Below are 230,686 nucleotides of genomic sequence, written 5' to 3' on the forward strand. Positions count from 1 at the left end.
GCTTTCAATTGAAGAAATTAAAGAAGTTGTAGCTCAATATAAACATTCAGCAGAATTGGCTAAAGCAGCTGGTTTTGATGGTGTTGAGTTACACGCGGCAAATGGTTATTTAATTGACCAGTTCCTTCAAAGTAACACCAACCAACGTAATGATGAGTATGGTGGTCCAGTTGAAAACCGCGCACGTTTATTATTAGAAGTGATTGATGCGTTTATTGAAGTGTGGGGCGCTGGCCGAGTTGGTGTTCATATTGCACCGCGTGGTGATTCGCATGATATCGGTGATGAAAATCCGTTAGCGACATTTGGTTATGTCGTTGAGCAGTTGAATCAACGTAATGTTGCTTTCATTTTCTCTCGTGAATATGAAGGTGCTGACAGCATTAGTCCGCAACTTCGTGAAAAATTTAACGGTGTATGGATTGCTAATGAAAATCTAACACCAGAGTCGGCAAAACGTATTTTGCGTGATGGTGAAGCTGACGCAGTATCTTTTGGTAAAGCATATATTGCCAACCCAGATCTTTTACAGCGTTTAGAGCAGGACTTGCCTTTAAATGAACTTCAACCAACGACTTTATATGCTAAAGGCGCTGAAGGTTATACAGACTATCCAACGCTAGAAGCTTCGTAATTTTTTTGAAATGATTGTTTACTGACCTAGTTTATTTATGAACTCAGTAAATCGCTTTTCTTGTAATGGTAGAGTTTAGGTATCGAAACTCTGCCATTTTTTCTATCTATGTTATATTTTCCCCAGTTTTTAAATTTTGACTATTTGAGGCAAACCGCTTGGCGACCCCTTTTTGGTACAACACCGCACTTCATTTATTAAAACCCTTTTACCGCTGGCGGATAAAAAAACGTGCAGAAAGCCAGGAATTATATAATCAGGAATGTCTTGAAAGATTTGGGCCGTTTGAATCTCCGAAGAATGTGAGAGCAATCTGGTTCCATGCTGTCTCGGTTGGAGAAACTAACGCTGCTCAGCCCTTAATCGAGCATTATCTTAAACTTGGACAACCTGTTTTAGTGACCAATACCACTAAAACGGGGCAGGCACGTGCCAAATCATTATTTTTAAAAGCTCCTTATTTAGACTTGTTTCAAGCAGTTTATTTGCCTGTTGACCAGAAGCATCTTTTAAAACAATTTTTTGAGTTGTATCAGCCAAAACTTTTAGCATTGGTTGAGACTGAGCTTTGGCCAAATTTAATTGATCAGGCCAAACAGCAGCATGTTCCATGTTTATTGTTAAATGCGCGGTTATCAGAAAAATCAGCGAAGGGTTATAACCGAGTTGCAGGTCTAACAGCAGGAATGCTGGAAAAAATTGACTGGGTGTTGGCACAAGATAATGCGACTCGTCAGCGTTATGTAGAACTTGGCTTAGATCAACAAAAAAGTCAGGTGGTTGGAAATATTAAGTTTGATATTCACGCACCAGAAGCATTTGTAAATCAGGCTGCAAAGCTACACCAGTTATGGTATTTGGGGCAACGCAAAGTCCTGACAATTGCCAGTACACATGCACCCGAAGAACAACAAATTTTGCAGGCACTTAAGCCTTATTTAAAGTCAGATCCAGATTTAGTTTGTATTGTTGTACCTCGACATCCTGAACGTTTCGATGAAGTATTTGAAATTTGCCAAAACTTAGATTTAATTACTCATCGTAGAAGTTTGAACCAAAGTATTCATACCAGTACACAGGTTTATCTAGCCGATAGCATGGGTGAACTTTGGTTATGGTATGCCTTAAGTCAGGTGTGTTTTGTCGGTGGTTCTTTAAATGAGCCGGGTGGCGGGCACAATATTTTAGAGCCTATGGTTTTAAATGTTCCAACAGTAATTGGACCTCGTTATTTTAACTTCCAAACCATTGTTGATGAATTCATTGATGAAAATGGTGTATTGATTGCTCAAAATGCAGAGCAGGTTGTGGCAATCTGGATGGCTTGTTTAGCTGAACCTGATCAGACCCAACAAGTGGTAGAGCAAGCGCATAAAGTCTTACAACGTAATCAAGGCTCATTGCAAAAACATATTGGAGTAATTAACCGGTATTTGGCCGATAAACCATGAATATCGTTTTATTAGAACCAAAAGGTGCTCAGTCAGAAATATGGTCGATTCATTCAAAGCGCCAATTACAGCATTTACGTGAACATCTTGATATTACAGTCGGCCAAAATCTGAAAGTTGGTATCCGTAACGGCGCACGTTATATCACGGAAATTGTTTCGATTAACGAGCAAGAAGTCTGTCTTCGGCCTATCAGTGAAGAAGCTGTACCTGCAAAAATTCCGGTTCATTTAATTGTGGCATTACCCAGACCTAAAGTTTTACGCCGTTTAATGATGGATAGTGTGACTTTAGGTGTTGAAAAAATTAGTCTGATTCATAGTTATCGGGTCGATAAAAGTTACTGGCAGACTCCCTTTTTACAGCAAATCGACAATTACATTACTTTGGGACTTGAGCAAGCAGGGGACACGATTGTTCCTGAAATTCAAATGTATAAACGCTTTAAGCCTTTTGTTGAAGATGTCTTACCTACATTTGTTTCAGCAGAGTGTCCTGCTTATGTGGCCCATCCATATGCAGAGCAAAGTATGCCAATTAATATTGATCACGCCTGTAGCATTGTGGTCGGACCCGAAGGTGGTTTTATCCCCTATGAGGTTGATTTGCTCACAAAAAACGGCTGCCAAGCAGTGAGCTTAGGCAACCGTATTTTAAGAACTGAAACGTCTATTTCTTATATTTTAGGACGCTTATTCGCAGCTTAAGCATTTGGCTTAACAGTTTCTTCAGTTGGTTGATCACCACGATACACTTTTACTTCTTGTACCGGATATGGAATTGAGATGTTGTTTTCATCAAACGCATCTACAACCATTTCCTGAATTTCACTAATCGAAGCAGAGGTGGTTGTTTCCGTTGTGTCTACCCACCAACGAACTGTGAGATTGACAGAGAAATCTGCAAGAGCCGTTACATTGACCGAAAAAGCAGGTTGGCTAAGCACATTACGGCTGTTGTCGAGTAATTTTAGAATGACAGCTTTTGCCTTTTGGACATCGTCTTCATAGCCGATTCCGACTACAAATTCACAGCGGCGACGTTGATATGCAGTGTTTACAGTTACTGCACTGGTGTAAACAGTCGCGTTAGGAATAACAATACGACGGCCATCAGGTGAACGTAAAAAGGTCGCACGGATTTGAATATCTTCTACGGTTCCTTCCATGTTGTTGACAATAATGTCATCGCCAATACGGAAAGGTTCGCTGAGTAAAATTAAAATACCAGAGAGTAAGTTCTGAAAGATATCTTTAAATGCGAAACCAATTGCGACAGAACCAATCCCTAGAGCACTCATTAATTGGCCCGGTGTAAACCCTGGAATCGAGATAACTAAAGCAATTAAGAAACCAAAAAATAAAATTGCTGTACTGCCTACACGGTTTAAGACCAAGACTAGGTTTTGACGCGTGTAAGAGCGGTTTTCTAAGGTTTTACGAACAAAGAACTTAAATAATTTGGTTAGAAGCCAAAAAATAATAAAAACGATAATCGCAATACAAATATAAGGTACACGTTCCCAGAAGCTATCCACAATTTTATCGATTGTAGTATAGGCATCATGATACTTTTCAGTATGTGCTAAAACCGTTTGAGTGGTTTTAGTACCCGCCTCTTGCAAAAGTTCGCCTGTATTTTTTGCGACATCTGTTAAGGATTTTTGTTCATCAGCCACGACAAGTCTCAATTAAAAAATTTATGAAAGCGATTTTCAGCTTTCATCATAGTAGGAGATAAAATGTGCGCCTACTATAATGAGTTCATCTGAATAATAAAGTGTTTTTTAATTAAAAGTATTCCGTTCCTTTTTGTAAGATTTGTGTCGGCGTTTCTAGGGTATCGGTCCCTGAGAAATAATAAAAAATTCCTGCTGTGGAAATCAGGCTAATTAAAATAGCCACTAAAATAAGCCAAGCCATGAGTTTTTCTATAAACGTTGAAGGCCGAACGGGACCATATTGATTGGTACCTGCTGTACCTGAGGCAAGCAGTAAATAAATCATAAAAAAGAATTGAACAACCGGAATGAGCAACAGTAACCCCATCCAGCCACTTTTATTTAAATCATGCAAACGTCGAACAACGAGAACAATATTTAAATAAATTAAAAACAGCGAAAAAGCCCAGACCACTAAGGCGCTGACTCCAGAAAGAGAGCTATAAAATTCAAAATTAAATAGATTGCTTGAAAGCTGAAAACTTCCAAGAAATGAGGCCAAAATGAGATAACCCACGAGGGTGACTAAATAAATTAGTCCATATCCACCTAAATAGCTCATACGATTAAAGCGCCCATGAATTGAAAAAGGGCTATCTTTAAACGGGAGCTGTGGTGGGCGTGAAGAGGTTGTTTGGGCAAACATATTATTTTATTCCTGTGCTCGATATGAGAGACAAAATAATCTTTGTTGATGATCAAAACCATCAAATCTTGAAAAAATTATAAAAGTAAAAGCTATAGACAAATGTTTTAAATCAACTTAATTTTATAAAAATGTTCACAATTTCGTATGCTTGAGTAAGTGGTTAATCTATGACCAAAGTCGCATTGTTTGGACTTTGAAAGAGTCATCATACTGCAAAGGCATGCAAATAAGATCCAGTAAAATAATAGCCACAGTCTCGAGATGGGATGCACAAGATCAAGGAAGTTGCGTATGAATGAGATCTATCCAGTACCAGAGGAATTTAAAAAAACAGCTCGTACTGTTGAAGCAGACTACTTTAAACGTTATCAACACTCTATCGAGAAGCCAGATGAGTTCTGGGCAGAGCAAGCTAAAATTGTCGATTGGATAAAGCCATTTACCCAAGTTAAAAATACGAGTTTTGACAAAGACAATTTCAAAATTGAATGGTTTGCTGATGGTGAGTTGAATGTGTCAGCAAACTGCCTAGACAGGCATCTTAAAGAACATCCTCATAAACCTGCAATTATTTGGGAAGGTGATCATCCTTCTCGCCATAAAATTGTTTCTTATAAAGAATTACACGATGAAGTCTGCCGCTTTGCCAACGTTTTAAAGAAATATGGCATTGGTAAAGGTGACCGGGTTGTGCTCTATATGCCAATGGTCACTGAAGCTGCAATTGCCATGTTAGCGTGTGCTCGTATTGGTGCGGTTCACTGTGTGGTATTTGGTGGTTTCTCACCAGACTCCTTGGCAAGCCGTATTGAAGATAGCCAAGCTAAACTTGTGATTACCGCAGATTCAAGTCTACGTGCCGGTAAGTTGTTACCACTCAAAGAAAATGTCGATTTGGCTCTAGAGTTGCCGGGTACAGAATGCGTTGAAAATGTAGTTGTGGTTTATCGTAATGCGAACCCGATTGAAATGAAGCCCGGTCGTGATTTGTGGTATCACCTTATTATTATGGAGGTTGATGCAAACTGTCCTCCAGAGCCTATGAAGGCAGAAGACCCATTATTTATTCTTTATACTTCAGGCTCGACAGGTAAACCTAAAGGGGTCTTGCATACCACAGGCGGTTATTTGGTCTATGTTACAAGTACTTTTAAAGAAGTATTTGATTTGAAACAAGATGACGTGTACTGGTGTACGGCTGATGTCGGCTGGATTACAGGACATAGTTATCTCGTTTATGGACCACTTGCAAATGGCACCACGACCTTAATGTTTGAGGGTGTTCCTCAATATCCAACGTGGGCACGTCTTGGTCATGTGGTCGACAAGCACAAAGTTTCTATTTTATATACGGCTCCAACCGCGATTCGCGCCATGATGCGTGAGGGCGACACTTATGTGCGCGAAAGTAATCGTAGTAGCTTGCGTTTACTCGGTTCGGTTGGTGAACCCATTAACCCTGAGGCTTGGAACTGGTACTACAATGTAGTTGGTGAAGGCCGTTGCCCAATTGTTGATACATGGTGGCAAACCGAAACTGGCGGTATTTTAATTGCGCCATTGCCGGGAGCAACAGCTTTAAAACCGGGTTCTGCAACACGTCCGTTATTCGGTATTCAACCTGCCATTGTAGATGGTGAAGGTAATGAGCTAGAAGGTGTAGCAGAAGGCAATCTAGTTATTAAAGACTCATGGCCAGGCCAAATGCGTACGATTTGGGGTGACCCTGACCGCTTTATCGAGGCTTATTTCTCGACCTTTAAAAATAACTACTTTACGGGTGATGGTGCTCGCCGTGATGAAGATGGCTATTACTGGATTACAGGCCGTGTAGATGATGTCTTAAACGTTTCAGGTCACCGTCTGGGTACGGCTGAAATTGAAAGTGCTTTAGTGTCGCATGAATCAGTAGCAGAAGCTGCGGTGGTGGGAATGCCACATGATATTAAAGGACAGGGTATTTGTACCTTCGTGACTTTACAAGCGGGTGTTCCAGAGTCGGAAGAGCTGCGTAAAGAATTAATTAACTGGGTACGTAAAGTGCTTGGACCAGTGGCTTCGCCAGATGCACTACACTGGGCACCAGCATTACCTAAAACCCGTTCTGGTAAAATCATGCGCCGTATTTTAAGAAAAATCGCAGCAAATGAGCTAGATAGTTTGGGTGATACTTCAACCTTGGCTGAACCAGCTGTGGTCGATCAGTTAATTGCAACGGTTTATCCTGACAAGCAAAACTAATTTAAAAAAGCCCCACATGGGGCTTTTTTATTGAGACGTATTAAGAATTTGCCAAGAAATCAGAAGTACTTTGTACAGGGGTAAACATAGTAAGCGCAGCTAAAAAGGCAGTTTGTACATCTTCAGCTTTCACAGTTTTTCCGTCATAGCTGAGATCACGAGTTGCAGTGGCATCTCCAATTAAGATCGGTTGATAGCCAAGTTCTTTGGCAGCACGGGTTCCTGAATCGATACAAATATGCGTCATCATGCCTGTAATCACGAGTTGCTCAATTTGATGTGCTTTTAAAAGTTCATCTAAATTGGTTTCTAAAAAACTATTGGGATAATGCTTTATCACAATTAATGCGTCGTTGTGAGCGTTGAGTTCAGGGTGAAGTAAAACACCGTCGGTATTTTCTTGAAAGAAGCTGGCCTGTGGTGGGTTAATATGCTGTACGTAAATGATTGGCAAGTTTTTCTCGCTAAAATATTGTTCGAGTTGTTTTATTTTTTCTAGTGCTTGATCTGGCCCAACCAATTCCATTTTGCCATTTTTAAAATAATCATTTTGTACATCGATAATTAATAGTGCTTGTTTCATGAGATTACTCTTGTTGATATGAGATAAAACAAGGTTATTCTCTGCCCGCAAAATCAGCTATAGTCAGATGAAAGCATTACCGCCAGTTTTCTTTCGCCATGAAAAATGAATATTGAATTAGACCCGATTGATCTAAAAATTATTGCATTACTCAAGCAAGATTCCCGTTTAACAAATAAAGAGATTGGGCAACGTGTTCACCGGACAGGGCAGGCTGTAGGGGCGCGCATAGCTCAGTTGATGGATGCAGGGGTTATCAAGAATTACACGATTGCCGTGCAGTACCGACATAAACAATTTATTCATTTGCATTTAAATGAACAACGCTCATTTGAAGAAATTGAAAATTTAGTCAAGCAATATGAACAAATAGATGAATGCTTTAAAGTCATGGGAAATGCATGTTATATGATCGTTAGCCATTTCGAATTTTCAGAATTAAATGAATTTATTGAAAAACTTTCAAAATGGTGTCGTTATTCGGTTGAAACAGTTGTAAGGGAAATTGAGAAATCTTAAAAAATAAAAGCTCCAAGCCGAGTCTTGGAGCCAATAAGTCTTTATTTTTAATTTATTGTTTTTATTGTCTTGCGCTGCTTTAACTGAAGTTTTTAGGCTGATTTGGCTTGAATTTCTGTCTCCTTTTCTTGTTGAAGTTCTAATTCACGAACTAGGGGTAGAACTTTTTCTCCAAAATATTCCACCTCTTCAATAAAATGTAAGAAACCTGAAAGAATCAAATCAACACCTACATCTTTAAGTGCCACAATACGCTCTGCAATTTGCTGGGGTGTACCAATTAAATTGGTTTTAAAACCGTCGTTGTATTGCACTAAATCTTCAAAACTTGATTTCGCCCAGTTACCTTGTTGCTCTGGTGAGGCTGCACCTGCTTCACGTGTTGCATCGCCAAACGCATTTACGGCTTCCGTATTGGCTTTATCAATAATTTCTTGAAGTACCGCTTTTGCTTCTTCTTCGGTATCTCTGGCAATAATGAAGGCATTCACCCCAATTTTGACATGATGGTTATTGGCTTTCGCTTTAGTGCGAATGTCTTCTACTTGTTTTTGAATCTCTTCTACCGTATTACCGTTGGTGAAATACCAGTCAGAAACACGAGAGGCCATGTCACGTGCAGCACGTGAGCTACCACCTTGAAACACTTCAATATAAGGTTTTTGCAGAGGTTTCGGTTTAAGAGTGTAGTTTTGGAATTGGTAGTATTTACCATCGAAACTATAGTTATCGGTGGTCCAGATTCCTTTTAGAGTGCGAATGAATTCTTCAGAGCGGACGTAGCGCTGGTCATGCTCTGGCCATTCTTCTCCAATCGCATCGAACTCCCCTCTAAACCATCCACTCACCACATTAATGGCAATACGGCCTTCGGTTAAATAATCAATTGTTGCAAGTTGCTTAGCTGCGAGTGCCGGTTTCCATGGGCCGGGCAGAATAGCAGCAATGACCTTAAGTTTTTCAGTTTTTGCTAATAATGCATGACTGAAACTCACTGATTCATGCTGATTTTCTGCCCCATAGCCCGCCGTAAAACGAATTTGAGTGAGCGCATATTCAAAACCATTTTTTTCGGCAGCCTGTGCAAGTCGAACATTGTAGTCGTAACTCCAGTCTGTACGCTGCTCGATGTTACTTACTACAAGGCCACCGCTTACATTTGGTACCCAATAAGCAAATTTAATCGGTTGTTGTAATTGCGTCATGGTGCGCTCTCCCAAATTCGTTATTTTTATTCAAGCATGCTGCAGTTAGGCAACATGCGTTAATGATTTGCCAGACTTGTGATGCAAGCGAGACTCTGCCGCATCAAGATCTGGGACAGCTGCTGAAGGTAAGACTTCTTCTTGCTCAATCTGTTTATTAATCCCAAGCTCTTGGTTCGCTTGCTGTGATTTAGATTTAACCACTTCAGCACGCTTACCTTTGGCTGGTGCCCATTCTAAAATTGGTAATGCGCGAGCTACTGCTAGCGTAATACGATCTGCTAATTGCTCACTTTTAACCGTGTATTCAGGGGTAAAGTCGCGATCTGTTGCATATACGCCAATTGGTAAAGTTTGTGCTTGGAAGAAGCTAAACAATGGACGTAGTTGATGCTCTAGTACAAGCGCATGGCGATCACTACCGCCTGATGCTGCTAAAAGTACAGGCACATCGACCAAGGCAGTTTGCTCAACAAAATCGAAGAAATGTTTGAATAGACCTGTAAAAGAAGCACGGTAAACAGGTGTACCTACAATTAAAGCATCTGCTGCTTCAACCGCTGCAAGGTCATCTTGTACACGCTGTGGAAGTTGGTTGCGATAAAATGCACCGCCTAATAAAGGCCCAATTTCGCTTAATTTAATGAAATGAACTTTAATATCGATTGCTTCAGATAATTCATCAAGAATGGCTTGAACCAGACTTTCCGTTTTAGATGGGGTATTTAAGCCACCAGAAACAGCAACAATATTCAAAGGTTTTGGTGATGTGATACCAGTCATAATTTGGTTCCTAAGCCTAAAAAAGGTGATTGGACCTATTAATCAACAACGACGGTAAACTGTAAAATAACGAAATTGGTCAACCTTATCTGTTTTAAATATAAAAGATAAATAGTGGATTTTTATACTTTGTTTTTTTATTAAGTTATTGTTTTTATTTTATATAATTATTGGTGATATATTTTTTATAATAAAAAGGAAGCTTATATAAAAAACAGATTAATTTTGATTAAAAGTTAAAAAACATCTAAAAATTTTTGCTAAGTTCTGCATTTATCAACATTTTGCATAAAAATGGATAAGATGAACGTATCTTTCATCTAAATAGTAGGGTTACAATAGGCCATAATTATGCTCAAGATTACTTTAATCGCTTATGAACATTTTAATCGTTGATGATCATCCTTTGTTTCGTCATGCTTTAATTCAAGCAGTACGTTATAGCCTGCCACAGGCACAAATTCATGAAACAGCTTCGGTTGATGAGTTTTATGAGCGTTTGGAAAATGGGGCAGAACCTGATCTGGTATTGCTCGATTTAAATTTACCGGGTGCTTCAGGCTTTTCTGCTTTGGTTTATGTGCGAGCACAGTATCCAGCTATTCCAATTATTGTGGTTTCTGCACATGAAGAAACTTCAATCATTCAGCGTGCGATTGCACATGGCGCGATGGGTTATATTCCTAAATCTGCGCATCCAAGTCATATTGGTGAAGCGATTCGTCAGGTCTTAGAAGGTGATATCTGGTTGCCGCCTAACTTGCCATCTAACCTTAATCTTGACCCGCGAGCGGCAGATGAAACTGCATTGGCAGAACGTATTCAGTCATTAACACCACAGCAGTTCCGTGTTTTGATGATGGTTGCAGAAGGCTTATTAAATAAACAGATTGCCTACGAGCTCGATGTCTCAGAAGCAACGATTAAAGCCCATGTGACAGCCATCTTTAGAAAATTGGGTGTACAAAACCGGACACAGGCGGTACTGGCAATTAGTGCATTAAATATTGAAGATAGAAAAATCTAAAAATTAAAAAAAAAGACCTCGATTGAGGTCTTTTTTATATGTGTGAATTAAGCAAGGCAATCCTGTTTTGGGGTTAGGCTGTCGCAATACAATGGGTTGAGTGCAGATTGCAAATCATCGATCTGTTCTTGCGTCACATAACGTTTCATTTTTAAATATTCCGCGACACGGTCATCACGCAAGCTTAAGAAAGCAGCATCATAAACACCCAAATCCACAAATAGTGCAGCTGTTTCAAGACTGTTGAATCGATCTAGAAAAATATCGTTGCCATACATTAAGAAGATATGGTCGAGTTTTGCTTTTTCATCAACATGTAGACGTTCAGCAAGTTGATCTGGATGAGTCTTAATAAAGAGTAAATCAGAGAGTTCATCAAACTGAGTCATGTCTAATTGATTTTCTCCAAGTTTGACATGACCAAGCCAAGCTTTGAAAACAAGCACAGCACCACCGCGAAGCAGCATGCTCCAGATTTGATGACGCGTATCGTGATCTAGATTTTCACTTTCTGCCGTGAGGACTTGTAAGAAGTTTTCTTCTTGTTGCCCTAATTTATCAAATAAGCCCAAACCTTGTGGATGGTAAGCTGCTGGGGCAAAGACATCAAAATTCAAATCATGAAAAATATTGAGCGCAAGCGGAACGGCACACTGATAAATGGTATTTAATGCTTTGATATGTGCTTCATTGAGTTTGCTATTGGGAAAAATGCTTTGCCAATCTAATTCCGGAAGTAACGCATTGGCACTGTATTGACGATAAAATTGCTGAGATGAGAGTTGCCCTTGTGGGGATGTATCAAAAGTATTCATGGCAATTGTCCTTTGCATTAATAAGTTGGTATGGATGTTTTATAAATTAGAAATGGGTTTCGAAATTTTGAAGCATATAAAATGCACATCGATTATTTATGGAACATGAAGAATGCAAGTGATATACGACTAAAGTTTTATATGGGGTTTTATGGTTTATTTTCCTTTAAAAAATATAAGCTTATTAAATTGTAACTAGGTGTACACGTGTTCACTTACAAAAAAGGTGGGCTTTGCCATAGGAAAAGGGGCATTGGAAAGTTTGGTCAATTATTTCTTGGGTAAAAGTAGACTTTTTGAGCAGTTCTGCCTATTGGCTTAAATTCAGCCATTAATTTTTGCCAACAATTTCTCCCAAACCCATAAACGGCTTGGGAGAGACAAATCATTAGTCTGCTGTGCTGGCAATTTTAAGCCCAGATAACCAAGCTCTTAATGAAGCTGGTTTAAGCGGCTTCTTAAGTAAAACAATATTCAACTCTTTAAGCTGCTGAGGTAACTCTGGATGAGAGTCAGCGGTAATTAAAGCAACTGGAATATCGTGCTGTCGATTTTGCATAATAAAATCGACGCCGAGTTGGTTGTGATTCAAGTGTTGGTCAATGAGCCAGACTTGAATATTTTCCTTTTGAATAATCTCAAGCGCCTGTTCTGGCTCGGTGGCTTTAAAGACCTGATAGCCCCATTTACCTAGTAAACTACTCATACCTTCTAAAATAGTTTCATCGTTGTCCAGACATAAAATACGGTAGGCCTTAGTTTTTAATGGTACTGTCTGCACGGTTGGGGTAATCACTTTTGGCGCTTCTACGACTGGAACTTCAATCATAAAGCATGAGCCTTTATTGAGCTCTGAGTAGACATGAACAGGATAATTCAACAAACCTGTCATACGCTGCACAATAGCAAGCCCTAAGCCTAAACCTTGTTCACCCCAAGGTGATAAATGTCCACAACGTTCAAATTCTTGAAACAGTTTAATTCTCTGTTCTTCGGCAATTCCGGGACCTGTATCCCACACGCCAATACGAATATGACCCGACTGTTGCGCCGAGCGTAGAACACCCACAACCACTCGGCCTTTTGCTGTATAGCGCAAAGCATTACTGACAAAGTTTTGAATAATACGTCGAATCCACTGTGGATCTGTATCAATCCAAAAAGATACATCATGAACTTTGAGTGAAATATTTCGCTGAGCAGCAATCGATTTAAACTGTAGTTCAAGATCGCTGAGTAAATCATGTAACGGATAAGGCTGCCTTTTTGGCTGTATGCTGCCGCCTTCTAAACGGGCAATATCGAGTAGGGCAGAGAGCATGCTTTCTGCACCATATAGAGCACGATCAAGTTGCTGCAAAGTCTGACGGTCTTCTTCGGTTGCGATGCTCTGTTCAAGAACGGTGCTAAACAGGCGAGCGGCATGCATTGGCTGTAATAAGTCATGGCTTGCCGCAGCGATAAAGCGGCTTTTTGACATATTCGCCATATCGGCTTGTTCACGTGCAAGTTGCTGTTCGGTTAATGCATCGGCAAGCTGCTGGGTTCTGTTTTTTACACGGGCTTCGAGTATTGCCTCATTTGTACGGAAAGGAGTAATGTCGGCGAATGTTGTCACAAAGCCTCCACCTGAAATAGGATTACCGCGCATTTGAATTACCCGACCATCTTTACGGATTCGTTCAAATTCATGAGCACTTCCAACTTTCATCCAGTGCAAACGTTTGCGTACATGCTCTTCGACTGAACCAGGGCCACATTCACCGCGTTCAGCGTTATAACGAATTAAGTCTGCAATTGGACAGCCAACGTACACTAAGTCTTTAGGGTAACCAAACAGTTTTAAATATTGGTTGTTCCACGCCACCAGACACATATTTTTATCAACCACACTTACCCCTTGGGTCATGTGGTCAATCATGGTCATGAGCAGGTTTTGGTTAAAACGTTGCCATTGCGAGGCTTGGTCCAGAATATTAGCCACTTGGCCTAAAGCCAGACCATTATTAATCATTGCTGTAGTGAGCAAAGTACGTGCAGAGGCTGCCCCAATAATGCCGGCTAGATATTGCTCGGTAAACCGCCACCACATACCATTCGCAATACTATTTTCATTAAGAATTAAATGATTTTGTTCACAGAAATTTTCAAAGGCTTGTGTTGTTGGTTGCTCACCCGTAATTCTTTTGGCAAGTGCAAAGAGATCACCTACTTTTAAACGTGCTGCATCATGCGGTAAATAGGTTAAATCGGTAGAAGTGTGCGGTGATGGCAATGGTTTTGTTTCATAATAGAAGAAACTTTCAGCCTGAATTTGCTCTGCCACACTTGGGCGGTAGAGTTTAGAAATCCAGATATATAAAACAATATTTAAACCAAGCGACCAAATTACACCATGTGTAAGTGGTGCAAATGATTCAAAACCAAATAATGATTCAGGACGTAGCGCATTGATTCCAAAAGGGCCAAAAAGCAAAATACTCTGAGCCGCTTCCTGATAGGCTTCAGGCAAACTACGTAAGATCGTTGGAAATAGTAAAGTATAACTCCACATTAAAAATCCAATGATGAGTCCCGCATATACGCCCTGACGACTTCCACCACGCCAGTACAAACCCCCAATAAGAGCAGGGGCAAATTGAGCGACAGCACTAAAAGCTAATAAGCCAAATACCGAAAGTTGGTTAATATCATTAAAGAAATGGAAGAATAAAAAGCCAAGTAGCATCACTGCAACAATACTAATGCGGCGACTAAACTTAAGAACTTTAGGAAGATGTTTATCATGGCGCGAGAGCACTTTAAAACGCCAGAGCGCAGGCATAATTAAGTCATTACTCAGCATAATGGACAAGGCAACTGATGAAACCAGTAACATGCCTGTCGATGCAGAGAACCCACCTAAAAAAGCCAGTAAAGCCAGCCCTTCTTGGTTATAGCTAAGGGGTAATGACAACACGGCAACATCGGGTACAGTCAAGAACTTTGGTGCTGCATGCAACGCCCAGCTTGCGATCGGAATAATGGCTAAAATTGTTAAAATGAGATAAACCGCAAACCATTTACGCGCACCACGGATATGCTTTTCGTCACGCAGCTCGACTACTGCCACATGAAACTGACGTGGCAGGCAGATAATTGCTAAACCTGCCAATAAAGTCTGAATCCAGAATGTTTCAGGTACTCCAAACAACTGAACTTCCTGAAAGGTTTGGTTCACATCGGCTGTAACTTGGACTAGGTTCGCTGGTGTTTCAAAAATAAAAAATAAAGCGACGCAAATGAGTGCGAATAATTTTACAAAGGACTCAAATGCGACGGCGAGCATGAGGCCGCCATGTTGCTCGGTATTTGCGATTTGTCTTGTGCCAAAAATCATGGCCAAAATAGCCAGTACACTGGTTAAAAGCAAAACACTATTGGTGGTTGTATGGATATGAGCATTCTGTTCCATAATGACCGACGTACTTAAAGCAATCGCACGTAGCTGTAAGGCCAGATAGGGAATAATTGCGATTACGGCCAAAATGGTAACCAGTGATGCCAATACCCCACTTTTCCCGTAACGTGCAGCAATAAAGTCGGCAATTGATGAAATAGCATGGTGTTGGCGTACTCGGCCTAAACGTCGCCAAATGTCATAGCCGAACCAGACAAATAAGAGTGGACCTAAGTAAATCGGTAAGAAAATCACGCCTTCGCGAACAGCGGCTCCAGTTGCGCCGTAAAATGTCCATGATGAGCAGTAAACGCCTAGGGTTAAGCTGAACAAGAACATGCGGCCACGTGTACTCAGACGGCTGGCATGCTTTTCACCAAAAAAAGCACAAATAAATAAGAGTGCTATATAAAGGGTGAGTACCCCAATAATCAGCCAGCTGTTCATATGACTCACATGATTAGAACCTTGTGCCTATCATACCCCAAGCAGAAACAAAGCTATAAATTGATTAAATTTTAACGACCAAAGTCTAAGTTACGAATTACAAGGAATTTTGCTAACTTAAATCCTGAGAAACTACTATTAAAAAAGTGGCCAAGGCTGGACACAGGCAAGGAGTTTGGTTATGGATCAGAACCAAGTAGAACAGATTCTACGCAATCCAAAGTTTCAAAAGATGGTCAAGAAAAAAAGTGCATTAAGTTGGACGCTAACAATCATTATGTTAATTCTTTATGTGGGTTTTATGCTGCTTGTAGGCTACAACAAAGAATTTTTGATGAGTTCATTTAGTGGTGGTGTAACGACATGGGGAATCCCGCTAGGTTTAGGAATTATCGTTTTATCTTTCCTTCTGTGTGGCGTGTATTCTTTTATCGCAAATAGGACCCTTGACCAGTTGAGTGCAGAAGCGTTGAAGGAAGTTGAAGCCATCACGCATGAGAAAGGACTACACTAATATGAAATGGAATTCATTAAAGGCGAAAGCTTTATTGGCAGCAGCATCGCTATATTCAACAGTGGCTATGGCGAGTCCAGATCTGGGAGAAGCTGAACAACAAGCAACCAACTGGCATGCCATCATCATGTTCTTAATTTTTGTTGGTTTCACTTTGTTCATTACTAAGTGGGCTGCCAAGCAAACCCAATCAACACAAGACTTCTATACAGCCGGTGGTGGTATCAGCGGTTTCCAGAATGGTCTGGCAATTGCGGGTGACTATATGTCTGCTGCATCTTTCCTTGGTATTTCTGCACTTGTGTTTAGTTCGGGCTTTGATGGCTTACTTTACTCGCTTGGGTTCATGGTAGGTTGGCCAATCGTTTTATTCTTGGTTGCAGAACGTTTACGTAACCTTGGTAAATATAACCTTTCAGATGTGGTTTCATTCCGTCTTGAAGAAAAACCGGTACGTACTTTAGCTGCAATCAGTTCACTTGTTGTTGTGGCATTTTATTTGATTGCTCAAATGGTAGGTGCGGGTCAGCTCATCAAATTACTATTTGGTTTGAATTACAATATTGCTGTAGTCATCGTTGGTCTATTGATGATGGCTTACGTAATTTTTGGTGGCATGTTGGCAACGACATGGGTACAAATTATCAAAGCGGTAATGTTACTCAGTGGTGCAACCTTCATGGCATTCATGGTGATGAAAGCAGTCGGTTTCAGCTTCAGCAACATGTTTACCCAATCAATTGAAGTTTTCAGCAAAGTACATGATATAAGCTTGGCCGATGCTTCAAAAATTATGGGACCGGGTAAACTTGCGGCAAACCCGATTGATGCCTTGTCTCTTGGTCTGGCATTGATGTTTGGTACAGCAGGTCTTCCACACATCCTTATGCGTTTCTTTACAGTAAAAGATGCAAAAGAAGCGCGTAAATCAGTTGTGGTTGCGACAGGTTTTATTGGTTACTTCTACCTTTTAACTTTCATTATTGGTTTCGGTGCGATTCTTTTCGTATCAAACAATCCGCAATTCCTTGATGTTGCAAAAATGGCAGTAACAGGCAAACTTGAGCTTGTTGGTGGTAACAATATGGCAGCCGTGCATTTAAGTGACGCTTTAGGCGGTGACTTATTCATGGGCTTCATTTCAGCAGTAGCGTTCGCAACCATTCTTGCTGTTGTTGCTGGTTTAACACTTTCAGGCGCATCTGCAATCTCTCACGACTTATACGCTAACGTATTCAAAAAAGGTCAAACGACGCCTGCTTCAGAGCTTCGCATGTCAAAAATTGCGACACTTGGTTTGGCTATTTTTGCCATGATTTTGGGTATTTTGTTTGAAAAACAAAACGTGGCGTTCATGGTAGGCTTGGCATTCTCTGTAGCTTGCTGTGCAAACTTCCCAGTTCTTGTTCTTTCAATGTTCTGGAAAGGTTTAACGACTCGTGGCGCAGTTATTGGTGGTGTGGTTGGTCTCGTAACAGCGGTAGTATTGATTGTGCTATCTAAAGCAGTTTGGGTAGATACTTTAAAAATCTCTGATACACCAATCAATCCATTCAATGGCCCTGCATTATTCGCAATGCCGTTGTCTTTCCTTTGCTGTTGGTTGTTCTCGGTTACCGATAACTCTGCACGTGCTAAAAAAGAGCGTGCTGCTTTCGATGCTCAATATGTTCGTTCAATGACAGGTATTGGGGCATCTGGTGCATCGGATCACTAAGATCAATATTGTTAGCTAATTCTTAAAAAAGCCCTACGGGGCTTTTTTTTATACTTATTTAATTTTCAATTTAGGGCTTAGATATTAATAAAGAACAACTTGTTTGCCCTGTTTTGTGTACAGTATGATTTGCTAGACCCCAAAAAGCACAATGAAACAAGGAAAATAATAATGCGATCTATCATCGAGTTCTGGGCGGGCTTTCGATTGCTACCTTCTGCATGGTTGCTGCTTGTGCAATTTGTCTTACTCATTTTGGCCATGCTGACTTTTCATGATGTATTTTATCGCACCCTTACATGGGCTTTAGGCGTGCTGGCCTTACTCATTATTGCCAAGGTTATTCGTCAAACCCCAATGTTTACTTTTCTCGGGTTAACATTTGTGAGTGGGGCGATTATATCCTCTGTATTTATTTTACTGGGTTATAGCAATTTATACGTTCAGGTTTTTGCACATGGCTGTGAAGCGCTAGCCTACTTTTCAGCAGCTTATGGCTTATTTCGTTATATGTTTGCCGATCAGTATTTAACAAGAGATGAGTTGTTTGCAGCAGCAGCAGTCTTTACGCTTATTGCATGGGGTTTTGCATTTTTATATAACATTTGTCAGCTTATTTTTCCGTCTAGCTTTCAAAATCCAAATAACGTTCACCATTTACAGACTTGGTTAGATTTATTATTTCTCAGCTTTAGCTTGCAATCGGCTACAGGTTTATCTGATTTAATGCCTCTGAGCCCACCAGCGCGCGTTTTAGCCATGCTTCAAATGTTCTGTGGAGTCATGTATTTAACTTTAATCGTAACTCGATTAATTGCTTTACAATATATTACCCACCTCCCTAAAAAAAATTCAGATAAATAATGTAGAAGGTGTTTTAATTTATTTACACCTTTGTAACTGCAATATTCTTTAAGTTTATTTAGAGTGTTATCGGCTTTCTCTATTGAAAGCCTTAGCTTTGTTCATTCTATGAATATCTTATTGGCATTTAAGCCTGTCACTCGTCATTAAAATAACATGGAGGATTTATGCCTTCCAAACAGTCCAGTTGGTTCGCAAACGTTAATCCTAACGTATTTTTTGGTACGGTCATTATTATTGCTTTGTTTTTAGCAGTAGTGGTGATTGCTCCGAGTTCTTTTGAGCTTCTAACGCAACAATTAAAACAATGGATCACTGATTCATTTAGCTGGTTTTATGTTTTATCTGTTGCTTTCTTTCTCATCTTGTTGATTTATATCGCCTGTTCATCAATTGGACGTATTAAATTAGGGCCTGATCATAGCCAGCCTGATTATAATAATGGGTCCTGGTTCGCCATGCTGTTTACAGCAGGGATGGGGATTGGTTTGATGTTCTTCGGTGTTGCTGAACCCGTCATGCATTACGTTAACCCCCCAAGTGGTGAGGCACAAACCATTGATGCAGCACAGCAAGCACTAAGAGTAACCTTTTTCCACTGGGGGTTACATGCGTGGGCGATTTACGCTGTAGTCGGACTGGCTTTAGCTTATTTTGCCTATAGACATAATTTACCTTTGAAGACCCGTTCCGCACTTTATCCTCTGATTGGAAAAAAGATTTATGGCCCATTGGGCGATAGCATTGATATTTTTGCAACGATTGGAACTGTATTTGGTGTCGCGACATCTCTTGGCTTTGGGGTAACCCAGATCAATTCAGGTTTACATTATTTATTTGGTCTAGAGCAAAGTACTCATGTTCAAGTTCTACTCATTATTTTCGTAAGTATCTTGGCTTCTTTATCCGTATTCTTAGGTCTGGATAAAGGTGTAAAACGTTTATCAGAAATAAACTTAGTTTTAGCTGTAATTCTCTTAGTATTTATTTTTATTGCTGGCCCAAGCATTTATTTACTCCAAACCACTATTCAAAATACTGGGCAATACCTCTCTAACCTTTTTACCATGACATTCAATTTATATGCCTATCAGCCAAATGGATGGATTGGGGGCTGGACGATCTTGTATTGGGCATGGTGGATTTCGTGGTCACCATTTGTGGGAATGTTTATTGCCCGCGTGTCACGTGGTCGTACCATTCGAGAATTTATTGTTGGGGTTTTGCTTATCCCAACAGGCTTTACCATTATCTGGATGGGCTTTTTAGGAAATGCTGCGTTATTTAGCATTATCCATGAGCATCAAACCACCTTAATTCAGGCGGTTCAACAAGATTCATCAGTCGCATTATTTGAATTTCTAAATCATTTACCTTTCTCTGGGGTAATGAATGTCTTGGCAACTGTTTTAGTGGTTTTATTTTTTGTGACCTCGGCCGACTCAGGTGCATTAGTCACCGACTATTTAACTGCAAAAACAGAAAACTCACCGACTTGGCAACGTCTGTTCTGGACAGTGCTTATGGCTGTACTCGCCATTATTTTATTATTGGTGGGTGGGTTGGCTGCACTTCAGTCCTCAATCATTATGAGTGCATTACCATTTACTGTCGTCATGCTGTTAATGAGTTGGGGATTAATCAAAGCGTTGCATCTTGATGTCACTAAAATGACTGCTATTCAAGAAGCACGAATCACACCGCGTGCTATTCATAATCCACGAAGCTGGCAACAGCGTCTAGGATTAATCATGCACTATCCTCATAGTGAAGACGAAGTAAAGCAATATATTGAAAATCAGGTGAGCCGCGCTTTTGAAAATATTAAGCATGAGTTGAAACGCCGTCATTTAGAAGTTTCAATTAGTCAGCTTGAAGATGGTATGCAGCTTAGGGTAGATCATCACAATGAAATTAATTTTATTTATAAAGTTGTTTCACGTGAAACATTACCACCAAGTTTTCTTATGGGGCGTATAGAAGCAGAAGATGGGCAATATTTTCAGGCTGAAGTCTTTTTACGAGAAGGTGGCCAGAACTATGATGTAATGGATTGGACGCAAGAAGATTTAATTCAAGACATTATTGATCAATACGAACGTCATCTGTATTTCTTAAATATTGTACGAAGCTAATATTTAGGTATAAAAAAGGACTCAATAGAGTCCTTTTTTAATTCGATTTCTAAATTAAATTAGAAACGGAATTTAGCATTTAAGCCATAAGTCTGAGTATCACGTGGGTTGCCATCTGTCGCATTTGCTTTAACGAAGTTAGCACCAACTGCTACTGCAGGAGTGATGAAGTATTCAGTGTGAGCACCCCAAACATGATCATAACCAGAATTAAATGCAGACACATCAGCAAAAGATGCACCAACACTTAACTTAGGAGTCACGTAAAGGTCAGTTTTCATACCATAAGCATTGTCTTCAGCAAATAAACCGAATGCTTCAAAACCAATAGCCATATTAGTACCATCGATGTTGCCAACGTATTTAGTACGAGCAGTTACAGCATCTTGTTTTTCATCAATAGCAACTGATTCACCAACTGCTTTAGCGATTCCGTATTTATTTACACCGAAAGCATCTAAAGAAATTTGATCTGCAACACTTGTATAACCAACAGCAACTAAGAAGTTAGGTAACAACATTGCACCAGCTTCTAATGCATAACGGTCACCGTTGTCATCACTTACGCCATCTTTAAAGTCATTGATAGTGTGGTTGTAAGATGCACTAGCATAAACTGGTAGGTAAGGAGTTGGAAGGTATGCTTCACCTTTAACACCGTAAGTATGAGATTCAACGTTTACAGTGTCTTTCTCATCATATTTAATATAGTTATAAGCAACAGAAACGTTAGATGCTTGGTTTAAGAAAGCTGCTTCAGCTAAAGGACCTTTAGAAGCATCAACATTTTTTAAGTAATAAGTACCTTGAGCAGTACCAGTGAAGTTTTTATCATTTGCAGTTGTGTCAACATATTCAGATTGACCTTGAACTTCAAATTGATAAGCATGAGCACCGGTCATGGCTAATAATACAGCAGTGGCTAAACCAAGTTTTTTCATAATCATTTCCAGCAATAACAAGAGATAAAGCTGGGGCCATTGTATTGTAACAATTTATGAAGTCAATAATGAAAAAAAGGAATGTTAAAGATATTTGACACTTATGTTAAAATTGGTGAAAAAATATTCAAATGAAAAGTAAATTGTCAACCTGATAAAAAAATGAACATTTACAAGAAGCTAATAATTATATTTCATAGGGAATTTAGAACTAAATGTTTAAAAGTTATTATAATTTTGATTGGAAAAACAGATTGTATTAATCGGTTTTAACATTAATAAAAGTATAATATTGTTTACAATGCGAATAAAAAATCATCGTTTTCTTATCGAATTTGTAATATTTTGAGGAATAGTTGACAATATTTAGATTAGTTTAACTAAAAAATTTAACTATTTTTAATTATTATATAAGTGAATAAAATAAAAGAAATCTCTATTTTAAGTTGAAAAATCGATTAAATTTTGAATTCTGATTAATTTAATCGACTTTACAAAAGTAGAGATAAGTCACATAATTCAATTGCAAAGTTCACTACCTAACGTTTTTAGGATTTAAAGTGCTTTCCCAGATACGATGTGTGTAACACATCAGATTTTACGAGCTCAGCTTTCCCCAAGGTTGAGCTTTTTTTTATCTATAAGAAAATCTTAAAATTATAAGAAAAGTTATATGAAATTTATTGGAAAATAATAGATCAAAAAGAACCCAGCTTAAAGCTGGGCAGTGGATGCTGGGAGAAGTGCATCCAAGAGGATAACTAAATATGTTTTACTATCATTGCTAAAAATTTTTAATCTGTAAAATAGAGTTTTTTTATAAAAATCATTCAATTTTTCGATCCCGTTTATTATTTAAGCTTACTAAAATGTAGGAACCGTATAATTATTAAAAGAGAAATGAAGGGTTTATTGATGAAATTCTAGTTATTAAAATGCTAGGATGGATTTAAGCCTAATTTATATCGTAGTAAAAATGGCAGGACATTTACGGAGTATCAGCTAGAAATGTCAGGGTTACGTTCAGAGCACATTAGTAATCGACTGTTCTTTTTTATGCTGATTATTATTTTGTCCTTATTATTCATGGCGATTCCCCTCATTGTGGGAAGCTATCAGGATTATATAAAAACTAGACAAGCCTTAGCCGAAATAAAAAGTTTAAGAGCTGTAGCCGATATTGCCTATAAAATTTCTAAGGAGCGTGCTCCAGCCAATAAAATGATGTCGAGCAGTCCTGATGATTTATTAAAGAATCAGCAAGAATTAAAAAAATTTCGTTTAATTGTCGATGCGCAAATTGATACAAGTATTCTTATCTTAAAACAAGCAGGTTATGTTTCATTAGCAAATGAGTTGCAAACCAACTTCAAAGAAAATCTTAGACAAGCTCGGCATGTGGTCGACTATTATGGTGAAATTCCATATGGAGCGAGAACTTCCGTCCAAATGGATAATGCCATTTTAGGGATGTTTGGAGCATGGGATAATTGTAGGGAAATACTGCAAAAACTGATGTTGCAGCTAAAAAGTAAAGATAGCCGTATTTCTAATTACTTTACGCTGATTATAGTTCTCACCGATATGCGAGATCAGGCCGGACGTATGGCATCTAATATTATTGCTCCTGTGAGCTTTAATGAAGAAATTCCAAGTAATAATCGTGCGCGTTCTCTACAAACTCAGCATCAGTCTAGATATTTATGGATTTTGGTTGATACCTTGCAGCCTGAACAGGCAAAGACCCTAGAATACCGTCGGTTATATTCCCGAGTGAAATCAGAATTTATAGACAAGGGTATTCCGATTGTAGAAAAGTTATTGGAAGAAAGCCAAAAAGGGGAGCCATATTATTTAAATGGCACTCAATTGACAGAAGCAATCGTGGGTAAATTTACCACCGTGGTTGATTTACAAAGTTATATTCTTGATGAAAGTGTTGTAATTGCCACTCAAGAGAATGTAGTTGCTCGAAATGATTTTCTCTTAACGTTATTAATTTCTTTAATTTCTCTAGCCACCGCGTTACTTACGCTTAATTATGCGCAAAGAAGGGTGTTTTCTCCTTTAATAAAAGCGAGGACTTTAATTTTAGATTTATCGCATAGTTCTGATCATTGCACAGATGAGATGAATGTAACTACAAAAGGTGAATTTTTTTCTCTATTTGAGGCGATTGATCGATTACAGCGTATGTTGCAACAACGTGATGCTTTTGAATTTCAATTAAAGAATATAGCCAATACAGACCCATTAACTGGTGTGTCCAACCGTTTAGCTTTATCTGAATATTTAAAAATTGTTGAAAGTTACCCTCAAAAATTTACGCAGACTTGTTTAATGATTATAGATATTGATCGTTTTAAACAGGTGAATGACCAATATGGGCATATTGTAGGTGATCATGTCATTGTTAATATTGCTGAGCAATTAAAGCAAAATATTCGAAGTTCAGATTTAATTGTTCGTTATGGCGGAGATGAGTTTTTAATATTGTTAGAGCAGGTACAATTTGTAGATGCCCGTCTTTTAGCAGAAAAAATTCGGATTGCCATTTCTTTACAAGAAATTGATTTGTCAGGTTCAGATGAAAAATTGCATGTGTCTGTCAGTATTGGTTTTGCGATAGGAGCGGCGAGTTGGATAGAGCTCTTAGAGAAAGCTGACCGTTCGCTATTAAGAGCTAAAGCCCGAGGACGAAATGCAGTAGAGGGGTAAAAAAAGCCGGAAATGATTTCCGGCTTTTTCATTCAATAAATTACTTCAACATCGGTTTTAAGAAACGGCCCGTATGTGAAACCTCAACCTCAGCCACTTGTTCAGGTGTGCCTTCGGCAATGATCATACCACCGCCTGAACCACCTTCAGGGCCCAAGTCGACAACCCAGTCCGCTGTTTTAATCACATCAAGGTTATGTTCAATCACCACAATGGTATTACCCTTGTTGCGTAGCTCGTACAAAATGTCGAGTAGCTTGGCAATATCATGGAAATGTAAGCCTGTCGTCGGCTCATCCAAGATATATAAGGTTTTACCCGTATCACGTTTTGCTAACTCTCGAGCTAATTTAACGCGTTGCGCTTCACCGCCTGAAAGTGTCGTTGCAGCTTGACCTAAACGAATATATCCCAGACCTACTTGCATTAAAGTATCTAAACGACGATGAATCACAGGAATTGCATTAAAAAACTCAGCTGCATCTTCAACGGTCATTTCTAATACGTCTGAAATGTTCTTGCCTTTATAACCAACTTCTAAAGTTTCACGGTTATAACGCTTGCCATGACAAGCATCACAAGGCACATACATATCAGGTAAGAAATGCATCGCGACCTTGATCATGCCATCGCCTTCACAAGCTTCACAACGTCCACCTTTCACGTTAAACGAGAAACGACCTGCGCTATAACCACGCGCTTTGGCTTCAGGCGTTTGCGCAAATAACTCACGAATAGGCGTAAATAAACCTGTATACGTGGCAGGATTGGAACGTGGGGTACGACCAATTGGACTTTGGTCAATATCAACCACTTTATCTAAATGCTGTAAACCATCAATCGAATCAAACTTTTCTGCAGTCAGCGTAGTTGCACCATTGAGTTGAGTGGCAGCTAAAGGTAATAAAGTACGATTAATTAACGTTGACTTTCCAGAACCTGAAACGCCCGTCACACAGGTCATGATGCCAAGTGGAATGGTGAGATCGACATTCTGTAGGTTATGACCACTTGCACCAGAGAGTTTGATGAATTCATCTGGGCGTGGTGATTGGGTACGCTGTGTAGGTATCGCAATTTTTAGGCTGCCTGAAAGATATTGACCTGTAAGAGAGTCTTTATTGCTTGCAATCTCGTCATAGCTACCTTCCCCGATAATGACACCACCATGAATCCCTGCACCAGGTCCGATATCAATAATATGATCCGCAGCACGAATCGCATCTTCGTCATGTTCAACCACAAGTACGGTATTGCCGAGATCGCGTAAGCGAATTAAGGTTTGTAGTAGGCGGTCATTATCACGTTGATGCAGACCGATCGATGGTTCATCGAGTACATACATCACGCCCATCAAACCTGCACCAATTTGCGAAGCGAGACGAATACGCTGAGCTTCACCGCCTGACAAGGTTTCTGCCGAACGAGCGAGACTTAAATAGTTCAGACCAACACTCACCAAAAAGTGGAGACGTTCACGAATCTCTTTAAAGATTTTATCTGCAATTTCGCCTTTAGCGCCTTCAAGATTGAGATCTTGATAATAGTTTTCAGCATCACCAATCGACATCTTAGTGATTTGTGCAATCGTCTTATCTTTGACCCGAACGTTGCGTGAAATTTCATTTAGACGTGAACCATCGCAGGCATCGCAAGCCGCATTCGATAAATATTGAGCTAAATCGTCTCGTACATAGTTACTTTCAGTTTCACGGTAACGGCGTTCAAGGTGTGGCAAAATTCCTTCAAAAGGTTGTACGCGTGTGTGTTTTCGGCCACGTTCGTCGATATAGCTTAAATCTACTTTTTCTTTACCTGTACCTTGTAAAAATTTCTTTTGAGTATCTTTATCTAACTGGTTCCAAGGCGTATCAAGTTGGAAACCAAAATGGTCGGCAACTTTTTGCAGCATTGAATAATAATAAGGACGTTGACGATCCCAACCACGAATGGCACCTTCACTAATCGCAAGCTCAGGATTTGGAATGAGCTTTTCAGAGCTAAAATGACTGCGTGTACCTAAACCATCACAAACAGGGCAGGCACCAAATGGGTTGTTAAATGAAAATAAACGAGGCTCAAGTTCTGCCACAGCACGATCACATTTAGGACATGAGTGTTTTGCAGAAAAAACGCGGTCTGGGTGTTCGCCATTCATCCATGACAAAACCGCAATATCACCACCTAAACGTAAAGCAGTTTCAAATGATTCGGCAATACGGTTACCTAAATCTTCACGTACTTTAAAACGGTCAACAACAACTTCGATGGTGTGCTTTTTCTTTTTATCGAGTTCAGGTGGCGTATCAATGTCAATGATTTCACCATCAACACGTGCTCGTACAAAACCTTGGCCTTGTAGCTGTTCGAACAAGTTGCTGTATTCACCTTTACGTTCACGAACTACAGGGGCAAGCAACATCAGTGCTGTGCCTTCTTCAAGTGTTTTTACTGCATCGACCATTTCAGAAACAGTTTGCGCAACCATCGGCAAGTCGTGTTCAGGGCAGTACGGTGTGCCGACACGCGCATAGAGCAAGCGTAAATAGTCATAAATTTCGGTAATGGTACCCACGGTTGAACGTGGGTTATGACTGGTAGATTTTTGCTCAATCGCAATGGCTGGAGATAAACCTTCAATCGAGTCTACTTCAGGTTTTTCCATTTGCGATAAAAACTGACGGGCATAGGCCGAAAGTGATTCGACATAGCGGCGTTGTCCTTCGGCATAGAGGGTATCGAAGGCAAGAGAAGATTTTCCTGAACCTGATAACCCCGTAATTACCACAAATTTATCGCGTGGAATATCGAGAGACACATTTTTTAAATTATGGGTACGTGCGCCTCGAATACGGATATGACTTTGGCTCATAAAACATCTCAATTATGTATTAATGAAAATTTAGGTGTTGATTGATCAGTCTTGTGTTGTGCGACTGGTTATAAACAACAGACCCTATATATGATAACGATTTAAAATTGTTCAAGTGGTACAAAATGATTTAAAGCGACAAATTGTGACGGTTAAACGACAATCGACATAATTTTTTTAATTAAGCAGGTTGTATTTTTAACATTCCTCTCTTTTGATTTCTACTCTTAGCAAATTTTAATGAGCAACATAATTTTACTAGACGACTGGTCTAATAGTGGAGTATTGTGTATGCATGAAACGATTAAATAAAAGTGAAACCACGCGACAACACATTTTGGATACCAGTTTTGAGCTGGTATTACACAAAGGGTTTGTCGGCGTTGGTTTACAAGAAATCTTAAAGGCTTGTGACGTACCTAAAGGTTCGTTCTATCACTACTTTGCTTCGAAAGAGGCGTTTGGCTGTGCGTTGCTAGAGCAATATATGGCTGACTATAAAGTTCGTATGGAACAGCTTTGGCAGCACAGTGAGCAAAGTGCCCACGCCCGTTTAATGGCGTTATGGCAGGCATGGATTGATGACCCAGTAAATGGTAGCTGGGCTGAAAACTGCCTGATTGTGAAACTGGCAGCCGAGGTTTCCGATTTATCGGAAGATATGCGCCAAATTCTCAATGACGGTGTGTACAAATTAACGCAACGTTTGGCTTTGCTACTCAAAGAAGGCCAACAAGAAGGATCAATTCCAAAACACATTGACCCTTTAAAAACTGCGCAAGTCATGTATCAGTTATGGTTAGGTGCCGCTTTACTCACAAAATTGTCGCAAGATAAAGCACATCTACATCTAGCTTTAGAAACCACCCAACAACTCTTAAAACCGATAGAGGAATAAAGCATGCGAAGTATTATCCATGGTAATTTTGGCGAACCTGTAGACGTTTTAGAGCAGGCGGATATGCCAAAGCCAGAACCAAAAGCAGGCGAAGTTCGAATTAAAACAATCATGTCTCCGATCCATAACCATGATGTATGGACGGTACGTGGAAGTTATGGCTACAAGCCTACTTTACCCGCTATTGGTGGTAGTGAAGCTGTTGGCATTGTAGATGCGCTGGGTGAAGGCGTTACTCATGTACAGGTTGGGCAACGTATTGCAGTTGCAGCTGTGCATGGTAGTTGGGCTGAATACTTTATTGCACCAGCTCAAGGGCTTATTCCACTCAATAATGAAATTGATGACGAAACAGCAGCACAGCTGATTGGTATGCCAATTAGTGCCCTCATGCTGTTGGACTTTGTAAATGTTCAACCGGGTCAATGGTTAATTCAAAACACGGCGAATGGTGCAGTAGGTAAAACGGTTGCGATGATTGCGCAGGCACGTGGTTTACCCGTAATTAATTTAGTTCGTCGTACTGATGCAATTGCAGAGATGCAAGCATTAGGCATTCAACATGTTGTAGCAACCGATCAGCCAAACTGGAAAGAGCAAGTTAAACAGCTTCATGGTGACCAACCTTTAATTGCTGGTGTGGACTCGATTGGCGGAAGTGCAAGTGGTGAAATGCTGAACTTGCTTAGTGAAAATAGCCTATTGGTTTCGTTTGGCAGTATGACAGGTGAAACCATGCAAATTTCATCTGGTGATCTCATCTTTAAACAAGCAACTGTAAAAGGTTTCTGGGCGAGTGTGGTCAACAAAGAAATGCCAGCAGAACGTAAAAAAGAGCTTATTGTCGAGTTATTAACGCTAGCAACTCAGAAAAAATTAATCCTTCCTGTAGAAGGCGTATTTAGTTTCGATGAGATTAAAACTGCTGCCCAAAAAGCAACACAAGGTGCTCGCCAAGGCAAAGTATTGTTAAAGCCGTAAAACACTAAAAGATCAGTCGAGAGACTGATCTTTTTTTAATATCTTTAAAATAAAAAGGAAAATTGTATGATCGGACAAGTTTTAGTGGGTTTAATTGCCATATTACATGTCTATATTTTAGTGTTAGAGATGTTTTTGTGGGACAAGCCCTATGGCATGAAAGCCTTTGGAAATAATGCAGAAAAAGCAAAACTCACCAAAGTGATGGCACAAAACCAAGGTCTTTATAATGGCTTTTTGGCTGCGGGTTTATTCTGGTCTTTATTGGCAGATGCACCGTTTGCGACATCCATTGCTAATTTCTTTTTAGGTTGCGTGCTCATTGCGGGTATTTATGGCGGACTGACAGCCAGTAAAAAGATTATTTATATTCAGGCAGTTCCAGCACTGATTGCTTTGGTCGCTGTTAATTTTCTCTGAAAAGCGCACAATACAGCGTTTTGATATGGAAATGACCAGATAGGATAAGCGCATGTGGGCGTTATTTTTAAAATGTATGTTGGGGGCTGGGGTTGTTCTCATCATTTCGGTTTTATCGAAAAGTAAGGCATTTTATATTGCGGGTTTAGTCCCGCTTTTTCCTACATTCGCTTTGATTGCTCATGTGATTGTTTATCAGCAAAAAGGAGCTGAGGCTTTACAGAAAACAGCTCTGTTTGGCCTATGGTCACTTATTCCTTACGCCATTTATTTAGTGGCGGTCTATGTACTTGCAACGCGTCTGTCGATGTGGTCGTGTCTAGGTTTGGCAACATTGTGTTGGGTAGTTGCCGCGGCAGGTTTAATTTATGGCTGGCAACTATTTCAGCATTAAAAGATTAAGAGATAGCCCTTAATCTTTTAAATTGAACTAGCTTTATGACGGATCGATAACGCGGGTTCTGAGCATCCCTTCAACTAAATTGATCATCTTTTTGCGAGAAAGAATTCGAGGCAGCTGAGACGTTAAATAGTTGCTACAACCTACAACAAGAGTTGGTTTATTTTTATCTAATGCTGCAACTGTTGCAGATACAACATCGTCTACTGTAGAGCTTTTCATACCGCTGGTATCGGCATTTGCGACCTGAGTAAAATTGGTTTCCGTATTGCCCGGACAAACCGCTAGAAATTTAACACCTGAAGATGAATATTCTCCTGCCAACGCCTCAGTAAATTGTAATACGTAAGATTTACTTGCCCCATAGACAGCAATATAGGGGAGAGGTTGGAATGCTCCTGTCGATGAAATATTAATCATGATGCCTTTTTTGTTAGCAAGCATGTGAGGCAAGAATAAATAACATAAAGACGTTACGCTGCTGATATTCAGCGTGATCATTTCTTGATAGGTAGATACAGATTGATCTAGAAATTTAGTCCATTTTCCAAATCCTGCATTGTTAATTAAAATCTCTACCGATAATTTTCTAGCTTGCACTTCATCAAATAAGGTTTGAGCTGAATTTGGTTGAGCTAAATCTAAAACGATAACTTCAACATTTACGTTATATTTTTTTCTAAGTTCATCAGCTAAATCATTCAGCTTTTGTTCGGAGCGTGCGGTCAAAATTAAGTGAATCCCTAAAGATGCAAGTTTTTGAGCATAGGCTTTGCCTATTCCTGAAGATGCTCCTGTAATTAATGCTGTTGAATTTTTAAATGTAGAAAGATGAGCGCTCATTTTATTTATCCGTAATAAACGAAGTCATTACGATAAACCTTTACCCTAAGGTCAGAGTCAAGCACTAATTTTGAAAGCTATTTCAAATTTTAATGATCTGTTTTAAGCCGAAATCTTATGGGTAATATAAGTATCAATAATCTCATTCTCAAGTTGCTTTAAATCTTGTTGTAAACGGGTTAACGCTGCTTTTTGCTCAATAATTTGTTGATTCTTTTTCTGAATGAGCTGTTGTGCAACTTCTACAGGAAATCGATTATTCTTATATTTTAAAGCTGACAAGTCATACAGTTCTGAAAGGCTAAATCCGACCGCTTGCGCGAGGCGAATCATTTTAACTGATTGAACATCAATCGCTTCATAAATACGATAATTTCCCTTTCTTTTTGCAACGGGTAGCAAGCCTAATTTCTCATAATGCCGAATGGCTTTAGGAGTAGCTCCAGTTAAAGATGCTAATTCGCCTATATACATATCTGTCTCGCATTTTATTGAAAATCGATCAGAATATTGAACCATCTGACCGATTCTTTTGAAGTTTTAAATATGATCTAAACCTAGCCATTGTCTTTGGTGGTAGGCGCTATCCCAAAATAACCACTCAAGTTTTGCACCCATGGTGTACGCGGCATGCATTTTCTCTAACGTATCGGCATCGCAACGTGCGGCAACTTTATCAACCGTAGCAATGACGTTACGTACCGCCGTATGAAACTCTTCGCCAGCATAGGTATCAACCCACGCTTGATATGGGTTGTTTGGAATTGATTTGTTTACAATGTCTTTACCGACTTCGGCATAAATCCAGAAGCACGGTAAAAGTGCTGCCAGCACAACAGGATAACTTTCAGACCAAGCAGTTGCGGTTAAAAATGAAGTGTAATGGTGGCCGGCCAAAGTTAATGGCGTATTTTTAAATTCTTCTTTGGTCACACCAAAATTTTTCATGAAGTCATCATGCAAACTGCGTTCAACTACAATCGCAATTTTGGCTGCATCTGAAAATTGCATAATATCGTCAGCTTCAAAAGCCTTTGCTGCTGCAACGGCTAAAACGCGGCCATAAGCAACGAGATATTGAGCATCTTGAATAACATAATGGCAAAAAGCTTCTTTGTCTAAAGTTCCACTGGCAAGTTCCTGATTAAAAGGCAGGTCGAGAATTTTTTGATATAAATTTAGATTACGTTGCCAGAGTTCTTGAGAAAAAAGCATAAAATCATTCCATTTAAAATAAGACAGCTGAACAGGATTTTAAATCAATTTTAAAATACAAAAATAATAATGATAGATATATCTTAGAAAAATATTTAATACGATTAATAAGTTAATTAAATATTATAAATTTCTTTATTAAACAGAGAGATAAAGTAAAGGGAATAACGGCACAAAACAACATCGTTTTGTGGTTAATTATCGATATAATAGCCACGGTTTTAAGAAAGATTAAATTTAGTTCTTGGTATAGGTCTGATCCATGAAGCATTTCCGATTTTCGATATTTTTTACGGTGGTGTGTTTAGCGCTATCCGCTTATTGGGGTTTTACCCATGGACCTGAAGCAGGCGTGTCTACCATGTTTAAAGCTTTAACGATTACAGCCATTTTAGCTGTAATGGAGGTCTCTTTATCTTTTGACAATGCTGTCGTGAATGCATCGGTTCTACGTAATTGGGATCCTTTCTGGAAAATGCTGTTTTTGACGGTTGGTATTTTAATCGCCGTTTTTGGTATGCGTTTAATTTTCCCAGTGGCGATTGTTGCCGTGACTGCGGATATGGGAATGATTGAAGTGGCTAAATTGGCACTCAACGATCCAAAAACGTATTCTGAACGTTTAATGGCCCACCACGCCGAGATTTCAGCTTTTGGTGGAACATTCCTATTATTGGTTTTCTTAAACTTCTTCTTTGATGAGGAAAAAGAAACGCATTGGTTCAGATGGCTTGAAGCTAAACTTTCTAGCTTAGCTAGCGTACCGGCAATGTCTGTTTTTATTGCTCTCATTGCCATGTTAATTATGGCAGCAAATGTTGATGAATCGCAGCGCCTTGTTGTGACTATGGCTGGTATTTGGGGCATCGTGGTTTATATTGGTGTAGAAGTATTAAGCCATATGTTAGGCGGTGAACCTGAAATTGATGAAGATGGCAATGCCGTTATGAAAGATGGATCAGGTGCTGCTTCTGGTGTAGTTAAAGCAGGTATCGGTGGCTTCTTATATCTAGAAGTGTTAGACGCATCTTTTAGTTTTGACGGTGTGATTGGTGCATTTGCAATTACCAGCGATGTTGTCGTGATTATGCTTGGTCTTGCTATTGGTGCTATTTTTGTCCGTTCAATGACAGTTTATCTTGTTGAAAAAGGCACGCTAGATGCTTATGTGTTCTTAGAACATGGCGCACATTATGCAATTGGTGCTTTAGCATTCATTATGATTGCAAGTGGTACAGGCGTACACGTACCGGAAGTGGTAACAGGTTTAATTGGTGTAGCATTTATTGTTTGGGCTGTATTTGCTTCAATTCAATATAGTAAACGCCATCCACACTCGTCTTAAGCTAATTTTCAGTAAAGATGTTTAGAATAAAGAGGCTAAATGCCTCTTTATTTTTTTAAGCTGAAATCGTTAATTTAAATAAGGTGTCCCGTATTTTTAGAAACGAATCGGCTTATAATTTGCCTAGTTTGATAAACGTGTATTGATATGATGAATGCTTTGGAACGTCGCTCAACTTTTGCCTTAAGTAGTATTTTTGCGCTACGCATGTTGGGTTTGTTCATGATTATTCCTGTCTTTTCTGTAGTCGGGCAGTCATATCAATATGCAACTCCAGCACTCATTGGTTTGGCTGTGGGTGTCTATGGCTTAAGTCAGGCGATTTTACAGATTCCATTTAGCTTACTTGCTGACCGTTTTAGCCGTAAACCTCTCGTGGTGCTTGGCTTATTACTCTTTGCTCTTGGCGGCGCAATTGCTGGTTTATCTGACACCATTTATGGCGTGATTATTGGCCGTGCCATAGCAGGTGCAGGTGCAGTTTCAGCCGTCGTCATGGCGCTTTTAGCCGATGTTACGCGTGAAGAACAACGTACTAAAGCTATGGCTGCCATGGGCATGAGTATTGGTTTGTCTTTTGTGGTGGCTTTTAGTCTTGGACCTTGGCTCACAAGCATTGTGGGTATTTCAGGCCTATTCTTTGTCACGACCATTATGGGCTTAATCGCGATTTTGATGCTATTGCTTGTACCTAAAGTGACTCGTCATCATCGTAATTATCAGCAAGGCTATATGGCGCAGCTTAAGCAAGTCATCCAAATGGGTGATTTAAACCGTTTGCATGTCTCGGTTTTTGCATTGCACTTACTGCTTACCGCCATGTTTATTTATGTGCCTTCACAGCTCATCGAGTTTGCACATATTCCTTTAGCAAGTCATGGCCTGGTGTATCTGCCGCTGTTAGTAATTAGTCTATTCTTTGCATTTCCAAGCATTATCGTGGCTGAAAAATATCGCAAAATGCGGGGAATTTTTTTAACTGCCATTACAGGAATTATTGCAGGTTTGCTGTTACTCATATTTGGCTATCAATCAAAATATGTATTACTCGCAGGCCTAGGTATTTTCTTTATTGCGTTTAATGTGATGGAAGCATTATTGCCATCGTGGTTATCAAAATGTGCTCCAATCCAGTCAAAAGCAACTGCTATGGGTGTAAATGCCAGTAGTCAGTTTTTAGGTGCTTTTTTTGGTGGCACACTAGGTGGTCAATTATTGATGTTACATAATACTGCGATTGGATGGAGTGTCTTAACAGGGATTGCTATAATATGGTTGCTAATTAGTTTTGGTTTAGCTCAGCCGCGGTATTTGTCATCTATTGTGTTGCCATTGCCGCAAGTGCAACAGGTGAATGAGTGGACCACACAGCTATTGGCAATTCGTGGTATAGAAGAAGTTGTGGTGATGCCTGACCAGCAAGTTGCTTATATTAAAGTCGATAAACAGACTCTTGATGAGGCTGCGCGACGTGATTTAACGCAGTTGTTCGGTAAAGAGGTAGCCATTTAAGCATAACTCTTATAAAGTAAAACATAGAAATGTATAGGATGAAGACAGCTAATGCGTGGTGTAAATAAGGTTATTTTGGTTGGTACTTTGGGTCGTGATCCTGAAACAAAAACTTTTCCAAATGGGGGTTCGCTGACTCAATTTTCAATCGCGACAAGTGAAGCTTGGACCGATAAAACTTCAGGTGAGCGTAAAGAACAAACAGAATGGCACCGTATTGTTTTGCATAACCGTTTAGGGGAAATTGCTCAGCAGTTCTTACGTAAAGGTTCTAAGGTTTATATTGAAGGTTCATTACGCACGCGTCAGTGGACTGATCAAAATGGCCAAGAGCGCTATACAACAGAAATTCGTGGCGAACAGATGCAAATGTTAGATGGTCGTCAACAAGGTGAACAAGGGTTCGCTGGCGGTAATGATTTTAATCAACCACGTTTTAACGCACCTCAACAAGGTGGTAATGGTTATCAAAATAATAATAACCAAGGCGGTGGTTATAACCAAAATAGTGGCGGTGGCTATGGTAGCAACCCAGCTGGTTTTGGTAATGGTGGAAACAGTAACCCGCAATCTGGTGGTTTTGCTCCTAAAGCACCACAACAGCCTGCGTCTGCACCAGCTGATTTAGACGACGATTTACCGTTCTAACTTGTACAAAATTTAAAAAAGGCGAGTTTATCTCGCCTTTTTTATTACTCAATTCCAAGTAAACGTAACAGTGCTGTAGCAGCGGCTGCCAAGCAAATCACTAATAAAAGCGGTACTTTTTTCCAGACCAAGAAAAGCGCTAGTGCCACCCCAAATATACGCGCGAATCCAGCGAAGTGCTGGCCTTCAAAAAATGTAGTCGTCACGGCAATAGCGCATAGTAAAACAGTTGCACCATTTGACAATAAAACTTGGTATTTTTCAGAAAAAGTAAATTTAGCACCTAAGTGAAAACCAGCAAAACGAATCCCATATGTTCCAAGTGCTAGAAAGCCTATGCCCAAAATAATGAGTAATTGTTGATTCATTTTTTTCTACCAAATATTAAGCCAAAAAGTGAAATCAGAATAGGGAGTCCTGAGGTCAAAAAAGGTGTAGTAATCAGTGCCAAGGTTGCGCCAGAAAATGCCGCTCTTCGAGTAAATTTATTCTTTAAAGCATTAAAAGTAAGTGCAATTAAAATAGCGGGGAAAATTGCATCTAGACCAAATGTTTTAGGGTCTGGAATAGCAGTTCCAATAAAATAACCCGCCGTTACACCGAGAGGCCAGCTCAGCATGATGCCTATACCACATAACCAGTAAGCAGCTTTTTTAGTCTCAAAATCAGGCTGTGCCATACCAAATAAAACACTTTCATCGTTCATGATATGGGCCCCGAAATATCGAGAGAATTTACCTCTGATTAATTCATTGACCGCAATTCCAAAAGGTAAATGCCGTAAATTGACCAATAGTCCTGCAATTGCAGCAGCAATCGGGCTGCCACCTACCGCTAAAAAACCAATAAAGATAAATTCAGCAGTTCCTGCGAGCACAAATATTGATAGACAAAGTGGGATCCAGAGCGCTAAGCCATAGCTTGCTGCGAGTGAACCTAAAGACATACCAACGACACTCGTCGCTAGACACACAAAGAAAATCGAGCGGGTAGTGTCTTTACTAAGTTTCTTAATGAGAGAGTAGGTGGTCATAGTATGATATAACGAACGATTTTCCATTATAATGAATAAGTCTGATTGTTTTGTCAAAACGAACGATCGTTTTTTTTATAGAACGGATGTGGTGAATGTCTCAGCCAATTGAAATTATTGCCAAAGGTTTAAACCGTGAACGCCAAAGAGCAGGGCTTTCTTTGGCAGAGGTTGCTCGTCGTGCAGGCGTTGCAAAATCTACTCTTTCACAATTAGAGGCAGGTCAAGGTAACCCAAGCATTGAAACTCTATGGGCACTTTGTGTGGCTTTGAATATTCCATTTGCACGTTTGATGGAAGAACCGAGTAATCAGGTGCAAGTGATTCGTTGTGGAGATGGCCCAACCGTTAGCTCTGAGATTGCCAATTACAAGGCCATTTTGTTGGCGACTTGTCCGCCACATGCGCGTCGAGATGTTTATTTACTCATTGTTGAGCCGGGTGAAGACCGTCTTTCAGAGCCACACCCCGTTGGTTCTGTGGAGCATATTATTGTGGTGGAAGGTAAGGCTCTGGTTGGTCTAATTGATGAGGCCGTTGAGCTCGGTGTCGGAGATTATATTTGTTACCCTGCCGATCAAAAACATATATTCAGAGCTTTAGAAAAAGGGACAAAAGCTTTATTAATTTCTGAGCAAAACTAAATAATTCCAATCTAATTAAAGTAAAACTTATTCATTTTTAAAATAAAAACTAAAAACCATTTACCTACATGCAATCTAAAAAGAGCCAATTTTGCGTATAAATTTTGCAATTGGCTCTCTCTTTTATTACAAAAATGGCTCTCGTTTCTTCAGGGCCGAAACGACAAATTAAAGCCATTGGAAGTATGCATACGGAAGCGCCGGATAAGCTCAGTGAATTTTCTGTTTTAGGAATTGGGCAAAACGGCTAAATTTTTAGGGGATATAGTTGGCTTCGGAGGATTTCCGAGATTGGCCGATATCCTCCATATATTAAGGAAAATGATATGGCAGCTCATCAAAATGGTTCTGAAGCCAATCACTCCCAAAGTTTAAAACATGGACTTAAATCACGCCACCTAACGATGATCTCAATTGCAGGGGTTATTGGTGGTTCTCTATTCGTGGGCTCAGGTAGCATTATTTACAATACGGGCCCTGTTGTTTTTCTAACTTACGCTTTGGGTGGTCTGCTCGTTTGGTTCATCATGCGGATGTTAGGCGAGATGGCCGTTTTAAACCCTGATAGTGGCTCTTTTTCAACTTATGCAGACCGCGCGATTGGTCGTTGGGCAGGCTTTTCAATTGGCTGGTTGTACTGGTGTACTCTCGCAATGCTCATGGGATGGGAAGCCTATGTGGCAGGTAAAATTCTAAACAATTGGTTCCCATTTATACCAATCTGGGCCTATATGGTCGTGGTCATTGTCGCATTGGTCGCAGTCAATTTACAAAACGTGAAAAATTATGGTGAATTCGAGTTCTGGTTTGCCCTTATTAAAGTTATCGCGATTGTTATTTTCCTTGTGATTGGTAGTTTGGCCATCATGCATTTATGGCCTTGGGGTAATCCAGCTGCTTCTGGTATTAGTAATCTAACCTCTCAAGGCTTTATGCCAAATGGAGGATCATCCGTCATTACCGCCTTGCTTGGGGTCATGTTTGCCTATATTGGTGCTGAAATTGTTACTGTAGCGGCGGCAGAATCGGCAAATCCATCTAAAGAAATTCGTAAAGCTTCTAACTCAGTGGTTTGGCGAATTATTTTGTTCTATGTGGGATCAATGTTTGTCGCAGTATGCTTAATTCCTCACAACAATGAACTTTTGAAAGATTCGACTTGGGGAACCTATAGCGTAACGTTAAGTGCACTTGGGATTCCGGGGGCTCGCCATATTGTGAATTTTGTGGTGTTAACGTCGGTGTGTAGTTGTTTTAACTCAGCACTTTACACGTGTTCACGTATGTTGTTCTCTTTAGCTAAACGTGGTGATGCACCGAAAAGTTTTGGTTCTGTGAACAGTAAAAGCAGCCCGTGGGTTGGCGTAATTGTGTCATGCTTTTTCTCTGTGATTGCCGTGATTTTAACTGCAACCAAGAGTATGGATGTTTATGACTTTTTCATGCTAACGACTGGCGCGGCAACATTGTATGTGTACCTGACCATTGCTTACTCTCAACTTCGTATGCGTAAAAAACTAGAAGCTGAAGGGGTGAAAATTGACTTTAAAATGTGGATGTTCCCTTATCTGACTTATGTGGTGATCTTTGCAATTATTGGGGCAATTCTCACCATGCTCATTGAAGGCACATATTTCAAAGAAGTAATTTACACCACAGCATTGTTCGGCATTATTGTGTTCTTTGGAATATTGTCGGAAAAACTGGGTTGGGGTAAAGACCGAAGAACGACCCATCTCACTCATACTCAAGAAGAAAAATTAGTTTAGTATTTTAGAAACTAAAAGAGCCTCACAATGAGGCTCTTTTTTATTCAGCATGGTGAGATAAAAGAATCAATTAAGTGTTTGTACGCCCGCTTCGCGTAAGCACTGGAGTAGCACACCAAAAGCCATCACCATGTCTTTTTCATTGACGCAGGCAAAGCCCATGAGCAACCCACGTTGCGCGTGGGCATGTGATTGCATGTAATACTGTGAAAGTGGGCGAACTTTGACACCACGTTCAAGTGCGGTCGCTGCAATCGCGACATCATCGCAAGAGTTTGGTAGTTTTAAAACCAGATGTAACCCTGCTGCTTCATCGTATTCGTGGATAAATTCAGGCCCTAGGTAGCGTTTAATCAGGCTCACCAAGTAATCACGCCGTTTGCCATAGAGCAGACGCATACGCCGAATATGCGCTTCATAATGGCCTTCACGAATAAATTCGGCTAGGGCTTTTTGTTCGAGCAAATGCCCACCACGATAGAGTTCAGCTGCCACAATCCGTAAGGGTGAAAAGAGCGGCTTAGGCACCACCAAATAGCCAATTCTTAAAGATGGATAAATGGTTTTGCTGAACGTGCCCATGTACAGCACAGGCGCATCATTTTCTAAACCTTGTAAAGATGGATACGGCTGGCCTGAGAAACGGAATTCACTATCGTAATCATCTTCTACAATCCAGCTATTGTGCTGGCGGGCAATCTCAATCAATTTGCGTCGGCGATCTAGGCTTAAATGTGAACCGAGTGGATATTGATGTGAGGGAGTGACAAAAATGAGTTTAGGTGGTTTAACCGGATTTTCTTCGGGGATAATGCCTTCGGCATCGACTGGCATGGGTTGAATATCAACGCCATTAATACGTAAAGTATTACGCATTCCCCAATAGCCTGGATCTTCAATCCAGATCCGGTCACCAATGTCACTGAGCGCACGTGAGACTAAATCAATCGCTTGGTGAATACCTTCGGTAATAATAATCTGGTCGGCATCGCACTGGACTGAACGGGCAACCCGTAAGTAGTCTGCTAATGCACTTCGAAGTTCAATACATCCGCCCGCGTTGCTATAGATAAGGCGGTTAATGTCTGGCTCACGGCTTAATTTTGCTTGAATACGACTAAAAATATGATGTGGAAACTCGGTAACGTCTGGAGCTCCTGGTACAAATGCACCCCATTGATGTGGAGATGCTGCGGCATAGCCTAATAAATTTGAACCACGTTGCGATAGCGCATAAGAGTTTTGAACCTTCGGGCTTGAAACAGCTTTTTTCTTATTTTGTGTATTTAGAAAACTCTCTGGTAGCTTCTCGGCAACCCATGTGCCATGGCCTGTCCGTGCTTCTAAGTAGCCTTCAGCTTGTAGTTGTTCGTAGGCAGTAAGAACTGTATTTCTCGAAACATGAATTTCACTGGCTAAGTCGCGTGACGCGGGCAAACGCGTTTTTGGTTGAACCACTCCATCAATAATGGCAGCGCGTAGACAACGAAAAAGTCGCTGATGGAGTTTACCCTCGATGTCCTGTTGGAGCCGTTGTAACAAATGATCTCCAAGTAAACTACGCAATTGGCTCTCTCCTACAGTTAAAAAATGGCTCTCGTCAGTTGCCGCCAGACGAGCGAAATTACATGCATAGGCAGTTGTTGTAAAGCACCCTGAAAATTAAGCACAGGATGTAAAAACCAAAGCTGCAACTGATGATGAAAATATGAGGGAATCAAATGGATAATCAACATTCTGCACTTAACGCGCGTAAACAGCAAGCAACTCCACGTGGTGTAGGCGTGATGTGTCAGTGGTACGCTGAAAAAGCTGAAAATGCCACGCTTTGGGACAAGGAAGGCAACCAATTTATCGACTTTGCTGGTGGTATTGCGGTTTTAAATACAGGCCATCGCCACCCTAAAGTGATTGCAGCGGTAACTGAACAATTAACTAAATTTACTCATACTGCCTATCAAGTTACACCTTATGAAAGCTATGTCGCTTTAGCTGAGCGTATTAATGAGCGTGCACCAATTGCAGGACCTGCTAAGTCTGCTTTTTTCACAACCGGTGCAGAAGCAGTTGAAAATGCGGTGAAGATTGCCCGTTGTTACACTGGTCGTCACGGCATTATCACTTTTGGTAATGGTTTCCATGGTCGTTCATTCATGACCATGGCAATGACAGGTAAAACTGCGCCTTACAAACGTGATTTCGGTGTTATGCCAGCTGGTGTGTTCCACGCGCGTTACCCTGTGCCTGCTAAAGGTATTTCAGTAGACGCGGCAATTGAAAGTGTTGAAGATATTTTCAGTGAAGATATTGCACCGCATGATGTTGCAGCGATTGTGCTTGAGCCAGTACAAGGTGAAGGTGGTTTCCATGTTGTGCCAGCTGAGTTCTTAAAACGTTTACGCGCAATTTGCGATAAGCACGGTATTTTACTTGTAGCAGACGAAGTTCAGTCTGGTTTTGCACGTACTGGTAAATTGTTTGCAATGAACCATTACGAGACTAAAGCTGACTTGATCACGATGGCGAAAAGCTTAGGTGGTGGTTTCCCAATTTCGGGTGTAGTCGGTCGTGCAGAAGTGATGGATGCACCAAACCCAGGTGGATTAGGCGGTACTTATGCAGGTAGCCCGATTGCTGTTGCTGCTGCGCACGCAGTGATTGATGCGATTGAAGAAGAAAACTTATGCGACCGTGCAAATGAGCTAGGCGCTGAGTTGGTTGTTTCGCTTAAAGACATTCAGCAAGCAACAGGAAATGTAGTGACTGATATTCGTGCATTAGGTTCAATGGTTGCAGTAGAACTAGAAACTGCTGAGCAAGCAAAAGTTGTACAAAACTATGCAATGGAAAACGGGTTGTTACTTCTTACTTGTGGTAAATACGGTAATGTAATTCGTTTCTTATATCCATTAACCATTCCTGCTGAGCAATTCCGTCAAGGCCTTGATATCCTGAAACAAGGTTTTGCGGCACTTAAGGCAGGTAGTGCAAAAGCAATGGAGCAATCTGCATGATTCAAAACAATTTGCAGTATTTATTAAAACATCCTGATATTTCATTAGAAGCGCCTGCATCAAATGATTATATCGAGGTAAATGATGCTGCTACGGGTGAAACTTTGGCATGGGTGAAAACCTATGACCGCGCAGGGGTTGAAGCCGCAATTAACCGTTCAGCAAAAGCGCAAGCTGCTTGGAAAAAGCAAACTGCCTTGGCTCGTGCTGATGTGTTATTGGCATGGTACAACCTCATGCTTGAGCACAAAGAAAATCTGGCACAGATTTTAACGGCTGAACAAGGCAAGCCATTGGCTGAAGCGTGCGGTGAAATTGGTTATGCAGCATCATTTATCCGCTGGTTTGCCGAGCAAGCTCGTCGTGTGGATGGTGAAGTGTTAACACCAACCTTGCCAAACCAACGTCTTTTAGTGATTAAACAAGCGATTGGTGTCACTGCTGCGATTACGCCGTGGAACTTCCCAGCTGCCATGATTACGCGTAAAGCAGGTCCAGCTATTGCTGCGGGTTGCTCAATGTTGGTTAAGCCAGCAGAGCAAACGCCGTTAACTGCCTATGCACTTGAAGTTTTGGCATTGCAAGCAGGCTTACCAGCTGATGTTTTAATTAACATTAGCGGTGATGCGGTTGAAGTGGGCAAAACCTTATGTGAAAGCGATATCGTTCGTAAGTTAAGCTTCACAGGTTCAACTCAAGTTGGTCGTATCTTGATGCAACAATGTGCGCCAACTATTAAAAAGCTTTCACTTGAGCTGGGTGGCAACGCGCCAGTTGTAGTATTTGACGATGCCAATCTTGAACAAGCGGTTCAGGGCATTATGGCAAGTAAATATCGCAATAGCGGTCAAACATGCGTTTGTGCGAACCGTATCTATGTTCAAGATGGTATTTACGATGCATTGGCTGAGCGTTTAGTTGAAGCGGTGTCTAAGCTTAAAGTTGGCGATGGCCGTCAAGAAGGTTCAACTCAAGGGCCTTTAATTGATGAAGATGCGATTGCAAAAGTCCAATCTCATATTGCAGATGCAACCGAGAAAGGCGCAACAATTCGTATTGGTGGTCAACGCTCAGCACTTGGTGGCACATTCTTTGAACCAACAGTTTTAACTGGCGTAACGCAAGACATGAAAGTGTCGAAAGAAGAAACCTTTGGTCCACTTGCACCACTCTTCCGCTTTAAAACTGAAGATGAAGCAGTGGCTATGGCGAACGATACCGAGTTCGGTTTAGCTGCTTATTTGTTTACTCAAAGCACAGCTCGTCAATGGCGCGTTGGTGAGGCACTTGAGTACGGTATGGTCGGCATTAACACGGGCGCAATTTCAAATGAAGTTGCTCCGTTTGGTGGCGTAAAACAGTCTGGTCTAGGCCGCGAAGGTTCAAAATTCGGCATTGAAGAATATGTTGAAATGAAATATCTCTGCGTAGACTTATCTGAGTAAGGAACAAAGCGAGTTCGTTTTGTTCTGAACGAAAACATGCAGCTATGCTGTATGTGATGTTTCACAAAAACCGGTCATGCCCATTCATGACCGGTTTTTTTTAGATAAGATCTGGACTTAGCGTGCTGAATCTAAAACTTCGCTATTTTTAATCACTTCTTGAGCTTTGGTATAGCTTTCAATCAGTAGCTGATAGGCAGGGAAAATTTGAGTATAAACTTGTGCCCATTCAAGTGCGTCATCTCGATTCCATGTTTTTTGAATTTCAGAAGCAACTGCTGCTGTATCCATAGGAACTACACCAGCTTGCACAACACGCGCTAACGTAATTTCTTCCGCCATTTTGCTATAAGTTCCTGAAGCATCAACCACTGCAAAAACTTTATATCCTTCTGCAACCGCACTAATTGCTGGAAAAGCCATACAAACGCTGGTAATTGTCCCTGCAATAATAAGAGTCTTACGACCAGTAGCCTTTACTGCTGCTACAAATTCAGGATTGTCCCAAGCATTGATTTCACCTTTACGGGCGACATATTGTGCATGAGGTGCATTTGCGTGAATTTCTGGAATAAGGGGGCCATTTGGACCTTGTGGAACAGAAGCGGTTGTAATCACTGGAATATTCGACAAGCTTGCGATTTTAGCCAATGCTGCTGCACGGGCACGTAATTCGGTCATTGGCATGTCTGCTACAGTTTGAAATAGACCACTTTGATGATCAATCAAAAGCATGACTGAATCATCTGGATCGATGACTGGACGCTGACCATTGAAGTTTGCTGGAGTTGTCATTGTTATATGCTCTTTGATGAGGGTGTAATTCATATTACAAATAGGATAAATGGCGAAAAATATCTAAAATAGAAATCATTGTCATGCATAAAGAACAACATGGTATGTTTTATATTCAGCTTGCTGAAATACACTGTGATTAATATGAGGATTGCAAAATGAAAGACTTAAATGACCTCTTTTTTTTCGTAAAGATTATTGATTGCGGTGGTTTTTCGGCTGCGAGTCACGAGTTGATGGTGACCAAGTCTTTATTAAGCCGACGTATGGCAGAGCTAGAAAATCGGCTTGGCGTGAAGTTACTCAATAGAACAACCCGACAAGTCTCGATTACTGAGGTGGGCAAGATTTATTACCAGCACTGTAAGGCAATGCTGATTGAAGCAGAGGCAGCAGAAGAGGCGATTGAATATTTAACAGCGGAACCACGTGGCCTAATTAAATTGTCTTGTCCAACAAACTTGCTGCACATTAATGTGAGTGAAATGCTCAATGAATTTCTGGCGCTTTATCCTAAAATTAAACTACATGTAGAGGCGACAAACCGAAGAGTCGACCTGATTGATGAAAGATTTGATTTAGCCATTAGAATTCGGCCTTTACCTTTGCCTGATAGTGATTCTATTGTTCGTGAGCTGGCTTTGGCTCGGCAGTTTGTTGTTGCTAGCCCCAACTTAACCAGTCGATATTTTTCAATCTCACGACCTGAGCAATTAGCCGATTGGCCTATTTTAATGATGGAATCTTTTGCACCCGAATATGCATGGCATCTTTATTCTCAAGACCAACAAGAGGCCACAGTGAAATGTCATCCTCGGTTCACCACTACAGATTTAACAGCTTTAAGAAACGCCACGTTACAAGGATTAGGGGTAGCAAAATTACCAGAACTTGTGGTCTATGAAGATCTGGCTAAAGGAACACTCGTGAATGTATTGCCTGAATGGCAATTTCCTCCTGAAATGATTCATTTAGTGTATACCAGCAGGCGTGGATTGTTGCCTTCAGTAAAGTTGTTAATTGATTTTCTTGTAGAAAAGTTTAAAGGACTTAAACAGAATGCATCTGTGCTCTACTAAAAGAAGTACTCAATGCATTATGAAAATGAATAACCTTGAGTGCTTTCAGGCAAACGTCGCAGTTCTTCAATCAGCGTTTCAATGAGTTTCTCGACCACAAGACGCTGGCCTTTTCTAGACACATAAACCAGTTGTAGCATGCCAATATTTGATTTCCAGTCAGGAAGGATATGAATAAGTTTGCCTTTACGAATTTCAGGTTCAACGGTTAAAAAGGGAAGGTCTGCAATTCCTAGGCCGTCCATAACAGCATAGTAGACACCTGCCAAGTCATTACTTTTTATTCGTGGTTGATAAGGCACATCAACCGATTCGCCATTGCGAATATTGCATAAATGCCAGATATAATTTTGCTTCTGGGTTCCCAAGCTAATACTTGGAAAGTCCTGTAGCTCTGAATAATTTTGGATTACTCGGCCTTGGAGTAATTCAGGCGCGGCAACTAGACAGTGGTCAGTTTTAATCACATCACGAACAATAAGATTTGAGTCTTCATTGGGTTCGAAATTGGTCCGAATTGCGAGGTCGATGTCATCATGCAAAATATCAACTCGACGGCTTGTAAGCTCGAGTGATATTTCAACTTTAGGGTAGGTTTTTAAAAACTGATTTAAAATTTTTCTAATTTGAAAATGCATCATAAGCGGTGGGCAACTCACTTTTACCAACCCTTGAGGTTCACTTTTTTGCTTTAATAAAACATTTTCTGCACACTCAACTTGAGCAATAACTTTGCAGCATTCCTCGTAAAACTCTTGGCCCAAATCGGTCACTTTAAAATGGCGGGTTGTTCTTTGAATGAGGCTCACATTAAATTTATTTTCAAGGTCGATAATGCGTCTGCTGAGCTTTGACTTACTAATATTTTCGGCTTCGCTGGCCGCACTAAAGCCGCCGTGTTTTACGACCAAATAGAAATAATAAAAATCATCAAAAGAGCTTATCAATGTCTGATCAATCCATTTAAATGCAAGATTAGAATGCTTAAGCATTCTAATCTTGGTCATGTCATTATTTTTGCGATGTATTAAAGCTATAGCTGGTCATAAGGTTACGATAATCAGGAATATGATTTGAGAATAATGCCCCTAAACCTTCTACATCATTACGCCAGTCACGGTGTAACTCACATGCCATACCGAACCAAGTCATGAGCTGAGCACCTGCTTTTGACATACGGTCCCAAGCAGCATCACGTGTTAATTCATTAAAAGTACCAGAAGCATCGGTAATCACAAACACTTCAAAGCCTTCAGCTAACGCAGCTAAAGCGGGGAATGCCACACATACTTCAGTCACTACACCTGCAATAATCAGTTGTTTTTTACCTGTCGCTTTTACAGCTTTTACAAAATCTTCATTATCCCATGCATTAATTTGACCAGGACGTGGAATAAAAGGCGCATCTGGGAAGAGTTCTTTTAACTCTGGAACTAAAGGACCATTTGGGCCATTTTCGAAACTGGTAGTCAGAATAGTCGGTAAATTGAAATATTTCGCAGCATCGGCAAGTGCTAATACATTATTTTTAAATTTATCCGGATCGATATCTCGAACTAAAGAAAGTAAACCTGCTTGGTGGTCAACTAAAAGAACTGCGGCATTATCCTTGTCTAAACGCACGTAATCTTGAGCCATTTTTTATTTCCTCATGTTATCAAAATGAATGATGAAAAATTATTGAGTAGGTCATCATTGCCTAAAATTATGCTAGTTGAGTTTTATGTTGTGATTAAGTCTAAAAAATAGGATTAAGAATTTTAAAAATAGGACGATAGCCGAGACATATTCTGAAAAGGCATGATTGTCTCATAGATGAAATAATGTGTTGCTAATCCTGATCTATAAACTGCAATTATTGAGGCGTAAAATCAATCCCAGTTCAAGAAAATCCTACATATATAGGAGAGATCAGATGAAGAAATTTCTTGGTGCATATCAAAATAACCAGATGCATTGGGTGGGTGATGGTTTCCCTGTATATAACCTGTTCTCTTATGACCGTTTAGGCCAAACCCTAAGCCCATTTTTGCTACTGGATTATGCAGCGCCTTATACCTTCTCACCAACGACTGAGCAGCAAGGTGTAGGTTCGCATCCTCACCGTGGTTTCGAAACGGTAACGATTGCCTACCAAGGTGAAGTTACGCATAAAGACTCAAGCGGTGGCGGCGGAACCATTAAAACTGGTGATGTGCAATGGATGACTGCGGGTGCAGGAGTGTTACACGAAGAGTTCCATTCTCCTGAGTTCGCAGAGCATGGTGGTCTTTTTGAGATGGTGCAATTGTGGGTAAATTTACCTGCCAATTCAAAAATGACTCCTGGAAAATACCAAGCGATTGAAGCCAAAGATATTCCAGACATTGCACTAGACGAGCATGGTAGCCATTTGCGTGTGATTGCAGGTGAATATGCAGACGAACAAGGTGCTGCAACTACATTTAGTCCACTAAATGTATGGGACGGTAAATTGGTTAAAGGCCAAAAACATACCCTTTATGTGCCTGAAGGTCATACTACTCTTGTTGTGGTATTAGAAGGGGCTGTTGTGGTTAATGATTCAAACCGTCTTGAAGGTAAAACCGTTGCGATTTTATCTCGTGAAGGGGTTGAGTTTAGCCTAAATGCAGAAGAAGACACTAAATTCTTGGTGCTAACAGGCCAACCGCTTAATGAACCAATTGAAGGTTATGGACCATTTGTCATGAATACCAAATCTGAAATTATGGAAGCGATTAATGATTTTAATCGTGGAAAATTTGGTTCACTCATGCAAGAAGGATAAATTGCTCTCGATTAGCCGTTAAAGCAAAGTAATAAAAAGCCCGCTATCAAGTGTGAATAGCGGGCTTTTTCGCTGTAAAGGTTCTGTTTTTATGATGGTTGTCATTGTTGTCTCGGCATTGTTTTGTGTGACTTGCTTCTCATTATTATGGGGTAATGATATCCCAAAAAATAACAGTTGTAAAACGAATGATATAAATATAGTTAAATTATCTTATTTTATTTAAAAGATTTTTTTTAAATTTTCAAAAAATATAAGGCCTTATGTGTTGCATTGTTATTGTAAGAAAATATAAAAAATGAGTGGGGCGAGAAACTAAATATTTTCTATATAAATTGATGCAAAAAATAAAAATCTGGTAGTTTTTAATACGGTGTTTTTTTAGGGTATGAGTGATAATCAAAAAAATTCTCAAAGAATGGGACATCATTTTGAATATCGCAATTATTGGCAGTGGAATGGCAGGTCTTGCGGCAGCAAGAATTCTGAAAGATGCAGGGCATACGATCACGATATTTGAAGCACTTCCTGGCCGGGGAATGGATAGCCATAGCATTGAGTTCGACGGTGGAATTATTGATGCACCATTGCGTGTGATGAATCCACATTTGTGGAAGAACACGCTCAGTCTTGCTGCTCATTTAGGCATTAAAACTTTCCCAGTTCGTACTTATATGTCATGTAGCTGGTTATTCGAAGATCGTACGGAAACATGGTTAACCACATCTCGTAGCCGTATTGGTAATTTCCCGATTATCAATAACCGCAAAGGGATTCAGCAATATGGCTGGCGTCTTGTGAAAGGGATGTTGCAATTAAAAACTGCAATCCACCAGTTTTTCAAATCTAAAAATCAAGATATTACTCTCGCTGAATTTATTAATCAGAACGATATAGAAGAAGTATTCTGGCATGGTGTGGTAATGCCAGTGCTATATACCATTTGTACTTGTAACCCAAAAACAATTGGCGACTGGCCTGCAAAAAATCTACTTGAGTTTTTACGTCACTTAACTGATGGCGACATGCTGTTACGTATGAAAGGTGGTACACCTGCATTTGTAGATAGCTTAATTAAAGATATCGACATCCATAGCGGATCCGCGATTAAAAAAGTTGAATTACAAGGCGAAAAAGTACTGGTTGAAAACAGCCAAGGTGAACAGAACTTATTTGACCGAGTAATTGTTGCAACTCCGACATCTAAGATCGATGAATTTTTAAACCCTGAACAATTTGCTGAAGATATGAAGTTGCTTAAACAATTCCGTTTTGAGCAAGGTGATCTTGTGATTCATACAGATGCCACAGTAATGCCGCCACGCCGTAAAGACTGGTCGGTGCTTAGCTATATGATGGATCGTAAGTTTACACGTCAGCAATTCACAGTTTGGATGAATGCAGTTGAACCAACACTGGTTGGTAAAAATCCTGTATTCCAGACTTGGCGTCCAGTCACTGATATTGACCCTAAAAAAGTCATTTCAAAAGTGACCTTAACGCGTGCAGTTGTAGACTCGCAAACAATTGCTTTAAATAAAGAATTGCAACAACGTCATTTAGACTTAAACCGTAAAGTATTCTACTGTGGTTCATGGTCATGTGATGGCTTGCCAATTTTAGAGTCAGCAGTGACTTCTGCAATGCACATTGCTGAAATTTTAGGTGCACCTTTACCATTTGTAGGTTTAAAGCCTCAGGTTGAAGTTGCTCCTGAGCTCGGTTACTAAAATTGTGAAAACAAAAGTTCGGGCAATACTCTCGCAACTAATCCCCCATAAATATGCAATTGATGCATCAAGTTTGGGGGATGATGGAGAGCTTGCTTGGACAAATTTGGGTTTTTGGAAAAACACCCAAAACTACCGTGAAGCTTGTTGCCAATTGGCCGACTATTTGGCACAAGCTGTCAATTTAAATTCAAAAGATCATCTCTTAGATTTAGGCTGTGGACAGGGTGCAAGTTTATTGCACTGGTTAAAACACTATCAGCCCAAAAGCCTTAGTGCAGTTGAACTACAATCTAAATGTGTTAATAAAATTCAAAAACTTATTCCTGAAATAAGCCAAATTTTCTACGGTTCATTTTTAAATTTAAAACAATTTGAATTTAAACAATCTTTCGATGTGGTGTTGTGTATTGATGCGGCTTACCACAGCAATTTAAATTCATTTCTTAACTCGGTCACTCCAGTTTTAAATTCAAATGCACGATTAGGTTTTCATTACTTAATGCGTGCTGACTCATGTCAAAACATGACAGTCTTACAAGAACAAAAGTATCGCTATCTGCTTAAAGCGGCAGACGTGGTTTGGGACAATGTGCCAAACGAGAAAACGTTAAGAAATGCTTTAGAACAACAAGGTTTTGTCGATATTCAAATTGAAGATTTATCAGAACCTGTATTACTCGGTTTTTCGCAATATATTCAAAATCAACAAGACCAAAACCAAAGCCGCGGGTTGGCAAATTTTAAAATTCAAATGACTGCAAAGTTATGCCAACAACTCTACCAAGCTGGATATGTACGTTATATTCAAATCACAGCAATAAAAAAATAGGATAAGCTATGTCAGCTAAATATCAGGGATCGTGTTTGTGTGGAGCTGTGAGCTACCAAAGCGAAGCGGAGCCACGTTATAGCTTTAATTGTCACTGTCGAGATTGCCAGAAGGCGACGGGTTCGGCATATGCACCAATCGCTTTTTTTCACCAATCTGAATTGAAAGTGAATGGTGAACTTAAATATTTTGAGACTTTAGGATCTTCTGGCCGACCTATTAAACGAGCATTTTGCCCGACTTGTGGTTCTCAGCTTTTTGGCTTACCTGAAATTGCGCCTGAAATGATTTCAATACGTGCAGGTACTTTGGATGATCCGAGTCTCTATCAGCCTAGGGCGGAAGTCTTTGTGAGCCAAGCCTATAATTGGGATACGCTCAACCCAAACCTTAGGCACTTTGAAAAAATGATAGAGAAGAGCAAGAAATAAAACTTAATTAAAGAAGCCAAATATTCCTAAAATACAGATTAAAATAACGCTACTCATCGCTAGAAATAATATAGTTTTTCTATATTTTAGCTGAGGCATTTTACTTACAATGAAAATAAGGCATGTAAGTATGATCACTAAAGGTTGAAAAAGATTTGATGGTAAAGTAAACATTTAAGTTCCTTGTTGTTTTTAAATTTATTTTAGAAATAAAGTGAAAGGTTCATTATATATTTTTCTTATCTAATTGACGAACTGAACTTTTTGAAAATTCATATTTTCAGTTTTTATTAATAGGTAAATCGAGTTTTAAATTTAAAAGGACCATGTACGCTTTTTCGTACATTCATTCGGGAAATTTGCGTCTTTCTATGACTTCATAAATTACCTATGATGCACTTAACGGGAACAGGAAGTTCCGAAACGTAAAACAACAATAATAAGTTTAAGCATCAGGACGTGAGGTATTACAGGAAGTGTACCTAGTGACGAAATACGAAAAAAGCCCAACAGGATGTTGGGCTTTTTTCATTTTGTATTAACGAATTTCTTTTCCACCTAAGGCTGCACAATCAACAGGCGTATTCCATTTCACGGCAGTTCCTGTAAGTACAGGACGAACAATACGCCACGGCCAGAAACCAAATCTTTGGCTTTGATGATAATTAATCACCACATCTGCACCATATTTACGGGCAACAATGGCTAATTTAGGTTTTATTTCTTCAAACCCACCATATGTTCCTTTCGCGACTTTGACTCGTTTAATTAATTTATAGTGTTCTGCTGAAGGAGTACCCTCAATTAAGCAAATTGGTGGGTTTGCAACATTTTGAATTTGAGATGTGGTGTCTTGGGCATATGTTGTTAAAGGCAACGTTAGAAATAAAGCAGGTAAAATAAAACGGAGTTTCATATTTTTCCTTGTTGGTATCGTAATGAATTAAAGTTTATAAAATAGGTCTTATTAACATGACCTTATTTGGGGGCGCATTATAATCTTATCTTTTTAATATTTCTTATTTTAATCCTATATTTTTTAATAAATTAGCGGCATCATATTTCGCTTTTAAAAGAATAAATTAGTTTTAGAAAGTTATTTTGAAGTTTAAATTTATAATAAGAGTTTATCGAATTTAAAAAACAAAGTTTTTGACAAGATCTTTTTCTCGAAAAGATATTCTTTAAAATATTATTAATAGGTTTTGCTTAAAATTATAGCAGCGGCAAAAGAGATGGTTACTGAATTAGAGAAATATGAAAAATAAGTTGAAAGGTGTAGATCAATAGATCTGCATCCGATTTTGGAAATAGCTATAATTTTTTGCGTATTACAAACCTACAGACAACAAAAAACCCCATAAATCAAATATTCATGAGGTTTAATGATGGTGCCGGCACACGGATTCGAACTGTGGACCTACTGATTACAAGTCAGTTGCTCTACCAACTGAGCTATGCCGGCGATGTGGAATGAATTTTACAGTTTCTTAAAAAAAATACAAGCCAAAAAATGAGCAGTTAGATGGTTTTTCACATCTGATAATGAAAGATAGTTTAAAGAATTGGATGGGAAGGAATGAGTCGTTGTTCACGTGCTAAGTCAATGAAAGCACGTAATGCGGCACTCGGGTGTTTTCCTTGTGGGTAATATAAGCATAAACCAGCGTAGAGAGGCGTCCAGTCCTCCAAAACCCTTACCAGTTTACCTTGTTCGATGAGCGGAGCTACAAACCAATGCCCTGTGTAGGCCAAGCCAATACCAGATAAAGCACTGTCAATGGCCAACATATACGTGTCAATTGTGAGAGGTCCTGAAACATCAATAGTTAAAGATTCATTGTGTTGGGAAAACTCCCATTTATAAATTTTACCGCTAGGCAATCGTAGACGGATGCATTGATGTTTTAACAAATCAGAAGGTATGTGGGGGATGCCATGTGTATTTAGATAAGTTGGGGTTGCAACTACGGCCATGGATTGCTTTGGGCCTATTTCAATGGCAACCATATCTTGTGGGACGGTACTTGAGAAGCGTATGCCAGCATCAAAACCTTCTTTTACAATGTCAATAAACTCTCCATCAGAAACGAGATCAACTCGTACATCTGGATAGCGATGGATATATTCAATGATTACAGAATGAAGAATTTGCCGAGACATGCCTTCTTCCGCATTGATTCTTAATGTCCCTGAGGGAGTGGCACGACGGTCTAATGTCTCTTGCACAGCAAGATCAATTTGTTCTAAGGCGGGTGTAATACGCGTTAAAAACTGTAGACCTGCTTCGGTCAGTGAAACACTACGGGTTGTACGGTTAAATAATCGTATCCCTAAATTATGTTCTAGCTGAGCAATATTTCGGCTGAGTGCTGAAGATGACATATCTAGTTCAACGGCGGCTGACCGAAAATTACGGTGGTTGGCAAGAGCAATCACAGCTTTTAGGTCCGTTAGACTTGTATTATTCATTGTCCCGATTTATGCATTAATTCATCCCATATTATCCCTCTTATAACAAGAATATTGTGAAGCTACAATCAAAAGCATCAATTCACATAAGGCTTAGATATATGGTTCATCAAATTTTATTGCCATCAATAATTCAATACTATTTTGAATCAGATCGGCAGACGGCAGAAGCTGTAGTTGCTTGTTTTACAGAGCATGGTGTTGTACGCGATGAAGGTCGTGAATATGTTGGTCACAAGGCCATCTTAGGCTGGAAGCAGCAGGCTTCAACTCAATATGAATATCATGTGGAACCGCTGAGCATTGATGTGCAAGATGGGCAGCATCTGGTTATAGCGCGTGTGGAAGGTAACTTCCTTGGCAGCCCGATCAATTTACATTATGCCTTCCAGCTAAACGATGAAAAAATTGAAGTATTGGAGATTACAGTATGAATTTTCCTTTACAACTGTTGGGAAAAAGGGCGTTGGTTACAGGTGGCAGCAAAGGGACTGGAGCCGCTGTTGTAAGAGCACTACATCAGGTTGGTGTGGATGTCATGACTGTCGCTCGCCATCCTGTACGGGATTTACCACAAAATGTACATTTTATTGAAGCTGATTTAACTACAGCTAAAGGATGCAGTGATGTAACGCAGGCTGTGCAGAAGCACTGGGGGAAAATTGATATTGTTGTACATGTCTTAGGTGGTTCATCTGCTCCGGCAGGTGGGTTTGCTGTATTGGGTGATGAAGAGTGGGAGCGAGAAATCAATTTAAATTTGATGCCTGCCATTCGTCTAGATCGGAGATTGATACCTCTGATGCTAGAGCAAGGTTCTGGTGTCATTATTCATGTAACATCAATTCAAAGAGAATTACCTTTACCAGAATCAACAACTGCATACGCAGCAGCAAAAGCGGCGTTATCTACATATAGTAAAAGTTTATCTAAAGAGATTTCTCCAAAGGGGATTCGTGTTGTGCGTGTGGCGCCGGGATGGATTGAAACCGAAGCTGCTGTGGCTTTGGCAGAGCGTCTTGCACTTGAAGCGGAAACAAACTATGAAGGTGGGAAGCAAATGATTATGAATGCTTTGGGTGGAATTCCGTTAGGGCGCCCAAATAAACCAGAGGAGGTTGCCGATTTGATTACTTATTTAGTATCTGATCGCGCTTCGGCAATTACTGGAACTGAATTTGTGATTGATGGTGGAACTGTGCCTACCGTGTAAAATACGCAAATGCGTGCGGTCTGCTTTTGTGAAGACAGCACGCTATCATATTTAGTTGGTTTTCAATATATAAATAAAAGAATCAACATGTTCGCCACTATTTAAAGTGACCTGAACAGGCACTCTTTCATATTCTTCGCCTTCAAAATCATCAAGCAATTTCCAATTCGAATCTAAGTGTTCCGAGCTAAAAACAAAACCTTGAACTTGATTAGCACCATCATCGAGCACAATGCCTGGATAGCCTAAATCTGCGCCCCAACCTTCGTTACGTAAGGTTCCACTTACCCAGCCTTCTGCCCATTGTCCGCCAATATTTTCAAGGATATGAGCGTTAAGTCGCCCTGGGCCTAATGTGCCATAAACAAATAAACTCGACATGTGAGGTTCCTTTAAATTAATGAGCTTTCGCTTGTGATGTATAAATTGCTAAAAATATTCCAAGTACCGACAGTACAACGGTTAAACCCACTATGGCACTCCATCCACCGTGTAACCAGAACCAGCCACCAGCCGAACCGACAATGCTCGAACCCATATAGTAAAAAAGTAAGTACAGTGAACTGGCATGGGCTTTAGCTTGTTTGCTTTCAGCGCCTACTGAACTACTGGTGAGTGAGTGGGTAATAAAGAAACCCGTTGTAATAAATGCAATGCCGATAATAATACCGAAAAGAGAGGTGAGTAGTGTCATGAGGCTGCCCACAATCATTAAGGCAAAGCCACTCATCATCATAGTTTTTTTACCGAAGCGTTCGGCTAGGCCACCTGCTAATGAGGAAGACACCATACCGAAGCTATACGACAAGAAAATAAGGCTAATTTGTGTTTGACTCAGTGAATAAGGCGCATCGCTTAAACGGAAGGTAGCGTAGTTAAACAAGGTAACAAACACACTGGTCAGCAAAAAACCAATTGCAAACAGACGTAGCAATTTGAAGTTACTTAAATGGGTACGCCACATTTGCATGTGAAAATCTAAATTCAAACCTTTTTTCTGGACGAAATTACGCGAAGCAGGAAGTAAGTTTAAAAAAGCAATTGAGCAAATAAAGCAGATTGCACCAAGAAAGCCTAAAGCTGTACGCCAAGAAAAATATTCAATCAAAACGCCCATGCCAACACGGCCCATCATTCCACCAAAAGCCGTACCTGCAATATATAAACCCATGGTTTTACCAAGGTGTTCAGGTGCGATTTCTTCAGCAATCCAAGCCATGGTTACGGCGGGTACTCCACCGAGTAACAGACCTTCTAGTGCTCGAGCTATCAGTAAACTGTGCCAGTTAGGTGTAAACATCGCCACAATATTAAGAATCGCTGCACACAGCATTGAGCTAAAGATCACACCACGACGACCAATCGCTTGTGAAAAAGCGCTCGATAGTACAATTGAAATCGCTAAAAAGGCGGTCGTTAAAGACAAAGCTAAAGAGCTGCTCGCAGGGCTAATCTGGAAGCTTTGGCTAAATGCTGGCAGGAGCGGTTGTACGCAATAAATCAGAGAAAAACTAGCAAAGCCTACCAAGAATAAAGCGAAGCCTGCATGTTTATAGGCTTTAGTACCTTTGTGAATCCACTCGCGGGAAAGAACAGAAGTTGCTTCAGTGCTTAAGGTACTGGATGTAGATGAAGAGCTCATATCATAACCATGACAGAAAAGAGGTGCAGCGCCTTTAAGTGTGCTGCATCGAGAAAATTCGATAAATTAAAATTAGCAATTTAGATGGTATTTTTCTAATATATTTAACAAGGGATCATGATATGTTTTATATATAGCGATGGAACTAAGACATATACGCTACTTTTTAGCAGTAGCAGAAGAAAAAAACTTTACCAGAGCGGCGCATCGCTTAAACATGAGCCAGCCGCCTTTAAGCATGCAAATACGAGACTTAGAAGAAGAGTTAGGTGCAGATTTATTTATTCGTTCTCCGCATGGGGTGGAACTGACCGAAGCTGGGCTTGCCTTTTTAAATGCCATTCAGCCTGTACAGCAGCGTGTAGAAGATGCAGCAAACTTGGTCAAACAGGTTGCTAATGGCGAAGTCGGGCAATTGCGATTAGGTTTTACAGGCACTTCAATGTTGAATCCTCTTATTCCTAAATGCGTTCGCTATTTTCAGCAGCAATATCCTAAAGTGAATTTAAAGCTTGAAGAAGCTAATACCTTGCTGCTAATAGACTTACTGCTTGAAGATCGTTTAGATGTCGCGATTATTCGGCCTCCAAGTCACATTCCAGAGAACTTAATCGTTCAAGAGTTATTGGCTGAACCTTTAATTGCAGCCTTGCCTTCAGAGTCTTTTAAACTAGACGAGTCATCAAAAGAAATTGATTTAGCTTCCCTTCGAGAGCTTGATTTTATTGTCTCTCGACCTTCAATTAGTGCAGGACTTTTTGATGCTATCAGACAAGCATGCCAAAATTGTGGCTTTGAACCTAGAATTGGACAAAACGCTCCGCAAATTGTGTCAATTTTATCGTTAGTGTCTGCAAACTTGGGGGTATCTTTGGTTCCAGAGTCGACCAAACAATTGCAAATACAGGGTGTGGCTTATCGGTCGTTGCAAGCGCCAGTACCTACGGTGGGTTTAGCGCTTGCATATAAAAAACATGCCCCTTCACAAATGGCAATTAACTTTGCCAGTGTGGTACAAGTGGCTTGCCATCACGCAGAGCAATATAAATGAAATTGGCTCAGTTATGATTTAGGTGCTTTATTCATTAAGAAGATGCCTAAAATAATGAAAATTGCGCCATATAAAAAAGATAAAGTCGGTTGTTCATGAATGAAGACCCAAGCCATGAGTGCCGCAAAAATTGGCTCAGAAAGCTCAGTCACTTGTACTTTTGCCGCACTCATGTAAGACAAAGCTTTGGTGGTACAGAAAAAGCCAAGAATGGTAGGCAAGACTGCTAAGCCAACCAAACCTAAAATAATGTCAGTGTTAAAGTTTATGCTATGAAAGTTGATTAAAAAGGGAACAGCAAGATAAACACTACCAAAAAGTAATAAGTACTTGGTTAGAAACAAACCACCATTTAATCTGAATTTTTTAATTAATACTGAAAATAAACCATAGCCAATACCTGCAATAGAAGCATTGATAAGCATTAATAAACTATTTTCACCTTTCCATGAAATTACACTAATACCCGTTACAGCTAATAATGTTCCAATAATTGAATGAATATAAATACTTTCTTTTAAAACTAATCTGCCAAAAAATAAAGCAGAAATAGCTGCTGAAGCCATTAATACCACGACCACATTGGCCGCAGCACCGTGGTTGTAGGCAATGGTCTCGAAAAAGAATAGAGAGAAAATTCCTAAAAAAGCACATATCGCAATTTGAGCAAAAACACTGAGCTTGCTCGGAGTACTACTAATGTAGGCAATCTTTTGGCGGACAGGGACTTTAAATAAAAAAACACTTAAAAAGAAAAAGGCAATAATGGTTTTTAAAAAGGCAATATCTTGTGGGTTTAAACCACTATGCATGAGTAATTTGCTAATCACACCAATAGAGGCATTGAGTGCAGCTGCACAGAGCGCAAATAGGGTTCCGATAATTAAATTATTCACTTTTCTAATTTTTCCATATATTTAGCACAAGGATTCTACATTATTTTTTGTAATAATATAGCCCTGTTAAATTCCTTCTTTTCCATGAAGTATAAGTTATTTAAATTTTGTTGGTGATGGATATTAATAGGAATTTATTCATTTGTTTTAAAGTATTTGTTGTTTGATTGTTAATTTAATTTATTAATTTTATTTTTGATTAATAATACTTCTTTTAATTAGAAATTCTAAAAAATAATATTTTGTTGACATTTTATAAAATATATTTAAACATAATATTTGCTTGTTTTAAGTTTAATTAATAACAATCTTAATTCTAGCTAAATAAGTATTTAATACTTGGATAATAATTTAAATATAACGGAGATAAAACGTGTTTTTTTCACAGGAAAGTCTGAAAAAATTAGAAAGTGCGGTTGATCATGCTATGCATAGCGAGTTTAAAAAAGATGAAATTATGCATAAATTTCATAATGAAGACTGGTTCGATGAAAAATATTATAAACGACATATTTTAGAGTGCGTTATTCGCATTCATATGAATAATGAGTTAGATGCAAATGCTGTACGCGTTGCTGCAATCAATAATATCTCTGCTGCAAAACAGCTTTCATATTATTTATATGATGAATTTGGACACGATGAAATGTTTGGTCAAGACTTGACTAAATATGGATATTCTTCAGATCAGATTATTTCAAAAAATGCATTTCCTGAAACATGGAAACTGATGGGGTATTTAAACTTTTGTGTAGAGAAATTTGGTGCATTGCCAGCAGTCGTTTGGGACTGGTTCCTCGAATATTATGGCGACAAATTTAATAATTTTATTACGCAAAAAGCGGGTGTCCATATGGGCAATCAGGCCGTATCGGGTGCAGCTTCGCATGTTGCATTTGATGAAGCTGAAGACCATAGCGGCATGATGACAGATATGCTTTCTTCTGTAATTAAAACACAAGAAGACTTTGATCTTGCAATCAAGCATATCAATAGCTTTGTTCCGATGGTGGGAGAGTATTTTCAGGCTGTGCGTGCTGAAACGCTTTCATAGCAATGGAATTAGAATATGCCAATGGTGAATGTTCGCATTAAAGAGCATATTTTCATTGCTGATTCTGAACAGCCTCTTATCAATGCAGTGCCTGATAGCACAGTGATGAAAGGCTGTTTAAAAGGTGTGTGCCGAGTTTGTCGATGTAAACTAAAAGGTGGAGTCGTATATGAATCGGGAAACCAAGTTGCCATAGATAAAGAGTTCTTACCTTGTATTAGCTATGCTCAGAGCGATGTCGAAATCGCACCATTGGTTAATAATTTTAGTGTGGCTCAATTAATAACTAGAAATTTTCTTTCTGAAAATATTGTTGAGCTCACATTTAAAATTAAAAGGACCTTCTTTAGTTCTAAAGCAATTGTAAATATCAAACACCCATCAGAATCTTTAATTCGAAGTTACTCTGTGGTTTCACTGGGTGTGAAAAATTATGATTTTTTTGTTTTGCACATAAAATTAAGACCAAATGGAATATTTTCTAACTTATTTCAAAAGCTAGCGATTGGTGACCAATTAGAATACAACCTGAATAATCATATAGAGCCTGAATACGAGAAGGCCATATCTACGCTTAATATTGTAAGCGGTGGAAGTGGTATGGGTGCTGCACTTACTCGGGGATTGGATCTCATCCGAAAAAATCCTATTTCTAAAGTGAATATCTATGCGATTAATCGGTCAGTTTTAAGTCATTATCATCAACATTGCGTCAATGTTTTTCGAGAGCAAGTTGAAGCTGAGGTCAATATTATAAATATCCCGTTTTGTACGTGGACGAATAATGGATTTGATTTTTCAAATTATTTGGACTCTCACGAGTTAACAGTGGGTGTCGGTTCTACCCCAATAATTAATAAAATTTTAAATCAGCCTCTGTGTGAGTTGGAAAGTTTTGGTCCCTAACGGAGACTGTAACAATGACTGTAGTAGTTATAGAACCTATTTCTTCAGGCGTCACTTATTTAAATGCCGCTCAAGAATTAGGTATAGATTTATATGTTTTTTCTACTGACGAAGGAGAGTGCAGCATTGATGGAACAATGCGACAAAAAGCAAAAGAGATAATAAAAATAGATACCAGTGATTTTCATAGCCAACTCTCTAAAATTAATGAGTTAAAGACGGTAAGAGCCATATTACCGGGGGTTGAATATGCTGTACCTATGGCAGCACAACTAGGCAATTCATTTGCCAAAAACTCTCTTGAATATACGACAGCGCAAACGGTTCGAAATAAATTCAAATTTCGTGACAAGTTAACCAAGTCAGGCTTGAGCGATATTAAATATGCCTTGATTTCACAGGGTAAAGAGATCTGCTTACCTCAAGGGTTTAAGTTTCCAGCTGTAGTGAAGCCGGTTGATATGGCGGGCAGTATGTCTGTTAAAAAAGTCTCTGATCTTGATGAATTATTAAGAACAGTTGATGCGATCTGGAAATCTAAACCGAATGATATTGGTTTCTATGCAAGTGGTGATTTAATTGTTGAAGAATACATTCTAGGTAAAGAATACAGTGTTGAAGGAATTGTCCATACAGATGGAAAAATAACCTTTGCTTCACTTACAGAGAAGCTATTAGGCCCTGAACCTTATTTTGTGGAAATTGGGCATATTGTTGGAAATAAGTATGACGACCAATTTTCTGAACATGTTTTTGATTATGCCGCAAAAGTCATTCAAACCTTAGAATTAAACATCGGACCTTTTCACCTAGAACTGAGAGTAACGCCTCAGGGGAAAGCCGTAGCGATCGAGTTAGCTGCACGTTTACCGGGCGACAATATTGTTGAGTTAATTAAACTGGCGACTAATTTTGACCTCGCACAAGCTGTACTGAGCGAATACCTCGACCTGCCATATTCACCTTCTATAGAGAAAAACATGGTCTCTGCAATTGCGTTTATTCCGCAAGGAAACCACAGACTTTTCAAAGGCTTTAGTGGTTTAGAGCAATTATTAGAAGCACCTGAATGTGTACACCATCACTTCTACTACGAAGCAGATGATGAACTGGCGTGTAACTATGATTGGACCTCACGATTAGGCTACATCATCCTCCGTTCTGAAAGTGAAGATAAGATTCGTAGTTTAGTCACACATATACATGAGCAGGTGAAAGTCATATGAAACATGTATTAATCATCAATAGATATGACGATGAATTGTCTGACTTTAATAAATATATAGATCACGATGCTGTCCATGTCTCTTATATTTCATTAATAGACACCATGCGCTATATCACCTCTTCAAACTGTTACTGCATAGCGGGTTTAGAACAATTAAATGAAGAGGATGTATTAAAAGAAGCAGTAAAAATCTATGAAAAGAAGCCAATAGATTATGTTATTGCCATCTCAGAATATGACCTCGATGCTGCCGCTCGCATTCGAACTGAATTGAATATTGTGGGTGCAACGGTTGAAGACAATTTGTTGTGCCGTAATAAGAAAAAAATGAAGGATGCCTTAGCTCATTCTACTGTCCGTTATCCAAAATATGCAGAAGTGTCTTCACACCAAGACATTAAAAAATTTCTGCTAGAAAGTGGTTCAGCAATTATTTTAAAACCTCAAGTAGGTGCAGCTTCTGAAGGCGTGATCAAAATTAGTGAGTTGGCCGATATACCACGATTGTCTTCCTATGCAGGCTACGAAGTAGAAGAATTTGTTGAAGGAGATATCTATCACGTTGATGCGATTATTTCTGACAATAAAATGCCTTACTTTAAAGTCTCAAAATATATTAATACCTGTTTAGACTTTAGAAACGGTGCGCCATTAGGCTCAGTCACGATTGATAATTCTGAGTTTATTCAAAAAGTAGAACGATTTACTTTAGACGTATGTAAATTCTTAAAATTAAAAGATCAGGCGATTCATCTCGAATTTATTGAGTCTAAAGGTGAACTGGTCTTTTTAGAGGTTGGTGGGCGAGTCGGTGGCGGGGAAATTCCGTTCATTACATTACGCAATGAGTCAGTCGACTTGTACGAAATGTGGATTAAGGCGGCAATGAATATTCCACAAGAGTCAGTGAATACGAAAATCACTGGTTTTCTGATGATGCCGAATCCTTATAGTTCTGGCTTTTTATTTAATGGCATTAAAGAACTAGAGAATGAAACGATTACCTATCAGTTAATTCAAGAAAGTGGCGACCATAACAATTTTAGTTATGAAAATATTCCTGCAAAAATTCATTTCATGGGAGATAGCCAAATACAGGTCGAAGATGCGATTAAAAATAGTATGAAAATTTTACAAAGCGCAATTTGTCAAAATCATCATTCTAACTTGAGTCTAAGTGAGTCTTCTTAGTTGAGATTTGGCTAAACTCTAAAATCAAAAAGGCTTGAGCTAAATGTTCAGGCCTTTTTTATATGGCGTGATGAAAGAACCTAAGCTAACCAGCATTGTAATGGACTTTTGTTGCAGAGAATTGTGATTTGTCGAACTAGCTCATATTATATAATTAGTTAATTATTAAAGAATTTTAAAAATGATTAAATCTATTATTTCAGGTTGCGCGGTTCTGACACTTTCAGCTTTGTCGGTTACTCATGCAGAATTTTCTTTTGCACAAGAGCTACAGCAAAGCTGTAATAAAGTGAAGCAATACGCGAGCTTAGGTAAGAAAAACTACGACCAAAAACAATATAAAAAAGCCCTAGAATATTTCCAAAACCAAGCATCTTGGACAGCATTTTGTAAAGCCAATGCAGATGAAACCACGGTTAAATTTACTGACCGAGATATTGAAGTTGCCAACAATAATGTGGGCTTAGCCTATGCCAAACTGGGTCAGCCACTTTGGGCAAGATCGTGGTTTATGCTCGATGAAAAATCAAAATCTAGCCAATTTAATCTTAAGCAATTACCAAAACCTAAAGCATCAAATGACTTGTCTGGTGAATATGTGCGTTACTCAGGTTTTGGTGAATGGGACCACATCACGGTAAGCCGTGAGAAGGGGCAATATGCAATCAGCTATGCTGGCTTATATATGGGCCTTAGAAGCTTAATTTACGGTCCGAACATGGGGGAGTTTGGCACCACAATGCCGAGCAATAAAAAGCAAATCGTCTATAAAGATCAAGACTGCCGCATTCAACTTGATTTTAAAACCAATGCGAAGTTAGGAAACTTCATTCAGGTCAAACAAAACGAGGGTAACTCGGGTTGTGGCTTTGGACACAACGTGTATGCAGACGGAACTTATTTAAAAGTTGAGTCTGGAAAATAACACTAAAAATATAAGGAATTAAATAATGAATATATTTGCACGGTTGCTATTACTTTCTACGATTGCGATTTCTTCTCAAATTTATGCAGAGCCAACCAGCACATGCAAAGAAGTGAAATTTCAGCAAGCTGATCAGGCTTGGAGTGGGCACTATTATTTAAATGGTGTGATGGAAGTTGGTTCAGAACTTTTACTTCAGCCAGACGGCAAGTTTAAATGGATGTTAGCCTATGGCGCTTTAGACCAATATGCCGAAGGGACATGGTGGAAAAATGGGAACTGTATTGGTTTAAAACCAGACTCTAAATTTAAAAAGAATTTAAGTATATTTCCTGAAAGCCTGACGATTTCTGAAAAATCGTTAGACGTAACTTGGAACGATGGACGCCAGCAGGGTAGTTATAGCAAAGACTAAATAAAAAAAGTCCGACACTGAGTCGGACTTTTTTATAGCTCATATTTTAATGATTCACCGCAGCAAGTTGCTCAGCGTTATAGCGTGCGCCCATGTTTGGATATCTCGCAATAATTGCGTCGATTTCTGCCAAATCTGCCGCTGTTAAATCAATATCTACAGCACCCGCATTTTCTACAAGTCGCTCGATTTTACGCGTACCCGGAATTGGAATAATGTCTTCACCTTGTGCCAAAATCCAAGCCAAAGCCAGTTGAGCCGCTGTCGCGTTTTTGCTTTGGGCAAATTCGCTAAATGCTTGCGCCAAGCTTTGGTTATTTTTCCAGTTGTCGCCTTGATAGCGTGGTAACTGGCGACGGAAATCATTTTCGTCTAGGCTACCCACATCAAGCGTATTAGTAATTAAACCACGTGACAGCGGTGAATACGGCACAAGGCTAATGCCTAACTCACGAATGGTTTGAAAGTGTGTATCTTCCAGTTCACGAGTAAGCAATGAATATTCATGTTGAACCGCTGCAATTGGGTGAATCGCATGCGCTTTACGAATAGTTTCAGCCGACGCTTCACTGAGTCCTAGGTAACGCACTTTACCTTGTTGCACCAAGTCGGCCATTGCGCCAATGGTGTCTTCAACTGGAATGTTTGGGTCAATGCGGTGCGCATAATACAAATCAATCATGTCTGTATTTAGACGTTTTAAACTGTTTTCGACCGCAACTTTAATCCACTCAGGTGAGCCGTCGATATAAGACTCTAAAGAGTTTTGTGGGGTAAGGTTGTCTTCTTTATAGCGGAAGCCAAATTTGGTCGCCAAAAATACTTTGTCGCGATGTTTTTCTAAAACTTTTGAGAGCAAAACTTCGTTTGCGCCGTTGCCATACATGTCGGCAGTGTCCCAAAAGTTAATGCCGAGGTCTAAGGCTTTTTCTAGGGTTGCAATGCTTTGTGTGTCGTCTGAGGCACCATAGGCAAAGCTCATTCCCATGCAACCTAAACCAAGTGCTGATACTTTTTCGCCTGTTTTTCCTAAAGTTCTATATTTCATTTTTCACACTCTTTTTGCAAAATCACTTGAGTAGAAAAACTATAAAATGCTTTGGCTCAAACTGACGTATAACATTCAAACCAATAATTATAAAATTCAAACAATCTGTTTTTAGGCCACACAGTCTTCACGGAACTTTTTAGGTGAAAATCCCGTATTTTTTTTAAAGAAATTGGTGAAATACGCTGAATATTCAAAGCCTAAGCTATAGGCAATTTCAGAAATATTCCAACTGGTGTGTTGTAGCAGCGCTTTGGCTTCTTGCGTAATGCGCGAGCTAATATGCTCAGACGTGGTTTTGCCTGTAGCTTCTTTTACAGCTCGATTTAAATGGTTCACATGCACCGACAAACCATAGGCATAGTCATTTGCAGTTTTAAGTTTAAGCTGAAAATGGGGCGAGTCGATTGGGAACTGACGCTCTAATAACTCAAAGAATAAATGGCAAATCCGAACTGCAGCATTGCTATGTTTTTCAAACTGTTGGGTCGGTTGCATTTTCATAGCTTCATGCACAATCAGATGCAAATAGTTTCTTAAAACGTTGTATTTATGAATGTAGTCTGAATTTATTTCAGTCATCATCTTTTTGAAAATAAATGAAATTTCATCAACCTGTTGGTCGTTTAAAAAATATAGCGGGTCGCCGTCGACTTTAAACAGTGGAGAGTCTTTTAAAAAGCTTTGTCTTGATTCTTGGTTTACAAACTCTTCAGTAAATAGGCAAAACCAGCCTGCCTGTTCGGGCGAATTAATTTCCCATGCATAGGGAACTATCGGGTTTGAAAACAGTAAAGCAGGGCGGTCTACCCGAATCCAGCGGTTGGCGTAGTGAAGTTCGCCTGTACCTAAAACCAGTGAAATTTTATAATAATCGCGGCGGCTGTAAGGCGTGAGAAACGAGCAGGCATCGCGTTGGAACACGTTGAAATGCCCAAACGAAGTCGATGGAACCGAGTAATCGCTATCTCTGGTTAAAGAAAAGCGGCGATAAAAATCATGTATGGTTTCCATGTCTTTGCCTGCGTGAGCCATCAATTTATTTAAAGTTATAAAATTCAAACTTTATTTACTGTAGCTTTTATTTATGAAGTGATCAATCTGTTCATTTAAGCAGTTTTAAAAATGAATGATAAATTAATAATGAAAAAATGAGCCAATGGAAATAAAAAATATTTTATAAATTAATAATATATAAACATTTACACTTAAAAAATTGATAATTATTCTTTGCCTGAAAACTACTTTAGGGTAGAGCGATAAGGGGACACTTTCAGGTGTGCTGGTACTGTGCCCAGTCTGCTAACCCCTTGTCGTTCTGCCACCATTCTATGGTAGAACGATAAGGGAACACCTTTAGGTGTGCTGGTTTCCTTTTGTACCAGCCTGCTAATCCCTTTTCGTTTTGCCACCATTCTATGGTAGAGCGCTAAGAGGACACTTTCGGGTGTGCTGGTTCTGTGTGTCCAGTCTGCTAACCTCTTTTCGTTCTGCCACCATTTTTATTATTATCATGATATTCTTAAATTTAAGTTGAATGACTGTTTAGCTTAAATATCTAATTGAATGAAAACAAAAATTATTTAACCAATTTCTATTCAACCTTACATTGACACTCCAAAACTCGCGGATTATCCTTTGCCTGCTGGTCACATTGCCAGTCGGTTTTAGCAGGCCGTATTTACCCAACGCACACGAAAAAGTCTCTCTTTTTTGTGGGCATCCCTACGTGCCCCCCTCTGCGGCGGAACGGGAGGGGGACATCTTCGGATGTGCTGGTTTTTGGGTAAATCAGTCTGCTAACCCCTTTTCGTTTCGCCACCATAATCATTTAGCAGTGATGTGGCGAAGCTTCTTTATTACCCAAAGGAGTTCGCTAATGCGTACTATTTCATCTCTCTCATTGGCAACCTTTGCCAAAATCTTTAGGTCTATACCCAACTGGTCTTTAAAACGGTTTAACCGACTCTAGGTTTTAAGCCATAGGTCATTACGACTAAAAAATCATAGCAACAATAAAACCCGAGATAGGCGAGCACACCATTTTTGTGTGGCTTTTGCATGCCTGTTTTTAGCGCTCAATTTAAGAGTGACGGCATTTCTATCTCTTTTACATACAACAAAAAATTATTTTAAACGGTATAAAAATGCCAAATTTAGAAGCATCATTTAAAGCACTACAAGTGCTCCACGCGGCAAAAGATTTATTTAATCAACATGGATTTCACGTCGGTATCGACCGAATTATTAGTGAAGCCAAAATTCCAAAAGCCACTTTTTATAACTACTTTCACTCCAAAGAGAGGCTCATTCAGATGAGCTTAACTTTTCAAATAGATGCATTAAAACATGAGGTGTTTTCAATTATTCATTCGTACCAAGAACTTATGGTGTTCGATAAGCTAAAGAAAATCTATTTCTTACATGCAAACTTAGATGGCTTTTATCGTTTGCCATTTAAAGCGATTTTTGAAATTGAAAAGCTTTATCCAGCGGCCTATAAACTCGTCATTGACTACCGAAAATGGTTAATTGATGAAATTCATAAACTGCTTTTAACCGTAAAGCCTGCCTCTACAGTTGAAGATGCGCACATGTTTTTATTTGTGATTGATGGCGCGATGGTGCAGCTTTTGGGGACCAATAACACCGATGAAAGGGATGTATTACTTGAATACTTTTTAAGTCGGGTTTGATGGGGGAAAAGGCCTGACGAGAGTTGGGTCTTTATACTAAAAATTATATTCTTACTAAGAATTTTATAGTTCTCTTTTTTTTGATCAGAATTATACTCTTCTATAGATTATGTAGCCTCTAATGCAAATAAAATCCATTTAAAAAGAGAATAATGTCTATGAAATTAAATGGATTGGATCATCTAACTATTTCAGTAGCAAATGTTGAACGTAGTTTTAGTTTTTATAAGGAGGTTCTAGGTTTTATTCCCAGAGCCAAATGGAATAAAGGCGCTTATTTGAGTCTTGGAGAGTTATGGCTTTGTTTATCACTTGATGAAGTTAGTATCGGTTCAGACTATACACACTACTGTTTTAGCATTAGTGAAGATCATATAGATGAATTCCGTCAAAAAATTAAACTGATGAATATACGTGAGTGGAAAAATAATCAAAGTGAAGGAGAATCTATATATTTTTTAGATCCTGATGGTCATAAATTAGAGGTACATGTAGGTAATCTATCTAGTCGTTTGGAGAGCTGTAAAAAAAATCCTTATGAAGGAATGGTTTTTTTTGATGAATAATTACTAAAGTACTTTGAGCCACTAAAATTTATAATTTCATTCGATAGTTTTGAGCTAAATCATGAGCTAAATTTAGAATATATTTTTCGGGATTTTTTTTAATAATTTCATCAAAAAAATTAGGATTATTTTTTAGGATTTTAGGTACTTGTGTTGTGTCAGACCGGTGTTGTAGAGCTAATAAAATGGTTAGCAATTCATATATATAGTCTGACTGAGCCTCATCTGTAAGAAGCTCTATAACATGTGAAGAGACTTCAAATGCTTTTGCTGGAGATAGTACACAAACATTTTCATCAATGAAGGTAGATAAGTACCATTCATCCAACTCATCTTTTGAGGCTAATTTTTTAAGAAAACTAGATAAAGCATCTATAAACATTTTTACCTTTTCACACTTTATCTCTAGTATAAGAATTAAAGACTATCTTATTTCTAATAGTCTTCCACTCTAATTTTACTACTCATTCAAAACCAATTGTTTAATCTTCACAGCCTTCTCGAAGTGATCTAGCTTATGCTCCATAATCCACCAATGTGCTGCTTCCATCAGTAGCTCAGGGTTATCATTCTTATTTTTAAAAAAAGCGTAAAAAGATAGACCAACATTGTCTCCCTTCTTTTCAATTTTCTCGTCGCATCCCTTAATAAAAATTTCTCTTAATTCATTTCTCATATTTAGTATCACTTCAAGTCTATAAAACTAAGACGGCTTATTGCGCTCGCCCCATTCGCACATCATATCTAACAAAGGAATTAAAGACTGTCCTCTTTCTGAAAGCCGGTATTCAACTTTTGGCGGAATTTGAGGATATTCCTTGCGATGAATCAGTCCATCTCTTTCTAATTCTTTGAGTGTATTACTTAGGGTTCTAAACGAAATATTGCCAATGCAGCGTTGCAGCTCATTAAAACGCATGACGGTTTTTCCATACAGCCAATACATGATAATCATCTTATATTTGCCATTAATCAAAGAAAGGGTGTAGCCAAAACCTGTATCTTCTAATGGTGTATACGTTGGAATGCAGTCGTCCATTTTTAAAATCCATACTATCTTTTAGTATAGTATATAACATAAATTACCGTACTTATATTTATGAAAGCACACTTCTATAATCGATTTATCTACTTTTCGATAAGAGTGTTTTCATAATGAAAAAGACATTGGTGATTGTTACCCATCCTCAAATAGACCAATCTGTTGTAAATAAAAGATGGATTGAGGAATTAGAAAAACACCCAGACCAATTTACGGTTCATCAAATTTATCAGGCCTACCCAGACGGGGTGATTGATGTCGCGAAAGAACAAGCGCTTGTAGAAGAACACGAAAATTTAGTATTTCAATTTCCAGTGTATTGGTTTAATTGCCCGCCGTTATTGAAGCAATGGCTAGATGAAGTTTTGGCGTATGGCTGGGCCTATGGTTCGACAGGCGACAAGCTCAAAAATAAAAAGTTTATGTTGGCTTTATCTGCTGGTGGGCAAGAACAAGTTTATTCAGAAACTGGTGACTATCAAATTTCTTTGGAGAAGATTTTTACTCCATTTGAGCTAACAGCTTTATATGTTGGGGCAGTCTATCAACCACTCCATGCATTTTATGGTTTAGACACAAACCCTTCAGAAGACGATGATGTTCCGACGCACCAAGACATAGATAATAATGCGATTCAGTATGTTCAGAAATTATTAGAGCTGTCTAAATAAGTTTAGAGAGGGGAAGGCCTAAGCGAGAGGGTTTGGGTCTTTAATATAGAAGGTTTTTTAAAGGGTTAGAGTAGGGATTTTAAGTTAAATATACGATTTATTTATGATATAAATATTAGTTAAATATAGATTAAATTTAAAAACTTATGACCATTCTTCGTATTAAAGAAAAAGAAAATTCCCTTATAACTGATGATGCTCATGAATTAATATGCTACGCAACAATGAGTAAAGTAAACTCATGGAAGGATGTTCTTAACTTATATTCAGAAATTAAGCAGAAGCACTTACCTAAAAAAGTATTATTACTTTTAGAAGATATTGGACAATGCCAATACACTTCCATGCATGCTTCAATGGGAGATGGTCTTTACTTCGATGCTTCAGAACTAACTCAAGATGATAGTGAAGCAAGTTGGGATAATACTCGACCTTTAGAATTTCAATATCATCTTGAACAGTTATTAAAGCCAGAAAATTATATAGACTTTAATAACTTGCCTAAAAAACTTAGTTATTGTGATGAAGATCAATCGACTCTGCTACAGATTAATGCTGAACCCGAAAAAATTTTAGATGACGTTATTCAAGTAAAGTTAGTAAATACTCAAACTGAGACTCAAAAATTTGCAGCATGCCTCAATGGATACTTTACTTGTGATTTGAATCCTTTTGAGTCTTTTAGCTTAATTCAGCATTTAGATCAGAACTATGGCCTAGAGTATGTTGGCTTAGGTGCAAGCTTATTATTCTTTATTAAAACACCAAAATTTGATGCAAATAAAACTACTAAATTGCTTCATGAGTTGAGCAACTTTTATCAATTCAATCAAACAACTCATACCCAGCTAGAACAGCATTTATCTAATCATGAATATCTTATTTTGCCTTATGTAGAGTCATTAGAAGTGTTCGTTTTGGATTAAGGTTGATTAGGGAAATCTAATGGACTTCTTTCTGAGTTAGACAGTGGGGCTTGAGAAATAATATTTTTAAATCGTTTGCAAAATTTAGAATAGTCTATAAGTTGAAAATACAATAATACGTCTTTGGAAAAATTATGAATATCGCGCCTTTTCCATTTCAAATTACAAACTGGGAAGAAATTGAAGACACTGAATATAGCGGTGAAACTGGAAAAGCTTATTGGAAAACTCAATTTTTTGGTGAAGAAAATAATAAAATAAGGGTAAGACTTGTAGAGTACTCAGCAAATTATTTAGCAGACCACTGGTGTGAAAAAGGGCACATATTATTCTGCCTAGAAGGCGAGTTAGAAAGTAGGTTGAAGGATGGGCGAACCTTCACTTTAACTTCAGGAATGAGTTATCAAGTAGGAGATAATTCAGAGCCACATCAGTCTTTTAGCCTGAATGGTGCGAAGTTACTTATAGTTGATTAGATTGCTTTTATTTAGACTTAATATAAAAGAGCGCAATAAAATGAGGGATAGAAATCTCTATCCCTCACCAAACATCTTAATTTGCTAAAGTTGTCATCGCCTCAACCAAGCTTGTAATCCCTGTAAAGATATCCTTCAAATTCGCTTGATCATCCATATAGGCAGGCGTGGTAACAAATAAATTTTGATTATCTATCACGCAGTCTGAGGTTTGACAGACATGATGAATTGCACCAGTTTTTTCAATTTCCTTAGCAATGTTTGTGTCAGATCCTAAAGTGATATTTGGGTGTAAGTCTCCAAAATTCAGTGCTAATATTGCAGGGGAGATGCATATTGCCCCGACAGGTTTCTTACTTTGATGAAACGCTTTTAGAATTGAGGCGACTGTAGAATGTACTCTTGCTTCTGCTCCTTTAAAGGCAAAAGTTGATAAATTTTTGGCTACTCCAAACCCACCGGGAATAATAAGTCCATCGAATTCATTTTCATCAAGTTTATCAAGTGTGGAAATTTTACCTCGGGCAATTCGTCCCGCTTCTTGTAAAATATTTCTGCTTTCACCTTCGTTTATTTCTCCACTCACATGGTCGATGACATGGAACAAAGGCTCATCGGGTGCAAAAATTTGATATTCAATATTGGCTGTGTCTAAGGCCAAGAGGGTTAAAACAGATTCTCTAATTTCAGAACCATCTAAATAACCACAGCCCGATAAAATCACTGCTACTTTTTTCATTTGCTTTCTTAAGAACCTTTTTAAGTGTGCAAAAGATCTTAAGTTTTCTTCTTAAATTTTTTTATACGCAGATTTGCCATAAATTCGCCTTAAGTGAGCATTTTGGTCTTCCGTAATTCACGAGGGGTAATTCCAAACAAATTTTTAAATTGTTCAGTAAATCTAGATTGAGATTGATAGCCACACTCAAATGCAATATTTCCAATGCTGTTATTGGTGGTTTGAATTAAGTGCAATCCATGCCCCAGTCTTACTCTATTACGAATATCTTGAATACTGTTTCCCTCACTTTTTAGCTTTCTTCTTAGAGTCGATGAACTCATGAAAAGTTGGGAAGCAATAAATTCAGCTGTGAGTTCTGTAGATAAATGATCAGAAATTAATACCTGAACTTTTTCACTCAAGCTTGTAGTCATATTCAGGCTAGAGATATCGGTATAACCAGAATGATAAATAAGTTCTAAAAGTTCTCTTCTTCTAAATTTAAAAACAGAAGGCGGGGCAATGAGAGAAAAATCTATAAATTGAGAAAGTACATTTTCGAGTAAGGAGGTGAGTTGGCCTTGTACAAACTTTTTAGGAGTTCCTGAAGGATTAGGAAGATCTTTAAAGTCATTAAAGTCGAACTCGATGAGGAGCGCGAAATATTCTTCTTGATTTGGAATATTGCGCATATCAATGCTGGCGCTATTTGATAAAAATATAAAAGAACCAGCTTCACATACAATATTTTCAGTTCCCCCTAACTCTTTAATGCCACTTAAAATAGCGATGAGTAACGGTTTCGTAATCGGAACATTTCTAATTTTTTGTTCTTTATAAGCTGAATAAATTGAAAAGGGTAAAATTAAATTGTTATGGGAGTGAATTGCTTTCTTAGCTAAAGAAGTGAGATTTTTCATTGAGTTGAAATATTTAATTTAATCTGGGGCTTAAATATGATGAGAAAGTTATCGGCTTTTTCAGGCTGTTTTTAATATTTGGGCTAATAAAAAAGCCTAAACCCACTAGGTTTAAGCCTCTTTAAACTTCAATTCTGGCGGTGAGAGAGGGATTCGAACCCTCGATACGCGCAAACGTATACACACTTTCCAGGCGTGCTCCTTAAGCCACTCGGACACCTCACCAAGGCGTGGGATAGTAACTAAAAAAACGAGTTCTGCCAAGATTTAAGATGAGCTTTACAGAAAAAAAATAATAGAGGTGATAAGATTGCGATAAAAATCATGTTGGTTTAATTACACAATGCAAAATACGGCCAAAAAAGCAACCTTGCCTGCCACGGCTTTGGCAGCTCTTGGGGTGGTCTTTGGAGATATTGGAACAAGTCCACTCTACGCCTTAAAAGAGTCCTTCCATGCCGCGCATGGGTTGGGAATTAAGCCTGAAAACGTATTAGGAATTTTATCTATTATTTTTTGGTGCTTAATGCTGATCATCAGTATTAAGTATGTCGCTATCGTCATGCGTGCAGACAATAATGGCGAAGGCGGAATCATGGCCTTACTCGCATTGAACTTACGTAAAGCCAAAATTGCCGATAATAAGAAAATCTACATGATTGCCATTGGCTTTATTGGTGCATCGCTGTTTTTTGGTGACGGTATTATTACCCCTGCCATTTCTGTACTCTCGGCAGTCGAAGGCTTGTCGATTGCAACCGATGTGTTTGACCCGTACATCATGCCAATTGCAATTACCATTATCATCGCGTTGTTTTTAGTACAAAAACACGGTACGGCCTTTGTCGGAAAGTTTTTTGGCCCGATTACAATGGTGTGGTTCTTATCTCTAGGATTATTAGGTCTTCATAGTGTTATCCAGACACCAGTGGTATTAGGCATGTTTAGTCCGCATTGGGCGATTCAGTTTATCTATCACAATCCGGTGATGACCTTTTTCGTTATGGGCGCTGTCGTTTTAACAGTTACCGGTGGCGAAGCACTTTATGCCGATATGGGGCATTTCGGACCAGTTCCGATTCGTCTTGCATGGTTTTTTGTGGTGTTGCCGTGTTTGGTTTTAAACTACGCAGGGCAGGGCGCATTGTTGCTCAGAGACCCAGCTGCGATTCAAAACCCGTTCTATTTATTGGTGCCACAGTGGGCACTTTACCCAATGATTATTATGGCGACTATGGCAACCGTAATTGCCTCTCAAGCCGTAATTTCTGGGGTGTTTTCTCTTGCACGTCAAGCGATTCAATTGGGCTATTTACCGCGTTTAAGCATTAAACATACTTCTGAGTCTGAAGAAGGCCAGATTTATGTTCCTTTCTTAAATTGGTTACTTTTAATCGCAATTATTATCTTAATTTTGATTTTCAAAACCAGCTCAAACTTGGCAAGTGCTTATGGTCTCGCTGTAACCTTAACGATGCTGTGTGACACGATTTTGGTTGCTGTGTTCATCTATTCGGCTTGGAAGTGGAGCATGCCAAAAGTGCTACTCCTGATTATTCCATTCTTTGTTTTAGAGTCGGTTTTAGTCGCAGCTACGTCACTTAAAATCTTGTCGGGCGGTTGGGTGCCATTACTGATTGGTGCGATTGCAGTCACCATCTTAATGACATGGAAACGTGGTCGTGAGCTCACTTTTGCCAAGCTCGAACATGATACGTTATCGCTAGATTTGTTTGTGAAAAGTATTGGTAATAGTGTGCACTGGGTTCCGGGTGATGCCGTCTTTATGACAGGTACACCGAACGTTGTACCACATGCCATGCTGCATAACATTAAGCACAATAAAGTGCTGCATCAGCGCAATATCTTGGTTACTGTAGTGATTGAAGATGTACCTTTTGTCGAACCAGAAGACCGTATTTCAACAGAAACCTTAGCTGAACATTTCTTCCGTATTAAGATTTTCTACGGCTTTAAAGATGAAATGAATGTACCAAAAGCACTTATGCAAGCTTATGAACAATTAGGTCTTGAATATGACTTAATGCATATTAGCTTCTTTATTTCCCGTGATCGTATTGTTCATTCGGTGGGTGATGGCATGTCTCCATGGAGAGAGAAACTGTTTATCTCTATGCAGCGTAATACCAGTCCGGTGAGTGACTTCTACCAAATTCCAACCAACCGTGTGGTTGAGTTAGGTAGTCAAATCGAAATATAAAAACTCATGTAATAAAAAAACCAAGACAAATGTCTTGGTTTTTTTATGGCTCAAATTATTGAGCTTGAACAGGCGCATCTGCTGGTAATGCACCATCTTTTGCCATTGGGTCTGCCGACTGAGTTGGATCTGCCGCAGGTGGTGCAGCATTCGGATCTTGTGGCGCAGGTGGCACTGCATCAATTGGTGCTGGAGGTGCCATTTCACCGCCTGCTGGAGGTGCTGGTGGAACATCTGCTGGAATAGGAGCACCAGTAGGCGCTGCATTTGTAGGTGCAGCAGAAACTTGTTGTACTTGTCCGCTATTGACTAAATCGCTAATAGAACCAGGTTGGCCATTTACCGTTGTAGTAACTTTCACTTTAGACAAACTTTCTAAAGTATCTCCTGGCTGGACTGCTGGTTCAGCCAAAGCTGCCATACTACATAATCCCGTGATTACGCCAATACCAATAATCTTTGAATGGATCATTAAGTGGACTCCGATTATATTTTTATCCAAATTTGTGGAGCTAACCATGTCATAAGCAATCAGTGCTTTTCAACGAAAGATACGCAATTGACGTAATTCAATAGCCAAAGCCTCTCATAATTCCAACAGATTGTTACGTAATGGGGAATGGAGTTACAAAAAAGATGACCATGTTTTAACCATTTGAAAGATAAGAGATATACTTAAAAAAGCAGGGTTGTTAAGCTGCGTGTGGACAGTGGTATTGATAGAAACATGGCAAGTAAAAAACGTAGTAAAGGTACAAACTCTTTTTCTCTAAGTGAGCATTTTGGCAAGATTATTCTTGCTTGTATTGCTGCGGGAAGTTTTGCAATTGCTTTTGGTAGTGAAAAGATTTCGCAGTGGTTTTCGCCTTTAAGTACTAACTCGACTTGTTTAAATCAGTTCTATCGTGAAGTTCCTCCTGCTTTAAATAAAGAAAGCTTAAAAAAAGACAGTTATCCGCTGTGCTTTAACGGCTTTAACGTTTTGTATTCAGGCATCTCTAAAACGCCGTTATGGTCGGCTGAGCATTTAAATGCAGAACGTTTGAGTGTCAAAATTAAGCGTGAAGATAACTTTCATGAAGAAACTCGTGTTGCTCAAAAGCATCGGGCACTGTTAAGTGATTATCGTGGTTCAGGTTATGACCGTGGTCACATGGCACCGAATGGCGACATGCCAAATAAAAACTCACAGTCTGATAGCTTCTCGTTAAGTAACATGGTGCCGCAAGCCCCTAAAAATAATCAGGAAGTCTGGCGTAAACTTGAAGAAGCCACACGCGCCCTTGCGACCAAGCAAAAACAAGATGTATATGTTGTTACTGGCCCTGTTTTTGAAGGTAAACGCCTTAAAACCATTGGGAAGGGTGTCATTGTTCCAACAGCCGTTTATAAAGCGGTATATATACCAAAAACGGGTGCTATTGGGGGTTACTACGCACCCAACAATAACTCTCTGCAAGTGAAAGTCGTGAGTGTTTGTTACCTTGAAGAACGTTTAGGCGTTAATCTGTTTCCACAGTTAACTGAGCAGCAAAAGCGTAATGTCTATCGTCTACCTTTAACGGCAACGTCGGTTAAGCCAAATCAGAAGTTAGACTATTTACATTGGGATGGTGAGAGCCAATGTGAGCAGGACTTAAACGCTGATCAAATTAAAGCGTTACAAGACCAGTTTAAAAAGCAAAAAAGTGGCTCCTCAGAAGCGATGGAAGCAAAAGTTCCAAGCATTGATGAAGAAACACGCCAAGCTATTGTGAAGCAACTGGTTGAAGCATTGGTGAACTATTTCTTGCAAATCTTGAAGTAAGCAATTTTATAGTAGTTATTGCATTGTCTTAAATTCATACAATAAAATGAGTATACAGATCTGTATACTCATTTTATTTTAATAAGGACAATAACAATGTTTGCCTCGATGTTTCTTTTTTCATTTGCAATGTCTATTACCCCTGGTCCCGTAAATACCGTAATTTTATCGACCAGTTTAAATCATGGTTTAAAAAGATCGCTTCCCTATATTTCAGGCGCCACTATTGGTTTTACTTTACTATTAATTTTTATGGCATTTGGGCTTCAGAGTTTATTAACTCAGTTTCCGATCGTATTAAAAATCCTTGCAGTTTGTGGAACGCTATTTGTTTGTTATATAGGTATAAAAATTATTCTTTCTGCTGCCAACATTTCCATTTCAAGTGCTCCTGTAGAACAGATGATTATTCCCAATTTTAAAGATGGTTTCTTGTTACAGTGGCTCAATCCGAAAGCATGGTTGGCTTGTGTGTCTGGTATTACCATGTTTACAAGCATTGAAAACCCGCAGTCATTGCCGATCTTTATCATTATTTATTTTTTCACTTGCTATGCTTGTTTATTCTTTTGGGGACTATGTGGCGATAAATTTTCAGTGGTGCTTAACCATGGCAACCGTTTGAAATATTTTAATATCTTGATGGGCGCATTTCTAATTTTATCGGCACTTTTAATTTTGATTGATTTTTTTTAAATTGGTCGTATTACACTGTGAAGATATAACAACGAGACAACACCTATGTTTAAGCCATTTGAAAAGGGTACAGAGTCTTCTTCAATTGAAGATTTAATATTAGAAAATGATGTCGATTGCGTCAGCATTTATGGCAACTTACAAATCACCAAAGACAAAGTCGGGTTAGAACAAGCCAAAGCTTTACAGAGCTTTTTAAACGATGTGGTTGCGGTTTTGGAAAAAGAAGAATTGCCTGAGAAAATTGAACGTCCAGCTGAAAAAGAAATTAATAATCCATTTTTATAGATGATTCATTAATAGGGTTTGATCTGGTCAAAGTTCTATGGTTATTGAATAATGCGTGAAATCTGATTCGTGATAAAGCCATTCACAACCTGCCCATTTTAAGATCAGGATTGTTACTGTGTGGGATCAGATACATGATCCCAGAGAACAGGTTTTGTGAATGGCAATGGTTTTGGTTACTTTTGCCGAAACAAAAGTAATGAGAATTAGCTGATTACTTTTGATTTTATGAAGTAGAACTCCGTCGTGTTAATCCTTCTCCCCAGCAACTACCTTATAAATAAGCGCACCAATCACAGCACCTAAAATCGGTGCCACCCAGAACAACCACAACTGACTTAAAGCAGCAGTTTCAGCAAACAACGCGACACCTGTACTACGTGCAGGGTTCACAGAAGTGTTCGTGACTGGAATACTGATTAAGTGAATAAGCGTTAAGCCTAAACCAATAGCAATAGGGGCGAAGCCAGCAGGTGCACGACCATGTGTTGATCCTAAAATAATGATTAAGAAGAAAGCTGTAAGTACCACTTCAATAATGAAAGCAGAACCTAAGCCAAACTTGTTTGGTGATAAATCACCGAAACCATTTGAAGCAAAACCACCAACACCGCTAAAGCCGGCTTGACCTTGAGCAATAATGTAAAGAACAAAAGCAGCAGCAATCGCACCGACCACTTGAGCAACAATATAGGGAATCAAATCTTTAACATCGAAGCGGCCGCCGACCCAAAGGCCAACACTTACCGCGGGATTAAAATGTCCACCTGAGATATGCCCTAGAGCATAGGCACCTGTGAGTACGGTTAAACCAAAGGCAAGGGCTACACCTGCAAAGCCAATACCAAGTTCAGGGAAAGCTGCGGCTAATACTGCGCTACCACAACCACCAAAGACTAGCCAAAACGTACCTAGAAATTCAGCAAAATATTTATTCATTGTGATTACTCATTTATTTAATCTATTTTAATTAATGTGAATTGCGTCACATAAATTTGAAGCATGTGACTATATGAAATTTTTGTTTTCAGTGTTGTTTTAATCAAGAAAAGATTTGTAAGTTTTGGTTGGTTATTCTTTGTCTAAAAATTGATCTCGCCATTGTTGCGGTGTTTGATTGGTCCAATGCTTGAATGCTCTTTGAAAAGCACTTTGTTCTGAATAACAAAGCAAAAGAGCAATTTCTTGTAAGCTTAAGTGCGGGTCCTTTAAATATTCAGTTGCGAGCATGAATCGCACTTGCTGAACGCGTTCCTGAAAGGTGGTGTTTTGTTGTTGTAAGTGGCGCTGGAGTTGTCGAACAGAGAGGCCTAGTTGGGCTGCAATATATTCAATTTGATATTGATCCTTTTGTAATCCCGTCAAAATTGAATGTTGTAAACGCTGATCTAGTTGTGTCGAATTTGGTAATTGATCTAAAAGTGCTTGGGCTTGCTGAACCAGTAATTGCTGTAGGGTGTGGTCGGCACTGCTCAGAGGTTTATTAATTTCAGTAATTGGAATGAGTAATTGGGTACGGGGCTGATTAAAACGGACCGGACATTGAAAGTATTGTTCATAGACCCTAATGTTTTTAGGTGGGGCATTTAAAAAATGTACTTCATGCAAATACACATCTTGGTGAGACATAAAAAGGCGTAAAAATTGAATAACCAGAGCAATCGCAATTTCATCGGTAAGTTGGGTAGGGTGCAACTCTGTAGCTTCCCAGCGAATAGAAGCATATTGCCCATAGAGTTCAACCACTAACGGACTTCCGTCATAAATTAGGCGGTGAAAATCATGATAGCGAATTAAAGCTTCGCCTAAGTTATCGCAAGAGAGTGCAAGGTAGGCAATAATTCCTAAGTGTTTGGGTTGTACATATTTGGCAATTTCTAAGCCTAATCCCGGCTTGGGGTCTAACTTATAAATAACTTCTAATAAATCACGCCAAACCACATAGTCAAAGCGTTCCAGATTTTGAATTTGCTCTAGTTGCTCAGGAATAGTTAACTGATTGGCTTCACAGTAAGCTTTTAATAGGTGTCCAAGTCCTCCATAGACCGAACCCGTATAATTTTTTAGTTGTGGCATTCCTGACCACCTCTTTCTTGTCGTGATTTGTCAATGAAACCATAAATTCTGGTCAATACATAGCATATCGAATTTTATATTCTCAATAAAAAGAAAAAGGAGTAAAGCGATGTTAAAAGGGTTTATTGCCGGAATTGCGGTTGCTAACGCATTTGAATGGGTAGCTCATAAATATATTTTGCATGGAGTACATCGTGCCGGACAACCGTGTTACAGCCCTGTGCCAAAAAGCATGGAGTCACATTGGGCACACCATCGTGAAGTACGTAAACAGCAATTTCATGATGATTGCTATGTGGAAGGCGTGGGAAACTGGCGGACTAAAAATGAGTTAGTTTCACTAGCAGTCGTAGCAACTGTTTCAAGCGCAATTTTCTACCCATTTTCAAAAGGGATGGCGCTTGCAGCTTGGTATAGTGCAGGAAATTATTATTATATTCATCGCCGTGCACATCTTGAGCCTGAATGGGCGAAGCGTAAAATCCCATGGCATTACGACCACCATATGAACTCTAATCAAGATGCCAATTGGTGTGTAACCAAGCCTTGGTTTGATTATGTGATGGGAACGCGTGTGGTGTCTTCGGCAGATTTAAAAGAACAAAATCCTTTGGGCATACGATTACCGACAGTGATTGCTAAACCATTATCTCAAGCTGTAGAAAAAATCTTTCCTGCAAAATGGGTTGAGAAAAAAGAAAAGCCTAAACTCATCGATGATGTAAATGTTGTAGACGGTGCTGCATAAAAAATTAAAGGGGCATATCGCCCCTTTAAATATCAATAAATTTACAAACGCATTTCAATGCCTTGTTCAGCTAAATATTGTTTAGCTTCTGGAATGGTATATTGGCCAAAGTGGAAAATACTTGCTGCCAATACTGCATCGGCACCACCTTGTAAAATACCGTCTGCAAGATGTTGTAAGTTACCTACGCCGCCAGAAGCAATGGTTGGAACGGTAACACGGTCATTAATCGCACGCATTAGTGCAATATCGTAACCTGCTTTAGTACCGTCAGCATCCATACTAGTAATAAGTAATTCACCTGCACCATAGTCAGCCATTTTTACGGCCCATTCAATCGCATCAATACCAGTTGGTTTACGGCCACCGTGGGTAAAGATTTCCCATTTGTTTTCGCCAGTTTTTTTGGCATCAATCGCAACCACAATACATTGCGCGCCAAAGTGCTGTGAAGCTTCCTGAACAAATTCTGGGTTAAATACGGCTGCGGAGTTAATACTCACTTTATCCGCACCTGCATTTAATAACGAACGGATATCTTCAACTTTACGTACACCACCACCGACAGTTAATGGCACAAATACAGTCTCGGCCATACGCTCAACAGTACGGTAAGTGGTATCGCGTCCATGATGTGTAGCGGTAATGTCTAAGAAAGTAATTTCATCTGCACCTTGTTCGTTATAGCGACGTGCCACTTCAACAGGGTCGCCAGCATCACGAATATCGAGGAATTGAACGCCTTTAACTACGCGTCCGTTATCAACGTCTAGGCAAGGAATAATACGTTTAGCAAGCATAGCTTTTTCCAAAAATAATCGCCGTTGGTGAAAGTTCCTACACAGGCGCTACACCTTCATGGAGGGAAGAGGTATTCTATCAAACTTCACAGATGTTTTTTGCAGGTTTTCCATGTCGGTTTATACCCCGTTGAGTTTAGATGAAGTTCGCGCCTTTGCTGCACCTTATGGATTAGAGGTGTTGGAGCTGAACCCAATTCAGGGAGGTATTCAAAACACCAATTATTTTTTGGTTGATGTAAACCGCAAACAATATGTATTGACTGTATTTGAAGAGTTAGATGCACAAGGGGCAGGCGAGCTGATTCCTGTTCTTGAACAATTGGGAACGCATGATGTACCAGTGGCTGTGCCGTTAAAACACAGTGGACAAGCGGTTCACGTTATTGCAGAAAAGCCTGCACAAATTGCTCCACGTTTAATGGGTCACCATCCCATGCAAACGACAGTTGCACAAGTTGCAGCGATTGCAGATGCACAGGCGAAACTGCATGTCGCTTTGCAAGATTTTCCACTTGAGCGTGAATATCGACGTGATCACCAATATTGGACAGGCGTTGCAGAACAGCTTAAACCAAGCATGACGCAAGATGACCAAACTTTACTTGAACAGGTCTATCAAGCATTTAATGCTAAAACAGCGCAGTATTCAAATCGACCAATGGGTTTTATTCATTCAGATTTGTTCCGCGACAATACCTTGTTTGAAGGCGAGCAATTACAAGGTATTTTAGACTTTTACGAGCTCAATCAAGATGAATTGCTATTTGATATTGCGATTACCATCAATGATTTTTGTACCGAATATCCAGAAGCGCATTTAAACTCAGACAAAGTGGCGGCTTACTTAGCGGCATATCAAAAAGTTCGTGCGCTTACTTCAGATGAACTTGAATGTTTAGATGTATTCTTAGCAATGGCAGCGTGCCGTTTTTGGTCGATGCGTTTGCAAGTTGCTCAAAAAAATAAAGAAGAAGGACGTACAGGCGACGACATTTTGCAAAAAGATCCGCAAGAAATGCGAGCAATGATGCAAGACCGTTTAAGTCATGTAAAAGCATAAAAGGAATAGAGATGCGAGATCAGGGGCGATTAGTCGAATGGTTCGACGAAAAAGGTTATGGCTTTATTCAGCCAGATGATGCTGAAAAAGAGCGAGTCTTTTTGCATATCAAAGATTTTGCACGCCCCGGTCCTCGGCCAATTATTGGCTGTGCACTGGAATATCTGGTTATTCTCGACGAACGTGGTCGCTTTCGTGCCCAGCAGGTAACTTACTTAAAAGCATCTCAAACTCGTAAAGCTTCAAAGCCAACAAAACCAGAATCTTCTTTTCAAGCTAAACCATGGTCTGCCATGCAAATGGGGATCGTATTTTATTTTGTTTTAATGGGCATTATGAGCTTTATGCATACTTTGCCAGCTTACACCTTGTTGTTTGTTTTAATGATGAATGTGCTGAGTTATTGGCTCTATTCACAAGACAAAGAAGCTGCACAATTGGGTAATCGCCGTGTGCCTGAACAAACATTGCATATTGTTAGCTTTTTAGGGGGCTGGCCTGCTGCATGGTGGGCACAACAAAAACTGAGACATAAAACACAAAAACAACCCTTTCGTAAGATTTATTTTTGTACCATATTCCTTCATTTACTTTTGATTTTGTGGCTAATTTCTCCCTTAAACGTATTGCGGGGCTCATAAAAGTAAATCGTTTTATTAAACTCGAGAGGTATAAAAATGAATAGTTCTATCGACCAAGATTCAAATCGTACTTTAACGCTTATTTTATATGTACTTTATATTGTTGCCATTTTTACAGGCGGCTTACTTGCGGTTATTGCTCTAATTATTAACTATGTAAAACGTTCTGATGTGCAAGGTTCAATTTTTGCGAGTCACTTTACATGGCAAATCAGAACATTCTGGTGGTATCTGGCTTGGAATATTATCGCCTTTTTGCCGTTTATTTTCTTGTTCTTTACCGGTGAAAATACCGATCTGTTTGCAGGGGTTGCAGTCTCATCGACCGTATTCTGTGTAGGCGTGATTGCAGCAGCATGGATCTGGATTGTATATCGTGCAATTCGCGGTTTGATTGCCTTAAATGATAACCGTCCGATGTATCAATAAATCATGATTATTGAACATGTACATTTGAGCATAAAGGCTGGGCAAAGTGAGGCGTTTCTTGAGGTATTTGAGCAAGCTAAACATATTGTCTATCCAATGGAAGGCTTTAATGCTGTCCAGCTGATTAGACATGCAACTGATCCTCATCATTATATTTTAATGATTTTTTGGGATGAGATTGAAAATCATACCGAAGGGTTTAGAAAGTCTGAGGCTTATCAGGAATGGAAGGCATTGCTCCATCCATTTTATGATCCAATGCCGACAGTTGAGTATTATCAACCCTGCATATTATTGAAGAAAAAATAATTGATAAAAAAGAGAGCATTTCGCTCTCTTTTTTATTCTTGAATTCTTTTGACTTTTTTGGTCGGTAACTTAATTTTTAACTCACTCACTAAAACACCTAATACCACTAAAGCACCACCCAAAAGAGCAATGACTGGTAAACGCTCACCAGCAATTCGACCAATAATGCCCGCCCAAACGGGTTCTCCTGCATAAATAATTGCAGCACGTGAAGGGTCAACCACACGTTGAGCCCAGTTCATCACAAATTGAATGAGTGCACTGGCTAAGCCTAATGCAACCGCAATCAGTACCAGAGGCCATGAGAATGCTGGAATCGTATGTTCACCAACCACAGGCATAATGGCAAAAGAAATTAGAGATGCGACAGCGAGTTGAATGATGGTGACACGGCGTAAATTTACTTTTCCAGCAAAGTAGCTAATAAAAATAATCTCTAAAGCAATCGCAAATGCGCCAAGCACTGTTAAAAGCTGTCCAAAACTTAATGAAATCTGCTTAAAACCATTGCCTGTCAACAAAACAAGGCCAGCAAAAGCAAGGACTGCTCCAACCCAAGTCATGATGTGTGGAGTTTTTCTAAAGATGAGCCACATTAAAAGAGGGACAAGCGGCACATAAAGTGACGTTAAAAATGCGGATTCACTACTTGGAATGGTTTGAAGACCAATCGTCTGTGTGCCATAGCCCGCCGCAATTACAAGGCCAATCGCACTCCCTGCACCTAAATCTTTTAACGTTATGCCTTTCATACTTTTTAATGAAATAACTAATAACGTTAAGGCAGCTACAGCAAAGCGACAGCCCACAAAAAACATAGGTGACGAAAAATTCAGTGCATACTGCACAGTAAGGAATGTTCCACCCCAAATAATGGTAATTAGGATAAGAGCTAGCTGTGGGGCTTTGCTTGAGCTCAGAGAAATTGGTGACATATCTGATCAGGAGAAATTGTGCAATATACTGCACATATTGCAGTATTCCTATATTTTGTGCAATATATTGCTCATATTTTCTTTGTTACTTATTTTATGACCCAGTCCAGCACCGTTTTACAGCATGTCGGTACAAACATCCGTTCATTAAGAGATGAACAAGGTTTAAGCCAGCAGGATTTAGCCGATCAAGCTGGTGTGAGTAGACGGACAATCGCTGCTTTGGAAACAGGGCAAGTGAATATTAGCTTGGCTAAACTCGACGCAATTGCGGTAGTTTTGGGTGTAGATTTTAGAACAATTGTGAGTGCGCCTGAGCTCAAAGAACAAGCCTTAGTGAATGTACTAGCTTGGCAGGGAGACAAAGAAGAAAGCAAAGCAACTTTACTGGCTTCAGTCCCATCCCGCTCCCAAGTTGAGCTGTGGACATGGTCATTGGCAGCGGGTGAATCTTATATTGCCGAAGCAGATGCGGAAGGATGGCAAGAACTGATTTATGTATTAGAAGGTGAGTTGACCATACAATTTACCGATAGCATAAAAATAATTCCTGCTGGTTCAACTTTTAGTTTTGCTAGTTCAGTGACTTATACCTATATCAATAGTGGAAATCAGGTACTTAAATTTATGCGTAATGTAGTTTATTGATTGAAAATATATCTTTCATATCAGCAATAAAAAAGAGCCTAAAGCGGCTCTTTTTTTACATCTTAAAAATTAAAGACGATTTTCATCTAACAAAAGCTGAGCTTCACGAAGGCTCAGTGTGCCTTCATAAATTGCGCGGCCTGTAATCGCACCTAAAATGCCTGGTTGGCCTATTAAGTTACGAACGTCATCAAGGTTAGTTACGCCACCAGAAGCAATTACTGGTAAGCCTGAGTATTGAGCCAAGTTTACAGTTTGCTCAACGTTTACACCTTGCATCATGCCATCACGAGCAATGTCTGTGTAAACAATACTAGATACGCCAGCATCAGCAAAACGTTTTGCTAAATCAGTTGCTTTAACGTCAGTTACATTAGCCCAACCGTCAGTTGCAACCATACCATTCATGGCATCAATACCAACAATGATGTGGCCAGCAAAGCGTTTACAAGCTTCTTCTACAAATTCAGGCTCTTGAACTGCTTTAGTGCCGATAATGACAAAAGTCACGCCAGCTTCTAAATAGTGCTCAATTGTTTCTAAAGAGCGAATACCACCACCAATTTGAATTGGTAATTCTGGCTGAGCTTTAGCAATTGCTTCAACAATAGGTTTATGAATTGGAGTGCCTGCGAAAGCGCCATTCAAATCGACCAAATGCAAACGTCGTGCGCCTTCATTTACCCAATGCTGGGCAGTTGCAACTGGATCGTCAGAGAAAACTGTATCGTCTTCCATACGCCCTTGTTTTAAACGCACACATTTACCATCTTTCAGGTCAATTGCAGGAATGATTAGCATGCTTCCGCTCCTTGCTTCATCATGATTATGAAATTGTGCACATCTTAGCAAAGTATTGATCAATCGCTAAGCCTTAGAAAAGACTTTTATAACTTTACGCTTGAAGTGCGGTTTGAATAGTTTGAGAAATGTGAGTGGGTAATAGTTTTTGTTTTCTGAGCGCTTGAAATACCAATAAAGCAGCATATGCATCGGCAGCAGCGTAACTGATTTGCTGAGAGCTAAGTGGCTTTCGTGCCCAGTTTGACGTTCCGATTTTTTTCGACTTTGCAAGATATTGCTCAAATAACAGCGCAACTGCTTTTTGTACCCCCAGTTGTTGTTTAAAACCAAAATGGCTAAAGCCTTTTGCGAGGTCGACACAACCTTCGAGTTCAATGCCTTTTTTATGAAAAATATGCTTATCGTTTTTTAGACCAAAACCAACTTTAATTTGTTTTGGGTTAGATAAAATAGGCTGTAAGAATTTTAAAGTCGATGAATTTACATGAAACAAATATGCTTTTTGTTCAGTCGCTAACTGAATCAGATGTGGACCAGTTGAGACTTCACCCACCCGAAACGTGGGTTTTGATTCGGAATCAAAACCTAAAATTGCAGCGGCTTTTAATTCTTCTTCAATACTTTTACATTGCTCAATATTTTCAATCACCACAATATTTTGGTGGGTAAGATTTTCGAAAGGAGGAAGCTGCTGAATAGAGGCTTTATCAAGAAGGGGGGAAGCTTCAGACATATTTATAGCGTACAAAAGAATTGAGCTATTAGCTTTATATATGAATAAAGCCTAGAGAACTAGGCTTTATAAAGGGCTACAAGAAATTATTGAGACTGAGAGGGTGTACCAATGACAACGCTTTCGCTTTTCTCAACATAACCTTCATAGGTTGGAGCCATGATTGTGGCAACAATAGCAAAAACAAAAGCTAGTGGAATCAGGACAATATAAATCCAGCCTAAAACGCGTTCCCAGCCAAGAGTTGGGCGCTGTGGACCATAATCATTAGTGCCCTCAGTACCTTTTGCAGCAAATAGATAAATCATAAAAATAAAGTTTACAGCAGGAATGAGCATCAGTAATGACAGCCATCCCGTATTATTGCGGTCATGTAAGCGGCGAATAGTAAATACAAAGCTGACATAGATACAGGCAATATAGACAATACCTAAAACAATCATTCCTGCGGTGGAAAGACCGCTTAAATCTTCACTATTTGTTAGTCCAAAAGTGAAAGCGACAATAAGAACGGCGATCACAATTACGAGTGAAAATAAGAGGGTCCATGCTGCATAAGAGAGTCGTCCAAAACGGCCACTTGCTTTAAAGGGGGAATCTTGTTGAATCGGTTGATTTTCAAAAGGTGAATTCATTTTGTTTTCCTGATCATTTGGTTTTATTTAAAAGTATAAATATTCAATATTTTGTTGAATAAAATATCATTCTGTAAATGATTGGTTGTTATTATAAATAAAAAAAAGATCAGGCCATCTAGACCTGATCTTTTTCAGTTTTAAATGAGATTAAATATTCCATTCCACAAAGTTTTTAAGTAACTGCAAACCGGCAGTATGGCTTTTCTCTGGGTGGAATTGAGTCGCAAATAAATTCTCTTTGTGAATTGCTGTGCAGAAGTTCACGCCATAGTCACAGGTCGCAGCCACAACGCTTTCATCTTTTGGCTCGACATAATAGCTATGTACAAAGTAGAAACGTGCATCTTGTTCGATGTTGTTCCACATTGGGTGGCTTGGGTCCAATTGATGAACCTGATTCCAGCCCATATGAGGCACTTTTAACCCTTCCATTTGAGGGAAGTGTTTTACTACACCGTCAAAAATACCTAGTGCGTCTACACCGCCATTTTCTTCAGAGCTTTGTAGTAGGGCTTGCATGCCGACACAAATTGCAAGAACTGGTTTGTTAAAAGCGGCTTGACGTACAACTTCATCAATACCTGCTTCACGCATACCTTGCATACAGTCGCGCATTGCGCCAACGCCCGGAAAAACAATTTTGTCGGCTTGTGCAATTAATTTTGGATCATTGGTCACATCGACTGTAGCGCCCACATACTCAAGTGCTTTAGCTGCTGAGTGTAGATTGCCCATGCCATAATCAAGTAACGCGATACGTGTCATTAGAGGCTACCTTTTGTCGATGCAATCGTGTTTTCTGCACGTGGATCAACTTCACATGCCATACGTAAAGCACGAGCTAGCGCTTTAAACACACTTTCAATTTGATGGTGGCTATTTTTACCTTTCAAATTATCGATGTGTAAGGTCATAAGCGCATGGTTTACGAAACCTTGGAAAAACTCAGAAAATAAATCGACATCAAACGTACCGATACGTGCGCGGGTAAATGGAATATCCATAAATAAACCCGGACGACCAGATAAATCTACAACAACACGAGACAAAGCTTCGTCTAATGGTGCATAAAAATGACCATAGCGTTTTAAACCTTTTTTATCGCCTAAAGCTTGTGCAAAAGCTTGTCCAAGCGTGATTCCACAGTCTTCTACGGTGTGGTGATCGTCAATATCGAGGTCTCCGTCACAATGAATATCGATATCAAATAAGCCATGTCGCTTGATTTGATCAATCATATGGTCTAAAAATGGAACTCCAGTGTTTAGTGTGCCTTGACCAGTACCGTCGAGATTTAATCGAACTCGAATTTTGGTTTCATTGGTATTTCTAACCACTTCACTGATACGTTGCGTCATGGACACGTTCCTCAAAAAAACGTCAAAAATGATTGGATGTAACGATAATTTCGCTGTGACGAATTCGTGACAGCATCATAGTTTGCTCAGGAGGGTTAATCAATGCCTATTACCGTACATGCTTATAGTTCTCTAGATAATTCAGAGATTCGCGATCAGCTTGAGCGACTGTATGATACAAGTCCAGAGTTTGGTGACGGGCACGATGCGATTGAACAACTTGAACAAGATTTACAACAGTATACCACGCTATACACTGCCGAATTTAACACCAAAATTATAGGGGCAATGTGGTCTTCAGGACAAGGCGAAAGCAAGGTTCTTGAATATATTGTTGTGCATCCTGCTAACCGTGGTCGTGGGGTAGCAGAGCGTTTAGTTGAAGAAGCTTGTCGTATAGAAGAGTCAAAAGGCGTGAAAATTTTTGAGCCGGGTTGTGGCGCTATTCATCGTTGTTTGGCTCATATTGGTAAATTACATCATTAAAAGCCCAGTTCGTATTTGATGGTGATTTAAAAATAATCACTTGTTACAAAAAATACGGAAGTTGCTTGACGTGGTCATATAAACATTGTTTAATATGCCCACTTCGGCGTGATAGCTCAGTAGGTAGAGCAACGGATTGAAAATCCGTGTGTCCCCAGTTCGATCCTGGGTCTCGCCACCATTATATGTGTTTTCAATCCCTGATCCCATCAGGGATTTTTTTTAAGTATAAAAAATACTCATTTAAATCAAAAACTCAGGATAATAGTTGACTATTGTTCTGAGATACGGCTTAATACAGGCCATCGGCGTGATAGCTCAGTAGGTAGAGCAACGGATTGAAAATCCGTGTGTCCCCAGTTCGATCCTGGGTCTCGCCACCATATTCGAAAAAGCCTCATACATAACGTATGGGGCTTTTTTCATGCTTATGATTTTATTTGAATAATTCATTTCCTTACTTGTGGCTAAAATGAGATTTATCCACAAGCACTGTCACTTATCCCCAAGTTCTGATTATTTTTCTTATTATGTCAAAGCTATAACAAGTAAGGGCCTAATCATGTGAACTATCGCTAATTAAACGTTTCCCTAGACACACCGCTTCTACTTCGTCATAACCGAGCTGTTCATAAAAATTCAGTACATTTAGGTTATCTTTACGCACCAATAATTGTAGTTTTGGACAGCCCCGAGCAATCAGTCGCTTTTCAAGCTGCTGAACGAGCGCTGTAGCTATTCCTAAGCGTTGTTGGTGAGGGTGAACAGCTAAATAATTAATCCAGCCTCTATGGCCGTCATAGCCGCCCATAAGCGTGCCAATGAGTTGCTCATCTTTAATCGCAACTAGAAATAAATCATCTTGTTGTGAGACTTTTCTGAAAATATCGGTTTCAGGATTATTCCAAGGACGAGTCAGGCCACAGCTTTCCCATAAAATAACAACATCTTCCAGATCCGCATTTGTAAATTGACGAATAATAAACATATGGATTTCTACTTTTTGTTTTGATGTGCTGAAAAGATAAAATAAAAATTGGGGCTTGAGCAGTATTTTATGAAAAATTTAAACAAATAAAAAAGCACCCCCGTAGGAGTGCTTGAATTAAACCAGTTATTTAAGCTGATTTTGCAACTGGTGCTGCTTGAAGCATTTGACCTGTTTCTTCGAAGTTTGCATGCCAAGACAATGCTTCACGAAGTAAATGAGGCGTATGTCCACCTTTAGCACATGCACGATCAAAGTAATCATTTAATGCATCACGGTAAAGTGGATGTACACAGTTGTCGATAACAACGCGAGCACGTTCACGAGGTGCTAAACCGCGTAAGTCTGCTAAACCTTGCTCTGTCACTAAAATATCAACGTCGTGTTCACTGTGGTCAACGTGACTCACCATTGGCACGATAGAAGAGATATCGCCGCCTTTAGCAATTGATTTAGTCACAAAGATCGCCAAGTGAGCGTTACGAGCGAAGTCACCTGAACCACCAATACCGTTCATCATTTTAGTACCGCACACGTGAGTCGAGTTCACGTTACCGTAAATATCAAACTCAAGCGCAGTGTTAATGCCGATAATACCTAAACGGCGAACCAGTTCTGGGTGGTTAGAAATTTCTTGTGGACGAAGTACTAATTTGTCTTTGTAAGCTTCGATATTGCCAAAAACTTTTTCGCCACATTTTGCAGAAAGTGTAATTGAGCTACCAGAAGCAAATTTCATTTTGCCTGCATCAATTAATTCAAAAGTACAATCTTGTAATACTTCTGAGTACATGATGAGGTCTTCAAAGTCAGAATCTTTTAAGCCTGTTAATACAGCATTGGCAATAGAACCAATACCTGCTTGTAATGGGCCAAGGCTTTTTGGTAAGCGACCTTCAGCAACTTCTTTGTTAAAGAAAGCGATCAAGTGGTTTGCAATGCCTTGAGTTTCATCATCTGGCGGAGTTACCGTTGATGGGGAATCGTGAGTATCGTTAAATACAATACCAACAATCTTTGCAGGATCGATTTGGATTGCTGATGTACCAATGCGCTCATCCACTTTTGTTAATGGAATTGGGGTACGTGTTGGACGATAGGTTGGAATGTAGATATCGTGCAAACCTTCAAAGCTTTCGCTTAAAGATGTGTTGATTTCAACAATTACTTTCTCCGCAAAAATAGCAAAACTTGCAGAGTTACCCACAGAAGTCGTTGGAATAATGCCGCCATCTTCAGTAATTGCAATTGCTTCAATCACTGCAACATCAGGACGTTTAAGCTGTTGGTTACGCATTTGCTCAACAGTTTCAGACAAATGTTGATCAATAAACATAACTTCGCCATTGTTAATGGCACGACGTAAAGTGTTGTCCACTTGGAATGGCATACGACGAGATAAAACACCTGCTTCCGTGAGTTGTTTGTCTAAGTCGTTACCTAAGCTGGCACCCGTAATTAACGTGATTTTTAACGGATTTTTCTTTGCAAGTTCTACAAGTGCTTGTGGAACAGCTTTAGCTTCACCAGCACGAGTAAAACCACTCATACCTACGGTCATTCCATCTTCGATGAATTGTGCAGCTTGTTCAGCACTGATGACCTTGTCATGAAGAGAAGCTAGGCGAATACGACTTAAAGACATTGGACATCCTCAGAATTGTCAAAACATAGGGGATTTTAGCTATGAAAAATTGAAAAGTGCATAGGTGTTAGGCTAAGGTCTAATTTTGTAAATAAATGGTGGTATAAAATATATTTATAGTTTTTATTTTATTGATTTTTAATTATTTTATTTGTCTTTAAAATGAGGCTTTTAATAACTAACTGGTTAAATTAAAAGCGCTCACTCAAAGTTTGTTTTATTTTTTCTAATGGATTGATCGAGCTATTTTCTTCAGTGCTTGGTTTCGGGATAGGTAAAGAAATAATAACTTCTAAACCGCCTTGTTCACGGTTATGAATTTGAATTTCACCATGATGAATATCAACAATACGTTTGACAATCGCTAGGCCAAGACCACTTCCTTGAACTGTTCTTGCCGAGTTTCCTCTAACAAAAGGTTGCATTAACTCTTCTATTTGATCTGCTGGAATACCTTCACCATGATCGGCAACAGTAATTAAAATATGTTCATTTTCAACTTTTGCACTGAGTTCTATCGGTTCGGCACCATAACGTTTTGCATTGTTAATTAGGTTGGCAATAAGTCGCTTTAAAGAAAGGCTACGTGCCGGAATAATTGGCACATCCTGCATCTCGAAGTGAATGTCTAAAGGTTTGAACTGGATAACAAGTTCTTGCAAAAGCATATTGATATTGGTGTCTTTCAATTCTTCATCTGAGCCATCACGCATATAGGAAATGAACTGATTAAGAATTGCATCCATATCATCTACATCATAAACCAGACCTTCACGTAAAAACTCATCAGGTAACATTTCCGCCGTTAAGCGAATACGCGTAAGAGGAGTTCTTAGATCATGTGAAATGCCGGCCAACATAATACGTCGTTCACGCTCAGTTTGGTCAAGCGTATAAACCATGCGGTTAAAGGCTTGGTTCACCTGACGAATTTCTAAGGGACCGTGATTGGTATCTAAATAGGGAGCTGTTCCAGCTTTACTATATTCATTGGCAGCATTTTGCAAACGACGTAAAGGGCGGTTCATCTGCCTAACTAAAATCAGAATAATAATAGCTGAAAGTAATGGAACACCAACGATCCAACCAATTAATAGCTCAGGGCTATAATTGGCATAGGTTTTTAAAGGCTCACGGACCCAATTCCCGTGCATTTCAGGTGTTTGAATCCAGATGCGTGGGCTAGGCTTAAACTGGAAGTAAACCGTAACATCCTTCGTCCCAATCTCATTTGCCAGTTTTTGTTCGATCTGATTGGTAAAAAACTCAGCAATAACTTTATCGCGGACGCTTGGATATTCTTTTGGGTTGGTAACGTATTCAATACCAACGCGATTACGTAACCACGTATCAACATCAACTTCGTTGTCACGATGAAAAATTCGTATATCGGGATTGTTGACGAGTTCAAGTTCAACTGCTAAATAACGGGCATGTTGTTGAATTTCAGGTAAATAGAGAGTGCGCCAAAAGAACCATAACGACATAAATAAGCTAAAAAATACCACCAGCAGTACCAGAATGGTGGTACGCATGGCAGCAGAGCGTGGCTTAATTTTGTCGAGAAAACGTTCCCACCGAGTTCGTTTCCGTTCAGAGTAGGTGGTGTAGTCAGTAAAGTTTTGTGGCGCGATTGGTTCTAAACTCACTCTATCTTATCTCAATCTTATTCCGCACCATCTGGAACAAATACATAACCCACGCCCCATACAGTTTGGATATAACGTGCACGTGCAGGATTATCTTCAATTAAACGACGTAGACGAGAGACTTGAACGTCAATTGAACGTTCCATTGCACCCCATTCACGACCACGAGCCAAATTCATGAGTTTGTCGCGCGTTAATGGTTCACGTGGGTGTTGTACCAAGGCTTTTAATACTGCAAATTCGCCAGTCGTTAAGGTAACGATTTGTCCTTCACGTGTCAGCGTGCGGGTAGACAAGTCTAAAGACCATGGTCCAAAGCTTACAACTTCAACTTGTTGGCTTGGAGCGCCAGGAACTTCACGAACTTGGCGACGCAATACAGCGCGGATACGGGCTAAAAGTTCATTTGGATTAAATGGTTTTGGCAAGTAATCGTCTGCACCAGCTTCCAGACCTGCAATACGGTCTGAATCACTACCACGCGCTGTTAACATGATAATAGGCGTATCAATATTTGATTGGCGTAAACGACGGCAAATACTCAAACCATCTTCAACTGGCAACATAAAGTCGAGTACGATAAGTGAAAATAACTCACGTTGTAATAAACGGTCCATTTGCGAAGCATCGTGGGCAGTTTTTACAACAAAGCCTTTATCTTCCAAAAAACGTTGCAAGAGGGTACGTAAACGCACATCGTCATCGACCACTAAAATACGTTCGACACGATCCGTTTCGTTGTGTACGGTTTCAGGATGTTCAGCAGGTACAACTAAACTCATGATGTACTCCCTTTTAAAGTCATAATTTATATATTATTGGGTCGGTCAGGCTTATTGCCAGCAAGCCCTCAGTATAATGCTGATGTTCTCGTTAAGACTATGTATCAATTTGCTCAAAATTACAATTTTCAAGGTGGTTTGAAACCAAAAAACAACATCTTAAGCCCCTAATTTAGCAAAGACTGATCTAAAAAAACAAATACTTAAATATTTGATAAATTTTTAATAATTAAATAGTAATAACTAATTGTTTCAAATAAGTTATTTTAGGTAAGCCAACTTGGTTGTTATAGAGCTTTTAATTGTTGAAGTAAGCAGATAGATGGGTTGGTTAAAAGATTGGACGAATAAAACCTTGTTGAATCGCTATGTTTTTAGCTTTTGAGGAATGTATCAATATGATCATTTTCTCATAATTTATAATAAAATTTTGTCACTTTCATGACACAAGGCCTACGTTTATATTTTATAAAGATTAAAAAACAGAGCTCAGCCTCAACTTTTTCATAGTTGAACTCCTGTTTTTATGTGCTCTAGTAGTCGTAAAAACTATAAATATTCAGAGTCAATACAAAAAAACGTTTTGAATACGCAAACAAGTGTGGATTTTATGGGCTTGGTCTTTATAATCAGTGCTTTTAAACTTTATCCTTGTGGGATCAAACACGATGACTGACTTAGTTCAGCAGTTGGCAAGTGAGCTTGCCGTACGTCCAAACCAAGTAGAAGCTGCCATCCGCTTAATTGATGAAGGTGCCAGTGTTCCATTTATTGCCCGTTACCGTAAAGAAGTAACACAAGGTTTAGATGATACGCAGTTACGCCAATTAGATACTCGTTTAGCGTATTTACGTGATTTATATGAGCGCCGTGAAAAAGTTATTCAGTCATTGCAAGAACAGAATAAATTGAGTGATGACTTGTTGGCGCGGGTGAATGCAGCCGAAACAAAAAATGCTTTAGAAGAAATTTATGCACCGTATCGCCCTAAGCGTACAAGTAAATCTTTTAAAGCAAAAGAAGCAGGTTTAGGACCAATTGCTGAAAAAATTATTGCAGAACAAGTTGACCCGACAGAAGCATTAGCTGGGTTTAGTCACGAAGACTACCCAGATGTTGAAAGTCAGTTAGATGCGATTCAGCATATTCTGATTGATGACTGGGCGCAAAATATTTCACTTACTACAGAATTAAAAACAACTTTTGCAAAAAGTGCGGTTTTAAAAAGTGCGGTTGCATCTGAAGAAAAGAAAGAAGTTGGTAAAAAGTTCCGTGATTACTTTGAATTCTCTGAAGGTCTAAACAAATTACCTTCTCATCGTTTATTGGCGATGTTACGTGGTCGTCAAGAAAACGTATTGGGTTTGAAAGTAGATGGTGAAGATGATGCACCACTGGCGCGTATTGAAATTGAATACAACCTTGAGCAAGTTCAACCTCAAGCACGTCAGGATTTCTTAAAGCAAACTGCAAAATTATTCTGGTTAGGTAAGATTCGTCCTCAAATCGAACATTCATTGCTGACAGAAAAACGTCTTACTGCCGAAGCAGAAGCAATGCAGGTATTTGCTGAAAATCTTCGTCATTTATTATTGTCAGCGCCAGCTGGTAGCCGTACTACTTTGGGTGTTGACCCTGGTATTCGTACTGGTGTGAAACTGGCAGTAATCAGCGATGCAGGTGATGTACTCGCTCACAGCACGATTTATCCATTTGCTCCAAAAGAAGATAAAGAAGGCTCAATTGCTGAACTTGCACGCCTATGCCGTGAATATAATGTAGAGCTCATTGCAATTGGTAATGGTACAGCTAGCCGTGAAACAGAAGCTGTTGTTGCTGAAATGATGGCTGCGAATACTGATCTGAATTTAACACGAATCACTGTAAGTGAAGCGGGTGCATCTGTTTACTCTGCAAGTGAACTTGCGTCGGCAGAACTTCCAGAACTTGACGTTTCAATTCGTGGTGCAGTTTCTATTGCTCGCCGTTTACAAGATCCACTTGCTGAACTTGTTAAGATTGATCCGAAATCAATTGGTGTGGGCCAATATCAACACGATGTGAACCAGACTGGTTTGGCAAAAACACTTGATGCAGTGGTAGAAGACTGTGTGAATGCTGTCGGTGTTGATGTAAATACCGCTTCACCAGCAATCTTGGCTTATATCGCAGGTTTAAACAAAGCAATTGCTCAACAAATTGTTGAATACCGCAAAGAGCATGGCCGTTTTGATAACCGTCAAGCGTTGAAAAGTGTCCCACGTTTAGGCGAGCGTACTTTTGAGCAGGCAGCTGGTTTCTTACGTATTCAAAATGGTTCTGAACCTTTAGATGCTTCTTCAGTTCACCCTGAAAGTTATGGTCTTGTTGAGAAAATTGTTGCAGCAAAAGCAACAACTGTTAAAGACATCATTGGTAATACTGAAATCATTCGCCAAGTAAAAGCTGATGAATTTGTTGATGACAAATTTGGTTTACCAACAATTCAAGACGTTTTAGCTGAACTTGAAAAACCGGGTCGTGACCCACGTCCAGAGTTCCGTACTGCTAAATTCCGTGAAGATATTACTGAAGTTGGTCAATTGACAGAAGGTATGCAACTTGAAGGTGTGATTACGAATGTCACAAATTTTGGTGCCTTTGTTGATATTGGTGTGCATCAGGATGGTTTAGTTCATATTTCTGAATTAGCAAATGAATTCGTATCTGATCCGCATAAAGTTGTAAAACCGGGCCAGATCGTACAAGTGCGTGTTATGCAGGTTGATGTTGAACGTAACCGTGTGAACTTAAGTATGCGTGCTGAAGGTTCTGCACCTGTAAAAGCACAGCGTCCACCACGTCGTGAACAAAATACAGAACAGCGTTTTGAGCGTAAACCTCAAGGTAAACGTCCTCAACCGCGTAAAGATCAAGCTGAACGCCCTCAGCGTAGCAAGCAAGATAAACCACAAGAACAAAAGATTGGCGGTTTAGGTGCATTGTTATTACAAGCAGGGATTAAAGGTTCTAAATAAGAGTTTTTAATTGATAAAAAGGCCTCCAATCGGAGGCTTTTTTTATGGGTTAAGAATTATTTTTTAACAGTTATATAAAAGCAGACAAGCAAAAAATCGCAGTCGTAAAGATGAGGTGAATCTTAAGATCAACAAAAACGTTGTGAAATCTACAATCAACTATACAACGTTATAGCATAACTCAACTTTAACGATATTCAGTTGTCCGACACCATCAACCAAGCCTTGAAGCAATTAATAACTTTCAGGCTGTAATAGTACAACTTTGCTTATCTCTTTTTATTATAAATGGTTGTTTTATGTCGGTTTTAAACCTGAAAAATAGATTTCATTTAAAAGACCTCTTATCCGGAGTTGTCGTATTCCTCGTGGCATTGCCGCTATGCTTGGGTATCGCTTTAGCCTCAGGAGCTCCCATTATCTCTGGCATTATTGCTGGTATTGTTGGTGGTATTATTGTTGGTTTACTGAGTGGTTCCCACATCAGTGTAGCCGGACCAGCAGCAGGACTAACTGCTGTCATCCTTGTACAGTTAGAACAATTAGGCGGCAATTATGCCGCCTTTTTATTGTGTATTATTTTCGCAGGTGTTCTACAAATTCTATTTGGATTATTTAAGTTAGGCTTTTTTGCAAACTTTATTCCAAATAATGTCATTTTGGGATTATTAGCGGCCATTGGTGTCATCCTGATTGCGACACAATTGCCTTACCTGTTCGGACTTTCTGATTTTTCATGGAAACAGGTTTGGACATCAACACCAGACGCATTCCTTCAGCGTTTTGATGGAGGAGCTGCACTCATTGGTTTGCTCAGTTTATTCTTAATTTTAGCGTGGGATAGTAGTCCACTCAAAAAACTGGCTTTACCTTCTGCTCTGATTGCAGTTGTGTTGGCAGCGGGTTTAAATTTTATTTTGGTGAGTATTGGCTCCCCATGGGCAGTACAAATTGATAACCTCATTCAATTGCCGAATATATTGCAAGCACCCGAAGAAGTATTAATTTTCCCTGATTTTAGCTATTTAGCTGAGCCTATGATTTACACAGGAGCAATTACGCTTGCTGTCGTTGCATCGTTAGAAACATTATTGAATCTGGAAGCGGCAGATAAAATCGACCCTCAAAAACGCTCTTCTCCTCCTAACCGTGAACTCTGGGCACAAGGTACAGGTAACATTATTTCGGGCTTAATTGGTGGCATGCCTGTGACCTCGGTTATTGTGCGTAGTTCGGTGAATGCAAATACAGGGGCGCGTAGTAAATGCTCTACCATTATTCATGGCGTATTGTTGCTGTTAGCGGTTTTGTTCTTTGTGCCATTAATGAACATGATTCCTCTGTCTGCGTTGGCTGCGATCTTAATCGTGACAGGCTTTAAGCTTACTCACCCAAGATTATTTAAACAGCTTTATCAAAAAGGCTGGAAACAGTTTTTACCTTTTATTATTACCTTGGTTGCAATTTTACTGACCGATCTTTTAATGGGAATTTTAATTGGTCTATTTACCAGCAGTGCTTTTATTCTCTATGGCAATTTTAATAAGGGTATTCGTGTTTATAGAGAGAAGCGCTTGCACGGCGTAGTTACTCGTATTGAACTTCCGTCACAAGTAACTTTTCTAAATCGTTCTGCTCTTATTTCTGCATTGGAACATGTACATAAACATCAACAACTTATTATTGATGCAACTCAATGTGATTCGATTGACCCTGATATCTATCAGGTTATTCAAGATTATCAAAATGAAACTGCTATTAAACGTCAGGTAAACCTTAAACTGGTCGGGTTCAAACAACACTATCAAGATGTTGATGATGCGGTACTTGATATTGATATTAGTACGCAAGATTTACAGCGCAAATTGAGTCCTCAGCAGGTTGTAAACCTGCTTAAAGAAGGTAATGAGCGTTTTGTAAAAAACGAACGTCTACAACGAGATATTTATCGTCAAATCCGAGTTACCGCAGATGAAGGGCAACATCCGATCGCAGCAGTACTTGGTTGTATGGACTCACGTGCACCTACCGAAATGATTTTTGACGTGGGTATCGGCGATCTGTTTAGCTTACGAATCGCAGGTAATATTGCTGGGCAAAAGGTATTAGGCTCGCTTGAGTTTGCTTGTCAGGCTAAAGGCTCTAAAGTGATTGTTGTGTTAGGGCATACCGATTGCGGTGCGGTGACGAGCGCATGTCAATTACGCTTAGAGCATAAGCAAGTGGCTGACGTGAAGGAAATGCCACATATTCAATATGTGCTTGGGCCGTTAATGCATTCAGTTGATAGTGTATATGACATTATGCAGCCACGTGATCTAAGTAAAGCCTTTATCAATCAGGTGACTGCCATGAATGTTCACTACAACATTCAATACATCATTAACCAGAGTAATGTCTTAAAGGATATGGTTGAGCGAGGTGAGATTGCAGTTATAGGTGCAATCTATGATGTAAAAACAGGACATGTTCAGTTTCTTGATGGGTAATATTTCTAGTTAAAAAAAGCGCCTCACTTGAGGCGCTTTTTTATTCACTATGTTATTAATTCAAAATTACCAGTGTTCACCTGGGAAAATTCGTGCATATGCTTTTTGTGCCCAGTTCAACTTCTCGGTTTCTTGACCTTTTGCTGCATCCGAACTTGGGAATAAGCGGAAGCCAATCGACATAAACATATTGTTGATGCCTGGTGCAACCGAATAAGTCATTGAAGCTAAACGCCCCAAGTTGGTTGCCATACGTTTTGGACGTTTCACAATTGCATAAGCAATTAAGTCAGCAGCCTGCTCAGGTGACAGAGTTGGTACATATTTATAAATTTTAGTTGGTGCAATCATTGGAGTGCGAACCAACGGCATATAGATTGAAGTAATTGCGATTTTATGTGCATGAACCTCAGCTGATAGGCAGCGGCTAAATGCATCGAGAGCAGCTTTAGATGCTACATAGGCAGAGAAGCGAGTCGCATTTGCTAAGACACCAATCGAGCTAATATTAATAATTTGCCCATCTTGACGTTGAATCATATGAGGCAAAATATTGAGAACTAAGCGCACTGCGCCAAAATAATTTAACTGCATCGTGCGTTCAAAGTCATGGAAACGATCATAAGACTCATGTACGGCACGGCGAATAGAACGACCGGCGTTATTAATTAAAATATCAATGTGATCAACCGTAGCTAAAATTTCTTTAGATACTTGATCAATCGTATCCATATCGTTGAGATCACATGGGAAAATGGATGCCTTACCGCCACGACTTTCAATACCTGCTTTCACTTCTTCCAAAGTTTCTTGAGTACGGGCAACAAGTAAAACATGAGCACCCGCATCAGCAAGTTTGTTTGAAATCGTTAATCCGATTCCACTCGAGGCGCCTGTCACTAAAATGACTTTATCTTGTACCTTTTCCTGGAACAGAGCTTCTAATTTTTTATTCACAGCATTTTACCTAAGTAGGGGCAGGGACTATTTATTCCGGTATGTAATTTTTATTTTTTACAACCGTAGGTTCATCCAAATGAACTCATAAATATAGCTCTTATCTTAATAGATGTTTAAAAATTGTCTAGTCTGTAAATATATGAAATTTAACAATTTATTTAGAGTAAAAACTCTAAAATAGTATCTTAATCCATTAATTGTTTTTAGTCCTATCATGAGCAGAAAATAAAAAAGCCTCTGTTTCCAGAGGCTTGTTAGATAGTTTAAAAGTTATACAGCTGAAAGCGCTTGTTCTAAATCGGCGATTAAGTCATCGATATGCTCAATACCAATCGAAAGACGGACCATATCTTCACTTACACCAGCAGCTTTAAGTTCTTGTTCGTTGAGCTGGCGGTGAGTTGTCGTTGCAGGGTGGCAAGCTAAACTTTTTGCATCGCCAATATTTACGAGACGAGTAAACAGTTGTAGTGCATCGATGAAGCGAGTACCGCCTTCGAGACCATCTTGCACGCCAAAAGACAAAATTGCAGAAGGCTTGCCTTTTACATATTTTTGAGCCAGTTGGTGCTGTGGGTGGTCTTTGAGGCCTGCATAATTCACCCATTTTACTTTTGGATGATTTTGCAAATATTCCGCAATTTTTTGAGCATTTTCAGTATGGCGTTCCATTCTTAAATTTAGAGTCTCTAGACCCTGTAAAATTAAGAACACACTTAAAGGGCTAATTGCTGCACCTGTATTGCGTAATGGAACTACGCGAGCTCGTGCAATATAAGCTGCTTCACCTAATGCTTCAACATAATTAACCCCGTGATAACTCGGATCTGGTGTGTTCAAAACTTTAAAGCGTTCCGGATATTTACCCCAAGGGAATTTACCGCTATCTACAATCGCACCGCCGATGCTATTGCCATGACCACCGATATATTTTGTAAGAGAATGAATGACGATATCGGCACCATATTCAAAAGGTTTTAATAAAGCAGGGGTGGCAACGGTATTGTCTACAACGACTGGAACCCCATATTCATGAGCAATTTTAGCAATCGCCTCTAGATCAATAATATTTCCGAGTGGGTTGCCAATCGACTCAACAAAAACAAGCTTGGTTTTATCATCAATTAAGTTACGTAAGCTTTCAGGATTTTGGTAATCAAAAAATCGGACTTCAATTCCTTGTTTCGGTAAGGTGTGGGCAAATAAGTTATATGTTCCACCATACAATGTTGAGACTGAGGCAATGTTGTCTCCTGCTTCAGTAATCGTTTGAATAGCATAGGTAATCGCAGCCATACCAGATGCTAATGCTAAAGTGCCAATACCGCCTTCAAGCGCGGCAAGGCGCTGTTCAAGCACAGAGGTCGTTGGATTCATAATACGGGTATAAATATTACCTTGAACCTTTAAATCGAAAAGATCGGCACCGTGCTGGGTATTATCAAATGCATAAGATGTGGTTTGATAAATAGGAACCGCAACAGCTTTTGTGGTCGCCTCTGGTGAATAGCCTGCATGAATGGCTAAGGTTTCATCTTTATAAGTCATTATTACTTCATCTTCGTGAGTTAAATATTGAGCGAGTCTAGCCTAAAACGAATAGAGAAAATTGCAGAAATTCTGGTTTGTTTTCCAATTTTAGGAATAAAGATAGAAAAATATACGCTGAAACCTTGTATGAATTTTATACATAAACATTTTGCAACTTATTGAAAAAGAAAATTGTTTGATAAATCCGTACGATGGAAATCATAACTTCAAGTCAAAGAGGTTTTCAGCGTATAATAAGCGCGATTATTTATCGCTTATTGCGATGTACTGGTTTTTCAATTGAGGAGTCCTGCGTGGCCCAATATATTTATACGATGAACCGAGTGTCTAAGATGGTTCCGCCAAAGCGCGAAATCTTAAAAGACATCTCTTTATCATTTTTCCCGGGTGCCAAAATTGGTGTGCTCGGTTTGAACGGTGCAGGTAAATCTACCTTGCTTCGTATTATGGCTGGCGTAGATAAAGATTTCTCTGGTGAGGCTCGTGCACAACCTGGAATTAAAATCGGCTATTTAGAGCAAGAACCACCGCTAGATCCGACTAAAGACGTTCGTGGTAACGTTGAAGATGGCGTGCGTGAAGCTTTAGATGCATTAGAACGTCTTGATCAAGTTTTTGCAGAGTATGCAGATCCAGATGCAGATTTTGATGCACTTGCAAAAGAGCAGGAAAAATTAGAATCAATTATCCATGCTTGGGATGCACACAACCTAAACAACCAGCTTGAAATTGCTGCGGATGCTTTGAATCTTCCAGCTTGGGATGCAGACGTATCATTACTTTCTGGTGGTGAGCGCCGTCGTGTTGCACTTTGCCGTTTATTGCTCTCGAAACCAGATATGTTACTTCTGGACGAACCGACGAACCATTTGGATGCAGAATCTGTAACCTGGTTAGAACGTTTCTTGAAAGATTTCCCTGGCACTATCGTTGCGATTACGCATGACCGTTATTTCTTGGATAACGTGGCTGAGTGGATTCTTGAACTTGACCGTGGCATGGGTATTCCTTATCAAGGGAACTATTCTTCTTGGTTAGAACAAAAGAATGCTCGTTTAGAGCAGGAAAATAAACAAGAAGAATCTTTTGCTAAAGCATTGAAAAAAGAACTTGAATGGGTTCGTTCAAATGCTAAAGGTCAGCAAAAGAAAAACAAAGCGCGTATGGAACGTTTTGAAGAGCTTAACTCTAAAGAATTCCAGCAACGTAATGAAACGTCTGAAATCTATATTCCACCTGGTCCACGTTTGGGTAACAAAGTTGTGGAAGTGGAAGGCATCAGCAAATCATTTGACGGTCGCTTGTTGTACGAAAACTTAACGTTTACCGTACCTCCAACAGCGATTGTTGGTATCGTTGGTCCAAACGGTGCAGGTAAAACGACTTTATTCCGTATGATGACCGGCGAACAGCAACCTGATACAGGTACTGTGACCTTAGGTGAGTCGGTTAAAGTTGCTTATGTTGGTCAGATCCGTGACACTTTAGATAATAATAAAACTGTTTGGGAAGAAGTTTCTGGCGGTTTAGATATCTTAAAAATCGGTGATTACGAAATCGCATCACGTGCTTATATCGGCCGTTTTAACTTTAAAGGTCAAGATCAGCAAAAACGTGTAGGTGAATTGTCTGGTGGTGAGCGTAACCGTTTACAACTGGCGAAGATCTTACAGTTAGGTGCTAACGTAATCTTACTGGATGAGCCATCAAACGACTTGGATATTGAAACTTTACGTGCGCTTGAGGATGCAATTCTTGTATTCCCAGGTACGGTAATGGTGGTATCGCATGACCGTTGGTTCCTTGACCGTATTGCGACACATATCTTGTCATTTGAAAATGAACAGCCAGAATTCTACGCAGGTAACTATGCTGAATATGAAGCATATCGCCAGTCACGTTTAGGTGATGATGCTGCTCAAAAACGTACGAAATACAAAAAAATTAGCGGTTAATTACTGCTAAAACAAAAAACCAGCCTAAGGGCTGGTTTTTTGTTTTAGGAATCTCAGTGCTTTATTTATTAAAGTCACCATGTAAATCTGCCCATATTAAAGATGGGGCAATAACAATTACATCAAAGGTCATTGCTAAAGGGTATAAAACCTTGCGGGTAGCACGTTTGAATGGATGTTTTTTAGTTTTTTCAATTTTTTCTTGTAATTCAACTCCGTAAGGAGTTGCTAGTTTTTGTTGAATATCTTTTAGGTCTTTAGCTTCATAAAGCTGGCCTTTGAAAGAAATATTAATATAGGGATATGGGGTATTTTCTTGAGCTTGGAGCATGGCAAAATTCTGTTTAAAATCCAAATCCGTTAACATATCTTTTTGCTTTTCATTTAGATTCCCCATGCGTGTATTATAGCGAATCTGTATTACTCCATGAAAATGATTTGGATCATCCATAGTGAGTACAAGTGGAGAGGGGATATTAAGTGTTCTTTCAGTGGACGGGATGGTTTTAATAATTTTTAGAAACTCTGCGCTACCATCGGTCATTAAATAATTATAGTCTTGACCTATAAATACTAATCCTTGTTCCTGCTGATTTTTAACTGCCTGTCCTAGGGCAATAATTTGATCTGTTTTTAAAGTATTCGTCTGAACTTGAGTTGTTTCATCGGGCAAGGCAGATGATAGCATTGACGTTGCACAGCCAGTTAAGCCAAGGCAAATTGTTAATATAGATGCAGAAAAAAGCTTGTACATAATCATTACTCAATAATAAGTTATTTTTGTCTCGTCTAACGTGAGATAAGTTCTAAATTAAAAGGTGGGGATTCGTGATTCGAGGTTTTGTAATTTTATTACATGCCTAGTGCCTGTTATAGTGGCTTTGTTCAACTTTTTAGTTTAATGGTGCGCTTTTGCCACGTTCCGCAATTTTTGTGTTCGTCTTGTTTAGTTTGCTCATATTCCAGAGTTTATGGAATGTGGCAGCGGCATTTTGCGCGCATGAAAACCAGGAAAAATCATTGCATCATTTCGGGCATCATGCGGCTTTGAATATAGATCAAGGCACACATCGTAGTCATACTGAACAGAACGATGCCGGAAGCACCTCTCATAAAGCTCCCTTAAATTTGCAAGATCACCATGATCATTTACCTTCATGTTTTCATGTTGTGATGACTGAAGTTGCAAAACAAGCTGAAGCACCTGTAGTACATGTGCAGGAACTCTCACAAATTTATCACTGGTCTAATTCTTACCAGTCACCCCATCTTACTGCTTTAAAACCTCCTCCTGTTTTAACCCCGCTATAGGTGGGGTAGCCAAAAAAAGCCCACCGCATCTCTTATTTATTGCGGGGCAAAAACATGTCTTCTATTTTTTCAAATCGAGTGAGTTCTACTTATCACTTAGAGAGTAACGTTAAGATAACGTTAAAAAAAGTTTTAACGATTTCAAGCCTGTCTATTGCCATGCTATTGGCTGGGCAAGCAGTGATAGCTCAGTCTGATATTCAACAAGAACGTTATATTCAAAAAGCAGCGTTTGCTTTTGAGCAAGCGTTAGAGCAGGTACAAAACTATCAAAGTCAGCAAGGTGTTTGGCAAGCACAGCAGCAAATGGCTGAGGCTAATTTAAAGCGGAGTCGTTTATGGGCAAACCCAACTCTTTCCATTGAGCAAACAGGTTTCCAGAGTGATCAAGAAAAAGAACTCGCGATTGGAATCTCTCAGCCTTTGGATATTTTTGGGCAGCGCAAAGCTGCACAAAATTTGGCAAAAGTGGAAATATCAAAAATTGATTTGGCTGAACAACGTTATACCGCTGAGCTTAGATTAATCGTTAAATATTTTTGGTCGCAAGTGGCTTTGCTTGAGCTTGAAAAATCTCTCATTGGAGAGCAGCTATCCGTTAGCCAAGAAAATTTACTAGCATCGGAAAAACGTTATCAGGCAGGAAGTATTGCGCAAGTCGATGTAGACCGAGTGCGTATGTCTCACTTGGAAAATCAGCGCTTATATCAACAAGTCGATTTAAAACTACAAGTTGCGAAACAGCAACTAGTGAATTTATGGGGTGGTAGTTCAAGTCAGTTTCAGCTCTTCCAAAGTCCAAACCAGTTATGGGCGCTGGCAGCGAATATAGAACCAAACCAAGATTCACAAAATAATTTATTGGAGCGCTCTTTCCAGTTGGATTCTCTTGCGCAGCAAGCCAATATTCAACAGCTTAAAGCAAAAGCAAGACCACAACCTACTGTAACTTTGGGTGTTAATAACACTCGCTCTCCAGAGCAGAGTACAGATAACCAAATTCGTTTAGGCGTAGAAATTCCTTTAAATCTTTTTAATCGCCAACAATATGGAATTAAGATCGCTCAAGCCAAGCAAGAGCTGTCTCAACGCCAACAAAGCTTTTATCGACAGCAGAATCAAGCAGATATTGAGACTTTGATGTCTGAATTGAAAGGTTTACGCATCCAGTTTAAACAACTCAATGATCAGCAAGTTCCTCTTGCGGCTCAAGTTCAGCAAAAAACATTACAAGGTTTCCGTTTGGGTAAGTTCGCAGTTACCGATGTTCAGCAAGCCACCATGCAATTGCAAGATGTCCGTTTACGTAAAGTCGAGCTATTAAAACAGGCTTGGCAAAATTCAATTGAAATTCAAAGTTTGCGTCTTGGTCTAGAGGCGGAACAAATCATGGCGAAAGATGCCTTAATGCAATTGAATCAACGTGCTTGGCAACAAAGCCAATCATTCCCAACTCAGGCAGGAGAATAAAAATGTCGACAAATTTAAAGAAAAATTCTCAGTGGCTTTGGGTGGGAGTGATTGCAGCAGTCACTGCAATATTAATCGGCTTGCTCGTCTTAAATTCAAAAAATAAACCTGCCTCTTCTGAAGCCTCAGAAGGCCATGGGCATGCTGAGGAAGAGGGTGAAGGACATCATGACGAAGGTGAAAAACCATTGATGCTCACTGCTCAACAAATGCAGGAACAAAATTTAAAAATTGAACAGGTTGAAGTGGGGGAAGTTGCTCAACTTCAAACTTATCCAGCCAAACTGGTTGTAAATACAGACCGTCAAGCCCATGTCTCACCAAGTTTTAGTGGTCGTGTCGAAGCGGTCTATGTTGAATTGGGGCAACAAGTTAAAAAGGGTCAGGCTCTCGCAAGCTTATTGGTTCCAGATCTAGTCGATCAACAAGCGAATTTGCAAATTGCACAGTCTAATCTTGATTTAGCGCGTCAGGACTATGAACGTGAACGTAGCTTATGGTCTCAGGGAATTTCTGCTAAACAAGATTATCAACGAGCTTATAACGCTTACCAGCAAGCCCAAATTCAGGTTAAAGCAGCTCGCTCACGCTTAAGTGCATTCGGCGCAGGTTCCGGTTCAGGCGGACGCTACACCTTAACAGCTCCAATTGCTGGCACGGTGAGTAATAAAGATATTGTAGTGGGGGAAAATGTACAGCTGGCAGACCAGCTTTTTATTATTAATCAACTTGATCAGTTGTGGCTGGAGTTTATTTTACCAAGCACCGCAAATATCAATGTGCAGCCAAATCAGCAAATTGAATTTAAATCTTTGCAAACTGGGAATGTATTTACTGCACAGGTTCAAAGCTTAACAACAGAGGCTGATGCTCAAACAGGTCGTTTACAAGTCCGTGCAAAGGTCTTAGCAAATAATAGTGAATTACGTCCAAACCTAATGGTTAACGTTGAGCTAAATTCAGGTTCAACGCAAAAAGTAACACGTGTAAAAGCTCAATCGATCCAGCAAGTTGAAGGTAAAGACGTTATCTTTACTCCAAAAATGGTCAAAACAGGCTTTGAGTTTGAACCTGTCACGGTACAGTTGGGGCAACGTTCTAAAGATGGTCAGTGGATCGAAGTTGTAAAAGGTATTAATCCAAGCCAGCGCTATGTTGCAGAAGGCAGCTTCTTGCTGAAATCCGAACTGGAAAAAGGAGAGGCGGAGCATGGACATTAATAAACCTGAACTGCCCAAACCCGAAGGGCTATTTGACAGAGTTATTCAGTTTGCCATTCAAAATGCTATTTGGGTCATGCTATTTGTGCTGACTTGGATTGGAGTCGGAATCTGGAGTTATCAAAAGCTTCCTATTGATGCGGTTCCAGACATTACCAATGCTCAGGTCCAGATTAATACTCAAGCAAATGGATATACGGCTTTAGAGGTCGAACAACGCATTACCTATCCTATTGAAAATGCGATGGCCGGAATTCCTAATCTGGAACAGACTCGCTCTATTTCCCGTTATGGACTTTCTCAAGTCACCATCATTTTTAAAGATGGGACAGATATTTATTGGGCAAGGCAATTAATTAATCAGCGATTGCAAGAGGCGGACGGACAACTGCCCGAATCAGTTGATCCAGTTATGTCTCCTGTTTCAACGGGATTAGGTGAGATTTACCAATGGGTCGTAAAAGCAAAATCTGGTGCTAAAAAAGCTGATGGTACAGCCTATACAGCCATGGACTTGCGTGAAATTCAGGACTGGATTGTACGTCCTCAATTGCAGCGAGTGAAAGGCGTAGCCGAAATTAACAGTATTGGTGGCTACAATAAAACTTATATTGTTTCTCCTGATTTAAAACGTTTGCAGCAGCTGCAAATTTCAATTAATGAATTTCAAACTGCTTTGCAAGAAAATAATGAAAATCGCGGTGCAGGTTTTATTGAAGAGAATGGCGAGCAGCTCACTGTTCGTGTTCCGGGCATGTTAAGTAGTGTTGAGGATATTCAAAACATTACTGTAAGCACTAAAAATGGTTTACCAATTCGTGTGGCAGATGTGGCGAATGTCTCTATTGGGTATGATTTAAGAACGGGTGCTGCAACTTACAATGGTGAAGAAACTGTTCTTGGCATTGCCATGATGATGATGGGGGAAAACAGCCGTACAGTTGCTCAGGCGGTCGATAGCAAAATTAAGGAAATTCAATCTACTTTACCTAAAGGTGTAGAAATCGAAACGGTTTATGACCGGACGAGTTTGGTAAACAAAGCAATTGCAACAGTACAGAAGAACCTTGTAGAAGGGGCGATTCTGGTTATTGTGATTCTGTTTATTTTTCTAGGAAATTTCCGAGCAGCTTTAATTACTGCCTGTGTTATTCCACTTTCGATGTTATTTACCCTTACGGGAATGGCTGAGCAAAACATTAGTGCCAACCTGATGAGCCTAGGAGCACTTGATTTCGGGATTATTGTAGATGGGGCGGTTGTTATTGTAGAGAACTGTATTCGACGTCTAGCAGAAGCACAGCATGCTTTACAACGACCACTTACACGCACTGAGCGATTCAAAGAAGTTTTTCTCGCAGCAAAACAGGCCCGTCGACCGCTTATTTTTGGGCAAATGATTATTTTAGTGGTCTATTTACCTATTTTTGCCTTATCTGGCGTTGAAGCCAAAATGTTTCATCCAATGGCAATGACCGTGGTTATGGCGTTATTGGGTGCCATGATTCTTTCTGTGACATTTGTACCTGCGGCAGTTGCTCTTTTTGTTACGGGTGAAGTGAAAGAAAAAGAAACACGTTGGATGCTGCTTTTAAAGCAGAAATATCGAGATATTCTCGATCAGGCGTATCAACTTAAGATTGTTGTTCTGAGTTTTGCATTAAGTATTTTAGTGCTCACAGGTGTGTTAGCGACCCAAATGGGCAGTGAATTTGCTCCGCAACTCAGTGAAGGTGATTTCGCCTTGCAGCAAATGCGTTCACCTAGTACAGGGCTCGAGCAATCATTGCGAATGCAAGAAAATACTGAAAAGCTCATTTTGAAAAACTTTCCAGAGGTAAAGGCTGTTTTTGCCCGCACAGGAACGGCTGAGGTTGCAACTGACGTGATGCCACCTAATATCTCTGATGCGGTCATTTTGCTTAAACCTCATGATCAATGGCCAAACTCTAAAGAAACGTTAGATGAACTGCGTTCACGTATGCAAGCTTTCTTGGCGACATTACCAGGCAATAACAGTGAGTTCTCTCAACCGATTGAACTACGTTTTAATGAGCTGATTTCAGGCATTCGTAGTGATATTGGCGTCAAGATTTTTGGCGATGATATGCAAGTGCTTAATGAGCAGGCTCAGGTATTTGCTCAAAAAATACAGACGATTTCTGGTGCTACAGCGGTTAAGGTAGAACAAACGAGCGGTTTGCCTGTGCTAAGTATCGAAATTAATCGTCCTTTGGCTGCGCAATATGGATTATCTGCCAAAGCCATTCAAGATATTGTGGCGGCAAGTGTCGGTGGACAAAATGTAGGGCAGATTTTACAAGGTGATAGACGATTCGATTTTGAAATTCGCTTAGAGGATCAGCAACGTACCATTCAAAACTTAGCCCAACTTCCAATTCAATTACCAAATGGTGGTCTAATCCAGCTTCAAGATGTCGCTAAAGTTGAACGTACCTCAGGCTTAAATCAGGTAGGACGTGAAAATGGTAAGCGCCGTGTCATTATTACCGCTAACGTAGAAGGCCGTGATTTAGGGTCATTTGTTCAAGAGTTAAGAACAACGCTCGCAAAAGAACAACTACCAGCAGGGTATTGGTTGGAATATGGTGGTCAGTTTGAAAATCTAGCTTCAGCTGCTGCACGAATGAAAATTGTTGTTCCATTGGCGCTTGCTATGATTTTCATTTTATTGATGGCTGTATTCCATAATATTAAAGAAAGTCTGTTGGTGTTTAGCGGCGTTCCGTTTGCTTTGTCGGGTGGCATTATCGCACTTTGGCTAAGGGATATTCCGCTTTCAATGTCGGCGGGTGTCGGTTTTATTGCCTTATCGGGTGTTGCTGTTTTGAATGGTCTGGTGATGCTGAGCTTTATTAAAGAGCTTAGAGAAAACTTTGACATTCAAACTGCAACTTGGAATGGGGCGATCTTGCGCTTAAGACCTGTTCTAATGACGGCTTGTGTTGCTTCGCTTGGTTTTATTCCAATGGCTTTGGCAACAGGAACCGGTGCAGAAGTGCAACGACCTTTGGCAACGGTTGTTATTGGTGGCATTATTTCATCTACGATATTAACTCTGGTTTTATTACCAGTAATTTATCGATGGATGAATGAAAGCAAGGCGAAAAGCGCTGAGCATTCATAATGTCATCGATTTAAGATATCTTTTTTGATTACAGAACTTGAGTCAAAAAAGTGTTTGAAAGAGGTAAAAATAATAATGCATTCATTGTTACTTTTACCTCACCATAAAGATAAATAATAAGGAGTCCGCAAAATGGGTGGACAACATGATCATAGTCATGCGGTAGTGACTGAAGGTAATGCTAAAAAATTAACAATTGCCTTAGCTCTTACTACAACGTTTTTAATTATTGAGGTCATTGCAGGTTTAATCACACAAAGTTTGGCATTGCTCTCTGACGCTGCACATATGTTTACAGATGCAGCTGCTTTGGCAATTGCTTTGGTTGCCATTCAAATTTCAAAACGTCCCGCTGATAATAAGCGTACTTTTGGCTATCAGCGCTTTGAAATTTTGGCAGCTTTATTTAATGCGCTCATGCTCTTTGTGGTGGCAGTTTATATTTTATATGAAGCTTATATTCGGTTCTCTAAGCCACCTGAAATCCAAAGTGTGGGGATGCTCATTGTGGCAACGGTTGGCTTAGTAATTAACCTCATTTCAATGAAAATTTTAATGTCGGGCGCTAACTCTAGTCTAAATGTTAAAGGTGCTTATCTCGAGGTCTTAAGCGATGCATTGGGTTCGGTAGGAGTGATCATCGCGGCAATAACGATTTATTTCACCAACTGGTACTGGATTGACACGCTTATTGCCGTACTCATTGGCTTTTGGGTGTTACCAAGAACATGGATTTTGCTTAAACAGAGTATTAATATTTTGCTCGAAGGTGTGCCAGAAGAAGTGGATATTGAGAAATTACGTACAGATCTGCTTTCTTTAAATGGTGTGGAGAGTATTCACCAACTCAAAGTATGGGCAATTACTTCTAAAAATATTCATTTAACGGTGCATTTATTTGCGCCAGAAGCAGAACGGACAAGGCTTTATAATGAAGCAGTCGAAATGCTATCTCATGAACATGGGATTGCAGAGGTTACTTTGCAAATTGAAGATGACGAGGAGATTAACTGTCAGCATGCTCCCCATGAACATGCTGACGAAGCACATTCACATCAGCATTAAACTGATGTGAATAATTGATTAGATTTCCCACTCGTTATTGCAGTCACGGCATTTCCAATGTTTTTGTGACTGCATAAATGCTTGCATAGACAGTTTAAAGTCTGGTAAATCACGCCAGAACATAAAACCTGCCCCTACAGTCACAACAAAAACAACTACTGTTGCAATTTGAAGAGAGCTGCTTGCACCATTGCCAAAAATCCACATAAAAATGCTAATAATAACCAAGAGTAAAAGCATAAAAATTGCAGGAATTAAGATAGCAAGGCTTTTAGGAACAGTTGGTTTTGCGCTGTTAATGCCTTGGCTTACAGGCATAATTTTAACACTTTGACATTGAGGGCAACGGTATTGCATAGGAACTCCACATTCAGTTTGAATCTATTCTAACGGAAATGTCGAAAAAGAAAAAAATTTGTAAGATATCGATGAAGTGCTTTGAGCTAGCAAAAAATTAATTTTGAATAAACAAGGAAATACAAAAAGCAGATGATTTATGCGTACACATAAAAATTAAAATAATATTGTAGAGCATGCTAATCTACAGAAAAATGAAGTGTGATTAGCACTATAAATGAGCTTAAATACTCATAAATAGGATGTGAAATAAATATAAAAAGGAGAGAGGGACTTGGGTCAACAAGATGACAATGAGTCGAAGCCTACAACAACAGCATCGGCTGTAGATAACCCAGATACCGCAAAACCGTCATTATCTCGTCGATTACTGCATAAGACATTGCAACATGCCCAAGATGCGGTCGGGTTCGCTAGTGATACGACACGTAATATTGCAGGGGTCGCGGATGCTGCATTAGATGCGCTCGACCAAGTGACCACTCACACCAGACGTGGAGTTGTAGGAATGACTAATCTGGCGGCAGGCACTGTGAGAGATATGGTGTCTGAAACCAGTGAAACTGCACGTCAAGTCGCGTTGATCATGGCACGTACATTTTTGGGGAAGAGCACCTTAACGCTGTATTTACCGGAAATGCTATTAAACAATCAAATTCGTAAGCGCATAGATCGTTCTGAAATTGATGATATTAAAATCAAGTGTGGCAATGATAGTTTCCAAGTCGAGATCGATGGGCATTACCATCGTTTTATGTATCGTTTAAGTTTAGATTTTAAAGTATTGGAATGCCGTATTGGGCAGGAAAAGTTTTTGCGCCTACGTCAAATGGATGAGAGCCTTGATGTCCAGATTCGCCATGGGGGAACACTATCAAACTGGGCTGTGCGCCGTATTGGTCGAGTTGGTTTTGAAGTGGTGAATATGTTACCGATTCCATCACTCATTAATCACTTGATTGGTGATATTCCTGGCATCCAGCGTGATGGTCACCGTATGTGGTTTATTGACCTAGAGCAAGCAGGATTTATTGACTTTATTAATAACCGTTCATGGATGGTTGAAAAGCTTTTAAGTTTGACTGATTTTAGTATTTTACCGGGTTTGAATATTTTGAGAGAAAGTCGAGAGTTGGTCCAGCAATTGGTAGATCAATTTGAAATTAGAGGGCTACGGGTACAATCGGGTCGCCTTGAAGTACAAGTGGGCATTGCGAGCTAATGGAGCATATGAAAAGCTAATCATTGATTGGCTTTTCATTTTTAAGGCAAGAAAAAAGCCACTGACATTATGCAGTGGCTTTTTAGAATTTGGCGTCCCTACGGGGATTCGAACCCCGGTTACCGCCGTGAAAGGGCGATGTCCTAGGCCTCTAGACGATAGGGACATATGTGAGGCATACATCTGAAAAAATTACTGGCGTCCCTACGGGGATTCGAACCCCGGTTACCGCCGTGAAAGGGCGATGTCCTAGGCCTCTAGACGATAGGGACGTTTCAGAGGTGGGCGTATATTAGGTCGATTTAATAAAAGTGTCAAATAGTTTTCTGAATAAATATTAAAAAAAGCTATCAAGCGCTTAAAAATAACTCAAATTGTAGAAAATATATACATTTAGGCCTCTTTTTTCTGAAAAGGTTCAATAATTGCCTTTATCACGGAGGGATGTTGTAAATATCCTAAAATCTCATGAGGCTGGTTGGCGAAGGTAAAAATTTTCTGATTAATAATAGGTGGATCAAAATTAAAAGGAGCCTCACATAATGGAAATGCAGTCAGAAAGTCATCTTGGGAATAAAAATTAAACCATTCGCCGTCAATATGGGGTGGCCTAGAAATTGGACTCGGGAGTTTACTTTGAATGACGCGAAAAGATAAAGGAGACGCTAATGTTATAAATCGTTTAATCGAAAACCGATATGAAGGGTTTGAAAGTAGATTAAAAGCAATAACTGAGCCGAGGGAGTGTGCAACGACGATATAATCATCATCTTCTCGCATTTTTTGTAAAATCCGCTCATTCACTTCCTGCATAAATTCGGGATTAGATAAGTACATATAAGTTTCAATCAGAAACTGTTGTATCAGGCTCTCATGCAATTTTGGAAAGTTGTTTAAAAGAACAACCAATTCTTTGAGTACTCGATCCTTTACGAGCTGTGAGGTGAGATAAAGTCGTTCTGAAAAGCTTTTTTCAGCTGGGTCAGTTGCTGGTAGTAATAAAGGAACAAATGGAGTGTGTTCTTTAGCTGGAGGATTGTTGCGATGTAAGTGAATGGGTAAATAATTATTTAAAAAAGACTTAGGTAATAAAGTATTAGGGTTTAATTGATTGCTTAATTGATATTTAGTCATCAGATCGCCATAAAATGGCATATGAATATGAAGATCGCGCACGTTAACTTTGCAAGGCATCTGTTTTAGACCGAGCTTAAATACTTTTAACCAATGCTCTTTCAAGCGATGCGCTGTGTAATTCTGTTGATTCATCCCGTGGATAAATATAATTTTCATTCTATACAAGGAATTGTTTTTAATATAAATTTTAATCTACAACGGTATGTTATATAAAACCAGTATGTAGACCAAAAAAAGTGTAGCTTTTTGCTACACTTTCATTGAATAAGGATGGTTTAGACTTTATTGCGGTAAAAAATAAAATAGCTGACATAACATAAAGCTGTAAAAATAAGGCAGCCTACAAAACCAGCACGCATTTCAGGGTCTGCTGCCATACTTAAACAGGTAATAAAGCAGAAAATAAAACCTAAAATCGGGACGATAGGGAATAATGGAGCAGCATATTGTAAGTCTTTAACTGTATGGCCAGATTTGTACCATTCGCGGCGGAAATTAAATTGACTTAAACAAATGCTCATCCAGACAATAACCATAGTAAATGCTGCAACGCCAAGCAGATTTTTAAAAATAGTCTCTGGTGCAAACTGCTCTGATAACAAGCCTGGAATAGCCCCAAACATTGTTACAACTAGGGCAACAATAGGTGTTCCACTTTTTGAGAGCGTAGCAAATACGCTAGGTAATAATTTTTGTTCCGACAGTGACCACATCATTCGTGAAGCGGCATAAAGGCCTGAGTTTGCTGCCGAAAGTAGAGCTGTAATAATTACAAACCTAATAATGTCATCCGCATATGGAATGCCAATATAATTAAATACAGTAACGAAAGGACTACTACTTACGCTTTCACCACCTAAACCTGCAAGTTGGAAGGGAAGCAAAGCGCTAATAACAATAATGGTCCCTACAAAGAAAATAAGAAGACGCCAAATCGCCGCATTAATTGCTTTGGGTACATTCTGAGCCGGATCTTTAGTTTCGCCTGCTGCTACGCCAATTAATTCAGTTCCTGAGAAAGCAAAGTTAACAATCAGCATGGTGGTGAAAATAGGAATTAAACCATGCGGGAACCAGCCTTGAGCTGTAAGATTGCTAAATAGCGGTGCAGTTTGGCTACCATGAAAAGGAATTAAACCAAAAATTGCTAATAGGCCGAGCACAATAAAAGCAATAACGGTAATGACTTTAATAAGAGCTAGCCAAAACTCTGACTCAGCAAAAATGCGGGTTGAACTAATATTTAAACCAAAAATAGTGATTGCAAAAACAATTGTCCAGATCCACATTGAAATATGTGGGAACCATTCCTGCATGAGTAATGCTGCGGCTGTGAATTCAGTTCCAAGCGTTGCAGTCCAGGTCAGCCAGTACATCCAAGAAATCATATAGCCTGTACTAGGACTGATATATTTTTTGGCATAGGCACCAAAAGAGCCAGAAACAGGCATGTGTACAGCAAGCTCTCCTAGGCAAAGCATGACCATATAAGCGATCGCGCCACCAAGAATATAGGCAATAATTGCGCCAATAGCTCCAGTTTGTGAAATGACTTCCCCTGAACCTAAAAATAAACCAGTTCCGATTGCCCCGCCTAGTGATAGCATAACAAGATGGCGAGTACTCATGGCTCTTTTTAAAGGTGCAGTACTGTTCTGATGCTGATGAGCATCTAGTTGATTGTCAGATGGCTGCATATTACACATTGAGAGAATTAAGAAAGACGCTATTTTAGATAAAATAGACAAATGTGCAATCTAGAAAGAGATAAAGAATAAACAGTAAGGTGACGATAGAGTCTTTTAATAATTTTTAAAGCAGAATATGGCGTCCCTACGGGGATTCGAACCCCGGTTACCGCCGTGAAAGGGCGATGTCCTAGGCCTCTAGACGATAGGGACTTGATGAGGCAAACACAAAGGAGCGTGGTGGAGTCAAGCGGGATCGAACCGCTGACCTCTACAATGCCATTGTAGCGCTCTACCAACTGAGCTATGACCCCAGTTTGTGTGAGCGCAATATTAGGTTGAATGCGCTCACACGTCAACTAAAAAATGAATTAAACTTCGCTAGTTGCTTCATTTTTCGGCAATTTTAAGCTCTCATTGAGTTTTTCCCAATTTTTAACTTCTTTCTTGCTTGGTCCACCCACAATTTCTAAAGCGCGACGTAAACGAGCGAAAGTTAAATCAGGTCCAAGGGTGACCATTGACTGCATTACAGGGGTCGAGCTGGTTGAACCCGCAATTGCGATAAAGAACGCAGGCATGAAATCGCGTAATTTAATGTCCATCTGGTTCGCAAGATCCATTAGTGTTTGGCTAACAGTGTCATTGTTCCAAGTAAACTGGCCTTCAAGACGCCAAATTGCAAATTGCAAACTTTGACGAACTTGCTCTTGAGTCAATTTTTTACTTTCAAACATTTCCGCGGTAATTTGTGGCATATGGTTAAAATAGAAACCAGCCCAATTCACTGCTTCTGAAAGTAAATTAATACGTGGTTGAATGGCAGCAGCAATATCTTCTAAAGTGCTTCGATCACTCTTCCACGTTAATAAACGGTCTAACAGTTGGCCAGGGGTTAAACCTTTGATCCATTGACCGTTAAGCCAGTTTAATTTTTCAACATCAAAAATTGGTCCACCTAGGGAAACACGTTGAATATCAAAGTTATCCATCATATCTTGTAGCGTAAACACTTCTTTTTCGTCAGGCATTGACCAACCCATACGGCCTAAATAGTTTAACAAGGCTTCTGGTAATACACCGATATCACGGTAGTAGTTAATTGATGTCGGGTTTTTACGTTTAGATAATTTTGATTTATCTGGGTTACGTAACAACGGCATGTGGCAAAGTGTCGGCATTTCCCAACCAAAATATTGGTAAAGCAACTGATGCTTTGGTGCAGATGGAAGCCATTCTTCACCGCGCAATACATGAGTGATTTCCATTAAATGGTCATCAACGACATTGGCTAAATGATAAGTTGGTAATCCATCATTTTTAAGAAGAACTTGCATATCGACTTGCGCCCAAGGAATTTCAACTTCCCCGCGTAATAAGTCATTAAATTTACAAATACCTTCTTCAGGTACTTTCATACGGATAACATGTGGTTCGCCCGCTTCCAAGCGACGTGTCACTTCTTCTTGAGAAAGTTTTAACCCACGACCGTCATATTTTGGTGTTTCACCACGTGCTTGTTGTTCTGCACGCATCTGGTCTAGTTCTTCGGCTGTAGCAAAACAATAAAAAGCATGACCTTTTTCAACAAGTTCTAACGCGTATTGCTTATAAATTCCCATACGTTCAGATTGGCGATACGGTGCATGTGGACCCCCCACATCTGGACCTTCAGACCAATTTAGGCCTAACCAACGCAATGAATCCAAAATCATTTTTTCAGACTCTGGTGTAGAGCGAAGTTGGTCTGTATCTTCAATCCTTAAAATAAATTCTCCGCCATGTTGTTTCGCAAAACACATGTTAAATAAGGCGATGTAGGCGGTGCCGACATGAGGAAAACCAGTAGGGGAAGGTGCAATACGAGTACGAACTTTCATAGGTAATGGGTCAAAATAAAAATTGAAACTATTATAACGAAAAAGCCCAGTATTCTGACGTTTTATTTAAGGTCAGACTGGGCTAAAGCTGAAACGGTGAGGGGAGTTTCAGAATTTAAGATGCATGTGGCTGGAAGATCGCCTGAACAAAACGTGAAAAACGTTCGTGCTGAGCAGCAAGAAAGTTTTGAGTGGGGGTAACGCGAATTGAATTGAGTACTTTAAGTTCATCATTTGTAGAAGGTAATACAATAGGATTACGTTTCTGCTGATCTAAAGCTTTTTCAATAAGCGAAGTCTGCTTATCTGACCCAGTTTTGTTTGGAGTATCTTTAAGTACTGCAGCTGCAGAAAACTGTGATGCCAAACCCAGCACCAAACTTAAGCTTAACGCTTTTCCATAATGAATTTTCATTATTAATCATCCCCTCTGTTCATTACATTTCATCTATTTTTTGAGTTTAACGAAATGTAAAATTACGGTAATGCTACGATTTAAACATAAATCTTAATAAAAAAGTGGAACTGTGTCACACTTTTTACAAAAATTATCTATATTTTAATCTGGTCGACCCAAATGTAGGTCATATGTATCCTTTGCGCTTCATTATTTAACAAATTAATGTGTAGATAAAGTGAAGGCCATCATTAAGTTGTAAGAATAATTACAAAACTTTTCAAAAATGAAATAACTTAGACATCTTAATCTATATATTTTAAAGAGATTAATAAAAAATATATTAATATAAGTAATTGATTGTAAATTATAAAATTAAAAATATAGTAAAACTAAAACCAATGATGGATTTTGTAAATGAAAAAAATATCAATAATGGCTGTAGCTGTGTATTTGGGAATGGCGGTAACAGCAGCTCAAGCCGCTACCTCTTTTTTAAACGTTTCTTATGATCCGACCCGAGAATTTTATCAAGAATATAATCAGGCCTTTGGTAAGTTCTGGAAACAACGCACAGGGCAGGATGTTGAATTTAAACAGTCGCATGGTGGATCTGGTAAACAAGCTCGGGCGGTTGCTACTGGTTTAGAAGCTGATGTTGTAACGTTAGCGTTAGCTAATGATATTGATGAGATTGTGAAAGCAGGCTTTATCCAGCCGAATTGGCAAAAAGAATTTCCGAATAATTCTGCACCTTATACTTCTACAGTGGTATTTCTAGTACGAAAAGGGAATCCGAAAAATATACGTGACTGGAATGACTTAACAAAACCAGGCGTTGAAATTATCACTCCTAACCCTAAAACAGGTGGCGCACCTCGTTGGATCTATTTGTCTGCATGGGGTTATGCCTTAAAGCAACCAGGTGGTAATGATGCTAAAGCTCGTGAGTTAGTTAAAAAACTTTATCACAATGTAAAAGTACTTGATTCTGGCGCACGTGGTTCATTAACAACATTTGCCGAACGTGGAATTGGTGATGTTTTATTATCATGGGAAAACGAAGCTTTATTGGCAACGAAAGGACCTGATAAAGATAAATATGAAATTGTTTACCCATCAATTTCAATTTTGGCAGAGCCATCAGTCGCAATTGTAGATAAAACCGTTGATAAAGATGGGAATCGAACTTTAGCAAAAGGCTATTTGAACTTTTTATATTCACCGTTAGGGCAAGAGCTGGCAGCTAAACATTATTTCCGACCACGTAATGCTCAAGTGGCAGCAAAATATGCAGCCCAATTCCCAAAAATTAAATTATTTACCATTAATGATGTGTTCGGTGGTTGGGCAAAGGCGCAAAAAACTCACTTTGCTAATGGAGCTGTCTTTGATCAAATTTACGATGGTAAACAATAAGAAAACTATTGAAATAGATTATCGTTTTTTAGATTAAAACTGCATTCAATTTATTTATAAGTCGGCAAGCGTACCCTAAAAGTACGTTTGCCTTTTTATTTTGCTTAAAAAATGCTAACAAAACGGTTTTATCTATGAAAAATTAATATTTTCCTACAAAAAGCCGTTTGGCGTTGCCCATAAACAAGGTGATAATGTGCAGTTACATTTTCACGCTATGATTTAACACCTATGTCGCATATTTCTGTCTTACTTTCCGAGACCATTGAGAGCTTATTGGCAGATCGCACAACTGGGGTGTATATCGATGCAACCTTTGGAAGAGGTGGGCATACCCGTTTATTGCTTTCTAAACTTGATGAAAATGCGCGAGTGTACGCATTTGATAAAGACCCTCAAGCATTGGAAGTTGCTGCTACTTTGGCACAAGAAGATTCAAGATTTACCATCATTCATGCCAGTTTTGCTGATATCAAAGAGAAGATGCAGGAAATTGGTGTGATGAGTGTTGATGGCATTATGGCTGATCTAGGAGTTTCATCTCCTCAACTTGATCAGGCAGAGCGTGGTTTTAGTTTTATGCAAGATGGTCCGTTGGACATGCGAATGGATAATTCTAAGGGCTTAACTGCTGCCGAGTGGCTACTTAAAATTGAAGAAGAACAATTAGCAAATATTATTTATCAATATGGTGAAGAGCGTTATAGTCGACGTATTGCTAAAGCCATTAAACTAGCCGGAAAACTAGAAACGACCGCTCAATTGGCGGAAGTTGTTAAAACTGCTCATCCAAAATGGGAAAAACATAAACATCCAGCGACACGTGCATTTCAGGCTATTCGAATTGCTATTAATAAAGAGCTAGAAGATATTGAAGTGTTTTTGCCGCAAGCTGTAGACTTACTAAAACCGGAAGGACGTTTGTCTGTTATTAGTTTCCATTCTCTTGAAGATCGACTGATTAAGCAGTTTATTCAAAAAGAATCTACGTTAGCAGAAGATTTCGGTTGGGGAATGCCTGAGCAGCGGGTAGATACAAGAAGATTAAAGAAAATTTCGCGGGTTCGTGCGAGTGAAGAAGAAGTAAAAGCGAACCCTCGTTCACGTAGTGCATGGCTTCGGGTTGCTGAACGCTTGGAAGAAAAAGGCGCGTAATGAAAAGCAGTGATGAAATCGCAACCACAGAAAACAAAGTGGTGAAAAAAGTTGTTGTGTATACAGTATTGGTGGCGCTTGTTTTTATAAGTGCCATGATGGTGGTATTTCAAGTATTTGAATATCGTCATGATTATAGAGAGCTTAGCTCCTATATGCGTGAACGTGATGATCTCAATGCTGAATGGGGGCGTTTGCTCATTGAGCAACAAACCTTTGGTGCAACGGCACAGATTGGTACGCGTGCTGTAACTCAGCTACGGATGTTTTCTCCACCGGCTGCAGAAACGGTGGTAATTTCTTTACCAATGACCTCAGAGCAAAATAAGTAAGGCCTTGCTGTATGGTAGATAAGCGAACAAAACAAACACGGAAAAAACAGCAGTCTATTTCGGAAAAACCAACTCTTGCCTTTGATATGTGGCGGTTTTATCTGCTCTGGGCAGTGGTGCTACTCTGTTTTGTTGTTTTAATTGCACGTGCATTTTATGTACAAGTAATTAATAAGGATTTTTTACAAAACAAGGCCAATGCCAATATTTTGCGTACTGAGCGTGTAGAAGCCATGCGTGGTGTGATTAGTGATCGCCATGGGGTACCTTTGGCAATTAGTACACCGATCATGAAAATCGTAATGGATCCACGTGATTATTTCGATACGAAGCACTTATATGACCAAATTACAGAAGAATTAAAGAAAGATCCGAATAATCGTAAATTAAAAAGACAATTACCCGATAAAAATTTGAATCTTGATGAGTTGGCGGATGTCGTTGGTTTAGACCGTGCCGATCTTAAAAAACAGATGAATACACGACCGCGTTCTCGCTATCTGGTTTTGAAGAAAGAAATACCACCGCAACAGGCAGACCTCATTACGAAGGGTAACTTTCAAGGGGTATATGCCGAGAAAACTTATAAGCGTTATTATCCTCAACCACAGCCAAATGCCCAGATTATTGGTTTAACCAACAGTGAAGGCCAAGGGATTGAAGGCTTGGAAATGCAGCTCAATAAACAGCTGTCGGGTGTGGATGGTGAGCAAAAAATTATTCGTGATAAGCGCGGAAACCGTCTAAAAGTTTCAGAGGTTATTCGTGAGGGTGAACCGGGCGAAAACATCACTTTAAGTATTGACTCCCGTTTGCAGTACATTATGTACCGTGAATTAACGGCTGCTGGTGTTGCAAATAACGCTCGCTCGGCAACAGCTATTGCTGTAGATGTTAAAACTGGCGAAATTTTGGCAATGACAAGTTGGCCGTCATATAACCCAAATGACAAAAATGGTTTATCTAATAAAGATGCCATGCGTAACCGCGGTGCGATTGATATGTTCGAACCGGGTTCAACCATGAAGCCATTTACTGTTTCTGCGGCACTGGAAACTGGACAATATACGCCAAATACGATTGTAAACACCTCTCCGGGTTCAATGCGTTTAGGTTGGCATACGATTCGTGATACTCATAATTATGGTGCATTAACTGTAAGTGGCGTGATTATTAAGTCTTCAAACGTGGGTTCTGCAAAAATTGCATTGTCGCTTCCAAAGCAAACATTGCCGAGCTTCTTTAATCGCGCTGGCTTTGGTAAGCGTTCGGCTGTGAAGTTCCCGGGTGAAAGCTCAGGTTTGGTGCTACCGGCAAATAAATTAAATTCTTCCCAAATTGGTACCATGGCTTATGGTTATGGTCTAAATGCGACTATTCTCCAGTTGGCGCAAGGCTATGCAATGCTTGCAAATCATGGCGAGAAAATGCCTTTAAGCCTGCATAAGTTAGATCAGGCACCTAAAGGTGAACAAGTTCTAGCTCCAAAAATTGCCGATCAGGTTTTGCTTATGCTAGAGCAGGTGACTATGCCTGGTGGTACTGCAAAACAAGCTAATATTCCTGGTTATCGCGTGGGTGGTAAAACTGGTACGGCGCATAAACTTCGTGCAGACCGTAAAGGTTATTCAAATAATGAATACCGTGCTTTATTTGCTGGTGTAGCCCCAATTAGTGACCCGCGTTTAGCTGTTATTGTTGTGGTTGAAAACCCGCAAGGCCGTTATTACGGCGGTTTGGTTGCTGCCCCTGTTTTTGCACGCATTATGCAAGAATCATTGCGCTTAATGAACGTACCGCTTGATAAGCCCCTTGATACTCCAGAAAACCCTATTCGCAGGTAAGCTATGTCTGTTTCTTTTCAAGAAATTAATCCAGTCGAGATTGATGCACAGTGGTCTAAGCAGCCTTTTCATGGCTTTAGTTTAGACAGCCGTAAGGTTGAGTCAGGCCAAATCTTTATTGCCTTGACCAGTTATAGCCAACCTGAAAAAACGCGTATATTTGCTGAGTCAGCTTTAGCCAATGGTGCACTTGCTATCATTAGCGAGACTGAGTTGGGTTTGGAAAATGAGTGGGTATGCCCTGATGTACGTCAGCGCATGGGTGAGTGGCAACAGCGTTATTTGCAGCAGATAGATCTAGTTGCACCAGCACGTATTGTTGCAGTGACAGGCACAAACGGTAAAACGACAATTTCACGTCTAATTGCTGAGTTAATTAGTTCGCAACAACAGCAATGTGCAGTGATGGGAACTACGGGTAATGGTATTTTGCCAGACTTAATACCATCAACGCATACCACACTTGATGCTTTACAATTACAAAATGCGTTACATGACTATGCTAAACAAGGTGCAACTTTTGCATCTTTGGAAGCAAGCTCACATGGTTTGGAGCAGGGCCGTTTAAATGGTTGTGCTATTGAAATTGCTGTTTATAGCAATTTGAGCCGTGATCATCTGGATTATCATGGCACTTTAGAGGCTTATGCTGAAGCTAAGGCTCTTTTATTCCGCTTCAGCTCTTTAAAAGTGGCTGTTATTAATCTGGATGATGAGTATGCTGCTTTAATGATAAATGCAGCAAAACAAAATCCTGCTCAACCAAAAATTTTAACGTATTCGCTTACTCAAAATACAGCAGATTATTATATTAGTGACCTAAGTTACAGTTTGGCAGGGGCGACTTTTAATTTAGTTAGCCAGCAAGGTTCTTTTGCTGTTCAAAGTCCATTATTGGGACATTTCAATGTCGAAAACTTGATTGCAGCACTTATTGCTGCTGAGCAAGCAGGTTTTGATTTAGAAGCATTAGTCGCTTTTGTCCCTCAATTGATTGGTGCGCCGGGACGAATGCAGGTCATTCGTGATGGTGAGCGTTTATTTGTTGTGGATTATGCGCACACACCTGATGCTTTGATTCAGGTGCTTAAAACTCTAAAACGTCATGTATCTAATCAGCTTTGGGCGGTATTTGGTTGCGGGGGGGATCGGGATCGAGGCAAACGTCCACTAATGACTCAAGCTGCTTTAGGCGGCGCAAATCCGATTATTTTGACTTCAGATAATCCAAGAACTGAAGACCCTGAACAAATCTTTGCTGATATGAAACACGGAATTGATTTTTCAGGTCATCGTATGCAGGAAATTCATGATCGCCGTGAAGCAATTAAGTTTGTTGCACAGCAGGCTCAGGCTGGTGATATTGTTGTTATTGCTGGTAAAGGTCATGAAAACTATCAAGAAATTAATGGTGTGCGTCACTGGTTTGATGATGTTGTTGAAGTTCAATCAGCGATTGCTGCGCAACACCATACTGTAGACGCTGCTTACCCTGCACAATAGGACAAATTATGCATACTTCAACCACCAGTACCGTGCCTTTGGAACCGTGGACAGCTCAGCAATTACAACAGGCAACACAGGGCTACTGGCATAAAGACCAGATCCCTCAAACTGAAATTAAACGTATTTTGACGGACTCGCGTCATGCGGAAACTGGGGATGTTTTTTTAGCACTTAAGGGTGAGCGTTTTGATGCGCACGACTTTGTAGCTCAGGTTGCAGCGAATGGTTGTCAAATCGCAATTGTTGAACGCCCGTTAGATGTAGATATTGCACAGTTGGTTGTTGCCGACACTCGCTTGGCTCTCGGGCAACTTGGCGCTTATCGTCGTGAGCAAAATACACAACTAAAAGTGATTGCATTAACAGGAAGTAGTGGCAAAACTACAACCAAAGAAATGCTGGGTAGTATTTTATCGCGTTTAGCTCCGACATTAATCACCCGTGGTAATTTAAATAATGACCTCGGTGTACCCATGATGTTGCTTGAACTGAGAAAAGAACATCAGTTTGCTGTCATGGAGCTGGGTGCAAGTCATCAGGGTGAAATTGATTATACTTCTAAGTTGGTTCAGCCGCATGTTGCAGGCATTTTAAATATTGGGACTGCTCATTTGGGCGAATTTGGCGGGCGTGAAGGTATTTGCCGCGCTAAATCAGAAATTTATCGTCATATTTTACCAAATGGTGTTGCAATCGTTCCGCAACAAGATGACTTTACCACTGAAATTCATAAAGCTGCACAAGCACATCGCATTTCTACATTTGGTGTAGGGGGTGATATTTATGCAACAGATATTGAGTTACTGCCTCAATCAACAAATTTTACCCTACATACGCCGCAAGGGGCGAGTACCGTTAAACTCCCTTTTGCAGGTGAGCATAATGTGCAAAATGCCACTGCGGCTGTAGCCTTTGCTTTGGCGCTTGGTATTGGACTTGAAAATATTGTTCAAGGCTTAGAGCAAGCGCAGGGTGCTAAAGGTCGTCTAAACTTTATTCAAAAATCTCCTTACTTATTTATTGATGATACTTACAACGCCAATCCAAATTCTATGCGTGCTGCTGCGCAAGTATTGTTGCAGCAACAAGGCATAAAAGTGATGGTAATGGGTGATATTGGTGAGTTGGGAGATAGTAGTTGGCAAGAGCATCACGATTTAGGTCATGATCTTGCTCAGCTTCCTTTAGATCATATTATTGCAGTTGGGCAGTTTGCTTCAGCCGCTGTCGAGGGTGCAGACTCTCATTCTAATAAAGTGAAAGCATTTCAGACACAAGCTGAGGCGCTTCCATTTCTAATCAATCTAATCCAAACACATCAACCCCAGTCCATGAGTTTCCTGTTTAAAGGTTCTCGCTTTACTCATATGGAAACGTTGATGGCTGATTTGATGGAGAAACTTTAAATGCTGTTATGGTTGTTTGAACAACTTGCGGGCTATCACAGTTCGTTTCAGGTCGTTCGTTATTTAACATTACGTTCTTTACTCAGTGTATTAACGTCCCTGACCATTGGTTTGGTCCTCGGACCGATCATGATTCGTAAATTACAAGCGTTAAAATACGGTCAGGCAGTAAGTTCATTTGCTCCTGAAAATCATGCTAAAAAGATGGGTACACCAACGATGGGCGGGATTTTAATTCTGCTTTCAATTGGTATTAGTACTTTACTCTGGGCTGATTTATCTAACCCTTATGTCTGGATTGTGCTTGGTGTAATGGTTGTGTTTGGTGCTGTAGGTTGGGCAGACGACTGGATTAAAATTCGCTATAAAGACAATGCAGGTTTACCTGCCCGCAAGAAGTTTTTCTGGACTTCTGTTGCCTCCCTTGGTGCTGGTATTGCGTTATATTTAATTGCAACTCAACAGTCTAATGCAGAACATACTGCAAATATGCTGGATTTATTGATTCCTTTCTTTAAGAATCTTTCAATTCCACTCTCAATTGTTCCTTTAGGCTTGGCATTTATTGTATTTACCTATCTGGTGATTAATGGTGCCTCTAACGCGGTTAACTTAACCGATGGTTTAGATGGCTTGGCGATCATGCCTGTTGTAATGGTAGCTACAGGCTTAGGTGTATTTGCTTACTTGTCTGGTGACATCCGTTTCGCTAACTATTTACATATTCCATATGTGAAATATACCTCTGAGCTTGTTGTGATCTGTTCTGCCATGATTGGCGCAGGTTTGGCATTTCTTTGGTATAACGCGCACCCTGCCCAAATCTTTATGGGTGATGTTGGCGCTTTAGCTTTAGGGGCGATGCTTGGAACAATTGCTGTCATGGTACGCCAAGAAATCGTATTTGCGATTATGGGTGGTGTGTTTGTAATGGAGGCAGTATCTGTCTTCTTGCAAATTGGATCGTTGCGAATGCGTAATAAACGCGTATTCTTAATGGCGCCGTTGCATCATCACTATGAAAAGCAGGGCTGGAAAGAAACCCAAGTTGTGATTCGTTTTTGGATTATTACAATTATATTAGTAGTTTTAGGTCTAATGACTTTAAAATTGCGATAGATCTTATTTTAGTGTCAATATAAAGCCAGTTCTACTGGCTTTTTTTATTGGAGAGATGAATGACAAAAGTTGCTGGTCTAGACCAATTATCTGTAATTAATCAAAAAGTGGTTGGTGAGGGTGAGGTGTTACCTCAGGTCGTACTTAAAGATGGAAGTCAGGTACAAACAGGAACTGTCGCTACAATGTTGCATAATATTGAATTATATAATGCAGGGCAAAGAGGACAGATTGAAGAGGAATTAAAGATCGCAATTCCCACTTTAGTCAAGGTTGGTCTATTTGATTTATTTCAGGTAGATGAATGGATTAACGGAACAAATGCGGGGCGTACATTTGTGGGAATGCAGGCAAAGACTTATTTACAGCAAAAAGAACAAGAGAATAATTAAAAGTGACTAAGCAAATTTTAATGTGTCCTGTGTGTCGTCAATCTCTGGATTTAAATGAAAAAACTTGGCGATGTACACTAGGGCATGCTTATGATGTGGCTAAACAAGGTTATGTCAATTTACATGTTGTGCAGCATAAACATAGTAAAAATCCGGGAGATACACCAGAGTCAGTCGATGCCAGACGAGCTTTTTTACAAGGCGGTTATTATCAGCCTTTACAACAAGCTGTAGTCGCTTTATTAAAACAACTCGATGTAAAAACTGTACTTGATATTGGGTGTGGTGAAGGCTATTACACAAGTGCCATGCAGCAAGTGGTTGAGCAGTGTGTTGGCGTTGATATTGCAAAAAATGCGGTGCAGCGTGCAGCAAAGCTGAATAATGAGGTGACTTGGGTCGTGGGAACAGGTGCGACTTTACCTGTGCTTGATCAAAGCATGGATGCTTGTACCAGTTTATTTAGCCCGATTCCACAAGCAGAAATTGCGCGTGTTTTAAAAAATGATGGCCATTTAATTGTTGTTACACCTGCTTCTGAACATTTATATGCAATGCGTGAAGCTTTATTTGAACAAGTTAATCCTCACACGCCAGAAAAGTTTGTGGAGCAGTTGCAAGATTTGTTTGAGCTCAAGCAAGAGCAAATTATTGATGCCCCTTTTGTGCTTGATCAGCAGGCCTTAAAAAATCTAATTGCTATGACGCCTTATGCTTATAAAGCTTCTCCCGAACGTCGTTTGCAGTTAGAGCAGCAGTCGCAATTAGAAGCAACGGCCTCTTTTCAAATTTATGTCTTTCAGAAGCGTAATAAAGAAGCTAGCTAATAGACTATTTTTAAAGCGTAAAAAAAGCCATCTAACGATGGCTTTTTTATTATTTATTCAATCTGATTAATCAGATTTTCTAGTTCGTCTTTTTCTCGCTTAGGCGCAGGTTCCTGTGAAGGTCTCATGGCAGGAGGTGCAGCTTTTGATGGAATAACAATTTCTTCGCCAGGTAAGTCGGCAAAGTCATTGTTATTGTTGAGCTTCGGTTGCGGTGGTGCTGGACGATATAGCGGACGAGCCAATGGTGGGGCTGCACGATAAGTTTTCTTATCGCTAACTTCTACTACTGCTTGATTTTTGTCACGTGAAATAGGTGCTTGAGCATCTTTGTCGAGGCGAACCCAAGCTGATGGTGTACCTTCCAATGCTTGACCCATAAAGTTGATCCAGATCGGTAATGCAGCAATACCACCATACTCACGACGACCTAGTGTCGTCGGTTGGTCAAATCCAACCCACGTCACAGTAACTAACTTGCCGTTGAAGCCAGCAAACCATGCGTCTTTTGCATCGTTGGTTGTACCTGTTTTACCGCCTAAGTCATTACGACCAATTTTAAGCGCGGCACGGCCTGTACCGTGTTCAATAACGTCTCGTAAAATATTAGCCATGTCATAAGCAGAACTTGATTTTAAAATACGCTGTGCCTGACGATATTCACTGTTCGCTTTATCAGTCTGTTTAAGATTAAGTTGCTTAGCTGCCTTTTCTTTCTGCTCTACATCTTTATTGGTAACTTCAATCACTTCATCATCTGTTGTCGTAGTTTTTTGCTCGTCATCAGTTGTGTCAGGCGCGTTAATACATGGAATACATGCATATTCTGGTTTAGCTTCATAAATCACTTTACCGTATGCATCTTCAATACGTTGAATAAAGTGCGGTTGAATGCGATAGCCGCCATTGGCGAAAGTCGAATATCCAGTTGCCATTTGAATTGGCAAGACTTGAGGAGTACCTAAGGCAATGGTGTAGTTACGTGGAATTTGATCTTCTTGTAAACCAAAATCCATAAATAACTGGCGAGTACGTTCAATTCCGACTGTCTGTAAAAGACGTACAGATACGGTGTTACGAGATAAATACAACGCACGGCGTAATGGAATCATTCCTAAATAACGACCGTCTGAGTTTCTCGGTGTCCACTTACCAATCGTGATAGGACTATCATTCACCATACTGTACGGCGTCATACCGCGCTCTAGTGCCAATGCATAGACAAAAGGTTTAATCGTTGAACCCGGTTGGCGCCAGCCTTGTAAAGCACGGTTAAATTTCGATTGATAGAAATTATAACCACCTACAATTGCTTCAATTGAGCCGTCGTTAGGATTGATTGCAATGAGTTGACCTTGAACTTTTGGAATCTGAACTAAAGACCATGCTGTTTTTGCTTCATTTGGACGTAAGCGAACAATATCTTTAACTTGAACAATTTGAGATGCACGGGAAGGAGCACCACCTACACTATTCGCATTGCGATAGGGACGGGCCCATGACATACCTGACCACTGTACAGTAACTGTTGTGCCATCTTGCATTAATGCTTCAAAAGAGCTGCTATTTACCTTAGTAACTTGTGCAGGGTAGGTGTTGGCATATGCTCTAAATTCACTTAATGGTTTGTCGTGTGCTTCCGCACCGCGCCAGCCATGACGACGGTCATAAGCTTCAAGACCATCTTGCACAGATTTCTCTGCAATCGCTTGGCGTTTAGCATTGATGGTTGTATAGACTTTATAGCCAGAATCAATTGCTTGTTCGCCAAAATGTTTTACGAGTTCTGAACGAACCATTTCACCTGCATAAGGATGAATATTATTTAGATCCCGATTGGGCATATTGAGGTTGATCGGTTCAGCTACAGCTTTTTGATATTCTGCTTGAGAGATATAACCCAGCTGTAACATACGACCTAAAATCCAGTTACGACGTTCAAGTGCACGCTCTGGATTAACCACAGGGTTGTATTTAGAAGGCGCTTTTGGCAAACCTGCGATCATTGCCATTTGAGCAATGCTTAGCTCATTAATACTTTTGTTGTAATAAATTTTGGCTGCTGCTGCGATACCATAGGCATTTTTTCCTAAAAAGATTTTATTCACATAGAGACTGAGAATTTCTTCTTTAGATAAATTTTGCTCAATTTTTCGAGCCAAAAAGATCTCGGTTATTTTGCGTTTTAATGTTCTTTCTGGACTCAAATAATAGTTCTTTGCAACCTGCATAGTGATGGTTGAACCACCAGTTTGCACATCAGAGCCAGTCACACTTTCACTTAAAGCACGCCCTAAACCCTTAAAACTGATCCCGCTATGTTCAAAGAAAGAAGAGTCTTCTGCTGCTAAAAATGCATGAATAAAAGCAGGAGGAATTTGTTTGTATTCAACCGGAATAGACAGCTTACCACCATACTCGGCAATCAGTTGATTATCTGATGTGTAGACCTGTAGTGGTTTTAAAAGCGGAGCTTTTTTTAGTGAACTCATTTCTGGGAGCGATGGGGCGATATAGAGATACATGCCATAAAAGCCCATCGGAAGTGAGACTAAGATAATAATAATGATCAAAAAAATTGGACGCACGAAGCCCAAACTGGATAGCTTTTTCATGATAAGTAAGCTTTAATAAGATCGAATACAAACTAATTGTGGTCAGTATAGCCTTTAGACATGCGGATTGTTAGATGAGATATTGTATCCGTGTAAAAATAAAGACCTAGATTATTGGTTTGTAATTTTTTTTGGGGATAAAAAAATAATAGGACAATAGTGTGCTCAGGTTATATCGTAAACCGAATAAGGGGTTAATGGGTGTCGATATTAGTTCGACTTCTGTTAAGTTGTTAGAGCTCTCTGTTAAGAACGGTAAATATTGGGTAGAAAGCTATGCTTTGATGCCTTTACCCGAGAACAGTGTAGTTGAAAAAAATATCTTGAATCCAGAAGCAGTTGCAGAAGCTTTGGAACGGGCGATGAATTTAGCAAATCCCCAAACCAGTAACGCTGCAATTGCTGTTCCAACATCGACGGTTATTCATAAAACCATCGAAATGGATGCAGATATGAATGATGATGAACGAGAAGTTCAGATTCGATTAGATGCGGAGCAGTATATACCGTTCCCTTTGGATGAAGTGAGCCTTGATTTTGAGGTTTTACCAGATCGACTGCCTAATCCAAACCGTGTGAATGTACTTTTAGTTGCAACAAGAACAGAAAATGTTGAAACACGAGTAGAAGTACTGGAACTGGTGGACTTAACTCCTAAGCTTGCTGATGTAGAAAGTTATGCTGTCGAGCGTGCTTTTAGTGTATTTGCTGATAGCTTGCCAATGGGTGCAAATACCATTGGTATTTTAGATATCGGCCATACCATGACCACATTATCGGTTATGCAAAGTGGCAAGATCATTTATACCCGTGAACAAGTTTTTGGTGGCAAACAGCTGACTTTGGAAATTCAAAGTCGTTATGGCCTGTCTTTAGATGAGGCGGGACGAGCAAAAAAAGAGCGCTCTTTACCAGATGATTATGACATCGAAATCTTAGAGCCATTTCTTGATGCTGTAGTGCAACAAGCAGCCCGATCTCTACAATTTTTCTTCTCTTCATCACAATTCAATGAAATTGACCATATTTTACTCGCTGGTGGGAATGCCAATATTCCTGGGCTTGCTAAATTGTTGCAGCAAAAACTTGGTTACCGTGTGACCATTGCCAATCCGTTTTTACAAATGGGCTTTTCTCCTCAAGTCGACGTTCAAAAAATTGAAAATGATGCCTCATCGTTAATGGTGGCATGTGGCTTGGCTTTAAGGAGTTTTGATTAATGGCAACAATTAATTTACTCCCTTGGCGTGATGGGCTTAGGGAACAGCGCAAAAAACAATTTATTATTTTCTGTTTTGGGGTAGTTGTTCTGGGGATCACCACTGTATTTTCTGGGTGGTTTTATTTGAATCAAAAATTAAATGATCAAGAACAAGCTAATCAACTCATCACCAGTACAAACCAGAGTCTAGATCAACAACTTAAAACCTTAAATGGTCTGCAAGAACAGCGTGACGCTATTATCGAGCGTATGAAACTTATTCAGGGATTGCAAAGTCAGCGCCCTGTTGTTGTACGTTTGGTAGATGAATTGGTACGTGTTACTCCTGCTGCGATGTATTTGACTAAATTTAGTCGAACTGGAGATAAATTTACCATTGAAGGTAAAGCGGAAAGTCCAAATACGGTCGCAGAGTTATTACGTAATCTCGAAGCATCACCATGGTATCGCAACGCTTTTATGAACTCTTTCTTAGCGACTGAAGAGAAAAAAGATAAGACTGCGAGTTCGCTGCTTCCTCGAGTGGAAGATAGCTATGGCAGTTTTGTTGTGACTGTTGATTTGGGCGAAATGGGGGTGACTACAACAGATGATACCGCCAATACGTCTGTAAGTACGGATAAGGGGGCGGTTAAATGAGTCCGGATGAACTTCATGAGTTGTCGTTAGAACAAGCTCCATCTAAGAAAAAAAAGATCACCATAGAAAAATTTCTTCAGCAATTTAACACACTAGATATGAACAGCTATGGTAGCTGGCCATTATCTGTGAAAATTACTTGCTGGGTTTTTATTTTCTTTGCTGTGTTGGCTTTGGGATATTTTGTTGTTATTCAGCCAAAGCTACAAGCAATTGATAATGCACAGGCACAAGAAAGTAATTTGTTGAATGAGTTTCGAGAAAAAGATTCAAAATTGCGTAACTTGCAGCAATATCAGCTTCAACTTCAAGAGATGCAAGCAAACTTTAATCAGCAGTTAGAGCAACTGCCAAAAGAAACCGAAATTCCAAGTTTGGTTGAAGATATTAATTTAACTGGGGTGAATTCTGGCCTGAAGTTTAAAAATATCCGTTTAGAAGATGAAGTGAAACAAGAAATCTTTATTGAACAGCCTATTACGATGGAAGCAACCGGCGATTATCACGCTTTTGGTGCTTTTGTCAGTAGTATTGCGGCATTACCACGTATTGTGACAATGCATGACTTTGTTGTAGAAGCTGCACCTGTTAATAAAGATAGTAAGTCAGATATTCCTGTACTTAATTATTCTATTAAAGCAAAAACTTATCGCTATATGGGCGCTGTAGAAAATGCTGAACATCCGGAAAACAACGCTTCGGCTTCAGTAGCACCTGTTTCCTCTACTGCTAATACACAGTCGAAATAGGAGCATTACAATGAAACTTAAGCAAATTTCTTTTTCTATTTTGGCATGTTTAGTTTTAGTCGGATGTGACTCGAGAATTGACGCTGTAAATCAGCAAATGGCAGATATACGTAACCAGCCACCACAGCAGATAGATCCAGCACCTGTTTTCACACCTGTGCCACAGTTTAATTATGCGGCTCATCAGCTAAAGAGTCCATTTTTACCAAGCTCTCTTGCTGCTGAGCTCAAAATTATGGCAGGAAAACGGGTATATCCGAATTTCTCACGTGCACCTCAGCCTCTAGAAAGTTATGCATTAGAATCCTTAAATATGAAAGGAAGCATACGTAATAACCGTGGGCAAGTACTGGCTCTTATCCAATCACCTGATCAGCAAATTGAGCGAGTGCAGGTGGGGAACTATATCGGGATGAATCAAGGGCGTATTACCCATATTGGTCCAACCCAGATTGATCTGGTAGAAATTGTCCCCGATGGGCGCGAAGGCTATGTGGAGAGACCAAGAACCTTAGTGTTAATTGGACCCGCACCCTAAAATTTAGGGAATAACAAAGAAAAAGTATTTTTAAAGATTATTTAATTGGGGAAGGTCAGACAATGAATCACGTATTCCGTCAGTTTTCTATGGGGGCTGTAACCATTGCAGTTATGCAAGTTGCATCTGCACAGGTCAGCATGACCAATATTGTACCGACACAAATTGCAGGTCAGGGTACAGAAATTAGAGTTATGTTTAATGGTTTGCCGCCACAACCACAGGCATATCAACTTGAAAATCCTTCACGTTTGATTTTGGATTTTAATAAAGCTCAGCAGACTTTAACACAGTCAAAAGTGGCAATTGGTACAAATGAAGCGAGCTCGGTCGATGTAAGTTCTGACGATCAGCGCTCACGTTTAACTGTAAATTTAAAAGAGGCGGGTGCATTTACAACGCGCATAGAAGGCAATACTTTTATTTTAAAGATTAATTCAGCTCAAGCAGCTATTAAACCTTTATCAACAAATACAATGCAACCCCAAGGCGTTTCAAATATTGGCTTTCAGCGTGGTGGTCAAGGTGAAGGGTTAATTGTTATTGATTTATTGGGAAGTAATACTCCTGTTGATGTTCAACAACAAGGCAGCAAAGTCGTAGTGAGGACATTGGGTTCTAAAATTCCCACTCATTTAGCTAAACGTTTAAATGTGAACGATTTTGCGACCCCTGTTTCTACCATCGAATCTTATAACGAAAAAGGCAATGGCGTTATTACGATCCAATCTACTGGTAGCTATGAATATATGGCCTATCAAGCGGAAAATAAACTCACCATTAGCTTAAAGCGTCCACAAGACAAAAACGTAACTTCTTTATATAAGACGCCTAATTACTCTGGTAATAAGCTTTCTCTTGATTTTCAAGATATTGAAGTTCGTAGGGTTCTACAGTTACTTGCCGATTTTACGGGCATTAATATGGTGGCCGCAGATAGTGTTCAGGGTAATATTACTTTGCGCTTGAAAGATGTTCCGTGGGATCAGGCACTTGATATTATTTTAAAAACTAAAAATCTGGATAAACGTAGAAATGGTAATGTCATTTGGGTTGCGCCTGTTGCAGAGTTGATTAAGGCTGAAGAAGAAGAAGCAAAAGCTGTGGCACAGAGTGTCAAACTGGCTCCATTGCAAACTGAGTATATTCAACTTAAATATGCGCGAGCTCAAGATATCATGAGCTTAGTAACAAAAGGTTCAAACAATAATAATGGTATGCAAAGCACTTCTGGTGATGGAACTTCAACCTCAACCAATTTAAATACTGGGGTTGATAGTTTAGGTAATAACGTTGGGAGTTTGTTGAGTCCACGTGGAACAATTACTCAAGATGATCGAACCAATACCTTAATTATTAATGATACAGCACAGTCGATTGATCAAATTCGTAAAATGATTGATTTGTTGGATGTGCAAGTCAAACAGGTCATGGTTGAAGCGCGAATTGTAAGAGCATCTACTTCATTCACCAAAGAGCTTGGGGTTAAGTGGGGAATATTATCACAAGGGGTGAACAGTAATAACAGTTTGTTGGTGGGGGGGAGTGATACGACGCTTTGGAATTTAAGAGAACCAGATGATGAAGGTAAATACACGATTGAACGGCCAGATAATTTAAACGTTGATTTGGGTGTTACCTCAGCCGGAGCCAGTAGCATAGCTTTTAGCTTAATTAGTATGTCTGATTTTATGCTGGATTTAGAGTTATCAGCATTGCAGGCAGATGGTTATGGTGAAGTGATTTCAACACCAAAAGTCATGACTGCAGATAAACAAAGAGCTAGAGTGGCAACAGGTCAGCAAGTTCCATATCAAACTACAACTAATTCTGCTGCCGGCTCAACTGCCACAACTTCTTTTAAAGATGCGCTGTTAAGTTTGGATGTTACGCCAAGTATTACACCTGATGGTAAAATTCAAATGAAATTGGATATTTCAAAAGACTCGGTTGCCGATAGTGCGCCTAATGGTGAGTTAATTTTGAATAAAAATCAGATTAATACCAATGTATTGGTGAATAATGGGGAAACCGTTATTTTGGGTGGAGTATTTGAACAGGCAACTTCTAATTCACAAACCAAAGTTCCTTTCTTTGGAGACCTCCCTGTAGTTGGCCGTTTATTTAGAAAAGATGTGAAATCTGATGATAAACAAGAGCTACTGATTTTCGTTACGCCACGAATTGTTAATGACACTTTGGTGAGAAATCATTAATATATTTTTCAATGAAAGCAATTGAAATAGGTGGCGCCTTGCCAAGCAAAGCGTTTGAAACCCTGCCAAATATTTATTTGGTAGGGCCCATGGGGGCAGGAAAAACAACCGTTGGACGCCATTTAGCCGAACTATTGGGGCGTGAATTTTTAGATAGTGATCATGAAATTGAGCGCAAAACGGGTGCTACTATTCCTTGGATTTTCGAAAAAGAAGGGGAAATTGGATTTCGTACTCGTGAAACCATCGTTTTGAATGAGTTGACTTCTCGTAATGCCTTGGTATTGGCAACTGGCGGTGGTGCCATCACTCAAGCGCCAAATCGTGAGTTTCTAAAGCAGCGCGGTATTGTTGTTTACCTCTACACTCCTGTGGAACTTCAATTACAACGAACGTATCGCGATAAAAACAGACCTCTATTACAAGTTGAAAACCCTGAACAAAAATTGCGTGATTTGTTAAAAACACGTGATCCTTTATATCGTGAAGTTGCTCATTATACGATTGAAACTAATCAGGGTGCAGCTCGTGATCTTGCTCAAAAGATTTTGCAACTTATTTTGTCTAACACGCTAATATAGCCAAACTTACTCGTGGTTTTATAAATTCATGCAAACTTTACATGTTGAATTAGGCGAACGCCGTTACCCTATTTTTATTGGCAGTCAACTTGATCCTAAACAGTTGCTTGAGCCTTATATTCATGGTCAACAGGTCATGATCGTGAGTAACGAAACGGTCGCTCCTTTATATTTATCTCATTATCAAGAAGCGTTAAAAAGTTTGGGTAAAACTATAGCTACTTGTATTTTGCCTGATGGTGAAAAATATAAAGATATTCAACATTTAAATTTAATTTTTGATGCATTGCTCGAAGCTGGTTTTAACCGAGATTGTACGGTTTTAGCTTTAGGCGGTGGTGTTATTGGTGATATGGCTGGCTTTGCCTCAGCATGTTTCCAGCGTGGTGTATATTTTGTTCAGGTTCCTACCACACTTCTTTCACAGGTAGATTCAAGTGTGGGTGGTAAAACTGGAATTAACCATCCACTGGGTAAGAACATGCTTGGTGCATTTCAGCAGCCTCAAGTTGTTTTGGCTGATATGGCTCAACTCAACACTTTACCAGATCGTGAGTTGTCTGCTGGATTGTCCGAAGTCATTAAGTATGCCTTGTTAGGTGATGCCGATTTTCTCGTTTGGTTAGAACAAAATATGGATGGCTTGGTTGGTCGAGATGCTAATCTTTTAGCTGAAGCTGTTTATCGTTCATGCGCCCATAAAGCCCGTATTGTTGCAAATGATGAAAAAGAGCAAGGCGAGCGTGCTTTACTCAACCTAGGTCATACGTTTGGTCATGCTATAGAATCTTACCTTGGTTATGGCACTTGGTTGCATGGCGAAGCAGTTGCTACCGGCATGGTAATGGCAGCTGATTTATCACAGCGTTTAGGCTGGATTTCAAGCGATGATGTAGAGCGTACAAAAAAAATTATTCAACGCGCTAATTTGCCGATATCATGTCCAAAAATTCCATTGGATGAATTCCTTGGATATATGGCACATGATAAAAAAGTCCTCAATGGTCAATTACGTTTAGTGTTGTTAAAGCAACTTGGACAAGCGGTAATTACTAAAGACTTTGATGTTGAACTCATGAAACAAGCTATTTTGGCAAATCAACACGGATAATAAATTAAGGTAACACATGACTGTATCACGTACACTTTGGCAGAATGTTCAACAATATATCTGGTTGGTGGGTGGTATCGTCTGCTTGTTTTTGGCTTTTATTTTCTGGGTAATGACTGATAGTAAGAAGCTTGTCGAAGTTGAAAAAGCAGCCGATTCAGACACACCAGTGCAAATTCAGCCAGAAAAAGTGGCAACAACGGCTAACTTGGGGGCTTTAGCTGATGAAGTTAGGCCTCTTGATTTAACGACTCGGACGGTTGTATCTGGTCAACATGAGGCAGAGTTCCGCGGTACAAAGTTTATTAACGAAAACAAGAAACAATGGACGCTTGAGCTGTTCCGTACATCTGACGAGGATATTATTAAAAACTTTTTAAAGAATCGTTCAGACCAAAATAAATTTATCTACTTCCGATTAAGTGGAGAAAAGCAATCTGAACAATATGTTTTGACATATGGCGTATTTAAACGTTCTGAAGATGCAATTCAGCAGTTAACACAACTGAATCTTAATTTGCCTGAATCAATTAAGCCGCAACCTCAACAATTTTCGACTTATGTGCCACTCGTCAATGACTTAGGTGCGGATGAAATGAAAGGTGGTATTAGCCAAACTTATGAAGTGCGGTTACGCCCAGCTGCCTTGCCTAAAATTGATGAGTCTTTGCTTATGGGCGCAGGTGTAAATGGGGCTATCAGTACGCAACCTAAAGTGGCTGCTCCGGCAACAAATTCTACAACTCGGACAACCATTATTCGTCGAGATGCCGAGGGAAATGTTGTAGATGTACACCAGTCTAATTCTGCTGCTGACACTGCTAAAAAGGCTCAACAAAATCGTGCAACTGAAGCTCCTCCAAAAAATGCAACAAATGAGGGCGCAAGAGGGAACTAACGGTAAGAATAATTTGCACAAATATGGTGCAATAATAAGAAATACATATACTCTTTGACCAAGTGTGGTGCATATTTGGTCATTTATTAAAATGATAGCCTGAATAAAACTGATCTATTTTTAATAAATATAATAACTTAAGTTGAAAAAATCATATTGGCATAGTTTTTGCTTTATTCTTGTGCTTATTAATGTACTGCTAACTATTTTGGCGCTCTAAAGAGGGAAGTCTATGCAGAGTCGTGGGGTCGAACTGCTTTAAAAGAGTGCGAAATAAGTCAAAACATTTTTCTAGCAAAAACCAGTGTACGCATTTATGGAACAGCGTATATTGGCTTATCAGCCCAAAATTTTTTTTTGCGAAACATTGAGCTAACTATCGTCCGTAGGCAATATCGCAGAAATAAGTTGTTTGTTTGACGCTCGAAAGAGCCTTATTGAAAGAAGGGTACGCTATGCACATGCCATCGCCTAATACTGTAGCTCCCGCTCAAGGTTTATATCAACCTGATGAGTTTAAGGATAACTGTGGTTTTGGACTGATTGCCCATATGAAGGGTGAATCAAGTCATCATCTTGTAGAAACCGCGATTCACAGTTTAAGTTGCATGACGCACCGTGGTGGTATTGCCGCAGATGGCAAGACGGGAGATGGGTGCGGCTTATTATTGGCGATGCCAAAGCAATTTTTTCGTGATGAAGCAAAAAAACTGAGTGATATTACACTGAGCGAAGTTTTTGCTGTGGGTACGGTATTTCTAAATATTGATCCGGCATTAGCGCAACATTCTAAAAATATTTTAAATAAAGAAATTGAAGCAGAAGGCTTACGCGTACTGGCTTGGCGTGTTGTGCCTACAAATAACGATGCACTAGGTGAAATTGCACTTCAATCTTTACCTGCTTTTGAACAGGTCATTGTGAACTGTCCAATGGGTGTAACCGAAGTTGAGTTCAACCGTAAGCTATTTTTGGCGCGTCGCCGTGCGGAACAACAATTACAAAAAGATCCGTTATTCTATGTGACTACGCTTTGTTCGACAGTGATCACCTATAAAGGCTTGATGATGCCTGCTGCGATTGCTGAGTTCTATACAGACTTGGCAGACGAACGTTTAAAATCACACATCGTCGTGTTCCATCAACGTTTCTCGACCAACACTTTACCACGTTGGCCGTTGGCTCAGCCTTTCCGTTATCTTGCTCATAATGGTGAAATTAACACCATTACAGCAAACCGTAACTGGTCATTAGCACGTACTCCTAAATTTGAAAATCCATTGTTGCCGGGCTTAACTGAACTTAACCCGATGGTGAACCGTACTGGTTCAGACTCATCAAGCTTAGATAATATGCTTGAGATATTGGTCGGCGGCGGGATGGATTTATTCCGTGCGTTACGTATGCTCGTACCACCAGCTTGGCAAAACGTAGAAACTTTAGATGCGGACTTACGCGCATTCTATGAGTTCAACTCTAAGCACATGGAAGCTTGGGATGGTCCTGCGGGCTTGGTAATTCAAGATGGTCGTCATGCAATCTGTATGCTTGACCGTAATGGTTTACGTCCTGCACGTTGGGTAATTACTAAAAATGATTACATTACCTTAGCATCAGAAATTGGTGTTTGGGGCTATGAACCTGAAGACGTGGTTTCTAAAGGCCGTGTAGGTCCAGGTCAAATTTTGGTAGTTGATACCTTAACAGGCAAAGTGCTTGATACTAAAGATGTAAACACTCATCTTAAAAACATGCGTCCGTACCGTGAATGGTTGCGTGATCATGCAATTCGCTTAAAGGCTAATCCTGAACTTGAAGAACAATTAGTTGATCAAGGTTTAACTGGCGATGCTTTAAAAGCAGCTCAAAAAATGTTTATGGTGACATTTGAAGAGCGTGACCAGTTATTGCGTCCAATTGCTGAAAGTGGTCAGGAAGCAGTAGGTTCTATGGGTGATGATACGCCAATGGCTGTATTGTCTCGTCAAGTACGTCATGTGACTGATTATTTCCGTCAACAATTTGCACAGGTGACTAACCCTCCAATCGATCCATTACGTGAATCGATTGTAATGTCCCTTGAGACGTGTTTAGGTCGTGAGCAGAATGTATTTGAGCAAGGTCCAGAGCACGCAGATCGAATCATTATTTCGAGCCCTGTTCTGTCTAACTCAAAAATACAGCAAATCCGTAGTATTGATCGTGCAGGCTATGAGTCTGTTGACATCAATTTGAACTATGCTGAAGAAGAGGGTTTGCAAGCGGCGATTACACGTATTTGTGAAGAAGCAGCACAAGCCGTTCGTGATGGTAAAACTTTAATTGTTTTAACTGATAAAAATATTCGCCAAGGTTTCTTGCCTGCAAATGCAGCACTTGCAACAGGTGCGGTACACCATTACCTCATTAAAACTGGTTTACGTACTGATGCTAACATCATGGTTGAAACTGGTTTTGCACGTGATCCGCACCAATTTGCGGTATTACTTGGTTTCGGTGCAACCGCAGTTTACCCATACCTTGCATATGACGTGATTAATGACTTGATTGCTAAAGGTGAGCTTTTAGGTGATCCAATCCATGCGCAAGCGAACTTCCGTAAAGGGATTGAGAAAGGCTTATTAAAAGTTCTTTCAAAAATGGGTATCTCTACAGTTGCTTCGTATCGTGGCGGTCAGCTTTTTGAAGCAGTAGGTTTGTCATCTGAAGTTGTAGACCAGTGCTTCTTGGGTGTTCCAAGCCGTATTCAGGGTGCAACATTTGCTGACCTTGAAAAAGACCAGAAAAAATTAGCAGCTACAGCATGGTCAAATCGTAAACCGATTGATCAGGGTGGTTTGCTTAAATTTGTATTTGATAAAGAGTACCACGCGTTCAACCCAGATGTGATTAACTCATTACATACGGCTGTTCGCTCTGGTAAGTATGAAGACTTTAAAGTATATGCTGAGTTGGTTAACAACCGTCCGGTTGCAACTATTCGTGACTTATTCAAGTTAAAAACAACAAATTCGATTCCAGTTGACCAAGTAGAGTCAGTTGCAGATATCTTGCCTCGTTTTGACTCGGCAGGTATGTCTTTAGGTGCTCTTTCTCCAGAAGCACATGAAGCAATTGCAATCGCGATGAATACGATTGGTGGTCGTTCAAACTCTGGTGAGGGGGGTGAAGATCCTGTTCGCTACGGCACAATTCGTAACTCGAAAATCAAACAGATCGCATCTGGTCGTTTTGGTGTAACACCTGCTTACTTAACTTCTGCTGAAGTATTGCAAATTAAAGTTGCTCAAGGTGCAAAACCAGGTGAAGGCGGTCAGTTACCAGGCGGTAAAGTAAATGGCTTAATTGCACGTTTACGTTACTCTGTACCGGGTGTAACGCTGATTTCACCTCCACCACATCACGATATTTACTCAATTGAAGATTTGTCTCAGTTAATTTTTGACTTGAAACAAGTTAACCCGAAAGCAATGGTGTCAGTAAAACTGGTATCTGAACCGGGTGTGGGTACAATTGCCGCAGGTGTTGCTAAGGCATATGCAGACTTCATTACCATTTCTGGTTATGACGGTGGTACAGCAGCATCTCCACTTTCATCAATTCACCATGCGGGTTCTCCATGGGAATTAGGTCTTAGTGAGGCGCATCAAGCACTTCGCGTGAATGACTTACGTGGCAAAGTACGCGTACAAACTGATGGTGGTTTAAAAACAGGTCTTGATGTGATCAAGGCAGCAATTTTAGGTGCTGAGAGCTTTGGTTTCGGTTCAACACCAATGATTGCTTTAGGTTGTAAATATCTACGTATTTGTCACTTGAACAACTGTGCAACCGGCGTTGCAACTCAACAAGACCACTTACGTCAAGAGCACTATATTGGCGAGCCAGAAATGCTCATCAATTTCTTCCACTTTATTGCGGAAGAGACTCGTGAATGGTTGGCAGCTTTAGGTGTTTCTTCATTGAAAGACTTAATTGGTCGTGTTGATTTACTTGAAGTATTACCGGGTGAAACTGAAAAACATGCCCACCTTGATTTAAGTGCATTATTAACGTCTCATCCATCTGCTGACGGTAAAGCACAGTACTGTGAAGTACAAGGTAATGCACCATTTGATAAAGGTGTATTGGCTGAGAAAATGGTTGAGGAAATGCTTCCTGCAATTGAATCAAGTGCAGGTGGTCAGTTCAACTTCAAAGTTGTGAACTGTGACCGTTCGATTGGTGCTCGTGTGTCAGGTGAAATTGCTCGTCGCTACGGTAACTTAGGCATGGAAGTGCACCCTGTTGTAATGAACTTAACTGGTACTGCTGGTCAGTCGCTTGGTGTATGGAACGCTGGTGGTTTACACATCCGTCTTGAAGGTGATGCAAACGACTATGTGGGTAAAGGTATGGCAGGTGGTCGTATCTCAATCTTCCCACCACAAGGTTCGCCTTTCCAAACACAAAACACAGCAATTATTGGTAATACCTGTTTGTATGGTGCAACTGGCGGTAAGCTTTTTGCAGCGGGTACAGCGGGTGAGCGTTTTGCGGTTCGTAACTCTGGTGCATTTGCAGTAATTGAAGGCGCTGGTGATCACTGCTGTGAATATATGACAGGTGGTGTTGTAACTGTACTTGGTAAAGTAGGCCATAACTTTGGTGCGGGCATGACTGGTGGTTTTGCTTATGTACTTGACCTTGATAATGACTTTGTAGATTACTACAACCATGAATTGATTGATTTAAATCGTATTTCAACAGAATCTATGGAAGATCATAAAGAGTTCTTGTTGCGTATTATCGATGAGCATATCAAAGAAACAGGTAGTGCTTGGGCTTATAAAATCCGCAATGAGTTCGATTTCTACAGCCGTAAATTCTGGCTTGTGAAACCAAAGGCTGCTAATTTGCAAACGCTTTTGAAAACAACACAAGCTGATCCACAATAATTCCACGACTGCAACGACATAGGCAGGTGCGGGCAACAGTGAAATCCGCGCCTACCCACGGAGAGAGACATGGCAGAACGCCTAAATAATGACTTTCAATTTCTGGATGTAGCACGCCAAGATCCAGAGAAAAAAGATATTACTGTCCGCAAAGCAGAATTTGTGGAAATTTATAAACCTTTTACATCGGAAACAGTCGCTAATCAGACTCACCGTTGTTTAGGTTGTGGTAACCCATATTGCGAATGGAAATGTCCTGTACATAACTACATTCCAAACTGGTTAAAACTCATCGCTGAAGGCCAAATTTTCCAAGCGGCTGAGCTTTGCCATCAAACAAACACATTACCTGAGGTATGTGGTCGCGTATGTCCACAAGACCGTTTATGTGAAGGTGCTTGTACCTTAAATGATGGTTTTGGTGCCGTGACTATTGGTAATGCTGAAAAATATATTAACGACACAGCCTTCGCTTTAGGTTGGCGTCCAGATATGTCAGGCGTGAAATGGACTGACAAAAAAGTAGCAATCATTGGTGCTGGTCCAGCAGGTCTAGGTTGCGCGGATATTTTAGCTCGTGGTGGTGTTAAGCCAGTTGTATTCGATAAGCGTCCTGAAATTGGTGGCTTACTTACATTCGGTATTCCAGAATTTAAAATGGAAAAAGATGTAATGAAGCGCCGTCGTGAAATTTTCACAGGTATGGGCATCGAATTCCGCTTAAATACTGAAATTGGTACAGATGTCACCATTGATGAATTACTTGCAGAATATGATGCTGTATTCATGGGTATGGGAACTTATACCTACATGAAGGGTGGCTTCCCAGGTGAAGATCTTGCAGGTGTTTATGATGCACTTGATTTCTTGATCTCTAACGTAAATCGTTGCCAAGGTTGGGAAAAAGACCCAAGCGAGTACATTAGCTTAGATGGTAAAAAAGTAATTGTACTTGGTGGTGGCGACACTGCGATGGACTGTAACCGTACTTCATTACGTCAAGGCGCTCATGATGTAACGTGTGCATACCGTCGTGATGAAAGCAACATGCCAGGCTCTGCGCGTGAAGTAAAAAATGCCTATGAAGAAGGTGTGAAATTCTTATTCAATCGTCAACCGATCGAAATCGTAGGCGAAAATGGCAAAGTGACAGGCGTTAAAGTGGTGACGACTCAAATGGGTGAACCCGATAGTCGTGGCCGTCGTAGCCCTGAACCAGTTCCTGGTTCTGAAGAAGTCTTACCAGCTGATGCGGTTTTACTTGCATTTGGTTTCCGCCCAAGCCCAGCTGACTGGTTTGGTAACGTGAATATTAATCTTGATGGTTCAGGCCGTGTTGTGGCAGCTGAAAAGCAAGAGTTCAAATTCCAGACATCGAACCCGAAAATCTTTGCTGGTGGCGATATGGTCCGTGGTTCAGACCTTGTCGTGACTGCGATTTGGGAAGGCCGTCAAGCTGCTGAAGGAATTTTAGACTACCTCGGTGTTTAATCTAAAAAACTATTTTTAAAGTTTTTAATAAAGCCTGCTTGATGCAGGCTTTATTTTTACCGCTAGTCACTTTGACATTTTTGGCAAATACAATAAGCTTTTTTGCCCTTTTTAGCCTTCTAAACTCACGACATACTCAAAGCTTCTTTCTTCAATACAATAGGTGTTGAATATGAACATCGCAGGTATGACGGCAGAAAAATCATATTTAAATCGTCGAAAAGCGTTGGGTATTACAGTGCGTCGCCTTGAGTTTAATCCTAAGGCGATCAAGCGGCACTATTTTGCGAATTCTCCTCTTATGTCTCACTTTTTAACTGCACTATCTTCAACGTTTCCTGTAGGAGAGCAGTTTTTCGTAAATAGCGTGCGTAATGTACGTGATAAGGTTTCCGATCCACAATTACAGGCTCAAATTGCCGCTTTTATTGGGCAAGAAGCAATGCATTCTAAAGCTCATGATGAGTTTAATGAAGCTTGGCGGCGTGATGATTATAATCTGGACAGCTTTCAAAACTGGCTAAATCAGCGTGATAAATATTTAAGAACGATTCCTCCTAAACTGCAATTGGCACTTACCTGTGCTTTTGAGCATTTTACTGCTCTACTTGGAGGATATGTTTTACAGCACCCAGAGTTATTAAAAACATTAGATCAAGATGCACTAAAACTTTGGGTATGGCATGCGATTGAAGAAATTGAGCACCGTTCAGTGGCGTTCGATGTCTATCAGCATGTGTATGGGGATGATCGTATTCGCCGCTTACTCATGCGGAGTGTCACGACAGGATTTGCCAGTATCGCTTTTTATGGAACAACCCGCTTATTTTGGCAAGATAAATGGAATAGCTTACCTAAAATCGGAGGTAATTTATTTGGTTTATATTTGCTGGTTAAAATGCTTGTCCAGCTCATGCCGGAATATTTCGCATATTACAAAAAAGATTTCCATCCAAGTCAAAAGGATTATGGCCGTATGGTCGATTACTGGAAAAGTTCTTTGGCAGATGAATATCAAATGGCAAGTTTTCAACAAGAAAAAGACCAACTATTAAGTTAATAAATAACCGGATTGAAAAATCCGGTTTTTAAATCAATAAAATAAAAGCAACACAATAATGCCAAAATCATCATACAATCGAGGAAAGAGGTTAAAAATATAAAGAAAAACTTGAGGATAATGTGACGATGAAAACATTGAAACAACTCGCGATCGCGACGACACTTGCCAGTACCTTATTGTTTTCAGGGTGTGGCTATAACACTTTACAAGTCAAAGATGAAGCAGTAACGGCAGCTTGGTCTGAAGTTCAAAACCAATATCAACGTCGATCAGATTTAGTACCAAACCTTGTGAATGTTGTAAAAGGTTATGCTAAGCATGAAGAACAAGTATTAACCGAGGTTACACAGGCACGTTCGAATGTTGCTGGTTTGAAGGTTGATAAAGAAGTTCTAGAGGACCCGGCTTTACTTGAAAAATACCAACAGGCTCAAAGTCAATTAACAGGGGCTTTATCTCGTCTGATTGCTGTTTCTGAAAATTATCCAGATTTAAAAGCCAATACCCAATTCCAAGAGCTACAAGTTCAACTAGAAGGAACAGAAAACCGTATTGCTGTGGCTCGTAATCGTTATATTACAACAGTGCAAGACTACAATGGATATGTACGCCAGTTCCCGCAAGCAGTGACTGCAAAAGTAATTGGTATGCATCCAAAAGCCAATTTCTCTGCCGAAGCATCTGCACAGCAGGCACCAAAAGTTTCTTTTGATTAATTTTAAGAATCAAAGGAGTGCTGCATGAGAAATAATATATTGCTTCAGCTTAAGCAAATTAAGGTATTTGTTATTACCTTAATTTTGCTCTGTTGCGGTGTTCTTTTTCAGAATGCAGCATGGAGTGAGACTAATATTGCAACTGCTACTGATGAAACTGACACCATTGTAGCGGGCAAAATTATTCAGAAGCAGCAGGCTCAAGCTTCCACTTCTAAAAGTGAACAGTCTGCTTCTGGCGTAGCTCCCCAAGCCCCAGTCGCCAACGATATGGCAGATGGTGAATCGATTCGTGGTTTGCCAACCTTAAATCAGCCTGTTATTGATCAAGCAAATATATTAAGCGAGGCAGAGAAGCAGCAGCTCGACCAAAAAATTCTAAGTTTATATCAACAAGGCAAAGCACAAATCGGTATTGTTATTGTTCCTACAACAGGGCAAGAAGATATCTTTGATTATGCATTGCGTGTAGGTGAAAAATGGCAACTTGGTTCAGCGAAGCGCGATAATGGATTGCTCATTGCGGTTGCGGTAAATGACCGCCGTATACAAATTTTAACCGGTTATGGCTTAGAGGGCGTATTACCAGATATTGTCTCGAGTCGAATTATTAGAAACCAAATCACACCCTATTTTAAACAAGCCCAATATGCTCAAGGTTTAAATGCAGGCATTGATGAAATCGGAAGAATTCTTAATCTTGATCCAGAAGTCGCTCAGCAAGCTGCTCAAGATTTAAAAGAACGACAACACCAAGCCGCAGAAGAGCAACAAGCCAAACAAACAACCCTCACAATGGCTCTATTTATTCTTGTTGCCGGAATTGTAGGGTCATTTATTGTAGGACGACCTCTTAGTGCATCTACTGCGGGCGTTGCTGCTGCGGTAGCAGGTTTTGTAAATGGCGCGGGTCTAGTGACTAGCTTATTACTTGGTTTTGGAATCTTCTTTTTACTCATTACCTCAATTGCTCAACTTATTTTACAGGCCATTTTGAGTGGCTCAGGTGGCGGTGGACGTGGGGGAGGCTTCGGCGGTGGTGGCGGAGGCTATGGTGGCGGCGGAGGTCGTTTTGGCGGTGGAGGTGCTTCAGGCTCATGGTAACAACATCAGAAACAACACAAATTATTACTCAACCTAAAATTGAGGAATCTGTAGAGCCAAGCCTAAAACGTTGGTTTAAACATCTATGCTATTTTCCGGCCAGTAGCCGTTATTTTTCAAAACAAGATAAGCAGACGATTGCTGATGCTGTACAACAAGCAGAACATGGGCATGTTGGAGAAATACAAGTAGTAATAGAAGGCCATATTCCATGTTCACAGGCCTACAGACAAAATACACGTTTAAGGGCACAGCAGTTATTTGCAGAATTAGGTGTTTGGGACACCGCATTAAATAGTGGCGTATTGTTATACCTAAATTTATGTGAACGCACCGTAGAAATCGTATTTGATCGTGGGATTAGAAATGCAACCCAAGATCAGGTCTGGCAGCAGATTTGTGAGTCTATCGTGCAACAACTTAAACAAAAACAGTATCAACAAGCTGTAGTGATTGGTGTTCATCAAATTGGAGAGGTGATGTCACGTTTTTATGATGAAAACATGCCAGATCAATCGAATGAATTGGGAAATGCCCCGATTATTATTAATTAAATTATTGTCTAAAATTTCTATATCTCATAGTTTTTATTTTTTAAAGGTGATTGACAAAAAATGTCACCTATTTATTTATTTTTAAAGAGAATTTATTCACAAAAACAAATATAAACTTTGATAAATTTGGTTTACTTTTTCTGATATGTGATGCATTTTGGTGAAAAGTTATATGACAATTTTTGTCAGTTATTTACAGTGATTTTATATTTAGTAAATTGAAATATTAGTATAAGTTTTTGTTTTATAAATAAAATAAAAGTTGGCATGGATGCTGCAATATAGTTGATAGCTGAAAAAGCTTATATAAAAACATACATACAATCTTTGGGGAAAAGGCTATGAATGCACAAAAAGGTTTTACATTAATTGAACTCATGATCGTGGTTGCCATTATTGGTATTTTGGCGGCAATTGCGATTCCACAGTATAGTAAGTATCAAGCAAAATCTAAATTAACAGCAAGTTTGTCAGAGATTTCAGCAGGTAAAACTGTAGCTGAAGAGCGAATTAATAATGGGGAGGCAGTTACCCTAGCTGATCTTGGCCTTCAGGCAACTACATCAAATTGTAATATTGCTGTAACTGGTTTTGCAGCAGGTAGTGGTGATGGAACTATTGAATGTACAGTTCAAAATACCCCTTCTCAAGTTACAGGTGCAGTAATGACTTGGACAAGAGTTGGTGCAACTGGCATTTGGAGCTGTGAAACTACAGGTATTACAGATACAGATAATAAAACACTTGCTCCTAAAGGATGTGCAGCATCTTAATATTAAAATTAAAAAAGAGAGGTTTAGGCCTCTCTTTTTTATTGAAGAAAGTAAATATGTTAAAAAATAATATGCTATTTACATTAATAGGCATTTATCTTATTGCAGCCATATTAGGGTATCAAATTGGTTGGTCTATTTTTCAATATGATGAGCTCCGCTTATTACAGTTTCCATTAGCTCTATGTGCTTTATTAATTTTAAATTTCAAAAAAAAAATAGAATATTCAATCTTCACTCAAATTACTTTTTTTCTAATTGGTGTATTAGTAACTATACAGATAACAAGTTATAGCATTTTTCAGTTTCAAGAACTTTGGTCGGCGATAACGTTATTATTTATATTGTCTGCTTTAACATGTACATTAAGGAATGTAGGTAATATAGAACATAGAATAGCTTTAATTATAGTTTCATGCTTTATTCCATGTTTATTTATTCTTATTTCTATCACTAATTTTATTTTGTACAAACAATGGTTTGATTGGCAATTTAACTCTGGCACGATCCGAATTTATGACAGCGTTATCGTGCCTATATTCTTTTTTCTAATTTTTTTAAAAAATAAAAACTACCCTTATTTTCATTACTTTTATCCAATTGCTATTTTCTTTTTCGCACTTGCTTGGTTCTTTGATGGTGCCAGATCTGCTTTACTTGCGGTCTTGATAGGATTACTAGTTCTTTTTATATATTCTCAAGAAAATCGAAAATTAGTATTACAAAGTTGTGGTTATATATTCTTAGCTTTTATTATTTACAAAACTACGATTTATTTCATTGATAAAAATACTATGACCGTAATGCGAGCAGGGACATCTATGCGTGCAGAGATGTGGAGTTTTGTTTTTGAGCAATGGAAAGAGCAGCCATGGTCTGGAGTGGGAGGAGGTTATCTCTCAGAAATCAAATATAAATATGGACATCACATACATAACTTATATTTAAGGGGGATTTTTGAATGGGGAATAGTTGGATGTATTTTTTTAGTTTGGATGATATATCAAGTTGTTAGGTTGTTTCGAGATAAGAATGCTTTACCTATTGCAAAAGCTGGTTTAGCTGCAATTTTAGTTGATGCGATGTTCTCAGGAAGTATGGTTTATCCCGCTTCACAAATTGCTTGTGTATTATTTATAGCTTTTACTTTTTCCCAAAGAAAATTATCTTTTAGTTCCAAATTTTCTTTTCTGTCGACAAAAATACTGATCGGTTTATGGGGAGCTATCTTTTTTTACATTACGATCATGTATTTAGGACAAGATTTAATGTGCTGGGGTTGTGGTAGCTATGCTGAAAGAATGGCACCAAATTTCTGGTTTTATGGTGCTGCTGAGCACTTGGTGCCAGCTTCACAAATTCCTTAATTTTTTGAAGTAAATTCTATCAAGATCTTTTCATAGAGACTTCATACATTTTCTTTTAGGCTTCCATGTATAATTCTCTCCAGTTTTGGTCTCTAACCTCTCACTATGCAAGTATTCTTCCTATTCCTCGCTGCAATCCTGTTGGGTTTTGCATGGTTGTCTCCATTTCACTATAGCCCTTGGGTCATGTTCTCGAGTGAAGTGAGTACTTTTGGGGCTGGGTTATGCGTATTAGCCGCTCTAATTCAGCAAAATATTAAAATTCCTAGAGCACAACTATTGTTGTTGCCATTTACTTTAATTCCAATAGTACAGTGGGGTTTTGGTTTAGTTTTTGATCTGAGCACAGCCTTATTGAGTTCATTTTACTTGCTAGGTTTTTGGTTTATGGTCTTAGCTGGTTACAACCTGTCTTTAGATCAACAAAAGCGAGATCAAATCTTTTCGGGTTTTAGCTTACTCGTAATTATTGTATCCCTTGCCACTAGCTTCATTGCAATTTGCCAATGGTTGAATATCGAGTCTCATATTCCGTATGTGCTTAAGTTGCTGGGTAATCGTCCTTACGGTAATTTTGGTCAACCCAATAATATGGCGACCTTTTTAATTATTGGATTATTAGGGTGTTTGTATTTATATGAAAAGAACAAAGTAACTATCTGGTTGTTATTGCCTTCAGCGCTCATTATTTTATTTACGGTTGCATTGAGTCAGTCACGAACTTCATGGATAGTTTTTCCATTTTTACTCATCTATTGGATGATTAAGCAGTTTAAAAAGCAAAAAAGATTTGGACTTGCTCAAGGCTTTTTGTGGTGCTTAACATTTTTTTTAATTGCTGGCTTAATCTTACCTTATATCACTCAATTCATCGAATTCTCTACAAATACAGAGATTACTGAAACGAGTACGTTTGTTGCTCGGGCAGGTTCGGGGCATGAGCGTGTAGGTATGTGGATACAAATATTGCATGCTATAGCTCAGCAACCATGGGCTGGGTATGGGTGGAGCCAAACTAGTGTTGCTGTAGTCGATAGTATTCAATATGGAACTGTACATGTATGGTTTAATAGCGCCCATAATGTACTGCTTGATTTAATTGTCTGGAATGGTATTCCATTAGCTGCTGTAATCATTGCTTACTTTGCGTGTTGGTTCCTTTGGTTAAATCAACAGGCTAAAGAAACCATCTCAATTATAGCGATTATGATGGTGTGTGCGGTGTTTATTCATGCCATGTTCGAGTTCCCACAGCGCTATGCTTATTTCTTGCTTACCTGTGGTTTTTTACTTGGTATTGTTCAGGCGCAGACTCCAGTACTCAAAGGAGTTGTACTTAATAAGCAACTTTTTCGCTTAATATGGATAGTTAGTTTACTGCTTATTATTGCGATTTTACGTGATTACAATGTCTATGTTCTGAATAGTAATTTACTTTATAAGAATAAAAAGCCAAATGCAGAGTTCATGGGAAGCAGTAAAATTTTTGTTTTAACGCAGTTTGAAGAGCGTTTAAAATGGATTGAACTTAATCCAGAAACTAAATTACCTGAAGCTGATTTAGTTAAGTGGGGAAATTCAGTAAAGAATAAAGCAACCCCATATAATTTACGTAAATATGCAAAATTGCTGGCTTATAATGGAAAAATAGAGCAAGCACAGCACCAAATATTAATTTTAAAGCATCTCTATAAGCAAAAAATAACGCTACCAGATTTATTAAAAGAAAAGTAATAAAAAAATCCCCTTGTACTCAAGGGGATTTTTTTATGAGAAATTACATCTGAATCTGGATGTAATTTTCAATGCCAACGCTGCCGATAAGGTCAATCTGAGTATCTAACCAGTCCCAATATTCTTCTTCTTTTTCTAAAATTTCTTGAACGAGATCACGAGTCACATAGTCTTGCTCAGTTTCAGCTAAAGCTACTGCTTGCTGAATCGCTTCTATATTTTCTTTCACTTTACGAATGTCACAGTGTAGAACTTCTTCTGTGTGTTGACCAATGTAAAGTTTACCTAAATGCTGAAGATTAGGTAGGCCTTCTAAAAACAAAATACGTTCAATAATTTTGTCTGCATGCTTCATTTGACGAATTGATTCTTTATATTCGGCAGAACCGAGCTGCTCAATTCCCCAATCATTAAACATGCGTGAATGCAAAAAGTATTGATTAATTGCAGTTAAATGATGATACAGCACTTGGTTAAGCTGATTAATGACATCACGATTGCCTTTCATTGTAGCTACTCCAAAACAATTTCTGCCTTAATCCAATTAAGGCAATCTATAAAACCATTTTAGTGAACAATCATGGATATGGCGAGTAGTTTATGGAACAGCAAATGAAAATCGCAATCAAAAACAACACAATATTAGTAAAGGAGAGTTTCCTGCCAAAAAAAACCGCTTGAATGAGGAACTATTAACGTTCCGCAAAAAGCGGTGGAGGAGCTAATAAATACGGTTAAATGTTTATAATTTTTTACGCAGCTACGGAAATACGAGCAGCGATTTCTGATAATTCTTCACTAATAATAGCACGTGCTTCTGGTGCACAGCGTCCACAGCAAGTACCGAGATCAAGCAAGTCACGAATTTCGCGATAGCTTTCAGCGCCATTTTCAACAGCGTCTTTAATATCTTGATCGGTAATGCCACGACACAAGCAAACGTACATGGGAGTGATCCCCAAATATAAATGCGATAATTGATATTATTGATAATTATTATCGTTTGTCAATGAAATTCATTTAAAATCTCATTTTATTATTATTGGGATTTTGGATAAAAAAATACCACCTGAGCGGAAATCTGAGTAGTGTTCAGATTTTGCGCAAGGGTGGTACCTAATTTAGAGCTAAATATTTTTTTAATTTCGAGTGTTTAATATTTTGTATCTTATTGATTGATAATAACAATACCATCCATCTCTACTAATGCACCTTTAGGTAGACTAGCTACACCTAATGCTGCACGGGCAGGATACGGTTGAGCAAAATATTCACCCATAATTTGGTTTACAAGTTGGAAATTTGATAAATCGGTTAGGAAAATATTAAGTTTGGCAATGTCTGCAAGTGAACCACCAGCAGCTTCACAAACCGCTTTTAAATTATCAAATACACGGCGAATTTGAGCTTCGATACCTTCTACAAGTTCCATACTGTATGGGTCTAAACCAATTTGTCCTGATAGATATAGCGTATTGTCTACTAAAATAGCTTGAGAGTATGTGCCGATAGCAGCAGGGGCATTTTCAGTATGAATCACTTGGCGGGACATTTGGTTCTCCTTGATTAAATCTCTTTCCATCATAATCGATGATAGGTTTGGACAAAAGTATCATCGATTTAATTGATTAAGTGGATTTGGAAAGTTTGATTTTGTTAAAGAAACATAAACCTGACCAATAGCTCTTGTAAAGATTAGCTTACTTTGGAAACTTCCATTTGGGGGTTAGCAGCATCCAAACGTTCAATACGCGGGAAACCATAATGCATACGTAAGTCGCGGATGACTTTTGCAATATGTTTACGGTTGTTGACTACAATATTAACAAAAGTTCTTTGCTCATTTGAATGAACCATCTCTACCCCAGCATTATTTTTACGACATTGATAGATCAGGTCTGATACCTGTTCATCATTCATTGCCATATCTATAGCGAGGTAGGCGGTAAAACGTACATCATCTACATCATCTGCTTTCCATTGAAGCGGCATAATATTTTCAGGATGTAGATGTTGTTCATGTAGCAAGTTATGACAACGGATGCGATGCACAATTAACCCACGACGTGTTAAGTGCCCTTGAATTGGGTCACCTAAAACTGGATTGCAGCAATGCGCATATTTAACGTCGATACCTTCGGTACTCTGAATAAGTCGATCTGAGTTTTCTACTTGAGGGTGTTTGTCATGAGCAAATAGGTGATTAGCCACAAGTTGAGGAAGTAAGTCACCAACCGCAATTTGTTCAAACAATGTATTCTTGTTATCGATGTGACGCCACTGCAGTAAATCTAACCAGTCAGCATCAGAGAGATCGCTGATTGAACGATTGAAAAGTTTTAATGCGCGGGAAAGTGCTTGCTCACCGACAAGACGCTGTTCTTCAATCTCTTGATCTTTAAGAACATGTTGTAAAGCACGACGGGCTTTTTGCGTATTAATAAAGCTTAACCAGTCTGGATTTGGTGTTGCTAAAACATCCGTAATAACTTCGATAACCTGACCGCTAATTAATGGTGTAGATAATGGTTTAATCTCACCATCCACTTTTGCACCAACTGCATGGTTACCTAAAAATAAACTTGCTGAATATGCAAAATCAACTACGGTAGCACCTTGTGGTAACTCATGGAGTTGACCATGTGGTGTGTAAACCCAAATTTTTTCTTGATGTAAGTAATCTAATAAATCATTGAAGGTTGTTTTTGCACATTCTCCATCGATAAGCGTATTCAGGTTTTGCATAGAGGCCTGAATGGCTGAGCGACAAGTTTGTGGTGCATTTTCACCGAGCACTACCCCAAAACGGGCGGCTTTACGCATAAGTTCGGTTTGAATGGTAAGGGATAGTGTAGTTTTTTCGCCTTTAAGTTTAATCAGTAAAGATTGGTTGCCTCCAGGTAACGGACGACGGATATGGTCCTGATATTGAATCACCTGAAAATTTTCTCTTAAGGCATCAACTAAGCGGTCACAGTCAGCAATTGTTTGTAAAACGATTTCAAAAGCATGGCTATGGGTAAGCTCTTGTAGATCCATCTCATTTTTAACGAAATGGCGTAATAATTCGATATTGTTATTTTTCTTTTTAATGCGACCTTGAATATGATAGTTATGGAGAAGTTCAGCGAGGTTTTGTTCCCAAATACTTTGATATTTACATCGCTCTGGTTTGGTTTGACGTAGTGCATTTTGCACGTTATCAAACATATCAAGATCAAGATTTTGATAACAAAGATTTTCTAGATTATCGCCCATTTCGTTCATGCCGACTAATCTTGCCATTGGCACAAAGATATCAAGAGTTTCTTGAGCAATACGGGCGCGTTTATCTGGACGTAAAGCACCTAGAGTTGTCATATTATGATAGCGATCGGCTAATTTAATAATAATGACACGTGGGTCCTGTAGGGTCGCTTGCAAGATTTTTCGGAATGAGGCGGCCTTGTTATATTCTTTATCACTTGACTGGCTAAGTTTGGTTACACCGTCAACTAGCTCGGCAACTGTCAGACCAAACTTTTCAGTAATATCTTCTTTTGTATATTGAGTGTCTTCAATAACATCATGCAAAAGTGCTGCCATTAAAGTTTCAGCATCTAAACGCATGTTCGCAAGAATGCAGCTGACAGCAATTGGATGCAGAATGTAAGGTTCACCACTTTTACGTGTAATGCCAGTATGCGCTAGATCGGCAAAATCACAGGCAGCAAGCACTTTCTCGACCTCACTTACCGATAAGTAAGGGTCGATAATCAATTTAAGCTGTTGCTTGGCTTGGCTGACCTCTTCGCCTGGCATAAATCACCCTTTTTCCTAATGCTGAGAAACTAAATCTATCTACTTCTTAATGAAAAGCATATTGCGGAACTTGTCAATTTTTTCATTTGAAAAAGTGTATTTTTTTTTCAATGAAAATAATTGCTTTTTTCAATATCTTTAAATTCAAGACAAAGCCAAATAAAAAACCACCGCAGAAAAACGATGGTTTTTTTATGAAACAGAATTAATTAGAAAGAAAAACCTTCTAAATTCAAACTGTTTGTAGAAAGAGCAAGATCAAGACTAGAAGTTTGATAATCTTGTTCACGTTGTTTAAGAATTTCTTTCGTAACGTGTCCTGCCGCGATTTCGCGCAAAGAAACTACAGTCGGTTTGTCGTTATCCCATTCTACAGTTGGCTCCATGCCTTGACGTGCCAATTGACGAGCACGTTTACTTGCAACGAGCACAAGCTCAAAACGGTTGTCTACATGATCTAAACAATCTTCAACGGTGACGCGTGCCATAAAAGTTCTCGTTTTGGAATGGTGAATTTGAACAGACTAAACAGTATAAAAGGCTTTCGATCCAGACTCAAGTTATTCCTGTTTTGGTTGAGGAGTAATCAAGTCTTGAATTAATGTTTGATGACGTTTTGCTTGCTGAGATAACACTAAACGGTTTGCTGTAATCACAGCTTCAAGCTCATGTAAGGCTTTATTAAAATCATCATTAATAATGATGTAATCAAAGTTCGTGTAATGCTGCATATCTTCAACTGCACAGCTTAAACGATGTTCAATGACGTCAACTGAGTCAGTGCCGCGATTAGATAAACGCTGACGTAGGTCAAACTGTGTTGGCGGTAAAATAAAGATTTGCTTGGATTCAGGAAAAAGTTTGCGTACTTGCTCTGCACCTTGCCAATCAATTTCAAGTAGAACATCGTGCCCTTGAGCTAACTGTTGTTTTACAGTTGCTTGAGAAGTGCCATAGTAATTACCAAATACTTCAGCGTATTCGATAAAGCCTTCATGGTTTACTTGGTCTAGAAAGTCATCTTTTGTAGTGAAGTGATAGTGAACACCATCTAACTCACCAGGACGTTGACCTCGGGTAGTATGCGAGACTGAAACATGTAAATTGCTTACACGGTCAAGCAGGGCTTTCACCAAAGATGTTTTGCCTGTTCCTGATGCAGCAGAAACGACAAACAATAGACCCGACATGATATTTTTCCTGATATGATAAAATATCTTCGCTATTGTAGTGTACCGTGCGTTTAAACTGAATAGTTTTAATTGCAAATATTCAAGAGAAATTCCCCTGTTTTATTAATTTTGAGGCTGTTATGGAAATTGTGTTAGCTAATCCGCGTGGTTTTTGTGCCGGTGTTGATCGAGCCATAGCAATCGTCAATCGGGCTTTAGAATGTTTTAATCCTCCTATTTATGTACGTCATGAAGTTGTACACAATAAATTTGTGGTAGATGACTTACGTCAAAGAGGCGCAGTTTTTGTTGATGAACTAGATCAGGTTCCGGATGACTCAATTGTAATTTTTAGTGCGCACGGTGTTTCAAAAGCCGTTCAACAAGAAGCTGAGCGCCGAGGTTTAAAAGTTTTTGATGCAACTTGTCCTTTGGTTACCAAAGTTCATATTGAAGTGACTAAATATGCACGTGAAGGTACTGAAGCAATTTTAATTGGTCATGAAGGACACCCTGAAGTTGAAGGGACAATGGGCCAATATGACAAATTGAAAGGTGGTGACATTTATTTGGTTGAAGATGAAGCTGATGTTGCAGCACTTGCAGTAAGACACCCTGAAAAACTTGCATTTGTAACTCAAACAACTTTATCAATTGATGATACGGCTAAAGTTATTGATGCTTTGCGTGCAAAATTTCCTCATATTCAAGGGCCACGTAAAGACGATATTTGCTACGCAACTCAAAACAGACAGGATGCTGTACGTGACTTGGCCGAACAGTGTGATGTTGTATTGGTCGTAGGTTCACCTAATTCATCAAATTCAAATCGTTTGCGCGAGCTTGCAGAGCGTATGGGCAAAGTAGCTTACCTTGTAGATAATGCTGATCAGTTAGAACAGTCATGGTTCAATGATACTTGCAAAATTGGTGTGACAGCGGGTGCTTCAGCGCCGGAAATTCTGATTAAGCAAGTGATTCAACGTTTACAAGACTGGGGAGCGCAAGCACCTAAAGAATTAGATGGGCGTGAAGAGAACATAACCTTTAGTCTTCCTAAAGAATTACGCATTCACGTGACTCAAGCTTAAAGTGTGACTTATTTAACATACTGATTTTAAAATAGTAAAACAGATAATTGTTGATATGACAGTTATCTGTTTTTTTATACCCTTTATCTGCTTTGTATTTGTTTTGTAAATATAAAAAGTAAAATTTAAATAATAAATAAAAAATTTTTAAGTTTATTTGGGGTTTCTAGGGATGAGGGGAATTATTCCGCAAGAAGGGTTCACCTTGGTTGAGCTTATGGTGACGATTGCAGTAATGGCTATTATTACGATGATGGCTGCGCCGTCTATGTCGAATCTATTAGAAGGCAAACGACTAGATGGAAATCAACGAGACCTAATCAATACTTTGTCGGAAGCGAAGAGCCAAGCAATACTTGGTCGACAAGATGTATCTATTAATCTGAATTCAACAGCCTCAAATACACCAACTTCTTTCAATTGGAAAGCAGCTTCCAATAGCACTCTTGAGCTCAAAAATGTAGCTGCTGATGGTACACAGAGTTCATTAACAGCGACGACTTTAACTTTTAATGCGAATGGAGTGGTAAGTAATATTACCCAAGATACACTTTTATCTATTTGTAATTCAAAAATAAATAAAAAGAAAATTCTTATTTTAACAAAGCTTGGCACATTAATTTTTAAAGCTGAGGAGACATGTTAATGCGGAGCTCTAAGCAAAAAGCTCAAACTGGGGTTGGTTTATTAGAAGTGTTGGTCGCTTTAATTTTACTTGCAATAGGAGTTTTAGGATATGTTGCCTTGCAAGTTCGGGCTATGGATGCTTCTTCAGAAGCATTAAGTAAGTCTCAAGCTATTATGATTATGAGAGGATTAGCAGAAAATATTCGCGTAAATAGTTCTCAGGCTAGTCAATATCCTTTATTTGTTCGTGGTTATAGCAATTATTCATCTACCACCGCTGCTCCTACGTTGTGTTTCAATACCGCTTGTACGCCTTCCCAACTTGCTCAATTTGATGCGTATCAAGCAGCGAGAAATGCTGATCAACTTGGCATGAAAATCACAATGACAAATTGCCCTGGGGTTACAAGCACAATGGCTCAGCAGAGGCAGTGTTTGTTTGTTTTTTGGGAAAAACTTCTCCAATAATTACAACCAATGGGGGAGTTACCAGCGCAGATGTATCGAGCTGTATGAGTACAAATGGTGTTTATGCCAATAGTTCAAATTGCCTAATGATGGAGGCATATTAATGGCTCACTCATTTGTATTATGGAAGCAGCGAGGCTTTACATTAATTGAGCTTATGGTCGCATTGGCTTTAGGCCTCATTCTGGTGGCCGCGGCGACTCAATTATTTATTGGCGGACTTCTATCTAGTCGTCTACAAAAAGCAAATGCTGAAATACAAGATAGCGGTATTTTTGGTTTGGAATATATCGCACGTGATATACGTCTTCTAAATTATGGAAATGTGAATAACCCGATATTAACTGATACTACCCCTTGGGGGGGTGTTGTATTAACTGGTTCAACAGCAACCAACAATGACAGTGTTAATTTTGTTCCTAATGTTGGAGCAAATACTTATATTGCTGACACATTACTAAGTCGTGGTGCTGGAGATACGGTGAGTACTGTTAGTAATCACTGGAAAGGTCTTTCAAATATACAGAATAGTTCAAATGCTGCTGTGCAAAGTGATCAGCTGACTATTCAATTTATTGCTCCTACTAATATGACCAATTGTGAGGGTGTGAATGTACTTGCAGGGGATTTAATTGTAGAGCGTTATTTCTTACGTCTGGATAGTAATGGCAGTTCTCAGCAAGATTATGCACTTGCATGTGATGCAAATACGCCTTCTACTGTAGCAGCTGCAGCTCAACCTACCACTATTGATGGGTTGGGTGACGCTGGTCAAATCGTATTGCCGCGTATTGATCATTTTCATGTGCTATTTGGTGCAAAAAATGCGGCTGGCAATTTTGCTTATTATACGATTCCCCAATATCGGGCTGCTGCACAGGCTGCTCGAGATGCCACACCATCTGTGACGGCGCCGCGAATTCTTTCAATACAAATATCGGTACTAGCCCGTTCTACTAATAATGCTCAAAACAAAGCAATAGATCCCGCGCAATCTTTTCTTATGTTAGACCAAACCGTGCATGCTTCTGACACTACAACTCGATTCTTACGCCGAGTTTATAACGTAACAATTGCTCTACGCAATGCGATGGGGGAAAGTCTATGACCCATTTCATTCATAATAGTAAATCTAAGGAAAAAGGGGCAACCCTTATTGTTGTGCTTATTATTTTATTGGTTGTTATTTCTGTAGGTGTTTTAGCAATAAGAGTGGCTATTGTTTCTTTAAAAGTTGCTACGAATAGCCAAGTCAGCCAATTAAATTTTCAGTCATCTGACACACCTTTAGAACTTATTGTGCAGATGAATCCTACCACCCTAACTAATATCACTAATGTGATTGGCGCTGCGCTCAAAGAACACGAAAGTAACCCTGGTGCAGAATACAACTTCTGTTATAAACCTGTTTCTACGTTTACAAATTTTGCTCAGACTCGCGGCGCAAGTTTACTTCGGGCAGGAAGTGCTAATAATGCAGTCGTCGAAGATGGCGGGGTGGCTGGTTTTTGTGATTTAACAAGTGACTATGGAAGTAATCGTCAAGCTGTAGTTACCCAAGTTGCTGTAAGTATTCCAACAGATGCTGCAAGTGATATTCCAGGTTCAAATTTACCACGAGGAACAAACACCTCTGAGGGCACTCAACTACCTAAAAGTATGCTGTCTACACAACGTATTCGAGTGATTACAACAGCTTTTTTACCGGCCTATGCATCTACTTCTATAGAAACTTTACAAAGTGAGTGCTTAAGCACGAGTTCAGCAAAAATTAGTGACAATTTTGATACCGCTTTAACAGCTAAGCAAACATTAGCGGAGTGTTTGGCAAATCATAACGTACCTTTTAGTACTCAAGTTCAAGAATTTAACTATACCAATAAGCTCACTCAAATTACGGCACCAGGTTCATAACGGGGAATATCGTGAAACTAAAATTGAAGAATTTTAAGCCAAATAATTTATGGTATGCCATCTGTTCGAGTTCGCTTGCTTTTACATGGTTGGTGACAAGCTCCGTCGTGCAGGCGAGTGATTTACAAATTTATGCTTCACCTACGGCTGGTAAAAAAACGATTGTAATGATGTTGGATACTTCGGGGAGTATGACGTCTAATAGTTATAACGAAAATCGTTTAGCTATGCTTAAAAATGGTATGAATGCTTTTTTAGCCAGTAATAATCCTATTTTAAATGATACTCGTGTGGGCTTAGGTAATTTCTCTGCAAATGGTGATAGTCGAAGTGGGCAAATTTTGGTGGCTGCTGCTCCCTTAGGAGGTGCAAGTACTTTAAATACGGTGGGGTCTCAGCGTTATAAATTAAAACAGGCAGTTGCAAATTTATCTGCTGGTGGGTCAACGCCTTCAGCACATGCTTATGCAGAAGCTGCTGCTTATTTAATGGGTACATCGACCTATTCAGAGGCGAATTATGCTATTCGGAAAGATAGTTATATAAAGCGTGTGCGAAAATCAGATAATAGAACGGAATACTCATATTGTACGAATTATCGTGATTCACAAATTGATACGGCAAATCTATGGCAGCCTTGTCGCTCTAGTAGTTATTGGAGTAGCTGGTCAACCTCTAATCCGGGTGTAAATACGGCAACTGCTTATGATACTTCGTCTGATTTAACCTATTCCTATACTTATTACTACACCACTTTTAATTACGCTATAGCAAATGCAGATAGTGGTGTTCCAAAATCAAAAACAAATGATACGACAAGCAATCCGAATATTGTTTTAGATAGAAATGCTTCTAACTTAAACGCCATTTATCAATCTCCTTTGCCTGCAGTGGCTAATCGTCAAAGTTGTGATGGACAGGGTATTTACTTTTTATCAGATGGTGAGCCGAACAATACAACAAATACACGTTCGGCAACTGTAATGTCGACGGCCTTAGGTAGTACTTTGGGAGCAGATTTTAATTGCTCTGGAGGGCTTTCTAATACTTCATCAGATTCTGGTTGGGCTTGTATGGGGGAATTTGCGAAACGACTATTTGATAAAACAAAAAACCCTGCTGGAGTTTCTATTCAAACAGCATTTGTTGGTTTTGGTAGTGATTTTTCTAGCTTAAGTTCTTCGGATGTAAAAAATGCTTGCCGTTTAAGTTCGAGAACTCAGTCTGACCGAAAAGGAGATGATGCGTGTTCACCGAATCAGGCCACAAATGCGGTAGCGACACCTGGTTATGGGAATGGTGGTTTTTTTCCTACTCAGAGTTCACAAGGGGTAACAGACAGCGTTATCGCATTTATTAATAACTTAGATAAAGTTCCTTTAGAACCCTTAACCACAGGTGCTATCTCAGTTCCTTATGATGCATTAAATCCTAAAAATTTACAGGAATATGGTTACTTACGTGCTTTTGAGCCAAATCCGGCTAACACATACTTAACATGGCGTGGAAATTTAAAGAAATATCATGTTGTTTTATCTGGGGCCAATGCTGGTGCTTTTGAGGCCAATACTGGCGGATTAGTTTACAATGCAAGTGGGGCTTTTAGGACTGGAACAAAAGACTATTGGAATAGCTCTACTTATAATGACGGAGGTAATGTCTTTTTAGGTGGTTCATATACAAAAGTTCCTTTACCAATTGCTGGACAAAATGAAACACGTGATGCAGAAGGAAATATCACAAAATATTATTACGCAATACAAAGTAAAATTCGCAACTTATTTACTGATGTTTCCGCCGTTGCAGCGGATGGTAGCTTAACGAAAATATCGACTTCTGGAACTAATTTGCTAAGAATTCCTGCTGCTCCACCAGAAGGAACTAATCCTTTTGATAGTGTGGCTAATACAGCAAATTATGTTTTAGGAAAATTAAATGCATCAACTGGACAAGATATTTTAAAAGCTTTCCCAATTAGCTTGAAATTAAAAATATTAAATTATCTAGGTTACTCCACTGATATTAGCGCTACGACTTTACCTTCGTCATTAGTTACATCGAATGAACCATATTTATCGATGGGTGGTAGTATTCACTCTTTACCAGTACAGCTTACCTATAATGGAACATTAGATGAAAATGGGAATTTAACATCTGCGCGTGAACAATCCATTCTCTATGGAACGATGGAAGGCGGCCTGCATATTGTGGATGCCTCAACTGGTGTAGAACAAATGGCTTTTGTTCCCGCCGATATATTAAATGATCCAGTTGCATCAAAAGCTTTAGTGGTTGGCCAAAGTGATGTCACAGCTCCTGCTCACGGTATGGATGGGGCTTGGGTATCTGACCCTGCATATAGTATTACTACAACGGGAAGCGGTAGCTCAGCAGTATCAAAAGTAACTGCAAAGCAAATGAATATTTATGGTGGCATGCGAATGGGTGGCAGCAGTTATTATGGCTTAAATGTCTTAAATCCTGCCTCACCAAAGCTCCTGTTTAGAGTTGGTGCAGACCAAACTGATTATAGTCGTATGGGGCAGAGTTGGTCTAAACCTGTGCTTGCAAATATACGTTATAACGGGGTGATTAAACGGGTTATGATTGTTGGTGGTGGCTACGACCAATGTTATGAGAACCCAAATATTACCTTGAGCAACTCTTGCTTTACGAATGGAAAAGCAAAAGGGAATGCTGTTTATATTATTGATGCTAAAACTGGGGAACGCTTATGGTGGACTAGTGATACAGGCTCTAATATAGATAACTCTAATATGAAGCACAGTATTGTTAGTCGCATTAGTACCTTAGATCGAGATGCTGATGGTTTGGTAGACCATTTATATTTCGGTGATTTAGGCGGACAAGTCTTCCGTATCGATCTTAATAATAACCAGACAAAAACAAATTCAACTTATAGCAGTTTCGGTATTCGAGTTGTTCGATTAGCCAATTTAGCAACGAATGACTCAACTTATGATGCCTCGAACGACTATACCGCTGGGAATGCGCCGCGTTTTTATGAACCGCCAACAGTGACAATTCACGATTATGGAATCCGCACTTTTATTACTGTAGGTATTGTTTCAGGTGACCGTAGTACGCCTTTAGATGTTTATCCGCTTACAGGACGTGAGGGGATGTCACCTAGCACGGCATTAAGCGGAAGACCTGTAAACAACGTCTATGGAATTATCGATAAAGACTTTATTAAAAAGAATTTAATGTCTTTGACTGATAGCCAACTTGAAACAAAAGATATTACTCGATCGACGCTTCGAAAAAATCCACAAATTTTACGATCTGGAGAAACACGAGTAGCACAGATTTTCTTTCCCAACACTGGGGCGGGACAAAATGGTTGGTATCGTTCACTTTCTAGTATGAGCGATGGTACCGAGAAAGCTAATAATAGTTTCCGTATTAAAGGTGGGCTAAAAGCTTTTGAAGAGCCTATGGCAATTACAGGGACTTTAATTGTGCCTGTTTATGACCCGCAGGGAACAGGTATTGTAGCGGCAGACCCATGTTTACCCCGTGTAGTAGGTGAAACTGACCAGCAGACGTTCTGTTTACCATTTGGCGCCTGCCTTAATTCTGATGGGTCAATCGATCAAAATAAAGAAAATGGAAGTGGGTTTAAAACACAAACTGGTACTAATTGCCCAGTAGGAGCCTCTGAATGTAATAAAGACGTTATTGGCTCCGGTATTCGCGGCATAGCATTTGTTCCAAAAAGAGATGAACCTCCAGTGACTAATAGTTGTGGCAAATTACAACTGTCTGGAAACGAGAGTGGAACGGGCGAATGGCAGTGTACAAGCTACTTAGTTCCTGCGCGTTGGTATGAGCGTTATCGCTAAGGGATGACTGATGAATAAATATTATATTCTGCGGTTTAATCAGGGAGTTACTTTGATTGAACTTATGGTTGTCATCGTGATTGTCGCTATTTTTGCTTCGATTGCTATCCCTTCATATCAAGGCTATACCCGTAGAGCGACTGCCTCTGCTGCTAAAGGTGAAATTCTAAAATTGGCAGAACAATTGGAACGGCATAAATCCAAGAACTTTACCTATAGAGGATTTACCACCACATCTGTAACGTTGCCACGGGGTGGTTATACGATTGAAATTAGTGATGACACAACAGCAGGAAATTTATTGACGAATGGTGCTGCAAATGGGCAGACATGGGTCATTAAAGCGACAACAACAGATTCAAGAAACTTTAATTTTATTGCTAAGAATTCAGGTTTGCGTTGCCAAAGTTTAACAGCTACGGCTGTTGATAATGACTGTGGTGGAACAGTCACTTGCAATGTATGTGAAACAAATAGTGAGAATTGGCAATGAAGAATGGTTTTACCTTAATAGAACTCATGATTGTAGTAGCAATAATTACAATTTTAGCAGCTATAGCGACACCTTCATATTTGCAATATTTACGTAAAGGGCATCGTACAGCTGTTCAATCTGAAATGATGAATATTGCCCAAACATTAGAATCAGAAAAAATAGTTCACAATCGTTATCCATCGAATGCGACTATTACATCGATTTATGGTTCTAGTGTAAGTCCTCAACAAGGTCAAGCCTTATATACCTTAGCTTTTGCTAACATAAATGATTCAAGTTGGGTGTTAACGGCTACGCCTATTTCTACTACTTCTCAAGCTGGTGATGGGATCATTTGTCTTAATGATCAAGGACAAAAATTTTGGGCAAAAGGTGCAACTAATTGTGCGTTATCTGCCGCATCAAATTGGCTACAGTAGTTCTAAATTCAAAACTGCGGATAACTCAAAATTTAATCTTTCTTTCATGGTGAAAATCACGTAGAATGTTGCCCTCTATGAAAGGGGTTTGAAGTGTTGCCGATGGTCGGCGCAGGGATAATCCGTAAGAATTATAAGGCTTTTATCATGGTTGTTATTCGTTTAGCACGTGGCGGCGCAAAAAAACGTCCATTCTATCAAATCGTTGTGACTGATAGCCGCAATGCACGTGATGGTCGTTTCATCGAGCGTATCGGTTTCTTTAACCCGACTGCACAAGGTCAAGCAGAAAAACTTCGTTTAGATGCAGACCGTTTTGCTCACTGGGTTTCTCAAGGTGCTCAACCTTCTGAACGTGTTGCTTCTTTAGCTGCTCAAGCTAAAAAAGCTACTGCATAATTTTTTTGTAGTAGGTAACCCATGACATCAACACAGAATGTTCCCGAAGATCGTATTCAGATTGGACAGTTACGTTCAGCTTATGGATTGAATGGGTGGCTCTGGGTGTATTCAAATACAGAACCTATGAGCAATATGTTTGACTACCTGCCTTGGTACATTGAGACCAAGGCCGGTTGGCAAACAATAGATGTAAAACGTTGGAAACCACATGGCAAAGGTTTAGTTGTTGCTTTGAAAGGTGTGAGTGATCGCACTGGAGCAGAAAACTTGGTTGGCGCTAATATCTGGGTTGCTAAGTCTCAACTGCCAAAAGCAGATGTAGATGAGTACTACTGGTCAGATTTAAAAGGCTTAACAGTGTTAGGTCTGGATGATGAAGAACAGGAAGTAAACTTAGGTAAAATTCATGAGTTGTTTGAAACTGGAGCCAATGATGTAATGGTGGTACATGCTACCCCAGACAGTATTGATTCAGAAGAACGCATGATTCCTTGGCATAAAGATGTAGTACAACGTGTTGATCTTGAAGCTGGTCGTATTTACGTCAATTGGGGCGTAGATTATTAATCCTTTTAGGATTAATACAGCAGGAAAATAGAGGAGTCTGTGATGTTTTTTGCAGTCATTACGCTTTTTCCTGAAATGTTTGAAGCGATTACAGCCTACGGCATCAGCGGACGTGCGGCAAAACGGGATATTGTACAAGTCACTTGTATTAATCCTCGTGATTTTGCTGAGGGAAACTACAGAAGAGTGGATGAACGTCCATTTGGTGGTGGCCCTGGAATGGTGATGATGGCTGAGCCTTTGGCGAAAGCAATTGCACATGCCAAACAGCTTGCCTCACAAGCAGGACATGTTCATGTTCCTGTAGTGTATATGTCTCCACAAGGCAAAACCTTAAATGAACAGGCAGTACAGCAGTTTGTTGATTACGACGGCTTAATTGTACTGTGTGGACGTTATGAAGGAGTGGATGAACGTTTGATCCAGCAATATGTTGATCAGGAATGGTCAATTGGTGATTATGTTTTATCTGGTGGTGAACTGCCCGCTATGGTGTTACTTGACAGTATTATTCGCCGTTTGCCGAATGTAATGTCAGATGAACAGTCAGCAGTACAAGATTCTTTTGTTGATGGTCTTTTAGATTGTCCACAATATACAAAGCCAGACCATTTTGAGGGGCTGGATGTACCAGAAGTTTTAAAATCTGGACATCATGGCAATATCGAAAAATGGCGCTTTTTGCAGCGGTATCAACGAACTTTAGAACGTCGACCAGAGTTGGCTGAAAAGGTAGAGTTGAATAAGCAGCAAAAAAAATGGCTAAAAGATGCGCAAGGGAGTGGTGGTAATTCTTAACCGCTATTCTCAGGAACGAAAGTTCTGCAAAAATACGAGAAGCAATGCTTCGAGTTAAAGCATGATTCTATTTAATGAATAGTTTTATGTATATTCTAAGGCTCTTTATGGACATATTGTCATAAAGGGAAAGATAAACGGGTTGATATGCGTTTTAGCCTCTATCCCCAGCGGAACCTCAGACCTCTTCTGACTCCGCACATATTGGAGATTCCCACAATGAGTGGTAAACATCCTTTAGTTCAAATTATTGAAAATGCACAGTTAAAAACTGATATTCCTGCTTTTGCTCCTGGTGACACTGTTATTGTCCAAGTTAAAGTAAAAGAAGGTGAGCGTGAGCGTCTTCAGGCATTTGAAGGTGTTGTAATCGCGAAGAAAAACCGTGGTTTAAACTCTGCATTTACAGTTCGTAAAATTTCTAGCGGTGTTGGTGTTGAGCGTGTATTCCAAACTCACTCTCCAATCGTTGCTAAAATCGAAGTGAAACGTCGTGGTGACGTTCGTCGTGCTAAACTTTACTATCTCCGTGACTTGTCTGGTAAAGCTGCACGTATTCGTGAAAAATTACCAGCTCGTAAAGCGTAAGCTTATACCGAGTAAAAAATGCGCCTTTTGGCGCATTTTTTTGTTTAAAAATTATAGTCCTTGAAGTTTTAATCGGTTTGCATGTTGACGGTAAACCGAGACAGGATCTGAAGCAAAAATAGAGCGTATCCCAAGCACTTGATTCACCTCATCTAAATGATTCCAGTTGTAATCATCACGAATGGTTTTACCAAATTTGGCGCTGCATCGGGAAACAAGCCCATCATTATCACCAAACGGATCGACTACTAGACTACTGCCTGTAAGGGCAATATCAAATGGGTCTAATGGATTAGTCAGGGCTTTATTTCCAGAGAAAGAATACATATAAATGCCTTTTTCTTGATATGCTCCCTCACCGCAAGAACTAGTTGGCATGCCCATAGGAAATTGAGTATTAAACTGAGCTGAACCTTTAGTTGATAAGCTATGAGCACCTGCTAAAGAGTCGTGCGGATAGCTTGTCGGATCTAGGCCTCCTGCCCAAGTAATTGCTGCTGAAAACCAGTTTACTAAAGTTGCCACGCCTGCAAGAGGAGTACCCTCAACATTCAGGATGACATCTGCCATTGGTGATCCCTTATGAGGTGCACCGATCGTTGTGAGTGATGCTACTTTTTCTGGCATGATACCAGCCACATAGCGAATTGTTGGACCCCCATGGCTATGACCGATTAAATTGACCTTGGGCTTGCCGGTAATCGCAATAATTTCTTCTACTTGCTGTGCAAGTTGTTCACCACGCACTTCTGTTGAGTTAAATGGTGAGACTCTTGTTGCCCAGACATTTCCTCCATTACGGGCAAGATCAGGAAGAATTTGGTACCAATAATCGAGACCAAGCGTATCTGTTCCAACTCGGCTAAAGCCTGCCATACCGTGATTAAAAACCATTGGGTATTTTGTTTGAGCGTAGGATGAATATACGAACGAGCTTTTAACTTGTTCAGCATTTGTTGCATGAGCCACTGAAATACTCAGTCCTGAGAGCATTGCAGCGCAGAAAAACATTAACTTCCTTTTCATTTTTTACTCACTATTTTTATTTTGTATGAAAAGCAGCTTCTTACTGCTAGTGAATGTTTAGCCAGTTCCCAAAAAAGAAAAGGCTTAGTAATTAAATGGCAGTTCACCTCCCTGATCATGGACCGTTTCAAAAGTCCGAAGTCTTAGTTGTTCTTGTGATGAATTGAATTGTTGTTGACGTAACTGCTGAATCGCTTGGTCTTTGGCGCTATCACTCATGTTACTTTTAATAATTTCATCTCGACCATCGAGGTAACTGGTGACCCTTTGTTGCCAAGCATTCCGTTGTGTATCTAAAGTTTCTAATCTTTGAGTCGCCTCAGCTCCAACAAGTGCTGTACGCATTTGCCTAAGTTCTTCTGCTGAACCCTTACGAGCTTTAATTTGTTTAGTCAGTGTATGTAAATCATCAAGTTTGGAGAGTTCTTGTAGGTTTTGTTGCCAGTCTTCTGGAAGTTCTTCAAAACGCTCTTTAAGCTTTCGTGCTTTTTCAATTTCGCTTAAAGAAGTGTCCTCATGTATCTGCATTCGATCTAGTGTGTAGTTCTGATAGATATCTTCGCTCGAGAAGAGTCCTTCAATTTCAGAAGCAGAAAAGAAGCGTTTTCTTATATCTTGGATCGAGCTAAATATCTTTTGAAAATAATTTTTATCTTGTTGTTTTGCTGAAGGTGCCCGAATGTCAGCTAGCTGTTCACGATATTTTAAATAACGTGTCCATAAGTCCATAATCTGTGAGCGAGCTGGCTCTAGATATTGTCCTTGAATAAATTTCCCAAAGTGAATTTTGATTTGTTCTAAATCATTTTCCCCATATTGGGTAATAAAATATTCAAAGCAGTCACGGGTTTGACTATTCACGATCAAATGTTGAGAACTATCAATTTTTAACTGACAGTTAACTTCGGTGTCTTGCTGACTTTTACTATGGTACGCATCTTCGTTTAGCGATGAATGATCTGTATGAGGAGATGATGCTAAGTTTTGAGCTTTATTTTCACTCATCTGAGCTGATGTGTTTTTTGAGTCAGGACTTAACCAATATACACATGCAATGAGGCTCAAAATAAAAAATCCGAGCACACACCACAATACCTTCTTCTGCATCCCTTGCATAAAGATATCTTCCTTAAGTTTTAATTTGTTGTTTTTTTACTCGATTATTAATGTGCCATAAAATAAGTGAAAAGGCACCTAAATATTGTGAAAATATCTTGCCGAATTTGCTAACATGTCGGCACTTTTTTCTAGCTTTGTGTTCCAGTAAAAATGACGACAAAAAATCAAAAAATTTCTCGTCGCCATATCAGTGGTGTATTTCTATTAAATAAACCATTAGGGCTCAGTTCAAATGCGGCTTTGCAAAAAGTGCGTTGGTTATATCGCGCCCAAAAAGCAGGTCATACTGGAGCTTTAGATCCTTTGGCGACAGGGTTGCTTCCTATTTGTTTAGGAGAGGCTACCAAGTTCTCACATTATTTGCTGGACTCAACAAAGCGCTACCAAACCACTGTTCGGTTGGGGCAAACCACAACGACAGGTGATGTGGAAGGGGAGATTCTACAAGAACGCCCTATTCCTGTTCTGAACCAAGAGCTTATTGAACAAACTTTAGAGAAATTTAAAGGCGATATTCAACAAGTTCCGCCAATGTACTCGGCTTTGAAAAAAGAAGGTAGGCCGTTATATGAGCTTGCTAGAAAAGGTATCGAGATTGAGCGTGAAGCACGTCCAATCACGATTTATGCCTTAGAGCTCATTGAATTTACCGAAAATAGTATCACTCTGGATGTAACTTGTTCTAAAGGAACATACATTCGGGTATTGGGCGAAGATATTGGCGAAGCACTTGGCTGTGGTGGGCATTTAACGATGCTAAACCGGACTCAAACAGGACATTTTGAGCTTATCCCGAGTTATACCATTGAATATTTAGAGAGCTTAACAGAAGAGCAAAGAGAAGCTTTGTTACTTCCAGTTTATGCTCCCGTTGATCATTTCTTAAAAATTCAGGTTCCAGAAGGGCGTGAAAAATATTTTTGCAACGGTTTAGAAAGCAATATTGAGCATTCTGCAGAAGCAGAAGTTTTAGTTTTTTCGGAAGAGCGCTGTCTAGGTTTAGCCGAGATTACCGATAAAAAACGGTTGGTACCTAAACGTATCTTAAATTTGTAGTAGATGTAGAGTATAGAGCATGGGTATGGAATGGGATGTTATCCTGAGTTTGATCTTTTTTGCGTTTACTGCGGGAGCGATTGATGCTGCTGTTGGGGGCGGCGGACTTATCCAGATTCCAGGCCTTATGAGCACTTTCCCGACCATGCAGACTGCAACGGTGATTGGTACTAATAAGCTTTCTTCAATTTTTGGTACAGCATCCGCTGCTTATACTTTTGCGAAAAGAGTGAAATTGCAATGGAAACTTTTAGCAGTTATTGCCATTTGTGCTTTGATTAGCTCTTTTGCTGGTGCTGCTTGTTTATCATTAATTCCTCAATCTGTATTGCGTCCTTTCATATTTGTAATGTTGATTGTGATAGCAGTTTATACCTTGGTTAAAAAGAACTTTGGACAGGTTCATACTGAACAAAAAATTACTAACAAAATGCTAATTTTGGCAGGGATTGGTAGTTTGGCGATTGGTTTTTACGACGGAATTTTTGGGCCGGGAACGGGAAGTTTCTTTATCTTTTTCTTTATCCGCTTTTTACAAGTCGACTTCTTGCATGCTTCTGCCTTATCCAAAATTGGTAATTTTATGACCAATTTGGCTGCATTGAGTTTCTTCATTCCGACAGGACACGCTATTTTGCACATTGGCTTAATGATGGCAGTCGCGAATGTATTGGGTTCTATTGTTGGTGTGCGTACCGCGCTTAAATACGGTAGTGGTTTTGTCCGCATTATCTTTTTAATTTTAGTCAGTGTTTTAATTTGTCGTTTGGGCTATCAAATGTTTGTAACAGGCTAAATATTTCAAACAGTATGAACTGATCAGGAGGCGAAGTTCATACTTTTATGTGAACATTTAAAATCATAAATATAAAAATAATTACAGAAGTTTACTAGAAAGAAAACTGTGTAAAAAATAGTCTCATTTTAAGCTACTTAAACATTATAAATTTCAACGTATGATAAGCCTTGAAATAAAAAAGATTTTTTAGCTAAAAAATGAGGAAGAGAATGAATATTTTCGAAGCATTAAGAGAAAGCCATGAAAATCAACGAAACCTTTCTGAACAATTAGTTCAGACACATGGTTTAACCGAAGAAAGAAAAGAATTATTTAATGCATTAAAAAATGAACTGTATGCCCATTCTGTTGCCGAAGACCGTTATTTATATATCCCTTTAATGTTTGATGATGTGGGTTTAGATATTACGAGACATGCTTTATCTGAGCACCATGAAATGGATGAGTTGGTCGAACAGCTCGAAAAAACAGATATGAGTAGCCCAAGCTGGTTAGCAACCGCCAAACAGTTGAGTGAAAAAGTCCATCATCATTTAAAAGAAGAAGAGCATAAATTTTTCCAACAGGCGGGAAAAATTCTTAAAGACAGTGAAAAAGAAACGCTAGGTAATAAATATTTAAAGGAATATAAAAAGTATAAAAAGCAGCAATAGTATTTAACTATGCTACTTTTTTAGTACTTCTTAAAGTAACCCCAATCGACGCTAGCATTACACAAGCTAAAGCCACCCATTGCAGCATGCTGATTTCTTCGTGAAGTAATAAGAAACCTGTTAATGCTGCCAATGCTGGTGCTAAACTCGTGAGGGTACCGTAAGTTAATTTATTAAGTTGTTTGAGTGCCATCAAATCAAGAGCGTATGGAATAGCAGTCGCTAAAATAGCAATAAGTAATGCTTTACCCCAGTACTGCGTCTCAAGTAATGCGGGAGCATTATGCCAGATGCCAATTGGTAGTAAGGTCAGTGCAGATAATCCAATTCCGATGGTTAAAGCATGCATACCTATATTTTGGGTCACAACTTTCTGACCAAAATAAATATAGAAGGCCCAGCAAAATCCAGCACCTAGCGCACATGCAGCACCTACATAGGAAAAGTGGTGTTGCGTTGGGTCTTGCCAAGGTACCATCAGCGCAATACCTAACATCGCAAGTGCGACCCAAATGTAGTCACTCTTTTGTTTAATAGAAAGTAGAGCAAGACCTAATGGTCCAATAAATTCTAAGCCAACTGCGATGCCTTGAGGTAATTTTCCAAGCGACGTATAAAATAAAATATTCATGAGACCTAAAGACGCACAGTACATCAATAAATCACGCCATTTTAAATAGGGTAAGCGCGACCAGATTTTCCATGAGCGGAACATGATAGCGACAATAACCGTTGCAAAGCTCAGCCTTAAAATTGTAACGGTCAGAGGGTCTAATATTGCAATGAGCTGCTTAGCAAATGAAGCACTGATTTGATATGAGACCATCGACAGAATCATATAGAGCACAGCAATAATAGGAATATTCTGCATGGAAAATACCCGAGGGCCTCATCTAATATTACTTAAAATAAGAATGTTTAATTATAGCGAATACCATGTTCCAACTCGTAGGTTGAGTCGATTTAACTGACTGTTTTTTCACGTTCCTGACGTGCTTTTTGGGTGGTTATGGTACAACCGACGGAAGCTGCAATAATTGTTGCGAGTGCCAGCCATTGATTCCATAACAAATATTCGCCTAAAAAGATAAAACCAGAAAGTGCAGCAACTGCGGGTTCTAGGCTCATCAATGTTCCAAAACTTAACGGCGTTAAATTACGTAGTGCTAGCATTTCTAAAGAGAATGGTAATGCACTGGCTAAAATTGCTAAGCCAATAAAATAAAAAAGATAGGGGAGCTCTATAACTTGACCCATTGACGCTGAAAAAAAAGTAATCGGTAGCAATACACATGCACCTACAGTCATTCCTAAACACACAGTGTGGTTACCTGAAATGCCAGAAGGTTTTTGACCCGCAATAATATAAAGTGCCCAACATGCACCAGCACTAACAGCAAATAATACTCCAATCCAATCCAGACTATGAGCCTGATTGAAAGGGAAAAGTAAAATGAGACCAATAATTGCGAAACTGACCCAGACAAAATCATATTTCTGGCGTGCGTGATATAAGGCTACACTTAAGGGGCCAATAAACTCAAAAGCGACAGCAATACCAATCGGTAATCGCTCAATTGACAGATAAAAAAGCGCATTCATTCCGGCAAGAGCAAATCCATAAGCCAAGATCGCTTTCCAACGAACCTGACTAAAATTAATTCGCCAAATTTGGAAAATAAAGGCAAGAATCATTGCACCTAAACATAGGCGCATTGCGGAGACAGTGAGCACAGGAAAGTTCTGAAACAGAATTTTAGCTAAAGATGCACTGCTTTGTACGCTTAGCATAGCGAGAATGAGAAAGCCCAAAGCATGTAGCTGAGATTTCTGGTTCGAACTGGACATTTTATTATTTGATCGATTGGTATACTTTTCACATGATAATGTAAATGCCCATAAAAAAGCCACAGACAATGCTGTGGCTTTTAAATTTACAGTTCGTATTAGAACAATACGCGCACGCGAATTGTACCTTCAACTTCATGCAACATATCTAAAGCTTCTTGAGAAGCAGAAGCATCAACGTCCATTACGAGGTAACCAATGTCACCTTTAGTCATGAGTGATTGACCAGAAATGTTGATGCCTTGTTCAGCAAACAAGTTGTTGATTTTAGATAATACGCCCGGTACGTTTTTGTGGATGTGCAATAAACGGTGTTGGCCAGCAGTAAGTGGTAACGCGATTTCTGGGAAGTTCACTGCAGAAAGCGTCATACCCTTGTCAGAGTAAGCAACAAATTTCTCTGCAACTTCTAAACCGATGTTTGCTTGCGCTTCCATGGTTGAACCGCCAACGTGAGGAGTCAAAATCACATTGTCTAAACCACGAAGTGGAGAAACAAACTCTTCACCATTTGCTTTTGGTTCTTTAGGGAATACGTCAACCGCTGCACCAGCAATATGGCCAGACTTGATTGCATCTGCTAAATCTTCAATTACTACACATGTACCACGTGCAGCATTTAGGAAGATTGCACCTTCTTTCATTTTTGCAAATTGTGCTTTAGTGAAGAAGTTACGTGTAGATGGAACATCAGGCACATGTAAAGTCACTACATCAGCAGTCGCTAAGAGTTCGTCTAACGAACCAACTTGGCGAGCATTACCCATTGGTAATTTAGTCACTGCATCGTAATAAATCACATGCATACCTAAGCTTTCAGCAAGAACAGAAAGCTGAGAACCGATGGAACCGTAACCTACAATACCTAAAGTTTTGCCACGAGTTTCGAAAGAACCGACAGCAGACTTATCCCAACCACCACGATGACAAGCCGCTGACTTTTCAGGAACACGGCGAAGAAGAAGAATCGTTTGAGCAAGTACAAGTTCTGCAACCGAACGCGTATTTGAATACGGTGCGTTAAATACAGGAATACCACGTGCCATTGCTGCTTTAAGATCAACTTGGTTTGTTCCGATACAGAAACAGCCCACTGCGATCAATTTATTTGCAGCTTCGAAAATTTCTTCAGTCAATTGGGTACGCGAACGAATACCAATAAAGTGAGCATCTTTAACAGCTTCTTTTAGCGCTTCGCCTTCAAGAGCAGTTTTACGATAGTCAATATTGGTGTAACCCGCAGCGTTTAAAGTATCGACTGCGTTTTGGTGAACGCCTTCTAACAAAAGGAAACGGATTTTATCTTTAGGTAGTGAAAGATGTTGGCTCATTACGGCTCCGCTACAAAGGCCAAATTTGGTGGCGCTATCATAACATAATGGGCGGTGCTATAGATATTTCGTTTACGCCATCATCTTATGGCAATTTTATCTATATCTAATCACTTCTATTTATGGCTTGTTGACAGTTTTAAAATTTGCTTGTCATTTGAACTTAAAAAATATTGATGCTTTGAAGGTTCTAAGTCATTTATGAACGTTAAACATGTTTTGTAGTGACAGTATCTTTATTCTGAACTTTATCGCTTGTGCGGTTACATGTAGAATATAGCTTATGGCTTTGCTCAGGTGAAAACTCTGAGAAATATTACGCCATAGTCCCACCACAGTTTACTTCTTGCTAGGTCTGCAAACGATGAATGCTCCAGTCGCTTTAACACCTGAGTTACTTACCCAATTAACGGCAATCGTCGGTGAAAACCGTATTAAAACCGATGCTGATAGTCTCGAAAACTGGGGTAAAGATCATACTAAGCATTTTAATCCGAACCCATCGGTCATCGTTTTTCCATCGACCACTGAGCAAGTTCAAGCTGTTGTGAAGCTTGCGAACCAGTTTAATATCGCAATTACCCCTTCAGGTGGCCGTACAGGTCTCTCTGCTGGTGCTGTTGCAACCAATGGTGAAATTGTCATTAGCATGGACAAGATGAACCAGATTCTTGAATTCTTTCCAGCAGATCGTATGGTTCGAGTACAAGCTGGTGTTGTGACTGAACAATTGCAAAATTATGCTGAAGAACAGGGTATGTATTATCCGGTTGACTTTGCATCAGCGGGTTCTAGCCAGATTGGCGGTAATATCGGAACCAATGCCGGTGGTATTAAAGTAATTAAATACGGCATGACTCGTAATTGGGTGCTTGGTTTAACCGTTGTCACTGGTAAAGGTGATATTTTACGTTTAAACAAAGGCATGGTTAAAAATGCAACGGGTTATGCATTACAGCACTTGTTTATTGGTGGTGAAGGTACATTAGGTTTAGTGACTGAAGCGGAAATTAAACTTGAGCGTCAACCGCAAAACTTACAAGTTTTAGTTTTAGGGGTTCCTGATTTTGATGCAGTCATGCCTGTCTTACATGCTTTCCAAAAAGATATCGACTTAACTGCATTTGAGTTCTTTGGTGAACTTGCAATGCAAAAAGTTTTAGATCATGGACATGTACAACGCCCATTTGAAACTCAATGTCCGTTCTATGTATTACTTGAGTTTGAAGCACCATATGAGCCGATTCTCGATAAAGCAATGGAAATTTTCGAGCATTGTATGGAGCAGGGTTGGGTGCTTGATGGTGTAATGAGCCAGAGCTTAGACCAAGTAGAAAGCTTGTGGCGTTTACGCGAAGATATTTCTGAATCAATCGCGCCGTTCACTCCATATAAAAATGATATTTCAGTATTAATTACTCACGTACCTGCATTTATTCGTGAGATTGATACAATTGTTCAAGAGAACTATCCTGACTTTGAAATTTGCTGGTTTGGTCATATTGGTGACGGTAACTTGCACTTAAATATTTTAAAACCTGAAAACTTAACCAAAGATGAGTTCTTTGCGAAGTGTCAGGTCGTCAATAAATATGTGTTCGATACCGTGAAAAAATATGATGGTTCAATCTCTGCCGAGCATGGTGTAGGCATGACGAAAAAACCGTATTTGGAATATTCACGTTCGCCTGAAGAAATTGAATATATGAAAGCGTTGAAGAAAGTATTCGACCCGAATGGTTTGATGAATCCAGGTAAATTATTTGATCTTTAATGCCTGATTAGACAAAAGAATCTCTGTTAAAAGCGTATCGAAAGATGCGCTTTTTTTAAATCTATTATTTTTTATAAGCTTTCCAACCCGTCAAAATATGATAAATCAGCGGTAAAAGACAAAGAGCAAAGAAGCTACAAAGTCCAATCGCCCACACAGGCAAATTACGTGGATTACCTAAGAAAAAATAGGCAAAAATAGAATAAGACAACATTGCAAACATTGCCGTTGTAGCTAACGGAAGCGTCACTCTAAAAATTAAAGTACTAGCAAAGGTTTTATAGGGTTCCATGTTCCGATTGAGGCTATAGGCAATAATCATGAGCAATACATAACCTAAAATAAACAGCATAAATGAGGCCGCGGTAAACAATAGAATTGTCCGCCAACTCTTTTCTTGCGCGGTGTGATCACCATTTTCATAAACAACAGTAATATGTTCTCCCACTACCGGCATATCGCCAGAGCGGACTGAATTATCTAAAGTTAGTGTTTTGTTTTGATTATCTTTGAACTGAACCTGAGCTGTGTGCATGAGCGTTTGAGTTTTATATTTACGCCCATTGGAATCTGTACGTTCAGTATCGACCCATTCAGAGGTATAGTTCACTACAGTTGCATCGTAACTTGGCTTGGTTGCTAAACCATAGACTGCTTGTGAAACCCAATATGTAAATGGGAAAAATAAAGCGCTAATACTAAAAACAACTGCAAATAAATATGCAAATTCAAACTTACTACTTTTACGATTTTTTGCTAAACGCTTAACCCAAAATTTGGTAAGCACAAATGACCAAACCATTAAAATTGCAACGACTACCAAGAAAACTTGCCCTGCATAAGTCAGTTGCATGGATGATCCTATTTGTTGGATGGAATAGAAATTAATCTTATCAAATCATAATCGCTAAGGTTGGGTGAACAGGATAAATTATTTGATCTTTAAGTGATTAGTCATCTTTAGAACTACATAGTTTCTACAGAGTAACCGTCAAAGGCATAGCATCATAAAGCTATGCCTTTTGTTTTTTGGTGATAAAAATGCAACGTTTATTTTTAATTTCAGTTCTCTGTGCTGGACTTTTCACTGGGTGTGCGACAACCAGTAAATTCATACCTTTTGTAGGTTCAGAAACCCCAATGCAACAAGTACTTAAAGCTCAACCTGAGATTGTAAAAGAGCACAATAATACCTCAGTTCAGCAAGTGTTTAACCGTGTGGAATCCCCAACTGTTTCCCGTATTACAGTCATTCAAACAGGTTTAATGGACGACTCTGTTTCTGCAATTCGAACAGAATATGCATTTAAATTGGTTGATGAAAAGTGGCAATTGCAAAATAAGCAAAAGAGTTATCAATGTGCTAGAGGGAAAGGCTCTAGAGGGTTCCAAACACAACTTTGTTCTTAAGCAAAAAAAAGACGATAAATATATCGTCTTTTTTTATGGGCTAAATTATACGCCACTTTCTAAAATTTTAATTTTGACATCAATTACATCATCTTTAACTGCTGCATGATGGGCTTGCATATGAGGTGTAGCCAAATGTGCTTCAAGATGGGCAACGCTTGCCCATTTTTCTAACATCACAATCGTGTCAGGCTCTTTGGTTTGGAAACTGGCATTTGATATGTGATCAATCAAAGGCTCATAGCCATGGCAACCATCTTCCGCTAAAACAGTAGGAATGATTTTTTGAAAGGCATCCAATACATTTTGGCGATGCTGTCCACCCGATTTAGTACGAATTTCCGCAATAATAGTAAGCATGGATTTTTCCTTATTAGGCTGCTGCAAATACAGAATTTAAGTGGGTTTTATATTCTTCAACATAACTATCAACGTCAGGCATTTTAATCACATCATTGACAATAAAAGTTGGAAGAGTGCTCATTCCTAAAAACTGATTTGCTTTATGAAAAGGTAAATAAACACCATCAACACCTACGCCATGGAAAAACTGATCTGCATCATCAAATGCTTCCATCGGGGCATTCCAAGTCAATGAAAGCATATATTTTTTGTCATGAATTAAACCGCCTGAACCGTATTTTTTTGCGGCATCAGAGCGGCTACGGCCATCGTTTGCGTAAAGTGAACCGTGACCCACAGTAAATACATCATCAATATATTTTTTTACAGTCCATGGAGCACCCATCCACCAACCTGGCATTTGATAGATCACCACGTCAGCCCATAAGAATTTTTCAACTTCATTTTCTGCATCGTAGTTGCTATCGGCACGGGTCACTTGAACTTCGTGGCCGAGTTCGGTGAGATGTGAGGTTGCCAGTGTGGTTAATGTGTCATTTAATTCACCATTTGAATGTGCAAATTGTTTGGCGCCGTTAATGACTAAAATCTTACTCATGGGAGTTACTCTAATTAAATTCCTAAATTTGAAATCTACTCTACGGAATTTACTCTTATAGAAAAATGCATGAATTGGAAAAATATTCTTGATTAAAAATCAACAATTAAATAGGAATTCGAATTGTGAAATAAATTTAGATGAATAATATCAATAACTTTAATCTTATTTTACAAAGTGCTACGGAAAAACTTGTTGGTGAGCTTTAGCATTAAGTTTGAGTAGAGCTAAGAGATTACATATGAAAAAAATGGGTTTGCTGATTGTTTTTAGCTTGGCAGTGCTAACAGCTTGTGCTCCAGCTAAAAATTCTTCTGCTCAACTTGCTGATAGCCCGATTCAAGCAGTATTACTTGATCAACCAGATCTTCTAAATGATGCAAGTAATTTGGACATTTCACAGCAAATGAATGCTGCCGATGATCCCTCTAATGCTCAAGTTACTATTTTACAGACAGATCCTAGCGAAGATGCGATAACAAAAGTTCGTACGGAATATTTATTAAAGCGAGACCAGCAAGTCTGGAAAATTGTGAATAAAAAGCAAACTTATCAATGTACGAAAGGGCAGGAAACCCCAGATTTCCAAGTTAATCCTTGTCCTTAATGGTTAATTTTTATTATAGATGTGGATAACTTTAAGGTTATTCACAATAAAAAAAGTATGGCTGTGGGTAAAAAATAAGATTTAAACTTCTTATAATTGTCCGATTGCTGAGCAATTCAAAAAATGCTATTGTTGCGCTCGGTAATTATGCCAACTGGTAAAAATTATCAAATCTCACGTCATATAATTTTTCTATTCTTAGACACCCTGTGAATACGGTGTTTCACATTCTAAACATGCACTCTCACGGCATATAAAAACTTAATTAAAGATTGATTGACCATACTGTCATCATCATGACTACATCCTATTTTATATGTAGTTGTAGAGACATATGGCCGCTATTTTGAAGTGTACAACTCATGAAAAATATTCAAATGACAACGTTGAACCGTACAACGTTGATGTTTCCTTTGGCCTTAGTGCTATTTGAATTTGCGGTTTATATTGGTAATGACCTGATTCAGCCAGCAATGTTGGCAATCACTGAAGATTTTGGTGTAAGCGCAACTTGGGCACCGTCTTCAATGTCATTTTACCTATTAGGCGGTGCCTCGGTTGCATGGTTACTTGGGCCTTTGTCAGATCGTCTTGGGCGTAAAAAAGTACTTTTGGCTGGTGTCTTATTTTTCGCCTTATGCTGTTTTTTAATTTTATTAACCCGACAAATGGAACACTTTCTGACGTTACGCTTTTTACAAGGTATTGGTTTAAGTGTAATTTCAGCAGTAGGTTATGCTGCTATTCAAGAAAGTTTTGCTGAACGTGATGCAATTAAAGTCATGGCACTCATGGCAAATATTTCATTGCTTGCACCTTTGTTGGGACCCGTACTCGGTGCTTTCTTAATTGATTATGTGTCTTGGCACTGGGGCTTTGTAGCCATCGCTATATTGGCATTACTCAGTTGGGTAGGTTTAAAAAAACAAATGCCAAATCAGCAGGTCAGTGTTACCAAGCAACCTTTTAGCTATCTTTTCGATGATTTTAAAAAGGTATTTAGTAATCACCGCTTTTTAGGTTTAAGCCTTGCTTTGCCTTTGGTCGGTATGCCTTTAATGCTCTGGATTGCCTTATCTCCAATTATTTTGGTAGATGAATTGAAGCTAACGAGTGTGCAATATGGTTTAGCTCAATTTCCGGTATTTCTGGGTCTAATTATCGGGAATATTGTTTTAATTAAAATTATTGATCGCCTGTCTTTAGGTAAAACGGTCATGATCGGTTTACCTATCATGCTGATTGGCACACTCATTTTAATATTAGGTGTAGTGTGGCAAACCTATTTAATTCCTTGTTTGCTTACAGGCATGACACTCATCTGCTTTGGTGAAGGAATTAGCTTTTCAGTCCTATACCGTTTTGCACTGATGTCATCTGAAGTATCAAAAGGAACTGTTGCGGCAGCCGTTTCGATGCTACTGATGATGAGTTTCTTTGCCATGATTGAGTTGGTACGTTATCTCTATACTCAATTTCATTTGTGGGCCTTTGCATTATCTGCCTTTACATTTATTGCGCTCTGGTTTACCCAGCCACGAAATGTTTTAAAGCAAGAAATGCAAGAAAGAAAGCTCCAAGGAAATGATTAAATTAAAAATACCGGAATTTATATTCCGGTATTTTTTTAACTATTCTTTTAACATTTTTTCCATTTCTTCGCGGTCTGTTTCATAGGTACAACCTAATAATGTCATCGGACTTTTTCCAGTCATTTCTGATAAGTTAAGATTATGATAAACAGTAAAAGAATCTGCTGTTGCAGGTTCGGTCTTGACGGTGCGAACACCTCTAAAAAAAGGTAATGTTTTAAAGTCTGGATGTTGAGGTATATCAAATTTTTTCGAAAGTTGATTAACATTTGCATTTCGGAAAACGGCTACAATGCCTTGACCCGCTAAAGCAATTTCATGAGTTTTAATACCAAATAATTGAATAGGCTGAGCTGTTTTATATAAATAGATGAACGGTTGCTCAGGATCATCAACTTTTTTAAAACCAAGTGCTGATAAATTTTCATCATATTCAGAAGCAAAATTGGTATAAGTTTCTTGATCTGATTGACACTCTATAATCTTTTTTAAATCATTTATTTCAAATGCATATGAAGTGCTACTTAGCAATAAAAAAGTGGCAGAAAGAAATTTATATATCTTTGGAAAGTACATTTTTATCCTCAATAAAGTGTTATAGCTATTTAATTTCTTGCTCTAAAAGTTTGTCTTTAAGCATCAGCAATTCTGGTAATGTTTCTAATAATAAACTGATTTGTTTCAAGACTAATGTATATTTCTCGGAAAGTTGTTCATGAGTGGTTAGTCCTCGAATTTCTTGCAATGTTTGCTCAATGTGTGTGTTGTCGGGTAGTGACTGCCCAAGTACGCTTTGACTAAGAATTTGCTGGCAACGCAGTAATAATTGTAAAACTTGTTCTTCTTCAATTTTTTGTCGTTGACTGCCTAACGCTGCCACATAGCTGAGTTGACTGTGACTATAAACCAAATAACGAAAAGCATAATGAATGAGCTCTGGATTAGGATTGGGCTCGGCACTTAAGCTTGAGATCATGTTCGATAGCTCAATTTGAGCATTATGGGCAGCACGACGAATTCGACGGTACTCTATGTCTTGATTTTTGCCATATTGGTATTGCTCCACAATCACATTGAAATAGTCGAGTGTCGCTTTACTACTTTTCTTAATATTGTTAGGAATATTACGAAAATTCCAATCAGGCCATATAAAACTTACAGCAAGCCATGCAATAAAACAGCCTAATAGCGTATCTATTAGACGAGGTAAAATAATGCTGTAGCCTGCACCCTTTAAATTAAAAATTAATAGCACCATGAGGGTAGCCATAAGCGTGGCCAAGGCATATTTCTTTTGCCGTAAGTAAAAAAAGCATACTCCACAAATAATCGTAATGATGAGCTGGCCTTCAATACTCGGTACAAAATATAAGATTGGTATTCCTAATAAAACACCGATTAATGTTCCAATTGTTCGAAGCTTAAGGCGGCTTTTAGTCGCAAAATAGGTAATCTGACAAACAAATAAACTGGTCAGTAAAATCCAGTACCCATGCTGAGCAAAGGGTAATAATGAAATGGCATAGCCCGCGGCGAAAACGACGGCAATTCTTATCGCATGTCTGAACAATGCAGATTGAGGGGTAAGCTGTTGCCGAAGTTTCAAGGTCAGATCTGAAAACCCTTGAATATCATCATCAAGTAAATTTAAGTGTTCTTGTCTTGTTTGGGTATTATTTTCAGGGAAGGGCTGTGCATATTGCAGTTGTTCAAACTGTTCATGCATTCCTTTTAAATTATCAAAAATGAGTTTTAAATTTTTAACTTCAAAATTTTGTGGATGTTGTTGTATCCAGTCCTTTAAAGAACTCTCTAAGTGATTTAATCCTGTCTGGCTTTCTTGCGAAGGCTGAGATGGTCGATTATATAAAATACATTGGGCTAAGTCCTGACAAGCTTGTGCTTGTAGGCGCAGATTTTTTTGGAAACGGAAAATAAGATCACTACGGCTAAAGTTCTGTTGAATATGTTCGTAATGTAAGTAATTAGAGGTTGCTTGTTCGTGAATGTCTCGTGCAAAAAAATACAGGTTTAGCCAATAGATACTTTTATTACTCACCCGTGAAGCCTTTAGCCGAGTGAGTAGAGAACTGCGTATTTGATTCAGACTTTGAGCAACTTGTGTATTTTGTAAGGACAGTTCATATAAGAGCTGTTCTACATTCTCTTTATTGTCGGGATCAAACAAACGTGCTTTGGCTTGCAGTAGAACAGAAATTTCTTTAAAAATTTGTGAGAGTTTATCTTGTAAGGGAAGTGTAGGTTTAATAATAAAAAATAAAATAGAGGTGAAACCGTACCACAAAGCTCCATAAACAAAGTAGGTAGGCTGCTGATACCAATGAGCATATTCTCCTAAACCAAACATGCTATAAATGGAAAGCAAAATAGTGCCAAACGAAATCGTGGCATAACGTTGCCCTAAGGCACCTAATAAAATGAAAAAAGCGCTAGAAATTGAGAGATAGAGAATAAAAAAAATTTTGTAGGGAGCGAGAAATCCAAGAATGCTACTGACTGTAAAAAATAGCAGGCAGACATAGACTAAGTTGCGTAATCGAATACTTAAACGGTCATCAAAGTCGGTTAACGCTGCTGCAATTGCTCCTAAAGTCACAGGAACAATCAGCTCGTTATAGCCTAGCGAAAGCAAACCTAAAGTTGTGCCTGTGAGTACAATCAGAATTTGCAGACAATAAATTAAAATCGAGTTTGTCTTAAAACTATTAAATATCTGGGTCAAATAATTCACGGCTTTTGTTCTAAATTAGAGAATACGTGAGAAAGCAGTATGTAACTTTAAATTTTTATTACTTCAAAAATATTATTCTTTTTATCTACAAAAGTCAGTCACTTTTTAAGATTTTATTAGGCTTAAACCAAGTTATAGTGGTCAATAAATTAACAAAATTGTGGATATCTTTTTAGATACCCACAATTTAATAAACAGATAAATTATTTAATTACGCCACATGCAATTCGTGCTCCGCCACCGCCGAGAGGCAGAGGTGAGTCTGAGTAATTGTCGCCACCCGCATGAATCATGATCGCTCGACCTTGAATATCAGCAAATTTCAATCGAGGTGCGATCACAGCCGTGGTTGCAACACCAGTATTATCGACCACTAAAGCAGGTAAATCGCCTAAATGGCCAGTCGTTGGCGTACCATGATGAGGAGCTTGATTCGGGTTATAGTGACTGCCAGCAGCTAAAGCAGCACCAGGTTTTCCATCTTTCTCAGCAGGGGCACAAGAGGCATTTTCGTGAATATGGAAACCACGAGTACCGCTAGGTAAGTCAGCTAAAGCAGGGGTAATAATTAAACCTTTGTCGCTATCTTGAAAGCTAATGGTACCTATTTTTTTACCAATACCATTTGCGGTAACTTCATTTACATCAACCACTTTCTTCGTATGCATTGTGGTTAATGAGTGAGCCGTGTCGGATACAGTTTTTGTGACTGAACTACAGCCGACTGCAAAAAAAGCTGTAAGCGCAAAGACTGCGCCAATTTTATTAAAAGTCTGCATGGTTGGATGCCCTTATAAATATATATGTCTGATTATTAGATTCAAACAAAGGAAGGCTTAGCCTACAAGTTAATTTAAATAGTCACTTTGTATCTTGAAACATTTTTAAATTAAATAAATATGTCACTCTTTATGATTGGAAGATTCATTATCAGAATCATAAATCATGGACGTTTTAGGCATAGGTTCAGGTTCAATAGTTTCATGTAACCATTCACGCCAAATCGCCAGTAAAATAGCTAAAATTACAGGTCCAATAAATAATCCCACCAAACCGAAACTCGCAATACCACCTAACACACCAAACATAATTAATAGGAATGGAATTTTAGTGGCACCGGAAATAACAAGCGGGCGAATCACATTATCTGAGCTACTAACAATCACCACACCCCATACAATTACACCAATTGCTTCCATAGTTTGTCCCTGAGAGAACAACCATAAGCCGACGCCTAAATAGGAGATTGGAGTACCAAATGGGATGAGAGCCAATAAGAAAGTAGCAATGGTGAGTACCATTGGGTTTGGTACACCCGCTACAAAATAACTTAATCCAGCTAAAACGGCTTGAGCAATTGCAGTTAAACCTACACCATAGACTACGGCACGAGTCGTTTCAGAAATCGTATCAAGATAATGGTGAACACGAAGGCCTATGACCATTTCTAAAGCTTTGCTCACCTGAGACAAAATCAGTTGTCCATCACGGTAGAAGAAAAAGAGGCTAAATACGGCAAAGCCAAGTTTGACAATATTTTTACTAATTTCACCGAGCAGCACACGGCCATAACTTAAATGGCTTTGTACCCAAGCTGCAATGTTCTGAATGGTACTATTAGGATCGTTATTTAACTCATTGAGTGTGCGAGAAATTTCTTTTCCAACAAAAGGAAGATCGCGAATAAAATCAGGAACGCTTAAATGACCCGAAAAAACCTGACGTTGTAAGTCAAAATATAAGTTTCGGCCTTCATGCTGCAAAATAAAAATAGCGCATGTAAACGGTATGCCAACAACCAAAATGACCAGACTAATCATTAGTGTTGCATTTAAAGTATTACGGGTTTCTCCAAAAAAACGCTGAATTCTTAAATAAATAGGCCAAGTCATATAAGCAATGATGGCAGCCCAAAGAACAGGAACAATAAAGTATTTCAGGATATTAAATCCTAAAAAAATCAAAATAAAAAACAGCCCAAACAATAAAACGCGCTGTAAATTAGGAGCGTATGGATGCACGAACAATATTTCTCTAATTTTCTACGTAGAATAAAGTCATATTAACTGAAAAATAACCTGAGGCAAATTTTAAGGCCGTAATGTAAAGAACCTTATACAACTCTTTTTAGAGGCTAAAATTCACTTAAAACCACTCAGCTTTGTCCTCAACTAACTTGTTTAGAACGGGTTGCCACTGATCTTGAATACTAATAAAGTTTTTTTGTGGTTTATCAAAAACACTTAAACCCTGCATAGCTAAGCTACCATAAGCACTGCGTTCAGAAATCCATGCAACAGGTTCTTGTTCAATTTTTTCAAAAAACTGTTGAATATCTTTTGAGCTTGCACTGTTCGGTTTTACACGATTAGCAAGAAGTAAAATTTGTACTTTGCCTTTACGAATACGTTTAATATCTTGTAAATGCTTCAAAAAGCGACGAGTACTGTCTATATCAAAAAATGAAGGCTGAAGTGGAGTAATAATGGCATGAGCTTCGCTGATGAGTTGTTCAGCATGTTCACCTGAAAGTGCACCTGGTGCATCAATAATTAAATAGTCCAGATGTTTAGGCGCATCACCAATTGATTTTTCATGACGCCAGTCTAAGCTCTGAATCGTTGCGACGGTATCAGGGCGCTGTTTTAACCACTGTAAAGCCGATTTTTGGTTATCGGAATCTGCTAATGCTACTTTATATCCTTTTTGTGCCAATGCTGTTGCCAACGTAATGGCCGTCATGGTTTTTCCGCATCCGCCCTTCTGATTTGCAATAAGTATCGTTTTCATAAATCCAATTATTTTCAGCAGCACATTTTGTTTATGTTTTATACCTTAGCATCTTTTTATGAGAAGTAGATGACCGCATTTGACAAAAGTTTAAGCTGTTTCGTTATTTTAGATATGATTAGATCTGTAATGTTGATTTGTGCTTGTTAAGGAAAGTTTATGTCTGTATGGCTTGCCATGCTAATTGGAGCGGGTATTGGTATTATTATCACTACTATTATTTTATCAAATACTCGCAATGGCCGAATTAAGGCTGAATATGAGCAATATATTGCTGAACTTGAATTGGAACACCAACAAGCTCTGACTCAAGCACAAAAGCGAAGCGTGAATACAAGTCGTGCGGTGTTGAAAGGGAAAATGGCAGAACAATTTGCTCCCATTTTGCCAGAATTTCAGTATCTACCGAGCGATGCAAAATTCATGGGCGATCCGGTGGATTATATTATTTTTGATGGATACACCGATTTTCGAGATGGTGATGGAACGGCAGAAGACATTAATATTATTTTACTTGATGTAAAAAGCGGTGGGGCAAGGCTAACCAAAGGCCAACAGGCAATTGCACAAGCTGTGCAACAAGGTAACGTCCGTTTTGAAACTTTAAGAGTGGATTTTGAAGATTAAATTTTAATTTTGAGTGCACAAAAATAGACGAAATTAATCTGTATTGTTACTAAATTCCGATATTTTTTTCATGGCTTGCGACTACTATAAATTGAAGATCTATTTAATTTGATCTAGCAATATTCGAGGTATAAAGCGATGAAAAAACAACGTTTAATGATGGGCTTGCTGGCTGCTATTAGTATGGGTTCAGCATTTGCATCGACCTCAAGTGAATATAATATTGCCCAAGGTTTGAACCCTGTTGAAAAAGACCAGTCTATTTCAGTATTACAGCCTTTTCAGGGGAATTTCAGGATCTTGGGTTCAAAAGTTTATCAAAATGATGAACAAGCTAAGTTTTCACCTATTGACTATGCAGTAAGCTGGGGTTTGTTTGCTCAGCCTGAGATTGCACGTCATATTTCAGTAAAACAATATGACCGTTATCTAAACTGGAAAATTCCTAAATTACCTGTTCCAGCTGAACAAGCAATGCAGATGGTGTCTAATATGCACATCATTCCTGCGAACCCACAAATCGCCCAACAGATTAAACAAGTAAAGCGTGGAGATCTGGTCTATCTCAAAGGTGACCTTGTCGAAATTAAAGATAAAAACCTAGTCTGGAAATCGTCGCTTACACCAACTGATACAGGTGATGGTGCTTGTGAACTATTTCGTGTGCAATCTATTCATTGGGTTGAAAAGCAAAATATATAATTTAAAAAGCCTCCATAAATATGAAGGCTTTTTATTAAGGAATGTAGTACTTATTTCTGTTGCGATGCTTTCCAATATTTTAATTGATTTTGTGCTTGTAAATAGTCGGCAAGATCGTTGATCTGCTCATCTTTATTGGCTTGCTTATCACTCAAGTGTTTTTCTTGGTTTTCCCAATATTGGTAGAGTAGGCCTTGTACATAACGGCCTTGTTCAGTTTTTAAATCCAAATCTTTTAGCATGGTAAGAGAAGAGCGCACATTATCAAGAGTACGTTGTTGCTCAAACTCTTTAGTGAGGGTTCCAGCTTCATGCATTTTTGCTAATTCATTTTCCATCTCGTCGCTCATTTCTGTAAAGCGGCGGTCATAATCCTCTAGTAGCGCAATATCGTGTGCATCATCAGCAGTGGCAGGGAACGTCTTAACAGGTCTTTCATTCAGTTTTTCTAAAACCTGATCGGTAGATGAGGTGGCAGAAGGTTGTTCCGTCTTAGCAGGCTCATCAGCTTTTTTACAAGCAGTAAGAAATAGGCTAGAGCAAAGCAAAGACATTAATATGATTTGAGGTGTTTTCTTCTTCATAACTTTCAACCAAACCTATTCACTAATTATTTAACGGGTAACGTACTTTTCTGAAAGTGATATGCATACGTAACATATGGAAAATCAATCTGATCTTGAGGACCTAATCCTGTAAAATCATAAACAATTTTTTCGAACTGTGCTTTGAGTTGTAATTGATCTTTTTCAGTCATTGCGGCAATAAAACTTGTCGAGAGTAATCGTTTGCTCACCACTTGTTCGATGCTACCACGTTGTGACTGTGTGAACGTTTGTAGGCTATCAAATACAAACAAATCCTGCTGTTCAAATACACGTTTCCACTTTTCACTATGATAACGGGGGGTATCTCCTTCAAGTGGAAGTAGAAAATCAGCTAAAGCTTTGACCCAATCCGTACGCTCATCGCGTTGATTCCAAACTAGTCCTAAATGCCCTTGTGGTTTTAATATCCTATACATTTCTGTTAGGGTATCTATGTTGTCAAACCAATGAAAAGATTGCGCACAAATAATGGCATCAATTTTATGATCTCCTACAGGAATAGAATGGCTAAAAGCCTGTAATGTTTTGATATCAGGATAAACGTGTTGAAGCTGCTGTAACATCTCGCCAATTGGCTCAACTGCAATAATATCTGCATGTGTTTGTTTTAAGTAGGGTAAGAATTTGCCAGTACCCGATCCAAGATCGATAACAGTAGAGTTTTCCTGTATTTGGAGGCAATTTTGCAGCCAACTCACTATTTCTGCGGGATAATTAGGCCTAACTTGCTGATACAGTTCAGCAGCTGAGCTGAAGCCTTTTTGAGCGGCAGGATGTAAGGATTGTGTCATATTTTGCGCTTTTTAATCTGACTGGCATCTATAAAATAAGATACTCCGCAATCATAAATTGGCAAAACACCTATTTTGTTTCATTTTTGACGTTGTATGTGGGAGCAAATTTTCTTTCGGTGTGAGCATGGATAAGCAAATTATTTTTGAAGACGAACACATTAGAGCCATTTTTTTACCAGGCGATTCTAATACATTGGTTCTCTCTTTTGGCGATTTGATTACCCGAGCGAGTGGCTTATCTATCAATGCTGAAAAGTCCCTAATTAAATACCAATACAATGTTATTGGGATAATGCCAAAACAAAAATCATGGTTTCCTCAAGCGAGCATGATTGAGCTGGCGAAAACAATTTCGCCTGTTCTTCAGGGTTTTAAAAATATTGTGGGTTATGGCGGTTCGATGGGCGGCTATGCAGCAATCAAATATTCTAATTTATTGAATATGAACCGTGTGATTGCATTTGTACCTCAATATTCAATTGATCCTGACCATGTTGAAGATCGACGCTATGCTGAGTTTTTTGATGCGGTAGCAAACAAAGACATGCAGATCCAGCTGCAAGATGTGGATGCAGCGCGTGAATACATCATTGTTTATGACCCTTATTTCTCGATTGACCGCGAACATTACTTAAAAATAAAAGAGCTATTGCCAAGCCTACATACGATTCATTTGCCATTTACTGGTCATGAAGCATTGTCGGTATTAGCAAGTTCAAGTTTATTGCATGATTTTATTGAGCATGAGTTTGACGAAATTTATTTTTATCAACAGGTTCGTAAGGTCAAAAAACAAAGTAAATTTTATTTCCGTAATATACTTGCAAATGTTCTTTCGCATCATGATGACATGTTGTTAAAAATATTACGCCAAAATGATTTTCAGCTAGATGAACGTTATTTTGATAATCCACTTAAACAGGCTATTACCCGCAGTCTTATAAAAGCAAAGCAGGCAACTGAGTTAGACTTCCAAAAACTGGGTATTAAGGTACAACAAACTCAGCAAGAGGTGAGTTATAAAGAGGGATTACAGAATAGCTTTAATTCAATTTTGGTATTCAACCTCATTAATTCAAAGTTTGAGAGTTATGCTCTAGATGTTTTGTTGGCAAATAAGTCTTATTTGATTCCAATTGTGGCTGAACACACTGGTGTAGTGCACATTGAATTAAATAATGAAACTTATTTGTTAGCGATGAATGATCGCAAGGTCATTAAATTGTTCAAGAGCAAAGAGCCTTTAACATCTGACATGAGTCCGTTTGTAATCAAGAAATATTCCGACTTTTTTGCAATTAGCTATAAACAATTAAATTTATCTTGTGATGAACATGGCATATGTGAATTTATAGAAGGTTCAATCAAGCCTACAGAACAACTGATCTCAATCGCCTATTAAACCTTTCTGGTGGTTAAATAAAGCTCAAGTCTAAAGATTTGGGCTTTATTTTTTGCTTAAAAAATATTTTTTCATTAATTTATTTGTATATTAAATTCAAAGTCATTATTTAAATAAATGATGTGTTTGTTTTGTGAATATCTGGCGTATTAAATACAAGCATTATAAATTAGGTGAAAAAATATCATGCTTTAAAGTAAATGATCTTTGTATATATATAAAGTAAATAAATGATCCAAGGCTAATTAAAATACAACTATAACTTTAAATTTCAATAAGTATTTGTTTTTTATTTATATGTTATTTATGTGGTGAGGGGTTGTTTAAAATAAGTTCACTATTCAAAGATAATTGCATATTTATTTTTTTATCCTAAAATGTTTTTTTACTAAATTGTCGTTACAGTTTTTTATATGCAATCATTAAATTATCGGAATAATGATGCATCGCAACATGGAAGTTCTGCACCTTTGAAACGAGCAATGAGTACTCGACATTTGGTGATGATCTCCCTTGGCGGTGCCATAGGTACAGGTCTTTTTTTAGGTTCTGGTGACGTAATTTCTCAAGCAGGCCCAATCGGGGCAATTATTTCTTATTTTTTGGGTGGTTTAATCGCCTACACCGTAATGCTTTGCCTCGGTGAGCTTGCAGTTCATGTACCTGAATCGGGTTCTTTTGGAGAATATGCCCGCCGTTATATCGGTCCAGGCACAGGATATATGATTACTTGGCTGTACTGGTTAACTTGGACTGCCACTTTGGGGACTGAGTTTACCGCTGCGGCTTTACTGGTTCAGGAGTGGTTTCCAACTACTTCGGTTTGGGCTTGGACTCTGTGTTTTGGTGCCCTAGTTTTTATTCTGAATGTGAGTTCAACTCGATTGTTTGCCGAGTCTGAATTTTGGTTAGCACTTGTCAAAGTGATTACGATTATCTGTTTTATTGGTTTAGGGCTGTTGGCAATTTTTGGTTTTATCCCTTACCACGGGCATGAGACAGCGCCATTATTTAGTAATTTGACAGCACATGGTTGGTTCCCTCACGGTTTATTTCCAATTTTTGCAACTATGCTGATCGTTAATTTTGCATTTTCGGGTACAGAGTTAATTGGTGTGGCGGCTGGTGAGACTGAAAACCCTGCAAAGACCGTCCCAAAAGCGATTAATGCAGCCATTTGGCGTCTACTAATTTTCTTTGTTGGTACCATTGTTGTGATTACTTCACTATTGCCATTCGAGCTTGCAGGTTTGAATGCAAACGAAGTAAGTAATAGCCCCTTTGTGACTGTGTTTAATTACATTGGTATTCCTTATGCGGAAGATATTATCCGCTTTGTAATCATTACGGCTTTACTCTCAGCTGCCAATTCTGGTTTATTTGCTGCTTCACGTATGATGTGGTCACTTTCAGTAAAAAACCAATTACCAAAAATATTTTCAAAGCTTACTCCTTCAGGAACACCGATTGTTGCTATTACTGTGACGATGTTTGGTGCAATACCTGGGTTGCTTTCAGAGCAGTTTGCGCCTGAGACAATCTTTAAAAATTTATTGGGTGTTGCAGCATTTACCATGGTGGTTGTGTGGATTGCAATTTGCGTATCTCAATTTAATTTCCGTAGACAGTGGTATAAATCTGGGAAAACTGCAAAAGATTTACGTTTTGCTGCTCCTTTGTTTCCTTTGACTCCAATTGTGGGTGGTCTGTTCTGTGCTGTTACTTGCATTAGTATGGTGGTTGATCCTTCGATGCAAGTCGGCTTTATCTGTTGTATTGTTTTTATTCTTTTATGTTATGCGAGCTACTTCATTTTTTATCACAAGAAAGATGTGGTACAGAGCTAAGCGTTGTATGCTTTCACAAGCGTAGTCTAAAGGTCCCATTTGGGGCCTTTTTTATGGTCTGTAGGAAATTAAAAAGGATGGATTTTATATATTTTTTTTTAAAATGAATTTTTATTTTCAATCATGGAAACAAATGTTGTTTTGTAAATTCACCATTTATCGGATTTTTATTAATATTTATTTATTATAAATATTTGATTAAGTCTATGTTTAGTCTTGTTATTTAATAAGGTGGTGTTTTTAGTTTTTTAGAATAGCTGGGTGGAATAGGATTAATATGGATTTAATGTGGAGAATAGATAATTTTTTGATGGTTTTTGAAAAGACTGAATTATATAACTAATTGTTATTTATAATTAAAAATATTTACATTTTTTATATTTATGGAAGTTTATTTTCTATAATTTTTTTTTATTAGAGTTAAGGTTTTTTTAATATTTGTTGTTTTTTTATTATAAAAGTCGGTGCGATTTGATTATTTTTTCTCTGCTTATTTATTTTAAAATGTTCTAAATGAGCGTGCTCTGTGCTATATTTATTGGAAGATTTTATATCTATGTTTCGGCTTAATTTTAAGCAGTATGTATGGAAATAATTAATCTGTAGCATTATTGAACAAAGTTTATTTTTAAAAAGACTAATGGAGGGATCTATCGATTAGTCAAAAATAATTTTATGGACTCATGATTTCTGTAAATCATGGTTCTTTTTAACTCCCAAACGGTTATGTCACTTCTTTTGTATTCATATTTCAGCCGGCTGGTTTTAGTAGGTTGTGGTTAGTTTTTGCTTTTATAAAGCTATCTTTATAAACAGTAATTTAGACAAAAGAAAACTTGTAAAAGATATCGATATATAAAAGTAGATCATACTTTTAGTATCAACAAATGGAATTTAAAAAGTCTGATGCTTTAGAAGGGCAGAAGATTTGGTAAATAAACTAAGACATTGTTATTGCAAAGTTTTAGTTGCTAAATAATAAAGATTGCAGATTTATCAAATCTGAATCTATGAAGGTATATAGGAAAAAAGATGGCAGATCTTTCATACGTAAATGAACACAGCGATGCTTGGCAAACTTACTTGGCACAAATTGACCGTGTTGCTCCATATTTAGGTCACTTGGAAGAGTATATCGATACTTTAAAACGCCCAAAACGTGCGCTTATTGTAGACGTGCCAATTGTAATGGACGACGGTTCTATCCAGCACTTTGAAGGCTACCGCGTACAACACAACTTGTCTCGTGGCCCTGGTAAAGGCGGTGTTCGTTACCATCCAAATGTTGATTTGAATGAAGTGATGGCGTTGTCTGCATGGATGACAATTAAAACTGCTGTTTTGAACTTGCCATTTGGCGGTGCAAAAGGTGGTATCCGTGTTGATCCGCGTAAATTATCAAATCGTGAATTAGAGCGTTTGACTCGTCGTTATACGACTGAAATCGGTCACATTATTGGGCCTCAAAAAGATATCCCTGCTCCAGACGTTGGTACAAATGCCAATATTATGGGTTGGATGATGGATACTTATTCTACGAGCCAAGGTTACACAGTAACAGGTGTTGTAACTGGTAAACCAGTTCACTTAGGTGGTTCTTTAGGTCGTGTAAAAGCGACTGGTCGTGGTGTATTTGTTACAGGCCGCGAAGTAGCTGCAAAAATCAATTTACCAATTGAAGGCGCAAAAATCGCTATTCAAGGTTTTGGTAACGTTGGTAGTGAAGCTGCTTTCTTGTTTGTTGAATCAAAAGCGAAAGTTACACACGTTCAAGACCATACAGGCACTATTTTCAATGCTGACGGTATTGATCTTGAAGCGTTACGTGATCACGTAAATGCAAATCAAGGTGTTGGTGGCTTCGCTGGTGCGCAATCAATCGCTGATGAAGATTTCTGGACAGCAGAAGTTGACATTATTGTTCCTGCTGCATTGGAAGGTCAAATCACTGTTGAACGTGCTGAAAAACTTAAAGCTAAGTTGATTTTAGAAGGCGCAAACGGCCCGACTTATCCTAAAGCTGAAGATGTGTTAGTTGAGCGTGGCATTGTTGTAGTACCTGACGTTGTATGTAACGCCGGCGGTGTAACTGTAAGTTACTTCGAGTGGGTTCAAGACATGGCGAGCTACTTCTGGACCGAAGAAGAAATCAATGAGCGTTTAGACAAATTGATGGTTCAAGCTATGGATGACGTTTGGAATGCAGCGAACAGCAACGCTTGTACTTTACGTACAGCAGCTTACATCTTGGCATGTGAGCGTATTTTAAAAGCTCGTAAAGAGCGCGGTATTTTCCCAGGCTAATCTGCGGAAATTACTTTTAGAAAAGGTGGTCTGAGCAAATACAAAGGATGTTATAGGGTTTATTTGTTCAGTCCCTTTTTCTGAATTATTAAAATTTAAGTGATATCGAATATATTAAATAAATACTGAGGTAAGCATGGAACAGCCAATTTCTGTAACTCGAAGCAATTTTAACGACTGGATGGTTCCAGTTTTTGCACCGGCAAATTTCATTCCTGTACGTGGTGAAGGTTCACGTATCTGGGATCAAGAAAATAAAGAATATATTGATTTTGCAGGCGGGATTGCAGTAAACGCATTAGGTCATGCGCATCCAGTGGCAGTAAATGCTTTAACAGAACAAGCAAAAAAACTTTGGCATGTGGGCAATGGTTATACAAATGAACCTGTTCTACGCCTTGCAAAACAACTCACTGAAAATACATTTGCAGACAAAGTTTTCTTCTGTAACTCGGGTGCAGAAGCCAATGAAGCTGCATTGAAACTAGCTCGTAAAGTGGGTTTAGACAGTGGTGTTGCTGGTAAAAGTGGCATTGTGGCATTTAAAAATGCTTTCCACGGCCGTACGTTATTTACCGTTTCAGCAGGTGGTCAGCCCAAATATTCACAAGACTTTGCACCACTTCCAAACGGCATTAACCACGTTGCCTTTAATGATTTAGACGCAGCAAAAGCGGTAATTAATGAGCAAACATGTGCGGTTATTGTTGAGCCGATACAAGGTGAAGGCGGCGTTATTCCTGCTGACATCGAATTTTTAAAAGGCTTACGCGCACTGTGTGATGAGTTTGGTGCCTTACTTATTTTTGATGAAGTACAAACTGGTGTAGGCCGTACAGGTTCACTTTATGCCTACATGAACACTGGTGTTATTCCAGATGTTCTCACAACTGCAAAAGCACTAGGTGGTGGTTTCCCTGTCGGTGCAATGCTAACAACAGATAAATTTGCTCCGCATTTTTCAGTTGGTACGCACGGTACGACTTATGGTGGTAACCCATTAGCAAGTGCGGTTGCAGGTGCAGTATTTGAATTTATTAATACGCCTGAAGTCCTTGAGGGTGTGAAGCATCGTCATCAGTATTTCCTTGATGCCTTGAATACTTTAAATGCTGAACATCAGATTTTTGAAGAAATTCGTGGTCAAGGTTTGCTCATTGGTTGCGTATTAAAAGCTGAGTATGCAGGAAAAGCTAAAGATATTACGACTTGGGCTGGTGAGGAAGGACTACTTGCTTTAATTGCAGGTCCGGATGTCGTTCGTTTTACTCCGTCTCTCATTATTCCTGAACAAGATATTGATGAAGGGATTGCTCGTTTAAAAAGAGCATTGGCAAAATTGGCTAAATAAAAAAAAGGAAGCTAGCCATGATGATTGTCCGTCATGCCGAGTTTCGAGACCTTGAAGATATTTATAAATTAGCAGGTAAGTCGGGTGTAGGCCTGACTTCCTTGCCACAAAATATGGATACACTTTCGGCTCGAATTTCACGTACTCGCAATACTTTAAATGGCAATGTCCATAAAAGTGAACAAGGCTATTTATTTGTTCTTGAAGATACAGAAGCTCAACGTGTTATTGGTTTAAGTGCAATTGAGGTTGCTGTAGGACTCATGGAACCTTGGTACAACTTTCATGTTGGAACACAAGTACACGCTTCAAAAGCATTAAATGTATATAAATCATTACCGACCTTATTTTTAAGTAATGACAGAACAGGTAGTAGTGAACTCTGTACATTATTTTTAGATCCAGAGCGTCGTGAAAACCAAAACGGTAAATTCTTATCAAAAATCCGTTTTATGTTTATCGCTGCCTTTAAGCAATATTTTGAGAAAAAATTAATTGCCGAAATGCGTGGTTTTTCAGACGAAAATGGATGTTCTCCATTTTGGGATGCGATTGGTCACCATTTCTTTAATATGGATTTCTCAACTGCCGACTATTTAAGCGGAATTGGGCAAAAAGTATTTATTGCAGAGCTTATGCCACGTTTTCCGGTCTATGTAGATCTCTTGCCAAAAGATGCGCAAGAGGTTATTGGAAAAATGCATCCACAAACTTTGCCTGCCTATCATGTGCTTGAGTCAGAAGGTTTACGCTATCAAGGATATGTCGATATTTTTGATGCGGGTCCAACGGTTGAAGCCAATATTGATGAATTACGCGCAGTAAAAGAAAGTCAGTTATTAAACGTCAAAATTACAAGTGAAGGTGCGGTCGGTAAGACTCAATATCTCGTTGCCAATGATAATTATCATGACTATCGCGCAATGCTGATGAAGCTTGATCTTGTTGATAACACTATAAATTTAACGCATGAACAAGCTGAAAACCTCGGTGTACAAGAAGGTCATGTTGTTCGTGTGCTATCACTCAATCCAATGGAAGTATCCTGATGTCAAACTCTTTATTTATAAACGGTGTCTGGTTACAAGGCAGCGGCACAACATTTGAAAAAACAAATCCAGTTGATAACCAAACTGTCTGGTCGGGTGCTGAGGCTACTGCTGCTGATGTTGAGCAAGCTTGCCAAGCGGCGCGTACTGCATTTCCAGCATGGGCACGTTTACCTTTTGTAGAGCGTGTGGCGATTGTTGAAAAATTTGCAGCTTTGCTTGAAGAAAATAAAAAGCACTTAGCGGAAGTCATTAGCCAAGAAACTAGTAAACCATTTTGGGAAACGTTAACTGAAGTTCAATCAATGATTGGTAAGGTTGCAATTTCAATTCGTGCTTATCACCAGCGTACTGGTGAAAGCTCAACTGAAATGGCTGATGGCGTGGCATCTTTACGCCACCGTCCACATGGTGTGCTTGCAGTTTTCGGTCCATATAACTTTCCGGGTCATTTACCAAATGGACATATTGTTCCTGCATTACTTGCAGGGAATGCTGTGGTATTTAAGCCAAGTGAATTAACGCCTTGGACTGCTGAAGAAACTGTAAAACTTTGGCAACAAGCGGGTTTGCCAAATGGTGTGATGAACTTAGTGCAAGGTGGTCGTACCACGGGTGAAGCGTTAGCTGCTTCACATGAAATTGACGGTTTATTATTTACTGGAAGTGCGAACACAGGTTATCACTTGCATAAGCAAATGGCGGGTGCTCCTGAAAAAATTCTTGCGCTTGAAATGGGCGGCAATAATGCATTGATTATTGATGAAATTATCGATATTGATGCTGTGGTTAATCTCACTATTCAATCTGCCTTTGTTTCGGCGGGTCAGCGTTGTACATGTGCACGTCGCATATTGGTAAAAAATGGTCCAGAAGGCGATGCATTTATTCAACGTTTTGTTGAGGTTGCTAAAAACTTAAAAGTTGGTCGTTGGAACGACGAACAACAACCATTTATGGGTGGTGTGATCTCATCAGTTGCCGCATCAAACATGATGCTTGCTCAGCAGAAATTGCTTGAGCTTGGCGCAAAAAGTTTATTGTCAATGACGCGTCCGCAAGAAGATAGTTCGCTACTTACCCCAGGCATTGTTGATGTAACAGGTGTGACAGATATTCCAGATGAAGAATATTTTGGTCCACTTACGACCATTCAACGTTATGACAACTTTGATGAAGCATTGAAAATTGCAAATGCAACTCGCTTTGGTTTGTCTGTTGGTCTGGTTTCTCCAAAACGTGAATTGTTTGATCAAGTACTTATTGAAGCGCGTGCCGGTATTGTGAATTGGAACAAACCATTAACAGGTGCTTCAAGTGCTGCGCCATTTGGTGGTGTAGGGGCATCGGGTAACCATCGTGCGAGCGCCTTTTATGCAGCTGATTATTGTGCTTGGCCAATGGCTTCACTTGAAAGTGACAGCTTAACCTTACCAGAAAAATTATCTCCAGGGATTGTGTTGCCTTAAACACTAGGGAAAGAAAAATGAAAGGATATGAAGTAAATTTCGATGGTTTAGTGGGACCAACACATCACTACGCGGGCTTATCGTTTGGTAATGAAGCATCGACAAAAAACCGTAATAATGCCTCTAATCCAAAATTAGCAGCCAAACAAGGCTTGCTAAAGATGAAAGCCTTAGCTGATTTGGGTATGAAGCAGGGTGTACTTGCCCCGCATGAGCGTCCACATGTTCCAATGTTACGCCGTTTGGGTTTTACAGGAGATGACATTAGTGTTGTTGCTCAAGCAATGCGTCATTCACCGGAACTCTTATCATCGTTAAGTTCCGCTTCGCCAATGTGGACTGCAAATGCGGCAACAGTTTCACCTTCGGCAGATAGCCAAGATGAACGTGTACATTTTACCGCAGCAAACTTAAATAATAAGTTTCACCGTTCGATTGAAGCGGAAACAACAAGCCAAGTTTTGCAAGCGATCTTTAAAAATGAACGTCATTTTGTACACCATGAAGCATTGCCGCAAGTGGCTTTGTTTGGTGATGAAGGTGCAGCGAATCACAATCGTTTAGGTGGTGATTATGCTAAGCGTGGGGTTCAAGTTTTTGTTTACGGTCAACAACATTTAAATAATGGGTTGCCGGGACCAAAACGTTATCCTGCTCGTCAGACTCGTGAAGCAAGCGAAGCAATCGCGCGTTTGCACCGTTTAGATGATACACATACAGTTTTTGTTCAACAAAATCCGGATGTGATTGATCAAGGCGTTTTTCATAATGATGTAATCGCGGTAAGTAACCAGCAGGTTTTATTCCATCATCAACATGCCTTTTTAAATCAAGATCAGGCTTTTGCTGAAATTCGTCAAAAAATGGCAAGCATCGGTGAAGACTTTATCTCGATTGAAGTTCCTGAAAACCGCGTTACCGTTGATGATGCAGTAGCAACATATTTATTTAATAGCCAGATTTTGACTCGCCCAGATGGTGGAATGACCATTGTTGTACCAGAAGAGTCGCGCCAGAATAAGGCAGTGTGGGGTTATTTGAACGATATGGTTCAGATGGGTACACCAATTGATGCTATTCAGGTTTATGACTTACGTGAAAGTATGCGTAATGGCGGTGGGCCAGCATGTTTACGTTTACGCGTAGCTTTAAATGAAACCGAGTTAAATGCTGTAAATCCAAAAGTATTAATGAATGATCAATTGTTTGGCACACTCAATCAATGGGTAGATAAACATTATCGTGATCGTTTAGCTCAAGAAGATTTAGCTGATCCGCATTTATTGATGGAAAGCCGTATGGCGCTTGATGAGCTGACCAAAATTCTAGGTTTGGGTTCAGTTTATCCTTTCCAAAAATAAGGAGGAGGTGACATGCAAGATTTTCTAGCATTAACCTTACAAGGTGAGCAGCCTACAACACGTGAAGGAAAACAAGATAATTTTTCTTGGCGTTGGTTAGGTGAGGGAATTCTTGAATGTACGCCACATGCACAGTACGACAAAGCTGTCGTACTGTCAGCTGGGGTACATGGTAATGAAACAGCACCAATTGAATTGTTGTCTCATCTTTGCACAGATTTATTTGCTGGACGCTTAAACCTTGCTGTGAGGTTGCTGTTTGTATTGGGTAATCCATATGCAATGCGTGAAGGTAAACGTTATGTGCATGATGATGTGAACCGAATGTTTTGTGGTGGATATAAAACTCTGCCCGTGACTGAAGAATCAAAGCGAGCTGAGGTTTTAGAGCAAGTTGTTACGACTTTCTTTCAAGAAAGTTCAAACCAAGCAAAACGTTATCACTATGATTTGCACACCGCAATTCGCGCTTCTTTATTGCCAACTTTTGCGTTGTTTCCATATCAAACACATGCTTATGATGCTGATTTAACAGCAAGTCTTGAATCGGCTGATTTAGATGCTTTGGTGTATCACAATGCGGTAGGTAAAACGTTTACGCATTTTACCAGTGAGAATTTTACAGCAGCGAGTGCAACTTTAGAGTTGGGCAAAGCTTTGCCATTTGGACAAAATGACTTGAGCCAGTTTGCGGCAATTGATGAAGTCATTCGTCATGTCGTTTCTGAGCAAGCTTTACCAGCACGCAATAAAGCGAAAATTCGAGTGTTTAAAGTATCGGACTCTTTAATTAAAAAAGATGAAGATTTTCAGATGAACTTATCTGCTGAAGCTCCGAATTTTTCGACTTTTACAAAAGGTGAAATCATTGCGACACAACCTTCTGGTAATTATGTTGTTGAGCAAGATCAGGTCTGGATTCTATTTCCAAATCCAAATGTAAAGCTCGGTTTACGTGCAGGTTTAGTTTTAACTGAAACGAGTTGAATGATTGATTTTAAATAAATAAAAAAGGGCGATTAATCGCCCTTTTTTGTGCATCACGTATCAGTTAGTACCGAAAAGACCTTTAATCCAAGATTTCTTTTCTGCTTTTTGTGTAGACGCTTGCGCATCTGCATTTACACTTGCATTAATTCCGACAGGAGCAACGTTAACACCAACATTTACACCAGTATTAGCATTGATTGCCGCTGGTTGAGCTGCATTTAACTTTGCCTGAGCATCCGCTTTAGTGTCTGCAACAAACTCTTTTTGCTCAGCTTGATTTTGAGCTACGCGAGTTTTTACTGCATCTACATGCGCTTGAGCATCAGCTTGTTTTTCAGCAGTAAATTCTTTTTGATCAGCTTGTTTTTCTGCAACTTTAGTCTTTACAGCATCAAAACCTGCTTTTGTATCAGCTTTAGCTTCAACTGCTAGGTTTTTAGTGCCATTTGCAGCTTTAGTCGCTACATTTTTAGTACCTGTTACTGCTTCGGTAGCAAAATGTTTAGTACCATTTGCAGCTTTAGTCGCTACATTTTTAGTTCCTGTCGCAGCTTCGGTAGCAAAGTGTTTGGTACCTGTTGCAGCTTCAGTTGCTAAGTGTTTTGTACCATTTGCAGCTTTAGAAGAAAGTTCAGTCACTTTTCCTGTTGTTTTTTTAGTCGCTTTAACCGTAGTGTCAGCAGCAACATGACCAGCATGCTTTGCTGTGTTTCCTACAGTATGTGCAGTATTTTTGACTGTGTTGGCTACGCCACTAACAAGACCGCCTGGTTGTACATTTACTTGGGCAGAAGCACCTGCATTAACGCCCGCACTTTGTGCAAAAATAGAGGCAGAAGCAAGAACACTTGCAGTAACGATAGCTGTTTTCATCATTTTCATTGCGATATCCTTCAAAGAATATACCCTTTTAGTGAGGTATTTCATAAACGCAAACGAATCATAGCTAACGCACTATGGGTTGGGAACTGACTTCATCAAAACGTTACAACAGTGTTACGTTGAGTAAACAGACTAGGGATAAATTGTGAAGATTAATAAAAATTAATAATAAAGTGAAAAAGAATGTTTATTTGTTAGTTATTCTAATTAAGCTGGTCTAATTTTATCTTTTTATTTTCAAAAAATTAAATTTCAAATTTTCTGAAAGTTCCTCTTTTTTCCTTAGGTACTTATATCTCTAATTATGATTTGAGTCTCATTATTTGTTAGTGGAAACGGCATAGTTATTGCTTATTATGAGAATAAGATGCTTTTTAGCACTTTTTTGAACCACCTTCTGCCAGAAATATAAATGTACAAGGCAGAACAACATTTTTGCTTATTCGGGTGTGGATATTTCTACTTCTATTGTGAGTATATATTTCATTCATTAGATTTTTCACATGAAATATATTTTAAGAAATACCTCTTTATTTCGAATAATCAAAAATAAAAATAGATGTCTATAAACAAAAGAACAGAGATCTTGAATGATGAAAATTATTGCTTCCTTTCTTGTATTGGTCGGCTTGGTCGCCGTTGTTCTCTATTTTAAGCCCACAAGCGGTGCATCTGATGTGTTCAATTCGGCTTTACATGAATCGAATTCGTCACTACCAGACACTTCATCTTTTCTTTCTAAACTTAAGGAGCCTACTCAACCTAAAAATCTATCTCAACATTCAAATCATCCTCAATCGGTGTCAGCTGATACCGTTCCTTTCTATGACACAAAAAGTGATCTTTCTATTCAACCGATTGATCCAGAAAAAGATCCAGCAAATGAAATAAAAGCGAAATAAACAAATTGCTAGTTGAAAAACTACGGAGAAAAATAATGCAAAGTAAAACATTATTGCTATTAAGCCTAGGTGCGATATTAAGTACCACAGCATCCGCTCTTCCTTTAGATTCTAAAGGGGCTAAACAGCAGTTAAATCAGGCAGCAAAACAAAAAGTATTTCAGGGTAAAATCGATTTAGATGCCTTGGTCACTAATGATTCGAATGATTTAATTGTTGAATACAATATTCCTTCGGTGAGCGTGCCTTCTGGTTTAGAACGGCGGAGTTATATTGCAACAAATAAAAAGAATATACAGGCAAGGTTTAACCGTGCTGGCGGTGTGCAGGTACTACGAGACTACAATAATTTACCTTTAGCTTTTTATCGGATTAGTAACCGCGAAGCATTAGTTTCTTTATTAAATGACCCGAATGTTAAAGCGGTTTACCCCAACCGTATTAATCAAACCACGACCAATGAAAGTTTACCTTTAATTAACCAACCACAAGCAAACACCAATGGTTTCACGGGTGAGGGCTCTAGTGTTGCGGTGATTGATACAGGTGTGAACTATCAGCATTCCGATTTTGGTTGTACGGCAGTCAATACACCATCAAGCACATGTCGGGTGGTTTATTCTTTTGATAGTGCACCAGATGATGGAGCATTGGATGATGACGGACATGGTAGTAATGTTTCAGGTATTGTGTCTAAAGTCGCAACTAAAACTAAAATTATTGGTATTGATGTCTTTAGAAAAGTGAGGTCTCAAGGTAAATGGGTCAGTACAGCATACGATAGTGATATTCTTGCGGGGATTAACTGGGCTGTAAACAATGCACAAACTTATAATATTAAAGCGGTTAATTTAAGTCTTGGCGTTCCTGGCGTTAAATATACTTCAGAGTGTAGTGATAGTAGTTATGGAACCGCATTTGCCAATGCACGTGCTGCTGGTGTGGTTCCTGTAGTCGCTTCAGGTAATGATGCATTTGCAGATGGTATTTCATCTCCTGCCTGTGTTGCTGGTGCAGTGAGAGTTGGCGCTGTTTATGACAGTAATATTGGTGGTGTGTCATGGGGGAATCCAGTGAAATGTTCTGACCCAACCACAGCAGCAGATAAAGTTGCATGTTTTAGTAATGGCGGTAGCCTTGTGACTTTATTAGCACCAGGTGCAATGATTACCGCGGGTGGTTACACCATGGGTGGTACATCTCAAGCAACACCGCATGTGGCAGGCGCGATTGCTTTATTACGAGCAAATAGTGTGAGTCCGACCGAAAGTATAGACCAGACCATTACTCGCCTCAGAACGACAGGTAAACCAATTACAGATTCGAGAACGGGTTTGGTTTTTCCACGGATTGATTTGCTAACCGCAACAAATGGCTTGATCGCTAACTAAATAGCTTATTTATAATTTTTAAATCAGGTCCAAGAAATTTAAATGGCTATAACTCGTTGCAAAAGAAGGCTTCTGCAACGAGTTTTTTTATGGACAAGCCTTAATTACACTTTGCTAAATTAGCTGCATTAAAATTATTTTGGAGTTTTTTGAAGTTATTTTGAATTTCAGGATCTTGAATATTAAAGGTCGTAGAACTCTTAGTCGTAGAGTTGGTTGCTTGATTTAATATGCCTGACTCATCAGGGTATTGTAGGGTCGATGATGTAGCTGAAATTAGACCTTTATTATTAAATACCCAGTGTTCAGTAACGTGCCCACCTCCTAAATAACCTGTAAATTCAATCATACAAGCTTGATTATCTTGTTTAATGAGCTTGGCTACATTACCTGTCGTTGATGGATAAGCTTTGATATTGGTGTCTTGCTCTAAAACTTGAGCTTGAGAATAAGAAGAAATGGGCGTTGATGTTGCACATGCAGTTAATGCTAAGCAGCATAGTGTTGAAAAGAGAAGTTTTTGACTATTCATAAGGCAGATTCCTAGCTCTTTATAGTGAGTGGTATTTATGTCTAGATTGATATTTGTATTTTATATTAAAGCGCGAATTTATCGCGCTATCCAAAAAAGTTAGTTAATCGTAGTGCTAGATTTACTTAACTCACCTTGTTCTATTGGGATGTTTTCACCGTTTCGGCTACTGGTAATATTTTGCTTAGCTTGATCTATTTTTGTTTCAGTAAAAGCTTTTGCTGTATCCGCTTTTTGTTGAACGACTTCTGCCTTTTCAGCAGTAAATTCTTTGGTGTTTTTCCACTTTTCACTAATTTTATTTGAGGTCTTTTCAGAAGCACCTTGAATATTGTCTCCTAAATTTTGTATGCCTTTTCCTGTTTTATATAACAGTACACGCCCTAGGCTTGGATTATCACCATAAGGTTGTGTTTTAGGAGCTATTTCATTCACTTGTTGAGGTTGCGCTGTTTCAGCAAATAAGCTTGATGAAGCTAATATAGAGGTCGCAATACATAGAGTTTTTAGGGTTTTCATTTTGGATAAACCTCCCCAACCAGAATCAAAAGATGAAGTGCTGATCTTACTGATAAAAATACAGTTTGTACTGCAATGAGATAAAACCCATACGATTTGATTACGATAAATCATCATTTCAAATATAATTAAATACCGTATCTAAATTTCTAGAATGATCTGGAGCCTCAAGTGATACAAAACATTGAATTAAAATGGTTATATGACCTGATTGTTCTAGAAAAATACCGAAATTTTACAGTCGCTTCTGATATTAGAAATATTTCTCAGTCTTCGCTGAGTCGTCGTATTCAAGCCTTGGAAAATAGTCTTGGTTTTGAAGTGTTTGATCGAGAAACTTCTCCTTTACAGTTAACGGAGAAGGGTAAGCTTTTTATATTACATGCTAGAAATTTACTGGATGATTTTGAGTTTAATATAGATCAAATTAAAGGTGATAATCATGTGCGAAGTAAAGTCACGATTGCTTCTGCGCATTCTTTAGCGGGATATATTTTTCCCAAAATTTTAGGAAACTTAAAAAATTACCAAGAAAAGATTTTTCATGTTGAAGCAATCAATGTGAATGAAACCGTAGATTCTCTTAAAAATGGTCAATGTGACTTTATTGCATCTTTTTATGATGATGACTTAATGAACCCACAATTTTTGTGCCATAAGTTGTTTTCTGCACAGCTTTATTTAGTCACGGCTCCAAATCATTTAGGTCGACCTAAATTTTCACTCGAAGATACTTCAATTCCACTCATGAACTATACCGATGACAGTTATATGGGGAAAAAAGTAAATAAATTTCTACAAGATCATCATTCGGACAAGTTTGAGACAAATTTTGTGTCTTCAATGAGTCTATTACTTAAGGACATGATCAAAGGCGGTTATGGCGTAGGGTGGTTACCCGATTACAGCATTCAAGATGAGTTAAAACAAAATCAGTTAAAGATCATGCCAATAAAAGAGTCAGTACTGTCTGTCGATATTTATTTATATCGCAGTAGTGCTAGGCTTAATGCGACTTCTGAAGGATTATGGAATTTTGTGAAGGCAATTGATTGGACCATTGCCTAAACGTAATTATGCATAATTTGCATTAAATTTTATTTAATCATGCGGCTGATACTGTTAATGAACTCTGATACCACGCAATCGCATTTTTAATGAGTAAATCGGTTGCATCAACAAACAGTTCAGGATTTTTTTGGATACTGTCTTGTAAGATGAGTGGAATTTCAGTACACGCTAATAAGAATTTTATGCTTTTGTTTTGTCTATAAAAATGAATAACCTCACTCATAAGTTGTTTTGATTTTTCGATATTTCCTGCTTTGTATTGATAGATACTTTGCATCACTTTGTGTTGCATCTCAACAGATGGGGTAGAGAAACAAATATTGTTTTGGATGAACTGGCTTTGGTAAAGTTGAGTGCTTATGGTGGCAGACGTCGCAAGAATACAAACTTCAGCAATCTGGCTGTCTTGAATAAAATGAACCGCAGATTCAATAATACTAATCATTTTGGTTTGGGTACGTTGCTGTAACTGGTTAAACCAAAAGTGGGCAGTATTGCAGGGAATAATGATACAGCCGACCTGCGCTGCTTCTAAAATCTTAAGATATTCAGCCATTTTTTCGAGTGGTTTATCATCATGATTTATAATTGATTGTGTTCTATCTGGGATGTCTGGAATAGAAACCGTGATGACAGGAATATGCTCTTGATCGCAATGTGCTGGCGTATTTTTAATAATTTTATCCATGGCATCAATCGTGGCTTGTGGACCCATACCACCTAAAATTCCAATTGCTTTATTCATGTTGAATGACTCAAAAAATACGTTATGTACTTAGCATCTGCTTCTTTTGAGTGAGGTCGTTGCAAAAAACGGATAGGTCATGCAGTTTATGTTTTTATAATTAATTTTTAAAAAGAACTAATATATTGTTTTGTATTAATAAAATTAAAATATTTAAAATGTCGCGATGTGTTTTATGCATCATTATTTTATGTAAAGCATAGGGTTTTACATAGATAATTTCATTCGAATGCACAGCTAAGCTATAAATTCTGACTTAATCAATTCTAAAAACATATCTCTCGCTTTGTGGTTACTCACATTTTTGTGCCAGAAAAACTGGTTTTGCATAAAGGCAAGATGTTCAAATTTATAGCCTCGAATATTGGTTAAATTTTTATATTGCTCAAAAAGACTCTTTGGCACTAAAGACACACCGGAGCCTGCACTCACGCAACCAATAATAGTGGCATAACTGGTAATGCTGGTAATTGGAAGCGAGATATTTTTGAGCTTAAGCCATTCTTCAAGTGCAGCACGGTAAGGGCAGCCTTCAGTCCACATAAAAATTTCTTTACCAATCAAGTCTTCTTGACAGTGGATTTCACCAAAAGATTCGGGGGCAATTAAAATAATTTCTTCTTGATAAATACCGAGTTTATTTAGCATTGGAAACTCAATATTACCAGCGACGATAGCTCCGTCGAGCTTATGCTGAGAAATATCAACTAATAGTTGTTTCCATGTGCCAGTAATAATTTGAATGGAAACTTCTGGATAGCGTTGATGATATTTCGCGAGTAAGTTAGGTAAACGGGTTGTGGCAGAAGATTCAATAGCGCCAATTTTTAATGGACCAGAGGGCGGTGCATCAGGGTGAATACTTCGTTTTGCTTCATCACAAAGCGCTAAAATTTTCTGGCAATAATTAAGGAAAATCTCACCAGATGGAGTGAGCTTTAAACTTTTCCCTTCCCGATAAAACAGAGGTGCGCCGAGTTCTTCTTCAAGTTGTTTAATGCGTGCCGTGATGTTAGATGGAACGCAATGCAACTGCAAAGATGCCTTGGCCATCGTGCCGCATTCAACCACCGTTTGAAACATTTTTAACTGAGCGATATCCATATTTTATCATTCACTTTTAATGAATATTAGACTCAATATAAGTTAATTTTATTCAACTATCTATGCGCATATGATGAAAGAGTTCCATTTCATTAGCGCAGATTTTACATGGCAATTTCTCTTGCTGCCGAAACACAGCCTCCCGCATTTAAGCTCTATTTATGTATTGCTGTGACTGTTTTTTGTTGGGGCTATTCACCTATTGGTGTGCACAGTGCTTTGCATTCATATACACCACAGCATATTGCCTTGCTCCGCTTTTTGATTGCATCATTTTTTTTACTGCTTTTGGTCATGAAAAAAGGCATTCAGCCTTTAACGTGGAAAGATGTTCCTGCGCTTGCTGTATTAGGATTTTTCTCTGTAACTCTGCATCATTTGCTGATAAATACGGGGCAGCAATATGTGAGTGCAGTCGCATCTAGTATTTTGAGTCAATCTATTCCGCTATTTACCTCTATAGTTTCAGCTTTGTTTTTTAAAGAGCAAATCCGTTTCAAACAGTGGTTGTGTATTTTATTAGGTCTTTGTGGCGCCGTTTTAGTGGTTAGCGGTGATCGAGGCTTTGGTGTGCCGAGCCCTTATAGTTTGTTGATTGTTTTGGCAGCAATTGCATGGGCGATTTACTTTAATTTATATAAAAAATTTGCCTTAAATTATGATGCCTTAAGCATGATGTGCTACATCATTTGGTTCGGAACCATTCCTTTACTGTTCTATAGCGCTCATTTAACTAGTGAAATTTTACATGCCACTTGGCAAGCCAATATGTCGGTTGTCTTGTTGGGAATTTTCCCAAGTGCGATGGCTTATGTACTGTGGGGATATGTACTTAAAAATATGCCGTTAACGATTGCATCCAACTTTTTGTATTGCTCGCCGATTGTCGCCATGAGTTTGGCAGTTGTTTTTTTAAATGAAAAACCATCAATGATTGTGCTATTAGGTGGAGTGATTATTGTGGGGAGTTTGGTATGGATGAATTGGGGGAATCGGCGTACCATCGAATAAGCTATTTGTAGTTTAATCCTCCTATGTCATGTAGTACTTCCTTTAAGAGAATGAGATGATTGTTGTTACCTTGACCTATAAAAAACCATTAGCCGAAGTTGATGCTGTACTGAAAGAGCATATTGCATTTTTAGACCATTACTATGAGCAGAAGAAATTTTTGGCATCGGGGCGTCGAGAAAATAGGGTAGGTGGAGTGATTTTAGTTTTAAGCTCTTCGATTCAAGAAGCTGAAGAAATTATGAAAAATGATCCGTTTTATACTCATGACGTGGCTGATTATGATTTTATGTGGTTTGAGCCATCGAAAAGTTTAGAAGAAATTAAAGCATTTGTTTGATTACATTAGAGAACTACTTAAGCTTAAGTAGTTCTCTATTCTTAATTAGTAATTTTGATTATTGTTCAACGATATAAATATTATTTTGAAATACATCCCCTTTGCTTGTTTTTACTACACCAACACATAAATTGTCAGGAGTTTGAATAAAAGAAACTAAGGATGTATCTGAATTAGTTTTACAGTTCTTTTGCTTATTCTCATCAAATGCTTTTAAATTTAATTGATGTTGTAAATCTAAAGTGAATACTTGGCTAAGAGCGCTAAATGCTTGATCTGCTTTTTTCATAAATAATAAATTATTTTGAGCTTCCCATTCAGCTAAAGAAATACGTTCCTTGCTTACATAGTGATATAAGCGTTTTGTATCTGCATTATTGTCTGCCGCATTTTTGAATTGGGTCTTTAAACCAAAATTTACTTTTACAATTGGTTTTTCATGGAAAGAAAGACGTGAATAAGGCACAATTTTAATTTCGGATGTCTGATTTAAATCTAGTAGTTTGAGGGTAGGATCTGCTTTATTTTGGGTGAAAGAGTCGGTAATTTTTTGATGAATCAATTGGTCAAATTTAATAGATTGATTTATAGAACTTTTTTCAATGGCTGAACTATTTGCATTTTTATCAATTGCCATTGCAACACCTACTCCGATAAGGCCAAACATTCCAGAAACTGGGCTAGCCGAAGCATTGCTTGAATCACCAACTAATATTTGGCTGTCCTTTACAAAGTAATCACCTGCACCTGATTCAGTCATTGAAGAAAGTTGTTCTGAAGAAACAGAAATAGAGGTTTGTTTACCCGCAGCTGGATATTGAATCGATTTAGTCGTGGCACATCCAGTAAATAGTAATGTTGATATGAGTAATAAATTTAAGTTTTTCATTGCAATCATTCTTTATTAAGTTTGGTAATTATTTGTCAAAGCTGGCTGAATTATGGATGAACTGCAATAAAAGTAAATAATTGTTATTTATTAAGTGTTCATAAATTAATCATTTATTATTTTGAATAAAATTAGACGGTAAAACCATTAAAAAAACCATGTCTCCGATATTGAAATCGAAACCATGGTTTTTTAATAAAGCTTAATTATATAAAAATTAATTTCTATATAATTTTAACCCTGCAATACACTTACATCAGCGATAGCAGTAAACAAGTTACGTAATTGAGCCAATAAACGTAAACGGTTTGCCTTCAGGTCGGCATCATCTGCCATTACCATTACACCATCAAAGAATGCATCAATCGGCGCGCGAAGTGCTGCAAGCTTAGAAAGGGCAGCAGTGTAATCTTTTGCTGCAAGTAATGGTTCAACCACAGGTGTCACTGCTTGAAGCTCAGCAAATAATGCTTTTTCAGCGTCTTCAACCAAGTTCGCTTCAACTACAGAACCTTCTGGTGCTGCTTCTTTTGCAAGAATGTTAGCAACACGTTTGTTTGCAGCAGCAAGTGCAGCAGCTTCAGGCAGAGCGCGGAAGTGGTTTACAGCATTTACACGCTTGTCAAAATCAAGTGGAGACTTCGGTGCAAGTGCTTGAACCGCTTGAAGCACATCAACGGCAACGCCTTGGTCTTCATACTTGGCACGGTAACGACCTTCCAAGAACGCAACAGCATCAGCACGTGTTTTATCGTGGTCTTTAACGATGTCGCCATAACCTTGAAGTGCAAGATTTACCAGTTCTTCAATCGTTACATCTAATTCATTTTCAATGATTAAACGTAAGATACCAATTGCTGAGCGACGAAGAGCAAACGGGTCTTTAGAACCTGTAGGCGCTTGTCCAATACCGAAAATACCAACAAGAGTATCTAAACGGTCAGCAAGGGCAATCGTTGTACCAGTTTTGGTTTTTGGTAAAACATCGCCAGCGAATTTTGGTAAATATTGCTCGCCTAAAGCTTCTGAAACTTCAGTGTTTTCGCCTTCAATACGCGCGTAGTAAGTACCCGCAATACCTTGAAGTTCTGGGAACTCACCTACCAGTTCTGAAGTTAAGTCGCATTTAGCAAGTAATGCAGCTTTTTCAGCGTCGGCTGGGTTTGCACCAGTGATTGCAGATAATGCAACAGCAAGTTTAGCAATACGTGTCGATTTATCCCAAAGCGTACCAAGTTGTGCTTGGAATACCATGTTTGCTAGTTTTTCTTTACGAGATGCAAGCGGTTGCTTTTGGTCTTGTAAGAAAAAGAATTCAGCATCAGACAAACGAGGACGAACAACTTTTTCATTACCTTCAATAATTTGAATCGGATCTTTAGACTCAATATTTGAAACAGTAATGAAGTAAGGTTGTAATTTACCTTCGCTATTGATCAAGCAGAAATACTTCTGGTTGTCTTGCATCGTAGTAATAAGTGCTTCTTGAGGAACAGCAAGGAAGCGCTCTTCAAAATTTGCACGAAGAGCAACAGGCCATTCAACGAGGCTTGTTACTTCATCAAGTAAGTCAGCTGGAACAATTGCAGTTGCATTAACTTCATCAGCTAACTTTTTCACTTGTTCTTGAATGGTCGCTTGACGCTTTTCAAAGTTCGCAACGACATATGCTTTTTCTAAAGCAGCTAAGTAGTCATTTGCATGTGCTAAAGTCACAGCTTCAGGGGCATGGAAACGGTGACCATAAGTCACATTACCAGCTTTATGATCTTGAATAGTCGCGTCAATGATTTGATCATCTTTAAGTAAGAGAACCCATTTAACCGGACGTACAAATTCGGTACGGCTTGCAGCAGAACGCATACGCTTAGCAATTGGTAAATTGTCTAATGCAGTTTGTAAAATCTGTGGAAGTAAAGCATCAAGGCTTTGACCTTTTACATCTTTTAAATAGCAAACTTTTTCAACTTTACCTGCTTGGAAAGTAGAAAGCTGATCAACAGTAATACCTTGACCACGCATAAAGCCTTCGAGTGCTTTAGTCGGTTTACCTTCTGCATCGTAAGCCGCTTGAACAGCAGGGCCATCAAAACGTTTTTGTGTATCAGCTTGAGCGGCATCGATATCAACAATTTTAAGCGCTAAACGACGTGGAGCTGCATAAGCTTCGATAGATGCGAAATTTAAGCCAGCATCTTTTAAGCCTTTTACCGTTTCTGCCTGTAAAGCATCACGTAAGTTTTTTAAACTTTTCGGTGGAAGTTCTTCACAGCCAAGTTCGAATAAAACAGTATGTTTGCTCATTAGTTTTTCTCCGCCTTTGCTGCTTCATTTTCAGCTTGTGCTTTTAGCTGTGCCAATACTTCATCACGTAAGTGTGGTTCTGCCATTGGGAAGCCAAGCTCTGCACGTGCTTGTACATAACTTTGTGCAATCGCACGAGCTAAAGTACGTACACGTAAAATGTAGCGTTGACGCTCAGTCACAGAAATTGCGCCACGTGCATCAAGCAAGTTAAAGGTATGAGACGCTTTAACAACTTGCTCATAAGCAGGAAGAGAAAGTTTTGCTTCAATTAAACGGTTTGCTTCTGATTCGTAAAAATCAAACAGTTCAAATAGTTTTTCAACTGGAGCGTATTCAAAGTTATAAGTCGATTGCTCAACTTCATTTTGATGGAATACATCGCCATACGTCACAGTACCAAATTGGCCTTTGGTCCAAACAAGGTCATAAACCGAATCTACACCTTGAAGGTACATCGCAAGACGTTCTAAGCCGTAAGTGATCTCACCTGTCACTGGGTAACATTCAACGCCACCCACTTGCTGGAAGTAAGTGAACTGAGTTACTTCCATGCCGTTAAGCCAAACTTCCCAGCCTAAGCCCCAAGCCCCAAGAGTTGGAGATTCCCAGTTGTCTTCTACGAAGCGGATGTCGTGAGTAAGCGTATCAATCCCGATTGCTTTTAAAGAATCAAGATAAAGCTGTTGGATGTTGTCTGGATTTGGCTTAAGTACTACTTGGAACTGGTAGTAGTGTTGCAAACGGTTCGGGTTTTCACCATAGCGGCCATCTTTTGGACGACGTGAAGGTTGAACGTACGCAGCATTCCAAGTCTCAGGCCCTAAAGCACGTAAGAATGTTGCGGTGTGGAATGTTCCAGCGCCCATTTCCATGTCGTAAGGTTGTAGTACGACGCAGCCTTGTTCGGCCCAATAGTTTTGTAGGGCAAGAATTAAGCCCTGAAATGTATCAATGTGCGAGATGGCGCGACTCATGTAGCATCCACGAATTTATGAGAAAAATTGCCCCTAAGTATAAGGATTTTGTGGGGGAGTGGCAAAGGCTTAATCAAAGGAATGCATGCTTAGCTCATTTGTTTTGTCGAGTCAGCCATTTCAAGCCTAACCAGTAGCAAAAGCTGGTAAATAAGATCATGAGATAAAAACTATAGATCTTATAAATATGCCACCAAGGAGAAGGGAATGATCCGACAAAAATCAAGCGTGCAATAGAGCTAATCAAAATCCACATGACAGTTGCGCAGATGAAAATACTCATCAGATTTAAACGATTTTTACGCGCGAGAAAATACGAAATGATATACGCGAAAGGAATAACTATAAGACCATAAAAAAGTAAATAAAATAAGAAATGGGCTAGAAAAATAATACCACCCGAATAAAGGCTAAATTCCGAATTTAATATAATTATTCCTAAGGCGGATATACTCAACAAAGGGATGGGAGCAAGCGCAAGTGCGCGAATAATAGTTTTTTTGTTATATTGAAGCATATTAAAAATTATAGAATCGAGAATAAATTATGCTGGAATTTTGCTGTAAACTCATTGTTTTATCTAGTCTTTTTTGTAGTACGTGGCTTTATGCGCAGACGGAAGCTGATGAGCAAGATGAATACAACCAATGTGTAGATCAGACTATTAAAGAAATGCAGCTTGAGAGCATTAACAACATGGTTGTGCATAGTTGCTCTGAACAAGCTAAAAAGCTTATGAAGAAAAAATTGTTGCTCTGATTGATCAAATTCGTGCTCAAAGCGAAGAATATAAACAGCCAGAGCGTTACCAAGATATTTTAAAATCTCAGCGACTTTGGAAAGCTTATGTAGATCAGGAGTGTAATAATGCAGGCTCATATATTGGCTCACCGATGTATTCATATTGCCCAATGCAAGAGTATGCAGCGCGTGTAAAACAACTAGAAGAATACGTTAATTAAGACAGATTATTTTAGACGTCACCTCATGACGCATAGCGTACTTCACTAGATTAAATTTAAGAATGTGACATGATATTTTTTAAACGATGCCATAAATGAGTCGTTTGATATGTCTGATCGCATTCGAGAAAAACTCCAAATTCTTGCAGATGCTGCTAAATATGATGTGTCTTGTTCATCAAGTGGCAGTGACCGTAAAAATAAAGATAAAGGTTTGGGTGATGCCAGTCATTCAGGTATTTGCCATAGCTATACCGAAGATGGCCGCTGTGTTTCACTCTTAAAAATTCTATTTAGCAACGTATGTATTTTTGACTGCGCTTATTGCGTTTCACGTCGTTCTAATGACGTTCAACGTGCAGCATTTACGGTGCAAGAGGTGGTGGACTTAACCATTAATTTTTATCGACGTAATTATATTGAAGGCTTATTTTTAAGCTCAGGCATTTTTAAATCGGCCGACCATACAATGGAGCGTATGCTTCAAGTCGTGAAGAAGTTGCGCCTTGAAGAAAATTTTAATGGCTATATTCACCTAAAAACCATTCCGGGAGCATCGCCTGAACTGATTCATGAAGCAGGTTTATATGCTGATCGTATGAGTATTAATTTAGAGATGCCGACCGAAATTGGGTTAAAGACTTTTGCACCGGAAAAATCACATCAAGAAGTACAAAAAGATTTAGGTTTGGTTCGTGACAGACTTATTCAGCTTAAAGACGAACGTCAAATTATTAAGCATGTGCCGAAATATGTACCAGCAGGGCAGACCACCCAAATGGTGGTGGGTGCTCATCAAGAGTCAGACCAAGATGTCTTGTTTATGGCAGATAAGCACTACAAAGAATTTAAGCTCAAACGAGTCTATTTTTCGGGTTATATTCCAATTAATACCGAAAATAATTACTTGCCAGCAGTCGGTTCTGCACCGCCGTTACTTCGGGAAAATCGACTCTATCAGAGTGATTGGTTGATGCGTTTTTATGGCTTTCAGGTCAATGAAATCGTCAATGAAAAACACCCAAATTTGGATCTTGATGTAGACCCGAAATTAGGCTGGGCTTTAAGGCATCCAGAGCAATTTCCAGTAGATTTAAATCATGCCGATTATCAAATGATTTTGCGTGTACCAGGCATTGGGGTGAAATCGGCCAAGAAAATTGTACAGGCTCGCCGTTTTGGAAAAATTCATATCGATTTACTTAAAAAGTTAGGTGTCGCCTATCAGCGAGCAAAATTCTTTATTCGCTGTGAAGACAGTCCAAAATTCCAAAAAGAATTATCTTCAAGCTTTATCCGGCAGCAGATTTTAACGCAGGGTTCATCGAAATATGTGCAGCAGCTTTCGCCACAATTAAGCCTTGGGTTTTAGCCATGTTTAATGATGAAGTGGCTTACTATTTTGATGGTTCAATGATCGGACTGCTCAGTTGTGTGTTTCGCGCATTTCAATTCAAAGAATTACAGGTCAGACTCTGTTTGAGTGAGGCTGCTCAACATGGTTTATTTGCCGATAAAATTGAGGTTTCAAATAATGAGCAACATGCAGAACGTGTGTGGTCCGCGCTGCAAAAAAAGCTTTCTTCGTCTTCTTTAAGGCAATTTTATTTTACCTCTTTATCTGAATCTTTAGACGCCTATCAGCATTTATTTAATTACTGTATTTATGTGTTTAGTAGCCATTCATCTGTAGAAAAAGACTATTCGCACCCAAGTGTTTTAGCAATTTCGCAATGGACGAAAAAGGTTGGTCGAGAGAAGCATCGGATGGAAGCTTTTATCCGCTTTAAGAAAACCAAAGATGAGCTTTTTTTAAGTTTGGTACGTCCCGATTTTAATGTTTTACCACTCATTCAGCCGCATTTTAAACGGCGTTATCAAGATCAGCGTTGGCTCATTTATGATGAGAAACGTAAGTTTGGTCTTTATTATGATTTACGGGAAATACATGACGTTTCACTCGAAGCCTCGAAAGTTGACCGTAATTTAAAAAATGGAATGAGCCAAAGCTTTCAGCTGGAGCTAGATGAGCAAGAAGTCTTATATGATCAGCTTTGGAAAGATTATTTTAAGAGCGTAAACATTACGGAACGTCAGAATATAAAACTTCATGTGCAATATTTACCAAAACGTTACTGGCGTTACTTAAATGAAAAATTAATTGAATATTAAAGTTTTAAAATAACAAAAGATAATTCAACAGGGTTTCTTATCTTTGAAAGATATAATTTAAATGCACTTTATGTGGCTTTGGGCGTATACTTTTGCCCGTTATAAATAACGGCATATCCCCAAAGGTGTACTGTGAGTGTTATACAGCGAGAATGGTTACAGATTTTAAAACCAAATTTTAAGGTTTTACCCTTAAAAGAACGGTTGCTTTGCGGTGTTGGAGCACTGTGTGGTTTAGCAATTTCTTCCTTAATTAGCTGGTATGTTCTAGGTGGAATTAATGCCTGGTACATTGCACCCATGGGAGCTTCATCTGTTCTCTTATTTGCTGTGCCAACCAGTCCATTGGCTCAACCATGGAATGTGATTGTTGGTAATACGCTAGCCGGAATTATTGGGGTTGCCTGCGCACAGTGGATTCCTGATTTAACCACTGCTTTCAGTGTCGCAGTAGGCTTTGCCATATTCTTAATGATGACTACTGACTCTTTGCATCCACCAAGTGGTGCAGTCGCAATTACGGCTGTGTTAGGTGGTACAGCAATTCATAAATTAGGCTTTTATTTCGTTTTTTATCCCGTTCTGCTCAACTCGTTACTTTTACTCGGTTTCGCCGTCTTTTTTAATAGATTAATTGGAAGACATTATCCAGTTACTGCACGTCTCAATGAGCGTAGCAAAGACCCAACACCGACTCAAAAAGTATCGATTCAACCGAAAGATATTGAGTACGCTTTAGAGCACCACACTGAACTGTTAGATATTAGCCAATACGATTTAGAAAAAATTATTTTAGATGCACAAGAACATGCCAACGAACGCATAGTCAATCAATATACCTGTCAGGATATTATGAGCCGTGATGTGATTAAGTTGCATGAAGATGATGATATTCATCAGGCGCTGGATAAGTTCAAGCATATTAACCTTATGAGCTTACCGGTGGTCAATGCTGACAATCATCTAGTAGGAACTTTAGCGTTATATGAAGTTGTGGAATGGTTTAAAGGTGCAGCGGACCCAAGAAACTCTTGGCAGCATTATGTGAAACAGATTATGAGTCATAGAGTGGTGACAGTATTGCCAACACAGCCTATTCAAGATCTTGTGCCTTATTTTGTCGAAAAATCTTTTAATTATATTCCAGTGGTCGAGGAGCGGAAGTTAATCGGAATGATTAGCCGTGCAGATATGATTGCTGCCTTACAACAGCAGTTAAACCGTAAAATATAATCTAAAAAAACAGAGCAAAAAAAGCTACGGTTGATTAGGGTATGCAACCGTAGCGACCAAAATTAATTAACGTGTTTGCTCTTCATGTACAGTTCGGACGGATTGTCGATAGCCTTCAATATGTTCTGGCTGTTTTTTCGGAATGACTAACCACAAAACCAGATAAACTAAGATTCCGGGAAAGGCCGCACTCATAATTGAAATCACAACAAAAATAATGCGTAGTAAAGTTACGTTCCAACCAAAACGTTCAGCAATACCACCCATTACACCGGCGATCATGCTATGTCGGTTCGAGCGATATAAACCAGAACTGGCCATCTAATTCTCCTTAAAAATAAAAAGTTACAAGGAATTGCTTATTCTCTTGCTTAATAAAAATATGGAGACGAAATAACGGGTTTAAAGTCTTCTAACAAGTAAAATGGTTAAAATATGTAAAGGATTAGAATGAAGGAAACCAACATCAACTAAAATGCACCCTTTCAGGGCTTAACGGTTTATCGCACCAATTGGCTCGTGCCTGAAATGAATATAAACATGGTTGTTGCTGTTATCTGTGAATAATGTATATGTCTTTGAAGCGGTCTAGGTTTTTAGTTAAGCATTTGGTTGTAGGGACTATGATGTGCCTGACACTTAGTGCTTGCGACATAAACCACGCCAACTCCAAAGATCACTCTAGTCCAAGTTCTAATTCTACCGATGAAGAAAATTTAATAAAAAATAGTACATCTACAAAAACATTAGATTATGTGGCAGGTCGTACTTTTTTACCTGAAGAAAATTTAGATCAAACCAAAAAATTAAGCGCAATTTCATTGCAATATGTAGGGCGATATCACACCCGAATTTCATGTGAGGATGCGTTTGCCGATTGTGAGTCTGGAGAGGCAGAGTACATTTTAAATTTATTACCCAATGGATCGGCTTATTGGAATGTTATTCATTTTGGCCGAGTGGGAAGTAAGGATGGAGCCAAAAGTACTGCTATAAATCAGTTGTGTCCTGATTTAAATTGGAAAGTATATGAAAGAGAGCATGAGTTAACCATTCACTGTCCTTTATCTAATGTTAATTTTTATTTTAATGTTGATTCAAACAAAAGATTGATCGTGAATCTAGAAAAACTGTTTTATAGCGACTACGGTAAAAACCGTGAGTTTTTGGAACAAAACTATTTTGTTCCGAAGCAAGCTTATGTTCTGACTAAAGAATAAATATTAAATTTTTACTTGAATAAAAAAGAGCGCAATATGAATTGCGCTCTTTTCATTTCACTATTTAAAAATCATTAGTAGTCGAAGCTAAAGTGTTCAACTGGTAATGATGTTAATGTGCGAGAGGTTGTCACCATTGATTCTGCATGACCTTGGGTACGAGGCAACATACGGTCAAAGTAGAAGTCTGCAACTTTGATTTTTGCCTTATAGAATTCAGGCGTTTCTGCACCATCACCTGCTTCTAGTTTCTCAGAAGCAATGACTGCTTGTTGCGCCCAGAAGTAAGCCATCATCACGTAACCTGAGAACATCAAGAAATCTACAGAAGCAGAAGATACGATGTCACGGTCTTTACGTGCAGCAAGCATAATACGAACTGTTAAAGTGTTCCATTGAGCACAAAGCTTAGTTAAATCCCAAGCAAAACGACGTAAGTACTTATTACGTGCGTGTGCAGCACAGAATTTTAAGATTTCAGCAGTGTAGTCACGAACCACTTTACCTTTTGAGCTAAGCAATACTTTACGACCAATCAAGTCAAGTGCTTGAATGCCTGTTGTACCTTCGTATAGCGTTGAGATACGAGCATCACGAGCGATTTGTTCCATGCCCCATTCTTTAATGTAGCCATGACCGCCGTAAACTTGCATACCGTTGTTTGCAGCTTCTAAACCAAGTTCAGTCAAGAAACCTTTCAAAATTGGTGTGTAGAAACCAAGTTTATCATCGTAGTCTTCGTAAGCAGCTTGGTCGCCACGTGTTAATGCATCTGTCATTTTGTCTGCAAGTTTTGCAGCATGATAGATCATTGAACGGCCACCTTCAGCAATTGCTTTTTGAGTCAACAACAGGCGACGTACGTCAGCATGATGAATGATGGCATCTGCAACTCTTTCAGGTTCTTTTTTACCAGAAAGTGCACGCATAGACATACGATCTTTCGCATAAGGTAATGCACCTTGGAACGATAACTCAGCGTGCGCAATACCTTGAACAGCAGTACCAATACGTGCTGTATTCATGAAGGTAAACATTGCATGTAAACCTTTGTTGACTTCACCAATTAAATAACCAGTGGCATTATCAAAGTTTAGTACAGCAGTTGCAGAAGCACGGATCCCCATTTTGTGTTCGATTGAACCACAGGTCACTGCATTACGTTCACCGATACCACTATCAGCAGTAGGTATGAATTTAGGTACGATAAATAATGAAATACCACGAGTACCAGCAGGCGCATCTGGAAGACGTGCAAGTACGATGTGAATAATATTTTCAGTTAAATCATGTTCACCGGCAGAAATGAAGATTTTTGTGCCAGAGATTTTATAAGTGCCATCTGCTTGAGGTTCAGCTTTAGTTTTAACTTGCCCTAAGTCGGTACCACATTGAGGTTCGGTTAAGCACATTGTGCCGCTCCAAGTTCCTTCAACAAGTTTAGGCATATACGTTTGTTTTTGCTCATCGGTACCGAATTGCAAAATGGTGTTCATACAACCCGAACTTAAGCCAGGGTACATCGTAAATGACCAGTTTGCAGTACCCATCATTTCTGATTTGATGAGGTTTAAAGACATTGGTAGGCCTTGACCACCAAATTCTTCTGGATAAGAAAGACCTTGCCAACCACCCATTACGAACTGGTCGTAAGCTTCTTTAAAGCCTTTAGGTGTAGTTACTTCGCCGTTGTCAAAATGGCAACCTTCTTCATCACCAGATTGGTTAAGTGGCGATAATACGTTTTCACAATAATCTGCCGCACCTTCAAGAATCATATCAACGGTATCTGGATCTGCGTTTTCACCATTTGATAAAGTTTTGTAGTGAGCAGGGTAATCTAATACTTCATTCATTAAGAAGCGAATATCGTGTAGCGGGGCTTTATATGCTGGCATGGCTTTAATCCTAATTTTGAATCATTGTGGGATTATCTGAATCGATGATTTGATTATTCACTCGCATGATAAAAATACAATGATAATCACATCCGAAAGAAATGTCAGAAAAGCGAATTTTGTCGAAAATAAATACACCTGAAAATACATTTTCTGCTACATTCAGGACTTATACTTTTATGTGAAAAAACAACTATTTTTTTATTTTTAGCAAGTTTTGCTAAAAAGATAAAGCGATAAGGTTTTAAAAAAGGTTATGCATTTAAAATATCTCAGTTTATGTTTATTCAGTTTGGGTTTGACCGCATGTGCGCAGCATAGCCTACGTCCATCAGTGGCACCTGCTCATTTAGATCAAAAAGTCATTCAGGGTATGAATGCAATGTATGAATACCCAAGCTATGACTACCGCGGGCATTTTAAAGTTAATGTTGATTCAAATCAGCCCAACAAAATAAGCACTGTAGAGAAGAGTGCTCAACTTGATGCTGAAGTGCAAAAAAAAGTAGATCAATATTTACGTGAACAAAAAATTAATTTGAATAAAAAACAGAAGCAGGCGCTTTATGCCGCAATTGCAAATGAGCAATCTGTTTCGGGTGTATCTGGCGAATCACGTTCAGAAAAAGTAAATGCCGTATTAATCAATTTATTAAATGATCTCCAATTTAGTTACGATGGTTCAGTTCATTATCGTCAAAAAATGGGGTCTTTCAACCTTACGGCAAGATATGAAAAACCGACTTTGCTCGTGCAGGCAAAATTGCCAATGGTGCTTGATCTAAAGGATTATAAGTTTTACGTTAATTATTTCGGATTAATGCCTTATTTAGTTAATAAAGATAATCAAAACAACTTAGCCTATGTCGATTTTTCGAAATATAAAGATCTGTTTACGAACGTCGATATGAAGAAGTTCGTTGAATATGCGAAGGCTTCTGGCGCCGTGTCTTATCGTTTGGCTGATCCGCAAAATTTACAACGTTTACCAATTACAGACGCTGACCGTAAAGCAGGAATTGTAGAAAAAATTCGTTTAAAAGATACGGTTGAAGAGTTGCTACTGCAAGTCGATCTATATGGTCAAGTCAATGAAAAATACCTGCAAAAAAGTGTTTTAGGATTTGATGACCAAAAGATTGCTGAATCTATAGCAACTGAACTTGCTGCTTCTGAAGCTAAGAAAAAGTCAGGTGGTGCCGAAGGGCAGAAGGTTTCTTCTGACGATGCAGCGGCAGTCAGTCAACAACTTTACTCACTCATTAACGCTCATTTTGGCGGTACATTGGCTTCTGAGGAAGGCGATGAAGAACAATCAAGTGCCGCTCAAGAAGCAACGGCAGCAGACGAGGCTTCTGCTTCAGGCCAAGATGAGGATGCTGCTGATGTTGCGGTAGCGGATGCCGAACAAACTACCCAAGATGAAGAAGGCCCAACCCTTACAGAAGAACAATGTGTTGAGTTACAGACCCTTAAAAAACCAGTAGTTTTAGGGGATATTAATTACTGTCAAATATATGGTGTTGATGTTCTTGATCAAAGCGTAGAGAGTGCCCAAAAAACTCAGATCAAGTCTCGTCAAGCTGCTTTAAAACAAACTTTTGCTGCTTATGATCAGAACCAGTTTGTGAATGATGAAGCATTCAAAGCTTTATGGTTAAAGCATAAAGCAGAGATCGAACAAGCTTTACCAAAACAAAGAAATCCAATTACGATTGATGTTGGACTCGATGAAAAAGGCCGTGCAGTCAACGTAGATTACGATATTGCATATACACCTGCTGAATTTAACCATCGTTTCAATATTAAAGCAGACATGCAAATTCTAAATTATGGTAAAGCAACCTCAATTGACCAGCAGCAGCTTAAACAAGCTAAATCAGTTGCTGAAGCAAGTAAGGGTTCTTTATTTGAAAACTTCGTGAAAGGCTTTAGTGAAAAACTTGGGCAGAGTGATGTTTCTGAACATGCAGTTGGCTCACATAGCGATGTACAAGATTTAGATTCGAGTCTGGCGTTGTTGGCTAACCAAACTTATGATGCAACACGTGCCTATGACAAAACGTATAAGGCTGTATTTATTGCAAAATTGACTGCCGAAAAACCGTCATATATTAATTATTATTCAGTTCAACAGTTGCAAGAAATTGCCGAAGTTTATGCTTATTGGTTCTCTGAAGAAGAAACCTATAATCCTCAAGGTAAGGCTTTAGAGCGTATCGAGGCATTGCAGAAAAAGCATCATCTTGAACAAGAAGATCAGTTTGATAATGATTTAGGCCGTGCTGTAGACCATATTGTGATTACAACAATGCAAGGTAAGGCTGGGCGTGAAGCATGGCAAAAATTACAGAAACAATATAAGCAGCCTGAGCAGCTTTTCTCGAAACAATATCAATTAGAATTTGAACAACAAAATGGTGCTTCTGCTGAAGAAAAACAATTGTTGTCACAAACAGCTGATATTTTAGGGAAGGTGTATGTTGCTGCACGTAAACAGCAACTTACGGAAAAAACAATTCAGAATTTAAAACCTGAACATAATGAATTTATTGATTATGAGATTTTCCGAGATGTTTATCAGCAAATGGTTACGACCAAAAAATAATAAATGAAGTAAAAAAGAACCTACATCATGTAGGTTCTTTTTTTATATTTATAGAAAATCTTTTAATTCAGGTCTTACGCCATTCCAGATAGAAAAGGATTCAATAGCCTGACCGACTAACATTCCAAAACCTTCAGAAGAGGGCACATTACGTTGTTTAGCTTGCTCAAGGAAGCTAGATGGTTTGCCATATGCCATTTCATAGGCATATTTAAACTCTAAAGTTTCTGGGAGTTGTAATGCATCACCCGAGAGGCTTGCAGAAGTCGCATTAATTACAATATCAAACTTCCCTTCTAGCTCATTTAGAGAAATTGCTTGTAATTGAGCTTGCGGAACGGCTACTTTTAGGTCATCTATAAGTTGTTCGGCACGAGCTAGAGTACGGTTTGCAATCACTATCTTTTTAGCGCCAGCCTGTACCAGTGGGTAAATAACACCACGAGTTGCACCACCAGCCCCTAAAATTAAAATAGTCGTATTTTCCAGATTCCAATCTAAGGCTTGAATCGCGGCAACTAAGCCTTGGCCATCTGTGTTATCGCCGTGCAATTTGCCATTTTCCATCCATAACGTATTAACTGCTTTTGCAATTTGAGCACGTTCGGTTAACACATCACACAAAGCAAAAGCTTGTTCTTTAAACGGTACGGTAACATTCATGCCACTTCCGCCATTTGCAAAGAAACTACGCATACTCGGCTCAAAACCATCAAGAGGGGCAAGACGTTTTTGATAGTCGAGATCAACACCTGTTTTTTGAGCGAAAGCATGATGCAATTCAGGAGAGCGTGATTGTTCGATTGGGTTGCCAATTACTGCAAACTGTTTGGTCATTCTTATATCCAAAATTTTAAAATGGCATGAAGCAGTTAAAATCTGTGCTGAATATTCAGCAGGCCTCACTATAAGCCAAATTGGAATCAGAAAAAATATTTGAATAGAAACAAAGGAATTGAAAATAAAAAAGGAGATTCTTTAGGGTGGAAGCCAAAGAATCTCCAAAAAGCAAAAAATTAAGCGACTTTTTCTTTTAAATTTAGCCAGTCACGTGGTTTTAGGTAATAGTTAGTTAAACGTTTCTCTGGTGAGTCTTCATCCCATTCAGGACGATAAGACCAACCTGCAAGGTTAGGTAGACTGACTAAAATAGATTCGATACGTCCGCCTGTTTGTAAACCAAACAATGTTCCGCGGTCATAGACTAAGTTGTATTCGACATATCTGCCGCGGCGGTAAAGCTGAAACTCTCGTTGTGCTTCGGTGTAAGGTTGTTCACGGTGTTTTTCAAAAATTGGCAGAATGGCATTTAAATAGCCATTACCTACAGCTTGAATATATTTAAAGCAAGTTTCGAAATCCCAGCCGTTTAAATCGTCAAAAAATAAGCCACCGACACCACGTTGCTCATCGCGATGTTTTAAATAGAAATAATCATCACACCATTTTTTGTGTTCAGCATAGACACTGTCACCAAAAGGCTGACATAAGTCGTAAGCGGCTTGATGCCAATCGATAACATCTTGCTCATCTGGATAGAACGGTGTTAAGTCAAAACCACCGCCAAACCACCAAATTGGATCTTGTCCTTCAGGCTCTGCAACGAATAAACGTACATTGGCATGAGAAGTTGGAATATTGGGATTTTTAGGATGAATCACTAATGAGACACCAAGTGCTTGAGCTTTAGCACCAGCAATTTGAGGGTGTCTTTCTGTAGCAGAAGCGGGGAGTTTACTAATGTTGATGTGAGAAAACATCACACCACCTTTTTCAATCACTGTACCATTTTGCAAAACTCGTGAACGGCCACCACCACCTTCAGGACGTTCCCAATCATCAATAATAAATTCACTCGTACCGCCGCCAGCTTTTTCTTGTTGTTCTAAACCAGCACATATACGGGCTTGTAAATCTAGTAGAAATTCGCGGACACGTTGAATATCTGTTGAAGTCGGATGTTGCATAGTGACCCTCAAAGATGATTGAGATAGGAGATAGATACATCAAAGCATAAAACCATAAAAAAAGTAAGGGATTTTTAAGAAATGTCTCAAAAATCCCTTCCAATTATTTTTAAATTTATAATTTTGGCTTAAAAATCATCTTTTTGATAAAGGTGATCCATACGTTCACGTTTGGTTTTTAAATATTGTTCATTAAAAGGGTTGCGTCCAACCGTTAATGGAACACGGCCAACGATATTAATTCCTTGATCTTTGAGTGCCTGAATTTTCAAAGGATTATTGGTAATTAATTTAACTTCTTTCACTGCTAAGTGATCTAGCATAATGCTACACATGTCGTAACGACGTGCATCGGCAGGTAAATTTAAAAGTAAATTTGCATCTACGGTGTCATGCCCCTGATCTTGTAAGGCATAGGCGCGAATTTTATTTGTAAGCCCAATACCACGGCCTTCTTGACGTAAATATAAAATAACGCCTTGACCTGCCTCGTTGATGAGCTTTTGAGTTGCCTGCAATTGAGGACCACAGTCGCATTTTAATGATGCAAAAGCATCACCTGTTAAACATTCTGAATGTACACGAACCAAAACAGGGCCTGTAGGTGGATTTTCTAACCCTTTAGAAAGTGCCACATGTTCTTCACCTGATACTGGATCTTGAAACACAGAAATATTGAATTCACCAAAAGCGGTCGGGAGTTTTGATGTTGCAATGAACTCTATAGGCACAGATTAACTCATCTTTTAACCGAAAACGGTTTAAAGTATAGCGTAATGCTGGGAGATTGGTCGAATTGTCATAATCATTTTGCACACTAAGGTTTTCTTTTTTGTATAAAGATGACGATAATAGTTGATAAATAGTCAGATTATTCAGGATAATCTGCCAACCATACCCATGATGTATGAGAGACTGCTTTGCATGACCTCGTTCGCAAATGTGGCTGATTGAAGGTGACTTCATTCGATTGTATGATCGACCCATTTTGACCCAGCTTAGGATTTGCCAGGCTTATAAAGGCTTTGCCACATATGTTGTATACCGAAATTCCAACTCAACGCCCTGTTACGCCATTGTTAGATGCAATTGATCATCCTCAACAATTACGTCAGCTCGAGCATAGCCAATTGGTTCAAGTGGCTGATGAGTTGCGTCAATATATTTTATATGCAGCAGGCCAGAGTGGTGGCCATTTCGGTGCTAATCTCGGCGTGGTTGAGCTGACGGTTGCGCTGCATTATTGCTTTAATACTCCAAATGACCGATTAGTTTGGGATGTAGGACATCAGGCCTATCCGCACAAAGTCCTGACAGGTCGTCGTGAACAAATGACGACGATTCGTTCTAAAAATGGTTTAGCAGCATTTCCAGCTAGAGAAGAATCAGTTTTCGATACATTCGGTGTAGGACATTCATCAACAGCAATTTCAGCTGGTTTAGGAATGTCGTTA

General features: G+C 39.2%; 214 protein-coding genes, 8 tRNA genes and 4 pseudogenes (2 of these 226 only partly in view). 130 read left to right on the plus strand and 96 right to left on the minus strand.

What is annotated here, in order from left to right; all coding sequences use genetic code 11:
* From ACB088_RS17140 to ACB088_RS17150, 3 genes are all read left to right on the plus strand, one after another.
* Positions 1 to 634 carry the 3' portion of an alkene reductase gene (locus ACB088_RS17140; protein WP_375037543.1) on the plus strand. Its footprint begins 425 nt before the window's first position, so 634 of the gene's 1,059 nt are visible here — the last part of the coding sequence; the start codon falls outside the window, past its left edge; its stop codon occupies positions 632 to 634.
* Positions 635 to 792: 158 nt separating this feature from the next.
* Positions 793 to 2,085, plus strand: a complete 1,293-nt coding sequence (locus ACB088_RS17145; RefSeq protein ID WP_375037544.1) for a 3-deoxy-D-manno-octulosonic acid transferase — start codon at positions 793 to 795, stop codon at positions 2,083 to 2,085.
* Entirely contained in the window at positions 2,082 to 2,792 is a 711-nt protein-coding gene (locus ACB088_RS17150) for a 16S rRNA (uracil(1498)-N(3))-methyltransferase (protein ID WP_375037545.1), read from the plus strand. Before ACB088_RS17145 ends, ACB088_RS17150 begins: the two co-directional genes overlap by 4 nt.
* Here the strand turns inward: ACB088_RS17150 and ACB088_RS17155 are convergent.
* Both ACB088_RS17155 and ACB088_RS17160 read right to left on the minus strand, forming a co-directional pair.
* Positions 2,789 to 3,763, minus strand: coding sequence for a mechanosensitive ion channel family protein (locus tag ACB088_RS17155; RefSeq protein WP_092708431.1), 975 nt, complete (start codon positions 3,761 to 3,763; stop codon positions 2,789 to 2,791). The two genes, ACB088_RS17150 and ACB088_RS17155, sit on opposite strands and share 4 nt — an antisense overlap.
* A gap of 112 nt (positions 3,764 to 3,875) precedes the next feature.
* On the minus strand, positions 3,876 to 4,451 hold the full coding sequence (locus ACB088_RS17160; protein ID WP_199989275.1) for a DUF805 domain-containing protein: 576 nt from the start codon (positions 4,449 to 4,451) through the stop codon (positions 3,876 to 3,878).
* 294 nt (positions 4,452 to 4,745) lie between these two features.
* Here ACB088_RS17160 and acs point away from each other — a divergent pair, with 294 nt between their 5' ends.
* Entirely contained in the window at positions 4,746 to 6,695 is a 1,950-nt protein-coding gene (gene acs / locus ACB088_RS17165; RefSeq protein WP_092708425.1) for an acetate--CoA ligase, read from the plus strand.
* A 40-nt stretch (positions 6,696 to 6,735) separates the two neighbouring features.
* On the opposite strand, the gene ACB088_RS17170 is transcribed toward acs, so the two are convergent.
* A complete protein-coding gene (locus ACB088_RS17170) occupies positions 6,736 to 7,278 on the minus strand; it encodes a cysteine hydrolase family protein (protein WP_375037546.1) in 543 nt (180 codons plus the stop codon).
* Positions 7,279 to 7,383: 105 nt separating this feature from the next.
* Here ACB088_RS17170 and ACB088_RS17175 point away from each other — a divergent pair, with 105 nt between their 5' ends.
* Complete coding sequence (locus ACB088_RS17175) at positions 7,384 to 7,797, plus strand: winged helix-turn-helix transcriptional regulator (RefSeq protein WP_133747341.1); 414 nt, start codon at positions 7,384 to 7,386, stop codon at positions 7,795 to 7,797.
* Positions 7,798 to 7,889: 92 nt separating this feature from the next.
* Here ACB088_RS17175 and sfnG read toward each other — a convergent pair whose 3' ends face one another.
* Complete coding sequence (sfnG, locus tag ACB088_RS17180) at positions 7,890 to 9,002, minus strand: dimethylsulfone monooxygenase SfnG (RefSeq protein ID WP_199989278.1); 1,113 nt, start codon at positions 9,000 to 9,002, stop codon at positions 7,890 to 7,892.
* A 45-nt stretch (positions 9,003 to 9,047) separates the two neighbouring features.
* Positions 9,048 to 9,785, minus strand: coding sequence for an FMN reductase (gene msuE, locus ACB088_RS17185; protein WP_092708413.1), 738 nt, complete (start codon positions 9,783 to 9,785; stop codon positions 9,048 to 9,050).
* A gap of 376 nt (positions 9,786 to 10,161) precedes the next feature.
* Here msuE and ACB088_RS17190 point away from each other — a divergent pair, with 376 nt between their 5' ends.
* Positions 10,162 to 10,812, plus strand: coding sequence for a response regulator transcription factor (locus ACB088_RS17190; protein WP_003654038.1), 651 nt, complete (start codon positions 10,162 to 10,164; stop codon positions 10,810 to 10,812).
* Positions 10,813 to 10,859: 47 nt separating this feature from the next.
* Here ACB088_RS17190 and ACB088_RS17195 read toward each other — a convergent pair whose 3' ends face one another.
* Both ACB088_RS17195 and ACB088_RS17200 read right to left on the minus strand, forming a co-directional pair.
* Positions 10,860 to 11,627 carry a hypothetical protein gene (locus tag ACB088_RS17195; protein WP_198496644.1) on the minus strand — a complete coding sequence of 256 codons (768 nt, stop codon included), beginning with the start codon at positions 11,625 to 11,627 and terminating at the stop codon, positions 10,860 to 10,862.
* A gap of 388 nt (positions 11,628 to 12,015) precedes the next feature.
* Positions 12,016 to 15,513 (minus strand): PAS domain-containing hybrid sensor histidine kinase/response regulator, encoded by a 3,498-nt coding sequence (locus ACB088_RS17200; protein WP_199989280.1) that lies wholly within the window; start codon positions 15,511 to 15,513, stop codon positions 12,016 to 12,018.
* A gap of 181 nt (positions 15,514 to 15,694) precedes the next feature.
* Between ACB088_RS17200 and ACB088_RS17205 the strand changes: the two genes are divergently transcribed.
* From ACB088_RS17205 to ACB088_RS17220, 4 genes are all read left to right on the plus strand, one after another.
* A complete protein-coding gene (locus ACB088_RS17205; protein WP_092708405.1) occupies positions 15,695 to 16,027 on the plus strand; it encodes a DUF485 domain-containing protein in 333 nt (110 codons plus the stop codon).
* 1 nt (position 16,028) lies between these two features.
* A complete protein-coding gene (locus ACB088_RS17210) occupies positions 16,029 to 17,744 on the plus strand; it encodes a cation acetate symporter (RefSeq protein WP_133747344.1) in 1,716 nt (571 codons plus the stop codon).
* A 171-nt stretch (positions 17,745 to 17,915) separates the two neighbouring features.
* Positions 17,916 to 18,608, plus strand: a complete 693-nt coding sequence (locus ACB088_RS17215) for an ion channel (RefSeq protein ID WP_209734440.1) — start codon at positions 17,916 to 17,918, stop codon at positions 18,606 to 18,608.
* 167 nt (positions 18,609 to 18,775) lie between these two features.
* Complete coding sequence (locus ACB088_RS17220; protein WP_375037547.1) at positions 18,776 to 20,743, plus strand: BCCT family transporter; 1,968 nt, start codon at positions 18,776 to 18,778, stop codon at positions 20,741 to 20,743.
* A 59-nt stretch (positions 20,744 to 20,802) separates the two neighbouring features.
* Here ACB088_RS17220 and omp33-36 read toward each other — a convergent pair whose 3' ends face one another.
* A complete protein-coding gene (omp33-36, locus tag ACB088_RS17225) occupies positions 20,803 to 21,684 on the minus strand; it encodes a porin Omp33-36 (RefSeq protein WP_045433686.1) in 882 nt (293 codons plus the stop codon).
* A gap of 1,008 nt (positions 21,685 to 22,692) precedes the next feature.
* Here omp33-36 and ACB088_RS17230 point away from each other — a divergent pair.
* Positions 22,693 to 24,402 carry a GGDEF domain-containing protein gene (locus ACB088_RS17230; RefSeq protein WP_375037548.1) on the plus strand — a complete coding sequence of 570 codons (1,710 nt, stop codon included), beginning with the start codon at positions 22,693 to 22,695 and terminating at the stop codon, positions 24,400 to 24,402.
* A 40-nt stretch (positions 24,403 to 24,442) separates the two neighbouring features.
* Here ACB088_RS17230 and uvrA read toward each other — a convergent pair whose 3' ends face one another.
* The gene (gene uvrA / locus ACB088_RS17235) at positions 24,443 to 27,274 is read right to left on the minus strand and encodes an excinuclease ABC subunit UvrA (RefSeq protein WP_375037549.1); all 2,832 of its coding nucleotides are present in this window, start codon (positions 27,272 to 27,274) and stop codon (positions 24,443 to 24,445) included.
* 295 nt (positions 27,275 to 27,569) lie between these two features.
* Here uvrA and ACB088_RS17240 point away from each other — a divergent pair, with 295 nt between their 5' ends.
* The 4 genes from ACB088_RS17240 to ACB088_RS17255 all read left to right on the plus strand — a co-directional run bounded on the left by ACB088_RS17240 (position 27,570) and on the right by ACB088_RS17255 (position 29,967).
* On the plus strand, positions 27,570 to 28,172 hold the full coding sequence (locus ACB088_RS17240; RefSeq protein WP_198496638.1) for a TetR/AcrR family transcriptional regulator: 603 nt from the start codon (positions 27,570 to 27,572) through the stop codon (positions 28,170 to 28,172).
* A 3-nt stretch (positions 28,173 to 28,175) separates the two neighbouring features.
* The gene (locus ACB088_RS17245) at positions 28,176 to 29,153 is read left to right on the plus strand and encodes a zinc-binding dehydrogenase (RefSeq protein ID WP_005038076.1); all 978 of its coding nucleotides are present in this window, start codon (positions 28,176 to 28,178) and stop codon (positions 29,151 to 29,153) included.
* Positions 29,154 to 29,219: 66 nt separating this feature from the next.
* The gene (locus ACB088_RS17250) at positions 29,220 to 29,573 is read left to right on the plus strand and encodes a DUF1304 domain-containing protein (RefSeq protein WP_045433671.1); all 354 of its coding nucleotides are present in this window, start codon (positions 29,220 to 29,222) and stop codon (positions 29,571 to 29,573) included.
* Positions 29,574 to 29,625: 52 nt separating this feature from the next.
* Positions 29,626 to 29,967, plus strand: coding sequence for a GlpM family protein (locus tag ACB088_RS17255; protein WP_003654014.1), 342 nt, complete (start codon positions 29,626 to 29,628; stop codon positions 29,965 to 29,967).
* 42 nt (positions 29,968 to 30,009) lie between these two features.
* On the opposite strand, the gene ACB088_RS17260 is transcribed toward ACB088_RS17255, so the two are convergent.
* The 3 genes from ACB088_RS17260 to tenA all read right to left on the minus strand — a co-directional run bounded on the left by ACB088_RS17260 (position 30,010) and on the right by tenA (position 32,031).
* A complete protein-coding gene (locus tag ACB088_RS17260) occupies positions 30,010 to 30,816 on the minus strand; it encodes an SDR family NAD(P)-dependent oxidoreductase (RefSeq protein ID WP_375037550.1) in 807 nt (268 codons plus the stop codon).
* Positions 30,817 to 30,918: 102 nt separating this feature from the next.
* The gene (locus ACB088_RS17265; RefSeq protein WP_133747351.1) at positions 30,919 to 31,290 is read right to left on the minus strand and encodes a MerR family transcriptional regulator; all 372 of its coding nucleotides are present in this window, start codon (positions 31,288 to 31,290) and stop codon (positions 30,919 to 30,921) included.
* 66 nt (positions 31,291 to 31,356) lie between these two features.
* Entirely contained in the window at positions 31,357 to 32,031 is a 675-nt protein-coding gene (gene tenA / locus ACB088_RS17270) for a thiaminase II (RefSeq protein WP_133747352.1), read from the minus strand.
* Between the two features lie 262 nt (positions 32,032 to 32,293).
* On the opposite strand from tenA, the gene ACB088_RS17275 reads away from it, so the two are divergent.
* The 3 genes from ACB088_RS17275 (at position 32,294) to ssb (ending at position 35,536) form a co-directional block, all read left to right on the plus strand.
* On the plus strand, positions 32,294 to 33,376 hold the full coding sequence (locus tag ACB088_RS17275; RefSeq protein ID WP_375037551.1) for a DUF475 domain-containing protein: 1,083 nt from the start codon (positions 32,294 to 32,296) through the stop codon (positions 33,374 to 33,376).
* 147 nt (positions 33,377 to 33,523) lie between these two features.
* On the plus strand, positions 33,524 to 34,888 hold the full coding sequence (locus tag ACB088_RS17280) for an MFS transporter (RefSeq protein ID WP_375037552.1): 1,365 nt from the start codon (positions 33,524 to 33,526) through the stop codon (positions 34,886 to 34,888).
* 51 nt (positions 34,889 to 34,939) lie between these two features.
* Positions 34,940 to 35,536, plus strand: a complete 597-nt coding sequence (gene ssb, locus ACB088_RS17285; RefSeq protein WP_132070563.1) for a single-stranded DNA-binding protein — start codon at positions 34,940 to 34,942, stop codon at positions 35,534 to 35,536.
* Between the two features lie 44 nt (positions 35,537 to 35,580).
* On the opposite strand, the gene ACB088_RS17290 is transcribed toward ssb, so the two are convergent.
* Entirely contained in the window at positions 35,581 to 35,904 is a 324-nt protein-coding gene (locus ACB088_RS17290) for an AzlD domain-containing protein (RefSeq protein WP_375037553.1), read from the minus strand.
* The gene (locus ACB088_RS17295; RefSeq protein ID WP_375037554.1) at positions 35,901 to 36,596 is read right to left on the minus strand and encodes an AzlC family ABC transporter permease; all 696 of its coding nucleotides are present in this window, start codon (positions 36,594 to 36,596) and stop codon (positions 35,901 to 35,903) included. Before ACB088_RS17295 ends, ACB088_RS17290 begins: the two co-directional genes overlap by 4 nt.
* 68 nt (positions 36,597 to 36,664) lie before the next feature.
* Between ACB088_RS17295 and ACB088_RS17300 the strand changes: the two genes are divergently transcribed.
* Positions 36,665 to 37,213, plus strand: coding sequence for a helix-turn-helix domain-containing protein (locus tag ACB088_RS17300; protein WP_017388639.1), 549 nt, complete (start codon positions 36,665 to 36,667; stop codon positions 37,211 to 37,213).
* A gap of 326 nt (positions 37,214 to 37,539) precedes the next feature.
* On the plus strand, positions 37,540 to 38,982 hold the full coding sequence (locus ACB088_RS17305; protein WP_003653993.1) for an amino acid permease: 1,443 nt from the start codon (positions 37,540 to 37,542) through the stop codon (positions 38,980 to 38,982).
* 66 nt (positions 38,983 to 39,048) lie between these two features.
* On the opposite strand, the gene ACB088_RS17310 is transcribed toward ACB088_RS17305, so the two are convergent.
* Positions 39,049 to 40,548, minus strand: a complete 1,500-nt coding sequence (locus ACB088_RS17310) for a PLP-dependent aminotransferase family protein (protein ID WP_209734430.1) — start codon at positions 40,546 to 40,548, stop codon at positions 39,049 to 39,051.
* A gap of 155 nt (positions 40,549 to 40,703) precedes the next feature.
* Here ACB088_RS17310 and gabT point away from each other — a divergent pair, with 155 nt between their 5' ends.
* On the plus strand, positions 40,704 to 41,996 hold the full coding sequence (gabT, locus tag ACB088_RS17315; protein WP_133971346.1) for a 4-aminobutyrate--2-oxoglutarate transaminase: 1,293 nt from the start codon (positions 40,704 to 40,706) through the stop codon (positions 41,994 to 41,996).
* Positions 41,993 to 43,441, plus strand: coding sequence for an NAD-dependent succinate-semialdehyde dehydrogenase (locus tag ACB088_RS17320; protein ID WP_375037555.1), 1,449 nt, complete (start codon positions 41,993 to 41,995; stop codon positions 43,439 to 43,441). Before gabT ends, ACB088_RS17320 begins: the two co-directional genes overlap by 4 nt.
* 117 nt (positions 43,442 to 43,558) lie before the next feature.
* Here the strand turns inward: ACB088_RS17320 and ACB088_RS17325 are convergent, their stop codons facing one another.
* The gene (locus ACB088_RS17325) at positions 43,559 to 44,236 is read right to left on the minus strand and encodes an isochorismatase family protein (RefSeq protein ID WP_003653987.1); all 678 of its coding nucleotides are present in this window, start codon (positions 44,234 to 44,236) and stop codon (positions 43,559 to 43,561) included.
* 158 nt (positions 44,237 to 44,394) lie between these two features.
* Here ACB088_RS17325 and ACB088_RS17330 point away from each other — a divergent pair, with 158 nt between their 5' ends.
* Positions 44,395 to 45,315, plus strand: a complete 921-nt coding sequence (locus ACB088_RS17330; RefSeq protein ID WP_209734427.1) for a LysR substrate-binding domain-containing protein — start codon at positions 44,395 to 44,397, stop codon at positions 45,313 to 45,315.
* Between the two features lie 17 nt (positions 45,316 to 45,332).
* Here ACB088_RS17330 and ACB088_RS17335 read toward each other — a convergent pair whose 3' ends face one another.
* On the minus strand, positions 45,333 to 46,307 hold the full coding sequence (locus ACB088_RS17335) for a LysR substrate-binding domain-containing protein (protein WP_375037556.1): 975 nt from the start codon (positions 46,305 to 46,307) through the stop codon (positions 45,333 to 45,335).
* Between the two features lie 19 nt (positions 46,308 to 46,326).
* The gene (ycaC, locus tag ACB088_RS17340; RefSeq protein WP_003653981.1) at positions 46,327 to 46,953 is read right to left on the minus strand and encodes an isochorismate family cysteine hydrolase YcaC; all 627 of its coding nucleotides are present in this window, start codon (positions 46,951 to 46,953) and stop codon (positions 46,327 to 46,329) included.
* 277 nt (positions 46,954 to 47,230) lie between these two features.
* Here ycaC and ACB088_RS17345 point away from each other — a divergent pair, with 277 nt between their 5' ends.
* The 4 genes from ACB088_RS17345 (at position 47,231) to ACB088_RS17360 (ending at position 51,096) form a co-directional block, all read left to right on the plus strand.
* Positions 47,231 to 48,103, plus strand: a complete 873-nt coding sequence (locus ACB088_RS17345) for a pirin family protein (RefSeq protein ID WP_375037557.1) — start codon at positions 47,231 to 47,233, stop codon at positions 48,101 to 48,103.
* Between the two features lie 431 nt (positions 48,104 to 48,534).
* Positions 48,535 to 49,833: an FAD-dependent oxidoreductase gene (locus ACB088_RS17350; protein WP_044425777.1), complete on the plus strand. Its 1,299-nt coding sequence runs from the start codon at positions 48,535 to 48,537 to the stop codon at positions 49,831 to 49,833.
* Positions 49,834 to 49,837: 4 nt separating this feature from the next.
* Entirely contained in the window at positions 49,838 to 50,665 is an 828-nt protein-coding gene (locus ACB088_RS17355) for an SAM-dependent methyltransferase (RefSeq protein ID WP_375037558.1), read from the plus strand.
* A gap of 8 nt (positions 50,666 to 50,673) precedes the next feature.
* On the plus strand, positions 50,674 to 51,096 hold the full coding sequence (locus ACB088_RS17360) for a GFA family protein (protein WP_375037559.1): 423 nt from the start codon (positions 50,674 to 50,676) through the stop codon (positions 51,094 to 51,096).
* A gap of 538 nt (positions 51,097 to 51,634) precedes the next feature.
* Here ACB088_RS17360 and ACB088_RS17365 read toward each other — a convergent pair.
* The 3 genes from ACB088_RS17365 to ACB088_RS17375 form a co-directional block, all read right to left on the minus strand.
* Positions 51,635 to 52,012 carry a hypothetical protein gene (locus ACB088_RS17365; protein ID WP_307012390.1) on the minus strand — a complete coding sequence of 126 codons (378 nt, stop codon included), beginning with the start codon at positions 52,010 to 52,012 and terminating at the stop codon, positions 51,635 to 51,637.
* A 473-nt stretch (positions 52,013 to 52,485) separates the two neighbouring features.
* Positions 52,486 to 52,561, minus strand: a tRNA-Thr gene (locus tag ACB088_RS17370).
* Between the two features lie 92 nt (positions 52,562 to 52,653).
* The gene (locus ACB088_RS17375) at positions 52,654 to 53,568 is read right to left on the minus strand and encodes a LysR family transcriptional regulator (protein WP_375037560.1); all 915 of its coding nucleotides are present in this window, start codon (positions 53,566 to 53,568) and stop codon (positions 52,654 to 52,656) included.
* A gap of 101 nt (positions 53,569 to 53,669) precedes the next feature.
* Here ACB088_RS17375 and ACB088_RS17380 point away from each other — a divergent pair, with 101 nt between their 5' ends.
* Both ACB088_RS17380 and ACB088_RS17385 read left to right on the plus strand, forming a co-directional pair.
* On the plus strand, positions 53,670 to 54,002 hold the full coding sequence (locus ACB088_RS17380; RefSeq protein WP_375037561.1) for a nuclear transport factor 2 family protein: 333 nt from the start codon (positions 53,670 to 53,672) through the stop codon (positions 54,000 to 54,002).
* The gene (locus tag ACB088_RS17385) at positions 53,999 to 54,781 is read left to right on the plus strand and encodes an SDR family oxidoreductase (RefSeq protein WP_375037562.1); all 783 of its coding nucleotides are present in this window, start codon (positions 53,999 to 54,001) and stop codon (positions 54,779 to 54,781) included. Before ACB088_RS17380 ends, ACB088_RS17385 begins: the two co-directional genes overlap by 4 nt.
* A gap of 51 nt (positions 54,782 to 54,832) precedes the next feature.
* Here the strand turns inward: ACB088_RS17385 and ACB088_RS17390 are convergent, their stop codons facing one another.
* Both ACB088_RS17390 and ACB088_RS17395 read right to left on the minus strand, forming a co-directional pair.
* On the minus strand, positions 54,833 to 55,162 hold the full coding sequence (locus ACB088_RS17390; RefSeq protein ID WP_375037563.1) for a gamma-glutamylcyclotransferase family protein: 330 nt from the start codon (positions 55,160 to 55,162) through the stop codon (positions 54,833 to 54,835).
* Positions 55,163 to 55,178: 16 nt separating this feature from the next.
* Positions 55,179 to 56,423, minus strand: a complete 1,245-nt coding sequence (locus tag ACB088_RS17395; protein WP_375037564.1) for an MFS transporter — start codon at positions 56,421 to 56,423, stop codon at positions 55,179 to 55,181.
* 139 nt (positions 56,424 to 56,562) lie between these two features.
* On the opposite strand from ACB088_RS17395, the gene ACB088_RS17400 reads away from it, so the two are divergent.
* Complete coding sequence (locus ACB088_RS17400) at positions 56,563 to 57,474, plus strand: LysR family transcriptional regulator (RefSeq protein ID WP_375037565.1); 912 nt, start codon at positions 56,563 to 56,565, stop codon at positions 57,472 to 57,474.
* Positions 57,475 to 57,485: 11 nt separating this feature from the next.
* Here ACB088_RS17400 and ACB088_RS17405 read toward each other — a convergent pair whose 3' ends face one another.
* Positions 57,486 to 58,370 carry a DMT family transporter gene (locus tag ACB088_RS17405; protein WP_309951516.1) on the minus strand — a complete coding sequence of 295 codons (885 nt, stop codon included), beginning with the start codon at positions 58,368 to 58,370 and terminating at the stop codon, positions 57,486 to 57,488.
* Positions 58,371 to 58,743: 373 nt separating this feature from the next.
* Here ACB088_RS17405 and ACB088_RS17410 point away from each other — a divergent pair, with 373 nt between their 5' ends.
* The 6 genes from ACB088_RS17410 to ACB088_RS17435 all read left to right on the plus strand — a co-directional run bounded on the left by ACB088_RS17410 (position 58,744) and on the right by ACB088_RS17435 (position 64,089).
* Positions 58,744 to 59,424: a hypothetical protein gene (locus ACB088_RS17410; RefSeq protein ID WP_003653956.1), complete on the plus strand. Its 681-nt coding sequence runs from the start codon at positions 58,744 to 58,746 to the stop codon at positions 59,422 to 59,424.
* 15 nt (positions 59,425 to 59,439) lie between these two features.
* The gene (locus ACB088_RS17415) at positions 59,440 to 60,330 is read left to right on the plus strand and encodes a 2Fe-2S iron-sulfur cluster binding domain-containing protein (protein ID WP_003653954.1); all 891 of its coding nucleotides are present in this window, start codon (positions 59,440 to 59,442) and stop codon (positions 60,328 to 60,330) included.
* 14 nt (positions 60,331 to 60,344) lie between these two features.
* Positions 60,345 to 61,556 (plus strand): acetyl-CoA carboxylase biotin carboxylase subunit family protein, encoded by a 1,212-nt coding sequence (locus tag ACB088_RS17420; RefSeq protein WP_375037566.1) that lies wholly within the window; start codon positions 60,345 to 60,347, stop codon positions 61,554 to 61,556.
* Positions 61,553 to 62,749, plus strand: coding sequence for an acetyl-CoA carboxylase biotin carboxylase subunit family protein (locus tag ACB088_RS17425; protein WP_375037567.1), 1,197 nt, complete (start codon positions 61,553 to 61,555; stop codon positions 62,747 to 62,749). The genes ACB088_RS17420 and ACB088_RS17425 overlap by 4 nt, the downstream gene beginning before the upstream one ends.
* Positions 62,750 to 62,930: 181 nt before the next feature.
* The gene (locus tag ACB088_RS17430; RefSeq protein ID WP_375037568.1) at positions 62,931 to 63,674 is read left to right on the plus strand and encodes a hypothetical protein; all 744 of its coding nucleotides are present in this window, start codon (positions 62,931 to 62,933) and stop codon (positions 63,672 to 63,674) included.
* Positions 63,675 to 63,696: 22 nt separating this feature from the next.
* Positions 63,697 to 64,089, plus strand: a complete 393-nt coding sequence (locus tag ACB088_RS17435) for a hypothetical protein (RefSeq protein WP_375038820.1) — start codon at positions 63,697 to 63,699, stop codon at positions 64,087 to 64,089.
* Positions 64,090 to 64,135: 46 nt separating this feature from the next.
* Here the strand turns inward: ACB088_RS17435 and ACB088_RS17440 are convergent, their stop codons facing one another.
* Both ACB088_RS17440 and ACB088_RS17445 read right to left on the minus strand, forming a co-directional pair.
* Positions 64,136 to 65,137 (minus strand): aldo/keto reductase, encoded by a 1,002-nt coding sequence (locus ACB088_RS17440; protein WP_375037569.1) that lies wholly within the window; start codon positions 65,135 to 65,137, stop codon positions 64,136 to 64,138.
* Positions 65,138 to 65,248: 111 nt separating this feature from the next.
* Positions 65,249 to 66,151, minus strand: coding sequence for a helix-turn-helix domain-containing protein (locus ACB088_RS17445; RefSeq protein ID WP_375037570.1), 903 nt, complete (start codon positions 66,149 to 66,151; stop codon positions 65,249 to 65,251).
* A 1,133-nt stretch (positions 66,152 to 67,284) separates the two neighbouring features.
* Here ACB088_RS17445 and ACB088_RS17450 point away from each other — a divergent pair.
* Positions 67,285 to 67,833: a TetR/AcrR family transcriptional regulator gene (locus ACB088_RS17450; protein ID WP_375037571.1), complete on the plus strand. Its 549-nt coding sequence runs from the start codon at positions 67,285 to 67,287 to the stop codon at positions 67,831 to 67,833.
* Positions 67,834 to 67,991: 158 nt separating this feature from the next.
* The gene (gene fosLL, locus ACB088_RS17455; protein WP_375038821.1) at positions 67,992 to 68,399 is read left to right on the plus strand and encodes a fosfomycin resistance glutathione transferase FosLL; all 408 of its coding nucleotides are present in this window, start codon (positions 67,992 to 67,994) and stop codon (positions 68,397 to 68,399) included.
* Positions 68,400 to 68,427: 28 nt separating this feature from the next.
* Here the strand turns inward: fosLL and ACB088_RS17460 are convergent, their stop codons facing one another.
* The 3 genes from ACB088_RS17460 to ACB088_RS17470 form a co-directional block, all read right to left on the minus strand.
* Positions 68,428 to 68,781 carry a hypothetical protein gene (locus ACB088_RS17460; RefSeq protein ID WP_375037572.1) on the minus strand — a complete coding sequence of 118 codons (354 nt, stop codon included), beginning with the start codon at positions 68,779 to 68,781 and terminating at the stop codon, positions 68,428 to 68,430.
* A gap of 78 nt (positions 68,782 to 68,859) precedes the next feature.
* A complete protein-coding gene (locus ACB088_RS17465; RefSeq protein ID WP_375037573.1) occupies positions 68,860 to 69,075 on the minus strand; it encodes a DUF6500 family protein in 216 nt (71 codons plus the stop codon).
* Between the two features lie 27 nt (positions 69,076 to 69,102).
* Positions 69,103 to 69,438 carry a helix-turn-helix domain-containing protein gene (locus tag ACB088_RS17470; RefSeq protein WP_133971406.1) on the minus strand — a complete coding sequence of 112 codons (336 nt, stop codon included), beginning with the start codon at positions 69,436 to 69,438 and terminating at the stop codon, positions 69,103 to 69,105.
* 116 nt (positions 69,439 to 69,554) lie between these two features.
* Here ACB088_RS17470 and ACB088_RS17475 point away from each other — a divergent pair, with 116 nt between their 5' ends.
* From ACB088_RS17475 to ACB088_RS17485, 3 genes are all read left to right on the plus strand, one after another.
* Positions 69,555 to 70,112: an NAD(P)H-dependent oxidoreductase gene (locus ACB088_RS17475; RefSeq protein ID WP_375037574.1), complete on the plus strand. Its 558-nt coding sequence runs from the start codon at positions 69,555 to 69,557 to the stop codon at positions 70,110 to 70,112.
* A gap of 146 nt (positions 70,113 to 70,258) precedes the next feature.
* Entirely contained in the window at positions 70,259 to 71,038 is a 780-nt protein-coding gene (locus ACB088_RS17480; RefSeq protein ID WP_375037575.1) for a hypothetical protein, read from the plus strand.
* A gap of 134 nt (positions 71,039 to 71,172) precedes the next feature.
* On the plus strand, positions 71,173 to 71,514 hold the full coding sequence (locus tag ACB088_RS17485; protein WP_375037576.1) for a DHCW motif cupin fold protein: 342 nt from the start codon (positions 71,173 to 71,175) through the stop codon (positions 71,512 to 71,514).
* 76 nt (positions 71,515 to 71,590) lie between these two features.
* Here ACB088_RS17485 and elbB read toward each other — a convergent pair whose 3' ends face one another.
* From elbB to ACB088_RS17500, 3 genes are all read right to left on the minus strand, one after another.
* Positions 71,591 to 72,253 carry an isoprenoid biosynthesis glyoxalase ElbB gene (gene elbB / locus ACB088_RS17490; protein ID WP_375037577.1) on the minus strand — a complete coding sequence of 221 codons (663 nt, stop codon included), beginning with the start codon at positions 72,251 to 72,253 and terminating at the stop codon, positions 71,591 to 71,593.
* Between the two features lie 89 nt (positions 72,254 to 72,342).
* Positions 72,343 to 73,155 carry a helix-turn-helix transcriptional regulator gene (locus ACB088_RS17495; protein ID WP_375037578.1) on the minus strand — a complete coding sequence of 271 codons (813 nt, stop codon included), beginning with the start codon at positions 73,153 to 73,155 and terminating at the stop codon, positions 72,343 to 72,345.
* A gap of 135 nt (positions 73,156 to 73,290) precedes the next feature.
* Positions 73,291 to 73,380, minus strand: a tRNA-Ser gene (locus tag ACB088_RS17500).
* 118 nt (positions 73,381 to 73,498) lie between these two features.
* Here ACB088_RS17500 and ACB088_RS17505 point away from each other — a divergent pair.
* Positions 73,499 to 75,376, plus strand: a complete 1,878-nt coding sequence (locus tag ACB088_RS17505) for a potassium transporter Kup (RefSeq protein ID WP_092708275.1) — start codon at positions 73,499 to 73,501, stop codon at positions 75,374 to 75,376.
* Positions 75,377 to 75,431: 55 nt separating this feature from the next.
* On the opposite strand, the gene ACB088_RS17510 is transcribed toward ACB088_RS17505, so the two are convergent.
* Positions 75,432 to 75,848: a hypothetical protein gene (locus tag ACB088_RS17510; RefSeq protein WP_375037579.1), complete on the minus strand. Its 417-nt coding sequence runs from the start codon at positions 75,846 to 75,848 to the stop codon at positions 75,432 to 75,434.
* 255 nt (positions 75,849 to 76,103) lie between these two features.
* On the opposite strand from ACB088_RS17510, the gene ACB088_RS17515 reads away from it, so the two are divergent.
* The 3 genes from ACB088_RS17515 to ACB088_RS17525 all read left to right on the plus strand — a co-directional run bounded on the left by ACB088_RS17515 (position 76,104) and on the right by ACB088_RS17525 (position 78,167).
* Complete coding sequence (locus ACB088_RS17515; protein WP_375037580.1) at positions 76,104 to 77,183, plus strand: DNA/RNA non-specific endonuclease; 1,080 nt, start codon at positions 76,104 to 76,106, stop codon at positions 77,181 to 77,183.
* A 96-nt stretch (positions 77,184 to 77,279) separates the two neighbouring features.
* Complete coding sequence (locus tag ACB088_RS17520; protein ID WP_309951584.1) at positions 77,280 to 77,879, plus strand: LysE family translocator; 600 nt, start codon at positions 77,280 to 77,282, stop codon at positions 77,877 to 77,879.
* 45 nt (positions 77,880 to 77,924) lie between these two features.
* The gene (locus ACB088_RS17525) at positions 77,925 to 78,167 is read left to right on the plus strand and encodes a hypothetical protein (protein WP_375037581.1); all 243 of its coding nucleotides are present in this window, start codon (positions 77,925 to 77,927) and stop codon (positions 78,165 to 78,167) included.
* A gap of 249 nt (positions 78,168 to 78,416) precedes the next feature.
* On the opposite strand, the gene aqpZ is transcribed toward ACB088_RS17525, so the two are convergent.
* The gene (gene aqpZ / locus ACB088_RS17530; protein ID WP_375037582.1) at positions 78,417 to 79,106 is read right to left on the minus strand and encodes an aquaporin Z; all 690 of its coding nucleotides are present in this window, start codon (positions 79,104 to 79,106) and stop codon (positions 78,417 to 78,419) included.
* Positions 79,107 to 79,238: 132 nt separating this feature from the next.
* On the minus strand, positions 79,239 to 80,243 hold the full coding sequence (locus ACB088_RS17535) for an AraC family transcriptional regulator ligand-binding domain-containing protein (RefSeq protein ID WP_375037583.1): 1,005 nt from the start codon (positions 80,241 to 80,243) through the stop codon (positions 79,239 to 79,241).
* Positions 80,244 to 80,352: 109 nt separating this feature from the next.
* On the opposite strand from ACB088_RS17535, the gene ACB088_RS17540 reads away from it, so the two are divergent.
* Positions 80,353 to 80,991: a hypothetical protein gene (locus ACB088_RS17540; protein ID WP_375037584.1), complete on the plus strand. Its 639-nt coding sequence runs from the start codon at positions 80,353 to 80,355 to the stop codon at positions 80,989 to 80,991.
* Positions 80,992 to 81,032: 41 nt separating this feature from the next.
* On the opposite strand, the gene hisF is transcribed toward ACB088_RS17540, so the two are convergent.
* Positions 81,033 to 81,791: an imidazole glycerol phosphate synthase subunit HisF gene (gene hisF, locus ACB088_RS17545; RefSeq protein WP_092708254.1), complete on the minus strand. Its 759-nt coding sequence runs from the start codon at positions 81,789 to 81,791 to the stop codon at positions 81,033 to 81,035.
* A 112-nt stretch (positions 81,792 to 81,903) separates the two neighbouring features.
* Between hisF and ACB088_RS17550 the strand changes: the two genes are divergently transcribed.
* The 4 genes from ACB088_RS17550 to ACB088_RS17565 are packed head-to-tail and all read left to right on the plus strand — an operon-like array spanning position 81,904 to position 84,233.
* A complete protein-coding gene (locus ACB088_RS17550; protein WP_375037585.1) occupies positions 81,904 to 82,854 on the plus strand; it encodes a homoserine kinase in 951 nt (316 codons plus the stop codon).
* Positions 82,855 to 82,865: 11 nt separating this feature from the next.
* On the plus strand, positions 82,866 to 83,495 hold the full coding sequence (locus tag ACB088_RS17555; RefSeq protein WP_092708248.1) for a DUF1294 domain-containing protein: 630 nt from the start codon (positions 82,866 to 82,868) through the stop codon (positions 83,493 to 83,495).
* Positions 83,496 to 83,531: 36 nt separating this feature from the next.
* Positions 83,532 to 83,924: a DUF4870 family protein gene (locus tag ACB088_RS17560; protein WP_375037586.1), complete on the plus strand. Its 393-nt coding sequence runs from the start codon at positions 83,532 to 83,534 to the stop codon at positions 83,922 to 83,924.
* 3 nt (positions 83,925 to 83,927) lie between these two features.
* Positions 83,928 to 84,233: an antibiotic biosynthesis monooxygenase gene (locus ACB088_RS17565; protein ID WP_199989359.1), complete on the plus strand. Its 306-nt coding sequence runs from the start codon at positions 83,928 to 83,930 to the stop codon at positions 84,231 to 84,233.
* A 32-nt stretch (positions 84,234 to 84,265) separates the two neighbouring features.
* On the opposite strand, the gene ACB088_RS17570 is transcribed toward ACB088_RS17565, so the two are convergent.
* Positions 84,266 to 85,168, minus strand: a complete 903-nt coding sequence (locus tag ACB088_RS17570; RefSeq protein WP_375037587.1) for a DMT family transporter — start codon at positions 85,166 to 85,168, stop codon at positions 84,266 to 84,268.
* 96 nt (positions 85,169 to 85,264) lie between these two features.
* Here ACB088_RS17570 and ACB088_RS17575 point away from each other — a divergent pair, with 96 nt between their 5' ends.
* Positions 85,265 to 85,816 (plus strand): helix-turn-helix domain-containing protein, encoded by a 552-nt coding sequence (locus ACB088_RS17575; RefSeq protein WP_375038822.1) that lies wholly within the window; start codon positions 85,265 to 85,267, stop codon positions 85,814 to 85,816.
* Positions 85,817 to 85,885: 69 nt separating this feature from the next.
* Here the strand turns inward: ACB088_RS17575 and hisA are convergent, their stop codons facing one another.
* The 5 genes from hisA to hisB all read right to left on the minus strand — a co-directional run bounded on the left by hisA (position 85,886) and on the right by hisB (position 89,349).
* Complete coding sequence (hisA, locus tag ACB088_RS17580) at positions 85,886 to 86,617, minus strand: 1-(5-phosphoribosyl)-5-[(5-phosphoribosylamino)methylideneamino]imidazole-4-carboxamide isomerase (RefSeq protein ID WP_004639792.1); 732 nt, start codon at positions 86,615 to 86,617, stop codon at positions 85,886 to 85,888.
* Between the two features lie 94 nt (positions 86,618 to 86,711).
* Complete coding sequence (locus ACB088_RS17585) at positions 86,712 to 87,353, minus strand: 3'-5' exonuclease (protein WP_375037588.1); 642 nt, start codon at positions 87,351 to 87,353, stop codon at positions 86,712 to 86,714.
* Positions 87,354 to 87,439: 86 nt separating this feature from the next.
* Entirely contained in the window at positions 87,440 to 87,988 is a 549-nt protein-coding gene (locus ACB088_RS17590; RefSeq protein WP_375037589.1) for a DUF805 domain-containing protein, read from the minus strand.
* 150 nt (positions 87,989 to 88,138) lie between these two features.
* A complete protein-coding gene (hisH, locus tag ACB088_RS17595; protein WP_375037590.1) occupies positions 88,139 to 88,756 on the minus strand; it encodes an imidazole glycerol phosphate synthase subunit HisH in 618 nt (205 codons plus the stop codon).
* Positions 88,756 to 89,349 (minus strand): imidazoleglycerol-phosphate dehydratase HisB, encoded by a 594-nt coding sequence (hisB, locus tag ACB088_RS17600; RefSeq protein WP_004639787.1) that lies wholly within the window; start codon positions 89,347 to 89,349, stop codon positions 88,756 to 88,758. The genes hisH and hisB overlap by 1 nt, the downstream gene beginning before the upstream one ends.
* Before the next feature lie 102 nt (positions 89,350 to 89,451).
* Here hisB and ACB088_RS17605 point away from each other — a divergent pair, with 102 nt between their 5' ends.
* From ACB088_RS17605 to ACB088_RS17615, 3 genes are all read left to right on the plus strand, one after another.
* Positions 89,452 to 89,835, plus strand: coding sequence for a GNAT family N-acetyltransferase (locus tag ACB088_RS17605; protein ID WP_003653877.1), 384 nt, complete (start codon positions 89,452 to 89,454; stop codon positions 89,833 to 89,835).
* A 105-nt stretch (positions 89,836 to 89,940) separates the two neighbouring features.
* Positions 89,941 to 90,016: transfer RNA gene (locus ACB088_RS17610), tRNA-Phe, on the plus strand.
* A gap of 126 nt (positions 90,017 to 90,142) precedes the next feature.
* Positions 90,143 to 90,218: transfer RNA gene (locus ACB088_RS17615), tRNA-Phe, on the plus strand.
* Between the two features lie 173 nt (positions 90,219 to 90,391).
* On the opposite strand, the gene ACB088_RS17620 is transcribed toward ACB088_RS17615, so the two are convergent.
* From ACB088_RS17620 to ompR, 5 genes and pseudogenes are all read right to left on the minus strand, one after another.
* On the minus strand, positions 90,392 to 90,823 hold the full coding sequence (locus ACB088_RS17620) for a GNAT family acetyltransferase (protein WP_004639785.1): 432 nt from the start codon (positions 90,821 to 90,823) through the stop codon (positions 90,392 to 90,394).
* 130 nt (positions 90,824 to 90,953) lie between these two features.
* Positions 90,954 to 92,468: an acetyl-CoA hydrolase/transferase family protein gene (locus ACB088_RS17625; RefSeq protein ID WP_003653872.1), complete on the minus strand. Its 1,515-nt coding sequence runs from the start codon at positions 92,466 to 92,468 to the stop codon at positions 90,954 to 90,956.
* Positions 92,469 to 92,503: 35 nt separating this feature from the next.
* Positions 92,504 to 92,632: pseudogene (locus ACB088_RS17630) on the minus strand (hypothetical protein).
* Between the two features lie 27 nt (positions 92,633 to 92,659).
* Positions 92,660 to 94,117, minus strand: a complete 1,458-nt coding sequence (locus ACB088_RS17635; RefSeq protein WP_375037591.1) for an ATP-binding protein — start codon at positions 94,115 to 94,117, stop codon at positions 92,660 to 92,662.
* 17 nt (positions 94,118 to 94,134) lie between these two features.
* Positions 94,135 to 94,899, minus strand: a complete 765-nt coding sequence (gene ompR / locus ACB088_RS17640) for a two-component system response regulator OmpR (RefSeq protein ID WP_000060753.1) — start codon at positions 94,897 to 94,899, stop codon at positions 94,135 to 94,137.
* 668 nt (positions 94,900 to 95,567) lie between these two features.
* On the opposite strand from ompR, the gene ACB088_RS17645 reads away from it, so the two are divergent.
* On the plus strand, positions 95,568 to 97,916 hold the full coding sequence (locus tag ACB088_RS17645) for a Tex family protein (RefSeq protein ID WP_375037592.1): 2,349 nt from the start codon (positions 95,568 to 95,570) through the stop codon (positions 97,914 to 97,916).
* Positions 97,917 to 98,215: 299 nt separating this feature from the next.
* Complete coding sequence (locus tag ACB088_RS17650) at positions 98,216 to 100,405, plus strand: solute carrier family 23 protein (protein ID WP_375037593.1); 2,190 nt, start codon at positions 98,216 to 98,218, stop codon at positions 100,403 to 100,405.
* A gap of 66 nt (positions 100,406 to 100,471) precedes the next feature.
* Here ACB088_RS17650 and ACB088_RS17655 read toward each other — a convergent pair whose 3' ends face one another.
* Both ACB088_RS17655 and ACB088_RS17660 read right to left on the minus strand, forming a co-directional pair.
* Positions 100,472 to 101,362 carry an SDR family NAD(P)-dependent oxidoreductase gene (locus ACB088_RS17655; protein ID WP_005044093.1) on the minus strand — a complete coding sequence of 297 codons (891 nt, stop codon included), beginning with the start codon at positions 101,360 to 101,362 and terminating at the stop codon, positions 100,472 to 100,474.
* A 273-nt stretch (positions 101,363 to 101,635) separates the two neighbouring features.
* Positions 101,636 to 102,913 (minus strand): O-acetylhomoserine aminocarboxypropyltransferase/cysteine synthase family protein, encoded by a 1,278-nt coding sequence (locus tag ACB088_RS17660; RefSeq protein WP_375037594.1) that lies wholly within the window; start codon positions 102,911 to 102,913, stop codon positions 101,636 to 101,638.
* A gap of 296 nt (positions 102,914 to 103,209) precedes the next feature.
* Here ACB088_RS17660 and ettA point away from each other — a divergent pair, with 296 nt between their 5' ends.
* Positions 103,210 to 104,871, plus strand: a complete 1,662-nt coding sequence (gene ettA, locus ACB088_RS17665; RefSeq protein WP_003653862.1) for an energy-dependent translational throttle protein EttA — start codon at positions 103,210 to 103,212, stop codon at positions 104,869 to 104,871.
* 61 nt (positions 104,872 to 104,932) lie between these two features.
* On the opposite strand, the gene ACB088_RS17670 is transcribed toward ettA, so the two are convergent.
* Positions 104,933 to 105,625 (minus strand): hypothetical protein, encoded by a 693-nt coding sequence (locus tag ACB088_RS17670; RefSeq protein WP_133747401.1) that lies wholly within the window; start codon positions 105,623 to 105,625, stop codon positions 104,933 to 104,935.
* Between the two features lie 158 nt (positions 105,626 to 105,783).
* Here ACB088_RS17670 and ACB088_RS17675 point away from each other — a divergent pair, with 158 nt between their 5' ends.
* From ACB088_RS17675 to ACB088_RS17695, 5 genes are all read left to right on the plus strand, one after another.
* On the plus strand, positions 105,784 to 106,182 hold the full coding sequence (locus ACB088_RS17675; protein ID WP_199989382.1) for a cation efflux protein, CzcI-like: 399 nt from the start codon (positions 105,784 to 105,786) through the stop codon (positions 106,180 to 106,182).
* 54 nt (positions 106,183 to 106,236) lie between these two features.
* Complete coding sequence (locus tag ACB088_RS17680) at positions 106,237 to 107,652, plus strand: TolC family protein (protein ID WP_375037595.1); 1,416 nt, start codon at positions 106,237 to 106,239, stop codon at positions 107,650 to 107,652.
* A 2-nt stretch (positions 107,653 to 107,654) separates the two neighbouring features.
* Entirely contained in the window at positions 107,655 to 108,872 is a 1,218-nt protein-coding gene (locus ACB088_RS17685) for an efflux RND transporter periplasmic adaptor subunit (protein WP_375037596.1), read from the plus strand.
* On the plus strand, positions 108,862 to 112,020 hold the full coding sequence (locus tag ACB088_RS17690; RefSeq protein ID WP_375037597.1) for an efflux RND transporter permease subunit: 3,159 nt from the start codon (positions 108,862 to 108,864) through the stop codon (positions 112,018 to 112,020). The genes ACB088_RS17685 and ACB088_RS17690 overlap by 11 nt, the downstream gene beginning before the upstream one ends.
* A 132-nt stretch (positions 112,021 to 112,152) precedes the next feature.
* Positions 112,153 to 113,085, plus strand: a complete 933-nt coding sequence (locus ACB088_RS17695) for a cation diffusion facilitator family transporter (protein WP_375037598.1) — start codon at positions 112,153 to 112,155, stop codon at positions 113,083 to 113,085.
* Positions 113,086 to 113,103: 18 nt separating this feature from the next.
* Here the strand turns inward: ACB088_RS17695 and ACB088_RS17700 are convergent, their stop codons facing one another.
* Positions 113,104 to 113,442 carry a hypothetical protein gene (locus ACB088_RS17700; RefSeq protein ID WP_005038239.1) on the minus strand — a complete coding sequence of 113 codons (339 nt, stop codon included), beginning with the start codon at positions 113,440 to 113,442 and terminating at the stop codon, positions 113,104 to 113,106.
* 274 nt (positions 113,443 to 113,716) lie between these two features.
* Here ACB088_RS17700 and ACB088_RS17705 point away from each other — a divergent pair, with 274 nt between their 5' ends.
* A complete protein-coding gene (locus ACB088_RS17705; protein WP_045433461.1) occupies positions 113,717 to 114,664 on the plus strand; it encodes a hypothetical protein in 948 nt (315 codons plus the stop codon).
* Between the two features lie 90 nt (positions 114,665 to 114,754).
* Here the strand turns inward: ACB088_RS17705 and ACB088_RS17710 are convergent.
* From ACB088_RS17710 to ACB088_RS17745, 8 genes are all read right to left on the minus strand, one after another.
* Positions 114,755 to 114,830, minus strand: a tRNA-Glu gene (locus ACB088_RS17710).
* 30 nt (positions 114,831 to 114,860) lie between these two features.
* A tRNA-Glu gene (locus tag ACB088_RS17715) sits at positions 114,861 to 114,936 on the minus strand.
* A gap of 121 nt (positions 114,937 to 115,057) precedes the next feature.
* Positions 115,058 to 115,957 (minus strand): hypothetical protein, encoded by a 900-nt coding sequence (locus ACB088_RS17720; RefSeq protein WP_375037599.1) that lies wholly within the window; start codon positions 115,955 to 115,957, stop codon positions 115,058 to 115,060.
* A 119-nt stretch (positions 115,958 to 116,076) separates the two neighbouring features.
* Positions 116,077 to 117,498, minus strand: coding sequence for an amino acid permease (locus ACB088_RS17725; RefSeq protein ID WP_375037600.1), 1,422 nt, complete (start codon positions 117,496 to 117,498; stop codon positions 116,077 to 116,079).
* Positions 117,499 to 117,626: 128 nt separating this feature from the next.
* Positions 117,627 to 117,702: transfer RNA gene (locus tag ACB088_RS17730), tRNA-Glu, on the minus strand.
* Between the two features lie 25 nt (positions 117,703 to 117,727).
* Positions 117,728 to 117,803 (minus strand) — tRNA-Ala (locus ACB088_RS17735).
* A 57-nt stretch (positions 117,804 to 117,860) separates the two neighbouring features.
* Complete coding sequence (gltX, locus tag ACB088_RS17740) at positions 117,861 to 119,369, minus strand: glutamate--tRNA ligase (RefSeq protein WP_056482415.1); 1,509 nt, start codon at positions 119,367 to 119,369, stop codon at positions 117,861 to 117,863.
* Between the two features lie 115 nt (positions 119,370 to 119,484).
* Positions 119,485 to 119,784 (minus strand): hypothetical protein, encoded by a 300-nt coding sequence (locus tag ACB088_RS17745; RefSeq protein WP_004639749.1) that lies wholly within the window; start codon positions 119,782 to 119,784, stop codon positions 119,485 to 119,487.
* 399 nt (positions 119,785 to 120,183) lie between these two features.
* Between ACB088_RS17745 and ACB088_RS17750 the strand changes: the two genes are divergently transcribed.
* The 9 genes from ACB088_RS17750 (at position 120,184) to ACB088_RS17790 (ending at position 129,766) form a co-directional block, all read left to right on the plus strand.
* Complete coding sequence (locus tag ACB088_RS17750; RefSeq protein ID WP_056482418.1) at positions 120,184 to 121,185, plus strand: sulfate ABC transporter substrate-binding protein; 1,002 nt, start codon at positions 120,184 to 120,186, stop codon at positions 121,183 to 121,185.
* Positions 121,186 to 121,416: 231 nt separating this feature from the next.
* Positions 121,417 to 122,340, plus strand: a complete 924-nt coding sequence (gene rsmH, locus ACB088_RS17755; RefSeq protein WP_209831797.1) for a 16S rRNA (cytosine(1402)-N(4))-methyltransferase RsmH — start codon at positions 121,417 to 121,419, stop codon at positions 122,338 to 122,340.
* Positions 122,340 to 122,672, plus strand: a complete 333-nt coding sequence (ftsL, locus tag ACB088_RS17760) for a cell division protein FtsL (protein WP_004789835.1) — start codon at positions 122,340 to 122,342, stop codon at positions 122,670 to 122,672. Before rsmH ends, ftsL begins: the two co-directional genes overlap by 1 nt.
* Positions 122,673 to 122,683: 11 nt before the next feature.
* Positions 122,684 to 124,516, plus strand: a complete 1,833-nt coding sequence (gene ftsI, locus ACB088_RS17765) for a penicillin-binding protein PBP3 (protein ID WP_375037601.1) — start codon at positions 122,684 to 122,686, stop codon at positions 124,514 to 124,516.
* 3 nt (positions 124,517 to 124,519) lie between these two features.
* Positions 124,520 to 126,019: a UDP-N-acetylmuramoyl-L-alanyl-D-glutamate--2,6-diaminopimelate ligase gene (locus ACB088_RS17770; RefSeq protein WP_375037602.1), complete on the plus strand. Its 1,500-nt coding sequence runs from the start codon at positions 124,520 to 124,522 to the stop codon at positions 126,017 to 126,019.
* Positions 126,020 to 126,027: 8 nt separating this feature from the next.
* Positions 126,028 to 127,428 (plus strand): UDP-N-acetylmuramoyl-tripeptide--D-alanyl-D-alanine ligase, encoded by a 1,401-nt coding sequence (gene murF, locus ACB088_RS17775; RefSeq protein WP_375037603.1) that lies wholly within the window; start codon positions 126,028 to 126,030, stop codon positions 127,426 to 127,428.
* Complete coding sequence (mraY, locus tag ACB088_RS17780) at positions 127,429 to 128,547, plus strand: phospho-N-acetylmuramoyl-pentapeptide-transferase (protein WP_003653822.1); 1,119 nt, start codon at positions 127,429 to 127,431, stop codon at positions 128,545 to 128,547.
* A 59-nt stretch (positions 128,548 to 128,606) separates the two neighbouring features.
* On the plus strand, positions 128,607 to 128,939 hold the full coding sequence (locus ACB088_RS17785; RefSeq protein ID WP_003653820.1) for a hypothetical protein: 333 nt from the start codon (positions 128,607 to 128,609) through the stop codon (positions 128,937 to 128,939).
* A 2-nt stretch (positions 128,940 to 128,941) separates the two neighbouring features.
* A complete protein-coding gene (locus ACB088_RS17790; RefSeq protein WP_375037604.1) occupies positions 128,942 to 129,766 on the plus strand; it encodes a putative RNA methyltransferase in 825 nt (274 codons plus the stop codon).
* 53 nt (positions 129,767 to 129,819) lie between these two features.
* Here the strand turns inward: ACB088_RS17790 and ponA are convergent, their stop codons facing one another.
* Positions 129,820 to 132,381 carry a penicillin-binding protein PBP1a gene (gene ponA / locus ACB088_RS17795; protein WP_133747411.1) on the minus strand — a complete coding sequence of 854 codons (2,562 nt, stop codon included), beginning with the start codon at positions 132,379 to 132,381 and terminating at the stop codon, positions 129,820 to 129,822.
* A gap of 161 nt (positions 132,382 to 132,542) precedes the next feature.
* On the opposite strand from ponA, the gene ACB088_RS17800 reads away from it, so the two are divergent.
* From ACB088_RS17800 to ACB088_RS17880, 17 genes are all read left to right on the plus strand, one after another.
* Positions 132,543 to 133,601, plus strand: a complete 1,059-nt coding sequence (locus tag ACB088_RS17800; protein WP_199989399.1) for a pilus assembly protein PilM — start codon at positions 132,543 to 132,545, stop codon at positions 133,599 to 133,601.
* Positions 133,601 to 134,242 carry a PilN domain-containing protein gene (locus ACB088_RS17805; RefSeq protein WP_017390950.1) on the plus strand — a complete coding sequence of 214 codons (642 nt, stop codon included), beginning with the start codon at positions 133,601 to 133,603 and terminating at the stop codon, positions 134,240 to 134,242. Before ACB088_RS17800 ends, ACB088_RS17805 begins: the two co-directional genes overlap by 1 nt.
* Entirely contained in the window at positions 134,239 to 134,991 is a 753-nt protein-coding gene (locus tag ACB088_RS17810) for a type 4a pilus biogenesis protein PilO (protein WP_375037605.1), read from the plus strand. Before ACB088_RS17805 ends, ACB088_RS17810 begins: the two co-directional genes overlap by 4 nt.
* Positions 134,992 to 135,001: 10 nt before the next feature.
* Positions 135,002 to 135,529 carry a pilus assembly protein PilP gene (locus ACB088_RS17815; RefSeq protein ID WP_045433419.1) on the plus strand — a complete coding sequence of 176 codons (528 nt, stop codon included), beginning with the start codon at positions 135,002 to 135,004 and terminating at the stop codon, positions 135,527 to 135,529.
* A gap of 62 nt (positions 135,530 to 135,591) precedes the next feature.
* Entirely contained in the window at positions 135,592 to 137,745 is a 2,154-nt protein-coding gene (pilQ, locus tag ACB088_RS17820) for a type IV pilus secretin PilQ (protein ID WP_375037606.1), read from the plus strand.
* Between the two features lie 11 nt (positions 137,746 to 137,756).
* Positions 137,757 to 138,326 (plus strand): shikimate kinase AroK, encoded by a 570-nt coding sequence (gene aroK / locus ACB088_RS17825; protein ID WP_003653807.1) that lies wholly within the window; start codon positions 137,757 to 137,759, stop codon positions 138,324 to 138,326.
* Positions 138,327 to 138,354: 28 nt separating this feature from the next.
* Positions 138,355 to 139,437: a 3-dehydroquinate synthase gene (gene aroB, locus ACB088_RS17830; RefSeq protein WP_003653806.1), complete on the plus strand. Its 1,083-nt coding sequence runs from the start codon at positions 138,355 to 138,357 to the stop codon at positions 139,435 to 139,437.
* 16 nt (positions 139,438 to 139,453) lie between these two features.
* Entirely contained in the window at positions 139,454 to 140,335 is an 882-nt protein-coding gene (locus ACB088_RS17835) for a hypothetical protein (protein ID WP_375037607.1), read from the plus strand.
* A 461-nt stretch (positions 140,336 to 140,796) separates the two neighbouring features.
* Entirely contained in the window at positions 140,797 to 145,272 is a 4,476-nt protein-coding gene (gene gltB / locus ACB088_RS17840) for a glutamate synthase large subunit (RefSeq protein WP_171066144.1), read from the plus strand.
* Between the two features lie 69 nt (positions 145,273 to 145,341).
* Positions 145,342 to 146,763 carry a glutamate synthase subunit beta gene (locus tag ACB088_RS17845; protein WP_017390954.1) on the plus strand — a complete coding sequence of 474 codons (1,422 nt, stop codon included), beginning with the start codon at positions 145,342 to 145,344 and terminating at the stop codon, positions 146,761 to 146,763.
* Positions 146,764 to 146,935: 172 nt separating this feature from the next.
* The gene (locus ACB088_RS17850) at positions 146,936 to 147,823 is read left to right on the plus strand and encodes a metal-dependent hydrolase (protein ID WP_035358234.1); all 888 of its coding nucleotides are present in this window, start codon (positions 146,936 to 146,938) and stop codon (positions 147,821 to 147,823) included.
* Between the two features lie 128 nt (positions 147,824 to 147,951).
* A complete protein-coding gene (locus ACB088_RS17855) occupies positions 147,952 to 148,542 on the plus strand; it encodes a LemA family protein (protein WP_003653797.1) in 591 nt (196 codons plus the stop codon).
* Positions 148,543 to 148,566: 24 nt separating this feature from the next.
* Positions 148,567 to 149,646 carry a TPM domain-containing protein gene (locus tag ACB088_RS17860; RefSeq protein WP_375037608.1) on the plus strand — a complete coding sequence of 360 codons (1,080 nt, stop codon included), beginning with the start codon at positions 148,567 to 148,569 and terminating at the stop codon, positions 149,644 to 149,646.
* Positions 149,640 to 150,200, plus strand: a complete 561-nt coding sequence (locus ACB088_RS17865) for a TPM domain-containing protein (protein ID WP_375037609.1) — start codon at positions 149,640 to 149,642, stop codon at positions 150,198 to 150,200. Before ACB088_RS17860 ends, ACB088_RS17865 begins: the two co-directional genes overlap by 7 nt.
* Before the next feature lie 341 nt (positions 150,201 to 150,541).
* Entirely contained in the window at positions 150,542 to 150,973 is a 432-nt protein-coding gene (locus ACB088_RS17870; protein ID WP_375037610.1) for a pilin, read from the plus strand.
* Between the two features lie 56 nt (positions 150,974 to 151,029).
* Complete coding sequence (locus tag ACB088_RS17875) at positions 151,030 to 152,340, plus strand: O-antigen ligase family protein (RefSeq protein WP_375037611.1); 1,311 nt, start codon at positions 151,030 to 151,032, stop codon at positions 152,338 to 152,340.
* Positions 152,341 to 152,445: 105 nt separating this feature from the next.
* Positions 152,446 to 154,074 (plus strand): pilin glycosylation ligase domain-containing protein, encoded by a 1,629-nt coding sequence (locus ACB088_RS17880; RefSeq protein ID WP_375037612.1) that lies wholly within the window; start codon positions 152,446 to 152,448, stop codon positions 154,072 to 154,074.
* Positions 154,075 to 154,117: 43 nt separating this feature from the next.
* On the opposite strand, the gene bfr is transcribed toward ACB088_RS17880, so the two are convergent.
* The 7 genes and pseudogenes from bfr to gmk form a co-directional block, all read right to left on the minus strand.
* Positions 154,118 to 154,582, minus strand: a complete 465-nt coding sequence (gene bfr / locus ACB088_RS17885) for a bacterioferritin (RefSeq protein ID WP_375037613.1) — start codon at positions 154,580 to 154,582, stop codon at positions 154,118 to 154,120.
* A 244-nt stretch (positions 154,583 to 154,826) separates the two neighbouring features.
* On the minus strand, positions 154,827 to 155,021 hold the full coding sequence (locus ACB088_RS17890) for a bacterioferritin-associated ferredoxin (RefSeq protein WP_004639703.1): 195 nt from the start codon (positions 155,019 to 155,021) through the stop codon (positions 154,827 to 154,829).
* A gap of 221 nt (positions 155,022 to 155,242) precedes the next feature.
* A complete protein-coding gene (locus ACB088_RS17895) occupies positions 155,243 to 155,626 on the minus strand; it encodes a RidA family protein (protein ID WP_002116996.1) in 384 nt (127 codons plus the stop codon).
* A gap of 143 nt (positions 155,627 to 155,769) precedes the next feature.
* Complete coding sequence (locus ACB088_RS17900; RefSeq protein WP_005038306.1) at positions 155,770 to 157,875, minus strand: bifunctional (p)ppGpp synthetase/guanosine-3',5'-bis(diphosphate) 3'-pyrophosphohydrolase; 2,106 nt, start codon at positions 157,873 to 157,875, stop codon at positions 155,770 to 155,772.
* Between the two features lie 39 nt (positions 157,876 to 157,914).
* Positions 157,915 to 158,004 (minus strand): annotated as a pseudogene (locus ACB088_RS17905) (hypothetical protein); the annotation flags it as partial.
* Between the two features lie 80 nt (positions 158,005 to 158,084).
* Positions 158,085 to 158,363, minus strand: coding sequence for a DNA-directed RNA polymerase subunit omega (rpoZ, locus tag ACB088_RS17910; protein ID WP_002116990.1), 279 nt, complete (start codon positions 158,361 to 158,363; stop codon positions 158,085 to 158,087).
* A 72-nt stretch (positions 158,364 to 158,435) separates the two neighbouring features.
* A complete protein-coding gene (gene gmk / locus ACB088_RS17915; RefSeq protein WP_003653783.1) occupies positions 158,436 to 159,065 on the minus strand; it encodes a guanylate kinase in 630 nt (209 codons plus the stop codon).
* A 122-nt stretch (positions 159,066 to 159,187) separates the two neighbouring features.
* Between gmk and ispH the strand changes: the two genes are divergently transcribed.
* The 12 genes and pseudogenes from ispH (at position 159,188) to rplS (ending at position 170,283) form a co-directional block, all read left to right on the plus strand.
* Positions 159,188 to 160,138: a 4-hydroxy-3-methylbut-2-enyl diphosphate reductase gene (ispH, locus tag ACB088_RS17920; protein ID WP_375037614.1), complete on the plus strand. Its 951-nt coding sequence runs from the start codon at positions 159,188 to 159,190 to the stop codon at positions 160,136 to 160,138.
* A gap of 172 nt (positions 160,139 to 160,310) precedes the next feature.
* Positions 160,311 to 160,784, plus strand: a complete 474-nt coding sequence (locus ACB088_RS17925) for a Tfp pilus assembly protein FimT/FimU (protein WP_375037615.1) — start codon at positions 160,311 to 160,313, stop codon at positions 160,782 to 160,784.
* Positions 160,778 to 161,337 (plus strand): annotated as a pseudogene (pilV, locus tag ACB088_RS17930) (type IV pilus modification protein PilV). The gene ACB088_RS17925 and the pseudogene pilV overlap by 7 nt, the downstream one beginning before the upstream one ends.
* Positions 161,337 to 162,341, plus strand: a complete 1,005-nt coding sequence (locus ACB088_RS17935; RefSeq protein ID WP_133747425.1) for a PilW family protein — start codon at positions 161,337 to 161,339, stop codon at positions 162,339 to 162,341. Before pilV ends, ACB088_RS17935 begins: the two are co-directional and overlap by 1 nt.
* Positions 162,338 to 163,147: a PilX N-terminal domain-containing pilus assembly protein gene (locus ACB088_RS17940; protein ID WP_375037616.1), complete on the plus strand. Its 810-nt coding sequence runs from the start codon at positions 162,338 to 162,340 to the stop codon at positions 163,145 to 163,147. The genes ACB088_RS17935 and ACB088_RS17940 overlap by 4 nt, the downstream gene beginning before the upstream one ends.
* A gap of 11 nt (positions 163,148 to 163,158) precedes the next feature.
* Positions 163,159 to 167,013: a PilC/PilY family type IV pilus protein gene (locus tag ACB088_RS17945; RefSeq protein ID WP_375037617.1), complete on the plus strand. Its 3,855-nt coding sequence runs from the start codon at positions 163,159 to 163,161 to the stop codon at positions 167,011 to 167,013.
* 10 nt (positions 167,014 to 167,023) lie between these two features.
* The gene (locus ACB088_RS17950) at positions 167,024 to 167,506 is read left to right on the plus strand and encodes a type IV pilin protein (RefSeq protein WP_133747426.1); all 483 of its coding nucleotides are present in this window, start codon (positions 167,024 to 167,026) and stop codon (positions 167,504 to 167,506) included.
* Complete coding sequence (locus ACB088_RS17955; protein ID WP_375037618.1) at positions 167,503 to 167,928, plus strand: type IV pilin protein; 426 nt, start codon at positions 167,503 to 167,505, stop codon at positions 167,926 to 167,928. Before ACB088_RS17950 ends, ACB088_RS17955 begins: the two co-directional genes overlap by 4 nt.
* A gap of 147 nt (positions 167,929 to 168,075) precedes the next feature.
* Positions 168,076 to 168,327: a 30S ribosomal protein S16 gene (rpsP, locus tag ACB088_RS17960; protein ID WP_000260334.1), complete on the plus strand. Its 252-nt coding sequence runs from the start codon at positions 168,076 to 168,078 to the stop codon at positions 168,325 to 168,327.
* Positions 168,328 to 168,348: 21 nt separating this feature from the next.
* Complete coding sequence (gene rimM / locus ACB088_RS17965) at positions 168,349 to 168,897, plus strand: ribosome maturation factor RimM (protein ID WP_003653772.1); 549 nt, start codon at positions 168,349 to 168,351, stop codon at positions 168,895 to 168,897.
* A 42-nt stretch (positions 168,898 to 168,939) separates the two neighbouring features.
* Positions 168,940 to 169,695: a tRNA (guanosine(37)-N1)-methyltransferase TrmD gene (gene trmD, locus ACB088_RS17970; RefSeq protein ID WP_309951714.1), complete on the plus strand. Its 756-nt coding sequence runs from the start codon at positions 168,940 to 168,942 to the stop codon at positions 169,693 to 169,695.
* Positions 169,696 to 169,914: 219 nt separating this feature from the next.
* On the plus strand, positions 169,915 to 170,283 hold the full coding sequence (gene rplS / locus ACB088_RS17975) for a 50S ribosomal protein L19 (RefSeq protein ID WP_003653770.1): 369 nt from the start codon (positions 169,915 to 169,917) through the stop codon (positions 170,281 to 170,283).
* Positions 170,284 to 170,334: 51 nt separating this feature from the next.
* Here the strand turns inward: rplS and ACB088_RS17980 are convergent, their stop codons facing one another.
* Positions 170,335 to 171,276 (minus strand): lipase family alpha/beta hydrolase, encoded by a 942-nt coding sequence (locus ACB088_RS17980; RefSeq protein ID WP_375038823.1) that lies wholly within the window; start codon positions 171,274 to 171,276, stop codon positions 170,335 to 170,337.
* Positions 171,277 to 171,393: 117 nt separating this feature from the next.
* Positions 171,394 to 172,425, minus strand: a complete 1,032-nt coding sequence (locus ACB088_RS17985) for a lipase secretion chaperone (protein ID WP_375037619.1) — start codon at positions 172,423 to 172,425, stop codon at positions 171,394 to 171,396.
* Positions 172,426 to 172,578: 153 nt separating this feature from the next.
* Here ACB088_RS17985 and truB point away from each other — a divergent pair, with 153 nt between their 5' ends.
* The 3 genes from truB to ACB088_RS18000 all read left to right on the plus strand — a co-directional run bounded on the left by truB (position 172,579) and on the right by ACB088_RS18000 (position 174,936).
* On the plus strand, positions 172,579 to 173,484 hold the full coding sequence (gene truB / locus ACB088_RS17990; RefSeq protein WP_375037620.1) for a tRNA pseudouridine(55) synthase TruB: 906 nt from the start codon (positions 172,579 to 172,581) through the stop codon (positions 173,482 to 173,484).
* A 19-nt stretch (positions 173,485 to 173,503) separates the two neighbouring features.
* Positions 173,504 to 174,280, plus strand: a complete 777-nt coding sequence (locus ACB088_RS17995; RefSeq protein ID WP_133747429.1) for a TSUP family transporter — start codon at positions 173,504 to 173,506, stop codon at positions 174,278 to 174,280.
* A gap of 212 nt (positions 174,281 to 174,492) precedes the next feature.
* Positions 174,493 to 174,936: a hemerythrin domain-containing protein gene (locus ACB088_RS18000; protein WP_307012240.1), complete on the plus strand. Its 444-nt coding sequence runs from the start codon at positions 174,493 to 174,495 to the stop codon at positions 174,934 to 174,936.
* Positions 174,937 to 174,943: 7 nt separating this feature from the next.
* Here the strand turns inward: ACB088_RS18000 and ACB088_RS18005 are convergent, their stop codons facing one another.
* The 3 genes from ACB088_RS18005 to serA all read right to left on the minus strand — a co-directional run bounded on the left by ACB088_RS18005 (position 174,944) and on the right by serA (position 178,115).
* Positions 174,944 to 175,807, minus strand: a complete 864-nt coding sequence (locus ACB088_RS18005; RefSeq protein ID WP_005038341.1) for a DMT family transporter — start codon at positions 175,805 to 175,807, stop codon at positions 174,944 to 174,946.
* A 92-nt stretch (positions 175,808 to 175,899) separates the two neighbouring features.
* The gene (locus ACB088_RS18010; protein WP_375037621.1) at positions 175,900 to 176,784 is read right to left on the minus strand and encodes a DMT family transporter; all 885 of its coding nucleotides are present in this window, start codon (positions 176,782 to 176,784) and stop codon (positions 175,900 to 175,902) included.
* Positions 176,785 to 176,882: 98 nt separating this feature from the next.
* Entirely contained in the window at positions 176,883 to 178,115 is a 1,233-nt protein-coding gene (serA, locus tag ACB088_RS18015) for a phosphoglycerate dehydrogenase (protein WP_056482508.1), read from the minus strand.
* A 364-nt stretch (positions 178,116 to 178,479) separates the two neighbouring features.
* Here serA and ACB088_RS18020 point away from each other — a divergent pair, with 364 nt between their 5' ends.
* On the plus strand, positions 178,480 to 179,889 hold the full coding sequence (locus tag ACB088_RS18020) for an FAD-binding oxidoreductase (RefSeq protein WP_375037622.1): 1,410 nt from the start codon (positions 178,480 to 178,482) through the stop codon (positions 179,887 to 179,889).
* Between the two features lie 64 nt (positions 179,890 to 179,953).
* Here the strand turns inward: ACB088_RS18020 and ACB088_RS18025 are convergent, their stop codons facing one another.
* Positions 179,954 to 180,742: a xanthine permease gene (locus tag ACB088_RS18025; protein WP_375037623.1), complete on the minus strand. Its 789-nt coding sequence runs from the start codon at positions 180,740 to 180,742 to the stop codon at positions 179,954 to 179,956.
* A 188-nt stretch (positions 180,743 to 180,930) separates the two neighbouring features.
* Between ACB088_RS18025 and ACB088_RS18030 the strand changes: the two genes are divergently transcribed.
* A complete protein-coding gene (locus ACB088_RS18030; protein WP_375037624.1) occupies positions 180,931 to 181,299 on the plus strand; it encodes a hypothetical protein in 369 nt (122 codons plus the stop codon).
* Between the two features lie 45 nt (positions 181,300 to 181,344).
* Here ACB088_RS18030 and ACB088_RS18035 read toward each other — a convergent pair whose 3' ends face one another.
* Both ACB088_RS18035 and ACB088_RS18040 read right to left on the minus strand, forming a co-directional pair.
* Positions 181,345 to 181,659 carry a putative quinol monooxygenase gene (locus tag ACB088_RS18035; protein WP_004639655.1) on the minus strand — a complete coding sequence of 105 codons (315 nt, stop codon included), beginning with the start codon at positions 181,657 to 181,659 and terminating at the stop codon, positions 181,345 to 181,347.
* 13 nt (positions 181,660 to 181,672) lie between these two features.
* Positions 181,673 to 182,260: an NAD(P)H-dependent oxidoreductase gene (locus ACB088_RS18040; protein ID WP_005038353.1), complete on the minus strand. Its 588-nt coding sequence runs from the start codon at positions 182,258 to 182,260 to the stop codon at positions 181,673 to 181,675.
* Between the two features lie 241 nt (positions 182,261 to 182,501).
* Here ACB088_RS18040 and ACB088_RS18045 point away from each other — a divergent pair, with 241 nt between their 5' ends.
* The gene (locus ACB088_RS18045; RefSeq protein ID WP_133747433.1) at positions 182,502 to 182,867 is read left to right on the plus strand and encodes a hypothetical protein; all 366 of its coding nucleotides are present in this window, start codon (positions 182,502 to 182,504) and stop codon (positions 182,865 to 182,867) included.
* 362 nt (positions 182,868 to 183,229) lie between these two features.
* Positions 183,230 to 184,459, plus strand: coding sequence for an MFS transporter (locus ACB088_RS18050; protein ID WP_375037625.1), 1,230 nt, complete (start codon positions 183,230 to 183,232; stop codon positions 184,457 to 184,459).
* Between the two features lie 39 nt (positions 184,460 to 184,498).
* Here the strand turns inward: ACB088_RS18050 and ACB088_RS18055 are convergent, their stop codons facing one another.
* From ACB088_RS18055 to ACB088_RS18075, 5 genes are all read right to left on the minus strand, one after another.
* The gene (locus ACB088_RS18055; protein WP_198078145.1) at positions 184,499 to 185,035 is read right to left on the minus strand and encodes a hypothetical protein; all 537 of its coding nucleotides are present in this window, start codon (positions 185,033 to 185,035) and stop codon (positions 184,499 to 184,501) included.
* Positions 185,036 to 185,060: 25 nt separating this feature from the next.
* Positions 185,061 to 187,211: a YccS family putative transporter gene (yccS, locus tag ACB088_RS18060; protein ID WP_375037626.1), complete on the minus strand. Its 2,151-nt coding sequence runs from the start codon at positions 187,209 to 187,211 to the stop codon at positions 185,061 to 185,063.
* A gap of 203 nt (positions 187,212 to 187,414) precedes the next feature.
* Positions 187,415 to 187,990, minus strand: coding sequence for a superoxide dismutase family protein (gene sodC, locus ACB088_RS18065; RefSeq protein WP_045433290.1), 576 nt, complete (start codon positions 187,988 to 187,990; stop codon positions 187,415 to 187,417).
* Positions 187,991 to 188,113: 123 nt separating this feature from the next.
* Positions 188,114 to 189,232, minus strand: coding sequence for an AI-2E family transporter (locus ACB088_RS18070; RefSeq protein ID WP_092709756.1), 1,119 nt, complete (start codon positions 189,230 to 189,232; stop codon positions 188,114 to 188,116).
* 124 nt (positions 189,233 to 189,356) lie between these two features.
* On the minus strand, positions 189,357 to 190,001 hold the full coding sequence (locus ACB088_RS18075) for a ParA family protein (RefSeq protein ID WP_017390979.1): 645 nt from the start codon (positions 189,999 to 190,001) through the stop codon (positions 189,357 to 189,359).
* 159 nt (positions 190,002 to 190,160) lie between these two features.
* Here ACB088_RS18075 and ACB088_RS18080 point away from each other — a divergent pair, with 159 nt between their 5' ends.
* Both ACB088_RS18080 and ACB088_RS18085 read left to right on the plus strand, forming a co-directional pair.
* Positions 190,161 to 190,628 (plus strand): Holliday junction resolvase-like protein, encoded by a 468-nt coding sequence (locus ACB088_RS18080; RefSeq protein WP_004639641.1) that lies wholly within the window; start codon positions 190,161 to 190,163, stop codon positions 190,626 to 190,628.
* A 138-nt stretch (positions 190,629 to 190,766) separates the two neighbouring features.
* Positions 190,767 to 191,330, plus strand: coding sequence for a hypothetical protein (locus ACB088_RS18085; RefSeq protein ID WP_133747439.1), 564 nt, complete (start codon positions 190,767 to 190,769; stop codon positions 191,328 to 191,330).
* Between the two features lie 50 nt (positions 191,331 to 191,380).
* Here the strand turns inward: ACB088_RS18085 and ACB088_RS18090 are convergent, their stop codons facing one another.
* Positions 191,381 to 191,914 (minus strand): hypothetical protein, encoded by a 534-nt coding sequence (locus ACB088_RS18090; RefSeq protein ID WP_375037627.1) that lies wholly within the window; start codon positions 191,912 to 191,914, stop codon positions 191,381 to 191,383.
* Between the two features lie 26 nt (positions 191,915 to 191,940).
* Positions 191,941 to 192,729, minus strand: a complete 789-nt coding sequence (locus ACB088_RS18095; protein ID WP_375037628.1) for a class I SAM-dependent methyltransferase — start codon at positions 192,727 to 192,729, stop codon at positions 191,941 to 191,943.
* 127 nt (positions 192,730 to 192,856) lie between these two features.
* Here ACB088_RS18095 and ACB088_RS18100 point away from each other — a divergent pair, with 127 nt between their 5' ends.
* From ACB088_RS18100 to astE, 8 genes are all read left to right on the plus strand, one after another.
* A complete protein-coding gene (locus ACB088_RS18100; RefSeq protein ID WP_375037629.1) occupies positions 192,857 to 194,134 on the plus strand; it encodes a hypothetical protein in 1,278 nt (425 codons plus the stop codon).
* 413 nt (positions 194,135 to 194,547) lie between these two features.
* Entirely contained in the window at positions 194,548 to 195,981 is a 1,434-nt protein-coding gene (locus ACB088_RS18105) for an amino acid permease (RefSeq protein ID WP_004639631.1), read from the plus strand.
* Positions 195,982 to 197,013: 1,032 nt separating this feature from the next.
* Positions 197,014 to 198,285, plus strand: coding sequence for a Glu/Leu/Phe/Val dehydrogenase (locus ACB088_RS18110; protein WP_004639628.1), 1,272 nt, complete (start codon positions 197,014 to 197,016; stop codon positions 198,283 to 198,285).
* 136 nt (positions 198,286 to 198,421) lie between these two features.
* Positions 198,422 to 199,636, plus strand: coding sequence for an aspartate aminotransferase family protein (locus ACB088_RS18115; protein ID WP_017388537.1), 1,215 nt, complete (start codon positions 198,422 to 198,424; stop codon positions 199,634 to 199,636).
* Between the two features lie 17 nt (positions 199,637 to 199,653).
* The gene (gene astA, locus ACB088_RS18120; protein WP_375037630.1) at positions 199,654 to 200,685 is read left to right on the plus strand and encodes an arginine N-succinyltransferase; all 1,032 of its coding nucleotides are present in this window, start codon (positions 199,654 to 199,656) and stop codon (positions 200,683 to 200,685) included.
* Positions 200,685 to 202,154: a succinylglutamate-semialdehyde dehydrogenase gene (astD, locus tag ACB088_RS18125; RefSeq protein WP_375037631.1), complete on the plus strand. Its 1,470-nt coding sequence runs from the start codon at positions 200,685 to 200,687 to the stop codon at positions 202,152 to 202,154. The genes astA and astD overlap by 1 nt, the downstream gene beginning before the upstream one ends.
* Positions 202,155 to 202,171: 17 nt before the next feature.
* Entirely contained in the window at positions 202,172 to 203,515 is a 1,344-nt protein-coding gene (gene astB / locus ACB088_RS18130; RefSeq protein WP_133747444.1) for an N-succinylarginine dihydrolase, read from the plus strand.
* A gap of 12 nt (positions 203,516 to 203,527) precedes the next feature.
* On the plus strand, positions 203,528 to 204,502 hold the full coding sequence (gene astE, locus ACB088_RS18135; RefSeq protein WP_375037632.1) for a succinylglutamate desuccinylase: 975 nt from the start codon (positions 203,528 to 203,530) through the stop codon (positions 204,500 to 204,502).
* 60 nt (positions 204,503 to 204,562) lie between these two features.
* Here astE and ACB088_RS18140 read toward each other — a convergent pair whose 3' ends face one another.
* Complete coding sequence (locus ACB088_RS18140) at positions 204,563 to 205,387, minus strand: hypothetical protein (RefSeq protein ID WP_092710705.1); 825 nt, start codon at positions 205,385 to 205,387, stop codon at positions 204,563 to 204,565.
* Between the two features lie 593 nt (positions 205,388 to 205,980).
* Between ACB088_RS18140 and ACB088_RS18145 the strand changes: the two genes are divergently transcribed.
* Both ACB088_RS18145 and ACB088_RS18150 read left to right on the plus strand, forming a co-directional pair.
* Positions 205,981 to 206,289 (plus strand): hypothetical protein, encoded by a 309-nt coding sequence (locus ACB088_RS18145; RefSeq protein WP_375038824.1) that lies wholly within the window; start codon positions 205,981 to 205,983, stop codon positions 206,287 to 206,289.
* Positions 206,290 to 206,324: 35 nt separating this feature from the next.
* Positions 206,325 to 207,680 (plus strand): S8 family serine peptidase, encoded by a 1,356-nt coding sequence (locus ACB088_RS18150; protein WP_375037633.1) that lies wholly within the window; start codon positions 206,325 to 206,327, stop codon positions 207,678 to 207,680.
* A gap of 100 nt (positions 207,681 to 207,780) precedes the next feature.
* Here the strand turns inward: ACB088_RS18150 and ACB088_RS18155 are convergent, their stop codons facing one another.
* Together ACB088_RS18155 and ACB088_RS18160 are read right to left on the minus strand one after the other, a co-directional pair.
* Positions 207,781 to 208,212, minus strand: a complete 432-nt coding sequence (locus tag ACB088_RS18155) for a hypothetical protein (RefSeq protein ID WP_375037634.1) — start codon at positions 208,210 to 208,212, stop codon at positions 207,781 to 207,783.
* Between the two features lie 99 nt (positions 208,213 to 208,311).
* Complete coding sequence (locus ACB088_RS18160; RefSeq protein WP_375037635.1) at positions 208,312 to 208,731, minus strand: hypothetical protein; 420 nt, start codon at positions 208,729 to 208,731, stop codon at positions 208,312 to 208,314.
* Positions 208,732 to 208,902: 171 nt separating this feature from the next.
* Between ACB088_RS18160 and ACB088_RS18165 the strand changes: the two genes are divergently transcribed.
* The gene (locus ACB088_RS18165) at positions 208,903 to 209,799 is read left to right on the plus strand and encodes a LysR substrate-binding domain-containing protein (protein WP_375037636.1); all 897 of its coding nucleotides are present in this window, start codon (positions 208,903 to 208,905) and stop codon (positions 209,797 to 209,799) included.
* A 37-nt stretch (positions 209,800 to 209,836) separates the two neighbouring features.
* Here ACB088_RS18165 and ACB088_RS18170 read toward each other — a convergent pair whose 3' ends face one another.
* Entirely contained in the window at positions 209,837 to 210,547 is a 711-nt protein-coding gene (locus ACB088_RS18170; protein WP_375037637.1) for an aspartate/glutamate racemase family protein, read from the minus strand.
* A gap of 237 nt (positions 210,548 to 210,784) precedes the next feature.
* A complete protein-coding gene (locus ACB088_RS18175; RefSeq protein WP_127494717.1) occupies positions 210,785 to 211,651 on the minus strand; it encodes a LysR family transcriptional regulator in 867 nt (288 codons plus the stop codon).
* Positions 211,652 to 211,759: 108 nt separating this feature from the next.
* On the opposite strand from ACB088_RS18175, the gene ACB088_RS18180 reads away from it, so the two are divergent.
* On the plus strand, positions 211,760 to 212,662 hold the full coding sequence (locus ACB088_RS18180; protein WP_375037638.1) for a DMT family transporter: 903 nt from the start codon (positions 211,760 to 211,762) through the stop codon (positions 212,660 to 212,662).
* A gap of 55 nt (positions 212,663 to 212,717) precedes the next feature.
* A complete protein-coding gene (locus ACB088_RS18185) occupies positions 212,718 to 213,002 on the plus strand; it encodes a YciI family protein (protein WP_375037639.1) in 285 nt (94 codons plus the stop codon).
* A gap of 58 nt (positions 213,003 to 213,060) precedes the next feature.
* Here ACB088_RS18185 and ACB088_RS18190 read toward each other — a convergent pair whose 3' ends face one another.
* From ACB088_RS18190 to ACB088_RS18205, 4 genes are all read right to left on the minus strand, one after another.
* Positions 213,061 to 213,891, minus strand: coding sequence for a hypothetical protein (locus ACB088_RS18190; protein WP_375037640.1), 831 nt, complete (start codon positions 213,889 to 213,891; stop codon positions 213,061 to 213,063).
* 234 nt (positions 213,892 to 214,125) lie between these two features.
* Positions 214,126 to 216,195 (minus strand): glycine--tRNA ligase subunit beta, encoded by a 2,070-nt coding sequence (glyS, locus tag ACB088_RS18195; RefSeq protein WP_375037641.1) that lies wholly within the window; start codon positions 216,193 to 216,195, stop codon positions 214,126 to 214,128.
* Positions 216,195 to 217,172 (minus strand): glycine--tRNA ligase subunit alpha, encoded by a 978-nt coding sequence (glyQ, locus tag ACB088_RS18200; protein ID WP_174745475.1) that lies wholly within the window; start codon positions 217,170 to 217,172, stop codon positions 216,195 to 216,197. The genes glyS and glyQ overlap by 1 nt, the downstream gene beginning before the upstream one ends.
* 94 nt (positions 217,173 to 217,266) lie before the next feature.
* A complete protein-coding gene (locus ACB088_RS18205; protein WP_375037642.1) occupies positions 217,267 to 217,689 on the minus strand; it encodes a hypothetical protein in 423 nt (140 codons plus the stop codon).
* Between the two features lie 29 nt (positions 217,690 to 217,718).
* Here ACB088_RS18205 and ACB088_RS18210 point away from each other — a divergent pair.
* The 4 genes and pseudogenes from ACB088_RS18210 to ACB088_RS18225 all read left to right on the plus strand — a co-directional run bounded on the left by ACB088_RS18210 (position 217,719) and on the right by ACB088_RS18225 (position 221,539).
* Positions 217,719 to 218,134, plus strand: a pseudogene (locus tag ACB088_RS18210) (lysozyme inhibitor LprI family protein).
* Positions 218,135 to 218,243: 109 nt separating this feature from the next.
* On the plus strand, positions 218,244 to 219,506 hold the full coding sequence (locus ACB088_RS18215) for a putative DNA modification/repair radical SAM protein (protein WP_375037643.1): 1,263 nt from the start codon (positions 218,244 to 218,246) through the stop codon (positions 219,504 to 219,506).
* Positions 219,507 to 219,508: 2 nt separating this feature from the next.
* Positions 219,509 to 220,306: a TIGR03915 family putative DNA repair protein gene (locus tag ACB088_RS18220; protein ID WP_375037644.1), complete on the plus strand. Its 798-nt coding sequence runs from the start codon at positions 219,509 to 219,511 to the stop codon at positions 220,304 to 220,306.
* Between the two features lie 132 nt (positions 220,307 to 220,438).
* Entirely contained in the window at positions 220,439 to 221,539 is a 1,101-nt protein-coding gene (locus ACB088_RS18225; RefSeq protein ID WP_092710748.1) for an HPP family protein, read from the plus strand.
* 66 nt (positions 221,540 to 221,605) lie between these two features.
* Here the strand turns inward: ACB088_RS18225 and ACB088_RS18230 are convergent, their stop codons facing one another.
* The gene (locus ACB088_RS18230; RefSeq protein WP_004639576.1) at positions 221,606 to 221,860 is read right to left on the minus strand and encodes a PspC domain-containing protein; all 255 of its coding nucleotides are present in this window, start codon (positions 221,858 to 221,860) and stop codon (positions 221,606 to 221,608) included.
* Between the two features lie 251 nt (positions 221,861 to 222,111).
* Here ACB088_RS18230 and ACB088_RS18235 point away from each other — a divergent pair, with 251 nt between their 5' ends.
* Positions 222,112 to 222,759: a hypothetical protein gene (locus tag ACB088_RS18235; protein WP_375037645.1), complete on the plus strand. Its 648-nt coding sequence runs from the start codon at positions 222,112 to 222,114 to the stop codon at positions 222,757 to 222,759.
* A gap of 74 nt (positions 222,760 to 222,833) precedes the next feature.
* On the opposite strand, the gene ACB088_RS18240 is transcribed toward ACB088_RS18235, so the two are convergent.
* Positions 222,834 to 224,657: an acyl-CoA dehydrogenase C-terminal domain-containing protein gene (locus tag ACB088_RS18240; protein WP_003653705.1), complete on the minus strand. Its 1,824-nt coding sequence runs from the start codon at positions 224,655 to 224,657 to the stop codon at positions 222,834 to 222,836.
* Between the two features lie 256 nt (positions 224,658 to 224,913).
* Here ACB088_RS18240 and ACB088_RS18245 point away from each other — a divergent pair, with 256 nt between their 5' ends.
* The gene (locus ACB088_RS18245) at positions 224,914 to 227,265 is read left to right on the plus strand and encodes a hypothetical protein (RefSeq protein ID WP_375037646.1); all 2,352 of its coding nucleotides are present in this window, start codon (positions 224,914 to 224,916) and stop codon (positions 227,263 to 227,265) included.
* A 48-nt stretch (positions 227,266 to 227,313) separates the two neighbouring features.
* Here the strand turns inward: ACB088_RS18245 and aroE are convergent, their stop codons facing one another.
* The 3 genes from aroE to ribA form a co-directional block, all read right to left on the minus strand.
* On the minus strand, positions 227,314 to 228,102 hold the full coding sequence (gene aroE / locus ACB088_RS18250) for a shikimate dehydrogenase (protein WP_375037647.1): 789 nt from the start codon (positions 228,100 to 228,102) through the stop codon (positions 227,314 to 227,316).
* A 179-nt stretch (positions 228,103 to 228,281) separates the two neighbouring features.
* Positions 228,282 to 229,232 carry an oxygen-dependent coproporphyrinogen oxidase gene (gene hemF / locus ACB088_RS18255; protein ID WP_375037648.1) on the minus strand — a complete coding sequence of 317 codons (951 nt, stop codon included), beginning with the start codon at positions 229,230 to 229,232 and terminating at the stop codon, positions 228,282 to 228,284.
* 128 nt (positions 229,233 to 229,360) lie between these two features.
* On the minus strand, positions 229,361 to 229,963 hold the full coding sequence (gene ribA / locus ACB088_RS18260; protein WP_005043912.1) for a GTP cyclohydrolase II: 603 nt from the start codon (positions 229,961 to 229,963) through the stop codon (positions 229,361 to 229,363).
* Positions 229,964 to 230,266: 303 nt separating this feature from the next.
* Here ribA and dxs point away from each other — a divergent pair, with 303 nt between their 5' ends.
* Positions 230,267 to 230,686: the start of a 1-deoxy-D-xylulose-5-phosphate synthase gene (gene dxs / locus ACB088_RS18265; protein WP_375037649.1), read on the plus strand. The gene runs 1,485 nt beyond the window's last position; only the first 420 of its 1,905 coding nucleotides appear in the window; the start codon lies at positions 230,267 to 230,269; the stop codon falls past the right edge of the window.

It is taken from the genome of Acinetobacter sp. RW6, from assembly GCF_041956835.1.
Classification (GTDB): domain Bacteria; phylum Pseudomonadota; class Gammaproteobacteria; order Pseudomonadales; family Moraxellaceae; genus Acinetobacter; species Acinetobacter calcoaceticus.

Bases quoted from the DNA above. Each gene is read 5' to 3' on its own strand.
- ACB088_RS17150 (WP_375037545.1), top strand. From the start codon at position 2,082: ATGAATATCGTTTTATTAGAACCAAAAGGTGCTCAGTCAGAAATATGG.
- ACB088_RS17160 (WP_199989275.1), bottom strand. From the start codon at position 4,451: ATGTTTGCCCAAACAACCTCTTCACGCCCACCACAGCTCCCGTTTAAA.
- acs (WP_092708425.1), top strand. From the start codon at position 4,746: ATGAATGAGATCTATCCAGTACCAGAGGAATTTAAAAAAACAGCTCGT.
- ACB088_RS17170 (WP_375037546.1), bottom strand. From the start codon at position 7,278: ATGAAACAAGCACTATTAATTATCGATGTACAAAATGATTATTTTAAA.
- ACB088_RS17175 (WP_133747341.1), top strand. From the start codon at position 7,384: ATGAATATTGAATTAGACCCGATTGATCTAAAAATTATTGCATTACTC.
- sfnG (WP_199989278.1), bottom strand. From the start codon at position 9,002: ATGACGCAATTACAACAACCGATTAAATTTGCTTATTGGGTACCAAAT.
- msuE (WP_092708413.1), bottom strand. From the start codon at position 9,785: ATGACTGGTATCACATCACCAAAACCTTTGAATATTGTTGCTGTTTCT.
- ACB088_RS17190 (WP_003654038.1), top strand. From the start codon at position 10,162: ATGAACATTTTAATCGTTGATGATCATCCTTTGTTTCGTCATGCTTTA.
- ACB088_RS17195 (WP_198496644.1), bottom strand. From the start codon at position 11,627: ATGAATACTTTTGATACATCCCCACAAGGGCAACTCTCATCTCAGCAA.
- ACB088_RS17200 (WP_199989280.1), bottom strand. From the start codon at position 15,513: ATGAACAGCTGGCTGATTATTGGGGTACTCACCCTTTATATAGCACTC.
- ACB088_RS17205 (WP_092708405.1), top strand. From the start codon at position 15,695: ATGGATCAGAACCAAGTAGAACAGATTCTACGCAATCCAAAGTTTCAA.
- ACB088_RS17210 (WP_133747344.1), top strand. From the start codon at position 16,029: ATGAAATGGAATTCATTAAAGGCGAAAGCTTTATTGGCAGCAGCATCG.
- ACB088_RS17215 (WP_209734440.1), top strand. From the start codon at position 17,916: ATGCGATCTATCATCGAGTTCTGGGCGGGCTTTCGATTGCTACCTTCT.
- ACB088_RS17220 (WP_375037547.1), top strand. From the start codon at position 18,776: ATGCCTTCCAAACAGTCCAGTTGGTTCGCAAACGTTAATCCTAACGTA.
- omp33-36 (WP_045433686.1), bottom strand. From the start codon at position 21,684: ATGAAAAAACTTGGTTTAGCCACTGCTGTATTATTAGCCATGACCGGT.
- ACB088_RS17230 (WP_375037548.1), top strand. From the start codon at position 22,693: ATGTCAGGGTTACGTTCAGAGCACATTAGTAATCGACTGTTCTTTTTT.
- uvrA (WP_375037549.1), bottom strand. From the start codon at position 27,274: ATGAGCCAAAGTCATATCCGTATTCGAGGCGCACGTACCCATAATTTA.
- ACB088_RS17240 (WP_198496638.1), top strand. From the start codon at position 27,570: ATGAAACGATTAAATAAAAGTGAAACCACGCGACAACACATTTTGGAT.
- ACB088_RS17245 (WP_005038076.1), top strand. From the start codon at position 28,176: ATGCGAAGTATTATCCATGGTAATTTTGGCGAACCTGTAGACGTTTTA.
- ACB088_RS17250 (WP_045433671.1), top strand. From the start codon at position 29,220: ATGATCGGACAAGTTTTAGTGGGTTTAATTGCCATATTACATGTCTAT.
- ACB088_RS17255 (WP_003654014.1), top strand. From the start codon at position 29,626: ATGTGGGCGTTATTTTTAAAATGTATGTTGGGGGCTGGGGTTGTTCTC.
- ACB088_RS17260 (WP_375037550.1), bottom strand. From the start codon at position 30,816: ATGAGCGCTCATCTTTCTACATTTAAAAATTCAACAGCATTAATTACA.
- ACB088_RS17265 (WP_133747351.1), bottom strand. From the start codon at position 31,290: ATGTATATAGGCGAATTAGCATCTTTAACTGGAGCTACTCCTAAAGCC.
- tenA (WP_133747352.1), bottom strand. From the start codon at position 32,031: ATGCTTTTTTCTCAAGAACTCTGGCAACGTAATCTAAATTTATATCAA.
- ACB088_RS17275 (WP_375037551.1), top strand. From the start codon at position 32,294: ATGAAGCATTTCCGATTTTCGATATTTTTTACGGTGGTGTGTTTAGCG.
- ACB088_RS17280 (WP_375037552.1), top strand. From the start codon at position 33,524: ATGATGAATGCTTTGGAACGTCGCTCAACTTTTGCCTTAAGTAGTATT.
- ssb (WP_132070563.1), top strand. From the start codon at position 34,940: ATGCGTGGTGTAAATAAGGTTATTTTGGTTGGTACTTTGGGTCGTGAT.
- ACB088_RS17290 (WP_375037553.1), bottom strand. From the start codon at position 35,904: ATGAATCAACAATTACTCATTATTTTGGGCATAGGCTTTCTAGCACTT.
- ACB088_RS17295 (WP_375037554.1), bottom strand. From the start codon at position 36,596: ATGGAAAATCGTTCGTTATATCATACTATGACCACCTACTCTCTCATT.
- ACB088_RS17300 (WP_017388639.1), top strand. From the start codon at position 36,665: ATGTCTCAGCCAATTGAAATTATTGCCAAAGGTTTAAACCGTGAACGC.
- ACB088_RS17305 (WP_003653993.1), top strand. From the start codon at position 37,540: ATGGCAGCTCATCAAAATGGTTCTGAAGCCAATCACTCCCAAAGTTTA.
- gabT (WP_133971346.1), top strand. From the start codon at position 40,704: ATGGATAATCAACATTCTGCACTTAACGCGCGTAAACAGCAAGCAACT.
- ACB088_RS17320 (WP_375037555.1), top strand. From the start codon at position 41,993: ATGATTCAAAACAATTTGCAGTATTTATTAAAACATCCTGATATTTCA.
- ACB088_RS17325 (WP_003653987.1), bottom strand. From the start codon at position 44,236: ATGACAACTCCAGCAAACTTCAATGGTCAGCGTCCAGTCATCGATCCA.
- ACB088_RS17330 (WP_209734427.1), top strand. From the start codon at position 44,395: ATGAAAGACTTAAATGACCTCTTTTTTTTCGTAAAGATTATTGATTGC.
- ACB088_RS17335 (WP_375037556.1), bottom strand. From the start codon at position 46,307: ATGCTTAAGCATTCTAATCTTGCATTTAAATGGATTGATCAGACATTG.
- ycaC (WP_003653981.1), bottom strand. From the start codon at position 46,953: ATGGCTCAAGATTACGTGCGTTTAGACAAGGATAATGCCGCAGTTCTT.
- ACB088_RS17345 (WP_375037557.1), top strand. From the start codon at position 47,231: ATGAAGAAATTTCTTGGTGCATATCAAAATAACCAGATGCATTGGGTG.
- ACB088_RS17360 (WP_375037559.1), top strand. From the start codon at position 50,674: ATGTCAGCTAAATATCAGGGATCGTGTTTGTGTGGAGCTGTGAGCTAC.
- ACB088_RS17365 (WP_307012390.1), bottom strand. From the start codon at position 52,012: ATGAAACTCCGTTTTATTTTACCTGCTTTATTTCTAACGTTGCCTTTA.
- ACB088_RS17375 (WP_375037560.1), bottom strand. From the start codon at position 53,568: ATGAATAATACAAGTCTAACGGACCTAAAAGCTGTGATTGCTCTTGCC.
- ACB088_RS17380 (WP_375037561.1), top strand. From the start codon at position 53,670: ATGGTTCATCAAATTTTATTGCCATCAATAATTCAATACTATTTTGAA.
- ACB088_RS17385 (WP_375037562.1), top strand. From the start codon at position 53,999: ATGAATTTTCCTTTACAACTGTTGGGAAAAAGGGCGTTGGTTACAGGT.
- ACB088_RS17390 (WP_375037563.1), bottom strand. From the start codon at position 55,162: ATGTCGAGTTTATTTGTTTATGGCACATTAGGCCCAGGGCGACTTAAC.
- ACB088_RS17395 (WP_375037564.1), bottom strand. From the start codon at position 56,423: ATGAGCTCTTCATCTACATCCAGTACCTTAAGCACTGAAGCAACTTCT.
- ACB088_RS17400 (WP_375037565.1), top strand. From the start codon at position 56,563: ATGGAACTAAGACATATACGCTACTTTTTAGCAGTAGCAGAAGAAAAA.
- ACB088_RS17415 (WP_003653954.1), top strand. From the start codon at position 59,440: ATGCCAATGGTGAATGTTCGCATTAAAGAGCATATTTTCATTGCTGAT.
- ACB088_RS17420 (WP_375037566.1), top strand. From the start codon at position 60,345: ATGACTGTAGTAGTTATAGAACCTATTTCTTCAGGCGTCACTTATTTA.
- ACB088_RS17425 (WP_375037567.1), top strand. From the start codon at position 61,553: ATGAAACATGTATTAATCATCAATAGATATGACGATGAATTGTCTGAC.
- ACB088_RS17430 (WP_375037568.1), top strand. From the start codon at position 62,931: ATGATTAAATCTATTATTTCAGGTTGCGCGGTTCTGACACTTTCAGCT.
- ACB088_RS17440 (WP_375037569.1), bottom strand. From the start codon at position 65,137: ATGAAATATAGAACTTTAGGAAAAACAGGCGAAAAAGTATCAGCACTT.
- ACB088_RS17445 (WP_375037570.1), bottom strand. From the start codon at position 66,151: ATGGAAACCATACATGATTTTTATCGCCGCTTTTCTTTAACCAGAGAT.
- ACB088_RS17450 (WP_375037571.1), top strand. From the start codon at position 67,285: ATGCCAAATTTAGAAGCATCATTTAAAGCACTACAAGTGCTCCACGCG.
- fosLL (WP_375038821.1), top strand. From the start codon at position 67,992: ATGAAATTAAATGGATTGGATCATCTAACTATTTCAGTAGCAAATGTT.
- ACB088_RS17460 (WP_375037572.1), bottom strand. From the start codon at position 68,781: ATGTTTATAGATGCTTTATCTAGTTTTCTTAAAAAATTAGCCTCAAAA.
- ACB088_RS17465 (WP_375037573.1), bottom strand. From the start codon at position 69,075: ATGAGAAATGAATTAAGAGAAATTTTTATTAAGGGATGCGACGAGAAA.
- ACB088_RS17470 (WP_133971406.1), bottom strand. From the start codon at position 69,438: ATGGACGACTGCATTCCAACGTATACACCATTAGAAGATACAGGTTTT.
- ACB088_RS17475 (WP_375037574.1), top strand. From the start codon at position 69,555: ATGAAAAAGACATTGGTGATTGTTACCCATCCTCAAATAGACCAATCT.
- ACB088_RS17480 (WP_375037575.1), top strand. From the start codon at position 70,259: ATGACCATTCTTCGTATTAAAGAAAAAGAAAATTCCCTTATAACTGAT.
- ACB088_RS17485 (WP_375037576.1), top strand. From the start codon at position 71,173: ATGAATATCGCGCCTTTTCCATTTCAAATTACAAACTGGGAAGAAATT.
- elbB (WP_375037577.1), bottom strand. From the start codon at position 72,253: ATGAAAAAAGTAGCAGTGATTTTATCGGGCTGTGGTTATTTAGATGGT.
- ACB088_RS17495 (WP_375037578.1), bottom strand. From the start codon at position 73,155: ATGAAAAATCTCACTTCTTTAGCTAAGAAAGCAATTCACTCCCATAAC.
- ACB088_RS17505 (WP_092708275.1), top strand. From the start codon at position 73,499: ATGCAAAATACGGCCAAAAAAGCAACCTTGCCTGCCACGGCTTTGGCA.
- ACB088_RS17510 (WP_375037579.1), bottom strand. From the start codon at position 75,848: ATGATCCATTCAAAGATTATTGGTATTGGCGTAATCACGGGATTATGT.
- ACB088_RS17515 (WP_375037580.1), top strand. From the start codon at position 76,104: ATGGCAAGTAAAAAACGTAGTAAAGGTACAAACTCTTTTTCTCTAAGT.
- ACB088_RS17520 (WP_309951584.1), top strand. From the start codon at position 77,280: ATGTTTGCCTCGATGTTTCTTTTTTCATTTGCAATGTCTATTACCCCT.
- ACB088_RS17525 (WP_375037581.1), top strand. From the start codon at position 77,925: ATGTTTAAGCCATTTGAAAAGGGTACAGAGTCTTCTTCAATTGAAGAT.
- aqpZ (WP_375037582.1), bottom strand. From the start codon at position 79,106: ATGAATAAATATTTTGCTGAATTTCTAGGTACGTTTTGGCTAGTCTTT.
- ACB088_RS17535 (WP_375037583.1), bottom strand. From the start codon at position 80,243: ATGCCACAACTAAAAAATTATACGGGTTCGGTCTATGGAGGACTTGGA.
- ACB088_RS17540 (WP_375037584.1), top strand. From the start codon at position 80,353: ATGTTAAAAGGGTTTATTGCCGGAATTGCGGTTGCTAACGCATTTGAA.
- hisF (WP_092708254.1), bottom strand. From the start codon at position 81,791: ATGCTTGCTAAACGTATTATTCCTTGCCTAGACGTTGATAACGGACGC.
- ACB088_RS17550 (WP_375037585.1), top strand. From the start codon at position 81,904: ATGTCGGTTTATACCCCGTTGAGTTTAGATGAAGTTCGCGCCTTTGCT.
- ACB088_RS17555 (WP_092708248.1), top strand. From the start codon at position 82,866: ATGCGAGATCAGGGGCGATTAGTCGAATGGTTCGACGAAAAAGGTTAT.
- ACB088_RS17560 (WP_375037586.1), top strand. From the start codon at position 83,532: ATGAATAGTTCTATCGACCAAGATTCAAATCGTACTTTAACGCTTATT.
- ACB088_RS17565 (WP_199989359.1), top strand. From the start codon at position 83,928: ATGATTATTGAACATGTACATTTGAGCATAAAGGCTGGGCAAAGTGAG.
- ACB088_RS17570 (WP_375037587.1), bottom strand. From the start codon at position 85,168: ATGTCACCAATTTCTCTGAGCTCAAGCAAAGCCCCACAGCTAGCTCTT.
- ACB088_RS17575 (WP_375038822.1), top strand. From the start codon at position 85,265: ATGACCCAGTCCAGCACCGTTTTACAGCATGTCGGTACAAACATCCGT.
- hisA (WP_004639792.1), bottom strand. From the start codon at position 86,617: ATGCTAATCATTCCTGCAATTGACCTGAAAGATGGTAAATGTGTGCGT.
- ACB088_RS17585 (WP_375037588.1), bottom strand. From the start codon at position 87,353: ATGTCTGAAGCTTCCCCCCTTCTTGATAAAGCCTCTATTCAGCAGCTT.
- ACB088_RS17590 (WP_375037589.1), bottom strand. From the start codon at position 87,988: ATGAATTCACCTTTTGAAAATCAACCGATTCAACAAGATTCCCCCTTT.
- hisH (WP_375037590.1), bottom strand. From the start codon at position 88,756: ATGACACGTATCGCGTTACTTGATTATGGCATGGGCAATCTACACTCA.
- hisB (WP_004639787.1), bottom strand. From the start codon at position 89,349: ATGACGCAACGTATCAGTGAAGTGGTTAGAAATACCAATGAAACCAAA.
- ACB088_RS17605 (WP_003653877.1), top strand. From the start codon at position 89,452: ATGCCTATTACCGTACATGCTTATAGTTCTCTAGATAATTCAGAGATT.
- ACB088_RS17620 (WP_004639785.1), bottom strand. From the start codon at position 90,823: ATGTTTATTATTCGTCAATTTACAAATGCGGATCTGGAAGATGTTGTT.
- ACB088_RS17625 (WP_003653872.1), bottom strand. From the start codon at position 92,468: ATGTCTTTAAGTCGTATTCGCCTAGCTTCTCTTCATGACAAGGTCATC.
- ompR (WP_000060753.1), bottom strand. From the start codon at position 94,899: ATGAGTTTAGTTGTACCTGCTGAACATCCTGAAACCGTACACAACGAA.
- ACB088_RS17645 (WP_375037592.1), top strand. From the start codon at position 95,568: ATGACTGACTTAGTTCAGCAGTTGGCAAGTGAGCTTGCCGTACGTCCA.
- ACB088_RS17650 (WP_375037593.1), top strand. From the start codon at position 98,216: ATGTCGGTTTTAAACCTGAAAAATAGATTTCATTTAAAAGACCTCTTA.
- ACB088_RS17660 (WP_375037594.1), bottom strand. From the start codon at position 102,913: ATGACTTATAAAGATGAAACCTTAGCCATTCATGCAGGCTATTCACCA.
- ACB088_RS17670 (WP_133747401.1), bottom strand. From the start codon at position 105,625: ATGTACAAGCTTTTTTCTGCATCTATATTAACAATTTGCCTTGGCTTA.
- ACB088_RS17680 (WP_375037595.1), top strand. From the start codon at position 106,237: ATGTCTTCTATTTTTTCAAATCGAGTGAGTTCTACTTATCACTTAGAG.
- ACB088_RS17685 (WP_375037596.1), top strand. From the start codon at position 107,655: ATGTCGACAAATTTAAAGAAAAATTCTCAGTGGCTTTGGGTGGGAGTG.
- ACB088_RS17690 (WP_375037597.1), top strand. From the start codon at position 108,862: ATGGACATTAATAAACCTGAACTGCCCAAACCCGAAGGGCTATTTGAC.
- ACB088_RS17695 (WP_375037598.1), top strand. From the start codon at position 112,153: ATGGGTGGACAACATGATCATAGTCATGCGGTAGTGACTGAAGGTAAT.
- ACB088_RS17700 (WP_005038239.1), bottom strand. From the start codon at position 113,442: ATGCAATACCGTTGCCCTCAATGTCAAAGTGTTAAAATTATGCCTGTA.
- ACB088_RS17720 (WP_375037599.1), bottom strand. From the start codon at position 115,957: ATGAAAATTATATTTATCCACGGGATGAATCAACAGAATTACACAGCG.
- ACB088_RS17725 (WP_375037600.1), bottom strand. From the start codon at position 117,498: ATGCAGCCATCTGACAATCAACTAGATGCTCATCAGCATCAGAACAGT.
- gltX (WP_056482415.1), bottom strand. From the start codon at position 119,369: ATGAAAGTTCGTACTCGTATTGCACCTTCCCCTACTGGTTTTCCTCAT.
- ACB088_RS17745 (WP_004639749.1), bottom strand. From the start codon at position 119,784: ATGAAAATTCATTATGGAAAAGCGTTAAGCTTAAGTTTGGTGCTGGGT.
- ACB088_RS17750 (WP_056482418.1), top strand. From the start codon at position 120,184: ATGAAAAAAATATCAATAATGGCTGTAGCTGTGTATTTGGGAATGGCG.
- rsmH (WP_209831797.1), top strand. From the start codon at position 121,417: ATGTCGCATATTTCTGTCTTACTTTCCGAGACCATTGAGAGCTTATTG.
- ftsL (WP_004789835.1), top strand. From the start codon at position 122,340: ATGAAAAGCAGTGATGAAATCGCAACCACAGAAAACAAAGTGGTGAAA.
- ftsI (WP_375037601.1), top strand. From the start codon at position 122,684: ATGGTAGATAAGCGAACAAAACAAACACGGAAAAAACAGCAGTCTATT.
- ACB088_RS17770 (WP_375037602.1), top strand. From the start codon at position 124,520: ATGTCTGTTTCTTTTCAAGAAATTAATCCAGTCGAGATTGATGCACAG.
- murF (WP_375037603.1), top strand. From the start codon at position 126,028: ATGCATACTTCAACCACCAGTACCGTGCCTTTGGAACCGTGGACAGCT.
- mraY (WP_003653822.1), top strand. From the start codon at position 127,429: ATGCTGTTATGGTTGTTTGAACAACTTGCGGGCTATCACAGTTCGTTT.
- ACB088_RS17785 (WP_003653820.1), top strand. From the start codon at position 128,607: ATGACAAAAGTTGCTGGTCTAGACCAATTATCTGTAATTAATCAAAAA.
- ponA (WP_133747411.1), bottom strand. From the start codon at position 132,381: ATGAAAAAGCTATCCAGTTTGGGCTTCGTGCGTCCAATTTTTTTGATC.
- ACB088_RS17805 (WP_017390950.1), top strand. From the start codon at position 133,601: ATGGCAACAATTAATTTACTCCCTTGGCGTGATGGGCTTAGGGAACAG.
- ACB088_RS17810 (WP_375037605.1), top strand. From the start codon at position 134,239: ATGAGTCCGGATGAACTTCATGAGTTGTCGTTAGAACAAGCTCCATCT.
- ACB088_RS17815 (WP_045433419.1), top strand. From the start codon at position 135,002: ATGAAACTTAAGCAAATTTCTTTTTCTATTTTGGCATGTTTAGTTTTA.
- pilQ (WP_375037606.1), top strand. From the start codon at position 135,592: ATGAATCACGTATTCCGTCAGTTTTCTATGGGGGCTGTAACCATTGCA.
- aroK (WP_003653807.1), top strand. From the start codon at position 137,757: ATGAAAGCAATTGAAATAGGTGGCGCCTTGCCAAGCAAAGCGTTTGAA.
- aroB (WP_003653806.1), top strand. From the start codon at position 138,355: ATGCAAACTTTACATGTTGAATTAGGCGAACGCCGTTACCCTATTTTT.
- ACB088_RS17835 (WP_375037607.1), top strand. From the start codon at position 139,454: ATGACTGTATCACGTACACTTTGGCAGAATGTTCAACAATATATCTGG.
- gltB (WP_171066144.1), top strand. From the start codon at position 140,797: ATGCCATCGCCTAATACTGTAGCTCCCGCTCAAGGTTTATATCAACCT.
- ACB088_RS17845 (WP_017390954.1), top strand. From the start codon at position 145,342: ATGGCAGAACGCCTAAATAATGACTTTCAATTTCTGGATGTAGCACGC.
- ACB088_RS17850 (WP_035358234.1), top strand. From the start codon at position 146,936: ATGAACATCGCAGGTATGACGGCAGAAAAATCATATTTAAATCGTCGA.
- ACB088_RS17855 (WP_003653797.1), top strand. From the start codon at position 147,952: ATGAAAACATTGAAACAACTCGCGATCGCGACGACACTTGCCAGTACC.
- ACB088_RS17860 (WP_375037608.1), top strand. From the start codon at position 148,567: ATGAGAAATAATATATTGCTTCAGCTTAAGCAAATTAAGGTATTTGTT.
- ACB088_RS17865 (WP_375037609.1), top strand. From the start codon at position 149,640: ATGGTAACAACATCAGAAACAACACAAATTATTACTCAACCTAAAATT.
- ACB088_RS17870 (WP_375037610.1), top strand. From the start codon at position 150,542: ATGAATGCACAAAAAGGTTTTACATTAATTGAACTCATGATCGTGGTT.
- ACB088_RS17875 (WP_375037611.1), top strand. From the start codon at position 151,030: ATGTTAAAAAATAATATGCTATTTACATTAATAGGCATTTATCTTATT.
- ACB088_RS17880 (WP_375037612.1), top strand. From the start codon at position 152,446: ATGCAAGTATTCTTCCTATTCCTCGCTGCAATCCTGTTGGGTTTTGCA.
- bfr (WP_375037613.1), bottom strand. From the start codon at position 154,582: ATGAAAGGCAATCGTGATGTCATTAATCAGCTTAACCAAGTGCTGTAT.
- ACB088_RS17890 (WP_004639703.1), bottom strand. From the start codon at position 155,021: ATGTACGTTTGCTTGTGTCGTGGCATTACCGATCAAGATATTAAAGAC.
- ACB088_RS17895 (WP_002116996.1), bottom strand. From the start codon at position 155,626: ATGTCCCGCCAAGTGATTCATACTGAAAATGCCCCTGCTGCTATCGGC.
- ACB088_RS17900 (WP_005038306.1), bottom strand. From the start codon at position 157,875: ATGCCAGGCGAAGAGGTCAGCCAAGCCAAGCAACAGCTTAAATTGATT.
- rpoZ (WP_002116990.1), bottom strand. From the start codon at position 158,363: ATGGCACGCGTCACCGTTGAAGATTGTTTAGATCATGTAGACAACCGT.
- gmk (WP_003653783.1), bottom strand. From the start codon at position 159,065: ATGTCGGGTCTATTGTTTGTCGTTTCTGCTGCATCAGGAACAGGCAAA.
- ispH (WP_375037614.1), top strand. From the start codon at position 159,188: ATGGAAATTGTGTTAGCTAATCCGCGTGGTTTTTGTGCCGGTGTTGAT.
- ACB088_RS17925 (WP_375037615.1), top strand. From the start codon at position 160,311: ATGAGGGGAATTATTCCGCAAGAAGGGTTCACCTTGGTTGAGCTTATG.
- ACB088_RS17935 (WP_133747425.1), top strand. From the start codon at position 161,337: ATGGCTCACTCATTTGTATTATGGAAGCAGCGAGGCTTTACATTAATT.
- ACB088_RS17940 (WP_375037616.1), top strand. From the start codon at position 162,338: ATGACCCATTTCATTCATAATAGTAAATCTAAGGAAAAAGGGGCAACC.
- ACB088_RS17950 (WP_133747426.1), top strand. From the start codon at position 167,024: ATGAATAAATATTATATTCTGCGGTTTAATCAGGGAGTTACTTTGATT.
- ACB088_RS17955 (WP_375037618.1), top strand. From the start codon at position 167,503: ATGAAGAATGGTTTTACCTTAATAGAACTCATGATTGTAGTAGCAATA.
- rpsP (WP_000260334.1), top strand. From the start codon at position 168,076: ATGGTTGTTATTCGTTTAGCACGTGGCGGCGCAAAAAAACGTCCATTC.
- rimM (WP_003653772.1), top strand. From the start codon at position 168,349: ATGACATCAACACAGAATGTTCCCGAAGATCGTATTCAGATTGGACAG.
- trmD (WP_309951714.1), top strand. From the start codon at position 168,940: ATGTTTTTTGCAGTCATTACGCTTTTTCCTGAAATGTTTGAAGCGATT.
- rplS (WP_003653770.1), top strand. From the start codon at position 169,915: ATGAGTGGTAAACATCCTTTAGTTCAAATTATTGAAAATGCACAGTTA.
- ACB088_RS17980 (WP_375038823.1), bottom strand. From the start codon at position 171,276: ATGCTCTCAGGACTGAGTATTTCAGTGGCTCATGCAACAAATGCTGAA.
- ACB088_RS17985 (WP_375037619.1), bottom strand. From the start codon at position 172,425: ATGCAAGGGATGCAGAAGAAGGTATTGTGGTGTGTGCTCGGATTTTTT.
- truB (WP_375037620.1), top strand. From the start codon at position 172,579: ATGACGACAAAAAATCAAAAAATTTCTCGTCGCCATATCAGTGGTGTA.
- ACB088_RS17995 (WP_133747429.1), top strand. From the start codon at position 173,504: ATGGGTATGGAATGGGATGTTATCCTGAGTTTGATCTTTTTTGCGTTT.
- ACB088_RS18000 (WP_307012240.1), top strand. From the start codon at position 174,493: ATGAATATTTTCGAAGCATTAAGAGAAAGCCATGAAAATCAACGAAAC.
- ACB088_RS18005 (WP_005038341.1), bottom strand. From the start codon at position 175,807: ATGCAGAATATTCCTATTATTGCTGTGCTCTATATGATTCTGTCGATG.
- ACB088_RS18010 (WP_375037621.1), bottom strand. From the start codon at position 176,784: ATGTCCAGTTCGAACCAGAAATCTCAGCTACATGCTTTGGGCTTTCTC.
- serA (WP_056482508.1), bottom strand. From the start codon at position 178,115: ATGAGCCAACATCTTTCACTACCTAAAGATAAAATCCGTTTCCTTTTG.
- ACB088_RS18020 (WP_375037622.1), top strand. From the start codon at position 178,480: ATGAATGCTCCAGTCGCTTTAACACCTGAGTTACTTACCCAATTAACG.
- ACB088_RS18025 (WP_375037623.1), bottom strand. From the start codon at position 180,742: ATGCAACTGACTTATGCAGGGCAAGTTTTCTTGGTAGTCGTTGCAATT.
- ACB088_RS18030 (WP_375037624.1), top strand. From the start codon at position 180,931: ATGCAACGTTTATTTTTAATTTCAGTTCTCTGTGCTGGACTTTTCACT.
- ACB088_RS18035 (WP_004639655.1), bottom strand. From the start codon at position 181,659: ATGCTTACTATTATTGCGGAAATTCGTACTAAATCGGGTGGACAGCAT.
- ACB088_RS18040 (WP_005038353.1), bottom strand. From the start codon at position 182,260: ATGAGTAAGATTTTAGTCATTAACGGCGCCAAACAATTTGCACATTCA.
- ACB088_RS18045 (WP_133747433.1), top strand. From the start codon at position 182,502: ATGAAAAAAATGGGTTTGCTGATTGTTTTTAGCTTGGCAGTGCTAACA.
- ACB088_RS18050 (WP_375037625.1), top strand. From the start codon at position 183,230: ATGAAAAATATTCAAATGACAACGTTGAACCGTACAACGTTGATGTTT.
- ACB088_RS18055 (WP_198078145.1), bottom strand. From the start codon at position 185,035: ATGTACTTTCCAAAGATATATAAATTTCTTTCTGCCACTTTTTTATTG.
- sodC (WP_045433290.1), bottom strand. From the start codon at position 187,990: ATGCAGACTTTTAATAAAATTGGCGCAGTCTTTGCGCTTACAGCTTTT.
- ACB088_RS18075 (WP_017390979.1), bottom strand. From the start codon at position 190,001: ATGAAAACGATACTTATTGCAAATCAGAAGGGCGGATGCGGAAAAACC.
- ACB088_RS18080 (WP_004639641.1), top strand. From the start codon at position 190,161: ATGTCTGTATGGCTTGCCATGCTAATTGGAGCGGGTATTGGTATTATT.
- ACB088_RS18085 (WP_133747439.1), top strand. From the start codon at position 190,767: ATGAAAAAACAACGTTTAATGATGGGCTTGCTGGCTGCTATTAGTATG.
- ACB088_RS18090 (WP_375037627.1), bottom strand. From the start codon at position 191,914: ATGAAGAAGAAAACACCTCAAATCATATTAATGTCTTTGCTTTGCTCT.
- ACB088_RS18095 (WP_375037628.1), bottom strand. From the start codon at position 192,729: ATGACACAATCCTTACATCCTGCCGCTCAAAAAGGCTTCAGCTCAGCT.
- ACB088_RS18100 (WP_375037629.1), top strand. From the start codon at position 192,857: ATGGATAAGCAAATTATTTTTGAAGACGAACACATTAGAGCCATTTTT.
- ACB088_RS18105 (WP_004639631.1), top strand. From the start codon at position 194,548: ATGCAATCATTAAATTATCGGAATAATGATGCATCGCAACATGGAAGT.
- ACB088_RS18110 (WP_004639628.1), top strand. From the start codon at position 197,014: ATGGCAGATCTTTCATACGTAAATGAACACAGCGATGCTTGGCAAACT.
- ACB088_RS18115 (WP_017388537.1), top strand. From the start codon at position 198,422: ATGGAACAGCCAATTTCTGTAACTCGAAGCAATTTTAACGACTGGATG.
- astA (WP_375037630.1), top strand. From the start codon at position 199,654: ATGATGATTGTCCGTCATGCCGAGTTTCGAGACCTTGAAGATATTTAT.
- astD (WP_375037631.1), top strand. From the start codon at position 200,685: ATGTCAAACTCTTTATTTATAAACGGTGTCTGGTTACAAGGCAGCGGC.
- astB (WP_133747444.1), top strand. From the start codon at position 202,172: ATGAAAGGATATGAAGTAAATTTCGATGGTTTAGTGGGACCAACACAT.
- astE (WP_375037632.1), top strand. From the start codon at position 203,528: ATGCAAGATTTTCTAGCATTAACCTTACAAGGTGAGCAGCCTACAACA.
- ACB088_RS18140 (WP_092710705.1), bottom strand. From the start codon at position 205,387: ATGAAAATGATGAAAACAGCTATCGTTACTGCAAGTGTTCTTGCTTCT.
- ACB088_RS18145 (WP_375038824.1), top strand. From the start codon at position 205,981: ATGAAAATTATTGCTTCCTTTCTTGTATTGGTCGGCTTGGTCGCCGTT.
- ACB088_RS18150 (WP_375037633.1), top strand. From the start codon at position 206,325: ATGCAAAGTAAAACATTATTGCTATTAAGCCTAGGTGCGATATTAAGT.
- ACB088_RS18155 (WP_375037634.1), bottom strand. From the start codon at position 208,212: ATGAATAGTCAAAAACTTCTCTTTTCAACACTATGCTGCTTAGCATTA.
- ACB088_RS18160 (WP_375037635.1), bottom strand. From the start codon at position 208,731: ATGAAAACCCTAAAAACTCTATGTATTGCGACCTCTATATTAGCTTCA.
- ACB088_RS18170 (WP_375037637.1), bottom strand. From the start codon at position 210,547: ATGAATAAAGCAATTGGAATTTTAGGTGGTATGGGTCCACAAGCCACG.
- ACB088_RS18175 (WP_127494717.1), bottom strand. From the start codon at position 211,651: ATGGATATCGCTCAGTTAAAAATGTTTCAAACGGTGGTTGAATGCGGC.
- ACB088_RS18180 (WP_375037638.1), top strand. From the start codon at position 211,760: ATGGCAATTTCTCTTGCTGCCGAAACACAGCCTCCCGCATTTAAGCTC.
- ACB088_RS18185 (WP_375037639.1), top strand. From the start codon at position 212,718: ATGATTGTTGTTACCTTGACCTATAAAAAACCATTAGCCGAAGTTGAT.
- ACB088_RS18190 (WP_375037640.1), bottom strand. From the start codon at position 213,891: ATGAAAAACTTAAATTTATTACTCATATCAACATTACTATTTACTGGA.
- glyS (WP_375037641.1), bottom strand. From the start codon at position 216,195: ATGAGCAAACATACTGTTTTATTCGAACTTGGCTGTGAAGAACTTCCA.
- glyQ (WP_174745475.1), bottom strand. From the start codon at position 217,172: ATGAGTCGCGCCATCTCGCACATTGATACATTTCAGGGCTTAATTCTT.
- ACB088_RS18205 (WP_375037642.1), bottom strand. From the start codon at position 217,689: ATGCTTCAATATAACAAAAAAACTATTATTCGCGCACTTGCGCTTGCT.
- ACB088_RS18215 (WP_375037643.1), top strand. From the start codon at position 218,244: ATGTCTGATCGCATTCGAGAAAAACTCCAAATTCTTGCAGATGCTGCT.
- ACB088_RS18220 (WP_375037644.1), top strand. From the start codon at position 219,509: ATGTTTAATGATGAAGTGGCTTACTATTTTGATGGTTCAATGATCGGA.
- ACB088_RS18230 (WP_004639576.1), bottom strand. From the start codon at position 221,860: ATGGCCAGTTCTGGTTTATATCGCTCGAACCGACATAGCATGATCGCC.
- ACB088_RS18235 (WP_375037645.1), top strand. From the start codon at position 222,112: ATGTCTTTGAAGCGGTCTAGGTTTTTAGTTAAGCATTTGGTTGTAGGG.
- ACB088_RS18240 (WP_003653705.1), bottom strand. From the start codon at position 224,657: ATGCCAGCATATAAAGCCCCGCTACACGATATTCGCTTCTTAATGAAT.
- ACB088_RS18245 (WP_375037646.1), top strand. From the start codon at position 224,914: ATGCATTTAAAATATCTCAGTTTATGTTTATTCAGTTTGGGTTTGACC.
- aroE (WP_375037647.1), bottom strand. From the start codon at position 228,102: ATGACCAAACAGTTTGCAGTAATTGGCAACCCAATCGAACAATCACGC.
- hemF (WP_375037648.1), bottom strand. From the start codon at position 229,232: ATGCAACATCCGACTTCAACAGATATTCAACGTGTCCGCGAATTTCTA.